Origin of the sequence: Micromonospora sp. NPDC049102 (assembly GCF_043197485.1) — a bacterium.
GTDB lineage: Bacteria > Actinomycetota > Actinomycetes > Mycobacteriales > Micromonosporaceae > Micromonospora.
In genome coordinates this window covers 1-163,493 of record NZ_JBICTE010000013.1, presented here as the reverse complement: position 1 = coordinate 163,493, position 163,493 = coordinate 1, and the positions used below count along the sequence as shown (strand labels likewise).

At 70.7% G+C, this 163,493-nt stretch carries 147 protein-coding genes and 4 pseudogenes; 79 read left to right on the top strand and 72 right to left on the bottom strand.

All coding sequences use genetic code 11. The features are described from left to right. Nucleotides 1-186: 186 nt before the first annotated feature. Nucleotides 187-2,565 carry a discoidin domain-containing protein gene (locus tag ACGFH9_RS15910; RefSeq protein WP_393219410.1) on the bottom strand — a complete coding sequence of 793 codons (2,379 nt, stop codon included), beginning with the start codon at nt 2,563-2,565 and terminating at the stop codon, nt 187-189. A 181-nt stretch (nt 2,566-2,746) separates the two neighbouring features. Here ACGFH9_RS15910 and rfbD point away from each other — a divergent pair, with 181 nt between their 5' ends. Then, nucleotides 2,747-3,679, top strand: coding sequence for a dTDP-4-dehydrorhamnose reductase (rfbD, locus tag ACGFH9_RS15905; protein WP_393219407.1), 933 nt, complete (start codon nt 2,747-2,749; stop codon nt 3,677-3,679). Nucleotides 3,680-3,706: 27 nt separating this feature from the next. Here the strand turns inward: rfbD and ACGFH9_RS15900 are convergent, their stop codons facing one another. Further along, nucleotides 3,707-4,759 carry an NAD-dependent epimerase/dehydratase family protein gene (locus tag ACGFH9_RS15900; protein ID WP_393219404.1) on the bottom strand — a complete coding sequence of 351 codons (1,053 nt, stop codon included), beginning with the start codon at nt 4,757-4,759 and terminating at the stop codon, nt 3,707-3,709. 244 nt (nt 4,760-5,003) lie between these two features. Between ACGFH9_RS15900 and ACGFH9_RS15895 the strand changes: the two genes are divergently transcribed. From ACGFH9_RS15895 to ACGFH9_RS15845, 11 genes are all read left to right on the top strand, one after another. Beyond that, a complete protein-coding gene (locus ACGFH9_RS15895; protein WP_393219401.1) occupies nt 5,004-6,071 on the top strand; it encodes a sugar transferase in 1,068 nt (355 codons plus the stop codon). Further along, on the top strand, nt 6,064-7,629 hold the full coding sequence (locus ACGFH9_RS15890) for a lipopolysaccharide biosynthesis protein (RefSeq protein ID WP_393219399.1): 1,566 nt from the start codon (nt 6,064-6,066) through the stop codon (nt 7,627-7,629). The genes ACGFH9_RS15895 and ACGFH9_RS15890 overlap by 8 nt, the downstream gene beginning before the upstream one ends. Next, nucleotides 7,626-8,477, top strand: coding sequence for a class I SAM-dependent methyltransferase (locus tag ACGFH9_RS15885; RefSeq protein WP_393219396.1), 852 nt, complete (start codon nt 7,626-7,628; stop codon nt 8,475-8,477). The genes ACGFH9_RS15890 and ACGFH9_RS15885 overlap by 4 nt, the downstream gene beginning before the upstream one ends. Then, a complete protein-coding gene (locus tag ACGFH9_RS15880) occupies nt 8,474-9,325 on the top strand; it encodes a class I SAM-dependent methyltransferase (RefSeq protein ID WP_355243381.1) in 852 nt (283 codons plus the stop codon). Before ACGFH9_RS15885 ends, ACGFH9_RS15880 begins: the two co-directional genes overlap by 4 nt. Continuing rightward, a complete protein-coding gene (locus tag ACGFH9_RS15875) occupies nt 9,325-10,632 on the top strand; it encodes a glycosyltransferase family 2 protein (RefSeq protein ID WP_393219392.1) in 1,308 nt (435 codons plus the stop codon). Before ACGFH9_RS15880 ends, ACGFH9_RS15875 begins: the two co-directional genes overlap by 1 nt. Next, nucleotides 10,625-11,785 carry a glycosyltransferase gene (locus ACGFH9_RS15870; protein ID WP_393219389.1) on the top strand — a complete coding sequence of 387 codons (1,161 nt, stop codon included), beginning with the start codon at nt 10,625-10,627 and terminating at the stop codon, nt 11,783-11,785. The genes ACGFH9_RS15875 and ACGFH9_RS15870 overlap by 8 nt, the downstream gene beginning before the upstream one ends. Continuing rightward, a complete protein-coding gene (locus ACGFH9_RS15865) occupies nt 11,782-13,098 on the top strand; it encodes an O-antigen ligase family protein (protein WP_393219386.1) in 1,317 nt (438 codons plus the stop codon). Before ACGFH9_RS15870 ends, ACGFH9_RS15865 begins: the two co-directional genes overlap by 4 nt. Beyond that, entirely contained in the window at nt 13,095-14,042 is a 948-nt protein-coding gene (locus ACGFH9_RS15860; RefSeq protein ID WP_393219383.1) for a glycosyltransferase family 2 protein, read from the top strand. Before ACGFH9_RS15865 ends, ACGFH9_RS15860 begins: the two co-directional genes overlap by 4 nt. Then, nucleotides 14,042-15,241: a glycosyltransferase family 4 protein gene (locus ACGFH9_RS15855; RefSeq protein WP_393219380.1), complete on the top strand. Its 1,200-nt coding sequence runs from the start codon at nt 14,042-14,044 to the stop codon at nt 15,239-15,241. Before ACGFH9_RS15860 ends, ACGFH9_RS15855 begins: the two co-directional genes overlap by 1 nt. Beyond that, nucleotides 15,241-17,211 (top strand): hypothetical protein, encoded by a 1,971-nt coding sequence (locus ACGFH9_RS15850; protein ID WP_393219377.1) that lies wholly within the window; start codon nt 15,241-15,243, stop codon nt 17,209-17,211. Before ACGFH9_RS15855 ends, ACGFH9_RS15850 begins: the two co-directional genes overlap by 1 nt. A 76-nt stretch (nt 17,212-17,287) precedes the next feature. Then, entirely contained in the window at nt 17,288-18,151 is an 864-nt protein-coding gene (locus ACGFH9_RS15845; RefSeq protein ID WP_393219375.1) for a TylF/MycF family methyltransferase, read from the top strand. Between the two features lie 382 nt (nt 18,152-18,533). Here ACGFH9_RS15845 and ACGFH9_RS15840 read toward each other — a convergent pair whose 3' ends face one another. After that, nucleotides 18,534-19,586, bottom strand: coding sequence for an LCP family protein (locus tag ACGFH9_RS15840; protein WP_393219372.1), 1,053 nt, complete (start codon nt 19,584-19,586; stop codon nt 18,534-18,536). 186 nt (nt 19,587-19,772) lie between these two features. Between ACGFH9_RS15840 and ACGFH9_RS15835 the strand changes: the two genes are divergently transcribed. The 6 genes from ACGFH9_RS15835 to ACGFH9_RS15810 all read left to right on the top strand — a co-directional run bounded on the left by ACGFH9_RS15835 (nt 19,773) and on the right by ACGFH9_RS15810 (nt 25,628). After that, entirely contained in the window at nt 19,773-19,922 is a 150-nt protein-coding gene (locus ACGFH9_RS15835; RefSeq protein WP_355243407.1) for a peptidase, read from the top strand. Continuing rightward, nucleotides 19,919-20,464 (top strand): hypothetical protein, encoded by a 546-nt coding sequence (locus tag ACGFH9_RS15830; RefSeq protein WP_393219369.1) that lies wholly within the window; start codon nt 19,919-19,921, stop codon nt 20,462-20,464. The genes ACGFH9_RS15835 and ACGFH9_RS15830 overlap by 4 nt, the downstream gene beginning before the upstream one ends. Beyond that, nucleotides 20,454-21,983: a glycosyltransferase gene (locus tag ACGFH9_RS15825; protein ID WP_393219367.1), complete on the top strand. Its 1,530-nt coding sequence runs from the start codon at nt 20,454-20,456 to the stop codon at nt 21,981-21,983. Before ACGFH9_RS15830 ends, ACGFH9_RS15825 begins: the two co-directional genes overlap by 11 nt. A 6-nt stretch (nt 21,984-21,989) precedes the next feature. Next, nucleotides 21,990-22,853, top strand: coding sequence for a choice-of-anchor P family protein (locus ACGFH9_RS15820; protein ID WP_393219365.1), 864 nt, complete (start codon nt 21,990-21,992; stop codon nt 22,851-22,853). Between the two features lie 6 nt (nt 22,854-22,859). Then, nucleotides 22,860-24,020: a non-hydrolyzing UDP-N-acetylglucosamine 2-epimerase gene (gene wecB / locus ACGFH9_RS15815; protein WP_393219362.1), complete on the top strand. Its 1,161-nt coding sequence runs from the start codon at nt 22,860-22,862 to the stop codon at nt 24,018-24,020. 129 nt (nt 24,021-24,149) lie between these two features. After that, nucleotides 24,150-25,628, top strand: a complete 1,479-nt coding sequence (locus ACGFH9_RS15810; protein ID WP_393219360.1) for an acyltransferase family protein — start codon at nt 24,150-24,152, stop codon at nt 25,626-25,628. 67 nt (nt 25,629-25,695) lie between these two features. On the opposite strand, the pseudogene ACGFH9_RS15805 reads toward ACGFH9_RS15810, so the two are convergent. Continuing rightward, a pseudogene (locus ACGFH9_RS15805) lies at nt 25,696-25,992 on the bottom strand (adenylyl cyclase); the annotation flags it as partial. Nucleotides 25,993-26,215: 223 nt separating this feature from the next. Here ACGFH9_RS15805 and ACGFH9_RS15800 point away from each other — a divergent pair. After that, complete coding sequence (locus tag ACGFH9_RS15800) at nt 26,216-26,470, top strand: holin (protein WP_393219357.1); 255 nt, start codon at nt 26,216-26,218, stop codon at nt 26,468-26,470. 50 nt (nt 26,471-26,520) lie between these two features. Here the strand turns inward: ACGFH9_RS15800 and ACGFH9_RS15795 are convergent, their stop codons facing one another. From ACGFH9_RS15795 to ACGFH9_RS15770, 6 genes are all read right to left on the bottom strand, one after another. Then, on the bottom strand, nt 26,521-27,099 hold the full coding sequence (locus tag ACGFH9_RS15795; RefSeq protein ID WP_393219354.1) for a hypothetical protein: 579 nt from the start codon (nt 27,097-27,099) through the stop codon (nt 26,521-26,523). Between the two features lie 17 nt (nt 27,100-27,116). Beyond that, complete coding sequence (locus ACGFH9_RS15790; RefSeq protein WP_393219351.1) at nt 27,117-28,952, bottom strand: S9 family peptidase; 1,836 nt, start codon at nt 28,950-28,952, stop codon at nt 27,117-27,119. After that, nucleotides 28,953-30,731, bottom strand: coding sequence for an N-acetylglutaminylglutamine amidotransferase (locus tag ACGFH9_RS15785; RefSeq protein WP_393219349.1), 1,779 nt, complete (start codon nt 30,729-30,731; stop codon nt 28,953-28,955). A gap of 98 nt (nt 30,732-30,829) precedes the next feature. Further along, the gene (locus tag ACGFH9_RS15780; protein WP_393219427.1) at nt 30,830-33,499 is read right to left on the bottom strand and encodes a glutamate--cysteine ligase; all 2,670 of its coding nucleotides are present in this window, start codon (nt 33,497-33,499) and stop codon (nt 30,830-30,832) included. Nucleotides 33,500-33,761: 262 nt separating this feature from the next. After that, complete coding sequence (locus ACGFH9_RS15775) at nt 33,762-33,995, bottom strand: hypothetical protein (protein ID WP_393219346.1); 234 nt, start codon at nt 33,993-33,995, stop codon at nt 33,762-33,764. A 25-nt stretch (nt 33,996-34,020) separates the two neighbouring features. Continuing rightward, a complete protein-coding gene (locus tag ACGFH9_RS15770; RefSeq protein ID WP_393219344.1) occupies nt 34,021-34,881 on the bottom strand; it encodes a hypothetical protein in 861 nt (286 codons plus the stop codon). A 179-nt stretch (nt 34,882-35,060) separates the two neighbouring features. On the opposite strand from ACGFH9_RS15770, the gene ACGFH9_RS15765 reads away from it, so the two are divergent. Next, nucleotides 35,061-36,038: an aldo/keto reductase gene (locus ACGFH9_RS15765; protein WP_393219341.1), complete on the top strand. Its 978-nt coding sequence runs from the start codon at nt 35,061-35,063 to the stop codon at nt 36,036-36,038. Nucleotides 36,039-36,060: 22 nt separating this feature from the next. Here ACGFH9_RS15765 and ACGFH9_RS15760 read toward each other — a convergent pair whose 3' ends face one another. Continuing rightward, entirely contained in the window at nt 36,061-36,210 is a 150-nt protein-coding gene (locus tag ACGFH9_RS15760; protein WP_393219339.1) for a hypothetical protein, read from the bottom strand. Between the two features lie 74 nt (nt 36,211-36,284). Then, nucleotides 36,285-36,515, bottom strand: a complete 231-nt coding sequence (locus tag ACGFH9_RS15755; RefSeq protein ID WP_393219336.1) for a DUF2071 domain-containing protein — start codon at nt 36,513-36,515, stop codon at nt 36,285-36,287. 464 nt (nt 36,516-36,979) lie between these two features. Between ACGFH9_RS15755 and ACGFH9_RS15750 the strand changes: the two genes are divergently transcribed. The 3 genes from ACGFH9_RS15750 to ACGFH9_RS15740 all read left to right on the top strand — a co-directional run bounded on the left by ACGFH9_RS15750 (nt 36,980) and on the right by ACGFH9_RS15740 (nt 38,747). Then, nucleotides 36,980-37,183: a hypothetical protein gene (locus tag ACGFH9_RS15750; protein ID WP_393219334.1), complete on the top strand. Its 204-nt coding sequence runs from the start codon at nt 36,980-36,982 to the stop codon at nt 37,181-37,183. Nucleotides 37,184-37,295: 112 nt separating this feature from the next. Then, nucleotides 37,296-38,180, top strand: a complete 885-nt coding sequence (locus ACGFH9_RS15745; protein ID WP_393219332.1) for an alpha/beta fold hydrolase — start codon at nt 37,296-37,298, stop codon at nt 38,178-38,180. A gap of 114 nt (nt 38,181-38,294) precedes the next feature. Beyond that, the gene (locus tag ACGFH9_RS15740; RefSeq protein WP_393219329.1) at nt 38,295-38,747 is read left to right on the top strand and encodes a DUF5709 domain-containing protein; all 453 of its coding nucleotides are present in this window, start codon (nt 38,295-38,297) and stop codon (nt 38,745-38,747) included. Nucleotides 38,748-38,803: 56 nt separating this feature from the next. Here ACGFH9_RS15740 and ACGFH9_RS15735 read toward each other — a convergent pair whose 3' ends face one another. Then, entirely contained in the window at nt 38,804-40,387 is a 1,584-nt protein-coding gene (locus tag ACGFH9_RS15735; protein WP_393219326.1) for a DHA2 family efflux MFS transporter permease subunit, read from the bottom strand. A 298-nt stretch (nt 40,388-40,685) separates the two neighbouring features. Between ACGFH9_RS15735 and ACGFH9_RS15730 the strand changes: the two genes are divergently transcribed. The 3 genes from ACGFH9_RS15730 to sthA all read left to right on the top strand — a co-directional run bounded on the left by ACGFH9_RS15730 (nt 40,686) and on the right by sthA (nt 44,466). After that, complete coding sequence (locus tag ACGFH9_RS15730; RefSeq protein ID WP_393219323.1) at nt 40,686-41,897, top strand: aldehyde dehydrogenase family protein; 1,212 nt, start codon at nt 40,686-40,688, stop codon at nt 41,895-41,897. Nucleotides 41,898-41,986: 89 nt separating this feature from the next. Then, on the top strand, nt 41,987-43,009 hold the full coding sequence (locus tag ACGFH9_RS15725) for a fibronectin type III domain-containing protein (RefSeq protein WP_393219320.1): 1,023 nt from the start codon (nt 41,987-41,989) through the stop codon (nt 43,007-43,009). 53 nt (nt 43,010-43,062) lie between these two features. Continuing rightward, a complete protein-coding gene (sthA, locus tag ACGFH9_RS15720) occupies nt 43,063-44,466 on the top strand; it encodes a Si-specific NAD(P)(+) transhydrogenase (protein ID WP_393219319.1) in 1,404 nt (467 codons plus the stop codon). A 247-nt stretch (nt 44,467-44,713) separates the two neighbouring features. Here sthA and ACGFH9_RS15715 read toward each other — a convergent pair whose 3' ends face one another. Both ACGFH9_RS15715 and ACGFH9_RS15710 read right to left on the bottom strand, forming a co-directional pair. After that, complete coding sequence (locus ACGFH9_RS15715) at nt 44,714-46,123, bottom strand: endo-1,4-beta-xylanase (protein ID WP_393219316.1); 1,410 nt, start codon at nt 46,121-46,123, stop codon at nt 44,714-44,716. A 34-nt stretch (nt 46,124-46,157) separates the two neighbouring features. Beyond that, complete coding sequence (locus ACGFH9_RS15710; protein WP_393219313.1) at nt 46,158-47,516, bottom strand: PHB depolymerase family esterase; 1,359 nt, start codon at nt 47,514-47,516, stop codon at nt 46,158-46,160. 310 nt (nt 47,517-47,826) lie between these two features. Between ACGFH9_RS15710 and manD the strand changes: the two genes are divergently transcribed. Next, complete coding sequence (gene manD / locus ACGFH9_RS15705) at nt 47,827-49,035, top strand: D-mannonate dehydratase ManD (protein ID WP_355243497.1); 1,209 nt, start codon at nt 47,827-47,829, stop codon at nt 49,033-49,035. A 9-nt stretch (nt 49,036-49,044) separates the two neighbouring features. Here manD and ACGFH9_RS15700 read toward each other — a convergent pair whose 3' ends face one another. From ACGFH9_RS15700 to ACGFH9_RS15675, 6 genes are all read right to left on the bottom strand, one after another. Beyond that, nucleotides 49,045-51,171, bottom strand: a complete 2,127-nt coding sequence (locus ACGFH9_RS15700) for an alpha-glucuronidase (RefSeq protein ID WP_393219311.1) — start codon at nt 51,169-51,171, stop codon at nt 49,045-49,047. A 43-nt stretch (nt 51,172-51,214) separates the two neighbouring features. After that, nucleotides 51,215-51,904, bottom strand: coding sequence for a hypothetical protein (locus ACGFH9_RS15695; protein WP_393219309.1), 690 nt, complete (start codon nt 51,902-51,904; stop codon nt 51,215-51,217). Between the two features lie 88 nt (nt 51,905-51,992). Then, nucleotides 51,993-53,633 carry an extracellular solute-binding protein gene (locus ACGFH9_RS15690; RefSeq protein ID WP_393219306.1) on the bottom strand — a complete coding sequence of 547 codons (1,641 nt, stop codon included), beginning with the start codon at nt 53,631-53,633 and terminating at the stop codon, nt 51,993-51,995. Between the two features lie 52 nt (nt 53,634-53,685). Further along, nucleotides 53,686-54,624, bottom strand: coding sequence for a carbohydrate ABC transporter permease (locus tag ACGFH9_RS15685; RefSeq protein WP_393219304.1), 939 nt, complete (start codon nt 54,622-54,624; stop codon nt 53,686-53,688). Next, a complete protein-coding gene (locus tag ACGFH9_RS15680; RefSeq protein ID WP_355622231.1) occupies nt 54,621-55,613 on the bottom strand; it encodes an ABC transporter permease subunit in 993 nt (330 codons plus the stop codon). The genes ACGFH9_RS15685 and ACGFH9_RS15680 overlap by 4 nt, the downstream gene beginning before the upstream one ends. A gap of 9 nt (nt 55,614-55,622) precedes the next feature. Further along, nucleotides 55,623-58,013 carry a glycoside hydrolase family 3 N-terminal domain-containing protein gene (locus ACGFH9_RS15675; protein ID WP_393219300.1) on the bottom strand — a complete coding sequence of 797 codons (2,391 nt, stop codon included), beginning with the start codon at nt 58,011-58,013 and terminating at the stop codon, nt 55,623-55,625. A gap of 245 nt (nt 58,014-58,258) precedes the next feature. Between ACGFH9_RS15675 and ACGFH9_RS15670 the strand changes: the two genes are divergently transcribed. The 4 genes from ACGFH9_RS15670 (at nt 58,259) to ACGFH9_RS15655 (ending at nt 64,334) form a co-directional block, all read left to right on the top strand. Then, on the top strand, nt 58,259-59,299 hold the full coding sequence (locus tag ACGFH9_RS15670; protein ID WP_393219297.1) for a LacI family DNA-binding transcriptional regulator: 1,041 nt from the start codon (nt 58,259-58,261) through the stop codon (nt 59,297-59,299). Nucleotides 59,300-59,313: 14 nt separating this feature from the next. After that, nucleotides 59,314-60,303: an acetylxylan esterase gene (locus tag ACGFH9_RS15665; protein ID WP_393219294.1), complete on the top strand. Its 990-nt coding sequence runs from the start codon at nt 59,314-59,316 to the stop codon at nt 60,301-60,303. Between the two features lie 131 nt (nt 60,304-60,434). Beyond that, complete coding sequence (locus ACGFH9_RS15660) at nt 60,435-61,640, top strand: cellulose binding domain-containing protein (protein ID WP_393219291.1); 1,206 nt, start codon at nt 60,435-60,437, stop codon at nt 61,638-61,640. Between the two features lie 741 nt (nt 61,641-62,381). Beyond that, nucleotides 62,382-64,334: a hypothetical protein gene (locus tag ACGFH9_RS15655; RefSeq protein WP_393219290.1), complete on the top strand. Its 1,953-nt coding sequence runs from the start codon at nt 62,382-62,384 to the stop codon at nt 64,332-64,334. 569 nt (nt 64,335-64,903) lie between these two features. Here the strand turns inward: ACGFH9_RS15655 and ACGFH9_RS15650 are convergent. The 13 genes from ACGFH9_RS15650 to ACGFH9_RS15590 all read right to left on the bottom strand — a co-directional run bounded on the left by ACGFH9_RS15650 (nt 64,904) and on the right by ACGFH9_RS15590 (nt 77,703). Then, nucleotides 64,904-65,320, bottom strand: coding sequence for a DUF397 domain-containing protein (locus ACGFH9_RS15650; RefSeq protein ID WP_393219288.1), 417 nt, complete (start codon nt 65,318-65,320; stop codon nt 64,904-64,906). Next, complete coding sequence (locus tag ACGFH9_RS15645; protein ID WP_393219286.1) at nt 65,317-65,583, bottom strand: hypothetical protein; 267 nt, start codon at nt 65,581-65,583, stop codon at nt 65,317-65,319. Before ACGFH9_RS15645 ends, ACGFH9_RS15650 begins: the two co-directional genes overlap by 4 nt. Continuing rightward, on the bottom strand, nt 65,580-65,771 hold the full coding sequence (locus tag ACGFH9_RS15640; RefSeq protein WP_393219283.1) for a hypothetical protein: 192 nt from the start codon (nt 65,769-65,771) through the stop codon (nt 65,580-65,582). Before ACGFH9_RS15640 ends, ACGFH9_RS15645 begins: the two co-directional genes overlap by 4 nt. A gap of 202 nt (nt 65,772-65,973) precedes the next feature. Further along, nucleotides 65,974-67,149, bottom strand: a complete 1,176-nt coding sequence (locus ACGFH9_RS15635; RefSeq protein ID WP_393219280.1) for a helix-turn-helix domain-containing protein — start codon at nt 67,147-67,149, stop codon at nt 65,974-65,976. Between the two features lie 311 nt (nt 67,150-67,460). Then, nucleotides 67,461-67,925 (bottom strand): MaoC family dehydratase, encoded by a 465-nt coding sequence (locus ACGFH9_RS15630; RefSeq protein WP_393219278.1) that lies wholly within the window; start codon nt 67,923-67,925, stop codon nt 67,461-67,463. A gap of 81 nt (nt 67,926-68,006) precedes the next feature. Beyond that, nucleotides 68,007-70,796 carry an AAA family ATPase gene (locus ACGFH9_RS15625; protein WP_393219275.1) on the bottom strand — a complete coding sequence of 930 codons (2,790 nt, stop codon included), beginning with the start codon at nt 70,794-70,796 and terminating at the stop codon, nt 68,007-68,009. Nucleotides 70,797-70,847: 51 nt separating this feature from the next. Next, nucleotides 70,848-71,459, bottom strand: a complete 612-nt coding sequence (locus ACGFH9_RS15620) for a TetR/AcrR family transcriptional regulator (protein WP_393219272.1) — start codon at nt 71,457-71,459, stop codon at nt 70,848-70,850. A 243-nt stretch (nt 71,460-71,702) separates the two neighbouring features. Beyond that, the gene (locus ACGFH9_RS15615; RefSeq protein ID WP_393219270.1) at nt 71,703-72,989 is read right to left on the bottom strand and encodes an ABC transporter substrate-binding protein; all 1,287 of its coding nucleotides are present in this window, start codon (nt 72,987-72,989) and stop codon (nt 71,703-71,705) included. An 83-nt stretch (nt 72,990-73,072) separates the two neighbouring features. Further along, a complete protein-coding gene (locus ACGFH9_RS15610) occupies nt 73,073-74,185 on the bottom strand; it encodes a branched-chain amino acid ABC transporter permease (RefSeq protein WP_393219267.1) in 1,113 nt (370 codons plus the stop codon). Continuing rightward, complete coding sequence (locus ACGFH9_RS15605; protein WP_393219264.1) at nt 74,182-75,060, bottom strand: branched-chain amino acid ABC transporter permease; 879 nt, start codon at nt 75,058-75,060, stop codon at nt 74,182-74,184. The genes ACGFH9_RS15610 and ACGFH9_RS15605 overlap by 4 nt, the downstream gene beginning before the upstream one ends. Before the next feature lie 33 nt (nt 75,061-75,093). Next, the gene (locus ACGFH9_RS15600; RefSeq protein WP_393219424.1) at nt 75,094-75,816 is read right to left on the bottom strand and encodes an ABC transporter ATP-binding protein; all 723 of its coding nucleotides are present in this window, start codon (nt 75,814-75,816) and stop codon (nt 75,094-75,096) included. Between the two features lie 67 nt (nt 75,817-75,883). Continuing rightward, on the bottom strand, nt 75,884-76,666 hold the full coding sequence (locus tag ACGFH9_RS15595) for an ABC transporter ATP-binding protein (protein WP_393219262.1): 783 nt from the start codon (nt 76,664-76,666) through the stop codon (nt 75,884-75,886). Nucleotides 76,667-76,803: 137 nt separating this feature from the next. Beyond that, complete coding sequence (locus ACGFH9_RS15590) at nt 76,804-77,703, bottom strand: alpha/beta hydrolase family protein (RefSeq protein WP_393219260.1); 900 nt, start codon at nt 77,701-77,703, stop codon at nt 76,804-76,806. A gap of 182 nt (nt 77,704-77,885) precedes the next feature. Here ACGFH9_RS15590 and ACGFH9_RS15585 point away from each other — a divergent pair, with 182 nt between their 5' ends. Continuing rightward, nucleotides 77,886-80,147: a catalase gene (locus ACGFH9_RS15585; RefSeq protein ID WP_393219257.1), complete on the top strand. Its 2,262-nt coding sequence runs from the start codon at nt 77,886-77,888 to the stop codon at nt 80,145-80,147. A 97-nt stretch (nt 80,148-80,244) separates the two neighbouring features. Here ACGFH9_RS15585 and ACGFH9_RS15580 read toward each other — a convergent pair whose 3' ends face one another. Continuing rightward, the gene (locus tag ACGFH9_RS15580; RefSeq protein ID WP_393219254.1) at nt 80,245-80,415 is read right to left on the bottom strand and encodes a hypothetical protein; all 171 of its coding nucleotides are present in this window, start codon (nt 80,413-80,415) and stop codon (nt 80,245-80,247) included. A gap of 666 nt (nt 80,416-81,081) precedes the next feature. On the opposite strand from ACGFH9_RS15580, the gene ACGFH9_RS15575 reads away from it, so the two are divergent. Next, the gene (locus ACGFH9_RS15575; RefSeq protein WP_393219251.1) at nt 81,082-81,585 is read left to right on the top strand and encodes a winged helix-turn-helix domain-containing protein; all 504 of its coding nucleotides are present in this window, start codon (nt 81,082-81,084) and stop codon (nt 81,583-81,585) included. Between the two features lie 78 nt (nt 81,586-81,663). On the opposite strand, the gene ACGFH9_RS15570 is transcribed toward ACGFH9_RS15575, so the two are convergent. Next, nucleotides 81,664-86,028, bottom strand: coding sequence for a S8 family serine peptidase (locus tag ACGFH9_RS15570; protein ID WP_393219248.1), 4,365 nt, complete (start codon nt 86,026-86,028; stop codon nt 81,664-81,666). A 333-nt stretch (nt 86,029-86,361) separates the two neighbouring features. On the opposite strand from ACGFH9_RS15570, the gene ACGFH9_RS15565 reads away from it, so the two are divergent. Beyond that, complete coding sequence (locus ACGFH9_RS15565) at nt 86,362-86,916, top strand: winged helix-turn-helix domain-containing protein (RefSeq protein ID WP_393219245.1); 555 nt, start codon at nt 86,362-86,364, stop codon at nt 86,914-86,916. A 24-nt stretch (nt 86,917-86,940) separates the two neighbouring features. Here the strand turns inward: ACGFH9_RS15565 and nrfD are convergent, their stop codons facing one another. From nrfD to ACGFH9_RS15540, 5 genes are all read right to left on the bottom strand, one after another. Then, nucleotides 86,941-87,957, bottom strand: coding sequence for an NrfD/PsrC family molybdoenzyme membrane anchor subunit (nrfD, locus tag ACGFH9_RS15560; RefSeq protein ID WP_393219243.1), 1,017 nt, complete (start codon nt 87,955-87,957; stop codon nt 86,941-86,943). Beyond that, complete coding sequence (locus ACGFH9_RS15555) at nt 87,954-88,997, bottom strand: 4Fe-4S dicluster domain-containing protein (RefSeq protein ID WP_393219241.1); 1,044 nt, start codon at nt 88,995-88,997, stop codon at nt 87,954-87,956. Before ACGFH9_RS15555 ends, nrfD begins: the two co-directional genes overlap by 4 nt. A 3-nt stretch (nt 88,998-89,000) precedes the next feature. After that, nucleotides 89,001-92,276 (bottom strand): formate dehydrogenase, encoded by a 3,276-nt coding sequence (gene fdh, locus ACGFH9_RS15550; RefSeq protein WP_393219238.1) that lies wholly within the window; start codon nt 92,274-92,276, stop codon nt 89,001-89,003. Between the two features lie 101 nt (nt 92,277-92,377). Next, nucleotides 92,378-93,175 (bottom strand): PrsW family intramembrane metalloprotease, encoded by a 798-nt coding sequence (locus tag ACGFH9_RS15545; protein ID WP_393219236.1) that lies wholly within the window; start codon nt 93,173-93,175, stop codon nt 92,378-92,380. A gap of 676 nt (nt 93,176-93,851) precedes the next feature. Further along, nucleotides 93,852-94,736 carry a LysR family transcriptional regulator gene (locus ACGFH9_RS15540; RefSeq protein ID WP_393219233.1) on the bottom strand — a complete coding sequence of 295 codons (885 nt, stop codon included), beginning with the start codon at nt 94,734-94,736 and terminating at the stop codon, nt 93,852-93,854. 82 nt (nt 94,737-94,818) lie between these two features. Here ACGFH9_RS15540 and ACGFH9_RS15535 point away from each other — a divergent pair, with 82 nt between their 5' ends. After that, nucleotides 94,819-96,066 carry an MFS transporter gene (locus ACGFH9_RS15535; protein ID WP_393219231.1) on the top strand — a complete coding sequence of 416 codons (1,248 nt, stop codon included), beginning with the start codon at nt 94,819-94,821 and terminating at the stop codon, nt 96,064-96,066. A 36-nt stretch (nt 96,067-96,102) separates the two neighbouring features. Here ACGFH9_RS15535 and ACGFH9_RS15530 read toward each other — a convergent pair whose 3' ends face one another. Continuing rightward, a complete protein-coding gene (locus ACGFH9_RS15530) occupies nt 96,103-96,852 on the bottom strand; it encodes a glyoxalase (protein ID WP_393219228.1) in 750 nt (249 codons plus the stop codon). A gap of 166 nt (nt 96,853-97,018) precedes the next feature. Here ACGFH9_RS15530 and ACGFH9_RS15525 point away from each other — a divergent pair, with 166 nt between their 5' ends. From ACGFH9_RS15525 to ACGFH9_RS15510, 4 genes are read left to right on the top strand one after another with little or no spacing between them, the layout of a single operon-like run. Next, a complete protein-coding gene (locus ACGFH9_RS15525; protein ID WP_393219225.1) occupies nt 97,019-97,942 on the top strand; it encodes a hypothetical protein in 924 nt (307 codons plus the stop codon). Continuing rightward, complete coding sequence (locus ACGFH9_RS15520) at nt 97,939-98,391, top strand: ABA4-like family protein (RefSeq protein WP_393219222.1); 453 nt, start codon at nt 97,939-97,941, stop codon at nt 98,389-98,391. Before ACGFH9_RS15525 ends, ACGFH9_RS15520 begins: the two co-directional genes overlap by 4 nt. A gap of 5 nt (nt 98,392-98,396) precedes the next feature. Further along, the gene (locus ACGFH9_RS15515) at nt 98,397-99,641 is read left to right on the top strand and encodes a sensor histidine kinase (RefSeq protein WP_393219219.1); all 1,245 of its coding nucleotides are present in this window, start codon (nt 98,397-98,399) and stop codon (nt 99,639-99,641) included. Then, the gene (locus ACGFH9_RS15510) at nt 99,638-100,264 is read left to right on the top strand and encodes a response regulator transcription factor (RefSeq protein ID WP_355239886.1); all 627 of its coding nucleotides are present in this window, start codon (nt 99,638-99,640) and stop codon (nt 100,262-100,264) included. Before ACGFH9_RS15515 ends, ACGFH9_RS15510 begins: the two co-directional genes overlap by 4 nt. A 12-nt stretch (nt 100,265-100,276) precedes the next feature. On the opposite strand, the gene ACGFH9_RS15505 is transcribed toward ACGFH9_RS15510, so the two are convergent. The 4 genes and pseudogenes from ACGFH9_RS15505 to ACGFH9_RS15490 all read right to left on the bottom strand — a co-directional run. Beyond that, a complete protein-coding gene (locus ACGFH9_RS15505; RefSeq protein WP_393219216.1) occupies nt 100,277-102,067 on the bottom strand; it encodes a gamma-glutamyltransferase family protein in 1,791 nt (596 codons plus the stop codon). 100 nt (nt 102,068-102,167) lie between these two features. Continuing rightward, nucleotides 102,168-103,154, bottom strand: coding sequence for a LuxR C-terminal-related transcriptional regulator (locus ACGFH9_RS15500; RefSeq protein ID WP_393219214.1), 987 nt, complete (start codon nt 103,152-103,154; stop codon nt 102,168-102,170). A 63-nt stretch (nt 103,155-103,217) separates the two neighbouring features. Further along, nucleotides 103,218-103,418, bottom strand: coding sequence for a DsbA family protein (locus tag ACGFH9_RS15495; protein WP_393219421.1), 201 nt, complete (start codon nt 103,416-103,418; stop codon nt 103,218-103,220). A gap of 103 nt (nt 103,419-103,521) precedes the next feature. Next, nucleotides 103,522-103,851, bottom strand: a pseudogene (locus ACGFH9_RS15490) (Na+/H+ antiporter NhaA); the annotation flags it as partial. Between the two features lie 158 nt (nt 103,852-104,009). On the opposite strand from ACGFH9_RS15490, the gene ACGFH9_RS15485 reads away from it, so the two are divergent. The 4 genes from ACGFH9_RS15485 to ACGFH9_RS15470 are packed head-to-tail and all read left to right on the top strand — an operon-like array spanning nt 104,010 to nt 106,229. Further along, on the top strand, nt 104,010-104,408 hold the full coding sequence (locus ACGFH9_RS15485) for a YbaB/EbfC family DNA-binding protein (RefSeq protein ID WP_393219211.1): 399 nt from the start codon (nt 104,010-104,012) through the stop codon (nt 104,406-104,408). Next, entirely contained in the window at nt 104,395-104,715 is a 321-nt protein-coding gene (locus ACGFH9_RS15480) for a type VII secretion target (RefSeq protein WP_393219208.1), read from the top strand. The genes ACGFH9_RS15485 and ACGFH9_RS15480 overlap by 14 nt, the downstream gene beginning before the upstream one ends. Continuing rightward, nucleotides 104,712-105,995: a WXG100 family type VII secretion target gene (locus tag ACGFH9_RS15475; RefSeq protein WP_393219206.1), complete on the top strand. Its 1,284-nt coding sequence runs from the start codon at nt 104,712-104,714 to the stop codon at nt 105,993-105,995. Before ACGFH9_RS15480 ends, ACGFH9_RS15475 begins: the two co-directional genes overlap by 4 nt. 3 nt (nt 105,996-105,998) lie before the next feature. Further along, nucleotides 105,999-106,229, top strand: coding sequence for a hypothetical protein (locus tag ACGFH9_RS15470; protein WP_393219204.1), 231 nt, complete (start codon nt 105,999-106,001; stop codon nt 106,227-106,229). Between the two features lie 161 nt (nt 106,230-106,390). Here ACGFH9_RS15470 and ACGFH9_RS15465 read toward each other — a convergent pair whose 3' ends face one another. Together ACGFH9_RS15465 and ACGFH9_RS15460 are read right to left on the bottom strand one after the other, a co-directional pair. After that, on the bottom strand, nt 106,391-106,642 hold the full coding sequence (locus ACGFH9_RS15465; RefSeq protein ID WP_393219201.1) for a hypothetical protein: 252 nt from the start codon (nt 106,640-106,642) through the stop codon (nt 106,391-106,393). Continuing rightward, on the bottom strand, nt 106,639-106,914 hold the full coding sequence (locus tag ACGFH9_RS15460) for a DivIVA domain-containing protein (RefSeq protein WP_393219198.1): 276 nt from the start codon (nt 106,912-106,914) through the stop codon (nt 106,639-106,641). The genes ACGFH9_RS15465 and ACGFH9_RS15460 overlap by 4 nt, the downstream gene beginning before the upstream one ends. Before the next feature lie 241 nt (nt 106,915-107,155). On the opposite strand from ACGFH9_RS15460, the gene ACGFH9_RS15455 reads away from it, so the two are divergent. The 3 genes from ACGFH9_RS15455 to ACGFH9_RS15445 all read left to right on the top strand — a co-directional run bounded on the left by ACGFH9_RS15455 (nt 107,156) and on the right by ACGFH9_RS15445 (nt 108,663). Beyond that, on the top strand, nt 107,156-107,572 hold the full coding sequence (locus ACGFH9_RS15455; RefSeq protein ID WP_393219196.1) for a GntR family transcriptional regulator: 417 nt from the start codon (nt 107,156-107,158) through the stop codon (nt 107,570-107,572). A 131-nt stretch (nt 107,573-107,703) separates the two neighbouring features. Next, on the top strand, nt 107,704-107,916 hold the full coding sequence (locus tag ACGFH9_RS15450) for a DUF397 domain-containing protein (RefSeq protein ID WP_393219193.1): 213 nt from the start codon (nt 107,704-107,706) through the stop codon (nt 107,914-107,916). Between the two features lie 243 nt (nt 107,917-108,159). Beyond that, a complete protein-coding gene (locus tag ACGFH9_RS15445) occupies nt 108,160-108,663 on the top strand; it encodes a hypothetical protein (RefSeq protein WP_393219190.1) in 504 nt (167 codons plus the stop codon). A gap of 281 nt (nt 108,664-108,944) precedes the next feature. Here ACGFH9_RS15445 and ACGFH9_RS15440 read toward each other — a convergent pair whose 3' ends face one another. Continuing rightward, nucleotides 108,945-109,289, bottom strand: coding sequence for a hypothetical protein (locus ACGFH9_RS15440; protein WP_393219188.1), 345 nt, complete (start codon nt 109,287-109,289; stop codon nt 108,945-108,947). Between ACGFH9_RS15440 and ACGFH9_RS15435 the strand changes: the two genes are divergently transcribed. Further along, nucleotides 109,270-112,674: an N-6 DNA methylase gene (locus tag ACGFH9_RS15435; RefSeq protein ID WP_393219185.1), complete on the top strand. Its 3,405-nt coding sequence runs from the start codon at nt 109,270-109,272 to the stop codon at nt 112,672-112,674. The genes ACGFH9_RS15440 and ACGFH9_RS15435 overlap by 20 nt on opposite strands. Before the next feature lie 570 nt (nt 112,675-113,244). Next, the gene (locus ACGFH9_RS15430) at nt 113,245-114,480 is read left to right on the top strand and encodes a hypothetical protein (RefSeq protein WP_393219183.1); all 1,236 of its coding nucleotides are present in this window, start codon (nt 113,245-113,247) and stop codon (nt 114,478-114,480) included. A 61-nt stretch (nt 114,481-114,541) separates the two neighbouring features. Here ACGFH9_RS15430 and ACGFH9_RS15425 read toward each other — a convergent pair whose 3' ends face one another. Then, on the bottom strand, nt 114,542-115,312 hold the full coding sequence (locus tag ACGFH9_RS15425) for a hypothetical protein (RefSeq protein ID WP_393219180.1): 771 nt from the start codon (nt 115,310-115,312) through the stop codon (nt 114,542-114,544). After that, nucleotides 115,299-115,811 carry an RNA polymerase sigma factor gene (locus ACGFH9_RS15420; RefSeq protein ID WP_393219177.1) on the bottom strand — a complete coding sequence of 171 codons (513 nt, stop codon included), beginning with the start codon at nt 115,809-115,811 and terminating at the stop codon, nt 115,299-115,301. Before ACGFH9_RS15420 ends, ACGFH9_RS15425 begins: the two co-directional genes overlap by 14 nt. A gap of 274 nt (nt 115,812-116,085) precedes the next feature. Here ACGFH9_RS15420 and ACGFH9_RS15415 point away from each other — a divergent pair, with 274 nt between their 5' ends. The 4 genes from ACGFH9_RS15415 (at nt 116,086) to ACGFH9_RS15400 (ending at nt 119,889) form a co-directional block, all read left to right on the top strand. Continuing rightward, nucleotides 116,086-116,562, top strand: coding sequence for a hypothetical protein (locus ACGFH9_RS15415; RefSeq protein WP_393219174.1), 477 nt, complete (start codon nt 116,086-116,088; stop codon nt 116,560-116,562). 27 nt (nt 116,563-116,589) lie between these two features. Then, complete coding sequence (locus ACGFH9_RS15410; RefSeq protein WP_393219171.1) at nt 116,590-118,404, top strand: glycoside hydrolase family 15 protein; 1,815 nt, start codon at nt 116,590-116,592, stop codon at nt 118,402-118,404. Nucleotides 118,405-118,513: 109 nt separating this feature from the next. After that, nucleotides 118,514-119,008, top strand: a complete 495-nt coding sequence (locus ACGFH9_RS15405) for a hypothetical protein (protein ID WP_393219419.1) — start codon at nt 118,514-118,516, stop codon at nt 119,006-119,008. Nucleotides 119,009-119,052: 44 nt separating this feature from the next. Further along, complete coding sequence (locus tag ACGFH9_RS15400) at nt 119,053-119,889, top strand: aldo/keto reductase (protein ID WP_393219168.1); 837 nt, start codon at nt 119,053-119,055, stop codon at nt 119,887-119,889. 122 nt (nt 119,890-120,011) lie between these two features. Here ACGFH9_RS15400 and ACGFH9_RS15395 read toward each other — a convergent pair whose 3' ends face one another. Beyond that, nucleotides 120,012-122,081 carry a phosphocholine-specific phospholipase C gene (locus ACGFH9_RS15395; RefSeq protein WP_393219166.1) on the bottom strand — a complete coding sequence of 690 codons (2,070 nt, stop codon included), beginning with the start codon at nt 122,079-122,081 and terminating at the stop codon, nt 120,012-120,014. Nucleotides 122,082-122,198: 117 nt separating this feature from the next. Between ACGFH9_RS15395 and ACGFH9_RS15390 the strand changes: the two genes are divergently transcribed. Together ACGFH9_RS15390 and ACGFH9_RS15385 are read left to right on the top strand one after the other, a co-directional pair. Next, a complete protein-coding gene (locus ACGFH9_RS15390) occupies nt 122,199-122,678 on the top strand; it encodes an SEC-C domain-containing protein (RefSeq protein WP_393219163.1) in 480 nt (159 codons plus the stop codon). A gap of 71 nt (nt 122,679-122,749) precedes the next feature. Then, complete coding sequence (locus ACGFH9_RS15385; protein WP_393219160.1) at nt 122,750-123,235, top strand: DUF2231 domain-containing protein; 486 nt, start codon at nt 122,750-122,752, stop codon at nt 123,233-123,235. A gap of 51 nt (nt 123,236-123,286) precedes the next feature. Here the strand turns inward: ACGFH9_RS15385 and ACGFH9_RS15380 are convergent, their stop codons facing one another. Beyond that, nucleotides 123,287-126,637, bottom strand: coding sequence for a S8 family serine peptidase (locus ACGFH9_RS15380; RefSeq protein ID WP_393219158.1), 3,351 nt, complete (start codon nt 126,635-126,637; stop codon nt 123,287-123,289). Between the two features lie 331 nt (nt 126,638-126,968). Here ACGFH9_RS15380 and ACGFH9_RS15375 point away from each other — a divergent pair, with 331 nt between their 5' ends. Next, nucleotides 126,969-128,852, top strand: coding sequence for a Xaa-Pro dipeptidyl-peptidase (locus tag ACGFH9_RS15375; protein ID WP_393219156.1), 1,884 nt, complete (start codon nt 126,969-126,971; stop codon nt 128,850-128,852). Nucleotides 128,853-128,861: 9 nt separating this feature from the next. On the opposite strand, the gene ACGFH9_RS15370 is transcribed toward ACGFH9_RS15375, so the two are convergent. After that, nucleotides 128,862-129,101 (bottom strand): hypothetical protein, encoded by a 240-nt coding sequence (locus ACGFH9_RS15370; protein WP_393219428.1) that lies wholly within the window; start codon nt 129,099-129,101, stop codon nt 128,862-128,864. Here ACGFH9_RS15370 and ACGFH9_RS15365 point away from each other — a divergent pair. From ACGFH9_RS15365 to ACGFH9_RS15355, 3 genes are all read left to right on the top strand, one after another. Continuing rightward, nucleotides 129,060-129,446 (top strand): SDR family NAD(P)-dependent oxidoreductase, encoded by a 387-nt coding sequence (locus ACGFH9_RS15365; protein ID WP_393219416.1) that lies wholly within the window; start codon nt 129,060-129,062, stop codon nt 129,444-129,446. The genes ACGFH9_RS15370 and ACGFH9_RS15365 overlap by 42 nt on opposite strands. Before the next feature lie 194 nt (nt 129,447-129,640). Further along, nucleotides 129,641-130,537: a DUF1996 domain-containing protein gene (locus tag ACGFH9_RS15360; RefSeq protein WP_393219153.1), complete on the top strand. Its 897-nt coding sequence runs from the start codon at nt 129,641-129,643 to the stop codon at nt 130,535-130,537. 69 nt (nt 130,538-130,606) lie between these two features. Then, nucleotides 130,607-131,194: a DUF305 domain-containing protein gene (locus ACGFH9_RS15355; RefSeq protein ID WP_393219150.1), complete on the top strand. Its 588-nt coding sequence runs from the start codon at nt 130,607-130,609 to the stop codon at nt 131,192-131,194. On the opposite strand, the gene ACGFH9_RS15350 is transcribed toward ACGFH9_RS15355, so the two are convergent. Together ACGFH9_RS15350 and ACGFH9_RS15345 are read right to left on the bottom strand one after the other, a co-directional pair. Further along, on the bottom strand, nt 131,130-131,651 hold the full coding sequence (locus tag ACGFH9_RS15350; protein WP_393219147.1) for an alpha/beta fold hydrolase: 522 nt from the start codon (nt 131,649-131,651) through the stop codon (nt 131,130-131,132). The genes ACGFH9_RS15355 and ACGFH9_RS15350 overlap by 65 nt on opposite strands. Continuing rightward, nucleotides 131,648-132,277: a TetR/AcrR family transcriptional regulator gene (locus ACGFH9_RS15345; RefSeq protein WP_393219144.1), complete on the bottom strand. Its 630-nt coding sequence runs from the start codon at nt 132,275-132,277 to the stop codon at nt 131,648-131,650. The genes ACGFH9_RS15350 and ACGFH9_RS15345 overlap by 4 nt, the downstream gene beginning before the upstream one ends. A 107-nt stretch (nt 132,278-132,384) precedes the next feature. Between ACGFH9_RS15345 and ACGFH9_RS15340 the strand changes: the two genes are divergently transcribed. Next, a complete protein-coding gene (locus ACGFH9_RS15340; RefSeq protein WP_393219141.1) occupies nt 132,385-133,476 on the top strand; it encodes an aldo/keto reductase in 1,092 nt (363 codons plus the stop codon). Between the two features lie 56 nt (nt 133,477-133,532). Here the strand turns inward: ACGFH9_RS15340 and ACGFH9_RS15335 are convergent, their stop codons facing one another. From ACGFH9_RS15335 to ACGFH9_RS15325, 3 genes are all read right to left on the bottom strand, one after another. Beyond that, the gene (locus ACGFH9_RS15335) at nt 133,533-134,504 is read right to left on the bottom strand and encodes an alpha/beta hydrolase (protein WP_393219138.1); all 972 of its coding nucleotides are present in this window, start codon (nt 134,502-134,504) and stop codon (nt 133,533-133,535) included. Nucleotides 134,505-134,581: 77 nt separating this feature from the next. Then, nucleotides 134,582-135,514: an acetyltransferase gene (locus tag ACGFH9_RS15330; protein ID WP_393219136.1), complete on the bottom strand. Its 933-nt coding sequence runs from the start codon at nt 135,512-135,514 to the stop codon at nt 134,582-134,584. A 233-nt stretch (nt 135,515-135,747) separates the two neighbouring features. Continuing rightward, complete coding sequence (locus ACGFH9_RS15325) at nt 135,748-136,656, bottom strand: NAD-dependent epimerase/dehydratase family protein (RefSeq protein WP_393219133.1); 909 nt, start codon at nt 136,654-136,656, stop codon at nt 135,748-135,750. A 119-nt stretch (nt 136,657-136,775) separates the two neighbouring features. Here ACGFH9_RS15325 and ACGFH9_RS15320 point away from each other — a divergent pair, with 119 nt between their 5' ends. The 3 genes from ACGFH9_RS15320 (at nt 136,776) to ACGFH9_RS15310 (ending at nt 138,051) form a co-directional block, all read left to right on the top strand. Next, entirely contained in the window at nt 136,776-137,186 is a 411-nt protein-coding gene (locus ACGFH9_RS15320) for a VOC family protein (RefSeq protein WP_355240016.1), read from the top strand. A 105-nt stretch (nt 137,187-137,291) separates the two neighbouring features. After that, complete coding sequence (locus ACGFH9_RS15315) at nt 137,292-137,711, top strand: PPOX class F420-dependent oxidoreductase (protein WP_393219130.1); 420 nt, start codon at nt 137,292-137,294, stop codon at nt 137,709-137,711. 76 nt (nt 137,712-137,787) lie between these two features. Next, nucleotides 137,788-138,051: a glycosyl hydrolase family 18 protein gene (locus tag ACGFH9_RS15310; RefSeq protein WP_393219127.1), complete on the top strand. Its 264-nt coding sequence runs from the start codon at nt 137,788-137,790 to the stop codon at nt 138,049-138,051. A gap of 97 nt (nt 138,052-138,148) precedes the next feature. Here ACGFH9_RS15310 and ACGFH9_RS15305 read toward each other — a convergent pair whose 3' ends face one another. Continuing rightward, a complete protein-coding gene (locus ACGFH9_RS15305) occupies nt 138,149-138,511 on the bottom strand; it encodes a hypothetical protein (protein ID WP_393219124.1) in 363 nt (120 codons plus the stop codon). Between the two features lie 526 nt (nt 138,512-139,037). Here ACGFH9_RS15305 and ACGFH9_RS15300 point away from each other — a divergent pair. The 8 genes from ACGFH9_RS15300 (at nt 139,038) to ACGFH9_RS15265 (ending at nt 144,318) form a co-directional block, all read left to right on the top strand. Further along, nucleotides 139,038-139,799: a hypothetical protein gene (locus ACGFH9_RS15300; RefSeq protein WP_393219122.1), complete on the top strand. Its 762-nt coding sequence runs from the start codon at nt 139,038-139,040 to the stop codon at nt 139,797-139,799. Nucleotides 139,800-139,921: 122 nt separating this feature from the next. After that, nucleotides 139,922-140,836: a reverse transcriptase domain-containing protein gene (locus ACGFH9_RS15295; RefSeq protein WP_393219120.1), complete on the top strand. Its 915-nt coding sequence runs from the start codon at nt 139,922-139,924 to the stop codon at nt 140,834-140,836. Nucleotides 140,837-140,940: 104 nt separating this feature from the next. Continuing rightward, entirely contained in the window at nt 140,941-141,675 is a 735-nt protein-coding gene (locus ACGFH9_RS15290) for an ATP-binding cassette domain-containing protein (protein ID WP_393219118.1), read from the top strand. Between the two features lies 1 nt (nt 141,676). Continuing rightward, a complete protein-coding gene (locus ACGFH9_RS15285; RefSeq protein ID WP_393219116.1) occupies nt 141,677-142,408 on the top strand; it encodes an ABC transporter permease in 732 nt (243 codons plus the stop codon). 20 nt (nt 142,409-142,428) lie between these two features. Continuing rightward, nucleotides 142,429-142,785: a hypothetical protein gene (locus ACGFH9_RS15280; protein ID WP_393219113.1), complete on the top strand. Its 357-nt coding sequence runs from the start codon at nt 142,429-142,431 to the stop codon at nt 142,783-142,785. Further along, a complete protein-coding gene (locus ACGFH9_RS15275; RefSeq protein ID WP_393219112.1) occupies nt 142,742-142,933 on the top strand; it encodes an AraC family transcriptional regulator in 192 nt (63 codons plus the stop codon). The genes ACGFH9_RS15280 and ACGFH9_RS15275 overlap by 44 nt, the downstream gene beginning before the upstream one ends. Before the next feature lie 66 nt (nt 142,934-142,999). Beyond that, entirely contained in the window at nt 143,000-143,581 is a 582-nt protein-coding gene (locus ACGFH9_RS15270; protein WP_393219108.1) for a dihydrofolate reductase family protein, read from the top strand. A gap of 32 nt (nt 143,582-143,613) precedes the next feature. Then, nucleotides 143,614-144,318 (top strand): vancomycin high temperature exclusion protein, encoded by a 705-nt coding sequence (locus ACGFH9_RS15265; protein WP_393219105.1) that lies wholly within the window; start codon nt 143,614-143,616, stop codon nt 144,316-144,318. Nucleotides 144,319-144,351: 33 nt separating this feature from the next. Here ACGFH9_RS15265 and ACGFH9_RS15260 read toward each other — a convergent pair whose 3' ends face one another. The 4 genes from ACGFH9_RS15260 to ACGFH9_RS15245 all read right to left on the bottom strand — a co-directional run bounded on the left by ACGFH9_RS15260 (nt 144,352) and on the right by ACGFH9_RS15245 (nt 148,605). Then, complete coding sequence (locus ACGFH9_RS15260) at nt 144,352-145,332, bottom strand: LacI family DNA-binding transcriptional regulator (RefSeq protein ID WP_393219413.1); 981 nt, start codon at nt 145,330-145,332, stop codon at nt 144,352-144,354. A gap of 90 nt (nt 145,333-145,422) precedes the next feature. Beyond that, the gene (locus ACGFH9_RS15255) at nt 145,423-146,262 is read right to left on the bottom strand and encodes a carbohydrate ABC transporter permease (RefSeq protein ID WP_393219102.1); all 840 of its coding nucleotides are present in this window, start codon (nt 146,260-146,262) and stop codon (nt 145,423-145,425) included. Beyond that, entirely contained in the window at nt 146,259-147,128 is an 870-nt protein-coding gene (locus tag ACGFH9_RS15250; protein WP_393219100.1) for a carbohydrate ABC transporter permease, read from the bottom strand. Before ACGFH9_RS15250 ends, ACGFH9_RS15255 begins: the two co-directional genes overlap by 4 nt. 181 nt (nt 147,129-147,309) lie before the next feature. Further along, nucleotides 147,310-148,605, bottom strand: a complete 1,296-nt coding sequence (locus ACGFH9_RS15245; protein ID WP_393219097.1) for an extracellular solute-binding protein — start codon at nt 148,603-148,605, stop codon at nt 147,310-147,312. A gap of 254 nt (nt 148,606-148,859) precedes the next feature. Here ACGFH9_RS15245 and ACGFH9_RS15240 point away from each other — a divergent pair, with 254 nt between their 5' ends. Then, entirely contained in the window at nt 148,860-150,485 is a 1,626-nt protein-coding gene (locus ACGFH9_RS15240) for a glycoside hydrolase family 43 protein (protein ID WP_355622480.1), read from the top strand. A gap of 13 nt (nt 150,486-150,498) precedes the next feature. Here ACGFH9_RS15240 and ACGFH9_RS15235 read toward each other — a convergent pair whose 3' ends face one another. Beyond that, nucleotides 150,499-151,116, bottom strand: a complete 618-nt coding sequence (locus ACGFH9_RS15235; RefSeq protein ID WP_393219094.1) for a hypothetical protein — start codon at nt 151,114-151,116, stop codon at nt 150,499-150,501. Nucleotides 151,117-151,290: 174 nt separating this feature from the next. Further along, on the bottom strand, nt 151,291-151,869 hold the full coding sequence (locus ACGFH9_RS15230; protein ID WP_393219092.1) for a dihydrodipicolinate synthase family protein: 579 nt from the start codon (nt 151,867-151,869) through the stop codon (nt 151,291-151,293). Nucleotides 151,870-151,878: 9 nt separating this feature from the next. Here ACGFH9_RS15230 and ACGFH9_RS15225 point away from each other — a divergent pair. The 6 genes and pseudogenes from ACGFH9_RS15225 to ACGFH9_RS15200 form a co-directional block, all read left to right on the top strand. After that, a pseudogene (locus ACGFH9_RS15225) lies at nt 151,879-152,181 on the top strand (LysR substrate-binding domain-containing protein); the annotation flags it as partial. 119 nt (nt 152,182-152,300) lie between these two features. Further along, nucleotides 152,301-153,521: a chitosanase gene (locus tag ACGFH9_RS15220; RefSeq protein WP_393219089.1), complete on the top strand. Its 1,221-nt coding sequence runs from the start codon at nt 152,301-152,303 to the stop codon at nt 153,519-153,521. A 150-nt stretch (nt 153,522-153,671) separates the two neighbouring features. Continuing rightward, nucleotides 153,672-154,187: a hypothetical protein gene (locus ACGFH9_RS15215; protein ID WP_393219086.1), complete on the top strand. Its 516-nt coding sequence runs from the start codon at nt 153,672-153,674 to the stop codon at nt 154,185-154,187. Between the two features lie 69 nt (nt 154,188-154,256). Further along, nucleotides 154,257-154,937: a DUF222 domain-containing protein gene (locus ACGFH9_RS15210; protein ID WP_393219083.1), complete on the top strand. Its 681-nt coding sequence runs from the start codon at nt 154,257-154,259 to the stop codon at nt 154,935-154,937. A gap of 138 nt (nt 154,938-155,075) precedes the next feature. After that, nucleotides 155,076-155,606 (top strand): GNAT family N-acetyltransferase, encoded by a 531-nt coding sequence (locus ACGFH9_RS15205; protein WP_393219081.1) that lies wholly within the window; start codon nt 155,076-155,078, stop codon nt 155,604-155,606. Nucleotides 155,607-155,671: 65 nt separating this feature from the next. Beyond that, entirely contained in the window at nt 155,672-156,514 is an 843-nt protein-coding gene (locus ACGFH9_RS15200) for an IS5 family transposase (protein WP_393219078.1), read from the top strand. Nucleotides 156,515-156,589: 75 nt separating this feature from the next. Here the strand turns inward: ACGFH9_RS15200 and ACGFH9_RS15195 are convergent. Continuing rightward, nucleotides 156,590-156,697, bottom strand: a pseudogene (locus ACGFH9_RS15195) (pyridoxamine 5'-phosphate oxidase family protein); the annotation flags it as partial. A gap of 53 nt (nt 156,698-156,750) precedes the next feature. Between ACGFH9_RS15195 and ACGFH9_RS15190 the strand changes: the two are divergent. Continuing rightward, on the top strand, nt 156,751-158,661 hold the full coding sequence (locus tag ACGFH9_RS15190; RefSeq protein ID WP_393219075.1) for an ABC transporter ATP-binding protein: 1,911 nt from the start codon (nt 156,751-156,753) through the stop codon (nt 158,659-158,661). Between the two features lie 81 nt (nt 158,662-158,742). Here ACGFH9_RS15190 and ACGFH9_RS15185 read toward each other — a convergent pair whose 3' ends face one another. Both ACGFH9_RS15185 and ACGFH9_RS15180 read right to left on the bottom strand, forming a co-directional pair. Further along, nucleotides 158,743-159,243 (bottom strand): PepSY domain-containing protein, encoded by a 501-nt coding sequence (locus ACGFH9_RS15185; RefSeq protein ID WP_393219072.1) that lies wholly within the window; start codon nt 159,241-159,243, stop codon nt 158,743-158,745. Nucleotides 159,244-159,340: 97 nt separating this feature from the next. Then, complete coding sequence (locus ACGFH9_RS15180) at nt 159,341-159,820, bottom strand: GNAT family N-acetyltransferase (RefSeq protein ID WP_393219070.1); 480 nt, start codon at nt 159,818-159,820, stop codon at nt 159,341-159,343. Nucleotides 159,821-159,890: 70 nt separating this feature from the next. On the opposite strand from ACGFH9_RS15180, the gene ACGFH9_RS15175 reads away from it, so the two are divergent. After that, nucleotides 159,891-160,799, top strand: a complete 909-nt coding sequence (locus ACGFH9_RS15175; RefSeq protein WP_393219067.1) for a LysR substrate-binding domain-containing protein — start codon at nt 159,891-159,893, stop codon at nt 160,797-160,799. On the opposite strand, the gene ACGFH9_RS15170 is transcribed toward ACGFH9_RS15175, so the two are convergent. The 3 genes from ACGFH9_RS15170 to ACGFH9_RS15160 are packed head-to-tail and all read right to left on the bottom strand — an operon-like array spanning nt 160,783 to nt 163,344. Continuing rightward, the gene (locus ACGFH9_RS15170; protein WP_393219065.1) at nt 160,783-161,337 is read right to left on the bottom strand and encodes a DUF5872 domain-containing protein; all 555 of its coding nucleotides are present in this window, start codon (nt 161,335-161,337) and stop codon (nt 160,783-160,785) included. The two genes, ACGFH9_RS15175 and ACGFH9_RS15170, sit on opposite strands and share 17 nt — an antisense overlap. Before the next feature lie 28 nt (nt 161,338-161,365). Continuing rightward, nucleotides 161,366-162,652 carry an ATP-binding protein gene (locus ACGFH9_RS15165; RefSeq protein WP_393219062.1) on the bottom strand — a complete coding sequence of 429 codons (1,287 nt, stop codon included), beginning with the start codon at nt 162,650-162,652 and terminating at the stop codon, nt 161,366-161,368. After that, nucleotides 162,649-163,344, bottom strand: a complete 696-nt coding sequence (locus ACGFH9_RS15160; protein ID WP_393219059.1) for a response regulator transcription factor — start codon at nt 163,342-163,344, stop codon at nt 162,649-162,651. Before ACGFH9_RS15160 ends, ACGFH9_RS15165 begins: the two co-directional genes overlap by 4 nt. Nucleotides 163,345-163,493 lie beyond the last annotated feature (149 nt).

The window sequence follows — 163,493 nt, the reverse complement described above, 5'->3', positions numbered from 1 at the left end:
GAGCCAGTCATCGATCTTCACGTACAGTGCCGTCAGAAGGGTGTTGAGGTCGGTCGTCACAAAACTGATCCTCAACACCCTTCGTCTATCTCCACCACCCAGGGTCGTTAGGACTTACTCGTCTAGGGGCTGGGCTCGACGGGAGGGCGGCCGCCGGTCGGCGTCCGGCGGCCGCCCCACGTCCGGTCAGCTCGCGTACACCTCAAGTGCCGCCAGTTGCCCGGCCGGCCAGCCGGTGTTACCGGTAACGGTGATCCGCACGTAACGAGCCTGCGCGGCACCGAACGTCAACGACACCGAGTTTCCCGTCGACGGATCGAACGTCCGCCCCGCCGCTCCAACCAGCGTCCCGAAGCTCGAACCGTCAGTGCTGCCGGCAACGGCGACCGTCTGCGTCCGAGCACCCCAGGCCGATGACGGCGGCAGCTTGAGCACGACCCGCCCGACCGTGCGCGCAGCGCCCAAGTCGACCTGCACCCACTGCGGGAAGGCGTTGTTGGCGCTCTCCCAGTAGCTGTTCGCGTCGCCGTCGACCACGTTGCCCGAGCCGTAGCTCTGCACGTGGCTGCTCTCCGAGGTGGACCGGCCGCGGGCCAGGTCCGAGTTGGCGGCGGCATCGGTGGTCACGGTGACGGCGTTCGACGCGCTTGAGCTGTTGCCGCCGGCGTCGCGGGCGACGACGGTGAAGGTGTACGAGGTCGACGCGGCCAGCCCGCTCACGGTGGCGGTGGTGCCCGTGACTGTGGCGACGACCGTGCCACCCTGGCGTACCTGGTAGCCGGTGACGCCCTTGTCGTCGGTGGAGGCCGTCCAGGCCAGGGACACGCTGCTCGACGTCTTGGCGGTCACCGCGAGGCCACTCGGGGCGGTCGGCGGGTTGTCCGTGGTGCTGCTGGAGCCGTACACCTCGACCTTGGCGAGCTGGCCCGCCGGCCAGCCGGTGTTTCCGGCGATGCTCAGCCGGACGTAGCGGGCCGTGGTGGTCGTGAGAGTGCGGCTGACGGTGTTGCCGGTCGCCGGGTCGAAGGCGAACGCCGAGGCTCCGGCGATGGTCGAGAAGGAGCTGCCGTCGACGCTGCCCTGCACGGTGATGGTCTGGGTGCGCGCCTCCCAGCCGGCGGGGAGCCGCACCACGAGCCGGCTGACCTGCTGGCTGGCGCCCAGGTCGACCTGCCACCAGTGCGGGAACGAGCCGCCGCCGCTCTCCCAGTAGCTGCCGGCGTCGGAGTCCACCGCGTTCGCGGCCACGAAGGAGCCGTTCTGGCTGCTGGCCGAGGTGGACCGGCCGGCAGCGAGGTCGCCGCTGGTCGGTGGCGGGGTGCCGACCATGGGCGGGGTGGGGCGGGTCGCGGTGAGCGCGAGCTGTCCCTTGAGCATCCGGCCACCGTCGCCGGTGATGCGCAGGTAGTAGTCCGACGAGCAGGCGACGCCGTCCTCGTCCAGGGCGCGGATGTTCGCGCCGGCCGGGGTGGTCGCCTGTGTCTCGGACGTCTTGGCGATCTGGTTGCCCTCGTTGTACTCGTCGAACATGGACACGTAGAGGCCCTGGGAGCCGAGCCGGACCATGTTGTGGATGTGCCGCCAGTAGAAGTCGCCGTGTTTGCGGTGTCCGCCGGCGAGGTCGCCGGGCATCACGCAGGGCAGGTAGTCGATGCCGCGTGCCGCGCAGTCGGCCATGTCGCCGACGTTGACGTTGTTGTAGTACGAGTCCAGCTCCTCCACGGTCCTGGCCCGGTAGACCATCCACGGTGAGATCGCGTGGAAGGCGTGGTAGACGTCGAGGAAGCCGGCGCGGGAGTCCTCGATGCCCTGCCGCCACCAGGTGGGCACGCCGCCGATGACGTAGCAGCCCTGCGCCTTGAACCAGTTGATGACCTCCAGGCACGGCCCGGGGGTGAAGGGTCGGCTGGGCTCGCTGAAGCCGAAGCCCCAGATGCAGACGACAGGCTTGCCGTTCTGGCGGGCGTACGCACTGGAAGCTGTGTGCGTCGACATCTTGTTCAGCCAGTCGGTCTTGATGTCCGCCTGCATGGTGAGCCAGTCGGTGACGTCGTACATGATGTAGAACTTGCGGCCGTAGCGCTCGGCCGCCGAGCGGACCTTGAGCGTCATGGCGTCGCGGGTCGGCCCCTCGTCGCCCGTCGGGTTGAAGCGTTGCAGCGCGGCGGTGTCGCAGCCGTACTCCTGCATCCAGCGGAAGTGGGTGTCCACTGTCTGCTGGTCGTAGGAGGAGAACAGGGTGGCCGGCGAACCGTTGCCGAGGTTCGGGTACGCGGTGGGATAGCTGCGCGTGTACTCGCGCATGTCCGGCCAGGACACGATCGTGGTGTTGCTGGGCGAGGGCGGCTGGAACCGGTCGCGGCTCCAGTGCCACCAGCCGCCGATCGGCGCGGAGTCGCCGGGGGCGCTGAACCAGCCCTGGTAGCCGACCGTGACCTTGCCGACCACGTCCCCGGGAGGACTGCCGGCCTGGGCGGGGCTGGCGAGGAGCTTCGTGGTGGAGGCGGCGGCGAGGGCGGAGCCCGCCAACACGGATGTGACGAACCTGCGGCGGGTTACCGCCATGGGGACCACTCCTTCGGGACGGAAGGCATTGACGGCCATCGTGGCAGTTCCGAATGCGGTTCAGCAAGAGTGGGACTGATCAATGCAAAAGTTCGTCAGGTTCCGGGAAGCAGCGCGAGCCTGTAATGTTTCATGCCTTAAAAGCGCCGCTTGGATGTTTTGTACGTTTTATCCTTTTTCGATGGACATAGCAGCTCGTTGGTTGGTGACCGGAGCGCACGGCATGCTGGGTCGGGACATGGTCGACGCGCTCGCACACCACCCCGGCGCGTCCGTGACCATCGCCGACCACGCCACGCTCGACGTCACCGATCCCGCGGCGGTCGCGCGCCTCGTGCCCGGCCACGACATCGTGGTCAACGCCGCCGGCTGGACGAATGTGGACGCTGCCGAGCAGGCCGAGGACGAGGCGACAGCCGTCAACGGCACGGCCGTGTGCCACCTGGCCCGGGCCTGCGCGGATTCCGGGGCCTGCCTGCTGCACATCTCGACCGACTACGTCTTCGGCGGCGCCGCCCGCCGCCCCTACCAGGAGCACGAGCCCACCGGCCCGGTGAACGCCTACGGCAGGAGCAAACTCGCCGGCGAAGAGGCGCTGCGGCAGTTCCTGCCCGAGCAGGGCTACATCGTCCGTACCGCCTGGCTGTACGGCGAACACGGGCGCAACTTCGTCGCCACCATGCTCGCCCAGGCCGCCGAGTCCCGCGTGGTGCGGGCGGTGGCGGACCACACCGGCCAGCCGACCTGGAGCCGGGCGCTGGCCCGGCAATTGGTGGAGCTGGGCCAGGCGGCCCACACCGGGGTGGCACCGCCGGGGATCTACCACGGCACCAGCACGGGCCACTCGACCTGGTACGACCTGACCCGCGCGCTGTTCGACCTTGCCGGGCTGGACCCGGAGCGGGTCCAACCCGTGTCGCACACGATGTTTCCCCGCCCCGCGCAGCGTCCCGCCTACGGCGTGCTGGGGCACGGGCGGTGGCGGGTGGCCGGGGTCAGCCCGCAGGCGCCGTGGCGGGAGCAGCTCGAGGAAGCGTTGCGGACACCGGTGTTCGCCGCTCTCGCCGGGACCGCCCGCGCTCGCTCACCGCGCCTCGAGACGTTGGGGCGGTAACCGCACGACGCGGGCGTCCCGACGCCGTTACTGGGTCGCCGCCACCGGGTCGAGGTCGCGCGCCTGGGTGAGGACCTGGCCGCCGTGCCGGCGACGGGCGTCCCGCACCGTCATCCGCACACCCTCGGTGAGGCCGACCTTCGGGTACCAGCCGAGCAGCTCACGGGCCTTGCGGATGTCGAGCGCCATGGCGCGTACCTCCCCCGGCCAGGGCAGCGGCTCGTAGCGGGGCGCGGCCTCCACGCCGCACGCGTCCCGGACCGCGTCGTACACCTCGTTGATGCTGGTCTGCCGCCCGGAGGCGATGTTGACCATCCCCGCCCCCGGGTGGTGCGAGGCGACGGCAACCGCCTCGGCGACGTCACTGACGTGGATGAAGTCCCGGGTCTGCGCGCCGTCGTCGTAGATGACCACCTGCCGACCACGGACCAGGGCATCCGCCATGAGGGACACGACGCCGCAGTCGCCGCCCTCCTGCCGGGGGCCGTAGACATTGCCGAAGACCATCGAGGTGTACGCCAAACCGTGCTGCCGCCCGTACCAGTCGAGGTAGTGCGCACCGGCGGCCTTGCTGATGCCGTACGGGCTGACCGGCGCGATCGCGTGGTCCTCACGGATCGGCAGCTCGTTGGCGGGGACCCTGCCGAAGATGGCGCTGCTGGCCGCATTGATCACCAGTCGTACCCCGCTGCGGACGCAGGCGTCGAGCACGTTGACGGTGCCGAACACGTTCACGTCGGCGTCGTACAGGGGTGAGCGGCGGGCCGCGGGAACGCTGGGCTGCGCGGCCAGGTGCACCACCACCTCGGGCTGCCACTGGTGCACGATCTCCAGCCCCTCCGGAGTGCGGATGTCGCCGGTCACCACGTCGGCCTCGGTCAGCCCGCCGTACGCGGCGTCGGCGAGGTTCTCCAACCGCCCGGTGGTGAAGTTGTCGAGGACGCGCACCTCGCTTCCCATCAGCATCATCCGGGCGACCACGTGGCTGCCGATGAAGCCGGCGCCGCCGACCACCAGAACGCGACGGGGCACCGGGATCGCCGACGGTTCGGGACCGACGGCGATGTCTGGCAGGACCATCTGGAACTCCTCGGTACGACAGGGCCGTCGGCCGGTGCCGACAACCCGGGCTCGGGCCATCAACGCGGACCTAGAACGCCTGAAAGGGAACCTTTCACCACCCAGGTTGCCGCCATATAGCCATGCGCGTCCCCAGAATCCTTTTTTTACCGTTTTGACCCTCTTGGGGTTTTTGTCCTTGAGACTTGCTCCCGGGGTGCTGGCTGGCATGCCCTGCGAGTCCCTTACCGAGGAGGTCGACGCGATGAGGAAGACGCGGGGTCCCATCGCTGCGGGCCACTCTCCGGCGTCGCTCGACCGCGTCGACGTCCCGACCGGTGTCGGTGCGGCGTCGAGGTCACCGGCGGCCGTGCACCAGGTGTCCGTCCACCGCGCCGAGCGGCGCGAGCGGGCCCCGAGGCCGGATCAGAGCAGCCGGCGGGTACGCGTGGTGGTCATCGAGCCGAACGACGTCGCCGCCGTGCCCGACCGGCTCGACGAGGAGTTCGACGTCGCAGCCCGGCTGCCGATGCCGTCGCGCGCCGAGGACGTCGCGGCGGTCCTCACCCGTGTCCGGCCCCGACTGCTGCTGCTCAAGCACTCCCTGGAGAGCATCGACGAACGCCTCATGACCAGTTGCCTGAGCGCCGGAGTCGAGATCCTGGTGCTGGCACGACCGGTCTACGGCCTGCTGCGAGCGCCGGCGATGGCCCGCTTCGGCGGGCTGCCCTGGATCCGCCTCGGCTCCGGCGCGGGCCGACCCCGCCACGAACGCCTCAAGCGCACCTTCGACCTCGCCGTGATCCTGCTCAGCGCCGTCGTGGTGATCCCGCTGATCGCGCTGATCGCCGTCGTGGTCGCGTTCACCGGGCCGCCGTTCTACCTCCAGGAGCGGGTCGGCGCGGGCGGCCGGCTGTTCCAGCTGGTCAAGTTCCGGACCATGCGGGTCGGCGCGGAACAAGCCACCGGACCCGTCCTCGCCCAGCCGGACGACACCCGGATCACCCGGGTCGGGCGCTGGCTACGACGCTCCCGTCTCGACGAGCTCCCTCAACTGTGGAACGTCGTACGCGGCGAGATGAGCCTCGTCGGCCCACGCCCCGAACGGCCGGAGTTCATCGCCGGCTTCGACCGCCTGCCGCACTACGACCTGCGGCACCTCATCCGCCCGGGGCTGACCGGCATCGCGCAGCTCACCGGCGGCTACGCGGCCACCGTGGAGGACAAACTCCGCTGCGACCTGCTCTACCTCAACTGCCGCTCGATGCGGGTCGACCTGGCCCTGCTGCTGCTGACCGTCGTCGAGCTGTTCCGGGGGTTCCCCCGTGGGTAGCGCCACCGACGCGGTCGACACCCGGGTCACCCGCAACACGGCCAGCATGCTGGGCGCGCGGGTGGTCATGGCGGTGTCCGGCCTGGTCTCGGTGCCGGTCGTCTACCAGAGCCTCGGGCCCCGGGAATTCGGCGTCTGGATCGTGCTGGCCGGCCTGCTGGCCATGGCCGCACTTGTCGATCTCGGACTCGGCTCCGCGCTGGTACGCGAGGTCGCCAAGGCCGTGAGCGCGGCGGACCGTGACCTGGTGCGCCGGCTACAAGGGCTGGCGCTGGGCTGGGCCGCGCTGCTCGGACTGCTCACCGTGGGGGCGCTCGGCGTCTGCTGGCCGTGGCTCACCGGGCTGCTGCGGCTGGGCGACCTCGCCGGCGAGGCCTGGCACGCCACGCTCTGGCTGGTCCTCGGCCTGGTGGCCGGTGCCGTCGAGCTGCCCTGGCGTGCCGTGCTCGAAGGCGGCCAACGGTACGGGTCGCTCGCCGCGATCAGCGCCAGCACCGCCGTGCTCGGCGCCGCACTGGCCATCCTGGTGGTACGCCTCGGCGGCGGCCTGGCGGCGCTGGCCGCCTCCGCCGCCGCGACCGGCGCGATCCGTACCGTCCTGCTCACCGGGGCCGCCCACCGACAACGCCCGGACCTGTCGCCACACTGGGGACGGCTGGGCCTGCCCGACGCACGCCGGATCGGCGGCTACGGCATGCGGGTGCAGGTGTCCGCCGGGGCAGGCATGGTCAACGTGGAACTCGACCGCCTCGTCCTCGCCGGGGTCTTCGGCCCCGCCGTCGCCGGCGACTTCGACCTGGGCAGCCGCCTGCTCAACCTGCTGCGCCTACCACCGAGTCTCGCCCTCGTGGTGCTGTTCCCGGCCGCTGTCGCCCGCTCGGTCAGCCGCGGCACCGGCATGTCGGACCGGTTCCACCTGGCGGCCACCCGATACCTGGCGCTGTTCCTCGCCCCGGCCGCCGCGGCCCTGATGGTCAGCGCCGACCCGCTGGTCCGGCTCTGGCTGGGACACCAGGTCCCCTGGGCCACGGTGAACATCCTCGTGCTCACCCCCGCCTACGCCCTCAACCTGATCAGCGGGGCGACCACCGTCATGGCCCGGGCCGAGGGCCGACCCGGGCTGGAGACGCGGTACGTGCTGCTCTCCGTCGTGCTCAACCTGGCCCTCACGGTGCCGCTGATCTGGCTCTGCGGGCCGCTGGGCGTACCCCTGTCGACAGCCCTGGCCGTGGTGCTCAGCACCGCGTACTTCCTGGTCTACTTCCACGCGGCGACGGCCCGGCGGCTGACGCCGCTGGTACGGGTGATCTGGCCGCCGATCGCCGTGGCGGTCGCGGCCGGACTGGTCGCCAGCGCGGCGAGCCGCTACCTGCCGGACGGCCCCGGGCGACTCGACGCCGCCCTCGCCGTCTCCAGCCGCGCGGGCCTGACCCTGCTCGTCGCCGCCGCGTTGCTGGCCGTCGGCGGACAATTCAGCGCGAGCGACCGGACGCGGCTGCGCCGGCTGTTGCGTGCTCCCTCGGCCGTCCTGGCCCCGACGGCAGGTGGCCCGCGATGAGCGTGGACCGCAGTACCGCCCGGTGCCTCGTCTGTGGGCCACGGCAGGACCACCGACCCGAACTCGGTGGGCTGCTGCGCCGCTGCGCGGCCTGCGGGTTCGCCTGGACCGCGCAGGAGCAGGCCGAGGCGGACGGGCGCTACGACGAGGACTACTTCGCCGACGGCGGCTACGACGACTATTTCCGGGCCGGACCACGCCGGTTCGAGGCCGCCCGGCGGCTGCGCTGGCTGCTCTCGGCCACCCGACCCACCACCCTCATCGAAGCAGGATGCGCCGGCGGCTACTTCCTCGAAGCAGCCCACCACGCCGGCATCAACGCCACCGGCATCGAAGTCAGCCACGCCGCCGCCCAGTACGCCCGCGACCACCTCCACATGCCCGTACGCCAGGGCTACTTCGAAACCATCGCACCCACCCTCACCGCCGACACCATCTGCGCCTTCCACGTCCTCGAACACGTCCAAGACCCCCGCGCCTTCCTCCACGCCGCCCACACCGCCCTCACCCCCGGCGGCTGGCTCGCCCTCGAAGTCCCCAACATCGCCTCCGCCGCCGCCCACCGACTCGGCACCGACTGGCCCGGCCTCCAGCCGCGCTACCACCGCTGGCACTTCACCCCCGCGACGCTGACCCGGCTCGTGACCGACGCCGGCTTCGAGGTGGTCCGGCAGGACACGGCGGTCTTCCGCTACTACATGCCGCTGCGCTACCGGCTGCGGCACGCGCGACACCTCCTACCCGCCGACCTGGTCGGGCTCCGTTCACCACGGCTGACCCATCCGCGCCTCGGCGACCTGCTCCGGGTGATCGCCCGGACGCCACAACACCGACGGAGTACCCGATGAAACTTGATGGGATCGAGCTGGTCCGGTGCCGGCTCTGCGGCCGCGCCGGCGGGCACTCGCCGACGCTCGGCGACCTGCTGTGGAGCTGCCCCGACTGCGGCTTCGTCTGGACGGCCGGCGACGCGCCGGACCCGGAGGAGTTGTACGACGAGGCGTACTACACCACCGACGGGTACCAGGAGTACTTCGCCTCGGCCGGTCAACGCCGGTTCGAGGCCGCCCGGCGGCTGCGGTGGCTGCTCTCGGCCACCCGACCCACCACCCTCATCGAAGCAGGATGCGCCGGCGGCTACTTCCTCGAAGCAGCCCACCACGCCGGCATCAACGCCACCGGCATCGAAGTCAGCCACGCCGCCGCCCAGTACGCCCGCGACCACCTCCACATGCCCGTACGCCAGGGCTACTTCGAAACCATCGCACCCACCCTCACCGCCGACACCATCTGCGCCTTCCACGTCCTCGAACACGTCCAAGACCCCCGCGCCTTCCTCCACGCCGCCCACACCGCCCTCACCCCCGGCGGCTGGCTCGCCCTCGAAGTCCCCAACATCGCCTCCGCCGCCGCCCACCGACTCGGCACCGACTGGCCCGCCATCGCTCCGGCGTACCACCGGTGGCACTTCACCCCGGACACGCTCACCCAGATGCTGGTGGAGACCGGTTTCCGGGTCATCTCCCACGACACGGTCTTCTCGCGGTTCTACTGGCGACCGGCGGCCCGGCTGCGCAACGCACGGAACCTCCTGGTCGCCGACGTCGCCGCCAGCCGTTCACCCCGGGTGACGCACAGCCGGCTCGGCGACCTGCTGCGGATCTTCGCCCGCCGGGACGACCGGAGCGTGTCGTGATGGGCGCCCCAACGCTGTCGGTCCTGCTGATCAGTTGGAACACGCGCGAGCAGACCCGGCAGTGCCTGGAGTCGCTGGCCGCGACCGCCCCCGCCGACCTGGACTACGAGGTGGTGGCCGTCGACAACGCCTCCTCCGACGGCTCCGCCGACATGCTCGCCGACCAACCCCGGGTCCGCCTGATCCGGAACAGCCACAACACCGGCTTCGCGGCCGCCGTGAACCAGGCGTACCGCCGGTCGACCGGGCAGTTGGTCCTGCTGCTCAACAGCGACATCCGGTTCCACCCGGGCGCGCTGTCCCGGATGGTCGACCATCTGCGGGATCGGCCGGACGTGGCCGGGGTCAGCCCGCTGTACCTCAACCCGGACGGCACGTTCCAGCAGCACTACGTCCAGCAGCCCAGCTTCGCCGCCAGCATCGCGCTGGTCACCGCGCTGCGCCGCGTGCCCGGGTTCCGCCAGGCGCTGCACCGGTTCCAGATGCGCGGCGAGGACTTCAGCCGCCCCCGGCAACTCGCCTCCGGTAGCTGCATGCTGCTGCGCCGTTCGGTGCTCGGACGACAGACCATCTTCGACGAGACGTTCCCGGTCTACTGGAACGACGCCATCCTCGCCCGTCAGCTCCAGCAGGCCGGTCACCAACTGTGGATGCTCCCCGACGCGGTGGTGACCCACAGCCGAGGAGCGTCCTGCCGGCTGCTCGGGCCGGCCATCCGCTTCCGACACCTCCTGGGCAGCATGGTCGGCTACCTGCGGACGACCCAACCCCGGCACCGGATGGCGGTGTTCCAGGCCGTCCTGCTCGTCGACCACCTGGTCAAGCGGCTGTTCGGCCGACACGTCCAGCTGGGTATGGCCGACCTGCTCGCCGCCCTGCGCGGCGACGTCGGCCCGCTGCCCGACGGCGACACCCGCGACTGGGTGGTGCTGTTCAGCCGCAACCGCTGGTCGGTCGAACGGCACCAGACCGAACTGGAGCTGTTGGCGACCGGGCAGCGGTTGCTCTTCGTCGACCCGCCGGGCCGTCGTCCCCGCTGGCGGTGCGAGATGACCCCGATCGGCTCGACGGCCTGGCGCGCCGTCGCGCCGACCGCACTGCCGCTGGGTGACGCGTTGCCACCGGTGAACTGGATCAACCGCCGGTTCGCGGCCGGCGCCCTGCGGCGCTGGCTGGACCGACAGGCCGGCGCTCGCCTGCTGCGGCTCGACGACGAGCGCGCCCGCCCCGTGCTGGGCCGGCTCGGCGAGGACGAGGTGCTGCCCACTGTGGCACCCCGACCGATGCAGGGGTCGCGCCGTGGTTGAGAGCACGCTTCGCCCATCGGCGCCGACCGTCGACCCCACGGCCACCGACGACCGGGACTGGGTGGTCGTCTTCAGCGGCACCCCGTGGGCCAACGGCGCCCACCGTCAGCACGCCCTGGCGCGCGAGCTGACCGTCGACCACCGGGTGCTCTTCGTCGACCCCGCCGGGCACCTCCCCCGCTGGCGGCTGCGCGTCCGCCAGGTGGCCGACGGCCTGTGGCAGTGCGCCGGGCCCGCGCTGCTGCCGCTCGGCCGGCACCTGCCGCCGGTCAACCGGATCAACCGCTGGTTCGCCGCGCTCCGGCTCCGCCGTTGGTTCCGCCGGCATGCCGATTCGGTACGACTGCTGTGGCTGGACGAGGACCTGGCCGCGCCGGTCGCCGCCCGACTGGACGCGTCCGCCGTGGTGTACGACGCCACCGACCTGGACTGGACGTTCACGAGACGCTGGAACCGTCGGCACCTGCGGCGGGCGTTGGACTCCGCCGTCGGCGCGGCCGACCTCGTCCTCGCCTCGTCCAGCGCGCTACCGGAACGGATGCCCGCCGTCGACCCCGCGCCCGTGGTGCTGGCCAACGGATGCGATCCGGAGCACTTCTCGCCGGACGGCACCGTCGCGCCCTGGTTGACCGGGATGCGCCGGCCACTGATCGGCTACAGCGGGGCGGTCGACACCCGCGCCTTCGACGGGGACCTGGTCGCCGAGGTCGCCCGGGCGCACCCCGAGTGGACCTTCGTGCTGATCGGCCCGTCCACCCGTGCCGGCCGCGCCCCGCTGCTGCACCTGTCCAACGTGCACCTGGTGGACGCCGTCGGCTTCGCCGAGGTGCCGAACATCCTGCGCGCCTGCGACGTCACCGTCATCCCCTACCGGGTCGGCAGCCTCGTCGACTACGTGCACCCGAAGAAGTGCTACGAGTACCTCGCCCTCGGCAAGCCCGTCGTCGCGACACCGCTGCCCGCGCTGGAGGCGCTGGCCGACGTCATCGCCCTCGCCGACGACGCGGAGGGCTTCGCCGCCGCCATCGACGCTGCGCTGGACGGTGCTGACACCCCCGAGCAGGTGGCCCTCCGCCGGGCGGTCGCCACCCGCAACAGCTGGTCGATCCGGGGTGTGCGGCTGCGCTCACTGCTGGCGGGGTTGCCGCGATGAGAGTGCCGATCGTCGCACCGACGGTGCTCCTCGGCGGCGCCGGGCTCGGTGCCCTGGTCACCGTGGTCACCCTGCTGCCCGGGCCGGTCGGACTGGCCGCCGCCGCCGGCGTACTCGCCTGTGGCGTCTTCCTGCTCTGGCCCTGGGCGGTGCTGCCGGTCGGCATCATCGGCGGTGCCGTGATCGGTGCCGTGCTCAGCGGTGGTGACGTCCGGGGATTCATCGCGGTGAAGGTGCTGCTGCTGGCCGCCGGCGGTGCCGCGCTGGCCGTACGGCACTGGCTGCGGGTGGAGGGGCCGACCCGGCGTACCCCCGCCGACCTGGGCATGCTGACCCTCATCGGGTTGACCGTCGTGGCCGCGGTCTACGGCCTGGCCGTCGGCAACCGCTCCGGGGAGGTGCTGGTCGCCGCGTACCAGATGGCCACGATCCCGGTGTACTTCTTCGTCGCGACCCACACCCTGACCACGGCCCGTCGGATCCTGGCGGCCGGGATCCTGTACGTGGTGCTGGCGGGCACCTTCACCGCCCTCTCGGTCGCCACACCGGGACGGCACGGCGGACTCATCACCCTGATGGCGGTCCCGCCGCTGATCTGGGCCGCTGGTCGACTGCGGGGGTGGCGTCGCAACGGCGTCCTCCTGCTCGCCGGGTTCTTCGCCGTCGACGTCCTCCTGGCGTCGTACCGGGGAATCTGGCTCGCCGCCGCGCTGGCCCTGCTGGTCATGCTGGTCCGTGGTGGTCGGGCCGTGCGCACCGGCCTGGCCGCGACCGCCGCCGCCGCGGTCGCGGTGGCGGCGGTCCTCGCCCTGCAACCGGGGGTACGGGACCGGGCCGGCGAGATCGTCAAGGGCCTGGCGCAGTCGGCCGGCTACCGGGGTGCGGAGTCGTCGGTGGGCCTGGGTGTCTTCGCCGACCAGCCGCTGGTCGGCGCCGGCCTCGGCCAGAGCACGCCGGGCGTCTACCTGTCGGGCTTCACCCTCACCGACGTCGGGCCGGTCTACCACGCCTTCTACGTCACGGTACTGGCGAACCTCGGGCTGGTCGGCCTCCTGCTCGTGCTCTGGCCGATCCTGCGCAGCATCCGCGTCGGCCTGCGCAGCCGGGACGGGATCACCCTGCCGTTCGCGGCGCTGTCCTGCGGCTTCCTGGCCGCCGCCGTCTTCGCGGCGCCGACCGACGGGCACTGGGAACTGGGCCTGTTGCCGGCACTGACCCTGCTCACCGCAGAACAGGAACGAGCGCCGCTCCGACGATTCGCGGGAGCGCCGCTCCTGCACCGTCCGGTGCACCGGACGGGAGTCACGGCATGAGTAACGCCGACGCCACCGCCGTCGTGGTGACCCACAACTCGGAGCGGCAGATCGTCGCCGCCCTGACCGCGCTGCGGCAGGAGGGACTGCCGGTACGACTGGTGGACAACGCCTCCACCGACGGCACGGTCGCGCTCGTCCGACACCGTTTCCCGGAGGTGACGGTCCTCGCCAGCACCACCAACACCGGCTTCGCCAGCGCGGTGAACCGGGCCGCAGCCGGGATCGACACCGACGTCGTACTCCTGGTCAACCCGGACTGCGTGGTCACCCCCGGCATGGCCGCGGAGCTGGTCCGGGTCATCAGGAGTCGACAGTCGGTGGGCATCGCGGGACCACGGCTCGTCGACGCGCACGGCCGGATCGCGATCAGCGCGCACCGGTTCGAGTCCCTCGGCACGGTGCTGGCCAGCCGTTTCGGTGGCTCGCTGGCGCCGGTCGCGCTGCGCCGGCTGCTCAGCGGCCGGCAGCGCCGCGCCGCCTACGACGCCTGCGTACGGGGAGCGCAGCCGGTGGCGGTGGACTGGGTCTCCGGCGCCTGCCTGGCGGTACGCACCGACCTGTTCGAGGCGGTCGGCGGGCTCGACGAGGGCTACTTCCTGTACTACGAGGACGAGGAGCTGTGCCTCCAGGCCGCCCGGCGCGGCGCCGAGGTGCTGTACGTGCCGTCCGTGACCGCCCTGCACACCGGCGGCGCGAGCAGCTCCGATCCGGCCTGGATCTGGCCCCACCTGTACCGCAGCATGCTGCGGTACTTCGCCCGGCACCGAGCCGGCACCCTGCGCGCCGTACGCGGTGTCGTGCTGCTGCGCGCCCTGATCGGTATCGGTCTGGCCGGTGTGCGGATGCCCCTGCAACCCCGAGCCGGGACGGCGCGGCTGCGGGCCTGGACCCGCATCGGCCGGATCGCGGTCACCCGAGCTGAGACGAGAGGAGGAGCGTGATGCACGTCCTGATCACGGTTGTCGGCAAGCGCACCGAACACTGGACGGACCTGTTCGACGTGCTGTGTGAACAGCCCGACGTCACCCTGACCGTACTCGCCGCGGACGTGTCCCCGGCGACCCGACGTGAGCTGGCCCGGCTCAGCGGACGACACCGCCGACTGCGGTACCACGTCGTCCCGCACCTGCTCGGCGAGTCGCTGACCGGACACATGGCCTCGGTGCTGTTCCGTGTCCCCGGCCAGCACGACGTGACCACCACCCGCCCCGACATCCTGCACGTCATCGGCGAGGCGGCCTACCTCACCACCTGGCAGGCCCTGCGGCTGCGGCAACGCTGCTGGGCCGGGGTGCCCACCACCCTGTACGCCGCGCAGAACGTGGTGACCCGGTTCCCGGTGCCCTTTCCCCGGATCGAGCGACAGTCCTACCTGTCCGTCGACCACGCCTTCCCGATCACGCCGGCCGCGCTTGACGTGCTGCGCGTCAAGGGCTACCGCGGCCCGGCCACGATCGTCCCGCTCGGTGTGGACATCCGGGTCTTCCGCCCGTTGCCCACCGATCCGGCGATGCGCCCGTTCACCGTCGGATTCGTCGGACGGTTCGAGCCGCACAAGGGCGTGACAGACCTGCTGCGCGCCGCCGAGCTGATCGACTGCGACGTGTCGCTGGTCGGGGACGGCAGCCTGCGCGGCGAGATCGAACGGGCGGCCGCGCGACGGCCCGGCCGGGTGCACCGGCACGGCTGGGCCGGGCACGCCGAACTGCCCGGGTTGCTGAACCGGATGGACGCGTTGGCGATGCCGTCGGTCGAGGTCGTGCAGCGCAACACGCTGCCCTGGATCGGCATCCCGTTGCGCGAGCAGTTCGGCCGGGTGCTGGTCGAGGCCATGGCCTGTGGCGTACCGGTCGTGGGCAGCGACGTCGGCGAGATTCCCCACGTGGTGGGCGACGCCGGACTGATCTTTCCTGCTGGCGACGTACCCGCGCTGGCGGCCCGCCTCGCGCTACTGCGCGACGATCCCTCACTCGCCGGCCGGCTGGCGAACCAAGGGCTGCACCGAGCGGACGCCGAGTTCGACTGGGACCGCATCGCCGACACCCTCTGCGCCACCTGGCGCGGGCTGCTGTCCCCCACCCGCCCCTTTCGCACACCGCCCGCCGAGGCCGGGCACTCAACAAGAGAGGCAATCGCCTGATGAGCGCGTCGATAGATGTCAAGGGCCTGCTCGGTGCCTCGTGGCGCCGCGTGGGCGTACCGCTGATCGGCCTGTGCGCGGGCCTGGCCGCCGCCCAGGGGGTCACCGCACTCCTACCGGCCCGCTACGAGGCCGAGGCGTCCGTGCTGGTCAGCGCCGAACAGACCGACGAGAGCCGGCCTGCGGACCTGGCTCTCGCGCAGAACCTCACACCCACCATCGCCCGGCTCGTCGGCTCCCGGGAGGTCGCGATCGAGACGGCGCGCACGCTGCGACTGCCCGAGCACGCGGTGCTCGGCCACGTCAGCGGTGAGTACGAACTCGGCCTCCAGATCATCACCGTGCACGCGAGTGCGGGTTCCGGGGCGCAGGCCGCCGCCATCGCGAACGTGGCCTCCCGTGCCGCCAGCGAACGCCTGAGCAAACTGGAGATGGGCGGCTCGACCAGCATCAACGCCCGGGTGCTCGACACCGCCAGCGCGCCGACCATCCCCGCCTTCCCGAAACCGATGTTGAACGGCGTGCTCGGGGCCCTGGCCGGGCTGCTGGCCGGCTGGGGCGCGACGCTCCTGCGCGACCGGTTCGACAGTCGACTGCGCGACGTCGGGCAGGTCGAGGCGCGCCTGGGCCTGCCGGTCCTCGGCGTGCTGCCGAAGCTGCCGCGCCGGTTCTCCCGCCACCACGCCAGCGCGCTCTACGCGCGCACCGACGTCACCGACGCCGTACGCGCCACGATCTCGACGCTCAGTGTGCTCACCGCCCCGCTGCCACGCCGGAGGCTGCTGGTCACCAGCGCCCACGACGACGACGGCAAGGCGCTGGTGACCGCACTGCTCGGTCTCGGTCTGGCCGACGAGCACTGCCGGGCCACCCTGGTGGACGGGGCGGTACGGGACCCGGTGTTGTCCGGCCACTTCCCGGAGGCGCCACACACCTGGCAACAGGTCCTGACCCAGAAGTGCTCTCCGGTGCGTCTGGTCGACTTCCCCACCCTGACCGTGCTCCCGGCCGAACCCCGCGAGGGCGCGGACACGCAGGCCCTGCACGAACTGGGCGGACTTCTCAACACGTTGGGCGAGGACGAGGACTGCGTGCTCGTGCACGCGCCGCCGATCCTGGCGGGACGGGAGATCTCCGCCTTCGCCCAGCACGCGGACGGCGTGCTGCTGGTCATCCGGGCCGGCCGGACGAACCTCGACGACGGTACGCGGGCAGCCCGCCTCGTCCAGCGCCTCGGACTTCCCCTGGCCGGTGTCGTGGTGATCGGCGCGGAGGCGCGGACGGACAACCGCGCGGCCGGGCAGCAACCGGCTCCGGCTCTGGACGCCGTCCAGGACACGTTGTCGCTGCCGTCGGCGAGGTCGGGCGCCGTCATCCGGGAGTTGGTCAGCGCGCTCGTCGAGGACTCCTCGGGCAGCAGCGGTGGTCGGCATCGCCGGCAGCCCGCAGACCCGGGCGGATCGGGTCGCGCGCCCGGAAGCGGCAAGACGGTCGAGGGCACCGCGGTCGAACGGCCGACTCCGGTCGAGCGGTCGACGCCGACCGGCCTGACGGCCCCGGCCGAGCGGTCGCCGGCCTCCCACGTGGCGGTCGTGTCCACCCGCGTCGAGGACGCCATCACCGAGCCCAACCCGGTGGTGACCGACGCTCCGCAGCGCCCCGAGCAGGCGGCGACGCCGCGCGTCCGACCCGGACAGGCGGATGGCTCACCGACCCGGGGCAGCGCCGCCGGAGTGAGCGTGCTCGGCCGGCCACTGGCCCGACCCGAGGCGACCTGGCGGACGGCGATGACCGAGTCCGTCGCGTCGCCGTCGTCGCCGCAGACACCCATTCCCGACCCGACGGGTCGATGGTCGTCCTACGGGCAGGAGCTACTGCCCGCCGGGCGACCGAGTACGGAACGACTCTCGTCCACGTCCATCGTGCTGCGCCGGGCGGTCGCCGTCGGCGACTCCGAACGCTGGGGCTGACGCACGAGGGACGGCTGGCCGCACGCCCCATCGGACCGCCAGTTGCCGATCACAGACACCGATAAGGAGATTGCCGATGAGTGAGATGTTGGCGCCGACCCAGTCATCCGACCGGATGCTGGACGATCCCCGTGCGCTCTACTGCGACCTGCTCAAGAAGGCGTTGACCAGATACGTCTTCCGCGAGACGTGGATGCCCTACCAGCCGCGCCGGGGTTCCCTGCACGGCCGGCTCCTGCAGCGCGGCCGGCATCTGCTGCAGCGCAAGGGGCTGGAACTGGTGCTCCAGTTCCCCTTCGACCCGGAGGCACGGGCCAACGGCCGGGACTGGCCGCCGGAGGCCGACACGATGATCGGCCTGCGCCGGCTGGACAACCTAGAGCAGTGCATCGCGGACGTGCTGGACCGGGGCGTACCCGGCGACCTGATCGAGACCGGGGTCTGGCGGGGCGGCGCGACCATCTTCATGCGCGGGATGCTGCGCGCCTACGGCGACCGGGACCGCACGGTGTGGGTCGCGGACTCGTTCCGTGGTCTGCCGAAGCCGGACCCCCGCCGGGTCGAGGACGTCGAGGACGCGCTGTGGCAGGTGCCCTTCCTGGCCGTGTCGCAGGAGCAGGTGCAGGCGAACTTCGAACGGTACGGGCTCCTCGACGACCAGGTGCGCTTCCTCAAGGGCTGGTTCTCGGACACCCTGCCCAGCGCGCCGGTGGAACGCCTGGCGGTGATGCGTCTCGACGGGGACCTCTACGACTCGACGATGGTGGCGCTTCGTTCGCTCTACCCGAAGCTGTCGGTCGGGGGGTACGTGATCATCGACGACTACCACGCCGTACGCGGATGCAAGCAGGCCGTGGACGACTTCCGTGCCGAGCACGGCATCGAGGACGAGCTGCACCAGGTCGACTGGACGTGCCGCTACTGGCGGCGGTCGCGCTAGGCCGTGTGTCAAGGTCCTCGGTCGAGCAGAGGGGCGGACGGCGGACGGCGGACACCACGATGAGGGTGATGCCTGTGAGTCATCTTGATGACCCACAGGCATCACGCTCAATGGAGGGGGCGGCTCCGATCCGGCCGGACCACGGGCCCGCGAGCGACGGTTCACCAGCGGCCGAAACGGCCGGTCCTCTCGGCCTCCGCAGGCCGGCCAGGGGCTTTGACACACGGCCTAGACGAGTACGCCGGCGAAGGGCGACTCGCCGTCGACGGTGGCTGCCCGCCGTGCCGATGTGCTGTTGAGCGGTATACCTCAGAGTCATATTCATTCCTCTGAGGTATACCGCTCAACGCCGTGTCCGCCTCCTACGGAGGTGCGGCGCGGCTCAGTTGGCCGGCGCCGTCTGCGGGTTGGTCGCGAGCCACTGGGTGACCCGGTCCTCGCGTACGGCCGCGAAGAGAGCCTGGGCCTTCACCTCGTCCAGGCGTACCGCGGAACCGGCCGGGGTCTGCAGGTTGGGGTCGCTGAAGGGGACGGTGACGAACTGGACGGTCTCGGGCTTCACCCGGCGCACCGCGAGGGCGAGGTCGGCCAGATTGAGGTCACGGTCGACGATGAGTGACTCGGCCGCCGTGGTGAGCACCCGGTCGAGTCGGGTCGGGTTGGTGAGCAGACTCGTCGCGCTGATCCGCTCCGCGAGGGCACGGACCACCAACTGCTGGTCGTAGATGCGCCCGAAGTCGCCGCCGGGCACCCCGTGCCGCTGACGCATCAGGTCGTCGGCGGCCCTGCCGTCCAGGTCGTGGCAGCCGGCGGTCCAGGTGACCCCCGTGTCCGAGGAGGTGACCGGGTACGGCAGACAGACGTTGATGGTGCCGACCGCGTCCACGAGCTTGCGGACGGCGGCGAAGTTGGCCACCAGCACCCCGTCCAGGGTCAGGCCGGTGAGCTTGGCGACCGTCTCGGCGGCCAGCGCGGCGCCGCCGAAGGCGAACGCTGCGTTGATCTTGTTGAGTCCGCCGGACCAGACCCCTCCGGCGGCGGGGACGTCGACGTAACTGTCCCGGGGAATCGAGACGACGGTGGCCGCGTCCCGGGCGGCGTTGACGTGCACCAGCATGAGCGTGTCCGACCGCTGACCGGGGTAGAGAGCCTGGTCCGGCTCACCGTCGCGCGAGTCCGATCCGAGCAGCAGCAGGTTGAGGGGCCCCGACTCCCAGCGGCGTTCGTCGTGGGGCGCGATGCCCTGTCCGAGGATGTCCTCGCGCTGCACCCGACTCTCGTACCGGTGCTTCAGACCGAAGCCGACCGTGACGAGGCCCGCGCAGAGCACCGCGAAGACCAGGGTCAACCCGATCATGGCCTTCTGCCAGCCCGCCATCGCCCGCCATCGGGACGTTGCCGGCGGGGCCGTCCTGCCGGGGTAACCGGTCACCATCTTGACCACCTCTGCGCCACCTGTCAGGACATCGAATCTGTTGCGGAGCAAGGGATGCTGGCCGACCAACGGCGTCAACCACTCAAAGGGTATTTAATCACTCTTTAGGGTTTCTATGGGTTTTTATCCTGTTTGCCCGATTCTGGCGATGCCATTCTGACCTCCGAGTTGACGAGGGAGATGGCCATGTACGGAGTACCTACCAAGGGTCCACACATCGGCGGAGGGCTGGCCGCTACCGGGGTCGCCATCCAGTCGTGGTTGCTGGTCGGCGTCGGCCTGGTCGTTCTCGGCCTGGCGTTGTGGTTCGTCGCCCTGCTGGGCCGCGAGCGATGACAGGTTCCTCCAGCTGGGGGGCATGGCTGCGCGCGACGACGGGCATCCTGTTCGGCGTCGCCGTGGCCGCCGCGACCCTGTGGCGGTGGCACGACATCGCCAGCGGCGAGGCATGGCTGAACGCCCGCCTGGTCGACGCCGTCGGCCTGGCGAACGCCAAGTCGATCGGCGCGGCGGTCATCTTCCCGCTCGACGAGCGCTGGGTCGGCTTCATGGTCTCCAGTGGATGCTCGGTCGCCATGTTGCTGATACCGCCGATCGTGCTGGCCTCGACGCTCGTCGGGTTCCGGCGCATCTCGATGTCACGTGGCCTGAACGCCCTGGGAATCGCCACCCTGCTGCTGATAACGGTGAACCAGGTGCGACTCGCCGCGGTGGTGGTCTCGATGCAGACCTGGGGCTTCCGGCTCGGCTACGAACGCAGTCACGTGCTGATCGGCTCCGTGATCACGACGGCCGGCCTGATCGCCGTGGCGATCCTGTTCGTCGTCCTGGTCAGCCGGACCAAGCGCATGCGGGGGGCGATCGTCGGTGTCCGCTGAGGCGCAGACCCTCGCCTTGCTCAACACGGCGGCGTTCCTGCTGTGCGTCAGCTTCTGCGCGTACGTGCTGAGCATCCTGGTCTTCCACCTGAAGACCCGCCGTAGCCGCGGCGGCAGCCCGGACGGCTTCGACTGGCACGTCATCGTGCCGTGCCGCAACGAGGCGTCAGTCATCGGCGACACGCTGCGGCGGCTGCTCGGCGACTTCCCCCAGGTGACCGTCTGGTGCGTCGACGACGCGTCCGACGACGGCACGCTCGCCGAGCTGGCCACGTTCTCCCACGAGCCCCGGGTACACGTCGTCCGGCGTCAGCTGCCGGACGCGCGGCAGGGCAAGGGCGCCGCGCTGAACGCCGCCTGGCGCCGCATCGAGCAGTCGCTGCCGGCCGACGTCGACCGTACCCGGGTGATCGTCGGCGTCCTGGACGCGGACAGCCGGCTCGACCCGCAGGGCCCCGTCGCCCTCGCCGGCCGGCAGTACTTCGGCACGGAGGATGTCGGCGCCGTGCAGGTGGAGGTGCGGATGCTCCAGTGCGCGCCGCGCCGGTACGCCCCGGTGACCGAGGTCAGCGGATGGGGACGGCTGCTGATCCGGCTACAGGACATGGAGTTCCGCGCGCCGATCGCCGCCATGCAGTCCCTGCGTCGACGCACCGGCAGCGTGGCGATGGGCGGCAACGGCCAGTTCACCCGCCTGTCGCTGCTCAACGACATCGCCGCCGAGCACGGCACACCCTGGCACGGTGCTCTGCTGGAGGACTTCGAGCTGGGCCTGCACATCCTGCTGGCCGGTGGCCACACCGAGTACTGCGCGGAGAGCTGGGTGGCCCAGGAGGCACTGACCCAGATCCGGCCGTTGGTGCGGCAGCGGACCCGCTGGGCTCAGGGCTCGATGCAGTGTGGCCGCTATCTGGGCAGGGTCCTGCGCTCCCCCCGGATCGGAAACTCCGCGACGCTGGAGATCGCCCACTTCCTGGCGGCACCGTGGACCCAGCTCCTCGGCACCCCGGTCTATGTCGCCTGCCTGGCGGTGATGATCTACTACGTCGACCACACCGCCGGCGGGCTGGGCGGCTGGTGGGACAGCGGCGGATGGGGCGTACCACCGCTGGTGCTCGTCTTCGGCATCGGGCCGTTCGCCCTGTGGGGAATCGTCTACCGGGCCCGCTGTGAGCCGCAGCTGTCGGTGCGCACGGCCCTGCTGCTCGGCGTCTGCCACTGGCTCTACAGCTACGCCCAGTCGCTCGCGGTCTGGCTGGCCTTCGCCCGCATGGTGACCGCCCGCACCGACTGGCAGAAGACCGCCCGCGCCGCCGACCCGCAGCCGCAGGCCGCCCCGGTCCGGGCCATCGGTCGAGTGGCCGTACCGACCCAGCCCCGCCGGCACCACCCGGCCCGCGGTTCGAGCCGTGTCGACGGACCTCGCTCGATCAGACCGCCTCGCCATCTGGTCCACCTCACGCACCTCACCACCACCCCCACCACAGACCACCCCACAACCGCCCACACCAGAAGGTAGACATCTATGCCACGAGTCAGATCCGGTCTCGCCCGAACCGCTGCGGTGCTGGCCGGTGGCCTCGCCATGGCCGTCCTGGCGGCCTCCCCGGCGTTCGCCGACACCTCCCAGTCGTCAGCCTCCGCGCTGCAGATCAGCCTGCTCGGCGGAGGACTCGCGAGTTCCGGCACCGCGTCGGCCACCAACGACGGCACCACCGAGTCGATCTCCGGCAACCAGAACCCGCCGTTGGGCGTACTCGGCGGACAGACCGTCATCACCGCCGGGGTCCTGGCGCAGAACGTCCGCGCCTTCAACGACGGCACCTCGGCGGCCTGCGCCGGCGTGCTCGGCGTGGGTGGCACGGTGACCATCGGCGCCGGCGGGTCCTGCCTCGTCACGCCCGGCGCCGCGGTGTCGCTGAACCTCGGCACCAACGGTCTCGCCACGATCGCCCTGGTGGCCGACGCCATCTACTCGTCGTGCACCGCCACCAGCAGCCCGTCCGCGACCGGCACGACCTCCCTGGTCAACGCCCGCATCACGTCGACCCTGCTGGGCATCGAGACGACGCTGCTCAACCTGCCGGCCAACCCGTTGCCGAACACCGGCCTGAGCGTGCCAGGGCTGATCGACCTCACACTCAACAACCAGACCAGCTCGGGCGTCGGTCAGCTCAGCGTCACCGCGCTGAACCTCACCGCTCTCGGTGGAGCGCTGGCGGGCGTGACCATCGGCACGTCGAACTGCGGGGCAAACGCGGTCGCACCGCCCATTCCGGTGATCCCGCTCGCCGGGGCACCGCTCGCACTCGGTATCGGCGCACTCGCGGCCGGCACCAGCGGCGGGTTCTCGCTCTACCGGCGCCGCCGCGCGGCCGCCAGGAGCTGACCCACCATGTGTGCGAGCAGGTCGACGACACGAGAGGTCCTGATCCTCGCCGGCACCAGGCCGGAGGGTGTGAAGACCGCGCCTCTGATCCGCCGCCTCCTCGATGATCCGAGGTTCACGGTGCGGGTGGCGGACACCGGTCAACAACCGGGACGCGTCGCCGAGGCACTCCTCCCGTTCGGCCTCCGCCCCGAGGTGAGCCTGCGCCCGCAACGGCGTACCGGCTCGCTTGCGGAGCTGGCGGCGGCCCTCATCACGGGGGTCGACGACCTGCTCGCACACCACCGTCCAGCGGCGGTCGTGGTGCAAGGGGACACCACGACCGCCCTGGCCGGCGGGGCGGCCGCCTTCTGGCGACGTACCCCGATCGTCCACCTGGAAGCTGGCCTGCGGACCAACGACCTGGACCGGCCGTTCCCGGAGGAGGCGAACCGGGCGATGATCGCCCGGATCGCCGCCCTGCACCTCGCGCCCACCGAGGAGGCCAGGGCCAACCTCCTGTCCGAGGGCATCGCCTCCGAGGGGATCGCGGTGACCGGCAACACGGTCGTGGACGCGCTCGAGGACCTGATCGAGCGCGGCGCGGCCCGGCCACCGGCCTGGGTCGACCCGACCCGCAAGCTGGTGGTGGCGACCGCGCACCGCCGGGAGAACTGGGGCCAGGGAGTGGCGGCCACGATAGACGGACTTCGTCGGCTGGCGCGGCAACGCCCGGACGTCCAGGTCGTCATGGTCGCCCATCCGAATCCCCGCCTCAGCGCGGAGGTCAGCGCGGGCCTGGCGGGTATCGCCAACGCACGTGTCACCCCGCCGCTGGCCTACCCGCAGATGGTCGGGCTGCTGCGGATGGCCGACCTGGTCGTCACGGACTCCGGCGGACTCCAGGAGGAGGCGGCCACCCTGGGCGTGCCGCTGCTGGTCACCAGGGACACCACCGAACGTCCGGAAGCCCTGGCGGCGGGTCGCGGCGAGCTGGTCGGCACCGATCCGGAGTTGCTGCTCTCGGCCGGGCTCCGGCATCTCGCCACCGCTCGCGTGCCGGCGGTCGGCTCACCGTTCGGCGACGGACGGGCCGCCGAGCGGTGCGTCGCCGCCATGGCGCGGCTCCTGGACGTGTCGGCTCGGCGCGTCACGCAGGTACGCCGGACGATCGGCGCCGCAACCTGACACACCACCGATTCGGACAATCGTTAGAATTTCGGGACAAAACTTCTTGGATCGTCTGATAATTGGCCCATCGATCGGCAGCCTTGCGCGCCGAGGTCCGCACAGATCAGTGATCGAAGGAGTCGTCAGGTGCAGGCGAGGTTGAACGGGCAGCAGTCCCCGACTCTGCAGGGCAGGTTCTCCGCCCAGCACAACGCCTTCGGCGTACTTCGCCTGGCGATGGCCTGTGGCGTGATCATCGCGCACGCCGGGCCGTTGGGCTTCGGCCGGGCGAACATCGGCGCGGCGACGTTCGGCCGACAGAGCGACCTCGGCACCATGTGCCTGTACGGCTTCTTCCTCATCTCCGGCTTCCTCATCGCCGACAGCGCCCTGCGCTCCACGCTGCGCCAGTACGTCCGCGCCCGTGTGCTGAGGGTCTTCCCCGGATTGTGGGTCTGTCTGCTGGTCACCGCGTTCGTCTTCGCCCCGCTGGCGGCGCTCTACGAGAACGGCAACCTCGACGGGTTCTGGGGGCACCCGGAAGGGCCGTTCGACTACGTCACCACCAACATCCTCGCCTCGATGGAGCAGTTCCCCATCGCCGGGCTCCTGGCCGACACCCCGTACGGCCAGATCGTCGGCGGACCGAGCGCGTTCGACGGGGCGCTGTGGACACTCCGGTACGACCTGGCGCTCTACGCCGTGGTCGCCGTCCTCATGATGACCTCGGTGCTGCAACGCGCTCCCCGCGCGGTGCTCGTGCTGGCCGGCGGCTGCTACGCCCTGATCCTGGCCGACTTCTTCGCGGCGCCCGGCTGGAGCTCCCGGCCACCTCAGCACGGCGCGGTCGGGCCGTTCCCGCTGATCGGGGCGTTCGCCGCGGACTGGACGCTGATGCTCGGCTTCCTGTTCCTGTTGGGGGCCGCGGCACGCCTGTACGCACACCGGGTCCCGATGAACTCCACGCTGGCCGTGCTGGCCGCCGTCACGCTGGTCTGCTCGCTGTGGCTGGGCGGATTCTTCGCGGTCGGCCTTCCGGCGTTCGCCTACCTGGTGCTGTTCGCGGCGGTCGCGCTGCCCACGAGGTGGTCCCGCATCAGCCGCCGGAACGACTACACGTACGGCATCTACATCTACGGCTTCCCGGTGCAGCAGATGATCGCCCTGCTCGGCGGCACCCGGTTCGGGATCGTCGGCTACATCGTGCTGAGCCTGCTCGGCAGCGTCCTGTGCGCCGCCCTCTCCTGGCACCTGGTGGAGCGTCCCGCACTCGGGTTCAAGACCGGTAGTGGACGCGCCCGGCACCGGGTCGCCAAGCAGGCCGCCCGTCGACGTCCGCAGCGCGCGACCGGCCCGGTGGGCGCCAAGCCAGCCGAGGCACGCCCGTCGACCGGCCGCCCCGGACGGCACCAGGCGGGCGCTCGGCACAGCCGGTCCCCGCTGCCGATTCCGAAGGTGGGGGCCGCGCTGCGCCGCGCTGACCGGTCCCGCACGCCGGACCTGACGTTCCTGGTCCCACCGGGGCGGGACACGACGGCGGCCGCGCCGAAGAGCGCGATACCGGGCATCCCAGCCGTGACCGCGCCGCCGGAGCGCCCGCAGACCACCGCGACGCCGGCCCAGTGACATGAGCGGGGGGCCGGAGTCAATGACTCCGGCCCCCGTTGGTATGCCCGGAAGCGTTACGAACCCGGGTACTGGCGTCGTGGCCGTGCTGACGGCCCACCCGTAGCAGGACCGGCGACTCGACCGTACCGGCGTCGATCGTGACGCCCGCGACGATCACGCCGGGCACCCCGGCGACGTCCAGTGGGACGGCGCCGTTCACCGCAGTGAGGGTGGCGTGGCCGATGCTGAGCACCACCGTGTTCGCATGCCGGATCTCGATGCTGCGGGCGATGTCGTAGACGCCGGGGGTGAGCAGCAGGTGCTTGCCGCGCGCGAGCTGCACGTTGATCACGCGGACCGGGTCGGACGGGTTCGCGATGAAGACGCAACCCGCCCCCAGTTCGCCCACTTGCCGGGCACTGGATTTTGCCAAGATTGACTTCAAGTGATCGTCAAGTCGTCCCGCTTATTGTCCTAAATGGACGACAGATCAAGGCGGGAACGTCCCGATCGACAGGCATCCGGCGACCGGATCGAAGCACGCACGTTCCGACGCGGTCGAACGTCGAAAGTCCCATCACCCTGCGAGAAGACCCGGAGCCGACATGTGGACCAAATCATTCTGGACGGAAGCCCTCGAGCAGGTGGTCAGGACCTCGGCCCAGGCGATGCTCGCCGTCATCGTGTGCAATGGCCTCGGCGTGCTCGACACCGGTCTGGGGAAGGCGGTCTGGGTGGGCGTGATGGCCGCCATCGTCTCCCTTCTGACCTCCGTCGTCGTACTGCCCTTCAGCAAGCGCGGGTCCGACCCCGAAGCAACGCCGTCGAACGCGACGGCCGATCGGGTGGACGTGAACTGAACTGGGTCTAACACCCCGGCGCCGGGTGGCCCGGTGGCGAACACCCACGCCTACGCGTGCGGGCCGCCCAGGTGCAGCGGGATCGGCAGCGGGTCGGCGAGGGGATCTACCAGCGGGATCGGCAGCGCCTGTGTGGCCGCCGTGCCGCCGCCAGCCGAGTGCGCCGGCGCGGGCCGGTCGCCGACGCGGCTGTGCAGACGTCCACGCCCCGCCGGTCCGGAACGTCGGGTGACCTCGACGGTCACCATCGCCACCGGTGGCGGCGGGACCGTGAACCGGCCGACGCCCCAGCGCACCCAGATGGGAATCCGTCCGGCGTCCGCCTCGGCGGTCAGTTTCTGCACCGTACGGGCCCGGTCGGTGTGGTCGACCTCCACCACCACCGGCGGCCCGTCCGGGCGGGCGCACGCCACGTCGAGGACCGAGTGCCGCTGCTGCATCGGCGGCGGCAACGGCAGGACGCTGGGCGCCCGCCGGTAGACCCGCCAGCCCTGCGCCCTGGCCCACCGCACCACGGTGTCGATCAGCCGCGCCGTGACCTCGTCCGTGTCCAGGTCGACGAAGGTCAGCTCGGCGAGGGACCGGCCCAGGTCGGCGGCCAGCCGTTCACCCTGCGCCGTGACGTCCACCAGCGCAGGATAACGCCTCAGCCGAGGGTGATCACCGTCGTGGCGAGGTGCCGGGTCAGCCAGGAGGTGGTGGCCGTACGCGCCGCCTCGGCGTTGTCCCGGGCGAGGAAGTCGTGCCCCTCACCGGCGAGCACGAGGTGCCCGTGCGGCACGTCCCGGGCGGCCAGCACCCGCGCCACCTGCGCCGACTCGCCGGCCGGCACGTTGGTGTCGTTCGCGCCGTGGATGAGCAGCACCGGCACGTCGAGCTGGTCGATCCGGGTCATCGGCGACAGGTCCCGCAGCAACTCGGCGTCGCGCACCGGATCGCCGTACTTGCTGACGGCGGCGGCGGCGATCCACGGCTCGGTGCCGGCGTAGAAGGTGCGGAAGTCGGAGATGCCGCACTCGGCCACCCCGGCCGCGAACAGGCCGGGGAAGTTCACCAGCACCGCGAGGACCAGGTAGCCGCCGTAGGAGCGGCCCAGACAGCCGAGATGACCGGGGATCGCGACACCGCTGTCGACGAGGTGGTCGGCGCACGCCGCCACGTCGGCGATGGCACCGTACCGGCCGGCGAGGTTGTCGGCGGCGACGAAGGAGCGGCCGAAGCCGGACGAGCCCCGCACGTTCGGCGCGAACACCGCGATGCCCTGCGCCACGAGGGCCTGGAACAGCGGGTTGTAGCCGGGCCGTTCCTGCGCCTCGGGGCCGCCGTGCAGGCTGATCGCCGTCGGCCAGGGCCCCGGACCGGCCGGGCGGTAGAGCCAGCCGGAGAGCGGCGTTCCGTCGTGGGCACGCAGGTCGACCAACTGCGGCGCGACCCCCGCGCCCCCCGTACGCTCGGCGTCGGTGTCCGGCCGCAGCGGGCGCGGGGTGGAGGTCGCCGGATCGACCAGCCAGACCTCCCGGGGCTGCACCGGCCCCTGCGCGGTGACGCAGAGCAGGTCACCGTCCTCGGCGAAGACGGCGTCGCCGAGCACCTCGCCCGGGGCGGTCACGGCCCGTTGGACGCCGCTGGCGAGATCGCACAGGCTCAGCTCGCTACGCCCGCCGTAGGTGTTCCACAGCAGCGCGGCCTGCGTGCGGTCGGCGTCGAGCGCGACGCATTCCAGCTCCGCGTCCGGCCGCGCCGCGACGCGCGTCGGGGCCAGGGTCGGTCGGGCGAGGTCGACGCGCACCAGCGCCGCCAGCTCCGAGAACGCGTCGGTACGCGCCAACACGCTCGTCCCGCCGGGGCCGAACCAGCCCTGGTCGGTGCTGCCCCGGCCGGTGTCCGGCAGCAGACGTACGCGGTCGCCGGTGGCCACGTCGAGCAGTTCCAGCCAGCGGGCGTTGCGGGGGCCCCGCCGCAGCAGGGCTGAGCCGCCGTCCGGGCTGACGTCCAGGAGGGTGAGCAGGTCGTCCTCGGCCAGCACCCGCCGATGCCCGGTGCCGGCGTCGACGAGCACGGCGGCACCCCGTTCGGCGGTCTCGGTGACCGCCATCAACGCGCCGCCCGGCAGCCACCCGGCCAGGCTCGCACTGCGGCGGCCGAAGCCGGCGACCTGGCGGCGCTGCGTGCCGTCCGGGTGGAGCACCCACAGCTCGGTGCGGGGCGCGCCACCGGGCGCGACCACGCAGGCCAGCCACTGCCCGTCCGGAGACCAGCTCACCGCCAGGACCGGTTCGTCGCCGCCGGGCAACGCGACGGCCTCGGGGGCGTCGACGTCGCGGACCCAGACGGCCGGCGTGCCGGCACGATCGGACACGTACGCCACCCGCCGACCGTCCGGTGACGGCGCGGGCGCGAAGTCCTCGCCGGGAGGCGGGGTCGCCGCCGGCCGGTTACGCGCCGGTCGGAGCCGGCGCGGCACCTCGGTCCGTACGCTCATCTAAACCCCGATCCGCTGCAACCAGAGCTCCAGCAGCCCGAGCTGCCAGAGCGCGTTGGAACCCAACGTGGTCCGCTGGGCGTTCGGCGTGTCCAGCAACTCCTCCAGGTAGTCCTTGCGGAACAGACCACGGTCGCGCGCCGGGCCCGCCGTCAGGGCGTCCCGGACGTCGTCGAGCAGCGGGCCGGACAGGTGCCGGATGGCGGGCACCGGGAAGTAGCCCTTGGGCCGGTCGATCACCTCGTCGGGGACGATGCCCCGGCTGGCGGCCTTCAGCACGCCCTTGCCGCCCTGGGCCAGCTTGAGCGCCGGCGGGCAGGCGGCGGCCAGCTCGACGACCTCGTGGTCGAGGAACGGCACCCGGGCCTCCAGCCCCCACGCCATCGTCATGTTGTCGACCCGCTTGACCGGGTCGTCGACGAGCATCACCAGGCTGTCCTGGCGCAGCGCCGCGTCGAGCGCGGTGTCCGCGCCCGGCGCGCCGAAGTGGGCGGCGACGAACTCCAGGCTGGCGTCGTGGTCGAGCATCCACTCGGGCGCCAGGTGGCCGGCGAGCGCGTCGTGCCGACGATCGAAGAACACCCGGGCGTACGCCTCGACGGCGTCCGCGCGGGCGACGTTCGCCATCGGCGGGTACCAGTCGTAGCCGGCGAGGATCTCGTCGGCGCCCTGGCCGGACTGCACCACGGTGATGCGCTGCGAGACCTCCTCGGAGAGCAGGTGGAACGCGACGCAGTCGTGGCTGACCATCGGTTCGCTCATCGCCCCGATGGCCTGGTGCACGGCGGGCACGAACCGCGTCGCGTCGATGCGGATCTGGTGGTGGTCGGTGTCGAAGTGGCGGGCGATCAGGTCGGAGTAGTGGAACTCGTCGCCGCTCTCCCCCGCCGCCGCCTCGAAGCCGATGCTGAAGGTGGCCAGGCCGGTCTGGCCCTGCTCGGCCAGCAGGGCGACGATCAGGCTGGAGTCGAGACCGCCGGAGAGCAGCACGCCCACCGGCACGTCGGCGACCATCCGCCGTCGTACGGCGGTGCGCAACGCCCCCATGATCCGTTCCTGCCACTCCTCGGCGGACATGGTCGGCGCGGCGGCGCGGGTGAACTCGGGCCGCCAGTAGACGGTGTCGGTGCTGCGGCCGGCGGCGGTGACCACGCGCACGGTGGCGGGCGGGAGTTTGCGGATACCGGCCAGGATGGTGCGCGGCGGCGGCACCACCGAGTGGAAGCTCATGTAGTGGTGCAGCGCCACCGGGTCGAGGTCGGTGTCGACGTCACCGGCGGCGAGCAGCGCGGGCAGGGTCGACGCGAACCGGATGCGGCCCGGCGTCTCGGCCAGGTAGAGCGGCTTGATGCCGAGCCGGTCACGGGCCAGCACGAGCGTGTGCGTGGCCAGCTCGACCAGGGCGAAGGCGAACATCCCGTAGAGCCGCTCGACGCAGGCCGTTCCCCACCGGTGGTACGCCTTGAGGATCACCTCGGTGTCCGACGTGGACCGGAAGGTGTAACCAGCCGCGGTCAGCGCGTCGCGCAGCTCCCGGTAGTTGTAGATGCAGCCGTTGAAGACGAGGGCGAGGCCCAGCTCGGGGTCGACCATCGGCTGGGCGCCGGTGTCGGACAGGTCGATGATGCGCAGCCGGCGGTGCACCAGCGCCGCCGGGCCGTGCTGCCACCGCCCCTCGCCGTCCGGGCCCCGGGAGGACAGGACGGGCAGCATCCGTTCCAGCGCCGCCAGGTCCGGCGGCGCCCCGTCGAGGCGGAACTCACCTCCGATACCGCACATGGCACACACCTCTCATCGGCTCGGTCCGCTCGGGCCGCTGACCGGTCCAGGCTTGGCGGACCGGGTTGCGTCCCGATGACATCTGCGTCAAGCGTGGGTTACACCGAGGGTTGCCCGGCTCCGCCGAGCAGCCAGGTGTCCTTCGACCCACCTCCCCGCGAAGAGTTGACGATCATGCTGCCGGCCGGCGCGACCCGGGTCAGCGCCACCGGCGCCACCTCCGCAGTCTCGCCGAGGAACACGAATGCCCGCAGGTCAACGTGGCGAGGCGCGAGGGCCGTGCCGTCGAAGACCGGGTGGGTGGTGAGCGTGACCATTTCCTGGGCGATCCACCGGTGCGGGGCGGCGAGGATCTGCTCCCGGACGGCGTCCAACTCCTCCGCCTCGGCGCGCGGGCCGATCACCACGCGGTCACCGCCGTACCCGTCGACCGGCTTGAGCACCAGCTCGTCGAGCCGGCCCAGCACCTCGGCGCGCTGCTCGGGCAGCCCGCACAGGTACGTCGACACGTCCCCGAGCAGCGCCTTCTCCCCGAGGTAGTACTCGATGAGCTTGGGCACGTACGCGTACAGCGCCTTGTCGTCGCCGACGCCGTTGCCGAGCGCGTTGGCCAGCGTGAGCCGCCCGGCGTGCACCGCCGCGAGCAGCGGCCAGCCCAGGGGCACGCCGTCCGCGCCCGGGGCGTGCAGCAACGCCTCCTCGTCCATCCGCAGGTAGATCACGTCCACCGGGCTGCGGTGCCCCTCCGAGACCACGTGGACGCGGCCGTCCTCGACGAGCAGGTCGTTGCTCTCGGTCAGGGGCACACCCATCTCGTCGGCGAGCAGCCGGTGCTCGAACCAGGCCGGGTCACCCGGGCCGCTGCTGAGCACCACCACGGCGGGATCGTCGGCGGCGGCCGGCGCGGCGGCGACGAGCGCCCGGCGCAGCATCGCCGGCGTCTCGTCGGCGGGCAGCAGGTCGTCGGGCACCGGCAGCTCGGGCAGCACCGCCTGGGTGAGCCGCCGGTTCTGCACGGCGTACCCGATGCCCGAGGGCACCCGCAGGTTGTCCTCCAGCACGTACCAGCCGCCGTCGGGATCGCGGACGAGATCGGTTCCGGACACCTGGGCGCGGGTGCCGTGCCGATCCATCAGCGCGCCGGTCGGGCGCAGCCCCGGCGAGGACTCCACCACCCAGGCCGGCACGACCCCGTCGGCCACCACCGCCCGGTCGGCGTACACGTCGCGCAGGAACGCGTCGAGCGCGCGGGCGCGCTGCACCAGGCCGGCACGCAGCGTCCGCCAGTCGTCGGCGGGCACGACCCGGGGCACCAGGTCGACCGGGAAGAGCCGGGTGCTGGCCTCGCCGGCCACGCTGAACGTCACGCCCCGGGCGCGTTGCTCCTCGTCCCGGTCGTGTTCGCGTTGACGCAGGCCGGCGGCGCCGAGGGTACGCAGGGCGGCGAGGAGCGGACGGTACGCGCGCGCCGGCCCGGCCGGGCCGAAGACCTCGTCGCCGGCATCGGCGTACGTGGGCAGCGCGGGCGGTGTCGACGAGCCGGGCAGGGACGGGCGCACCCGGCCCCGGGTCTCGTCGAGCAGCAGGTCGACGACGTCGGCCAACCGGCCGCGCCGCTCGAACGCCCGCCGCTGCCGTGCGGCGGAGCTGCCACGCTCCAGCGTGTACCGGGTCAGCTCGCTGACCTGTTCCCAGTCGCCGGTCGCCTCCAACTGCGGGCGCAGGTCGGTCACGAGGCGGCGGACCGCCTGGGCGGCCGGCACCGGGCGGGCCGAGCGGGGCAGGTCGAGCAGGTCGCCTTCGAGCCCGGAGCGGGCGGCCCGCCACACGGCGGCGCGCAGCACCGGCGGGCGGACGGCGGTTCGTTCGACCCCGGCGCGCAGGGCGGCGACCTCCCGCCGCACGAGTGCGCGAAACAACCCGGTGAGCAGGACGATCGTCTCGACGTCGGCGTTGGCGTCGGTGATGCGCAGCTCGACGGTCGGCACGTGCGCCGACGGCCGGACGTCGAAGTAGATCATGGCGGGGTCGGTGATGGTCTCGGACGAGATCAGCTCGGCGACCAGGGCCTCGTGGTCGGCCGCGCTGGTCACCTCGCCCGGGTCGCCGGCCGTGGGCCAGCGCTGCCAGACCAGTGAGCGGACGCTGGCGTAGCCGCTGTCCTGGCCCATCCAGTACGGCGAGCTGGTGGAGAGGGCGAGCAGCACCGGCAGCCACGGCTGGACGCGACGGGTGACGGCCACCGCCAGGTCCCGGTCGGAGACGCCGATGTGCACCTGCGCGCCGCAGATCAACTGCTCGCGGGCGAGCAACTGGTACTCGTCGACCATGCGCCGGTAGCGCGAGGTGGGTGTCACGCTCGGGTCGCCGTCGGCGCGCAGCGGGACCGTACCGGCCGCCACGATGCCCAGCCCGGCCCGGTCGGCGACCTGGACCGCCGACTGACGCAGCCGGGTCAGCTCGGCGCGGATCTCGTCCAGGGTCCGACAGACGGCGGTGTTGGTCTCCACGACGCTGCGGTGCAGTTCGGCGGTGAACGACGTGGCCGGCAGCCGGTCGAGCAGTTCCCCGGCCCGGGGCACCAGCTCCCGGGTGTGCAGGTCGACGACGTGGAACTCCTCCTCGACGCCGATGGTGGCGAGGTCAGCCGGGTCGTCGTCGTACGCCGGCGCGGTCGGAGCGGGACGGGACGTCGGCACGGCCCGGCCGTTGCCGGACCGGTCCACCGGTCCGTCGAACGTCGCCGCGTTCGTGGTGTTGTCGACCATGGTCACCCCGGTTCGCGTGTCGGTGGTCTCGACTGTCCGACGAGCGTTCTCAGGCTTGATAGCGAGGGTGTTTCCGGCGCGTTAAGGTGACGCGCCGTTCCGCCTCGTGGTCACCCCAGGACGAGAACGGCCTGATCATCTTCGGACAGTGGGTGGGCTCCGTCAGTGACTCGCCGGCCGACGGCAGCGCGGCGCGGCGCACACGACGACGCGGGCCGCCCGTGCCTGATCGGGACCCGACCCGCTCAGTCGCGGGGCCGGGTCACCGCAGGTTGGCGACCACGAACGGCGCGTGGCCGTGCAGGTAGTTGTTCCATCCGCCGGTCACGGGGGCCCCTGGGCTGAGCAGGTTCATGGTGTCGGTGCCGACGTCGAGCTTCCAGGCGGTCCAGGAGATGCCGTTGGCCCTCATCCAGTCGATCCAGGACTGCGCCTCCGGGTGGCAGGCCCGACCGTCGAGGCCACCGTCGGCGTCCCGAGGACCACGATGATGCAAGCCGGGGCGGCCGGATCACCGCCGCTCAGCGACGCCAGCCCCAGCGGCGCGAACCAGCCGCACCCTGCGACCCACCCTGCTCCCGAGCCAACATCTCGGCCGCGACCCGCAACTGCTGGGCGGGCTCCGCCGCGGCCGGGCCCAACGTCTCCACGAAGCGGTTGCCCATCGACAGCACCAGGGCCGCCCGGTCCAGGTCGCCGATCAGAACCAGGCACTGGGCGTACACGCCGTAGGTGTTGGCCAACTCCCAGAACGTCAGCGGGCGCGCCATGTCCAGCAGCCCCTGGCGCAGCTCACAGGCCCGCGACGCCGCCAGCGCCGCCTCCTTGGCGCCCTCCGCCGACGACGGCCGGGTGAGGTGCCGGTGCAGCAGCGCCACCGCCTGGTTGTGGTACGCCGTCCCCATCGCCTCCCGGGTCCGCGGCCCCGCGTCCGGCGGCGACCCGGCAGAGGTCAGACCCATCGTCACGGCACGTTCCAACAGGTCCCTGCGGGTGGCGGGCTGACCGGCGGCGAACGAGACCTCGGCCAGGTCCACCAGTGCGGTGATCAGCTCGGCGAGGGCGTCGTCGCGGGGCGCGGCCGCCACGTTGCCGCCCTCGGCCGCCACGGCGTCGTACACCCGCTCGAAGACGACCACCGCCTCACCGCCGGGTGCCGTCCCGTCGGCGGCCCGGCCGCGCGCGGAGAGCAGCATGCTGTGCCGCCACAGCGCCCGGGCCAACTGCTGCTGGTCCTCGCGGGTCCCACCCGGACCGCGCACGGCATCCCGGTACGCCTCGACCACCCGCGCCCACAGCCGGTCGGCCTCCGCCCACGTCTCCTGTCGCGTCGAGAGCTCCCGCGCCTGCTCGAACACCCGTCGTCGCTCGTCCGGTCCCATGCCCCACACACCGCCCTTCGTGGTAGCCCAGCCCATGCCGCACAAAAGAGTGAGCTTTGTCGATTCTAGGCTGGACCGATCCGCACCACCCGCGCCCACTCCGGCGGCGTGCTCGGTACACGGTGGGCACCAGGCCGGGCGGCAGGCGGTAGGCGGACTGCGGACGTAGCGTGGTGCCCATGCGAACCACCACGCTGGGCAGTGCAGGACCCAAGGTCGGCGTCATCGGCCTCGGGTGCATGGGCATGAGCCACGGATACGACATCACCGGCCCTCGCGACGACGACACCTCGATCGCCGTGATCCGACAGGCGCTGGATCTGGGCGCCACGCTTATCGACACGTCCGATGTGTACGGGCCGTACACCAACGAGGAACTGGTCGGGCGGGCGCTGGCCGACGGCCACCGGGAGCGGGCCGTCCTGGCGACGAAGGTCGGCCTGGTGGCGACCTCCCCGACCGGTGGCCCCGGCAACTCACCGAAGATCGGCAACAACGGCCGGCCGGAACACATCCGCGCGGCGATCGACGAGAGCCTGCGTCGCCTCGGCACCGACCACGTCGACCTCTACCAACTGCACCGCGTCGACCCCGAGGTGCCCATCGAGGAGTCCTGGGGCGCGATGGCGGAGGTCGTCACGGCCGGCAAGGCGCGACAGATCGGCCTGTCCGAGGTGACGGTCAACCAGATCGAGCGGGCCCAGGCGGTGCACCCGGTGGCGTCGGTGCAGTCCGAGCTGTCGTTGTGGACCCGGGACCCGCTGGCCGAGGTGCTGCCGTACTGCGTCGAGCAGGGCATCGCCTTCCTGCCCTTCTCTCCACTGGGCCGGGGTTTCCTCACCGGACGTTTCGCGTCGTTCGACGACCTGCCGGCGGACGACTTCCGACGTGGCCTGCCGCGCTTCCAGCAGGAGGCGTTGCGCGCCAACCTCGCCATCGTCGGCCAGGTTCGGGAGATCGCCGAGCGGGCCGGCGTCAGCCCCGCGCAGGTCGCGCTGGCGTGGGTCGTGGCCCAGGGCGATCGGGTCATCCCGATCCCCGGCACCAAGACACCGAAGTACCTGGTGGACAACTGCGCGGCCGGTGACGTGCGGCTCGGTGCGCGGGAGCTCGCCGACCTCGACGCCCTGCCCGCCCCCGAGGGCGGCCGGTACTGAGCGACCGGCGGCCCGGCGTCACTCAGCCGGGCCGCCGGAGCGCGACGGGCGGCCCGAATCGCACACCGACGCCGGGCGAGTAGAGCACGCTGACCGGCGGCCCGACCGGCGGCGGCAGGCCCGCGGCGGCGACCAGTTCGTCGTCCAGGCGCAGCAGTTCCGCCCGGTGCAACGGCCAGCGGGGATGCCAGTTGGGCAGGTGCAGCGGCTCCGGCGGCGGCTGCGGCTCGGCGCCCTGGAGCCGGGTCAGCTCACGCCCGGACCACGGCCGAAGCCCAGCCCGACCATCCGGAAGCCGATCAGCCCGACGTAGCTGACCCCGCCGATGGTGTCCGGCGCGGTGCCGGCGGGCAGCAGGGGCGCGACGACCTCCGGCGCGACGGCCCAGTGCAGGAAGGTGAGGTCCTCCCAGCGCTGACGCAGGAGCGCCCAGCGGAACGCCTGCCGGGGTGCGCCGTCGACCGGTTCGATCTCCACGCCCCCATCCTCACTCAGGCGTCCAGACCGGCGCGCGGCGTGCGCCCTCGTCCATCCCGCAGGGTGCGGAGAACGGCCGTTCCGCCCCGGAATGGTCGCGCCGGTCCGTCGTGCCCTTGACCGAGCAGACCGGTTCAGAATGGATGTTTCAGGGAGAAGCGGTCGCCACGACGAGGCCCGACCCGATCAGCGGGGCGGGCCTCGCCCCCTTCCAGGTCGGTCCCGACGGGCCGAACCAGGGCGCGGCAGGGGCAGCCCACCTCGTCTCAGCGCTTTGCTCTGCTTCAACCGGGGCAACACACCTCGTGTCCGGTATCCGGACACGAGGTGTTGCCTCCGCTGAAGCAGTGCAAGGCCGCGCACGAGGGGGTCGGGCTCCCGGACACGTACGCCGAGGGGGCGGGCCATCGTCCGCCTCGCCCCGGCGGCGCCCACGCGGCGGCCGGGACCTGGCGGTCCACGGCATGACCAGCGACCTGCAAGCCGGGGTACGGCAGCGGCTGCGCACCGTCGTGTCCAGCGGCGACGTGCTGCTCTGGGAGACCGACCTGATCAGCCCGCCGGACAACCCGGAGCACTGCCCGCCCACGGCTCTGTGGTCGCAGGTGCTACGCGGCGGGAGAGTGCGCCAACTCACCCTGTTCCATCCCGTTCCCGCGCGGGCCTGAGGAAGTTCCCGAGCAGAGCGAACTTTCTCCCCGACCCGCGCATCTGGTCCGTGTCAGCCACCACTCACCCTCGCGGCACATGCCGCACGGGCCACGGATCGGGAGATACTTCATGGGTTCCACCCGCCACGACGTCGGCGCGCTCGCGCCGGGCGCCCACACGTTCACCGTCGACGGGGTGCGGCAGGTCTACCACGTCGCCGGCACCGGCCCGGTTTGTGTGGCGCATTCGGGCGGCCCCGGCATCGAATGGGCCTACCTGCGGACGCCGAGCCTCGAAGAGCACTTCACCATGGTGTACGTCGAGCCGGTCGGCACGGGCGCGTCGGGCCGCCTCGACAACCGCGACGACTACCGGATGAACACCTATGTCCGTTTCCTGGACGCGGTCGTCGCGCATCTCGGTGCGCCCCGGGTCTACCTGCTCGGGCACTCGTACGGCGGTTTCGTCATCCAGCGGTACGCCGTGGAGCACCCGGACCGCGTCGCCGGCCTCGCCCTGTACGACACCTCGCCCGTCACCGGCGCCGAATTCTGGGCCGAGGCGATGAAGGGCCTCGCCGCGTACCCGCTGCGGCACCCCGAGCACCCGGAGGCGGCGGCCGTACCGGCTGCTCTCCAGCGGGCCCTGGCCGCCACCGACGACGAGTCGCTGAGCGCCGGTCTCAGCGAGGCGCTGCCGGTGTACTTCGCGGACTTCTGGGCCCGGCGGGCCGATTTCGCCCCGTTGCAGGCGGGCCTGCGGGCCTGGGCGGCGCCGGCGGGCGCGCAGGACCCGACGCCCTTCGACGTGCGCGACCGGCTCGGTGAGATCGCCGCGCCGGCCGTGGTGATCGTCGGCGCGTACGACTTCATCTGCGGCCCCCGCTACGCGGAGGAACTGCACGCCGGCCTCAAGGACTCGCGCCTGGTGGTGCTGGAGCGCAGCGGGCACTTCGGGCACGTCGAGCAGCCGACAGAGTTCACCGAGGCCGTGGTGGAGCTGCTGAAGCGGTGACGCTCGTGCCGCCCCCGAGGTCGGTTCGTCACAACGGGCAGGCCCCGGGAGCCGGCGGCGTTGCACGGTCATAGGCTTGGCGCTTCGCTGCGCCGTGACGAAGGAGAAACTGCCGTGAGCCAGACGGATTCCGTCGACGAGTGGAACGTGGTCGAGGACGACGGCGTGCTGGACGCCTCGGACACCCTCGACGACGACCGCGTCGGCGACCCCCTCGACACCGGCATCGTCGCCGCGGACCACTGGACGGCGGCGAACCGGTTCGGCACCACCCCCGCCGAGGAGCGGGCGGGCGAGTCGTTGGATCAGTACCTCGCCCAGGAGGAACCGGACGTCGACCCGTACGCCGAGGGTGGCGACGACGAGGACGAGCTGACCCGTCGCGGGTACGAGGCCGAGCCGCGCGCGGGCCGTCTCGTCGAGTACGACGAGGGCGTCCGCGAGGACGACGAGGCCGAGTCGGTGGCGTGGGACGCCGGCATCGACGCGGGTGGCGCCAGCGCCGAGGAGGCAGCGGTCCACGTGATCGAGGACCCCGACGGGGCTGGCGACGGTCCCCTGCGCTGATCAACGCACCGCCGCGCTCGACACCGGACGGGCGTCGAGCGCGGCGGGCGCGTCGGTCAGTGGATGACGACGGGCGTCTTGGGCAGGTCGGTCTGCTCGTCGCCGAGCGGCTGCGCGGGCGTACGCCGGCGCGGCAGCAGGGCGGCCGGTACGAACGTGATCAGCACCAGCGCGAACGCCACCCAGAAGGTGTGGGCGAACGACTTCGCGGCGAAGTCGAGACCCCGTTCGATGATCGACGGATCCACCGGCATCTGCGTGAGCAGCTCCGGCCGCTGCTGGGAGGCGATAGCCAGCCCGGCCTCGGTGATCGGCTTGCCGCTCTCGTCGACCAGGCCGGGGATCGGGCGGGAGCCGTTCAGCTCGTTGGTCAGGATCACCGACATCACCGCGGCGCCGACCGAGCCGCCGATCTGTTGCAGGATGTTGACAAGCGTCGAGCCGCGCGCGACCTCCTGCGCCTGCAACGTCCGCAGCGCCGACGTCATGATGGGCATCATCGTGCCGCCCATGCCGAGGCCCATCACGAACAGCGACCCACCGAGCAGCCAGTACGACGTCTGCGGGTCGACCTGGGTGAACCCGAAGAACCCGATCACGATCAGGGCCAACGCGAACGGAACGGTGCGACCGATCGGCACCCGGTCGGCGAGCGTACCGGCGATCGGCATGGTGATCATCGCGCCGATGCCCTGCGGGGCCATCAGCAGACCGGCGGCCAACGTCGACTCGCCGCGCACCTGCAGGAAGTAGCTCGGGAACAGCAGGCCGGCGCCCATGAACGCGATGATGAACACGAACAGCGTCGCCGCGGCGATGGTCAGGTTGCGGTTGCGGAACAGCCGCAGGTCGAGCAGCGGGTGCCGGGGCTTGAAGGAGTAGAGCACGAACGCCACCACCAGCACGCCGCCGACCAGCATCGGAGCCCAGACCTTGGTCGCGGAGAAGGTGCCCGCCTCCGGCAACGACGAGACGCCGTAGAGGAAGAGCGCGAGACCCGGCGAGAGCATCAGCATGCCGAGGAAGTCGAAGGACTCCGACGGCTCGGGAGCGTCCTTGGGGAGCGCCATCTGCGCGTAGATCAGGGCGACGACACCGATCGGCAGGTTGATCAGGAAGATCCAGTGCCAGCTCGCCGTGTCGATCAGCCAGCCGCCGAGGATCGGGCCACCGATCGGGCCGAGCAGCATCGGGATGCCGAGGACGGCCATCAGCCGGCCGATCCGGTGCGGCCCGGCCGCCCGGGTCATGATCGTCATACCCAGCGGCATGAGCATGCCGCCGCCGAGGCCCTGCAGGACGCGGTAGCCGATCAGCTCGCCGATCGAGTCCGCGGTGGCGCAGAGCCCGGACCCGATCGTGAACAGGGCGAGCGCCACCATGTAGAGGCGCTTCGTCCCGAACCGGTCGGCCGCCCATCCGCTGAGCGGGATCACCGTGGCCAGGGCGAGCGTGTAGCCCGTCATCGTCCAGGCCACCCGGGCGTAGGACGCGTCGAACTCATTCTGGAACGTGGGCAGCGCGACGCTGACCACCGTCACGTCGAGGATCGACATGATCGCGCCAAGGACGACGACACCCGCCACCTTGAGCACCGCGGCGTCGAGTTTGTCCGATGTCGCGACGGATTGCTGTGTCACTAACTCTCCTGAGGTCGGTTGATCCGGCGGATGGTGGGCGGTGGCGGCGATATCGCCGCGCCGACCAGACGCGGGACGCGACGTGCCGGGGCGACGACGCGCGGAGGCAGACTATCCGGGGACTGTGACGGGTTGCCGCCCGTTTTCGTGACGACCGCGTGGCGGAGACCGATCGGCCGTCGGATTGGAGCCGGTCGGCGGGGTGTCGGGTGCAGAACCTCGACGCCCAGCCAGGGAGAGCCGGACCGGGGATGAACCGCACCTGGTTGGGCCTGCGCGTCGGTGCCACGGTCGGCGCATGACCACTCATCCGCACACCGTCACCGGCCACTGGATCGGTGGCGAGACCGTCGCCGGCTCCGCCGGGACGCTTCCCGTCGTCAGCCCCGCCACCGGGGACGTCGTCGCCGAGACCCCGGCCGGTACCGCCGCCGACGTCGACCGCGCCGTCGTCGCCGCGCGCGACGCCTTCCCCGCCTGGTCGGCCACCACGCCGCGGCACCGGGCGGACGTTCTGCGCCGCCTCGGCGCCGGGCTCACCGCCCGGACGGAGGGGATCGCGGCGGCGATCACCGCCGAGATGGGCTCTCCGATCACGATGTCCCGTACGGCACAGGTCGGCTTCCCGGCCGCGGTGGTCGACTCCGTCGCCGGCCTGGCCGACGACTTCCCCTGGACCGAGGAGATCGGCAACTCCCTGATCGTCCGGGAGCCGATCGGCGTGGTCGGCGCGATCACTCCCTGGAACTTCCCGCTCCAGCAGATCGTCTCCAAGCTGGCGCCGGCGCTTCTGGCCGGCAACACGATGGTGTTCAAGCCGTCGGAGAACGCCCCGCTGACCGTGCGGATCCTGGCCGAGGTCGCCGCCGAGGCGGGCGTACCGGCCGGTGTGTTCAACGTCGTGTACGGCACCGGCGCGGTCGTCGGCGAGGCGATATCCGCCCACCCGGACATCGACATGATCTCGTTCACCGGCTCCACCCGGGCCGGGCGGCGGATCGCCGTGGTGGCGTCGGCGACGGTCAAGCGGGTGGCGCTGGAGCTGGGCGGCAAGGGCGCGACCATCATCCTGGACGACGCCGACCTGCCGACCGCTGTCAGCACCGGCGTGCTGATGGCGTTCTCGAACGGCGGGCAGGTGTGCGGCGCGTGGCCCCGGATGCTGGCGCCCGCCGCCCGCCAGGACGAGATCGTCTCGCTGGCCGTCGAGGCGGCGCGGCAGTACACCGTCGGCGACCCGACCGACGAGGCCACCCGGATCGGCCCGCTGGCGTCCGAGGCGCACCGGCGCAAGGTCGTCGGCTACGTCGAGCGGGGCATCACCGACGGGGCACGCCTCGTGTTCGGTGGGCTCGTGGCCCGGGGCCTGACCAACGCCGAGATCGCCAGTCAGCTCTTCATCGCCGTCGGCACGGTCAAGACCCACCTGGCCAGCGTCCAGACGAAACTCCCGGCCCGCAACCGCGTCGAGATCGCCGCCTGGGCCTGGGAACGCCGCCTGGTCACCTAGACGGGGCATCCTCGCGTCGCCCGCTGCCCTAAAATCCAGGGCAGTGAATCGCCGGCCCGCTGCGGACAACCGGAGGCGAGGGATTCATCGTGCACCCAATCCGAACACGGCCCCGATCACGAGCCGTCACCCTGGTCGTCGCCGCACTGGTGGCCGCGACGGCCATGCTGGGCCCGAGTCCGGCGTACGCCGCCGACGACACCGAGCGACCCACCGCCCCCGGCCCGATCACTGTCACCGCCATCGACACCACCTCGGTCGAGCTGACGTGGGCCGCGTCGACCGACAACGTGGGAGTGGTCGGCTACGCGGTCTCGGCGATGTTCGAGGACAACGGCCGGACGTGGTCGACGGGCACCAACAGCATCCGCATCACCGACCTCCGGCCGTCGCGCACCTACACCTTCGGCGTGGCTGGGCTGGACGCGGCGGGAAACCGCTCACCGTCGAGCCCGACGCTGCGGGTGACGATGCCACCGGGTGACACCCAGCCGCCGAGCGCGCCGGGCCAGCCGGTCGCGTACGACGTCGCCGCGACCCTGGTGTGGCTGCGCTGGGCCCCGTCGACCGAGAACGTCGTGCTCGACCGGTACGAGGTGTACCGGGTCGACGCCGGTGGTCAGCTGACCCTGGTCAGAGAGTTGTACCAGTTCCCGCCGAGGCCCACCATGACCCAGGTCAGCGGGTTGACGCCGAACACCACGTACACCTTCGTGGTGCGCGCCCGCGACGAGGCGGGCAACTGGTCAGCGCTGTCCCCGCCGGTCACCGTGACCACCCTGCCGCCCCCGCCGAGCTGCGCCGTCCGCACCGTCGTCCGACAGTGGTCGGACGGCTTCGTGGCGTACCTCGCCGTCGAGAACACCGGCACGACGGCGGTGAACGGTTGGACGATGACCTGGCGGTTCTGGGCCAGCCAGCAGGTGCGGGCCCTCTGGGGCGCGCAGGTCGTCGACCGGCCCGACAACAGCTACCTGCGGGTCCGCAACACCAGCCACAACGCGCTGATCAGGCCCGGCGGCACCGTTTCGCTGGGCGTCATCGCCAGCGGCACGCAACTGCCGGAGGAGATCACGTTGAACGGCGGCGTCTGCGTGGCGGCAGACGAGTAACGCTCGCATCCGGGGCCTGGTGTCGGCGGCGACATCTTGCGACGCTAACGATCGTGTATGACTACGACCTGTTGGTGCTGGGCTCCGGACCCAGCGGTCAGAAGGCCGCGATCGCCGCCGCCAAGCTCGGCAGGCGGGTTGCCATCGTGGACCGCCGCGACATGCTCGGTGGGGTGTGCATCAACACCGGCACCGTCCCGTCCAAGACACTGCGCGAGGCTGTGCTCTATCTGACCGGCCTGAGCCAGCGCGACCTGTACGGCAGCAGCTACCGCGTCAAGGAGGAGATCACGGTCAGCGACCTGGCCGCCCGCACCCAGCACGTCATCACCCGGCAGACCGACGTCATCCGCAACCAGCTCGCCCGCAACCGCGTCGCGATGATCACCGGTACCGGGCGTTTCGCGGACGCCCACTCCATCTGGGTCGATGCCGGCTCTGGGCGCGAGTCCAAGGTGACGTTCGACAAGGCCATCATCGCGGCCGGCACCCGCCCGGCCCGCCCGGACAGCGTCGACTTCGACGAGCGGACCATCGTGGACTCCGACGGCGTCATCAACCTCCAGGCCGTACCCCGCAGCATGGTCGTGGTCGGCGCCGGCGTGATCGGCATGGAGTACGCGTCGATGTTCGCCGCCCTCGGCACCAAGGTGACAGTCGTCGAGCGCCGCGAGCGGATGCTCGACTTCTGCGACGACGAGGTCGTCGAGTCACTCAAATACCACCTGCGCGACCTGTCGGTGGCGTTCCGCTTCGGTGAGGAGGTCGCCGCCGTGGAGAAGCACCAGACGGCGGCGCTGTGCATCCTCAAGAGCGGCAAGAAGATCGTCGCGGACACCGTCATGTACTCGGCCGGCCGACAGGGCCAGACCGACGACCTGGCCCTGGAGGCGGCCGGCCTCACGGCGGACCGACGCGGCCGCATCACCGTCGACGCCAACTACCGCACCCCTGTCGACAACATCTACGCAGTCGGCGACGTGATCGGCTTCCCGGCGCTGGCGTCCACCTCGATGGAGCAGGGCCGGCTGGCCGCGCAGCACGCCTGCGGCGAACCGATCCGGGGGATGCTCGGCCTGCAACCCATCGGCATCTACACGATCCCGGAGATCAGTTTCGTCGGCCAGACCGAGGCCGAGCTGACGGAGGCGTCCACGCCGTTCGAGGTGGGCATCGCCCGCTACCGGGAGTTGGCGCGCGGTCAGATCGTCGGCGACTCGTACGGGATGCTGAAACTCCTCGTCTCCCCCGAGGACGGCCGACTGCTCGGGGTGCACGTGTTCGGCACCGCCGCCACCGAGATCGTCCACATCGGTCAGGCGGTGATGGGCTGCGGCGGCACTATCGACTACCTGATCGACGCGGTGTTCAACTATCCGACCCTGGCCGAGGCCTACAAGGTCGCCGCGCTGGACGCCTCCAACAAGATCCGCAACATAACCCGAATAGACGGCTAACCCCCGCCCCCTCCCGCCCCCCTCCCGCCCCCCTCCCGCCCCCGGACCCGGACCCGGTTGATCATGAAGTTATTGCCACCGCCGTCGGCGTGTCGTGGCAATAACTTCATGATCAACGCGCTTCAGGTGGGGGTGGGAGCCGCCTGCCCCGGCCACTGCCCCGGTGATCAAGAGGTTTGCGTCACGACACGCCGGAGCGGGTGACGCGAACCTCTTGATCACGAGGGTGGGGCCGGGGTTTGGGGTTTTAGCGGGGGGTGCAGGTGGGGGTTGGGGTGCCGGCGGTGCCGGTGCCCTGGAAGCCGAACTCGGTGGACTGGCCGGCGCCAACCTGGCCGTTGTAGGACACGTTCGTCCAGGTAGTCGTGCCGGTGCTACCGCTGTGGTCGGCACTCCAGGCGTTGGTGACGGTCGCGCCGGACGGCAGGTAGATCGTCACGGTCCAGCCGTTGAGGGCCGACGAGCCGGCGGTCACCCGTACGTTCGCCACGAAGCCACCGTTCCACTGGTTCACCGTCACGGAGGCGGAGCAGTCACCCTGCCCGGGCGGCGGAGTGGTGGGCGGTGGAGTCGTGGGCGGCGGGTCGCTGGGCGGCGGGGTTGTCGGCGGCGGCGTGGTGGGCGGCGGCGTCGTCGGGTTGGTGCCGCTGTTCAGCGCGGCGAGCACGGCGTCGTACGCGGGCTTCTTCTGGCCGCTGTTGTTGAACAGCAACGGCGACTGGTAGGACCGCCACGAGTCGCTGTCCCGGATGCCCCACACGGTGATGCCGTTGCAGCGCGCCACCGCGAGGCAGTCCTCGACCACGCTCCGGTACGTGTTCGCCGGGGCGCCCTCGATGTCCAGCTCGGTGATCTGCACGTCCACACCCAGCGCCGCGAAGCTCGACAGTGTGGTGCGGTAGTTGCTGACGTACGGGGAGTCGCTGTTGAAGTGCGACTGGAAGCCGACGCAGTCGATCGGCACGCCACGGGACTTGAAGTCGCGGACCATGTTGTAGACGCCCTGCGTCTTGGCCCACGTCCAGTTGTCGATGTTGTAGTCGTTGTAGCAGAGCTTCGCGCCCGGGTCCGCGGCCCGTGCGGCACGGAACGCGGCCTCGATCCAGTCGTTGCCCGTGCGCTGGAGGTTCGAGTCGCGCCGACCGCCGGAGTTGCCGTCGGCGAACGCCTCGTTCACCACGTCCCAGGAGTAGATCTGCCCACGGAAGTGCGTGGCCACCTGCGTCACGTGGTTCAGGATCGCCTGCCGCAGAGCGCTTCCGCTCATGCCCTGCATCCAGCTCGGCTGCTGGGCGTGCCAGGCCAGCGTGTGACCGCGTACCTGCATGCCACGGCTGCGGGCGTGGTTGACGATCTGCTCGGCCGAGCCGTAGCTGAACCGGTTCTGCTGCGGTTCGGTGGCGTCGATCTTCATTTCGTTCTCGGCCGTCACCATGTTGAACTCACGGTTCAGGATCGTGGTGTACGCGCTGTCCGAGAGCTTGCACCCGGCAACGGCCGTACCAAAGTAGCGGCCCTTCTCGGCGGCGGACGCGCCGAGCGTGGTCCCGGCGGCGGCGGGCGCCGTCAGGACCAGCGCCATGCCGGCGGCGAGCGCGCCTGCCCCGGCCAGCGCGACGGCGGCTCTCGATGCCGCCCTCCATCTCGTATTTCCCATTCGTGTGACTCCTTGCGGATGGGGTGCGGTGGGGTCAGGAGACCGAGCAGGCGGCACCGTTGAGGGCGAACGACGTGGGCTTGCCGGCGTCGCCGGTGTGGGTGGCCTGGAAGCCGATGTCGACCGACGTGTTCGGGGCGATGGTGCCGTTGTAGGAGACGTTGCGGGCGGTCACCGCGCCGCTGGTCGGCGAGTAGGCGGCGTTCCAGCCACCGGTGATGCTCTGGCCGCTGGGCAGGGTGAACGTCAGCGCCCACCCGTTCACCGCGGTGGTGCCGGTGTTGGTGATGCTCACGCTCGCGGTGAGCCCGTTGTTCCAGGCGTTGACCGTGTAGGTGACCCGACAGGCGCCCGCGCTGGGCGGCGGCGGCGTGGTCGGCGGAGGCGTGGTGGGAGGCGGCGTGGTGGGCGGCGGCGTGGTCGGCGGAGGCGTGGTGGGCGGCAGCGTGGTCGGCGGAGGCGTCGTGGGCGGGGCGGTGCCGTCGAGGCCGAAGAAGCGGATCACCTGGGCGGCGTCGACGGGGATGTTGTGCGTGACGCCCTGCATGCTGATCGCCTCGACCGGGGCCATCGGGCCGCTGCTGCCGTACCGGGTGCGGGTGTATCCCGACTGCGGAGAGTCGGTGTACGTCGGGGTCTGGCTCAGACCATGCACGTTGGTCCACTGCTTGACCTGCTCGCCGAAGTTCGGGTAGCGCAGGGTGTCGTCGCTCGTGCCGTGCCAGATCTGCATCCGCGGTCGGCGGCCGCTGTAACCGGGGTACGCCCCGCGGACCAGGTCGCCCCACTGCTGGGCCGTCTTGATGAGCTGCCCGTTCGCGCACTGGCTGTTCCACTCCGAGGTGCCCCCGGTGGCGAAGCAGGCGAACGGCACCCCGGCGAAGGACGCGCCCGCCGCGAACACGTCCGGGTAGTCACCGAGCATGACGTTGGTCATCATCGCGCCCGACGAGGTGCCGGTGGCGAAGACGCGGTCCGGGTCGGCGGAGTACCTCTGCTTGACGTAGTCGATCATCGAGACGAGCCCGACCGGGTCGCTGCCCCCGCCTCGGCGCAGCGCCTGCGGCGAGGCCACGTCCCAGCACTTGCTGCTGCGGGTCGCCGACGGGTAGATGACGATGAAGCCGTACCGGTCGGCGAGGGACGCGTACTGCGTGCCGGAGTAGAAGGCGGGGCCGGTGCCGGTGCAGTAGTGCAGGGCGAGCAGGATCCCCGGGCGCGACGCCACCCGGTCCGGGACGTACAGGTGCATCTGGAGGTTGGTGGGGTTGTTGCCGAAGCCGGTCACCTGCGTGAGCGTCGCGGCCGACGCGGGGGTGGCGAACGCCAGCGCGGCCGCGGCGACTGTCGCGACGGCCGTGAGGACGCCGAGCAGCCTTGTCTTCAGTGTCATGGATCGCGATCCCTCGGGGACATGGCGCATGGAAGGGGGTTAGTCGAGGACTGCCCTTCGCCCGACCGTGACCGCGGCTCGCGTGACCGATGTCAGCTTCAATCGAGCACACTCGATTGTCAAGGCTTCCGGAAACCTTTCGGCGTAAGGCATTGCGCGGTCACCAGCACCGGTTTCGGGGCCGGCGGGACCCTGCGCCACCGGCCGACGCCGGGATATTATCGGCACGTTCCCGATAAGCAGACCGTCCTCGCGTGCACCCCCCCTGCGAGCGTCCTCACCCGACTCCCGCGGGCACGAAGGAGATCGAGTGAAGATCGTCGACGCCCGAGTCATCGTGACCTGTCCGGGCCGCAACTTCGTCACCCTCAAGATCGTCACCGACGAGGGCGTTACCGGCGTCGGTGACGCCACTCTGAACGGGCGGGAGTTGGCCGTCGCGTCCTACCTGCGCGACCACGTGGCGCCGCTGCTGATCGGCCGTGACCCGGCGCGGATCGAGGACACCTGGCAGTACCTCTACCAGGGCGCGTACTGGCGGCGCGGTCCGGTCACGATGAGCGCGATCGCCGCGGTGGACACCGCCCTGTGGGACATCAAGGGCAAGGTGGCGGGCCTGCCGGTCTACCAACTGCTCGGCGGCCGGTCCCGCGAGGGCGTCACGGTGTACGGCCACGCCAACGGCGAGACCGTCGAGGAGGTGCTGGTCGAGGTTGCCCGCTACGTCGACCTCGGCTACCGGGCGGTCCGGGTGCAGTGCGGTGTGCCGGGTCTGCCCCAGACGTACGGGGTCAGCGCCGACAAGCTCTTCTACGAACCGGCCGACGCCGCTCTGCCCAGCGAGGCCACCTGGTCGACGCAGCGCTACCTGTCGCACGTGCCAAGCGTCTTCGCGCGGGTCCGCGACGAGTTCGGTCCCACCCTGCGGCTGCTGCACGACGTGCACCACCGGCTCACGCCCATCGAGGCGGCCCGGCTCGGCCGGAGTCTGGAGCCGTATGCGCTGACCTGGATGGAGGACCCGGTCCCCGCCGACCTCCAGGAGGGTTTCCGGCTGATCCGGCAGCACACCACCACGCCGATCGCCGTGGGCGAGGTCTTCAACACCGTCTTCGACGCGGCACAGCTCATCCGCGAGCAGCTCATCGACTACATCCGGGCCACCGTGGTGCACGCCGGCGGGATCACCCACCTGCGGCGCATCTTCGACCTCGCGGCGCTGCACCACGTCCGCAGCGGCTCACACGGCGCCACCGACCTCTCCCCCATCTGTATGGCCGCCGCGCTGCAACTCGACATCTCGATCCCCAACTTCGGCCTCCAGGAGTACATGCGGCACACCGCGCAGACCGACGAGGTGTTTCCACACGGCTACCACTTCGCCGACGGCTACCTGCACCCCGCCGAGGCGCCCGGGCTGGGCGTCGACATCGACGAGGAGGCGGCGGCCCGCTTCCCGTACGCGCCCGCGTACCTGCCGGTCAACCGGTTGGAGGACGGGACCGTGCACCCCTGGTGAACCGCTGGCTCAGTAGATGCGTCGTCCTCGCGCGTCGGGCACCCCGGACTTGCGGAAGAAGTACGTGTTGATCTGATCCCGCCACTCGGTGGCGCTGCGCACCTGCTCGTCGAGGCGCTCGGCCACCCGCTCGTACACGGCCGGGTCGATCATCCCGTTCAGCGTCTGCCACCGACGCCGCATCACGGCCACCTCCTCGACGCCGGCGAAGTGGGTGTCGTAGATGTGCTGGATGACCGTCGACCCACTGTGCAGGACGTGCGTGTACGGCACGTGGTGGAAGAACAGCAGCAGCTCGTCCGGGCAGGTCCGCGTCGACTCGTACACCTCGGCCCAGTACGGCGGGTACTGGCCGGCGAAGCCGGTGCCCGAGGCGCGACTGCGGTCCACGCCCACGCCGTCGCGGTCGGCGAAGTGGTAGGTGCCCCAGCGCGAGTACTCGTACCCGTCGACGTCGGGGCCGTAGTGGTCGCCGGGGTGGACCATGAAGCCGACACCCAGCGGGGCGGTGTACCGCTCGTAGGTGCGCCACGAGTCGTCCATGATCTCGTGCAGCGTCCGCCGGACCAGCTCCGGATCGACGGTCGCCGACGGTGGAAACGTCAACGTCATCCACTCGTCGAGGATCGCCGTCGGGTCGAGCCGGGGGTCCCAGGCGAGCCGGCCGACCGTGTACAGGTTGGCCTGCGCCAGCGGATGCCCGGTCCAGAACAGGTCGTCACCGGTGTTGGCGACGGCGACCAGGCCTCCGCCCTTGCCCGCCTCGCCGGTGACCACGTCGGCGATCGTGCGCCCGTCGGGGCCCCAGGGCGCGAAGCCCAGCACCTCGCCCCAGCACGGCCCGAGGTGGCAGACGTGCCGCTGCTGACCCGTGTACTCCTGGGTGACCTGCACCTCGACCGCGACCCGGGTGGCCGGCATGGCGGCGAGCACCGGCGAGACCGGTTCCCGCGTCTGGAAGTCCACCGGGCCGAACTTCACCTGGAGCACGACGTTGGTACGGAACCGCCCGTCGAGGGGGGCGAAGTGGTCGTACGCTGCCCGCGCCCGGTCGGTGGACCGGTCCCGCCAGTCCTGGTGGTGGTTGTAGACGAACGCCCGCCAGTGCACAACTCCCCCGTACGGGGCGAGGGCCTCGGCGAGCAGGTTCGCCCCGTCGGCGTGGTCGCGTCCGTAGGTGAACGGGCCGGGCTGCCCCTCCGAGTCGGCCTTCACCAGGTAGCCGCCGAAGTCGTCGATGCGCTCGTACACCCGCCGGGTGGTGGCCGCCCACCAGGCGCGCACCTCCTCGTCGAACGGGTCGGCGGTCGGCAGCGCGCCGAGGACCATCGGCGCGGCGAAGGTGACCGACAGGTGCACCCGGATGCCGTACGGGCGCAGCACGTCCGCGATCTGGGCCACGTCGCCGAGTCGGTCGGTCAGCAACAGCGCCTCGGCGTGACCCACGTTGACGTTGTTCACCGAGATCGCGTTGATCCCGCTGGCCGCCAACAGCCGTCCGTACTCCCGAATGCGGGTCAGGTCCCCGCGCGGACGACCGCCGGCCCAGAAGATCGAGCCACCGGCGTACCCCCGCTCCATCTGGCCCATCACCGGATGCACGGCCACGTTGTCCCAGTGGTTCAGCATGCGTCGGCGCAGCGCGGGTCGGTGCAGCTCGGGTGGACGGGCCGGGTCGAAGGCGGCCGCGCAGAGCCGTACGACGTGGAACAGCCCGTACAGGAGGCCGGCGGGCGCGTCGGCCAGCACCACAGTCGTCGCACCGCTGCGGGCCAGCAGGAACCCCTCGTCGCCGAGCGTCCCGTCGTCGCCCATGTCGGCGAGCGCCGCCTCCCCCGCCGAACGGGCCGCCTCGACCGCGGAACTGGGCAGCTCGGGCGCCCCGCGAAGGGTGAGCACCAGGTCGACGTCGACGTCCCAGGAGGGGGAATGCCACACCCGACCGCCGTAGCGCGTGCAGGCGCGCGTCACCTCGTCGAGGACGGTGTCGACGAGCAGCCCGTCGCCGTGCACGAGGACGCGTCGCGCGCCGAGGGCCCGGAACGCCTCCGGCGGCAGCCACGCGGGGTGGACGCGCGGTTCCTCGACGTCGGGCGGCTCCGCCACGAACACCGTCTCCTCCAAGTCCGCGTTCACGCGTCTCTCCGCGTGACGATCACCTCGGCGGTCGTGGAGCGGCTCATGCGGTGAACTCCTTCCGGATCAGGTCGACCATCGGGTCGGCGACGCGCAGGACCCCCAGGATCAGGACCGAGGCGAGGAGCGCCAGGACCCCTTCGGAGAAGACCGCGGTGATCCCGGCCGCCGCGCCGAGCAGCAGGGCGTTGCCGACGGAGACCCCGGGGGTACGGACGAGGAAGTGCACGGCCAGGCGTAGGACGTCACGGGTACGGAACTGGAATAGCGAGGTGACCACCAGCGCGTTGGCCGCGCAGAGTGCCACCCCGACCGCGACCAGGACCAGCGGGACCACCCACCAGGTGGGCAGGCCGACCGCGTCGCGGTAGGCGAGGTTGAGCGCGAGCACCGTCAGCCACGCCAGCGCCGGTGTCCAGACCCGCAGCGCGCCACCGACGTTGCCGCGGTAGCCCCGCCAGAACAGCGCGGCGGGTCGCAGGTCCGTCAGGTCGGGCCGCTGGTGGCGCAGGGCGTACAGGGCGGCGGAGACAGCCGGCCCGACCGGTGTCAGCAGCAGCGCGACCAGCGGCAGGTTGCTGGGGTCGCGGTCGAGCAGCAGCAGCGGGAGCAGGCCGGGCAGCGTGGTGAGGAGGAGCAGCACCTCGACCACGAGCAGGATGTAGACGCGGGACGCGAACCGGGACAGGGGTCCGTCGCCGAGCTGCCGCCGGGTCTGCGCCGTGTCGTTCACTGTCCTACTCCTCCCGGTCGGCAGGCGATTCCCGCGCGGATTGCCGTGGTCGGCCGGTCCGGGACGCGTCACCGGACCGGCCGACACCTCAGCGGTGGTCCTTCTGGTAGCGGTCGTACGCCTTGTTCACCATGGTCAGGTAGGCGTCCATGTTCTTGCCCTTCAGCTCGGCCACGTAGGCGTCCCACTGGGCGAGGTCCCGCTGGCCCAGCGCGAACTGGAGAGTCGCCTGGTAGACGGCGTCCTTCAGCGGCGTCTCCCACAGGGACGCCTGCTCCCGCTCCTCGTCGGTCAACGGATGCGGCGGGGGCACGACGACCGGCGTGCGGGCGTTCATGACCTTTTGGAACTCCTGCTCCTCCGGGGCGAAGAAGCCCTGCACCAGCTCCGGCTTGCCGCCGTACGCGAAGACCCCGTTGTAGAAGCCGAAGTCCTTCTGCAGGTGCTTGGGGGCCTTGGGGTTGAGCCCGATGACGTTGACGTCCGGCGCCAGCTTGGGCTTGCCGGCGGCGTCCCGGACGAACGTCTTTCCCTCGACGCCCCACTTGGCGAACTCCTGGCCGGCGTCGGAGTACCAGAGCCAGTCGATGAACTGCATCATCGCCACGAAGTTCTTGCTCTCGCGGGCCTTCGCGGAGATCATCACGCCGTTCTCCAGCCGGTTGGCCGGGTTGACCTCACCGGCCGGCCCCACCGGCAGCGGAATCTTGGCGATCCTGGCCTTGGGGTTGGTCTTGGCCAGGTCCGGCCGGTAGTCGTTCACCACGGCCTGGGCGTTGGCGCTGATCACGAAGGACTTACTGTTGGCGAGCTTCTGCCGGGCCTGGTCGTCGGTCTGGGTGAAGCTCTCCGGGTCGAGCAGCTTCTCCTTCACCAGCTTGTTGAGGTACTGGAGCATCTGCTTGTACGGGTCGCTCGCGCCCGTGTAGACGAACTTCTTGGCGTTGGCGTCCCAGCTCGTGTGCTGGAAGTTCCAGCCCGCACCCTGCAAGCCGTACGACACGGCCAGGATGTTGAGCAGGTTGCCAGCCGGGTTGGGCTTGCTCCACCGGTCCGAGAACGGGTACACGTCCGGGTACTTGGCCTTCATCGCCTTGAGCACCGTGTACAGCTCGTCCCAGGTCTTCGGCGTGCTCAGCTTCAACTCGTCGAGGATGTCGGTGCGGATCGCCACCGAGTAGTCCTGCCAGGGCTTCTCGTGCAGGCCGGGCAGCACGTAGAACTTGCCGTCCTCCTGCCGCCGCCCGTCGATCTCGGGCTTCAGGTTCCACCGCGAGATCTTGTCCTGCAGGTTCGGCATGAGGTCCAGGTAGTCGCTGACCGGCAGGATCGCCCCCGAGGACACGTACGCGTCCTCCTGCCCCGGGTACGTCTTCGGGATGATCATCGGGGCGTCACCGGCGCCGATCAGCAGGCTGCGCTTCTGCTCGTAGTCGCTCAGCGGCACGGCGACCGGCGTGAGGGTGACGTTGGCCCGCGACTTCAGCTCGGACCAGAACAGCCAGTCCTCGCGCAGCGGGTAGTTCGGGTGGTTGTTGTACAGGAGGGAGAAGGAGACCGGCTCGCTCGCCTTGAACTGCTTGCCGATGCCGTAGTCGGACATCGCGCCGGCCCGGTTCTCCGACAGGTCCTTGGCGTCGGACGGCTCATCACTGCAGGCGGCGATGCTGGTCGCCGTGAGCAGCACAGCTACCGCTGTCGCGACGCGGCGCCACGATCGGTGGAGCATGGCGGTCCTTTCGGGTTCGGTGGTTCGGTGGAGGAACAGGTGGACGTGCTGGCTAGCCCTTCACGGCGCCGAGCATCACGCCGCGGACGAAGTACCGCTGGACGAACGGGTAGACCAGGAGGATCGGCAGGGTCGTGAGCACGATCGTCACGGACTTGAGCGTCGCCTCGGCCTGCACCTCGTCGGCCTCGGCGATCGCGCCGACGTTCTCCGCACCGGTGGCCCCGGCGATCAGGTTGCGCAGATAGACGGTCACCGGCCACAGCTCCTGCTTGTCCATGTAGAGGAAGGCGGCGAACCAGGAGTTCCAGAAGGCCACGGCGTAGAACAGCACCATCGTGGCGACGATCGCCTTCGACAGTGGCAGCACGATGCGCAGCAGGATGCCGTACGTGTTGAGGCCGTCCACGGCGGCAGCCTCTTCCAGGTCGGTGGGCAGGGACTCGAAGAACGCCTTCATCACCAGGAGGTTGAACACGTTTATCGCGTTGGGCACCGCGATGGCCCAGACACTGTTTTTCATGCCCAGGCTGGTGACCAGCACGTAGTTGGGAATCAGACCGCCGGTGAAGAACATGGTGAAGACGGCGACGCCGATCAGAGCCGTACGTCCCCGCAGGTGCTTCTTGGACAGCACGTACGCGTAGCAGGTGGTCAGCACGATCGAGATGGTCGTGGCGACCACGGTGTAGAAGACGGTGTTGCGGTAGTTGGTCCAGAACAGCGAGTCGTTCAGCACGAGCCGGTAGGTGTCCAGGTTGAATCCGCGCGGCACGAGGTTGACCTGGCCGGCGATGATGTAGCCCTCGTCGCTGAGGGAGCGGGCCAGGACGTTGACGAACGGGAACAGGGTCGCCGCCACCACGATGGTGAGCACGATCGCGTTGCACACCTGGAACACGCGGTAGCCCCGGCCCTGCTGGATACCGCGAGGCCGAGCGCGGACGGGTGGGTCGCTCGCGCGGAGGGTGTCGGTGGCGTCGACTGTCACCACAGGCTCGTCCCCACCGTGCGCCGAGCGATCAGGTTCGCCGTCAGGACCAGCGTGAGCCCGATGACCGCCTCGAACAGTCCGATGGCGGCGGCGTAGCTGAAGTTGCTGGACCCGAAGCCCATCCGGAACAGGTACGTGGAGAGCACGTCGGCGGTCGGGTAGGTCAGCGGGTTGTAGAGCAGCAGGATCTTCTCGAACCCGACCGCCATGAACGTGCCGATGTTGAGGATCAGCAATGTCACCATGGTGGGCCGGATGCCCGGGAGCGTGACGTGCCAGGTCTGCCGCCACCGGTTGGCGCCGTCGATCCGCGCCGCCTCGTACAGGTCGTCGTCGACGGTGGTGAGCGCGGCGAGGTAGAGGATGGTGCCCCAGCCGACCGTCTGCCAGACCTCGGACGACACGTAGATCGTCCGGAACCATTCGGCGCGTTGCAGGAACGGCACCGCCTCGCCGCCGGCGGCCTGCACGATCTGGTTGACGGTTCCGTCGACGGAGGTCAACTGCATGACCATCGCCGCGACGATCACGATCGACAGGAAGTGCGGCAGGTAGGACACGGACTGCACGAACCGCCGCAGCCGCCGGGCGCGCACCTCGTTGAGCAGCAGCGCGAGCACGATCGGCAGCGGGAAGCAGAACAGCAGGGTCAGCGCCCCGAGCACCAGGGTGTTCGTGAAGACGTCCCAGAACGTCGGGTCGCTGAGGAACATCCGGAAGTACCGCAGCCCGACCCAGTACTCACCGAAGATGCTCCCGCCGGGCTTGAACCGGCGGAACGCGATGACGTTGCCGATCATCGGGAGATACCTGAAGACCAGGAAGAACAGCAGCGGCAGGATGGCGAGCGAGTAGAGCTGCCAGTCCCGGCGCAGCGACTGTCGCCAGGTGCGACGCCGACGGGGCGCGCGTGGGCCGGGATCGGTGGCCTCCACCGCGGCGTCGGGTGGCGCCGGCGGCGGTGGCCGTAACGTCTCGGATGTCATCCTCGCCTCCTATGCGGAGTGCGGAACGGCCACGAGCGGCTCGATCCGCACCGACGTGAGCAGTTCCCGCTGGTGCCCGACCTGGCGTTCGGCCCCGGTGAGCCGCAGCCGCAGCGCGTCGGTCATCTCCCCGCTCGACCGTCCGAACCGCAGCTCGACCGCGCCGGGTTCGACCACACGCTGGCCGGTCCGGCCGGTGAACGACGTGACGTCGGCCGGTACGCCGAACGTCACGTGTGCCCGCGCTCCAGCCTCGAGGGGCACCCGGGCGAAGCCCACCAGCCGGTTCACCGGGCGGGTGGTCTGCGCGACGGGGTCGTGCAGGTAGAGCTGCACCACCTCGGTGCCGGCCCGGTCGCCGCTGTTGTGGACGGTGATCCGCACCCGGACCTCGCCGTCCACCGGCCAGGGGGTCGTCTCGTCCCGAACCGCGTCCACCGGCGTCACGACGGTGGCGTCGGACCACTCGAACGTGGTGTAGCTCAGACCGTGGCCGAACGGGTACGCCGGGGTCGGGTCGATCGAGGACACCTTGTTGCATCGCCCGAGCGGCGGCGACAGGTACGTGCCCGGCAACCCGCCGGCGTGGCGGGGCACGCTGACCGGCAGTCGCCCGGACGGGTTGACCGCGCCGGTGAGCACCTCCGCGAGCGCCTGCCCGCCACGTTGGCCGGGGAAGAACGCCTGCACGACGGCCGCCGCTGTGTCGAACTCCGGCCCGAGCGCGTACGGCCGGCCGGTCATCAGCACCAGCACGACCGGGGTGCCGGTGGCGAGGACAGCCCGGACGAGGTCGGCCTGCACTCCGGGCAGCCGCAGGTCCGCGGCGTCGCAGCCCTCGCCGGAGGTGCCCCGGCCGAACATTCCCGCGCGGTCCCCGACGGCGAGCACGCACACGTCCGCGCCGGCCGCCGCGGCCACCGCGGCCGGGATGCCTGAGGCGTCCTCGCCGGTGATGGCGCAGCCCGGCTCGTGGGTGAGCAGTGGAACACGCCGGGCCAGCTCGTCGCGCAGTGTCGGGATCTCCACTCCCAGGCCGTGCTCGGGGTGGTGGACGCCGACGTGGTTGGGAAAGGTGTAGCAGCCGAGCATGGCCATCGGGTCGTCGGCGAGCGGACCCACCAGGGCGACCCGGGTCGCGACGGGCAGCGGCAGCGCGCCCGTGTTGCGCAGCAGCACGATGGACTCCCGGGCCAGGCGTACGGCGACGTCCCGGCTGACCTCGTCGTCGAGGCGCAGGTCCGCGGCGTCGTCGGGCAGGGCCCGCCAGTCCTCGTCGAGCAGCCCGAGTTCGACCTTCTGGACCAGCACCCGTCGGGCGGCCCGGTCGATAAGCGCCTCGTCGACCGCGCCGGCGTGGACCGCCTCCACCAGCGCCTCGCCGAAGGCGTCCACGGTGGGCAGTTCCACGTCGATGCCGGCGCGCAGCGCGAGGTGGGCGGCGTCGACGGCACCCTCGGCGACGCCGTGCAGGGTCTCCAGGAACCGTACGGCGAAGTAGTCGGCGACCACGATGCCGGTGAAGCCCCACTCATCGCGCAGCAGCCCGGTCAGCAGGTGCTCGTCGGCGGCGGCGGGCATGCCGTCGATCTCGGCGTAGGAGTTCATCACCGACCGGGCGCCGCCGAGACGCAGGGCCATCTCGAACGGCGGCAGGATGTGATCGGCCAGCTCGCGGCGGCCCATCGACACCGGGGCGAGGTTCCGTCCGCCCCGGGAGGCCGAGTATCCGGCGAAGTGCTTGAGGGTGGCCACCAGACCGGTGTTCTCCAGGCCCCGCACGTACGCCGCGCCGGTCGTTCCCACCAGGTACGGGTCCTCCCCGATGGTCTCCTCGGTGCGGCCCCACCGGTAGTCGCGGGTGACGTCGAGGACGGGCGCGAGGCCCTGGTGTACGCCCGCGGCGCGCATCGACGCCCCGATCCGCCCGGCCATCTCCTCCACCAGTTCGGGGTCGAACGAAGCGCCCCAGGCCAGCGGGGTCGGGTAGACGGTGGCCTTCCAGGCGGCGAACCCGGTCAGACACTCCTCGTGCACCTGGGCCGGGATGCCGAACCGGCTGACGGCCACGATCTGCTCCTGGGACGCGGCCAGCGAGCGGGCGCCGAGCACCGGATCGACCGGCGCGGTGCCGAACGGGCGGGTGAGTTGACCCAGCCCGTACCGGATGATCGTGTCCCACGGCGGGGTGCCGTCGATCATGTCGGACTGGTGCGGCGCGACGCCCTCACCCGATGCCTCGGCGCCGACCCAGACCCCGAAGAGCTGGGCGATCTTCTCCTCGACGGACATCCGCGCGAGCAGCGCCTCGGCCCGCTCGGCCGGCGACAGCCGGGTGTTGCGCCACGGTACGGCGTCGCCGGACGCCGGTTCACCGTCGGCGGGCAGCTGACTTGTCATGCCGAGACCCCTTAGCTCCGGCCACGATCGCCGTCGTGGGACCGGTTCGTGGCGCGCGGTTCCACAATCCGAAACTTTCCGGAAACCAGAGCAACCTTTTCGGCAACCTAAGTCCGCCGCCAGAGCGTGTCAAGAGTTTCGATGGGTCCTGAGACGCCTCCCAGGCCGCTTACCTGCATCGACGGTCATCGTCAACCGATCGTGCTACGGTCTTCCGAAAATTTCGGATGCTGTATGAGGCTGCGATGACAGAGCCCCACCCGCTCGGCCCACCCGGCTCCACCACCACCATCGCGACGATCGCCCACGACGTCGGCGTCTCGGTCGCGACGGTCTCCAAGGTCCTCAACGGACGCGAGGACGTCTCCCCCGGCACCAGAGCCCGGGTCGAGGCGAGTCTCGACCGCCACCAGTACCAGCGCCGCAACCGGCGGTCGTCGTCCGGCGCGCGTCGGATCGACCTCGTCTTCCACGAGTTCGACACCGGGTGGGCGATGGAGGTCCTGCGCGGCGTGGAGGCGGTGACGAGCCTCGCCGGCGTCGGCCTCGCCGTGTCGCAGCTCGGCGGCGCACACCGTCCGCCGCCACGGTGGCTCGACACCCTGCTCGGGCAACGTCCGCTGGGCGTGCTGCTCGTCCTCTGCCACCTCACCGACGCACAGCAGCAGCTCCTACGGCGTCAGAGCGTGCCGTTCGTCGTGATCGACACGGACAGCGCGACCTCGGCCTCCGTGCCCACGGTCGGTTCGAACAACTTCAACGGCGGCCTGCTCGCCGCTCGACACCTGATCGAGCTGGGGCACCAGCGGATCGCGGTCATCTCCGGGCCACCCGACATGCTGTGCAGCCGGGCCCGGGCCGCCGGTTTCCAGTCCGCGCACGACGAAGCCGGGTTGACCCTCGACCGCGAGCTGATCCGCTACGGGAGTTTCTCCGCCGGCACCGGGCACGCCCACGGGTTGCAGCTGCTGCAACGACCGGACCGGCCGACCGCGATCTTCGCCGGGTCGGACATCCAGGCGATGGGGGTGCTCCGGGCCGCCCGGCGGTGCGGCCTGCGCGTTCCCGAGGACCTCTCGGTGATCGGGTACGACAACCTGCCGCTGGCCACCTGGACCGATCCGGCCCTCACGACGATCAACCAGCCGCTGCGCGACATGGCCGGCATCGCCACCCAGATGCTGCTCGACCTGTCCGCCGGCACCGAGCCGGCGACCAGCCGGATCGACCTGGTGACCGAGTTGGTCGTCCGGGAGAGCACCGCACCCCCCGCCCCGCCACGCTGACCCTGCGAGGAACCGTGCCCGACTCCGCTGTCCGCCTCGACGAGCTCGAGCGATACGCGCCCACCATCGTCGAACCGGAGGACTTCGACCGGTTCTGGGGTGACACCCTCGTCGCGGCAGCCGCCCGTCCGGTGCTCGTCGACGTCCGCCCCGAACCCACCGACCTGCGCGTCCTCGACACCTGGGACGTCACGTTCGCGGGCTTCGACGGCGACGAGGTACGGGCCTGGTTCACCCGCCCGGCGGGCGTACCCGAACAGCTGCCCACCGTGGTGGAGTACGCCGGCTACGGGCGTGGCCGTGGCCTCCCCCACGAGCGGCTGGTCTGGCCGGCGGCCGGATACGCGCACCTGTTGATGGACAACCGGGGCCAGTCCGGGCTGTACGCCGCCGGGGACACCGCCGACCCGCACGGCGCACCCGGCGGACCCTGGCCGGCGACCTGGGGCATCCTCGACCCGCACGACTACCACTACCGACGGCTGATCACGGACGCCGTCCGGGCCGTCGCGGCGGTACGCGCCCTGCCCGGAGTCGACGCGGGACGGGTCGCCCTGCTCGGCAACAGCCAGGGCGGGGGCGTGGCCCTGGCTGTCGCCGGCCTGGTCGACGATCTCGCGGCGGTGCTGATCACCGCGCCGTTCCTCTGCGACGTCCAGCACGCCATCGCGCTCAGCGACGCCTCGCCGTACGGCGAGATCGCCCGGTACCTGGCGGTGAACCGGGAGGCCGAGGCCGCGGTTCGACGCACGCTGTCCTACGTCGACGGGGTGACCTTCGCCCGACGGGCCACCGCGCCGGCGCACTTCGGCATCGGCCTGCGCGACACCGTCTGCCCGCCGAGCACCGGCTTCGCCGCCTACAACCAGTACGGCGCCGCGACCGGCCGGCCCGAAGCCCCGCGGCGGGAGATGCACGTGTACCCGTTCAACGGTCACGAGAGCGGAGAGGCGCTGCACGTCCGGCGGCAACTGCGCTGGCTCGCCGCGACGCTCGCGAGCTGAGCCCACCCATGGCCGGCGATCGATGCATTGCCGGTGTTAGCGATAACAAGCTATGGTGCGTCCGGGCGGGGTGAAGGGCACATCCCGACGTCCGGGTTCCTGGTCGTCGCACCATCACCCGAGGAAGCCCCATGAGCACTGTGACCCTTGGTAAACCCGTCCCCCCGACACCCGCCAGGCCCGCGACCGCCCAGAGGCCCCGACGGGCCCGGCTGTGGTGGGCTGCGCTGGCCGCCGTCGCGGCCATGACCGCCGCCGTGCCGGTGGCGACCGCGCCCGCGAGCGCCGAGTCCAACGGCGGGGTACGCGTCATGCCCCTCGGCGACTCGATCACCGACGGCTTCAACGTCGCGGGTGGCTACCGGATCGAACTCTGGCAGCGGTTCGCGTCCGGCGGCTACCGGATCGACTTCGTCGGCTCCATGTTCAACGGCCCGTCCAGCCTCGGTGACCACGACCACGAGGGTCACTCCGGTTGGACCATCGCGCAGATCGACGCCAACATCGTGAACTGGCTGCGCGCCACCAACCCACGGACCGTGCTGCTGCACATCGGCACGAACGACATGTACGGCGACACGTCCGGTGCTCCCGGTCGGCTGGCCACCCTGGTCGACCGCATCACCAACACCGCACCGAACGCGGACGTGTTCGTGGCGACGATCATCCCGAAGTCCGGCGCGGACAACGTGGTCCGGGGCTACAACGCGGCGATCCCGGGGATCGTGCAGACCCGGGCCGCGGCCGGCAAGCACGTCCACCTGGTCGACATGTACCGCGCGCTGACGCTCAGCGACCTGGCCGACGGCGTCCACCCCAACGCCACGGGCTACCGCAAGATGGCCGTCGCCTGGTACGACGCCCTGCGCGCGGTGCCCGGCAGCATCGGCGTAGACACGCCGCCCACCACCACTCCCCCGCCGACCACCCCGCCCCCGACGACGCCGCCGCCGACCACGACGCCGCCGCCGACCACGCCGCCGCCGACGACTCCCCCGCCCACCACGCCGCCGCCGTCCGGAGACTGCCGCGTCACGTACACGGTCAACGCCTGGAACAACGGTCTCACCGCGTCCGTCTCGGTGACCAACACGAGCAGCAGCGCGATAAACGGGTGGGCGCTGGCGTTCACGCTGCCCAGCGGGCAGACCATCACCGGCGGCTGGAACGCCGCCTACTCGCCGACGAGCGGCGCGGTGACCGCCCGCAACGTCTCCTACAACGGCACCATCGCCCCGAACACGTCGGTCGACATCGGCTTTCAGGCCACCCACACCGGCAACGCCGGCAAGCCGAGCGCCTTCACGCTCAACGGCACCGTCTGCGCGGTCGCCTGACACACGCCCCGAGCACGGAACGCAGGGGCGGCGAGACGTTCTTCTCGCCGCCCCTGCAGGTACGGGTGGCTCAGGACCGGGCTGGAGCCTGGTCGATCTGGCTGTGACCCACCAGCCGGGTACCGGAAGCGTCAGTGCCGCAGGCGGCACGCTGACTGCCCTGGCGACGCTCTCGGTGCCTGGCGCGGGTGCCCTAGTGCTTGAGATTGACGCGCGCGCCTTGTTCAGGCGCTTCATGCCCTGCTCAACGGCAAGCCCCACGCCGTCCGGGAGGTGAGGGGTCAGCTTCTCGACGTACTGGTCGAAGGTTTTCAAGGCCGCAGCGCCCACGTGGTCGGCAGTCCAGGTTGAGGAAGCTCTCGACCGCGTTCTGAAGCGCCAGAACACCGGCGAACGACGTCGGCTTGGCACTGCTCGGCACCGAGCGTGTGCAGGTAGCGGATGAACGCCAGACGGCGGGCCGCGTTGGGGCTCAGCGGCATGTCAGGACTCCCTCACCACTCGCCACCTGGCACATCAACCTGCGCCGGTGTGTTCGCTGAGCCAGGGAGGCGGTGTCGGCGTACACGAACCAAGCCGCTGAGCTATCCGGCAAAGATGCGGCGGGTGCAGCGTCGCCGCCCGAACTGGTGCCAACTTAGCTTTCGCCCTGTCGCTGCACCGGCGACGATTGTCTCGGTCCGCCTAAAGTAGGGGAAGCCCGAGCCCCCCGACCGGCGTTGAACGCTCGTAAGGATCATCATGGACGGTGAGACCGCAGACGACCAGCTTGCTCCGCGGCTCCGCTACTACGGTGCTGGCGACTTCGCGACATACTGGCAGATCCACCGAGCGGCCGAGGTGATTGAGGGGTTTGATCCGTTCGCTCCGCCTGACGGGGTCAACGACATCTTGGAACTCCACAACGCTCGTCTGTTCGTCGAGGCAGGTTTCATCCCAACGGACGTCGTTGAAGAAGACCGGAATGCACTGGTCTTATCTGCCAAGCCTATCAGGCGGACCGTCGCCCAGTGGTTCGGCGCCTTGGAGAACGACAACCTCGCCGACATGTTGACGGAAGTCGATTGGCAGTACCACGAGCACCTCCTCGATCTCCTGGCTGGCCTCGGAGTCTTCGGGCGCTGCTCCGCACAGGCGATGCTGACTGCGCTCGACGGAGCGAAGATTCACATCGGCGACATGCTCACGAGCAAGCGGCTCGTGGAGAACTACGGCACGACCATCCGGGAGCGGCTCCTGGCCGAGCCGGATCGAGCCGAACTCGTGGTCAGGCATCATCTCGAAAGCGGGTCGAGGAATGAGATCTTCCTCCCCGCCACCTTCACTCCCGCCGACTCCCGGGCACTGATGGAGGCTTACATCGACAGCGCGGAGCCGAATCCGAACTACTTGAAATTGATCGCGGACGCCCCAATCGACAGCAAGAGCGGGGTAGATGCCAAGTTGGTCGTCAAGGCGAAACGGCGTTACGACGCAATGATTGAGGATTTTTTCAAGACGACTCCCGGCATAAGAACCGGTTGCACCGTTGCCGTCTCACCGGCTCAGGTCGAGCCGGTGAAGGCAACGTTGAATAACATGGTCATCGAGTACACTTTCAGCCAGGCCTGGCTGGAGGGCACGTTGGAATACCCGTCAGTGTTAAACAATTTTCAGTTCCTGTTCGAATTTGCGCCACAGGACGGACTCCTAACGCTACCAGCATTCAATAGTGAGCGCCGCGGGCTAGAACTCGCTATGGGCCTGAACGGGGCAAAAGATTACCCGACGGGCCACATTTTCACCGCCAAGGATCGCGCAACGCTACTCCAAACGGCAATGTACCAGCATTACCTCGGGACGAAGGACATCGACCTTGAGGAGGTGCTCCGCTGGTACTTCGAGGAGCATCTTCCCGTGGAATACGGCATCTCGGGTTTCGTGTTCAGCCCGTCCAACGAAAAGGCGAACTATCTGGAACGCTGCCGGAACTTGTTCGCCGAAATGGAATCCATCGCCACGCAGTTCGGGCTGCTTGTCGAGGATAGCGAGATCGACCATGACGTAGCCGCCGCAGGGGCCGATCTAATCCGATACCGGACTATCCCTAGCGCCTTGGAAGGCAAGTACGCCTACCCGACCAACCATACTGAAATCCGCACGATCCTGCACGCCCTGTTCTCGGATCAATCACACCTGACTTACATCAACGAGGATATCCGCGGCGCAGACTTCGTCGACCTGCTGCGGCGGAACAAGGTCTCGTACGGATCGCTGCACGAATACCAACGGCCCCTCGTCGACAAGCTCATCGAACACGGGGTCGTCGAGAACACAGGCGACCGCATCCGACTCAAGGATTCTGACGTGTTCCATGTGCTGCGATCGCTCAACGACAACGAGGCCGTCGCCTACCACCATCTCAACACGAGGTGCCGCACACACGTCGATAGGATGGTGGGTGCTGAATGGCTCGTCAGGCGCTCGTCGTTGTTCACCGAGGCCGAGGCCGCCTACTTCAACTACAACCTAAACTCGGTCGACTTCAGTAACGGTCCGAAACTCCGAAATAAGTACCAGCACGGTGTTCAGCCCAAGGGCAACGGCGAAGCCCAGCATCAGCAGACCTATTACGCGGCACTGCGACTGATGGTTGCCCTCACAATCAAGATCAACGACGAGTTCTGGCTTCTTGACATGACAAAGAAGCGGTGAGGCTGACGGGTTGTCGGAAGACGGCTATGGGCGATGGAATTGCTATGTAGGCCTGCCCAGGGAATCCGATTCCCAGCGAGGAAGGCTTGTCACCGTATGATTCTGCGACTAAAGCTAAAGAGTTGGAACGGGCGGCGGCTGCAATGCCTCTCTTCTGCCGCATCTACCGGCTGACAAGGGTAAGCCGATGGCATAAGTTGGCCTCGGTACAGGCTGCCGTTACCGGATCCGGACTACCGGAGCCGCGGTAGCTGAGTTCGTCAGGGGCCGACTTCGGCCTGCGGGGTCAACCGGGCAATGACGGTGAGGCTGGCTGACTGCCGCCTGTCATCTCGGCCGTCCACGAGGGGGTCGATCGACTCCGGCCGGCGGGATTGGCCAGTTACCGTGCAGCCGCTGTAAGCACTTTGTCCGGGAGCAGTCACATCACCAGCCCCTTCCCTCGGCGCGAATGCGGTCACCGCCGCAGTCGTGCGGAGTCGGCGGGGATCCAGGTATGCAGCCCATCCACTGTGACGGGCCTTGCGTGAGGGGTCGACCGGCCCGCGTTGTCGATCGGCCCCTCCACGTTAGAATGCCTGGCCTGCCCGCACCGAGGCGATGAACGCCGACCACTCGCGCTCATCGAACGTCACCTGCTCGTCCGGCCGCTGCGAGTTCCGCACGATCCGGTTGAGGTCGGCGTCGATGGCGACCTCCACACAGTTCGGGCCGGAGCTACCGCATCGTTTCGGACGCACGAACGTGAGTTGCCGCAAGGTTTTGCTCCTCTCCTCAGCCGGCCGTCGGGTGCGGCTGGTCGTCGGTGCGGGTGGTCCGAGGTGCCACAGGTCGTGGGCGACCAGTTGGCCGAATGCTTGCGCCCACGACCAACACCGACCCCGGGTGCCGCAGCGGGGACAGCGCCCGTCGAGGGGCTGGTGCGTGGTGATGGTCTGCCACCAGCGGCGTGCGGACGCCGCCGACGGCGAGAGCGTGCTGCTCACGCTCGCTGCCCGGAGGCGGTGGCGGCGAGGACGTCGACGCTGACCAGTACCTCCCAGCAGAACGGAGCAGTGCAGTCCGCCGTGGACCAACTGCACTCCGGGCCGTGGCCGTACACCCAGGCAAACCGGGGGTCGTGTGACTCGTGGACGTTGACGATGACGATGTCGTGGCAGGTTTGGCCCTCGATGCCGGGGCTGGGCTGCCACTCGCCGGGCCGCACAGACACCCGCGTGCCGGGCTCGGGCATCGGCCGGCCGGTCACGGAGCCAACCTGTCGTGGCCGCTGGCCCGGTGGTGCGCCTGCGTGATGACCCGGGCCTGGGCCAGGAGCAGCCGCTTGGCCCTCTCCTGCTCGGCGGCCTGAATGCGCGCGCCGGTGCCGGGCGGGACGGGCGGACCACCACAAGCAGCCATCCAGCCCTTTACTGCGCAAACGAGTCTGCGGATCATCTGCACACCCCTCGCCTCGAGAGCGAAGGCGGCCGGCTCCGTCCAACGCGACCGCCTTCACCCTTCCTGGCGGGACTGCGGCAGTTGATCGACCATCACGTCGGCTCGGATGCTCATTACCGTCGTCCCGTAGTCGGGACGTTACGGGCCGTCAACGGCGCTCTGAACTCGCCGAGTGTCCGCTGTCCGCCGAACCTGTCCGCTACTCGGTCCGGGCTGGGCCGAACTCCGCCATCACGTCCCGTAGGTCGGCGGCCTCGGGTGCGCCCGTCTGCTCGACGCGGCGCAGCACCTCCCGCGCCCGCCACCAATTGGAGGGCACCACTCGCCCAGAGGTGACCGCCGCGGCGGCGAACGCTGACGCCTCGTCGGGGCGGCCCGTGGTGGCCAGTGCGAGGCCGAGGTCGAGGCGGGCCGACGCCGACCGTCGAGGTCGTTCACCGCCGTCTCCACGTGGATCCAGATTGGCCAGCACCTGCCGGGCGACCTGCTCCGCGCCGGGGTCACCCGCCCACGCCAGCGTCGTAGCCGTGTACGCCTCAGCTTTCGCTGGGTCGTATCGGTAGTGGTGCTCGGCCCGGTCCGGGAGAGGCAGGTTCGCGGTTAACCGTTCCACCCGGTCCAGCGCCCGGCGCGTCTCGCGGACAGCGCCCATCCGGGCCCACGCTCGCGCTTCCTGCGCTGTCGCCTGAATGTGGGCGGAACTGCCGACGGGCGCCGCCTGCTGCGCCTGTTGCGACAGGGCGAGAGCGGTCCGGTAGTCGCCGAGCGTCAGCACCTCCCACGCGCGAGTTTCCAAGCACCACCCCTGAATCTCCCGGTGCTCTGCGTGCCCGGCCAGTCCGGACGCGGCGGCGAGGTGGGCGGATGCGGCACGCGGCTGTTGCAGGTCGATGTGCACGGTGGCCCGCAGGACGGCCAACCATCCACCGGCGACGACCAGCCGCCGCTGCTGGGCGAGGGTGACCCGCCCGTCGAGCAGGCGGGTGACGTAGGCCAGATGCCGGCGCACCATCGGCAGCAGGTCCGCCGGGGCGGCGGTCGGGTACAGGATGGCGAGTTCGTCAACACGCTGCTCGATGCGGGCGAGAGTTTCGGCGCTGACGTCGCTGGCCGAGACCCGTTGGAGCAGGTCGTCCGCTTCGGCTTCGTGGTCGACGGGAGCGGCGACCAGGCGGGCGAGCCTGCCGCCTGCGTTGAGTGCCTGGTCGAGGTGGCGGGCGGTCTCGAAGGTGGCCGCCTTGCTGCCGTTCTCCAGTTCGTGGAGGTGGCTCTTGCCGCGATGAGTGAGCTGGGCGAGCGCCCGCAGGGACAGGCCGGCCTGCTCACGCAGTTGCCGGAGCGTGGCGCCGAAGCGTGGGTCGACCTGGGCCGTCATCGCGGTGCTCCCGGTAGAGGACGGGAATGGCGACACCATCGACCTCGACACCGGCGGGCCGCCATGTCGAAGGTACCGCCCTTTTGCCTGGCTCAGCATGCTCCGGCGCGCAGTAAGGCGCCTAGGGCGCTGACCATCCGCTGCGGCTGGCCGCCGTGCCGATGTGCTGTTGAGCGTGATGCCGCAGAGTCATCAAGATGCCTCTGAGGCATCACGCTCACGCACGCATCCGCCCTCACGGAGGTGACCGAGGGTCACCTCCGTCCGCCGGCTGAGCTGTTCGCGGCGACCGGCGACCGTCGGACGACCGCTCAGCGGGTCGCCGTGCGGTAGAGGCGGCTCACCGTCTCGGCGACGCAGACGGGCTTGTCGCCGCCGTCACTGTGCACCGTCACCGCCGTGACCATCTGCACCCCGCCGCTGACGGGCGACACCTCGGCGATGACCGCGCTGGCCCGGACGGCTGCGCCGACCCGCAGTGGCGCGGGGAAACGCACCCGGTTCAGCCCGTAGTTGACCCCCATCGCGATGCCCTCGACGCGGTAGAGCTGGCCGGCCAGCGCGGGCACCAGCGACAGGGTGAGGAAGCCGTGCGCGATCGGGGCACCGAAGGGACCTGCCGCCGCGCGTTCCGGGTCGACGTGGATCCACTGGTGGTCGTCGGTCGCGTCGGCGAACAGGTTCACGCGATCCTGGTCGATTCGCTGCCAGGGACCGGGGCCGAGGGTCTCGCCGACCGCGGCGGCCAGTTCGTCGACGGAGGTGAAGACTCGCATGCGGGTGTCCTTAGCGCTGGAGGGTGCCTGACCCACAAACTAGCGGTGATAGTTTACGCCGTCCAGAGCGGACGGCGGCGCTCAGCGGTCGGAGGCCAGACCGGCGTGCGGTTCGGTGGCGAACGCGCGGACCAGCTCGGTACGGGAGCGGATGCCCAGCCGATGGAAGACGTTGCGCAGGTGATGATCGACCGTGCGGGTGGACAGGAACATCCGGGCGGCGATCTCCCGGTTGGTGGCGCCCTCGGCGACCAGTCGGGCGATCCGCAGTTGCTGACCGGTCAACAGCCGCGCCGCGGGCAGGTCAGGTGGCCCGACCGACTCCCCCGCCGCGCGCAGCTCGGCCGTGGCCAGCTCGGCCCAACGACCGACCCCGAGCAGGGTGAAGGCCTCCCGGGCACGGTGCAGGTGCTCTCGGGCGTCCCGTGGTCGCCGGCTGCGCCGCAGCTCCTGACCGAAGAGCAGCTCGGTGCGGGCCCGCTCGAACGCGCCGGCCTCCATCGGGTGCAGCCGCAGCGCCGTCCGGAACTCCCGCTCCGCCTCGACGCCGCCCCGGGCCGCCAGCAGCGCGTGACACCGGGCCGACAGGGCCCGACGCAGCGGACTCGCGGTGCTGCTCGCCCATCTGTCGAAGGCCGCGAGCGCGGCGGTCGCCGCCGGGCGGTGCGGCAGGTGGGCGGCGGCCTCCACCAGGTACGGGGTGGCCATCACCTGGACGAGCACCTGGCCTCGGCCGGTGCCGAGTCGGGCCAGCGACGCGAGTCGGTTCGCCGCCTCGGCGTGCCGGCCGTCGACGAGGTCCAGGACGGCCAGCGCCCAGCCGGCGAGCGCGTGCGGTCGGCTGCCCGGCGTCGGCGTCGTACCGATCTCCCGGATTCGCCGAAGGCAGTTCTCGCGGTCGGCGCGCACGGCCGCGAGCACGGCGAGCATGCCCAGGTGGGTGTTCGCGCAGTTGAACTGCCCGGTGGCGCGCGCGACCCGCAGCCCGTCGCGGGAGGTCTCCGCCGCCGCCTCGTGCCGTCCCAGCCAGTACTCGGCGACCGCCCGCAGCTCCAACGCCCGGGAGAGCATCGACAGCTCGCCGCGCTCCCGCGCCAACCCGACGGCGCGCTCGGCCAACCGGTGCGCGGCGCCGTCCACGGCGACCACCAGACCGGCCGCCGCCGCGCAGGTGAGCGCGGTGGTCGTCAGTTCCGGCCCGGTCAGCCGGCCACCCAGCACGACGGCCCGGCGCAGCGCGGGCCCGGCCCGCTCGTGGTCGCCGCGCAGCGTGGCCGCCACCCCGGTGACCAGGCAGCCGGTCAGCTCCACCACCGGCGGATCGTTGCGCTGCCGAAGCTCCGCGGCGCGCCGGCCGACCTCCGCGTACCGGTACTGGTCGCCGGCGAAGCACACCGCCTCACCGGCGCGGGCCAGACCCTCCAGGGCGCGGGCGCGGTCCACCCCGGCCACGGTTCGCGCGGCGCTCAACAGGGTGGCTGCCGCGCCTGTGGCGTCGTCGCAGCGCAGGTCGACCTCGCCGCGCAGCAGCCCGGCGTGGCCGTCGACGACCGGGTCCGCGCAGGTCGCCCGGAGACGGTCGAGCAGCAGGCGGGCCTGGCCGGGTTGCCCGGCGGCCCAGGCGTAACGGGCCGCGGCGAGCAGGCGGGCGGCGGCGTCGAGGGGACGGTCGCTGAGCGCGGCGGCCCGGCACAGCGCCGCCGATGCCACAGCCCAGCCGGTGCGCCCGCCGGCCGCCGCCCGTTCCAACTCCTCGGCGAGGGCCGGATCGGCACCCGCGGTCGCGTCCGCGAGGTGCATCGCCCGGCGTAACCGCTGGCCGTGCGGATCGAGCACGCCCGCGAGCAACCGGTGCGCAGCCCGCCGCTGCGCGAGCGGTGCGCCGGCCGCGACCATCGCGCGGGCCAGTGGCTGCGTGAACGTGACGGCTCCCGGCTCGACGCGGACCAGCCCGGCCGCCTCGGCCGGGGCGAGCGCCTCGATGGCCATCCCGGCGGCGCCGGCCGCACGGACCAGGGTCGCCGCGTCGTCCGACTCGTCGAGCGCGGCGAGCAGCAGCATCCGGCGGGTGTCCGCCGGTAGCCGGTCGAGGCGGGTCCGGTAGGCGCGTCCCAGCGCGCCGTCCGCCGGTGGTGCGGCGGGCAACGGCTCCTCCCCGCGCCACTGCCCAGGGGTGAGGACGCCGGCGAGGTCCACGAGGGCCTGCGGGTTGCCGCCGCCGACGGCGGCGAGCATGGCGGCCACCGGCACGGCCGGTCGCTCAGGCAGTCGATCGGCGAGGACGGCGACACTGTCCCGCTCGACCAGCGGCGACAGCCGGTACGTCACGAGACCGTCGACGGTGGCGGTGGCGTCCGCGGTGAGCACGACGGCGACCGGCAGGCACCGCAGTCGACGGGCCACGACCGCGAGCACCTGTGTGGTCTGTGGGTCACCCCGGTCGACGTCGTCCATCGTGACGAGCAGCGGGCGCTCCCGAGCGGCCGCTGCGAGCAGCCCGAGGACGGCCACCGACAGGGCCAGCCGGCGCTCGGGCGGGCAGCCCTCCCCGTCCAACGCCCGGAACAGCAGGTGCCGTCGAGGCTCGGGGAGAGCGGCCGCGCGGTCGCGCACCGGATCGAGCAGGCGTTGCAGGCCGGCGTACGGCAGCATCGCCTCCTCGGGCAGTCCGGCCCCGGCCAGGACCGTGCAGTCCTTCGCGGCGTACCGGTGGGCGTAGGAGACCAGGGCGGTCCGGCCCGAGCCCGGCTCGCCGTGCAGCAGCAGGGCTCCGCCGCCGTCGGTCACGCCGTCCAGCAGACTCCGGACGGCCCCGCACTGGTCATCCCGGCCGCGCAGCACAGTTAATTGCACTCGTGATGCAGTGACCATGCGTCACAGTGTCACTCATCGATAAGCGGATGGAAAGAGGACAGGCCGGGATCAGTCGGCCGCCACCTCGGCCAACAGCGCGCCCACCGTACGGCTCATCACCCCGCGGGCCGCGTCCACGCCCAGACCGAGGCCGTAGCGCAGCATCGACCAGGCCGGCCACATGCTCGCCGCCACCACCGCGTCGACCAACTGCCCTCGCCCGGACCCGGCACGCGCCAGCTCGGTGGCGAAGAGCTGCTCGACCTCGTCACGGACCCGGTCGATGTGCTTGAGGCGGTTGCGGTGCAGCTGGTCGGAGACCGGCTCGCGCATCTGCGCCGCCCGCGCCGACGGCGCGATGAGCTGGAGCAGCCGGGCCCGCTGCCGGCAGTACGCGTCGACGCGCTTGGCCAGCGGCAACGCGGTCGAGATCGGCCGGTAGGCGGCGTCCTGCTGCCGCAGCACCTCCGCACCACTGGCCTCGAAGAGCGTCTCCATGTCCTTGAAGTTGGTCCAGAGCGTCCGCAGGGAGATACCGGCCCGCTCGGCGATGCGTTCCCCGGTCGGCCGCAGGTCACCCTCGGCGATGAGCGCCAGGTGCGCCTCGACGATGGCCACCCTCGTGCGCTCGGCGCGGGCGGTCCGCCCGTCGACCCGCCCCGGCGCCTCGACCCTGTTCATCCGCCCCCGTCCCTTCATCGCCACGGTGCCGCCCAACTCTGCGAGGAGTCTAGACAGACGGTGACAGGGTGGCGCCGGGTACGCGTGGGCGGCATGATCCGGGCCGGCCGGATTGCATTCACGGTGCAAATAGTAAGAGCATTTATCGGCGTCGGTCAACGCCACAGGACGGCGCGCACGCACGCGCGCGGTCGTACGACCCGGGCGTGGTCACCCCCGGGTCGTACGACGACGTGGCGTGCGTCAGGAAGCGGTCGGCACCCCGTTCGCCGGCGGCGCTACCGGCGCGGCGGTGTACTCCTTGACCGGCCCGTCCCTCTCGTCGGTTTCGTACGTCGGCCCGAAGTAGCTCTGGACTCCCCCGCTGACCCGGCTCAACCGCTGCCCGCCGTAGCCGGAGTGGTCATCGGCGGAGAAACGCAGCGGCGCGAGGCCGGGACCCTGGAAACCGCCCTTGTGGACCGCCTCGATCACCTTCTCGCGGGTGACGTCCTTGCCGGCGGCGAGCAGCACCTGCACGAAGAGGTAGCCGACCGACATGCCGTAGACGGTGTTCCCGTCGAACGGCGCGTCACCGTTGTGAGTTTTGTTGATCTTCGTGAAGAGCTGGATCCACGGGTTCGCGGTGTCGTTCTGCATCGGCAGGTAGTTGGTGCCGACCATGCCCTCCAACAGCGGCGCGGCGGCGCCGAGCTGCTTGGCCAGGGTCGGCTGGTCGGCGCCGACGTTGGACACGAGCCACTGGGGCTCGAAGCCCAGCCGTGCGGCGGTGCCGATGGAGAGCGCGGTGAAGCCAGGCACCGTCGCCAGCACGACGACCTGGCAGCCGGCCGCCTTGAACGCGCCGATCTGCGGCGCGACGTTGGTGTTGCTGGTGACGTACGTCTGCTTGACCGTCACCGCACCGGCCCCGAGCACCTTCTCCACGCCGGCCAGGCTGTCGCGGCCGAAGTCGTCGTCCTGACCGAGGAAGCAGACCTTCTGGCCGGCCAGGTTCGCCTTCGCGTAGTTGGCGAGGATCTTGCCCTCGACGGTGTAGTCCGGGTTGAAGCCGAACGTGCCGGGATACGTGTCGGGCTGGTCCCAGCTCCGACTGCCGGAGGCGACGAAGAGGTCCGGCACCCGGTTGCTCTTGAGGAAGTCGAGCACTCCGCTGTGCGTCGGCGTACCGAGGCCGTTGAGGACGGCGAACACCTTGTCCTGCAACACGAGCTGGCGGACGACCTGCTGGGTGTTGGCCGGGTTGTAGCCGTCGTCCATGATCTTGTAGGTGATCTTCCGACCGTGCACGCCGCCGTTGGCGTTGACGTAGTCGAAGTACGCCTTCGTCGCCGGCGCGATCTTCGAGTAGCCGGCCGACGCCGGCCCGGTGAGGGGCATGTGGGTGCCGACGACGATCTCGGTGTCGGTGACTCCCGGCACGGACCTTCCGCCGGAGGTGGGGCCGTCGTCGCCGCCACAGGCGGCGACGGCGGCGAGCAGGGCGATGGTGGTGGCGATCGCGAGACCGCGTCGCGCCGTAGGGTGCATGGCAAACACCGACCTTTCTCGGTCTGGTTCTGCGGAACGGTGTGGTGGTGGGGCGCCCGGCGAGAGGCCGGACCGGGAACAGCTCAGGAACGCCGGGCCGGCCAGCGGGCCAGCAGCGCCCGGCCGAGGCGGGTCAACAGGCCCTGCACACCGCCGGGCGCGGCGATCATCACGACGATCAGCGTGACTCCGAAGATCGCCAGCGGGAGGTTGCCCTCCAGTCGCTGCGCCACCCCCGGCGACAGGGTGAGCAGCTCGGTGACGGAATGGGTGAGATCGGGCAGGGCGACCAGCAGCACGGCCCCCCAGAGCGCGCCGGCGAGCCGACCGAGGCCGCCGATCACCACGGCCATCAGCAGGAACAGGGACAGCGTCAGTGAGAACGCCCCGGGCGAGACGCTCTGCGACAGCACCGCGAGCAGACCACCGCCGAGCCCGGCGGTGGCGGCGCTGACCACGAATGCGAGAACCTGCGTACGGGCCACGTGGATGCCGGCGAGTCGGGCCGCCACCTCGTCGTCACGGACTGCCCGGAAGGTCCGCCCGTACCGGCTGCGGACAAGGTTCGCCAGCAGGAGCAGCGCCAGCAGCGTGGCGGCCGCCGAGATCCAGAGCTGCCACCGCTCGTAGGGGAAGTAGGGGCCGAGCGCCAGCGGCGGCGGCTCCACCGGCACCGACAGCCCCTGCTCGCCGTTGAGGACACCATCGAAGGTGACGGCCAGCGCCGGCACGACGACGGCCACGGCGAGCGTCACCCCGGCCAGGTAGGGGCCGCGCAGGCGGGCCGCCGCCACACCGACCACCGCGCCGACCGCGACCGTGCCCAGTACCGCCGCGAGCAGCGACACCGGCAACAGCCAACCGGCGGTCAACCCCCGGTCGGCGAACGCGTTCTGGCACAGCGCCACCGTGTACGCCCCGGTCGCCATCAGTGCTCCGTGCCCCAGCGAGAGCTGGCCGTTGAGTCCGGTGAGGACGGTCAACCCGGCGGTGGCGCACAGGTACGCCGCGATCGTGGCGAGCTGGAAGTTGCGGAACGGCTCGACGGCATAGCTGACCGCGACCAGTAGCAGCCCCACGGCGAGCGCGACCGCGAGGTGCCGCAGCAGCGTGGAGCCGCGTCGGGACTCGACCGACCGGTCGCCGGTGTCGGCCGGCCGGTGTTTCGGCGGCACGGCCGCCCGGGTCGCGCTCACACCCGCCTCGCCGCGACCGGGGCGAACAGGCCGCCGGGCCGTACCAGCAGTACCGCCAGCAGCAGGACGAGCACCGCCAGCGGGGTGAGGTCACTGCCGGCGTACCCGCTCACGTAGGACAGCAGCAGCCCCACCACGAGGCCGCCGACGACCGCGCCCGGTGGACTGTCCAGGCCGCCGACCACCGCCGCGGTGAACGCCGAGACGAACACCAGGTCCATGGCGTGCGGATGCAGGCCCAGCTCGGTCGGGATGACCAGCATCGCGGCGAGCGCGCCCACCCCGGAGGCGAGCGCCCAGCCGAGCGTCAACATGCCACCGACGTTCACCCCGAGCAGACGGGACACCTCCGGCGCGAACGCCGCCGCGCGCATCCGCAACCCGATCGCGGTACGGGCGAACATCCAGGCCAGCCCGCTGACCACCACCGCGATCGTGGCGAAGACGAACAGGTCGTACGGCGACAGCACGGCGACCCCGCCCACGCTCAGGGCGGACCGACTGAACGGGACGTCGGCGGGGCGGAACTCGTTGCCGTACACCATGCCGAGCACGGCCTGGATCAGCAGCACCAGGCCGAGCGCGACGATGACCGGATTGAGCGGCGAGGCGTGGTCGACGTACCGCATCACGACCCGGTCCACCAGCGCGCCGAGCAGCAGGCCGGCGACGATCGCGACGACGAAACCGAGCCAGAAGAAGCCGGTCGAGGCGGTCACCGAGTACGCGACGTAGGCGGCGGCGACGGCCATGGCGCCCTGAGCGAAGTTCACGACTCGCGCCGCCCGCCAGATGAGCACCAACGCGAGCGCGAACGCGGCGTACACCGCGCCCCGGGACAGGCCGTCGACGGTGAGGAAGACGAAGCGGTCCAACTGTCCTCCCTCCAGAGGGGACACCGGTGGTGGTCAGAAACCGAGGTACGCGTGGCGCAGGTCGACGTCGTCACGCAGCGCCTCCGCCGGAGCGGCGATCACCACCTGACCGAGGGACATCACGACGCCCTGGTCGGCGACGGCGAGGGCACTGCGCACGTTCTGCTCGACCAGCAGCACCGTCAGGCCGGTCCGGTCGCGCAGCTGCCGCAGCAGCGCCATGATCCGGGCGACCACCCGGGGTGCCAGGCCGAGCGACGGTTCGTCCAACAGCAGCAGACGTGGCCGGCCGACCAGGGCCCGGCCGAGCGCGAGCATCTGCCGCTCCCCTCCGGAGAGCTGGTGACCGAGGTGCCGGCGACGCCGCGCCAGGGGCTCGAACAGCTCGTAGACCTCGTCGAGGGCGCGGCGGGCGTCCGCCCGGTCACGCCGCCACAGCCCGCCGAGCCGCAGGTTCTCGTCGACCGTCAGCTCGCTGATCACACCCCGGCCCTCGGGGACGTGGGCCATGCCGCGCCGCACGAGCTGCTCCACCGGCGTACCCCGCAGGTCCTCGCCCGCGAGGACGACCTGGCCGGCGCTCGGACGGAGCATGCCGGAGAGCGCCCGCAGCAGCGTCGTCTTGCCGGCGCCGTTGGCGCCGACCACGGCGGCGATGGTGCCGGCCGGCACGGTGAGGTCGACGGCCCGTAACACCGGCGCGGCACCGTAACCGGCCACCAGCCCCCGGACCACGAGCAGGTCCGGCGCGCTCACGCTGCTCACGCTGAGCCTTCTCTCGTTCGCGACTGCGGGGCTCGCAACCCCGGCTCACTCCTCGCGCTCACGCGGCCTCCTCGACGTGGGCGCCCAGATACGCCTCGGTGACCGCCGCGTCGTCGCGGATCTCGGCCGGCGTCCCGGTGGCGATCACCCGACCGAAGTCGAGGACCACGATCTCGTCGCAGACGGCCATCACCAGGTCCATGTGGTGCTCGACGAGCAGCACGGCGCACGGGTCGGTGTCGCGGCGAGGGAGCTGCCGCACCAGCTCCGCGAGGTCGGCGATGTCGTCGGCGCCGAGGCCACCGGCGGGTTCGTCGAGCAGCAGCAGCCGGGGTCGCGCGGCGAGCGCGCGGGCCAGGGCGACCCGCTGGCGTACGGCGAAGGGCAGCGTGCCCGGCGCGGCCCCGGCGTGCTCGGCGATACCCAGACCGTCGAGGATGTCCAGGGCGTGCCGGCGGAGTCGGCGCTCGTCGCGGTCGCTGCGAGGCAACCCGAGCAGTGCGGCCCCGAACCCCGCGCGAGCGGTGTGCGACGCGCCGGTCATCACGTTCTCCACGACGCTGAGGCCGGCGAAGAGCCCGGTCCCCTGCAGGGTCCGGGCGATGCCGAGCCTGGTCAGCCGGTGTGGTCGGGGTCGCAGCGGCTGGCCGTCGAGGGTCAGCGAACCCGTGTGCGGCGGAACGAAGCCGCAGATCACGTTGAACAGTGTGGTCTTGCCCGCGCCGTTGGGCCCGATGACGCCCACCACCCGGTTGGGTGGCACCCGGAGCGAGACGTCGTCGAGGGCGGTGAGGCCGCCGAAACGGACGCCGATGTCGTGCAGTTCGAGGCCGCGCTCCATGCACCCATCCCTCTGCCGTGGCGGGTGTTATTTACACTCGCAGTGTACGTTTCTCGGTTATCGCGTCAAGACCCTTCGATGCGGCAACGCGAGCGGGACGGCCGCCCGACGGCGGCCGTCCCGGTTCACGCGCCCAGTCAGGAGCTGGGGCAGGTGTTGCGGTACTCCTCGATCTGCGAACCACTCGGCCCCGGGCAGAGGAACTGCTCGTAGCGGGTGTCGTCGTCGACGAACCGCTTCAGCCAGGCCACCATCTGCCGGGCGGTCGGCGTGTTCACCGTCTGCGGGAAGAAGTGGCTCGCGCCGTTCAACTCGAGGTACGCCTTCTCGGCCGACGACGGGATGCTGTTGTAGAAGGGCACCGAGTGCGTGGCGACCGGGGCGACGGTGTCGCTCTCGCCGCCGATGATCAGTGTCGGGACGCGTAGCTCGGACCAGCTCTTGTCCGTGTTCCAGGGCGCGAGGGGCACCGCGGCCTGCAACGACGGCCGCGACGAGGCCGCCTCCAGGGTTCCTCCGCCGCCCATGGAGTGGCCGGCCACCGCGAGCCGGCTGCTGTCGATCCGGCTCCGCACCGAGCTGCGCTGGGTGAGGTAGTCCAGCGCGGCGAGCAGCTGCCGGCCACGGCTGTCCGGCTGGTCCAGCCGGGTGTTGGTCTCGATGCCGATCACCACGAAGCCGTGCGAGGCGATCCGTGGCCCCAGCCAGCTGATGCTGGACCAGGCGGCGGTGTAGCCGGGTGAGATGGCGATGGCGCCGAAGGTGCCCTCGCTGGTGCTGGTCGGGTAGTAGATGACCCCGCCGCCGAAGCCGGTGACGCTCAGCGAGGACACGCTCTGCGAGGCGGTGGCGAAGGGGCCGCGGCTGGCCTCCAGGATCGCCGTGGTCGGGGCGGGGCCGCGCTCGTACGGGCCGGCCGCCTGCGCGGCGCCCGTCGTTCCGACGAGGACGCCGGTGGCGAGCAGGGTGGCGGCCAGCGCGAGCCGGGCGGCTCGGGCGGGCAGGGAACGGGGACGGGTGGTGGTTGGTGACGACACGTCGGGCACTCCCTAGAGTCGAGCGATATCGACGCTCATCAGTCTTGATCGCTCGGGTCCACCGCCGCATCGGTGAAATCACCAGTCCCGACGAAGGATCGGATTATTTGCGCGTTTCGACCCTCTGGCCAGGGGTAGGGGTGCATGGGCCTGCTCAAACGCTCCAGGGAGAGGTTCGCCCAGTGGATTCCAGCAAGCCCGCCGAGGCGGTCGAGAACGTCGTCAAGACCGCCTCCGAGAAGATCGCCGACGCCCTCACGCCGGACGTGCCGGGCGCACCCGGCAGCGCACCGCCGACCGTCGAGGAACCGACCTCGCCCCACGACCCGCTACCGCCCAAGACGGAGCAGGGCGCGCCGCAGACCCGCACGCCGACCGGCGTCGAGACCGGCGCGCCGACGACCGCGAACGGCCAGCAGGGCGCGTACCTGACGACGGCGAACGGGGCGCGGCTACGCGACACCGACCACTCTCTCAAGGCCGGACCCCGGGGACCGGTCCTCCTGCAGGACCACCACCTGCGCGAGAAGATCACGCACTTCGACCACGAGCGCATCCCCGAGCGCGTCGTACACGCGCGGGGCGCGGGCGCGCACGGTGTGTTCACGGCCTACGGCACCGCCGAGGCGGTCACCAGGGCCGGCTTCCTCAAGAAGGGCCGGGAGACGGACGTCTTCGTCCGGTTCTCCACGGTCCTGGGGTCGCGCGGCTCGGCCGACACCGTCCGGGACACCCGGGGATTCGCGACCAAGTTCTACACCGACGAGGGCACCTTCGACCTGGTCGGCAACAACATGCCGGTCTTCTTCATCCAGGACGCCATCAAGTTCCCCGACATCATCCACGCCGCCAAGCCGCACCCCGACCGGGAGATCCCGCAGGCCCAGAGCGCGCACGACACCTTCTGGGACTTCGTCTCGCTGCACACCGAGGCGCAGCACCACACCATCTGGAACATGTCCGACCGGGGCATCCCGCGCTCGTACCGGACCATGGAGGGCTTCGGTGTGCACACCTTCCGCCTGATCAACGAGGCCGGCGAGACGACGCTGGTCAAGTTCCACTGGAAGCCGAAGCTCGGCGTGCACTCCCTGACCTGGGAGGAGGCGCAGCTGCTCGGCGGGATGGACCCCGACTTCCACCGCCGCGACCTCTACGACGCGATCGAGGCCGGCGCGTTCCCCGAGTGGGAACTCGGCATCCAGGTCTTCCCCGACACTCCGGAGGAGACCTTCGCCGGCATCGACCTGTTGGACGCCACGAAGATCGTCCCGGAGGAGCTGGCGGAGGTGCAACCGATCGGCCGGCTGGTCCTCAACCGGACACCGACGAACTTCTTCGCCGAGACCGAGCAGGTCGCCTTCCACCTCGGCCACCTCCCCCCGGGCATCGACGTCACGAACGACCCGCTGTTGCAGGGCCGGCTCTTCTCGTACGTCGACACGCAGCTCACCCGCCTGGGCGGCCCGAACTTCGCGCAGATCCCGATCAACCGTCCGCACGCGGCGGTCAACGACATGCTGCGGGACGGCCTCCACCAGCAGGCCGTGCACGCCGGAGTGGCGCCGTACCGGCCGAACTCGCTCGACGGCGGCAACCCCTTCCCGGCCGGCGACGCCGAGCACGCCTTCGTCGACGTACCGGTGACGGTGGCGCAGGCGCCCAAGGTCCGCGCGAACCCGGCGTCCTTCGACGACCACTACAGCCAGGTACGGCTGTTCTGGCTGAGCATGTCGCCGGTGGAGCGGGAGCACATCATCCGGGCGTACACCTTCGAGCTGGGCAAGTGCTACCACCAGGCGATCAAGGAACGGCAGCTCCAGTCCCTCGCCAACATCGACCCGGTGCTCTGCGAGCAGGTGGCCACCGGCCTGGGCCTGCCCGCGCCGCAGCCGACGGTGCCGCTGGCGGACGTCGCGCCGAGCCCGGCGCTGTCCCAGGTCGGCGGGGAGTGGCCGGCCGACGGCCGGATGGTCGGGATCGTCGTCGACCCCGACGGTGACCTGGACGACGTCGACGGGGTCCGCCGGGCGGTGTTCGAGGCCGGGATGGTGCCGCTGCTGATCGCCCCGCACGGAGGCATGGTCGGCGACCTGCCCGTCCAGCGGACCTTCGCCACCGGCCGCTCGGTCGAGTTCGACGCGCTCCTGCTGGCCGGGGCACCGGTGCCCGCGCCCGACGCGCTGCCCGCCCGCGACGCCAAGGCCGGACGGCCGGACGCCGCGACCGTCGACCCCCGCGTGCTGCTCCTGGTCGAGGAGTGCTGGCGGCACGCCAAGGCGATCGGCGCGTGGGGCGCCGGCGTCACCGTGCTGGAACAGGCCGGGGTGGCCGGCACACCCGGCATCGTGGCCGCCGACTCGGGCGCCGAGGCGCTGACCGGGGTGCAGCGGTTGATGGCCGCGCACCGGGTGTGGGAGAGGTTCCCCGCCTCGGTCGGCTGACCCGACATCGACGAGGGTCGTCCCCCCGCTTCGGCGGGTCGGCGGCCCTCGTCGTCGAATCGGCCTTCCGCGTTCAGCGTGGTCGGCCGCGCCCACGTCAGCCGATGTCGGCCAGCCGCGGCAGCACCTCGTCGCCGAGCCGCCGGGCGAACTCCACGGGGTGCCGGTCGGGCGTGACCTGCACCTCGCTGACGCCGAGCGCGGCATAGTCGGACACCTCGGCGAGGAACGCGTCGAGATCCTCCAGCGGCGGCTTGGAGGCCAACACGGTCTTGGTGATGCTGTCGTAGTCGCGACCGGTCGGCGCCCGGATGTCCGGTCATCTGACGACTGCGCCGGCCCGCCGAACTCCACCGACCGGATCAGGAACGCCGCCGCACCCACCGCCAGCATCGTCAGCCCGGCCACCGCGAGGATGACCACGAACGGCCCCCACCGCAGCGCGGTTGCCAGACCCGGCACCAGCACCCGAACCACCACGCCGACCAGACCCAACGCGAGGAGACAACAGACGGCCGCCGCGAGCAGTCGGACAGCCGGCGGCACGGCGGGCCGGTCGTGGGCCAGCGTCGACGCGGGAACGGGCGACAACGCTCGCGTCGGGGAGGACGAGCGACCGACGGGGTACGACGATCCGTGGGACATGGCGACCATGCTCGGCCCGCCAGATCCGGACGCTGTCCGTGGATTGTCTTGGTTCTGTCACAACCGCCGCGCGTACCGGAAAAACGGGGCGATCCTCCCCCGCGAACGCCCGCCCACAGGTCGTGTCGCCAAGCTGTCCGGACGTGAACTTTAATTCACATGCTTACATGCAACTACGTTTAACCCGGCCGAGACGAGCCGCCACTAGGGTCAGGACGCCGATCGATCTTCGTCTCGGCAGTGCGAAAACCATCCGGAGTGTTCGTGGGGAACCGGAAGGGGTTGGGCAATGCACGGGGTTTCGGCCGCTTCGCTGGTCATCGGCATCGCGTCCTCGCCGGCCGAGCGCCGGCAGTTGGCGCGGCTGCTCGGCGGGAGCGACGCCTTCCTGATCGTCTCGAACGTCGAGCAGGCACGGGAGTTCCTCGGAGTGGGCGAGCTGCCCCCGGTCGCGCCCCCGCCCGTTCCGGCCGTGCACACGGAGGTGCCGCCACTCTCGCAGCCGCCGCCCGACCTGAGCGTCGACTCCGACCGGCGCGTGCTGCGCTGGCGTGACCAGGAGATCGACCTGACCCGGCTGGAACACGACGTGCTGCTCTGCCTCGTCGACGCTCCCGGGCAGGTCTGGACGTACGAGCGGCTGCACCTCGAGGTCTGGGGCAACCGGCACCTCGGCCGCGGGTCCGACATCCACTCGGTCGTCCGCCGGGTACGCCGCAAGCTCGCCCGACTCGACGCCACGGCCACGATCCACGCGGTCCGTGGCGTCGGCTTCCGACTCACCCCGATCTGAGCGCACCCACGTCACGAACGGGCCGGCCCGCCCGGTCGAGGACCAGGCGGGCCGGTGTGGTGCGCTACCGCTCAGGCGTCAGCACCGGATGGGCTTCAGCGTGAAGTTCTCCACCGCGGGGGTGGTGGTGTCGATCTTCGTCGACCGGGTCTGGGGCTTCCAGCCGTCCTTGGCGACGATGATCGTGAGCGGGTTGTTGCGGCGGTCCACCCAGTAGGCGTACACGCCGGCGGCGTCGGTCGTGAACGTCCACGACATCGCCCACGAGTCGACCTGGACCACCGCGCCGGCGATCGGCGCGGTGGCACCCGCACAACTGGTCCCGATGACCGTACCCATCAACTTGCCCCAGGTCTTCGGGGGCGTCACGGTCATGGTCACCGGCACCGGCGGCACCGAGTAGGGCGTGTTCTGCCTGATCGTGACCGCGGCCGAGTAGGTGCCCGGCTGGTCCACGTTCGCCGTCAACCCGACGGTGACCGTGACCTTCTCACCCGGCGCCAGGGTGGCCGTCGTCTTGTCGATCGTCATCCAACTGACGTCGGCCGCCGCCTCGGTGCATCCCTCGAAGCCCGGCAGCGCCTCGCTGTCCGGCGCCGCGTTGAAGCCGCCCGACGAGCCGCCGATCTTGTAGAAGCCGCACGCCGCGCCGCCCCGGTAGCGGGCGGTGTTGGCGTTCGGCAGGTTCGACCACGAGCTGGTGGCCGGGTCGAAGGCGAAGCCGACGTTGGTGATGGTGCCGCCCTGCGACCCGCCCACGACCAGGAGCTTGCCGCTGGCCACCGCGTACGAGCTGGCCCAGTTGTCGGTCGGCGCGTCCGCGATCGCGGTCCAGGTGTTAGCGCCCGGGTCGTAGGCGTAGCTGGCCTTCTGCCCCGTGGTGCCGTCGTTCCCACCGGTGCAGTAGAGGACGCCGTCGATCCCGCCGCAGGAGGCGAAGGCCACCGACTTCGGGTAGTTGGCGAGCGTCTCCCAGGTGTCGGCCTCCGGGTCGTACCGAACCACGGTGTTCGACATCGGCAGGCACGCCGAGGTCGTGCAGCCGCCCACGGCGTAGAGCTTGCCGTCGACGACCGCCTGCCCGGCGGCGGCTCGCGGGGCGGGGTTGTCGGCCAGTTCCGTCCAGGCGTTGGCCCCCGGGTCGTACGACCAGGTGGCGGCGTCCGTGCCCTCGGCGCCCCAGCCGCCCGTTGCGATGATCTTCCCGCCGACCACGCCGACGGTCAGCGCGCTGCGGGAGCCGGGCAGGTCGGCGGCGGCCGTCCAGGTCTGCGCGACCGGGTCGTACGCGTAGCTCTTCGCGGTGGAGGCGGTTCCGTCGACACCACCGATCGAGTACACCTTGCCGTCCAGAGTGACCACCCGGTTGTCCATGATGTTGCCCCGGTAGTCGGTGATGTCCGTCCAGGGCGCAGCCTGCGGTCCGGCCGCGGCGGGGGTCGCCGTCGCCGCCTTGCCGGATGCCCTGGCCGCGACCGACGTCGGCGCGGTCACCCGCTGCTCCGGCGCTCCGGTCGCCCCGAGCACCTGCTGCCGGGTCACCCGCGAGCCGTCGGCCCGCAGCAGCTCGAAGCCGTCGTCACGCTCACCGAAGCCGACCTCGACCGGCGCGCCGCCGGTGTTGGTCACGGTGAACGTCCTGGTGGCCTTGCCGCTGGGCATCTGGAGCGTGGCGCTCAGCCCGGCGGGCGTCACCGACAGACGACCGGCCGCGAGGACGAAGTTCGCGGTCGTCGTCCAGTCCGGCTCGACGTCGACCTGCTTGCTCTGGCTGACGTACTTGCCGGCCGTCGCGGTGAACTTGTGGGTACCGGTCAGCGTCGAGTAGATCCAGTAGAAGCCGTCGGGCAGCCCCGGGTCGTCCGGCGTCGCCACGGTGACCGCCTTCTCGGCAGGCCGGTCGTTGCTGGTGACGGTGGCGCCGTTGAGGTAGCTGTTGTCGTTCTTGTCGCGGACGTTGCCCACGACCAGGCCGCCGTCGAGCGGCACGCAGGCGACCTGGCTGCCGATGAGGACGTTGTCGACCTCCCACCACCACTCGAAGGTCGCGTCGTAGTAGTGGAACCGCACCTGGACCTGCGACTTGCCGGCCGCCTGCGGGATTGGGATCTCGGTGAGCTTCGGACCCCGGACGTCGGTCTCCTGCCGGAGCACGTTCGTCCAGGTCGCGCCCCCGTCGATGCTCAGGTCGACATCGGCGGTGTCGTCGTGGAGCTGGTTGAAGTCCTGGTTGAACCGGATGACCGGGGCGCTGACGGCGGTCAGGTCGACCACCGGGCTGACCAGGGAGGTGTCCTGGCTCCGGCCCGCGCCGTACGCGTCACTGTCGATCATCGCGAAGGTGCCGGTGCCACCGGTCAGGTTGCCCCGTTCACCGTCGTCGGTGAACTTCCAGACCTGGCCGCTGCCCACGTTGTCCACCACCGACCAGCCGGCCGGAGTGGTCGTCGCGTCGAAGGTCTCGTACTCGCCGTCGGAGCCGAACGTGTAGCCGGGGGCCGTCGTGCACCTGGTGGTGTCCACCGGCACCGCGACGTTCGCGGTCACGTTGCGGGTGCCGACCACGACCTGCTTGGTGACCTTCTGGTAGCCCGGGTACTGCACCTCGTACGTCAGGGTGTGCGTCTGCCCCGCCGGCAACGTGATGCTGTAGCGGCCGTTCGACGGCGTCGTGTAGTCGTACACGCCCGCCGCGCCGCTCACGATCACCTTGGCGTACAGCGGCCAGCCGTGGCCCGAGCCGTCGGTGACCGAGCCGGTGACGTTGACGCGCGGCACCGCCGTCAGTGCGACGTCGAGGGTGGTGGTCGCGCGGTTGGTGACCGTCGCCGTCTTCGTGGTGCTGCCGTACCCGAACGCGGACACGACGACCTGGTAGTCGCCGGTCGGCACCAGGGTCGAGTAGGTGCCGTCGGCGCCGGTGGTGATCTCGCGCGAGGTCGGGCCGGTGAGCGTCAGGGTCGCGCCGGCGATCGGGGTGCCGGTGGCCGCGTCGGTGACCGTGCCGGCCAGGGTGCCGACGTCGCCGGTCGGGGCGGCGTTGAGCAGCGCGAGGGCGTCCAGCCGGCCCTCACCCCAGACGTTGTTGTCCGCGGCCGTGCCGCCGCACTGGTCGTCGGCCTTGTCGATCGCGGTGCCGTTGAGCAGCGCACGGGTCGCGGGGACGTCACCCACCAGCGACGGTGCCGCCGAGTAGAGCAGGGCGATCGCGCCCACGAGGTGCGGGGCGGCCATCGACGTGCCGCTTGCGGTGCCGTACCCGTTGCCGGGGACGCTCGACCGGACGTTCACGCCGGGCGCGGAGATGTTGGGCTTGATCTCGCCGTTCTGCCCGACGCCGCGCGCCGAGAAGCTGGCGATGGTGTTGTTGACGTCGTACGCGCCCGCCGAGTAGTTGCTGGCCAGGCTTCCCGGGGAGCCGCTGGTCTGGCACGCCGGCCCGCTGTTGCCGTTGGAGAACACGCCGAAGATGCCCGAGGCGGCCCAGGCCAGCGTGACGTCCTCCATGAAGGGCTCGTTGGACGGCAGCCGGGTGCCCCAGGAGTTGTTGATGATGTTCGGCCGCTTGCTGGCGTCCGGGTTCTGACCGTTCGAGTCGGTCGGTTCGAGCATCCACTGGCCGGACTCGATAAGCGCCTCGTCGGTGGGGCAGCAGCCGTTCGCCGCGATCCACTTGACCCCGGGCGCGACACCGATCTGGTTCGCGCCGGCGGAGCCGGCCATGGTGCCCATGGTGTGCGTACCGTGGCCGTCGTCGTCACAGGGCGCGCCGTCGCACGTGCCGGCGGCGTCGAACCAGTTGTAGTCGTGGTCGAACGTCCCGTCGCCGTTGTTGCCGCGGTAGGAGTTCACCAGTGCGGGGTGGTCGTACTGGACGCCACTGTCGATGCTCGCGATGGTGACGCCCTCGCCGGTGATGCCGTACTGGGACCAGACGTCGTCGGCGTTGATGTTGGCAACACCCCACTCGACGGCGTTGACGGTCTTCTCGTCGGTGCCCTTGGTCAGCTTCGGCAGCTCGTAGGCGACCGGGGCGTAGAGGCCCTCGACCTCGCTGTGGGCGGCGAACTGCTGGGCCATCTCGAGCGACCCGCTGTTCACCTTGATGGCGTTGGTGGCCCAGAAGCTCTGGTACTTCGTACCCGACTTGTCGAGCTCGGCACGGATCTTGCCCTGGCTCCCGGCGGCGCTGTCCCGCAATGCCTGGGCCACGGCCGCGCCGCGCTTCGTCCAGTCCTTGGTGGCGCTGGCCTTGCTCAGGTCCGCCCGGTCCTTGAACCGAATCCAGAAGTCCCCTGCGCTCTTGGCCTGGAACTGCTTGGCGAGCTCCGGTCGGATCTTGTCGCCGGTGGCGGTGCTCGTCGAGCCGGGCGCGGCCTGCGCCCCGGAGCCGAGGCTGGCCAGGCATGTGGCGGCGAGGACCAGCGCGGCGCTGGCACTCACCAGGGATCTGGCCGTTCGTCTCCATTGTGGACTTCTGGACATCGGTGCCGCCTTCCTCAGAACGACCCAGGGGTGTACGTGGGCCATGGTGAGAAGTACGCGAGATCCAGCTCGACGGAACCGAGCGAACGGACCCCTCATGCCTCCCCCATGCACCGCGCGGGTCACGCCGGTTGCCCGAATGGACACTATGATCGAGAGGAAAGGACGATCAAGAACTTGCTGTGAGCAACTTGTCGCTACCGGTTGCCCTGCCGGTGGCGCGCTTGCCAAACATTGTCAGGACCGTGACGATGACTGGGCAGGGAAGCCCCTCGATTCGCAGGCGGTGCGGTGACCGAGACCGACGACGCGGCGTGGGACGGGGTCGACCCGGCCGACGAGGAGTTCCCGCTGCTCATCGCGGTGACGCCGTCGCCCAGTGAGCGCATCCGGCTCGCCGAACGGCTCGACGGGATCGCGCCCTTGTTGCTGGTGGCCGACCTCGACGAGCTGCGCCGGCTGATCGGGGTGCCCGCGCAGCGGCCCGGGTCGCCGGGCGGGCGGACGCCGGGCCCGAGACCCATTGCCGGCCCCGATCCCGTCCTGATCGTCGACTCGGCCCGCTGCACCGCCCGGTACGGGACACGCGAGGTCACCCTGACCCGGCTGGAGCACGACCTGCTGATCTGCCTGACCACCGAGCCGCTGCGGGTGTGGAGCTACGCCGAGCTGCACCGTTCGGTCTGGCACGACGAGGGACGCGGGCGCAGGGCGGACGTGCAGTCCCTGGTGAAGCGTCTGCGGCGCAAGCTACGGGACCTCGGCACCGGCGCCGCGATCGAGGTGGTCCGTGGTGTCGGGCTGCGACTCACCGACCGGCAGGACCCACGGATCGGGCGCGCCTGACTGCTGCCTGACATGGGCAGTTCGTCAGCACGGGCCACGTGCCGGCGAGCGCCGCCGCCCGGACCAGCGCGTTTTCGTCAGCGAGCCGGTGGCCCTCGGGCCGTTGCCGGCAAGGCGTTCGCGCTGGGGCACGACCGTGTACCTCGGATCGCGCGCCGACACCGAGCCCGCCTCGAAGATCCCGAACCGGGTGGCCACCGACGAGGCCACCAGGGCCGCGCCGGAGAGCACCGACAGGACCCGGCTGCGTCGAGAGAGCAGCGCGGCGACCGCGCCGACGCTGATCAGCACGTTGCCCGCCCGGACCAGGCCTCCGCTGTGGCCGCTCCGGTAGGGCTCGCCGGTGACCGGCAGCCGCTCCATCCGGTGACTGCCGATGAGCTTGACGGCCGCGCCGGCGACGGCGAGCCGCCGCAGCGGGGCGGTCTCGGTGGCCGGCGCCGCGATGAGACCCACCCCGGCCGCCGCGGCGAGCGCGCTGCCGCCGAAGACGAACGGCATGAAGGGGTACGCGTCGTGCCAGGCCGGTACGGCGGTGTCGGCGAGCAGGACCCCGGTGTACGTGGCCAGCGCCGGAGCCGTGGCCGCCGCGGCGAGACCGGCGACGTCACCGACGGGGAGCGCCAGCCGACGGGCGAGGCCCAGCACACCGTGCTGCGGTAGCCGTGGCGCGAGTTCGGCGACCGCGGCCACACCGGCGGCCGGCCCGAACGCGGTGAGGATCCAGGTGCCGATCGACATGGGCGAGGTCAGCTTGGCTACCCGGAGCATGTGGTAAAACCGGTCCGGCCGGCCAAGGTCGTGCACCAGCAGGTACGCGCTGGCGAGGGTGCCGCCGAGAGCCGTCCAGCGGCCCACGCGGCGCAGGGCGGGACGTCCGGTCAGCTGCGCTCCCGCGCCGATCAGGGCGCCTCCGGCCGCGAGGCCACCGGTGAACAGGTATCCGCCGATCTCACGCTTCCACACCGGCGCCTTGAGGATCGGCCTGCCGTAGTAGGAGCTGAAGTCGGCTGGCGGCACGGTGAGCTGCTCGCGGGTCATGGCCGCCTGCCGAGGAAGGCGACCGCCGAGACGGCGACCATCGTCAGCGCGGCGATGCCGGCGCGTTTCCACATCTTCGGCAGGTCGCGGGTGGTCACGACCGGGTCCGGTGGCAGCCCGTACACCTCGGGTTCGTCCAGCAGCAGGAAGAACGCCCCGTCACCGCCCACGCCGTCGTTCGGGTCGTGGCCGTACAACCGCGCCTCGGGGACCCCCCGCTCGTGCAACGTCGCCACCCGTTCGGCGGCCCGCTCCCGCAGCTCCTCCACAGGCCCGTACTGGATCGACTCCGTCGGACACGCCTGCGCACACGCCGGCGTCATCCCCGCACCCAACCGGTCATAACAGAGCGTGCACTTCCACGCCCGACCATCACCTTTACGCTGATCGATTACCCCGTACGGACACGCCGAAATGCAGTACCCACACCCGTTACAGATGTCCTCCTGCACCACCACCGTCCCGAACTCCGTCCGGAACAACGAACCCGTCGGACACACATCCAAACAAGCCGCATGCGTGCAGTGCTTACACACATCCGACATCATCAACCACCGAAAATCCGTACGCTCCCCGACACCCGTGCCCCGCCCCGGCGGCTGCGCCCCCGGCATCCCCAGGAACTCGGGGCCGCCCGACATGCGGGCCGCCGCGCTCGGCGAGCCGGGTGGCAGCCCCGGGTCCGTGCCCGTGTCGGTGGCGGTCCGCGCCCCCACGGCCGCCGTCGCCGGGCTGACCGCCGGCCCGTCCGGGTAACCGTCGAACGCCGGTGTCGCCCAGCCGACCAAGCGGGGCTGCTCGACGAACGCCACGTGCCGCCACGAGTTCGCGGTCAACGCGCCCGTGTTGTCGTACGACATGCCCAGCAGGTCCAGCCCGCTCTCCGGAACGTCGTTCCACTCCTTGCACGCCACCTCACACGCCTTGCACCCGATACACACACTCGTGTCGGTGAAGAACCCCATCCGCTGCGGAGCCTCGACGTAACCGGCGTCCGGCGCCGGATCGAGCGGCCCGTACAGGGCGTTGGCGTGGGGCATCACTCAGTCCTCCCGGTCACTGCTGCTGTCGGCGACGTCCGTCGTGACCAGCGGTGGGTAGCGGTGGTTCAGGTCTCCCGACCGTCGCCGGTAGTCGACGACGAGGTCCAGCAGGTCCTGGCCTCTCGGACGCCGACCGGGCCGCACGTCGCAGGTGCCGACCTTGCTCTCCTGGATCAGGACGTTGGGGTCCAGGGTGATGCCGAACAGGTCGTTGGCCGAGTCGCCGGTGACCAGACCCTCGAAACCGAAGTGGTACGGCAGCCACACCTGGTGCAAGATTCGCCCGTCCACCCGCAGTGGCGTCACTCGGTCGGTCACCAGCACCCGCGCCTCGATGGCCGCGCGGGTGGTGACCAGGTGCGCCCAGTCCAGGTGACTCAGGCCCCGGTGGGCCGCCAACTCGGGTGACACCTCGACGAACATCTCCGGCTGCAACTCGGCCAGCGTGCGGACCGTCCGGCTCATGCCGCCGGCGGTGTGGTGCTCGGTGAGCCGGCTGACCGTGAACACGTACGGGAAGACGTCGCTGTGCGGCTCCGGCGGACTCGGGTTCAGGTAGTTGATCGGATCGGTGTAGACCTTGCGGGCCGGGTTGGCCTGCTGGCGGTAGAGCGGGTTACGCACCGGCGACTCGACCGGCTCGTAGTGGGTGGGCAGCGGCCCGTCCAGGACGCCGCTGGGCGCGTACAGCCAGCCCTTGCCGTCGCCCTGGAGGATGAACGGATCGTCGCCCGCGATGCCCGCGACGCCCGAGGTGTTCGGCGGGGGGCGGTACGAGGGCGGTTTGGTCTTCTCGAAGTCCGGCACGTCGTAGCCGGTCCACTGGGACTTCTCCGGGTTCCACCAGACGTACTTCTTGCGTTCGCTCCACGGGTTGCCGTCCGGGTCGGCCGAGGCACGGTTGTAGAGGATGCGCCGGTTGGACGGCCAGGCCCAACCCCATTCGGGCGCCACCAGGGACTGTTCCGCGCCGGGCTTGCGGCGGGCGGCCTGGTTGACGCCGTCGGCGTACACGCCCGTGTAGATCCAGCAGCCACCCGCCGTGGAGCCGTCGTCCTTCATCTCCGTGTAGCTCGCCAGCGGCCGGCCGGTCGTCACGTCGTACCCGTTGATCTCACGCAGCACCGACTCGGCGCTCGGCTCCGCGTTCGGACCGTGGGTGGGGTAGTCCCAGGTGAGGTCGAGCAGCGCCCGGTCGCGGGGTCGGGTCGAGCGCGCGAGGCGTTCCCGGACGATGCGGCCGAGGTGGTAGAAGAACCACAGCTCGGAGCGGGCGTCGCCCGGCGGCTCGACGGCCTTCTCCCGCCACTGCAACAACCGCTGCGTCTGCGTGAACGTGCCCTCCTTCTCCACATGCGACGCCGCCGGCAGGAAGAACACCTCGGTCCGGCACTCCTGCGGCAGAATCTCGCCCGTCTCGATCTCCGGACCGTTCTTCCAGAACGTCGCACTCTCGACCAGGAACAGGTCTCGCACGACCAGCCAGTCGAGGTTCGCCATGCCGAGCCGCTGCGCGCGGCCGTGCGCCGAACCCACCGCAGGGTTCTGACCGAGCAGGAAGTACCCCTTGATCTTCCCGTCGATCATGTTGAGGACCTGCTGGTACGTGCCGTGATCGCCGGTCATCCGGGGCAGGTAGCCATAGCCGAAGTCGTTGTCGGCGGTGGCCGCGTCACCCCAGTACGCCTTGAGCAGGTTCACCCCGTAGGCGCGCGCGTTGCCCCAGAAGCCCTTCTGGTCGGGATGCGCGATGCTGCCGATCCACTCGTCGAGGGTGGGATGGTCGGCGTGATGGGGCATGGGCAGGTAGCCCGGTAGCAGGTTGAACAGGGTCGGGATGTCCGTAGATCCTTGGATGCTGGCGTGTCCGCGCAGCGCCATCACGCCGCCGCCCGGGCGGCCGACATTGCCCAGCAGGAGCTGGATGATGGCCCCGGCGCGGATGTACTGCACGCCGACGCTGTGCTGTGTCCAGCCCACCGAGTAGACCAGCATGCCGGTCCGCTCGCGGCCGGAGTTCTCCGTCCACGCCCGGGCCAACTCCAGGAACTTGTCCTGCGGGATGCCGCAGACCCGCTCGACCATCTCGGGGGTGTAGCGGGCGTAGTGCCGCTTGAGGATCTGGTAGACGCAGCGCGGATGCCGCAACGTCTCGTCCCGCTGCGTCTGCCCACCCACCGGCGCGCCGTGCGACTCGTGCTCCAGCCCGGCCGCCGTCTCCCGCTGTGTCTCGGTGTCGCGGATGGAGATGTTCTCCGGGGCGCCCTCGTACTGCCAACTGCTCTGGTCGTAGCTGGCGTTCTCCTCCACGAACCCGGAGAAGAGGCCGTGCAGATCCTCGGTGTCCCGGAAGTCCTCGCTGACGATGGTGGCGGCGTTGGTGTACGCGAGGACGTACTCCCGGAAGTCCAACTCGTTGTCGAGGATGTACCGGATCACCCCACCCAGCAGCGCGATGTCCGTCCCCGCCCGGATCGGCAGGTACACGTCGGCCACCGCACTGGTCCGCGTGAACCGCGGGTCCACATGGAACACCTTCGCCCCACGGCGCTTGGCCTCCATCACCCACTGGAATCCCACCGGATGCGCCTCGGCCATGTTCGAACCCTGGATCACGATGACGTCGGAGTTCGACAGGTCCTGCTGGAACTGGGTGGCACCGCCGCGACCAAAGCTGGTCCCCAGACCGGGGACGGTGGCGGAGTGTCAAATACGCGCCTGGTTCTCGATCTGCAACGCCCCCATCGCGGTGAACAACTTCTTGATGAGGTAGTTCTCCTCGTTGTCCAGCGTCGCCCCACCAAGACTGGCGATCCCCAACGTCCGGTTGAGCGGCCGACCCTCGTCGTCGCGCTCCTCCCAGGTCTCGTCCCGGGCGGCCAGGATCCGGTCGGCGATCATGTTCATCGCCGTGTCGAGGTCGAGGTCCTCCCAGTCGGTCCCGTACGGCCGGCGGTAGCGGACGGTGGTCTGCCGCAACGGACTCGTCACCAGGCTCTTACTCGCCGCACCCTTCGGACACAACCGACCCCGCGAAATCGGCGAGTCCGGATCACCCTCGATCTGCGTGACCCGCCCGTCCGCGACGAACACCCGCTGACCACAACCCACCGCACAGTACGGACACACCGACCGCGCCACAGAGTCAGCGGTCTCGGTACGGGCCGTCAGATCCGCCGACCCGGCCGACTTGGCGGCGGCGCCCCGCCCCAACGGGTCGGTGCCGGTGAGCTGGCGATAGAGCGGCCAGCTCTCGACCCAGCGGCGCACCCCCATCGCTGCACCTTCCCGAGAGGAGTCACTGAACGTGAACAGTCCGACACTAGTTGAGGGGTCGGCTCGGGCGCAGCGAGATCAGCGGGAAGGCGTCGTGGTGATCACCTAGTCGAATGCTCCACGGCCAGGTGGTCGCCGAAGGTGCGGTAGCGGCGTAGCTCCCAGAGCAGCCAGCCGATGCTGACGAGCGCCACGGCGACGAAGACGAACGAACCGGTGAACGTGTCCCAGAGTGTGTGCAGGACGACGACGCCTCCGAAGGTGCCGAGGCACCCGAGAAGTCGCCGAACGCTCGGAGTGGCCAGCAGCGCCCACAGCGCCCCGGCGGTGAGGCCGGTCCACGCGGTGTGCCCGGCCGGCGCGGTCAGCCCCCGGATGAACAGGGTCTGCTCCACCGCGCCGATGTTGCCCTTCGAGCTGAGCAGGGCGGTGAAGGCGTACCCCATCGTCTCGAGGGCGGCGAAGCCCATGCCGGCGGCCACGCCGATGACCAGACCGTCGGACGGCACCCGGCGGCGGTGCTGCGCCAGGGCCGTGAACAGCAGCACCACCGGGACGATCAGCTTCGCCGACTCCTCGATCAGTGCCACGAACAGCATCGGCAGGGTGCCGAGGCCTCGCAGGGTGTCGTACTCCAGGGTGCCGGCGACGACCGTGCCGATCACTCCGCCGAAGAACGCCGACGTCACCAGCACCGACGCCGGCACCTGCCACCGCCCGGTGCGGGCCTGGGCGAAGGTCAGGAACGTCAGGGGCGCCAGGGTCGCGCCGAGCAGGATCAGCGCCGGCACGAAGTTCGGATTCTGCGTGCTGACGAGGGTCCGCAGCACCACCACATAGAGGATCAGCCCGATGACGAGCACCCCGACCCATGCCCACCGGCGAGAACGATCACGCATACCGGGGAGTCTCGCGGATCGAGTTTACGAAGGCAGCCCCGGTGCTGAGATGAGTGCGGTGACTCGCCACGCACCGCCGCACCGCCGCACCGGCTCACCGGTGATGTCCGGCGACTTCCTCGCGGGCTACGGGCCTAACCTTCGGGGCGGTGGGCGCAGTCGGCGGCCGGCGGTGACGCTCGGTCACCTCTGTGGAGGCGGACGCGGTCGTAAGCGGTATACCTCAGAGTCATACTTATGACTCTGAGGTATACCGCTCACCAGCACATCGACCCGGCGGGCAGCCACAGCAGATCGCCAGTGTGACAGGAGCCGGGCAAGGTGGAATGGTGGCGCCTTCCGGGCGGCCACCGACGGTGCGTGAGGTGATCAGGTCGACCTCGGACAGCGGCGCAGGCAGATGATCATTACGATATCGCCGAGGCGGTCGAGTTCGAGGACCGGACCGCCGCGTACCAGCGCCTGCGCACGCGCTGCCAGGGCAAGGGCGACCTGACCACGAAGCTCCAACCGCAGATGGGCAGCGAGTCCTGGCGGTTCGAGATGCCCCTGGACAAGAGGGGCCCGGGCGTGTCCGAGCTGAGGAAACTCGACGGGGTCGACGCCGTACGACTCGTCCCGCTGGTGATGCTGTAGCCACCTGTCCCCCTCGGCGGCGGCTGCGAAATCGGGCGGATCAGGGCAGGAACTGGCCGGTCAGGTCGATGAGGGCGCGGGCGGCGGCGCCGAGCGGACGGTCCACCGGGGTCGCCAGCGATGCCGTCCAGTCCAGGTCGGCGTCGGTGACGGTCAGCGTGCGGACGCCCTCGGCGTCGGCGACGACGAAGCGGGGCAGCAGCGCGATGCCGAGCCCGTGCCGGACGTGGTCGGGGCCGGTGGCGATGTCGGGGATCTCGATGGTGACGCGCCGGGACAGGCCGGCGGTGGCGAACGCCCGGTCGGTCACGGTGCGGTTGCCGTACCCGATCGGGGAGTCGATGAAGTCGAGGCCGGCGAGGTCCCGCAGCGGCACCGCCTCGCGGGCGGCGAGCGGATGATCGTCCGGCACGACGAGGTCGATGACCGAGCGGGCCAGCTCCGTGAGGTGGATCTGCGTCGGCGGCGCGCCGGGCAGTGAGACGAACGCGAGGTCGAGCCGGCGCTCGGTGAGCGCGTCGATGAGCCCCTGCGAGCCGGACGGCGCGACGCTGGTGTGCAGCAGCACCCCGGGGTGTCGGCGGTGGAACTCGCCGAGCAGGGCCGGCAGGTGCAGGAGCCTGGTCGACGTCATCGTGCCGATCCGCAGGGTGCCACGGAGGCCGCCGTGCACCTCGGCGACGGCGTCGCGGGCGTCGCGGGCCGCGTCCAGGGCGATCCGCGCGCGGGGTAGCAGCGCGAGGCCGGCGTCGGTGAGGAGTACGCGTTTGGAGTTGCGGTCCAGCAGCGCCGCGCCCAGCTCGCGTTCCAGGGTCTTGACCGCCGCGGAGACGGCGGACTGGACGACGTGCAGGCGGGCGGCGGCGCGGGTGAAGTTCTGCTCCTCGGCCACCGCGACGAAGTATTCGAGTTGGCGCAGTTCCACGCCACCAAGTATCACCTGTCGCGATGGCAACCAGCGTCAACTTTCGTTGGACGTGATGATCGAGTGGGGTGACAGTGGGGTCATGTCGTCAACGACTCTGCCCTCCCGCCAGCCCGCCGCCACGGCTGGCCCTGTCGGAGGATCGTCCCGCCACGGCCGTGGCTTCTGGGTGATCGCCCTGGCGTTCCTCACCGCGATGGCGTTCTGCACGGTGCCGTCCCCGCTCTACCCGCTCTACATGGCCCGGGACGGCTTCTCGACGTTCATGGTCACGATCGTGTTCGCGGCGTACGCGGTCGGCGTGGTGATCAGCCTCCTGCTCGCCGGGCACGTGTCGGACTGGGTCGGCCGTAAGAAGATCCTCATCCCGGCGTTGGCGCTGGAGCTGGTCGCCGCCGCGCTGTTCCTCGGAGACGCGTCCCTGCCGGTGCTGCTGGTCGCCCGCCTGGTGAGCGGGCTGGGCATCGGCATGATCACCGCGACCGCCACCGCGTACCTCCAGGAGTTGCACGCGGCACACCGCCCGGACGCGTCCCGGCAGCGTTTCGAGGTGGTCTCCACGGCCGCGAACATCGGCGGTCTCGGCGTGGGCGCGCTGGTCGCGGGCGTCCTCGCCCAGTACGTCCACGCGCCGCTGCGCACCCCGTACCTGGTGTTCGCCGTGCTGCTGGCGGTCAGCCTCGTGGCGGTCGCGGTGACTCCGGAGACCGTGCGGGAGCGGCTGGTGAAGCCGGCCTACCGACCACAGCGGATCAGCACCGACCATGGCGACCCCGCCGGCTACGTGGCGGCGACCGCCGCCGGGTTCGCGTCGTTCGCCGTGTTCGGCCTGTTCACCTCCGTGGCGCCGGGCTTCGTCGCCGGCACGCTGCACCTGCCGTCGCGGGCGCTGGCCGGCGCGGTCGTGTTCGCCGTGTTCGGCGGCGCCGCCGTGGCGCAGAGCCTCACCACCCGACTGCCCGCCCCGGCGAAGGTACGGCTCGGGTTGTCGGCGCAGGCCGTCGGCGTGCCCGTCGTGCTGGTGGGGATGCACACCGCCAGCCTGACCGCGTTCCTGCTCGGCGGTGTGGTCGCCGGTGTGGGTGCCGGCGTGCTGTTCAAGGCCGCCGTCGGCACGGTCGCGGCGATGGCCGTGCCCGCCCGGCGCGGCGAGGCACTGGCCGGGCTGTTCCTCATCGCCTACCTCGGGATGAGCCTGCCGGCCGTCGGCATCGGCGTCGCCACGCGCGCGGTCAGCACGATCACGGCCATGAACTGGTTCACCGGCCTGCTGCTCGCGCTCCTCGCCGGCGTGACAGCGCTGTTCCGCCGCAGCTCCGCCAACCGCTGACCGGGCCGGGGGCCGGGCCCGCCCCCGGCCACCAGGTCACCGTGGATCGGGCCAGAAGGGTTCCAGCAGGGCCGGGTCCGCGACAAAGGCCGCCACCTGGGTACGCTCCGACTCCGTCAGCGTCAGTGCGCGCAGCCGGGCGCCCCACTCGGGCACCCGGTCGGTCTTGCCGAGCGCCACCGACAACTCGACGAGGGCAGCGAGCGCCATCGCCTGCTCGACAGCCGGGGCGTCGTCGGCACGGCGGCGCATCCCCGAGTCGAGCGCCCGGTAGGCGGCCCGGTCGTCGGTCTTGAACTCGCGCAGGATCCGCGCGTTGTCGAGCACCCGGGCCAGGCCCTCAAGCTCCTTCGACCCGCCGTAGTCGAGGTCTTTCGGCTCGTCGCGGCGGATGAAGACGATGGTGTTGCCCGACGGGTCGACGACGCTGAACCGCGACGCGCCCGCCCGGAACCGCGTGATCCGGGGCAGACCCTTGACGAGCACCTTGCCGTACGCGCTGCGCATCGCGTCGGCGAAGGCCGCGTGGTACGGCGCGACCGCGTCGACCATCACCAGGGCGCCGCCGGTCTGTTCCCGCGCGGGGTCGAGGTCCTTCGACGCGGGCCCGTAGTGCAGGGCGAAGCCGCTCCACTGGACGACCAGATACACGTACGGCCGCAACTGCTCGTAGGTCACCTCGAAGCCGAGGGCACGCCAGAACGCCAGGGTCTCCTCCGGTGCCGGGCAGGGCAGCAGCGGCACGGTGGTCTCGTTGGGCTGGACACGGTCCTCGCTGGTCGTCATGGTCACTCCCGGTCCGGTCGGCAGGCCGGCCATTGTGCCAGCACGGGCGGCGGATCGCGCCCGACATCACCTCCTACCCAGGGAGGAGGCGCGCTCGGACCAGGGGCCGCAACCGGGGCCTGCGGTCGGACGCGTACGGGAGGGGTGGCCACGAACATCTACAGACATGACTACCGTTCTGCGTCGGGCGGCGCGCTGGAACCGCCCGCTGACCCTCTTCGTGGCCGCGTCGGCAGTGCTCGCCGTCATCGCCGCCGTCGGCATCCTCGTCGACCCCCGCGTCCTCACCGGGGCGCCGATCTGGCTCAAGCCGTTCAAGTTCGCGGTGTCCTTCGTCGTGTACGGCGCGACGCTCGCGTGGATGCTGTCGCTGCTGCCGCGTCGCAGCCGGATCGCCGAGTGGGCGGCGGCGAGCATCGTCGCGCTGGCGCTTGTGGAGATGGTGGTGATCGTCGCTCAGGTGATCCGGGGTACGACGAGCCACTTCAACGACACCACCCCGTTGAACGCGGTCCTCTTCGCGGTGATGGGCGCCGCGATCATGGTGCTGTTCGTCGCGCACCTCGTCCTCGGGGTCGTCCTGCTGATCCGGCGGATTCCCGACCGGGTCGCCGCGACCGCCGTCGGGTGGGGACTGGGCCTGTCCCTGCTCGGTATGCTCGCGGCCGTGCCGATGGTGCTTCCGACGCAGGACTCGGGCGTCGAGGGCGTCTCCGGGGCGCACAGTGTGGGCGTGGCCGACGGTGGGCCGGGGCTGCCTGTGGTGGGTTGGAGCAGCACCGGCGGTGACCTGCGGGTCGGGCACTTCGTGGGGCTGCACGCCCTCCAGGCCCTGCCGATCCTGGCGATCCTGCTGACCCGGTTCGCGACCCGGCTCGACGCGCGTACCCGCGTCCGGTTGCTGGTCGTCGCGGGCACCGCGTACGGCGTACTCACACTGGTGTTGACCTGGCAGGCCCTGCGCGGACAGCCGCTGCTGCGCCCGGACGCCCTCACCCTGGCCGTCGTCGCGGCCCTGGCGGTGGCGACCGCGACCGCCGTCGGCCTGGTGCTGGCACGTCGTCGCCCGGACCTGGCGCTCGCGGCATGACCGCGGCGCTGTTCTCGCTGACGTTTGCGGTGGCCGCGCCGTTCTGGGCGCTGATGATCCTGCTGCCGCGCTGGTCCTGGACGGCCCGGATCGTCGGCTCGCCGCTGGTCGTGCTGCCGGTCGTCGTGATCTACGCGCTGCTGGTGATCCCGGCGTTCGGCGCGGTGCTGCCCGCCGTCGCGTCGCCGACCTTCGACGGGGTACGCGAGCTGCTCGGCACCGCCGACGGCGCGGCGGCGGGCTGGGCGCACATGATCGCGTTCGACCTGTTCGTCGGGCGGTGGGCGTGGCTGGACAGCCGGGAGCGGAGGGTGCCGGCGCTGGTCATGGCGCCGGTGCTGCTGCTGACGATCCTGCTCGGACCGCTCGGCCTGGCCGCCTACCTGGGCGTACGGGGACGGTGGCCTCGTCCGGCGGTCGCCGCCGTCGACACCGGGCGCCTAGGCTGACGGCCGTGGCGTGGTGGGGACGACTGTTCGACGCGCGGGACGCGCGCGTGCGGATGGTGCTGCTCGACCTCAGCGGGCTGGGCTACCTGCTGTTCGTGCCCCACTCGGGCCCCGCGCCGACGTCGACACAGTGGACTCTCGCGGTGGCCGCGTTCGCGGTCGCGCTCCTGGCGTACCGCCGTCCGGTGGTCAACCTGGTGGCGCAGACGGCGTTGCTGGCGGTCGCGATCTGCCTCCTCGACGACGTGACCATCAACCAGGTGGGGGCGAGCTGGGCTCTGCTCGAGGTCACCATGCTCGCGGCACGCGCCCGCACGATCTGGCTGGCGGCCGGGCTGCTGATCGTGGTCGACCTGACCGCCAGCATCGGCGACCCGCTGCGCGAGGTCGCCTCCGGCGTCGTCGGGCTGGGCCTGGAGGTCGGCGTCCCGGTGCTGCTCGGCCTGGTCATCCGGGCCAACCGGGAGCTGGGCCGGCAGGCCGTCGAACGGGCGCTGGCCGAGACGCGACGCCGCGAGTCGGAGAGCCGGGCGGCGCGCTCCGACGAGCGCGCCGCCATCGCCCGCGAGCTGCACGACGTCGTCGCCCACCACGTGGCGTCGATGGTGCTGCGGGTCGGTGTGGCCCGGCACGTCCTGACCGACCTGGACCCCCGGGTGGGCGAGGTGTTCGACGACGTGCACGGCACCGGCACCGCGGCCCTGTCGGAGCTGCGCCGGCTGGTCGCGGTGCTGCGTCGACCCGACGGGGTACGCGGTGACGCCGCGCTGACCGCGATCGAGCCCTCGGCGCTCCCCTCGGCGCTCGGCGCCGCCGTCGACCGGGCCCGCCAGGGCGGCATCACCGTCGAGGCCGACATCGACGCGGCGATCGGGCGGATCGACGCGGTACGGGGGCTGGCGGTGCTGCGGCTGACCCAGGAGGCGCTGACCAACGTGGCGCGCCACGCCGGGTCGTCCGCGCGGGCGCACCTGGTGGTGGCCGTGCGCGACGGGGCCGTGCACTGGGAGGTGACCGACGACGGGGGTGGCCCGGATGGTGACCACACGTCGACGGCGGTGCCGGCCGGCGGTGGTCACGGCGTCACCGGGATGACCGAACGCGTCGAGGTCCTCGGCGGCCGGTTGGAGGCGGGTCCGGCCGGCACGGGGTGGCGCGTGCGTACCGTCCTGCCGAACACCCTGCCCGCCGAGTCGGCGCCCCGCGCCCGCGCGGCACCGGCCGGAACACCCACCCGGAGGCCGGCGTGATCCGCGTCCTGCTGGTCGACGACCAGCACCTGATCCGCGCGGGCCTGCGCATGCTCTGCGACGCGCAGCCCGACCTCGAGGTGGTCGGCGAGGCCGACAACGGCCGGGAGGCGGTCACCCTCGCGGCGCGGCTGGTCCCCGACGTCGTCGTCATGGACCTGCGCATGCCCGGCGTCGACGGGATCACCGCGACAGGTCGGATCCTCGCCGAACGTCCCGCCACCCGGGTGCTGGTACTGACCACGTTCGGCGACGACGACCACCTCTACCCGGCGCTGAGCGCGGGCGCGTGCGGTTTCCTGCTCAAGGACGCGCCACCGACCGAACTGTTGGACGGCATCCGGCGGGCCGCCGCGGGCGACAGCCCGTTCAGCCCGGAGGTGCTGCACCGTCTCGTCCAGCGCGCGGTGCATGCCCGCGTCGAGCCGCCCCGGCGGGTGCCGGGGCTGACCGCCCGCGAGCGGGACGTGCTCGACCTGGTCGCCGAGGGCCTGTCCAACACCGAGATCGCCGAGCGGCTCCACATCGGCGTCACCACCGTCAAGACCCACATCACGAGCCTCATGACCAAGACCGAGAGCCCCAACCGGGTACGCCTCGCGCTGTTCGCGCGCGGCGCCTGAGTCCGAGGGCTCCTACCGGCCGCAGGCGTAGCCCTGCATGCCCCTCGGGTTCGCCCCGGCGGCCAGCACCCCGGTGGCCGGATCCCGGGTCACGGCGCAGAGCCGGCCGAGGCTCCACGCGTCGGCGAGCCGCACCTCGTGCCCGTACCCTCGCAGGGCCGTCACCACTGCGGCGTAGAGCCGGTCCTCCACCAGCAGCACGCCCGGCTCGAACTCGCGGGGATAGAACGACGACGGCGGGCTGAGGCTGTGCCAGGCGGGCGCGTCGATGGCCTGCTGGAGGTGCTGGCCGCCGACGAGGTGACGCAGCAGGAAGGGCACCTGCCACTGGTCCTGCTGGTCGCCGCCGGGGGTGCCGCAGGCCAGGACGGGTTCCCCGTCGCGGAGCACCATCGTCGGACTCAGCGTGGTGCGTGGTCGGCGGCCCGGGACGAGCGACGCGGGTAACCCCTCCTCCAACCAGCACATCTGCAACCGGCTCCCGAGCGGAAAGCCCAACTCCGGGATCGTCGGCGAACTCTGCAACCAGCCGCCGCTCGGCGTCGCGGAGATCATGTTGCCCCACCTGTCGACGACGTCCACGTGGCAGGTGTCGCCCCGGGTCACCCCGTCGGACCGTACGGTCGGCTCGCCGGTGGTGGGGTCCGGCCCGTCGGCCCGGTGGGTGACGCCCGACCGGAGGTGCATCGGCAGGTGCGGCTGCGCACCCCCGGGGCTCCCGGGTCGCAGCGTGCCCGACGCGCGGTCACCGATCAGGGCCGCCCGCTCCCGCGCGTACACCGGGTCCAGCAGCGCCGCGGCAGGCACGTCGGCGCTGTCGCCGTACCACGCCTCGCGGTCGGCGAACGCGAGCGTCAGCGCCTCGGACTGGGCGTGGATGCCGGCGGCGCTCGCCGTGTCGTACGCGCCGTCGTCGTCGAGCGCGTCCAGGACGGCCAGCGTCTGGAGCAGCACCGGACCCTGACCCCAGAACCCGGTCTTGGCCACCGTGTAGCCCTGCCAGTCGAGGGTGGTCGGCGCTTCCCAGGTCGCCGAGTACGCGGCCAGGTCGTCGCCGGTGACCAGCCCGCCGTGCACGCCCCCGCTGGAGTCGCGGAACGGTCGTCGGCTGAACGCGTCGATCGCCTCGGCCACGAAACCCGTACCCCAGGCGCGGCGCGCCGCCTCGATCTGCGCCTCCCGGTCACCGCCGGCCGCCTGCCCCGCCTCGACGAGTCGGCGCAGGGTGCGGGCGTACGCCGGGTTGGCGAACCGCTCCCCCGCCGCCGGTGGCCGGCCGTCGCGCAGCCAGAGCTGGGCGGACGTCGGCCAGTGCTCCTCGAACAGCGACCGCACGGCCGCCACCGTCGCGCCGACCGCCCCCACCAGGGGGTGACCGGCGGCGGCGTAGCCGATCGCCGGCTCCAGCACGTCCGCGAGGGAGAGGGTGCCGTGCTCGCGCAGCAGCAGGAGCCACGCGTCCACCGCGCCCGGCACGGCCGCCGCGAGCGGACCGGCCCCCGGGACGAGGTCCATGCCGAGGGACCGGAAGTGGCCGATCGTCGCGGCTGCCGGGGCGGGGCCCTGCCCGCACAGCACCTTCGGGCGCGGGTTCCGGGCGGTCGCCACGATGGCCGGCACCTCGCCCCCCGGGCCGTTGAGGTGGGGTTCGACGACGTGCAGCACGAATCCGGCGGTGACCGCGGCGTCGAACGCGTTGCCGCCGCGTTCGAGGACCCCCATCGCGGACTGACTGGCGAGCCAGTGCGTCGACGACACCATGCCGAAGGTTCCCTGCAGGGTCGGTCGGGTGGTGAACGTCATGACAACACCTCACTGGGGGCCCGGTGGCGCTGGGAGGCCGTCGGCGGTCGCCTCCCAGCGGGCAATGCTAGGCCGCTCGGCCATGGCGAATTCCGGCCAGTCACAACCAGCCGCGCCGGGCGGCCTGCACGCCGAGTTGGAACCGGCTGCGCGCGCCCAGCAACTCCTGGAGGCGACTGACCCGGCGGTGCACGGTGCGGTTGCTGACTCCCAGGTCACGGGCGATCGCCTCGTCGGTCAAGCCTGCGGTGAGCAGCGCGAGCAGCCGCTGCGTGGCCACCGTCGGCTCGGCGTCCGGCTCGGTGGTGTCGGCGGTGGCGTGGATCGGCGCGCCGAGCCGCCAGAACACCTCGAACAGCTCGGACAGCCCCTCCAGCAGCCGCGAGCGGTGCACCAGCATCCCGTCGGCCTCGTCGCCGCTGGCGCGCGGGAGGACGACCAGGCCACGGTCGTCGTCGACGAGCACCATCTTCAGGGGCAGCTCCGGAAAGACGCGCGCCTGCTCACCGGCGGCCACCGTGGCACGCACCGACGCCAGCATCGCCTCGTCGTGCAACAGCTCACCCTCGTACACGCAGCGGTAGCGTCGGCCGCGGCGCAACGCGTCGTACTGCACCTCCTCCGGGACCCGTGTGGTGTCGCGCAGGTACGGCCCGCGTTCCAGACCGCGCACCTCGGCGCGGGCGCCGGCCTGCAACTGGCGGAACAGCTTACGGACGGCGTCCTTGCCCTCGATGACCTCGACGAACGCCGCGCCCGCGCCGTGCACCGCGGTGTAGAGCCCGGACAGCGTCTCGGCGGCGGCGCGCGCCCGGGCGGCCTCCATCTCCCGCAGCGCGGCCCAGTTCTCCAGGGCGGTACGCGGTGGCCGGACGTGCAGCACGCCGGCGGCGTCGCGATGTACGGCGCCGCTGCTCAGCAGGCCGGCGAGCGCGCGCGTGGCCCGTGGTGACGCGCTGGTCAGGAACGTCCGCTGCGACACCGGCGCCACCCGCAGGAGATGTTGGTAGACGTCCACGGCGTCCGCCGTGAGCGGGAGGGATTCCACGTCGAGGGCGGGCGTCACGGCGAGGGGACCGATCCGCATGCGGGCGATCGTAGAGCGCCCCGGCGTCGACGGTTTACGCAGGTCGGAGCACATGGATCACGATCAGTTCGCCGAGGCGTCCCCGCGCTCGCCTGCATCGCGGCGGTGGTATTCGGGTTGCAGCCGCGCGCTCGTGAACGCCGACTTCACCGCCGCCTTGAGCGCGGCGATGTCGTACGCCCCGTGGTGGCGCTGGCCGTTGACGAAGAAGGTCGGGGTGCCGGTGACGCCGCCGAGGTCGGCCGACTCGACGTCCTCGGCGATCCGGTCGTGACCGGCGAGGTCACGGCCCTGCGCAGCAGCTCGCCGTCGATCACGATCCCGGCGTTCGCCAGCGCGAACAGCGGCACGACCACATAGCTCGCCCACGCCGCTCGCGCAGCTCGCCGATGTCGAACTCCCGGCGCAGCTCGAGGCCGGCGACCAGGAAGAAGAACGTCATGAGGCCGCTGTTGACCCAGGTACGCAGGTCGTGCGCGACGGGCCAGTCGCCGAGCCGGACCGACAGGGTGGTACGCCACACCGACTCGTACGACGGCGGGTCCAGGTTGGCCCAGATCAGGGCCACCGCGGCGGCGACCAGCACCACCCGCGCGCCACCGGTCTCGGTGCGCAGGAACGCACGCAGCGGAGCGTTGATCCGCCCCTGCCAGGCCGTCCGGGCGGACCACCCCCGGGGCGGATTGCTGCTCGTCACGGAGGCAATCTTCCTCGGCCTGACCGTCTCTCGGCGCAGATTCGCGATCGTCTCTCCTGACCGACCCAGCACCGGGCATGCACGGAACGCGACTGGTTGGTAGCGTACCGGTGATCTCGTTGGCGGTGGACGGCGGTGGTCCCCTGGGGAGGGTCGGCATGTGGGCGGACGACGCTGCGCTCGACGCGGCGGGGCGCCGGCTCGACGAGTGGGAGTCGTCGCTCGCCGAACGGGCGGAACGGGCGAAGACGCTGTCGACGCGGATGCAGGAGTTGACCGGCACCGCCCACACCCCCGATCGGACGGTCCTGGTCACCGTCGACTCGGCTGGCCTGCTGGTCGACCTGTGGCTCGACGAGCGCACTCGGCAGCAACCCGCGGCACGCACCGCCCAGCAGATCCTGGACACCACAAGAGCCGCGCGCACCGACCTGCTGCGGCAGGTCGCCGACGTGACAGCGGAGTCCCTCGGCGACGACGCGAGCGCCCGGGCCATCATCGACTCCTACCGCGATCGGCTGAGCCACGATCAGGGGCCGAGCGATGCCCGGCGGTGACGGCATCCAGGTCGACCCGGACGACCTGACCAACCACGCAGCACGCCTCGATCGCTGTGCCAGCAGCCTCGACACTGCCCAACAGGCAGGCCAGCACGTCCGGCTGAGCACCGAGGCATACGGGCAGCTCTGCGCGCTGATGCCGACACTGCTCGACGGCCTCCAGCGGACCCTGGTCGACGGCATCGGTGCCGCCGCCGCGTCGGTACGGGACACCGCCGGAAAGCTGCGAACCAGCGCCGACAGCTACCGAAACACCGACGCCCACGCCAAGCGCCTGCTCGACGGGGTGCGACCGCAGCCGTGACGTCCAACCCGCTCGTCGCCGCCGCAGCGGACACCCCGCCCAGCGCCTGGGCGGGTGTGTGGATCTGCGAGGACATCGAACTCATCGCCCAAGGCGTCCGCAGCGGCAGTTGGATCGACGGCAGCCTCGGTGTGGTGAGCGCCGGCCTCGACGCCCTCGCCTTCGTCTCCGACCCGGTCGGCGCCCTGCTCCAATACGGGATCGCCTGGCTCATCGAACACGTCAAGCCGCTCAGTGAGGCGCTCGACTGGCTCGCCGGCGACCCGGCGCAGATCACCGCACACGCCCAGACCTGGCGCAACGTCGCCGTCTCGCTCCGCGAGGACGCAGCCGAGCTGACCCGCGCCGTCCGCGACGACGTCGCCGGCTGGGGCGGCAGCGCCGGCCCCGCCTACCGGGCCTGGGCCGCCGAACAACGCCAGGCCATCACCGGCCTCGCCCAGGGCGCCGACACCATGGCCGCCATCACCGAAGGCACCGCCGGCCTGGTGGCCGCCGTCCGGCTCCTGGTCCGCGACGCCATCGCCACCTGCGTGTCCCGCCTCATCACGTACGCGGGTGAACTCCTCATCACCGGCGGACTGGCCACACCGCTGGTCGTGGAGCAGGTCACGACGCTTGTCGCGTCGTGGGGGGCGCGGATCGCGCGGTTGCTCCGTGCCCTGCTGGCCAGCCTGCGGCGGCTGATCCCGGAGGTGCGCCGGCTCGGCGACCTCATCGACAAGCTCAAGCAGGCGCTCGGGCGACTGCGCGATCTGCCAACTGCGCGGCCGGGGAGCGCGGCAGAGGCGGCACAGGGCACCCATGGCGGCCACACCACTCGGCCGCGTGATCTGGCGGACTATGGGCGGCAGGACAGTTGGGCCGAAGAGGCATACGACGCCATCCGTGGGCAGGATGACGCTGACCTCATAGCTCGCCAAGTTGCGGATGCCCCCCGCCTTGACGGTTCCCGAGGATTCTCACGCGAGGAGATGGAACAGATCCGTCGACACATTTTCTTTGATGAGCACCCGATGGACGACTACGCGGGCGGGATCATCCATCAACGATACGATCCGAGCCCGCCCATGGCTGAGGCATGGTTACGCTTGCGACGAGGCGGCCCGTTACCCGAGGATTACGCTCTACTGGAGCACGAACTGGCGGAGCTGCGGTACTACAGGGCACATCCGCAGGCGGCATACCGCGAAGCACACCTTGCCGCCAACCAGGTGTCCGACTGGGGGTCGTCCATACCCAGGCCGACCTACGAGGACTACGCGGAGTTGGGAGGCTGAGGCATGGGAATGATGGTGACCGCCCGACGTGTCGAGGCGACCGCCGGCGAGGTCCGATACGAGTTCGGCTTGGATGACAAGTTCGACCGGATCCTCACGATCGACCCGAGCACGCTCGACGCCCATGTCGAGGATGGCGATTTCAACTCGGCCGCTGGTGCCATCACGGCAAAGATCGTGAAGGCCTGGCGGTCCAGCGGCGAGTTCCCGACGAGGATGTTATTCGCAAGTTGAGCCCCGTTCCTTTGACGATCGGTAGGCGACGCGGACACCACCTCGACCGTCTCGAGCAACTGCCGGAACTCCTTCGAAAGCTGGGCCATCGCGTCCTCTGACTCGTGACGGGAAACAGCCTCACGAAGCGTGGTGTGCACCGCGCCGACCGGCGGCTCCCCTCACCGGCGCAAGCGGCGGGAGCACTCGCCGTCGTGGCCGTCGCGCAGGAGGCAGCGTCGGCCGCCGGGCAGCCGCAGGTCGCAGAAGACCCGGTGGCGCCGGAACTGTTGGTCCTCCTCGGAGACGGTGGTCTCCCCCGGGCCCACCATCGGCAGCACCAGCATCCAGCGGCCGATGACCCGGGCCAGGCGTTGCGCGGCGGACAGGTCGGCGGCCACGACGGGCAGGTGGATGACGTACCGCTGGCTCATCGGGCCTGGTCCTGCGTGGCCGGCCGGCGGTCCAGCTCGCGCTTGATCCGGGCGGTCTCGCGGCGACTCTCGGCGAGGGCCGCGTAGACGGCGGCCATGTCGACGGCGACCCGGTCGAGGAAGGCGTACACGTCGTCGGGGTCCAGACCGCGACGTCCGGGCAAGGCAGGCGCGATCCGGCGCTCACGCACCTGCCACGGCAACAAACTGGTGTACGCGGCGGAGTAGCTGACTCCGACATCCCGTGCCGGTCGATGGTTGCGGACGCTCATCTCTTCAACCTGCCTTCTCGGTAAATCAGGGGCGGGACGGTGTGCACCCTGCTTGCGCGAACACACACCGCCTGCCACCGCAGCGCCGGAGAGCGCACGGCAGCAGGTTGCGGCACGACATCACTCGACCGGGCTACAGATCCGCATCCCGTCTACAGCTACCCGCTACCCCCAGGGATATACGTACAGGGGCACGGGGGCACAACCAGTGCGGCCCACGGGGGGACAAGGCTTATCGGGCATGACCATCGATCCGCGCTCACACACGCCCGTCTACGTGCAGGTCGCCGACCTGCTGCGGAGGCAGATCGAGTCCGGTGAGCTGGCGCCCGGGGTGTCGCTGCCAAGCGAAGCCCGGCTGACACAGGAGTACGGCATCGGCCGCGAGGCGGTTCGGATGGCGATGTCGATCCTGCGGTCCGAAGGGTTGGTCAGCACGGTCCGCGGCCACGGAACTCGGGTGCGGCGCGCGCCCGATCGCCGGCGGGTGAAGTTGCCTGCTGGCGCGTCGGTCATCGCCCGAATGCCGACGGGCCAGGAGCGGAACGAGCTACACCTGGACGAAGGCGTTCCGGTGCTGGAGATCCGCCACAGCAAGGGCAGGACGGAAGTCGAGCCCGGCGACCAGGTCGAACTGATCCGCCCGACCAAGGGTTAGCCGCTGCTCTCCACCACGACACGCACGACGAACTGAACTCCTATCAGCGCTTTCGGCGAGGCTGGATGCGCTGGCCTCGGCGAGGGCAGAATCGAAGGACATGATCAAGCGGATCTCCGGGGAGATGCGGCATGACCGACCTGACCGGCGCCGTCTGGCGCAAGAGCACCCGCAGTGGCGACAACGGCGGCGCCTGCGTCGAGGTCACCACCAACCTCGCCGGCATCGTGGCCGTTCGCGACTCCAAGGATCAGGCCGGACCGGCTCTCACCTTCCGCCCGACGGCTTGGGACGCTTTCATCGGCAGCGCCGGCAGCAACACGATCCGCATCCCGCCGTCCTGACGACTGCTCCGACGGGTGGCACAGAAAGCGCTCGGCGGTAGTGGGGCCCTACGGCAATTGCGTCCACCGGAATTGCGGATCAACACTGGGATTAGTCGACGTTGTCCACAATGGCCGGCGAGCAGTTGTCCGAGATGCGACCGCAACAGTCCGGGCCGGATAGACGACAGCCTTTGTCGCCGCCCACCGGGCTAGCCTGCTCCCGTCGGCCCACTCGAGGCAGCGAATCCGAAGGAGCATGGCATGTTCATCGTGGCAACCCAGGATCCGAATACCCGCCGTCAATCTGAGGGAGCCGAATCGGGCGCGGCCGCATGGGGTGCCCTCCTGCCCATCGACGCCGGGCTCACGCAGGCGGAGGCGGATCGGCAGTTGGCCACATACCTGGCCGGGGTGCAGGCGGGCGAGCCACTGTGCATCCGCGCCCACGGCAACGACGAGGAGATCGGCGACGCCGAGTCGGGCGCCAAGGACTGGGGTTGGACGTACAAGAAGCTGGCCCGGATGCTGGCCACCCACTTGACCGCCACCCCGAGCGTGGTCCTGATCCGCTCGTGCGCCGAGAAGGTGACCAACTTCCCCACCCGGATCGCGGTTCACCTGGAGTCGAGCTGGCCGGGAGCGAACCACCTCGACGGAGTCGCCATTTACGGCTACAACCTGTCTGTCAACATCAGCACGCCGGTCCCCTCGCCTCAGCAGTTGTCCAAGAACGTCCAGGTCCAACCGGTCGTCGTCTCGTTGTGACAGGTGATCATTGCGGTCTTTGAGCGCCAGTCGCTCCTGGCGCTCAAGTACGCGAGTTGAGCCATCAGTCGACGGCAGCGTGCACTCGCTCGTTCGGGATGACAGGTCTTGGTCGTCTGTATCCACGAAGGTGGCGAATGACGCTGCCCGACGAGCAATGCTGCGAGAGCCCTCGGAGCATGTGCAGTACCGCCCTATCGCCCGTCCACGCAGTGACGCTGTACTTACAGGTGGCGTAGTCCGCAGGAGCCAACGCGAAACCTTCCCCTTCCTACTGATGATCAAGAGCAAACGAGAGGAAGGGACTGCCGCCGCCGACAGCTCCTTCTGCAACATCTCGACGGTGTCCCACCCCGGTCGCGCTGCCGCGGCCCGAGCGCCCGCCGGCCGGCCGCGCGGTACTCCTCCCGGCTCTGCACGTCGTGGGCGAGGATCACGTGCCGGAACTCGTGGGCGAGGAACTGCTCGGTCCACGGCAGGTCGAGCCGCCGGCACACCCGCCGCCAGATCCGGATAGTCCGCATCCCCGGGTCGCGGGCGTTCGTGACCGACTGCAGGTGCAGGCCCTTGTCGGCGCGCAGCTCGGCAATGTTGCGCTGCTGGAACTTGTCCATCGCCTTGCGCACGCCGGCCTCGACCGGCTTCCAGGACGTCGCAGCTCTGCCAGAAGCTGTTGGCGAGGCGAGCCGCGGCGCGGGTGCTCCCTGCATGGTCGGTCGGAAGGGTGGACGTGACCTACCGGCGGACGGCGATGCTCGTGGCGGGCAGCACCACGTCAAGTCGCGGGATGACGCGACCGACGGTATCCGTCCACCGTCCATGCTCACCAACAAACCGTCACGTTCGGTGATTGTCGATAACCCGACAGTGGCTCACCTTCAGGTTCCGCAATATCCAAACTGGTTTATGGCCAGCTCGGACGGTACGCCCAACGGAAGCCGAAGCCGCCACAAGCCAGTCACGCCAGGGGTGGATGCAACCGGAGGCTTCCCCGCCTCGTTGCAGCCGCTGCTGGCGCGCATCGCAGATCGCCGCGCTGCGCGTAGCGAGGCAACCCTCCAGGCCGACATTCGACAGCTCCTGCTGGCCGGTGACTTCGGCCTGGTCGACAGCCATCTCGACGTCGAGCTTGAGGCTCCGGCCGGCCGTGGTCAGCGCATCGACATCGACATCGGCTTCACCGTCATCGAGGTGAAGAAGCAACTGCGCGCCGGGCGGACACTCCATGAGGCCGAGCGCCAACTCACGGGGTACGTCAGATCGCGAAGCCAGGAGACCGGGCAGCGGTATGTCGGCATCCTCACCGATGGCGCCACCTGGCGTGCGTATCAGATAAGAAGTGGCTCGCTGACCCTCGTCGACAGCCACACCGTTGCTGCCGCCCGCCCCGACGGACTGGCCCTGTTCTACTGGCTGGAAGGCGTCCTGGCGACGAGCCAGCGCGTCCCACCGACTCCGGGCGAGGTAGCTCGCCGCCTCGGCGCAGAGAGCACTTCCCACAAGCTCGACCTCGCGGCACTGGCCGCTCTCCACGAAGAGCACGCGCAGCTGCCGACCGTGAAGCTGAAGCGACAGCTATGGGCGGAGCTACTGGGAAGCGCGCTGGGCACGCAGTTTGTCAACGACCCGGGCCTCTTCGTGGAGCACACGCTGCTCATGAACAGCGCGCACATCATCGCGCACCTGGTCGTCGGCATCGACGTCATGAAGTTGCAGCCCGAGGGCCTGATCACCGGGCAGCGGTTTGACCAGGCCGGCATCCTCGGAGTGGTCGAGCACGACTTCTTCGGTTGGACCACGGAGGTGCCCGGCGGTCGCGAATTCATCCACGGCCTCGCCCGCCGACTCGCGCGGTTTGAATGGACAGGGGCCGACCACGACATCCTGAAGGTGCTGTACGAATCCATGATCGGCGCCGAGACACGGAAGCGAATGGGCGAGTACTATACGCCGGACTGGCTCGCCGAACATCTCGTCGAGACTGTCGTCACCGATCCGCTGCGGCAACGGGTGCTGGATCCGGCCTGCGGCTCCGGCACATTTCTCTTTCATGCCGTACGCCGCTATCTCGCGGCAGCCGAGGCGGCGGACGTGCCGATGGACGCTGCCCTGACGCAGCTCTCCCACCACGTGGTCGGCGTCGACCTGCATCCTGTGGCCGTGGCGCTCGCGCGAGTGACCTACCTGCTCGCGATCGGGCATGACCGCCTGACCGATGACCGGCGAGGGCCCATCACCATCCCCGTGTATCTCGGCGACAGCATGCAATGGCGGGAGCGGCTGGACCTCTTCACGGAGGACCACGTGCGGATCAGCGCCGGTCACAACGCGAGCCAGGTCGAGGACTGGTTACGGTTCCCGCAGCACCTGCTCGACGATCCCGGCCACTTCGACCGGATCGTCGCCACCCTCGCCAGTATGGCCGCGAAGCCGCGAGATCCGGACAACCCGCCCTCGCTGGAGGGGTTCTTCCATCGGATGGACATCGCGGCTGACGACCAGCCGATGATCCTCGATACCTTCGACGCGATGTGCCGGCTGCACGACGAAGGGCGCGACCACATCTGGAGCTACTACCTGCGCAACCTGGCCCGACCAGTCTGGCTGGCCAGGAAGAAGAGTCGGGTGGACATCCTCATCGGCAACCCGCCATGGCTGTCCTACCGTCACATGCCGCGGGAGATGCAGGCAAGCTTCAAGAAGTTCTCCCACGACCGCGGGCTGTGGCACGGCAGCAAGTTCGCAACGCACCAGGACCTCTCGACTCTCTTCGTCGCGAGAGCGGTCCAGCAGTACCTTCGAGACGGCGGTGCGTTCGCCTTCGTCCTGCCCAACTCGGTGCTCGACCGTGAATACTTCCAGGGCTTTCGTAGCGGGTGGTATGAGGATCCCGGCGAAATGACCGGGGTCGCCTTCACCGGCTCCTGGGACCTGCGGCGCCTCCGTCCCCATCCCTTTCCGCGGGGTGCCAGCGTCGTCTTCGGTGACCGGGCGACCCTGAGCACCTACCGACGGCTGCCGTCGGTAACCGAGCGGTGGACCGGACATCTGCTGGCGAGTGCCAAAGCATGGAAGTTAGTCGAACCCCTCATTACTCGAGAGCCAGCCCATTTGGTCCATGGCGAATCAGCCCTCGCCGAGTCACCGTACGGGCCGTGGTTCTCGCAAGGCGCCACGATCGTGCCGCGCATGCTGTTCTTCGTCGAAGCGGAGTCGGGAGGGCCACTCGGCCTCAGCGCCGGCAGTCGAGCCGTTCGCTCGGCGCGCAGCAGCCTCGAAAAGACACCGTGGAAGGGAATTCCCGCTCTCAAAGGCGTCGTGGAAAAGGAGTTCATCCGGCCGGTTCTGCTCGGCGAAAGCATCGTTCCGTACCGGATCCTGACCGCACGACAGGCTGTGCTGCCGCTTGATGGGTCCTACCTGATGACCGGCACGAACCACAGGCTCGACTACCACCCGGGCCTCGCCAACTGGTGGCGGCAGGCGGAAACCGTCTGGGAGAACCACCGCAGCAGCGACCGTCTCACCCTGGCGGAGCAGCTCGACTTTCGGCGCAAGCTCACCGCCCAGTTCCCCACGCCGCGACTGCGCTTGGTGTACGGCAAATCGGGCATGCACGTCGCTGCCGCCATCGTCGACGATCCGGCCGCGCTCATCGATCACAAGCTCTACTGGGGCCCGATCGCATCCCGGGACGAGGGCCTCTTCCTTTGCGCGATCTTGAACAGCTCGAAGCTGACCGAGCTTGTCCGGCCGATGATGTCCTACGGCAAGGACGAACGCGACGTCGACAAGCACCTGTGGAAGCTACCCATTCCCCTATACGATGCGGGAAACGCGATGCATCGACGTCTTGCGGAACTCGGCCGGGAACAACGCATGGCCGTTGCCGAGGGGCGCTTCGATGAGGGCATCAATTTCGTGACGATGCGCCGTCGAATCCGCGCTGAACTCGCCCGGCACCCGGCCGCCGCCGAAATCGACTCCATCGTCAGGGAGATGCTCGGGTGACGGACCCGGACGATCCGGAGCCGGAGTGGACCGGCTGGCTACTGGTAGTCAGACTCGGCGAGCCGGACCACGTTCCCGGGGACGACGGACACGCGCGGGATGACCGGTAGGCGGGTCACCGCCGCCGCGGGCTCCACCTCGACCTGACCCTGGGGGCGTACGCGCGGCTGTGGTCGGGGCCTGGCGGGCAGCGCCGACCACCGGGCCAGCAGAATCAGCCGGTTGCGGATCTGCGCAGGCGGCAGGTCTCAGCGCCTTCCCCGAGGCGGTGCCGGACGAGGTGCTGCGAATCCTCCGTTGGATACCGCGAACGTGACAAGCGGGGTCCTGTACTGGATCTCATCACAACCTACCCGAGGCCGAGCGGCGCACCAATCCGCTGTTGGCCGGAAGCCTTCGGGACGCTACTCGCCCGTCGATTCCGCCGGCGAAGGCAAACGCCCTCCCTGGGTGTCGCTCATAGGTATTGGCACAGTCTGTCTCTTGTACGGATCAGCCCGATCGGGACATCGAAATCCGTCTTCAATCAATAGGCTCCGAGCTTCTCAACTCGACATGAGGAGGGCTTGGATGTCCAAGAAGCGGGGGGCTGCCGTCCTAGCGGCGACCTTGATGGCAACGACTGCGATGTGGAGCAGTCCGGCGGCGGGCGATCCGCCCGAATTGACGAACCAGCAGATCGCGGCCATGTCACCTGAGGAGCAGGGCCTTCTGCTCCAACCGTTGCGCGACGTGGCGGATGCGGCCGCTGCGGTCGGAGCCGCGTCGCACAGCGAGGTCTTCTCCGGTCTCGAACTCGACGGAACGACGGGAACGGTCAAGGTCTATCTAACTGACCTCGGCGCGGCGAAGAAGTTCCTCGCCGCGGTGCGGAAGACCGACCCGACGATCGATGCCGACCGCATCGAACTGAAGCAGGGCGGTCATACCCTCACCGAGTTGAAGTCGGCGGGTGTGCGGCTCATCAACGAACAGCAACGTTCGGACCTGTCCATCGAGAGTGTGGCCGTCCCCGCCGACGGCAGTGGCCTGACGGTTCGCGCCCGGGATGTCGTACGCGCGGCAGAGGCGTTGACACCATCCGCTGTCGCCCGACGGACGATCGCCGATCTCGTCGGCGTTCCCACCGTCATCGAACCGGCTCCCGTGATGTTCGACGCTTCGCGGCTGCGCGACACACCACAGTGGATCTCTGGAGAGGCCATCAGCGCGGCCGGGACCAAGCAGGGCGATGTGTACGACTGCTCGTCCGGCCTGCCGGCCCGCCGCAACTCCGACGGGCGATCATTCCTCATAACTGCGGCCCACTGCTTCGCCAACGGTGTCACCATCTATACCGGTTGGCAGAACGGGGGACGCAGCAAGATCGGAGTTACCACCATCCGATCCGATTACTACGACGCGGTGGCAATCGACACCTCGTCGACCGGGACGACAGCGAGCCGGACCTGGGACGGAAAGTCGGGCAACTACACGGTCAACGACGTGACCAGTTCTGCTCTTTCCTACGCCGGAGACTGGGTCTGCCAGACGGGGTACGCCTCCGGTGTCGTGTGCGGCATCCAGGTGACCAAGAGCTGGCTCACCTGGGTGGGATCCAACGGGGTCACGCACGGCGGCGTCGAGGGCCAGCAACGCGACGGCCTCACGGCGATCCGACCTGGTGACAGCGGAGGACTTGTGTTCAACGTGAGTGCCAACGTTCGTCAGGCTCGTGGAATCATGAGCTATGGCGGCGGCACGATGGCGAGGTGGACGGAGGCGCCGGCCATCTTCAACATACTTGGAATGTCGCTCGCGCCCTGATCTCCGGCGTCGACACTTCCCCGCGTGGCCCTGAAGTCGGGCCGCGCGGGGAAGACGTCTTTCAGTCCGGCAACGCCGCTTTCATCACCAGCGAGGCGGCCGAGGGCGGGAGCGGAACATTGAGGAGAACCTCATCCCCGCGGTCTTCGACCGGGCCGATCACCACCGCGACCACGTAGAGTTCGGGGCTGGCCCAGATGTCGGGCCAGGTCAGGGACGGGCACAACATCTCTCGCGGGCCTAGCTGCAGTTCGTGAGGTTTGCCGGGGGCGAGATCGAATCCACCTCGGATCGGATCGATGCCCTGGGAACTGGGATCGCCCGGTTTGTTGACCATCGGCCCTCCGCCGACAATGACCCCGTCCTTCAGATAGAGCACCTGAAATAGCGATGGCGGACTGGAAGCCACATGGACCGCCCGTGTGGCGGCGAATGTCACCGTCATCGCTGGACCGGAGTCGGTTTTCACCCTGACGACTGAGGACACCTCTGCCGTAAGGAGGCCGCCCGGAGTGGGAACCACGTGGTCGTAGCGGTCGCCGCAGACGTACACCTCGGGCTCCTTCTCGGCAGTGGCGGTTGGCCCGGTGGGGGTCGACGGTCCCGGACTCGCGCCCGTGCCGATGGTCGGATCACCCTCGCCGACGATCCCGGCCGCAGCGACCGTCACCAGCGATATCACCATGACCGAAGCGACCCCGGCTCCGGCCGCCAGCAGCCCTCGCCGTCGCCGGACACGTGCGCGCACGCGATCAGTGGCGAACGACGGCGGATCGGCCTCGTCTGCCACGCTCGCCAGACGATCCCGCCAAAGACGATCATCGGACGGCACGGTCGTCCTCCCCTATGTCATCGTGCAGCAGCTTGGCCAGGCGACGTCTACCATCGTGCAGGTGGCGTTTAACCGTGCCGGCGCCGCAACCGAGTTGCGCGGCGATCTCTGGAATGGGCAGATCGACGTGGTAGTAGAGGACAACGCACGCACGTTGTTGTGGGGTGAGCGCCAAGAGCGCCGCCCGGAGGTCATGTCGGGCATCCGCAGCACGTGAGCCGTCCTCGACCCGGTCTGGTGCCAGCGCGAATGGCATCACGCGCCGCCAAGCGTCCCGCCGCCGGATCCGGTCGAGGTAGAGGTTGACGACGACCTTGCGAACGTACTGCTCAGAGCTGTCGACCTTGTCGCGCCGTGGCCGGTTGAATGCCCGCACCAACGCGTCCTGTACCAGGTCTTCGGCGTCGCCGTCATTGCCGCACAGCAGGTAGGCGTAGCGCTTCAGCGCCGCGCCTCTGGCGTTGACGAGATCCGCCAGCGCCTGCTCCCAAACTGCCACGACAGAGTCCCCTCGGTGTTGTCCTCACTATCTTGGACGAACGAGAGGCCGGTCCGGTTGGGGCACAGGCACCAGGCAGCAGCGGCGGTCGGGCCTGCGGCCGAACTCGTCAAGGGGCGTCCGGACGAGTAGGTGAACGCGACGGCCCGGGTGGCTTATGGTGATAAACCGGACCCCCGATGGGCGGGCTCCGGTCCGGGCCGTGGGATTCAGAAAGTTCAGCCGGAGGGTGGACCGATGACCGAGCACGCCCACGGCGTCGACGACTGCTGAGATGGACTGGGCCGGATGGGCGTTGTTCGGGTTGGTCGCCACCGCGCTGCTCACCGCGGCGATGATCACCGCGCAGCTTGCCGGCCTCACCCGGCTCGACCTGCCCCTGGTGCTCGGGACCTTCGTCACCGCCGATCCCGACCGGGCCCGGGCCGTCGGGTTCTTCCTGCACCTGTGCGTCGGTCAGGGGTTCGCCCTCGGGTACGCGGGCACGTTCGCACTGTTGTACCGCGCCACCTGGTGGATCGGAGCGCTGCTCGGGATCGTGCACGTCGGGATCGCCCTGACGGTGCTTCTGCCGCTGCTTCCTGGTGTCCACCCCCGCATGGCGTCGCAGCGGGCGGGACCGGCCAGCACGGCGGTGTTGGAGCCGCCCGGGCTGTTCGCCCTCAACTACGGTGTCCAGACTCCCCTGGTCACGGTTGTCGTCCACGTCGTCTACGGGGTCGCTCTCGGACTGCTGCTGCAGGCCAGGTGACCCGCCGGTCGTCGGGGAGCGGTCGCTGTGACTGGTGAGCGACCGATCAGCGACTACGGGCTGCTGGGCGACACGCGTACCGCCGCCCTGGTCGCGAGCGACGGCGCGATGGACTGGCTCTGCGTACCGCGATTCGACGGTGAGCCACTGTTCGGCCGGCTGGTCGGGGGTCTGGGCGCGGGGACGTTCCGGGTCGGTCCGGCCGGGCCGGCCACCGTCGTCGAACGGGGGTACCGGCAGCACACCGCCACCTTGCAGACCACGTGGGCGGTGGGTGACGGCCGCCTCCGCCTCACCGAGGCCATGGTGGCCGAGGTCAGCGGGCGTCTGTTCCCCGCGACACTAATCGTGCGACGGTTGTCGGCCGAGCAGGCAGCGGTCGAGGCCGTGGTGCAGTTCGATCCCCGCCTGGGCGTACGGCACCGCAGGCCACGGGTCCAGCACCGACGGCAGTCCCTGGTGTGTGAGTGGGGTGCGCTGGCGGTTGCGCTGGACAGCACGCCCGCGTTGAGGATCGAACCGGGCCGGCCCACGCCGGTCACGGTCCGGCCGGGTCGTCCGGTCACCCTCGTCCTGGCCGTGGCCTACCGCGAACCGGTGATCCACGTCGAGCCCACGGCCGCCTGGGACCTGCTCGTCGAGGACGAGGCCCGCTGGCGCGCCTGGACCGCGGAGATCGACGAGCGGGTGCCGTTCCGAGAGCACGTCGCACGCAGCCTGCTCACGATGCGGCTGCTCACCTACTCACCCTCGGGAGCGCCGGTGGCTGCGCCGACCACGTCGCTGCCCGAGGAGCCCGGCGGTGAACGTAACTGGGACTACCGCTACGTCTGGCCCCGCGACGCCAGCATCGGCATCAGCGCCTTCCTCAGCGTCGGCAAGGCCGACGAGGCCCAGGGCTTCCTCGCCTGGCTGTTACACGCCAGCCGGCTGCAACGGCCACGCCTGCCGGCGCTGCTCACCCTGCATGGCCGGCACGTACCGGCGGAGCGGGAACTTGCCGGTTGGCCCGGCTACCTCGACAGCCGTCCGGTACGCCTGGGCAACGCCGCCACCGGCCAGCACCAGCTCGACGGCTACGGCTGGGTGATCGACGCCGTCTGGGCGTTCGCCCAGGCCGGACACCGCCTGTACACCGAGACGTGGCGGGCGGTGCGCGGTTTCGCCGATGTGGTCGCCCGGTGTTGGCCGGAGCCCGACGCCGGCATCTGGGAGGTGCGGGAACCCGCCCAGCACGTCCACTCCAAGCTGATGGGCTGGCTCGCCCTGGACCGCGCTCTGGCCATCGCCGACACGCACCCCCTGCCGGACCGCCAACGTCGACGCTGGCAGCGATCCCGGGATGCCATCGCCGCCGAGGTCCGGACGCGTGGCTTCGACCTGACGACGGGCAGCTACGTGCGCACCTACGGCTCCCCGGACCTCGACGCGGCCCTGCTCGTCCTACCGCTGCTCGGCCTGGACCCGGCCGAGTCACCCCGGGTACGCGGCACCATCGACGCCATCCGGGACCGGCTGTCCGCCGGGGGTCCACTGCTCTACCGCTACCCGCCGGGGCGTGACGGCCTCCCCGGCGCCGAGGGCGCGTTCCTGCCCTGCTCGTTCTGGCTCGTCCAGGCCCTTGCCCGCACCGGGCGTCGCCGCGAGGCCGTCGAGCTGTTCCAGGCCATGGTCGACCACGCGAGTCCCCTCGGCCTGTACACCGAAGAGGTGGACCCGGCGACGGGCGCCCACCTCGGCAACTTTCCCCAGACGCTGACCCACGCCGCGCTCGTCCAGGCCGCGCTCGCCATCCGCGACGCCCCCGTTGGTGATCTGTCTGAGGGGAAGCTGCACGGCTAACGCAGCCGCACACCCGTGATACTGGGAGTTGGCCGGACTGACCAGAGGCAACCGGTTGGCGCATCGAGCCGCTTTCTCTTGCGTGAGGTTCGACAAGGAGCGCACCGTGATGGTTGACCTTCGCGCCGGGCTGGTGGCGACGATGCTCGTCGTCACGCTCGCTGGATGCTCCGACAACGCCCACACCGACGAGCCACCAGATCGGACCGTCAGCGCGAGGCCGACACCGGTCCAGACCGACAGAGACCCGATCGCGAAACGGTTCCCGCGCCTCGGCGACTTCGTCGAAGCCCACTGGCAGGCGGCAGCGGCCGGGGGCGAGAGCCGGGTCTCCGTACCGGGCCCGACCGACACACAGATCGAGGCACTGGTCGTGCTGCGACCCGACACCATCGCCACGATCCTCAAGGGCTACGAGTGGCAGCCCGCGCCACCCGGCTGGGAAGTGTCGCTGAGCGCCGAGCTGCGTCCGTTCCTGCCCACCGGTGGCACGTGGCAGGTCAGTGAGAAGTACGCCGAGGACGTGCGGACGGCACAGTACAACGGCACCGTCTACCTCGATGCCGGCAGCGGCACGGTCTTCCTACGGGTCATCGACAGTTGACGAGCCCACGGTGACGTGCCGATCGTGCGGGTAGGGTCCCGATCATGACCATCCCGCACCTGACCGCTGCCGACGGCACCGCCCTGCCCGCGATCGGGCTCGGCACCTACCAGCTCAACGGTTCGGCGGGGGCCGACGCGATCGGGCACGCGATCCGGGCCGGCTACCGGTTGCTCGACTCGGCGGTCAACTACGAGAACGAGGGCGCGGTGGGACGGGCGGCCCGGACGGCCGGCGACGTGCGCGACGAACTGGTCGTCACCTCGAAGCTGCCGGGGCGGCACCACGACTACGACGAGGCGCTGACCACCATCGAGGAGAGTGTCTTCCGCACCGGCCTCGACCGGATCGACCTGTACCTGATCCACTGGCCGAACCCCAAGGTCGACAGGTACGTGCAGGCGTGGCGGGCGCTGATCGAGGCGCGCGAGCGTGGTCTGGTGCGGCACATCGGGCTCTCCAACTTCCTGCCCGAGCACATCGACCGGCTGGTCGCCGAGACCGGGGTCGCCCCGGTGGTCAACCAGATCGAGGTGCACCCGTACTTCCCGCAGCAGGAGGCGCTGGACTACCACCGGGAGCACGGGATCGTGGTGCAGGGGTGGAGCCCGCTCGGCCACGGCAACGACCTGCGACAGCACCCGGTGATCACCGAGATCGCAGCCGCGCACGGCGTCAGCACCGCCCAGACGATCCTGGCCTGGCACGTGGCCCGCCAGGTGATCCCGCTGCCCAAGGCCGCGTCGCCGCAGCGGCAGGTCGAGAACCTGGCCGTCTTCGACCTCGCGCTCACCGACGCGCAGGTCGAGGCCATCACCGCGCTGGGCCGCCCGGACGGTCGCCTCTCAGATCAAGACCCGGCGGTGTACGAGGAGTTCTGAGCAGCCCACCTCCCCTGCGCCGATCTTGCACTTTCGGTGGCGGCATCTGAAACATCACCGCCAAAATCGACAACCGAAAGTGCAAGATCGGCGGGCTCAGGGTCGGACGGGCGCGGCGGGGTTCAGACCAGGCCGCCGAGGGTTGGGTCGCTGATGCTGTCCTTGCCGTTCTCGACGTGGCCGGCGCAGCGGTACGCGAAGTCGGCGTCACCCGCGACGGCGACCGTCAGGTCGTACCAGCCGTGGGTTCGGGCCAGCGGCCAGGTGGCGCGCTCGGTGTGACCGGGGCGCAGTGACAGCGTGACGGGCCGGGAGTGGTACCCGTCCCGGACGGTCACCTCGACCCGCTTCGGCCCACGGTTGGTCAGCGTGAGCCCCGTCTTGTCGCCCCGCTCGTCGAAGGAGGGCGTGATGTCGAGATCCGACCGGCCGCCGGCGAACCGCCGGAAGAAGCCGTTGGGCCCGTGCACCGACAGGTCGTACCCGGAGGAGGTTTTCCAGGTGTCGGCAAGGCGCTTGCCCGGCTCGACGGTGTAGCTGCGCGGCGCGTCCGTACTGCCGCCCTCGCGGACCTGGAGGACCGCGGTGGCCCCGCCGGTGTTGCGGAACTCCATCCGGAACTCCCCGTCGCCCCGCCGTCCGTCGGCGTGCAGGGCGTACGGGATCGCCCGGGCCGGGCGTACGCCGCGCTCCTGCTTCGGCAGCCGTTGATCGACCGGCGGCACGGGCACCTCGTCGGGGTGCCGGACCAGGTCGGCGGGCTTGAAGTCGTCGGTGTCCGGCAGCTTGACGTCGTGCGACCGGTTCGGGTGCCGGAAGTCGAAGGCCGTGGTCAGGTCACCGACGACCGCACGCCGCCACGGGGTGATGTTCTTCTCGATCAGGTCCGGCCGGCCGTGCCCGAACCGCGTCTCGAGAAACTTGATCAGCGAGGTGTGGTCGAAGACCTGCGAGTTGACGTAGCCGCCGCGGGTCCACGGCGAGACGATGATCATGGGTACGCGGATGCCGAGGCCGTACGGGCCGGCCGGGTGGTCCGCGTCGCCGGGGAAGATCTCGTTGGTGGTCGGCACGGTCGACTGTCCGTGCTCGCGCGTCTGTGGTGGCGTCGGCGGGACCACGTGGTCGAAGAAGCCGCCCTCCTCGTCGTACGTGATGAACAGCGCCATCTTGCTCCACACCTCGGGGTTGGCGGCGAGGATGTCGATGACCTGCGAGATGTACCAGGAGCCGTAGGCCGGCTCCCAGTTCGGGTGCTCGGTGTACGCCTCCGGCGCGGTGATCCAGGAGACCTGCGGCAGGCGTCCCGCCTCGACGTCGGCCCGGAAGTCGGCCAGCAGCGCCTTCGGGTCGCGGCCCTGGGTGCGGATCTCGGTGCCGGTCTTGGCCCGGTCCGCCAGCGGGGAGCCGGGCTGCGCGTTCTGGTACTGGTGGAAGTAGAGCAGCGAGTTGTCGCCGTAGTTGCCGATGTACGGGTCGTTCGTCCACCCCCAGGAGCCGGCGGCGTTCAGGCCGGTGCCGACGTCCTGGTAGATCTTCCAGGAGATGCCGTTGCGCTCCAGCCGCTCCGGGTACGTCGACCAGTCGTAGCCGGCCTCGGCGTTGGTGATGACCGGGCCGCCGCCCTTGCCGTCGTTGCCGACCCAGCCGCTCCACATGTGGTAGCGGTTCGGGTCGGTCGGCCCCATCAGCGAGCAGTGGTAGCTGTCGCAGACGGTGAACGCGTCGGCCAGCGCGTAGTGGTAGGGCAGGTCCTGCCGGGTGTGGTACGTCATCGACGTGACGCCCTTGTTCGGCACCCACCCGTCGAAACGGCCGTCGTTCCAGGCGGCGTGCCCGTCGTTCCAGCCGTGCGGAGGGTCCGGCAGGAAGGTCTGGCCAAGGTCCTTCACCTCGGGACGGAACGGCAGCAGCTCGTCGGCGCCGTCGGGCTGGTGCCACACGTCCCTACCCGACGGCAGTGTCGCCGGATGGGGGTCACCGAAACCGCGTACGCCGCGCATGGTGCCGAAGTAGTGGTCGAAGGAGCGGTTCTCCTGCATCAGGATGATCACGTGCTCGACGTCGTCGATCGAGCCGGTCCGGTTGTTCGCCGGGATGGCGAGCGCCTTGCTGAGGTCCAGCGGGAGCGCCGCGCCGATCGCGGGAACTCCCATCGCCTTGAGGAACGTACGCCGATCCACCGTGCCCATAACTCCGCCTTTGTGTGCTCTGGTCGAGAAACTGGCGACCGGACGCTATCGAGGGCGGGTTGACGGTAGATGACCATAATTGGGCCGGACGGGAGCCCTCCGACGTACCGTGAGATCGTGCCGTCGAGAGACGTACTCACCAAGGCTGACCTCGCCGAACTACGCCGCACGGCCCTCGGGACGGCCGACCCGCTCGGCGAGCGCGACACCACCGCCGATCCGGAGGTCGGTCCGCCGGACGCGCCCGGCGTGCTGTTCCTCCTGCTGCAACAACGCCACCGGGTACGACGGAACCCCAACCTGCCGCACGACCGGCAGGACGACCTGGCCGACCGGCTGGAGAACCAACTCGTCCGCCAGGCCTCGGAGCGCCAGGGTGGCACGTCGGATCTGCTCCTCTGGCCCCGGGACGAGTTCGACCGTCTGCTCGCCGCGCATCCCGAGCTGACCGACGCCGCGATCCGGGCCGGCTACGCGGCCGAGGTGTCGGCGCGGCCCGCCGCCCGGGTGCCCTGGCCGCCCGAGCGCAACGACGCGTGCTGGTGCGGATCGGGCCTGAAGTACAAGAAGGACTGCCTGCCACGGTCGCGGAGCTGAGCGGCGACTCCGCTACCGATAGCCTCCATGCCTGGATCACCGAGATCCGCCATGGCCGGAGGAGTCGCCGAATGTTCGAAGAGTTCCAGGGCATCCCCGCCCATCCGCTCGTGCTGCACGCCGCTGTCGTGTTCGTGCCGCTGCTGGCGCTGCTGGCGCTCGCGTACGCGCTCGTCGCGCCGATCCGGCCGCACACGCGCTGGGTGCTGGGTCTGCTCGCGGTGGGCGCGCCGATCTGCGCGCTGCTGGCGAAGCTCACCGGGGACGCCTTCTTCGAGCGGTTGCGCTCGGCGAACCGGGTCACGCCGGAGTTCGTCCCCAAGCTGGAGGCGCACCAGGACTTCGGCGACATGACCCTGTACGCGGCGATCGCGCTGGGTGTCGTGGCGCTGGCCCTGGTCCGCTTCGTCCCGCCGCGTGCCGCCGAGGGCGTACCCGCCAGTCGGGCGGTGACCGTGGCGTTGCAGGTGCTGACGGTGGTGGCCGCCGCCGTCGCCGTGTACTACGTGGTCCGCACCGGCGACTCGGGCGCGAAGGTCGTCTGGGAAGGTCAGTGACGTCAGCGGGGGCGCGGTCCGACCGGAGTCGGTCCGCGCCCCCGCTGACGGTCAGCCGGCGTGGTACGCCCGGATGACTGTCTGCTCGATGCCGCTCCCACCGTTCGCGGCGGCCTTCACCCGCAGCGAGACGGCCTGCCCGGAGGCGGCCTTCGGCAGGTCGAACCGGTAGCTGTCACCGCCGCCGGTGACCCGGGACGGCTTCCAGGTGACGCCGTCGTCGGTCGACGTCCACACCTGCATCGACGTCACCTTCTGCGCCTTGACGCCGTGCGCCTGCCGGACGGCCAGCTCCGCGGTTCCGCCGACGGTGTGGTTCTCGTGGTCCATCGGCAGCGCGTAGTCGACCGCGAGCAGCGGCAACGGCACCCTCCCGGTCCCCTCCGGTCCGGCGGAACGGAACGACCACGACGTGGTGACCTTCGTGGAGATCGGCAGGATGAGGCTGGTGTCGACGTCCAGGGTCACCCGGTAGTCGGCCGCCGACTGCGGCACCGTGAAGTCGGCGACCGGCCGATCGCGTTCCTCGACCAGCTTGCCGTTGCGGTACAGCGACAGCGTGCGCTTCACCCCGATGGCCTCGCCCTGGATGCAGTCGGCGCGCTGGTGCTGATCGGTCAGCGACACCATGTCGACGTGCAGGTTGCCCCGGGTCCGCGACGGCGGGCTGGCGCAGCTCCAGCCCTCACCGGCCGGGTCGTCGTACCAGTCGGAGTGCAGTGGCTGCCGCGCCCACACCTTGGACTGCCGGCTGCCCGGCAGGTACTGGCGCGGCGCCTCCAGGGCCGGCAGTCCGCCGTAGGCGCCCTGGTCGGCCCAGACGATCTCCGGCGAGAGGTAGGACGTCCGGTTCGGTGGCATGGGACCCTCGTACGTCTGGGTCACCGGCACCCCGTCGGCAGTGTCGCCGACGCGGACCAGCCCGGTGTACATCTCCGGCGAGTCGGTCTGGTGGAACCGTTCGTCGAGGCGGGCCAGCCGGGCCTGCTCCGCCCTGGTCACCCGGAACGACGGGTCGGCCGGCACACCGGCGGCGTACTCGTGCACGATGTTGTACCGGTACGGCTTCGCGGTGCCAGCGGGCGAGTCCATGTTGACGGCCGCCCAGCTGCGCCGCGAACCGATGGTGGGCTTCGGGATCGCCACGCTGCGGATCGCCGTCGCCACCCCGAACCCGCTGATCTGGTGCCACCAGGGCAGGCCGTTCACCGCGGTCTGGAAGGTGGTGACGTCGGTCCGGGTGGTCTTGGTGGCCACCCCGTCGACGGTTGCCGTGACCGGCTTCGCCTGCGCGGGGTCGAGGGTCACGGTCCGGTCGGCGCGAACGTCCAGGTCACCTGCCGCGGTGAGGGTGCTCTCCTGCACGTCGCTGTCGACGTAGTAGGCGATGGACGCGCCGAGCACCGAGTATCGACCGGCCGGCACCCGCAGGGTGAAGGTCTCGCCGGGCGTGCCGCTGGCCCCGCCGTAGAACAGCAGCGGATCGGTGAGGTTGGCGACCATGAGGTTCATCCAGGTCTCCGCCCCGTCCCGTAGGCCGGGCATCGGCTTGGTGTGGACCGTCAGGTCGAAGCTGGGCTGCTCCACGTAGAAATTCACCGGGGTGGTGGCGACCACGTTGCGGCCGCTGCGGGCGGTGACGGTGGCCAGGTAGAGGCCCGGCCGGCTGGCCAGCGCCGCACGGTTGATCCGCAGCGTCGCCGCCGCCGTCGCGCCCCGCTTGAGGGTCACCCGGGTCGTCGACAGCGACGCCGCGCCGCGCGGCACGGGCTGACCGTCGTGGTTGACGATCGCCACGTCGAGGTCGAGGACCGAGGTGGCCGGGGTGGACCCGCCGGTCCAGCTCAGCTTCGTCTCGCTGGTGCCGGACTGTGGGTACGCGAACGTGCCGAGGTTGACCACCGGCTGGTCGCTGGTGGGGCCGCCGAGGGCACTGGCCGCGTTGAGGCGGCCGGCCCCGATGGCGTACGGGTCGATGCCGGTCAGCGGGTCGGACGCGCCGACGAGGGCGGCCTTGAGCTGTGCGCCCGTCCAGTCGGGGTGCCGCTGGGCGAGCAGCGCGGCGGCGCCAGCGACGTGCGGCGTCGCCATCGAGGTGCCACTGAGCGACTCGTAGTACCTGTCGATCGGGTCCTGGAGGTTGGTGCCGGCGGCGCGGGCCGCGACGATGTCGACGCCGGGCGCGACGAGTTCCGGCTTGGCCGCGTGGTTGTTGATCAGCGGTCCTCGGCTGGAGAAGTCGGCGAGCTTGTCGTCACGGTCGACCGCGCCGACGGTGAGGGCGCTGGCCGCCGAGCCGGGCGAGGAGATCTGCGCGCCGCTGTTGCCGGCCGCGATGACGAACAGCGTGCCGGTCTGCCGGCTCAGGGCGTCGACGGCGAGCGAGAGCGGGTCGCTGCCGTCGTCGGCCTCGCCGCCGCCGAAGCTCATGTTGATCACGTCGGCCCGAGTGGACGCCCACTCCATGCCGGCGATGACGCCGGAGTCGGCACCCGAACCGTGGTCGTCGAGGACCTTGCCGATCACGAGCTTGGCGTCGGGCGCGACGCCACGACGCTGGCCGTGGGAGGCCGCGCCGGTGCCGGCGATTGTCGACGCGACGTGCGTACCGTGGCCGTTGTGGTCGACGGCGTCCCCGTCCTCGGCGGTGAAGTCGGCCCGCTCGACGACCCTGCCGGCCAGGTCCGGGTGGCTGTAGTCGGCGCCGGTGTCGAGCACCGCGACGCGGGCGCCCTTGCCGGTGTAGCCGGCCTTCCAGGCGTCGGGCGCGTCGATCTGGGCCAGGTTACGGTCCAGGCCGGCGGGCTTCGCGCCGGCGGGCAGGGCGGTGGCCCGGACCTTGCGGTCGAGCCAGACCTTCTTCGCCCCGGCGAGCAGCGAGTTCGTCGCCAGCTTCGCGGTGGCCGGGCTCTTCTTGGGTACGTGTCCGGCCACCGCGCCGATGCTGGACAGCGTCTGCACGTCGCCGAGCGCGGCAACCCGGGCGGAGGCGGTGGCGGGCTGCACGATGACGGGCAGCTCGGTGGTGTTCTCGTCGTCGTACCCGTCGGCGATCAGCGCGGTGACGTCGAAGAGGTCGGGGTCGAGGACCGTGCCGATCTGGGACTCGACGCGGGCGGGGATGACGTGCAGGTGGCCGTCCGGGCCGCAGGTCTGCCGGATCACGGCGTTGGCGTCGACGGGCCGGGCCGTGGCCTGCGGGCATCCGGTGCCGGTGCTCCGCACGGTCACCACGTCGCCGGTCAGCAGGGTGATGGTGTGGGTCCTGCCATCCGTGGAGGTGCGGGGTGTGTCGGTGCTGGCGATACCGCCGGGGCCGGCTGTGGCGGTGCCGCCGGGCACGGCGGTCAGCGCCGTGGCCGTCATGGCGACGGCCAGCAGCCAGCGTGTCTTCCTGAGCATGTCGCTCCTGTCTCATGTGGACAAATGGCGCCTCTTGGGCGACATTTGCAAGATCATAGGTCCGCATAGCGGATCTTCGGCAGGTCGCGACGAAGGTTTTTTCGTCCGCCGTGACAACGTTTTCCGCCATGTGTCGACGGCCTACCCAGTTCGATGTCGATTCGATCACGGCCCCTGTCACGGCCCCTGTCCCGGCCCGGAGAACGGCCGATGCCGGCCGCCCGAAGGGATCGACGCCGACGTCCACCCGCACCTAGCATGGCGACGAATGGATCTTCGCGATTGGCCCCTGCCGAGACCCGGCAACCAGCCCGACCGAAGGGAGACGCGCATGCGTCGACCCCGCCATCTGGCACTTCTCAGCGTCGGCGTGTCCGGCGCACTGGTCCTGAGCGCGACACCGACACCGGCAGCCGCCCAGCCCACCGCACCCGCGCCCACCGGCATCGTGGTGGCCGACGGCATGACCCAACCGGTGTTCTCGCTCGCCGACGCCATCGAGGAGCGGGTGTACGTCCAGACCCCGGTGGACACCGACCACGACGGCCGCCCCGACCGGGTCGCCATCGACATCTCCCGACCCCGGGAGACCGCCACCGAGGGCTTCAAGGTGCCCGTCATCTTCGAGCACAGCCCGTACCGCAAGGGCACCTGGGGCGACGTGCCGTACCCGAGCGTGCTCGTCGACGAGCTGCCGCAGAACGGCCGGACCGACCACTCCGGGCGGCGGGCACTCGACGCCGACGCCCAGCGCGCCCAGGCCAAGGCCAACCTGCCCGGCTCGCTTGACGACTACTACGTGCCGCGCGGGTACGCGGTGGTGCTCGGCCAGAGCGTCGGCACCGGCGACTCGGACGGCTGCCCGACCAGCGGCGACCAGGCCGAGACGCTCGGCACCAAGGCCGTCATCGACTGGCTCAACGGCCGGGCCAGGGGGTACGACGCCAACGGCGCCCCGGTGACCGCCGGCTGGACCACCGGCGCGGTGGGCATGACCGGCGTGTCCTACAACGGGACGCTGCCCAACCAGGTGGCCACCACCGGGGTCAAGGGCCTGAAGACCATCGTGCCGGTCTCGGCGATCAGCAGTTGGTACGACTACTACCGGGCCAACGGCCTGGTGGTCGCGCCCGGCACCTTTCAGGGCGAGGACCTCGACATCCTGGCCCAGTACACGGCCGGGCAGGCGCGCGCCGAGGGGCCCTGCGCCGACGAGCTCGCGCAGATCACCAGGGAACAGGACCGGATCACCGGCGACTACTCCAAGTTCTGGCAGGACCGCGACTACCTCGACGCCCGTGACGTCCAGGCGAGCGTCTTCGTCGTGCACGGCCTCAACGACTGGAACGTCAAGACCGAGCACTTCGCCGGCTGGTGGGACGAGCTGGCCAAGCGCCACGTGCCGCGCAAGATCTGGCTGCACCAGGGTGGGCACGGCGGGCCGGGCAGCAGCGCCTCGGTGACCCTGCCGGACGGCCGCACCTGGACGTACAAGCAGACTGAGAACCGCTGGTTCGACTTCTGGCTGTGGAACGTGCGCAACGGCATCATGGACGAGCCGACCGCTGTACTCCAGCGCGAGGACCGCGTCTACACCACGTACGCCAACTGGCCCGACCCGGCCGCACGCGAGGTCGGGCTGCGGTTCGCCGCCACCGACGCCAGCGCGCCCGGCACGCTCACCACGGGCAAGCCGCCGAAGGCACGTGTCGAGCAGAGTTTCGTCGACGAGGGACGGACGATCCACCCGGACGCCCTGGTGGCCGACCCGGACACGGCCAGCGCCAACCGGCTCGCCTACCGCTCCCCCGCGCTCGCGCAGAGCGTCCGCATCTCGGGCCGACCGGAGATGCGGTTGCGGATGGCGATCGACAACAAGCCGGACGCCAACCTCACCGCGTACCTGGTCGACTACGGCCCGGCCGGGTCGACCGCCGCGCCGACAGTGGTGACGCGCGGCTGGATGGACCCGCAGAACCGCGTCAGCGCCGCGCGCACCGCGCCGGTCAAGCAGGGCAAGCTGTACGACTACCGGTGGACCATGGAGCCGAAGGACTACGTCTTCCCGGCGGGTCACCGGATCGGCGTCGTCGTCTTCTCCAGCGATCAGGAGTACACGCTGCTGCCGTTGGGCGGCACCGAGTTGCGGGTCGCCCCGAACGACAGCGAGCTGCGGCTGCCCGTGGTCGGCGGGCGGGGCGTACTCGGTTTCTGATCGGCTCCGTCAAGGGGTGGGGCGGTCCGACGACGCGTCGGGCCGCCCCACCCGGGTCTGTTCGTCGGCGGTCCCGGTGTGCGCGAGTGCGGCGAGGAGCCGCAGTTTCTCGTCGCTGTCGCTGTCCTTGTCGGGGTAGTAGACGACGAGGATGACGTCCTCGATGGGGACTGTTCGCGCGGCGGCGCAGACGACGATCGACACCAACTGGTCGGCACCATCCGGGTCATCGACGCCTCCACTGGGCATCTGGTCGGTCGGGGTGCGGGCACCTTCATCACCGTCACCTCCGGCATCGCCTTCCTGCCGTTTCCGCCCATGCCCAGCTACGCCGCCTCGAAGGCCGGGGTGCACGCCTACTCCGAGGCGCTGCGCGCGCAACTCGACGGTACCGGTGTCGACGTCGTCGAACTCGTCCCCCCGGCCGTCGCGATCGCCGGTCAGGAGAAGGTGAACCCCCGCGCGCTGCCGCTCGACGACTTCGCCACCGAGGTCATGCAGCTGCTCTCGGCGAACCCCACTCCGGGCGAGATCCTCGTGAAGGGCGTACACATGCACCGTTGGGCCGGCCCCGCTGCCGGGCCTGGCCGGTGAGCTGTCGTCGTCATTTTTCCAGCAACTGCGGGACGTATTGACAACTTTCGACATCGGGGTGAGGCTTGGACTGCTGAGAGCGCTCTCTCGCACCGGCCCCACCGGGCCACCACCAGTCTGGCCAGGACACACTCCGCTGTCTTCGGCGGCGGCACCGGAGTTGCCCCTGACCCGTCCCCCCGACAGGAGTCACGATGGACAGGGCCGCACCCCTCTCCCACCGCCGGCTACGCCTCACCGTGGCGATCGGCGCCCTACTGACCCTCCTCGGCACGTACCTGGTCTCGACCACCGACCGGGCCGACGCCGCCCGCGCCGACTTCGGTGCCAACGTCATCCGGGTCGCCGAGTTCCCCGCCGACTGCACGTACAGCCACCGGCTGCCGGACGACCCGATCGTCTTCCCCGGACTGCCCGGGGCCTCGCACATGCACAGCTTCTTCGGCAGCACGGCGACCAACGCCACCACCACACTGCCCGACCTGGTGAAATCGACCACCACCTGCAACCCGGCGGTGGACGTCTCGTCGTACTGGGTGCCGACCCTGTACCGCGACAACGTCGCGGTGGAACCGGCCATCGCCACCTTCTACTACCTCGGTGAGGGTGTGCGCTCCGACGTCGTCGCCAACACCCAACCGTTCCCGCAGGGCCTGCGACTCGTCGCCGGCAACGCGAAGGCCACCGGGCCGAACGACAGCATCGCCCGCTGGTCCTGCCTGCACGCCGGTCAGGTGCCACCGTCGAAGGACTTCGTCAACTGCCCGTCCGGCACCATGCTGGAGTCGTACCTGGACTTCCCGCAGTGCTGGAACGGCCGCGACCTGGACTCGGCGGACCACAAGAGCCACCTGGCGTACCCGGTGAACCAGGCCTGCCCGAGCACCCACCCGGTGCACGTGCCGAAGTTGCGGCAGGTGCTGCGGTACCCGGTCAGCGGCGACCCGTCGCACTTCCGGCTCGCGTCCGGGCCGGGCTACACCATGCACGGCGACTTCTTCAACGCCTGGCCGACGGCGGAGATGGCCCGCCGGGTCCAGGACTGCATCCGTCCGGTCATCAAGTGCGGCCACGACGGTCGACCGATCTGAGTCGTCGCACCCAGGGGCGGTCCGGTGCCACCGGGCCACCCCTGGCACGCGGTCCCGGAAGGAGGAGGCATGCGCGCACACGTCACGCTGCTCGTGACGGCGATGCTCGTCGCCGGCTGCGCCGGCGGGCCGTCGAGCACCCCGGACGCCGCCGCGCCCCCCACTCCCGCGCCGACGACGGCCACCCCGTCGGCCAACTCCTTCAGCCCGACCGACATCGCCTGGCTGCAACTGACGGCGGCGATGACGCAACGCCTGCAACCGGTCCTGGACCTGGTGCCGACCCGCACCACCGACCCGGCGTGGCGACGGCTGGCCGTCGAGGTGCAGGCCAGAAACGGGGCCGACCTGACCCGCTCCCTCGACCTGCTGGGCGAGACCGGAGCGCCGACGACCAACCCGCACGAGGGTCACGACATGCCCGGCATGATCACCGCCGACGAGGTGGCCGCGCTGCGGTCGACCACCGGGACGGCGTTCCAGCGACAGCTCGCCACGCACCTGCGGGCGCACCTCGCGCAGACCGTCAAGATCGCTGCCGCCGAGCAGCGGGGCGGCGTCCAGCCGGAGACGACGGCACTGGCCGCAGCCGTCATCCGAGCCGGCGACGCCGACCTCGCCCGCCTCGAGCAGCTCGACCGACCAGCAGGGACGTGACGATCTCGCGCGCCTCCGCCGGCAGGGAGTCGATGCCCATGCCGGCCAGCATGGTGTCCCACACCCGCCGCCACTGCGGGCCGCGCAGCGTCGGCTCGGCCTGGCGTACGGCGACGCCGAACGGGCCGGGCAGCAGGATCTGGTCCAGGTTCACCACACCGCGTACCGGATAGCGCGCCGCGTAGGTCGTGGCGACCACCGCGCCCACCGAGTGCCCCACCACGACCGGCGCGGCGAGACCCGCCTCGGTCACCTGGGTGTGTACGACCTCGGCGACCTCGGCCATCCGGTAGGAGTCCCGTCGGGGCACGTCGCCGTCCCCGGGCAGGTCGAGGGCGAGGATCTGGCGGTCCGGGTCGATCGCCGCGAGTTCGCGTCGCAGCGGGCCCCACTGTCGCCTGTCGTACGTCAGTCCGTGCACCAGGACCAGTGGAGCTCGGGTGTCGTCGTCGTTCACTGCCGTGCCTCTTCCGGATTCCGGTCATCTCGGCGGCTCGCCCGCAGGCGTTCGATGGTCAGGTCCAGGGCGGCCTCCAGGTGGTCGACCTTGCCGGTGGAGAGCAGCAGCAGGACGCCGCCCTGGATGCCGGCAAGGAGTGCTGCGGCGGCGCGCTCGGCGTCCACCTCGGGGGCGATGTCACCCGTCGACTGCATGTGCCGGATGCCGTCGGTGATCTTGTCCTGCCAGCGCCACATGAGCCCGGTCACGATCGCCTGGGCCCCCGGCGCCCGTCGGCCCGTCTGACCGAGCAGGCCGTTGAGCGGGCACTTCACGCCCTGCGCGAGGTAGCGCTCGACGAGCCGGTCGCGCCACGCCTGCCAGGCCGGCCAGGACGTCAGGTTGCTCAGCATCGGCTCCTGGTCGACGAGCACCTGGTCGGCCTCGTGCTGGGCCACCGCGAGCAGCAGCCCCTCCTTGCCGTCGGGGAAGTAGTGGAAGAGTTGGCCCTTGCTGGTGCCCGTGTGGGCCATCACGTCCTCCAGGCGTACCTCGTCGACGCCGCGCTCACGGATCTCGGCGGCGGCGCCGGCGACGATCCGCGCCCGGGTCGCCTCGCCCTTGCGGGTCAACGCACGAGTCATGGCCCCACCGTAGCCCGGCTTTGGACTTGCGGGTCCATTTTTGGCGAGTCAGGGTCGGTGACGCGCGGTCCGCTCCGGGCCCGCACAGCGACCAGGAGGACGCGACGATGAACCAGTACCACCTGCTCGGACGCTCCGGCCTGCGGGTGAGCCGACTCGCGCTGGGCACCATGAACTTCGGCGTCGACGGCTTCCACGCCGCGTACGGCAAGACCGAGGAGGAGTCAGAGCCGATCTTCCGGCAGTATCTGGAGGCGGGCGGGAACTTCGTCGACACGGCGGACTTCTACACCGCCGGCGAGAGCGAGAAGATCCTCGGCCGCCTGATCGACCGTGCCGGCGTGCGGGAACGGCTCGTCCTCACCACCAAGTTCACCTACAGCGTCGACCCGGGCGACCCGAACGCCAGCGGCAACGGTCGCAAGCACATCATGCGGGCCGTCGAGGCGTCGCTGCGCCGGCTCGGCACCGACTACATCGACCTGTACCTGCTGCACACCTGGGATCGGATCACGCCGGCCGAGGAGGTCGTACAGACCCTCGACGACCTGGCCCGGGCCGGCAAGATCCGGTATGCCGGGCTGTCCGACGTGCCAGCCTGGTACGCGGCCCGCGCACAGAGCTACGCCGAGGCGCACGCCCTGACTCCGATGATCAACCTTCAGCTCCCGTACTCCCTGGTGGGGCGGCACATCGAGGCGGAGTTCACCGCGATGGCACAGACCCTGGGCATGGGCATCACCGCGTTCAGCCCGATCGGCGGCGGCCTGCTCAGCGGCAAGTACCGCCGCAGCAGCGAGGGCCTGAGCGGGACGGGCCGGCTGACCACCCCCGACGCGGGAGGCCGGGAGATCAGTCCCGACGACTGGAAGGTCATCGAGGCCCTGGAGGAGGTCGCCGTCGACCTGGGTCGCCCGATGGCGCAGGTCGCGATCAACTGGGTGGTCACCCAACCGGCCGTCGGCTCGGTGATCATCGGGGCGAGCAGCGCCGAGCAGGTCGCCAGCAACTTCGGCGCGCTCGACTTCGAGATCCCGGCCGACGCCCGACGCCGCATCGACGAGGCCAGCGCTCCGAACCTCGGGCTGCCGTACGGCATGTTCACCCCGCAGTACCAGTCCTGGCTGGTGAGCCCGGGTCTCTCCATCGGCGACAAGCCGGCCGGCTACGCGCCGCCGGTCGTCAACGCGGCGCGGTAGCACCTGCCTGATGTGGTGTGTCGTAGAGGAGCGGCGCCTCTGCGGCACACCGTCGGTCAGCCGCCGACGGCAGCGTTGTCGGCCGTCGGCGCCGGCTCGCCCTCGTAGAGATCGACGTAGAGCTGGAGTACGTCGGCGGCCCCGTCGCCGTGCGCGGTGAGGTCGAGGGTGTTGTGGCGGACGCCCAGCGACTCGGGCAGCGCGTACACCCGCAGGTCGATGCCGTTCGCCCGTGCGATGCGGAGCGGCACCCGCACTGCGGCGGTGGCGTCCACCACCGTGTCGAGCGGACTGATCGCCACCGCCGCGCTCAGCAGGCCGGTCCGTCGGGGACGGCGTGACAGCGACCGCACGATCGTCAGGTACCGCGTGACGGCCGCGAGGGAGTAGCCGCGCGCGGTGAGCCGGTCGGGCAGGATACGCCGCCCGTACAGCGTGATGAGTGGCCGGACCGCGAAGGCCGGCGCCTGTCCGGGGCCGAAGAACGGCGACAGCACCAGCAGCCGTCGCACGACGTCCCCACGGACCTGGGCCAGCCAGGTGGCCAGCACCGCGCCACCCGAGATGCCCACGACGCCCACCTCGTCCCCCAGGCCCGCCGCGACCGTGAGGGCCTGGGCGGCGTACGACGTCAGGTCGCCGGCCTCGATCCGGTGGTGACCCGGCCGGTCGACCATGCCGTGGCGCGGCGCCCGCGGTATCCACACGTTGTAGCCCCGGGCGAAGAACACCTCGGCCAACGCGTCGTACTGCTCGGGCGCGACGGTGTAGCCGTGCAGCAGCAGAACGGCCCGGCCGGTACGCGCGCCGTGGCTCAGCAGGCGGCTACGCGACTCCGGCCGGACCTGCGCATCCGCGGCCTCCGCCGCCGTGATGTCCTGCGCGGCGGCGGTGGAGGCCTCGAAGTCGAGCGGTGACGCCGGTGCGAGCCGCAGCTCCCGGTGACCCAGCGGCCAGAGGTAGAGCCCGCCGACCGCCGCCGCGACGAGCGCCGTCGCGCCGACGACGAGGGCGATGAACACCGGCATGGGCAGATCCTGGCAGGAGGTGAGGTCGGGACAGCCGCGGGGGCGCGCCCCGGTGACCCGGGGCGCACCCGGAGCGACTACGCCGTCTCGGCCGGCGGAGCGCCGTCGACCGAACGGGCCGCCCCGCTCTGTGGCGCGAACAGCACGCGGGCGCGGAGCTGCCGGAAGCCGGTCCGTTCCAACTCGGCAAGCACCGCCACGCGGCGGGCGTCCACGTCGGCGATCACCTCGCGCGCACCTCCGTCCGCGAGCACCCGGACCGCCTCGGCGAGCAGTTCACCGCGCGCCGCGTCGTCGAGCAGGCCGAGGTAGGCAAGGAGTGGATAACAGGCGTCGCCGGCCGTGCCGACCAGGCCCACCGGCCGTCCGTCCGCCTCGCCGACGCGCCAGTTCTCGGGCGACTCCCCCAGCCAGGCGAGTGGATCGGTAGCCAGGTCGACGCCGGCGACGGCACGGGCGATCTCCATCCCGGTCAGGACGTCCGGCTCGGCGACCCGGGCGACCAGGGCGTTGATCTCCGCCGTGTCGACGGGTGGACGGAACGTGTAGCGGCCGGAGGTCGTCGGCAGGGGCGTACCCGTCCACGAGCAGCGCAGCCGCTCACCCACCTCGACCAGACCGGCGAGCCGGGCCGCCTCCATCGGCGCGGTGACCACGGCCAGCACCTCGGGGCGACGTCGCCAGTGCGCGGGTAGGGCCGCGTAGTACCGACCGGGACCTCCCAGCGCCTCGTGGGCGGTGCGCAGCAGCGCGGCCCCCACCTCCGGCTCGGCATCCAGGTCGAACCGCTCCAGCCACGCAGCACCCACCGCGCCGGGTGGGAGGAGCCAGGCCGCCCGGCCGACGACCCGGCCGCCGTGCAGGGCGACCCAGGTGGTCTCGGGTCGGTAGCCACCGCCGGCGATGCCGTCGGCGTACGGGATCTGCCGCAGTTGGGGCAGCGGATCGGTCATGGAGTCGAACAGGTTTTCCTCGCCCGCGACGAGCGGGCGGATGACCAGACTGGTCATGGCAGACCTCCGGGAAGCGCGCGCCCCGGCTCAGATCCGCGTGGACGCCGGTACGCGGAGGGGGCGCAGAACATCGGACATTGTTCTGACCTCCTCTCGGCTCGACGGCGTGCAGCCACCATACGGGAGGGGCTCTCGGCGTTCAACGCCCCCGCGTCACAGTGTCGGGTTGGTCTGCGCGCCACGCTGGTGGGCGTGCCTGTCGGCGACGGCGATCCCGGCCAGGATCAGCGCTATGCCGGATCGCCCACGGTGGGCTCGACGTGGTCGCGCCACGAGTGCCGGGGCTCGTAGCCCAGGACCCGCCGTGCCTTGTCGATGCTGAGCAGGGTCTCGTGCTCGCCGAGCTCCCGGCGGATCTCGACACCCGGGTAGACCTCGGCCATCAGGCTGGCGCTCGACCGGGTCATGACCGTGTCGGCGTTGGCGATGATGAAGACGTCCGCGCCCGGCCGGTCGTACGCGAGCGCCCGCTCGACCGCCTGGGCACCGTCGCGGGAGTCGATGTAACCCCACAGGTTCCACCGCCGGGCTCGCGGGTCGGCGTCGAACGACGGGAACTGCGCGTAGTCCTCGACGTCCATCACGTTGGAGAACCGCAGACCCACCATGACCAGCTCCGGGTCCCAACGGCAGAAGTGCCGCGCCATCTCCTCCTCCAGAGCCTTGTTCAGCGAGTACGTCGACTCGGGCCGGGGCACGTACTCCTCGTCGACAGGCGCGTACGGCGGCGGGGTGTCGAACGGGAGCCCGAGCACGGTCTCGCTGGACGCCCACACCACCCGCCTGATGCCGGCGGCCCGCGCGGCGGCGAAGACGTTGTACGTCGCGGCGGAGTTGTTCGCGAACGTGGCCGCGTTCGACATCAATCCGGGCGCCGGGACGGCGGCCAGGTGCACGATCGCCTCGATGCCCCCGGCATGCTCGTCGGCGCCCCCGGTGAACGCCTCGACGACCTGCCCGTAGTCGGTCAGGTCGACGAGGAGGAACTCGCCGTCGACGTCACGGGGGTCACGGCCGCCGACGCGGTCCACAGCCAGCACGTCGACGCCGACGCCGCGCAGGTGGGCGACCACGGCGCGGCCGAGCTTGCCGGTGGCGCCGGTGACGACGACACGTCCGGGGCGTACGGGATCGGTCATGAACCCATCCTCACCGGCCCGTTCCGGCGGCCCGCACGCGGGTGCGTACCGGCGGGCACCCGCCGCATCGATCAGGAATCGAGAAGTCACCGCTGGCGGGCCTACCTAGCATGACCAGCATGGACATCACCATTCACACGACAGTTCTCCCGCACGTCGACCCGGACGCCTCGGTGGCCTTCTACCGCGACGTCCTCGGCTTCGAGGTCCGCAGCGACTTCGGTCAGGGCACGATGCGGTGGATCACGGTCGGGCCCGTCGACCAGCCCGGCACGTCCATCCTGCTGGCGCCCCCGGCTGCCGACCCGGGCGTCACCGAGGACGAGCGGCGCACGATCACCGAGATGATGGCCAAGGGCACCTACGGGTGGATCCTGCTGGCGACCCGGGACCTGGACGGCACCTTCGAGAAGGTGCAGTCCGGTGACGTCGAGGTGGTCCAGGAGCCGACCGAGCAGCCGTACGGAATGCGGGACTGCGCCTTCCGCGATCCGGCCGGCAACATGGTCCGCATCCAGGAGCTGCGCTGAGTCCTCGCCGTACCCCGCCTCGCCGAACTGGTCGGCATGTCGCCCGGCTGCCGCCCGCCGGTGCGTACGGTGCAGGGGTAACAGTTCCACGCGAGGAGGAGACACATGTCCAAGCCACCGCTTCCCGAGGCCGCGGTCGAGATGCTCCAGAAGCCGAACCCGGCTGTCATCACCACGCTTCGCAATGGTGGCCAGCCGGTGTCGGCCGCGACCTGGTACCTGTGGGACGACGACCGGATCCTGGTCAACATGGACGAGAGCCGCCGCCGCCTGGAGCACGTCCGTAACGATCCCCGGGTCTCCCTCACCGTGCTGGACGAGGCCGGGTGGTACACCCACGTGAGCATCATCGGGCACGTCGCCGAGCTGCGCGCGGACGAGGATCTCGTCGACATCGACCGGCTGTCGCGGCACTACACGGGCAACGCCTACCCCCGTCGGGAGCGCGGTCGGGTCAGCGCCCTGATCGAGATCGACCGTTGGCACGGCTGGGGGTCGATGAAGGACAACAGCCAGGTCGGCTGACCGGCAGAGGCGGCGGTGGCGGAGGGGCCACTCTTGACCGCAGAGCGTGATCGGCTTAACTTCATCAATCAGATAAGTGTCTTTACTAATTCTGTTTGATCCCTCGTGGGAGTGCCGATGCGTCAACTGCGTCACCGCCGCCTCACCGCTGTCGTCGCCCTGGCTCTTCGACGGTACGACCCTCTGGACGTACGACGACCCGGCGGTCGTGTTGCAGAAGACGCTCTACATCCGGCGGGCCGGTCTGGGCGGGGCGATGATCTGGTCGCTCGACGGAGACGACGACAACGCCACCCTGACCAGGACGATCGGCCTAGGGCTAGGCCTGACCACCTGGTAGCCGTACCCGAAGCGCGGTTCCCTTGATCACTTGATGACCAGCAGTTGCCAGTACCGGTCCCCGAACTGCTCCTCATCAAGTGATCAGGGGGTCGGCCCTACTCCGGGGTCACCGCGCGCACCGCGGCCTCGATGAGCGCCGTCACCTGGTCCATGTCCCGCGCCCGGCGGACGTCCAACTCGGCCGACGATCCGCCGGGTAACACGAGTTGCACCGTCACGTCCTCGCGGCGGTGGGTCAACCAACTGGCGACCGCCTGGACCAGCACCATGACAGTGCCGGCGTCGCCGATCGCCACCCGCAGCACGTCCGTGCCGTCCGTTGACGTCTCATCGGTCGGCGGCGTCGTGGTCACCCCGTCGCGCAGCCGGTCGTCGGCGCGCAGCCAGGACGCCAGCGAGCGCGGGACATCGGCAGACGGAAGATCCGGACGAACCGCAATGGTGATCGTCTCCGACACGTTCTGCTCCCTCCAGGACAACGCTGAGTCACACCACCATCCTGCCAGCCCGTCCCGGACCCGGCATCCCACGCACTCACGGAAGTCGATCAGACCTTGACCGTCGTGTCGGCCCGTTCATAGTCTCCGGCCACTGCGAGGCTTTCCCCCAGAAGGGAACCCGAGACATGACCCCATCGTCGCGTCCGTCCTGGACGGTCCCTCCGAAGCGGCTGGCGGGTGCCACCGCCATGGCGCTCCTGCTCGGCACGACTCCCCTGCTCGGTGGCACGCCACCCGCGAGCGCCACCCCACCGTCGACGTGCAGCAGTGACCCGACCGTACGGCTGGGTACTGTCCCGACCCCGGAGGCGACGCTCGGCTTCCCCCTCGGCCTCGGCCAGGATCGGGTCGTGACCAACGACGAGGTCCGCACCTACCTGGGGGCCGTCGACCGCGCCTCCGACCGGGTCGTCACCGGAGTGCTGGCCACCACTGCGACGACACCGTCACGACCGAGTGCTACTTCAACTACGACACGTACGACATGTTCTTCATGGGCTACGGCGACACCGTGCCGACCACCGGCTTCGGTGCGGCCGGCATGACGTACGAGAAGGGCAGCGCGTCGGCCGTGGCCGACCGGGTGCAGCAGCAGTTCCACACCCAGTGGTCGACGCTCGGCTGGGTCGCCGCCAACAAGCGTGCGGTGTTGGACGGCTACTTCGACATCTGGACCGACGCGCTCGCCCAGGGCCGCGCGGGCACGCTGGAGCCGAACGAGGTGGTACAGCCCACCAACGAGGTCCAGTTCCCGGTGCCCGACGTGACGATCCGCTCGTACTTCCTGCTGCCCGACCGGCAGCTCGCCGACGTCCGCCGGCTCGTCGAGCGGCTGCGCCGGATGGACGTCGAGGTGTACGAGGTGCAGAAGCCCACCCGGGTGCCCACCGCCCGCGTCTTCGGAGGCCGCAGCGCCACCAACGTCACGGTGCCCAAGGGCGCGTACTGGATCCCGATGGACCAGCCGCAGAAGCACTGGATCCAGGCGATCATGGGCGAGGACCCGTACGTCCCGTTCCCGTACTTCTACGACGTGTCGTCCTGGAGCAACCCGCTGCTGATGGGCGTGTCCACGATCTACACGGGCGACACCGTCCGGCCGAAGGCCCAGCTCGTTCGGGGGGATCGCCGGCGGCCGGAGCGGGCTGGCCTGGCCGTGGGGCTCCTACACGTACCCGCTGGACTCGGCCGCCGCCGCGGAGTTCACCTTCACCCTGCTCGGCCGGGGCGTGCCGCTCGTGCGTGACCTCGACACCGGCCGCGTCGCGATCCCGGCACGCAGCCTGAGCCGCACCGTCGACGACCTGGCCCGGTCACTCGGCGTCACCCTGACCCCGGGTGGGCGGGTCACCGGCACCCTACGAGTGGGTGTTGGAGGCGGACATCGAGGCGTGTTTCGACTCGATTGACCACGCGGCCCTGATGGACCGGGTGCGTAAACGGGTTGGAGACAAACGGGTCCTGGCGTTGGTGAAAGCCTTCCTCAAAGCCGGTGTCCTCACCGAGACCGGCGACCGAGAAGCGACGATCACCGGCACACCACAGGGAGGGATCCTCTCACCACTGCTGGCCAACATCGCCCTGTCTATACTCGATGATCACGTTCACGGGCACTGGCAAGCAACGGCGATGTCGACAGAATCGCGGCGGCAGAAACGACGTCTCAAAGGGCTGCCGAACTGGCGGCTGGTCCGATACGCCGATGAACTCGTCATCCTCGTCACAGGCACCCGCGAGCACGCCGAACAACTCCGCGAAGAAGTCGCCACGGTCTTGGCACCCATGGGCTTACGCCTATCACCGGCCAAGACCGCGGTGGTGCATATCGACGAGGGCTTTGACTTTCTCGGTTTCCGCATCCGGCGGCACCAGAAGCGAGGCACGAACAAATCGTATGTCTACACCTACCCGGCCAAGAAAGCCTTGAAGGCGGTCACGGCCAAGGTGCGGACCCTGACGCGCCGCAACGCGTCACATGACCTGGCCGGACTCCTACGGCGGGTCAACGCCACGACCAGAGGGTGGGCCAACTACTTCAAACATGGAGTGTCGAAAGCGACGTTCAACTACCTCGGCCACTTCACTTGGCGGCGGGTAGCGTACTGGATCCGCAAACGACACCCCGGACTGTCGTGGAAGGCCCTACGGCGGCGGTTCATGCCCGGATGGGTACCCACCGCCGACGGGATCACCCTATTCAACCCGGCATCGATCACGGTCAGCCGGTATCGATACCGGGGCAAGATCCCGACCCGCTGGGCAACGCGCAACACCAGCACCTGACATCAACAGGAACCTGTGGAGAGCCGGATGCTCGGAAACGGGCACGTCCGGTTCGGGAGGCGGCATGGGGAAACGGGCCGGCCGGAAGACCGATACCGCGCCCCATGCCGACCTCACCAGCTCGGCCCGAACGGCGACGCCGTCGCCCGCCGCGCGCTGTACCTGATGCCCGCCGGCGCGCGCTGGCTCACCTCCCCACGGTCCGGGAGGTCGTCGACCTGGCCCGGGCGCTCTATCCGCGAGCGGTGGAGACCGACCGGCTACTGGCGCTGGCCGGGCTGACCGAGCGTGCCGGCCGCCGCCTCGACAAACTCTCCGGCGGCGAGCAGCAGCGGGCACGGTTCGCGTTCGCGCTTGCCGGCGACCCGGACCTGCTGGTCCTCGACGAGCCCACCGTCGCGCTGGACGTCGCCGCCCGGCAGGCGTTCTGGGCGGCCATCGACCGGTACACCGCCGACGGGCACACCGTCCTTTTCAGCACCCACCACCTGCACGAGGCGGACGAGTTCGCCGACCGGGTCGTGGTGCTCGCCGCGGGGCGGGTCGTCGCCGACGGGCCGCCCGCGCAGATCCGCGCGCTGGCCGGCGGTCGCACCGTCTCCTTCGACGTCGCCGGCGGGCCGCTCGACGGCCTCGACGCGCTCCCCGGGGTCCGGTCGGTGCAGGTCCGGGGCGGCCGGGTCGCGCTCACCACCGACGACGCCGACGCCACCGTCCTCGCCCTGGCCGGCACGCGTGGATTCCAGGGCCTGGAGGTCACCGCCGCCGCCCTGGAGACCGCCTTCCTCACCCTCACCGCGACACCGACGACCCGCACCGCGACACCGATGGAGCACTGACATGCGCGCTTACCTGCGATTCGAACTGCGCCGACTGGCCCGCGACCCGCGGCTGCTGCTGTTCACCGTCCTCACGCCCGTGGTCACGTACCTCATCTTCTCCGGGGTTGGTCTTGACGGCGACCGGCTGGAGGGCGTCGACGCGGCGGTGGCCCTCATGGTTGGTCTGGCCGGCTACGGCGCGGTGGCGGGCGTGCTCTCGGTGGGCACGTCGGTCTCTCAGGAGCGGGCGTCGGGTTGGCTGCGCCAGCTCCGCGTCACCCCGCTGCCCGCCTGGCAGGCGGTGATCGCGAAGGCCCTGGTCTGCACGCTCAGCGGGGTGCCGTCGGTGATCGCCGTCGGCTGCGCCGGACGCATCCAGCACCACGTCGAGCTGGGGGCCGGCCGGTGGGCCGCGCTGTTGCTGCTGATGTGGGTCGGCACGGTGCCGTTCGCGCTGCTCGGGCTCGCCATCGGGTACGGCCTCACCCCGCAGCTCGCCCAGCCGGTCAACTTCCTCGCCTTCCTCGGCCTGTCGGTGCTGGGCGACCTCCTGGTGCCCGTGGCCTACTTCCCGAGCGTGCTGCGCCACCTGGCCCACGCCCTGCCGACGTACCGGTTCGCGGAACTCGGGTGGCGCTCGGCCGCCGGGCTGGCGCCCACCCCGTCCGGGCTCGCCGTGCTCGCCGCGTGGACGCTGGCGTTCACGGCCCTCGCGACGTGGGCCTACCGGCGGTCCACCACCCGCCGGTGACCCCCGATACGGTGTCCACCATGTCGTCCGGTGCGACAGGGTCCGGCGGAACCCGCCGACGAGGGTTGCTGCTCGTCGCCGCGCACACCCTCTGGCTCTGGCTGCTGCTGACGCCGGCCGCCGCGATCGCACGCGGGCAGGTGCATCCCGCACCACCGGCGGCGGTGACGCTGCTCGAGGAGGAGCTGATGCGCCGGCTGTGCGACGCCGCCGGTCTGGGGCTCGTGCGCCACACGAGCGGCGTCATCGCGGCTACCAGCGGGGCGGTGGCGATCGGCGACCTGAGCGTCGCGGCCGGGGTCAGCAGCACGGTTCACCGCCACCGTGTTCGCGATGGACCCCGCCGGACCGATCGACTGGGGCGATCTCGCCGGTAGCGCCGGTTATTTCGACCAGGCGCACTTCGGCCACGAGTTCCGGAAGTTCACCGGGCTCACGCCGACCCGATACGTCGACGTCCGGCGGCGGTTCCTGCGTGAACACCCCGGCCACGTGCTGGACGGCTGGCCGCTGCCGACCGATTGATTTCCTACAAGAGCCGCAGCTCACGACACGCTAACTTGAGGGCATCCCCAGACAGAGGAGAGCCCCGTGGGCACGGTGGTCCTGTACAGCTCGGTGTCGGTGGACGGCTTCGTCGCGGACGAGAAAGACCAGCCCGGCCCGCTGTTCGACTGGTTGTCCAGCGGTGACGTCCCGTTGGACGAGAGCGGCGCGCTGACGGTGTCGCAGGCGTCCTACGACTACATCCGGCCGTACTGGGACCAGGTCGGGGTGACAGTCGTCGGCCGTCATGTCTTCGACCTGACCGACGGCTGGGACGGACAACCTCCGAGCGGGATCGCCCACGTGGTCGTCGTGACCCACCGGGGCAGGCCCGACGGCTGGGACCCCGGGGTGCCGTTCCACTTCGTCGACGGCGTCGAGGCAGCCGTGGCGGGGGCGCAGGAGCTCGCGGGTGACCGCATCGTCGAGGTCGCTGCCGGTGATGTCGGCGGCCAGGTGCTCGCCGCCGGCCTGGTCGACGAGGTGCGCATGGACGTCGTACCCGTCGTGTTCGGGTCCGGCAAGCGCTACTTCGGATCGGTCGACGCGCAGCACCTGTTGGAGGACCCCGACGTGGTGATCCACGGCAACCGGGTGCTGCACCTGCGCTACCGCGTGCGCCGCTGACCGCCCCGGGCCGCCGGACTAGTCTCGCCCGCATGCGGGGACGTCTCGGTGTGGCGCGGTGGTACGGAGAACGTCGACGGCTCGTCCGTCGTACTCTCCTGGCTCTGGTGGTGGGTGCGGTGGTCCTGGCCGGCAGCACCGTCGCCAGCGTGCGGTGGGTCCGTGACACCGCCGCCGGCCACCTCTACGACGAGGCCGACGTTCCGGCGGCACCGGTCGCCCTGGTCCTGGGCACCAAGGTGGACACCGATGGCGAGCCGTCGCCGGTCCTCGCCGCTCGGCTGGAGATCGCGCGGCGGTTGTTCGACGCCGGGCGGGTGAGCGCGATCCTGGTGTCGGGCGACAACATGAACGCCGACTACAACGAGCCCGAGGCGATGTCGCGATGGCTTGTCGACCGGGGCGTGCCGGCGCACAAGGTGGTCCTCGACTACGCCGGGTTCGACACCTACGACTCGTGTGCGCGGGCCCGACAGATCTTCGGCGTGCAACGGGCCACGGTCGTGACCCAGTCGTTCCACCTGCCGCGGGCCGTGGCGTTGTGTCGGCGTCTCGGCATCGACGCCCAGGGGGTGGGCGACGACAGCGCCAAGCGGTACTCCCGGACGTGGCGGTTCGGGTCGCTGCGCGAGAACGGCGCCTGTCTGAAGGCGGCGGTGGACGTGCTGTCCGGCCGGGAGCCCGCGCACCTCGGTCGCCGCGAGACCGGCGTCGAGGATGCCCTGCGCGACGCCTGAGCGCGGTCGACGTACCGGCGACGGGCCGCGCGGTCAGCGGGGTGGTCGGGCGCTGTCGCGGACGACGAGTTCGGTGGCGAGTTCGATGCGCGGGCTCTCGGTCTTCTCGCCGCCGGCGAGCCGCAGCACCGTCCGGGCGGCCAGCATGCCCATCTCCGAGAGGGGCTGGCGGACGGTGGTCAGCGGCGGGGAGCACCAGCGGACCTCCGGCAGGTCGTCGAAGCCGATCACGCTGATGTCGTCGGGCACCCGCAGGCCACGTTTGCGGACGGCCTCGTAGACGCCCAGCGCCATCTGGTCACTGGAGGCGAAGATGGCGGTGGGTGGGTAAGCCAGGGACAGGAGCTGCGTACCCGAGGTGAAGCCGGCCTCGTGGTAGAAGTTGCCGGGCCGGATGAGGGCTTCGTCGACGGGGATGCCGGCGGCGCCCAGAGCCGCACGGTAGCCGTCCATCCGGGCCCGGCTGCACATCAGGTGTGGTGGCCCGGCGATGAAGCCGATGCGGCGGTGCCCGAGGCCCAGCAGGTACTGGTTTGCGCTGAGGCTGCCCGCCCAGTTGGTCGCGCCGATGGTGGGTGACTCCTGCGGATCGACCCCGGCGGGGTCGATGATGACCACCGGCAGGTGCAGCCGACGCAGCTCCGCCTGCAGTGGTGGGTTCACCATCGAGGTCACGAAGATGACGCCCTCGGTGGATCGCGTACGCATGTTGTCCAGCCACTGCTTGGCCGAGGAGATGCGCCAGTGGATGGCGGAGACGACGGTGCCGACGCCACTGGCACGGGCGACGTCCTCCACCCCGCGGATGATCTCCACCGCCCACGGGCTGTCCAGGTCGTTGAAGACCAGGTCGATCAGTGCGGCCTCGGTCCGCCGGGCCTGGGTGCGCCGGCGGTAGCCGTGCTGGTTGAGCAGCGCCTCGACGCGCTCCCGGGTGTCGGGAGCGACGTCGGTGCGGCCGTTGATGACCCGCGAGACCGTGGGCACGGAGACACCGGCCAGTCGCGCGATCATCGCGATGGTGACGTTTCGGCCGTTGTCGGAGCCCACGGTCCGCTCCTTCGTCTGGCGGGATCGTTCAGGTTGGTCGGCGATCTGGTGTCGTCACCCCTTGACGCTGCCGGTCAGACCGCCGATGAGTTGGCGTTCGGCGACGGCGTAGAAGCCCAGGGCGGGGAGCATCGACAGGACGACGTACGCGAGCACCCGGGCGGTGTCGGCGGCGTACTGGCCCTGGAACGCCTGGACCCCGACGGGCAGGGTCCACCAGCTCTGATCGCTGAAGACGACCAGCGGGAGCATGAAGTTGTTCCAGCTGGTGACGACGGCCAGGACCGATACGGTGGCCAGCGCGGGGCGGGCCATCGGCAGCAGGACCCGCCAGAAGAACCCGAAGGAACTGCAGCCGTCCAGGACGGCGGCCTCCTCCACCTCGGCGGGGATGGTACGGAAGAACTGACGCAGGATGATGATGGTGATCGGCAGCCCGAAGGCGGCCTGGGGCAGGATGACGCCGAGCGGGTTGTCCAGCAGGCCGATGGAGCGCAGCAGGACGAACAGCGGCAGGATCGCCACCGCGAACGGGAACATCAGGCCGATCGCGAACAGGGTCACCAGGAACTCGCGGCCCCGGAAGGCGTAGCGCGCGAAGACGAACGCGGCCATCGCCGCCGCGGCGACGACGACGAACGTGCTGCTGACGGCGATGAGCAGGCTGTTGCCGAGCTGCCGCCAGAACACTCCGGAGGCGAACAGGTCGGTGTAGTTCGACGGCACCCAGGGGTCGGGCAGGCCCAGCGGGTTGGTCGACAGCTGGCCGTTGTCCTTGAAGCCACCGATCACACCGAACCAGACCGGCACGACGATGAGCGCGCCGACGCCGATGCAGACGAGGTGCAGCACGATGCTGCGGGTCCGCTGGGCGCCACTGGTCTTGGTGGTCATCGCTGGCCTCCCTGGTTGGTGATCGCGCCCGCGGTGTCCCGACGCAGGACGACGCGCTGGTAGAACAGGGCGAAGACGAGGCTCAGCAGGAACATGACCATGCTGATCGCGCTGGCGTAGCCGACCTCGAACCGGCGGAACCCGAACTGGTACATCGTCACGGCCATGGTCTCCGAGGAGTGGATCGGACCACCGCCGGTGAGCACCCAGACCATGTCGAACAGTTGGATGGTGCCGATGACGGACAGGAAGATGCTGATCCGGATCGTCGGCCCGAGCAGCGGCAGGGTGACATGGCGGAACGCCTGCCAGGCGGTCGCGCCGTCGGTGACCGCGGCCTCGGACAGCTCCTTCGGGATGCCCTGTCGGGCGGCCAGGAAGAGCATCATGTACAGGCCGAAGTACTTCCAGGACACCACCAGGAAGACGGCGTACAGCACGGTGGACGGATCGGCGAACACCGCTCCCGCCTCCGCTCCCAGGAATCTGGAGACCGACTCGCCCAGACCCCGGTTGGGTGAGAACACCAGGGTGAACAGGACGGCCGTGGTGACCTCGGAGAGCACGTACGGGGCGAAGAAGATCAGCCGGTAGACGGCTCGGCCGCGCAAAGGCTGGTTGAGCAGCATGGCCAGGGCCAACGCGACGGGCAGCTGCACGGTCAGCGACAGCAGCACCAGCACGAGGCCGCGCCACAGGTCACCCCGGAACGTCGGGTCGCCGAAGGCGCGGGTGTAGTTGTCCAGCCCGACGAAGTTCTCCGGTAACCCGAAGCCGTTCCACTTGTAGAGGCTGGCGTAGGCGGCCACCACGATGGGCGTGATGACCAGCAGCACGAACAGCGCCAGGGCGGGCGTCAGGAACACTGCGAGGACGCCACCCCGCCCCGGCCGGGGCTGGCGGCCGCGCTGTCGCGCGGTGCCCGGCCCCGGTGCCGGCGGATCTGTCGCCGTGTCGCCGCGCCCTGTGTACGACACGGTCGATGGCCTGGTCATTCCTGCTCCACTCGATGTCGATCGCCGGCTACGGATGGGTACGGGGTCACGGTCAGGCGGTCTTCGCCACCTGCGTGATGTCCTTGAGGATCGCCGCAGGCGCCTTCTTACCGGCGATGATCTCGGCGACGCTGTCGTTGATCTGCTGCCCGAGCGCGGGCGCGTACGCCTGGTCGAGGTAGAGCTGGAAGCCGGTGTTCTTCGCCAGGGTCTCCGCGACGACCTTGTTGTTCGGGTCGCTGATGGCGTCGGTGGCGTCCTTGACCGTGGGCAGGACCGCGCCGGTCTTGGCGGACCGACGCTGGTTGTCGACGCTGAGCAGGAACTTCAGGAAGTCGATCGTGGCGGCCGGGGCGTCCTTGCCGACGGCGAAGCCGTTGCCGCCGCCGAAGACCTCGGTAGCGGTGCCCTTGCCGCCGTCCACGGCGGGGAACGGGAAGAAGCCCAGCTTGTCGCCGATGCCCTTCTTGCTGGTCGAGCTGGAGGCCTGCACCGCCGGCGCCCACTGACCCATCAGCTCCATGGCCGCGCCGCCGTTGCCCATGGTGGCGGCCTGCCCGTCCGGGGAGCCGTACTCGGCGCCGAGGAAGCCCTTCTGGAACGGCTGCAGGTCGACGAGCTCCTTGAGGCGCTCACCTGCGGCGACCAGGTCGGGGGTGTCGAAGTTCTTGTCGTCGACGGCCTTCTGCAGCGCGCCGACGCCTCCGATGCGCATCGCCAGGTACGACCAGTAGAAGTGGGCCGGCCACTTGTCCTTGCCGGCGATGGCGACCGGGGTGATGCCGGCGGTCTTGAGCTTGCGGACCGCGTCCAGCAGGGCGACCCAGGTGGTGGGGGGCTCGGTGATGCCGGCGCGGGTGAAGAGGTCCTTGTTGTACCAGAACCCGACCATGCCGATGTCGAACGGGATGCCGTAGATCTTGCCGTCGATCGTGTACGGGCCCATGGCGGCGGGCAGGATGCCGCCGACCAGGTCCTTCACGTCATCGGTGAGGTCCTTGACCAGACCCGCGTCGACCTGCTGCTTGAGCACGCCGCCGCCCCAGGACTGGAAGAGGTCCGGCGGGTCGCCCGCCTGCGTGGCGGTGGTGAGCTTGGCCTTGAACGCCTCGTTCTCCAGCGGCTGGATGGTGAACGTGACGTTGCTGTGCGCGGTCTTGTACTCGTTGGCCATCGCGGCCCAGACCGGCAGCATCGGCTCGGTGTTCTGGATGTGCCACCAGTTGATCGTCTGCGGCGCGTTCGGGTCGCTGGACTTGTCATCGCCACTGCAGGCGCTGAGCAGGTAGGCGCCGGCGCCGGCGCCGGCAAGGCCGAGCAGCGATCGGCGGGAGAGGTGCGCTGTCATGATCCATCCCTTCGGGGACTCACGGTGTGCTCGGACGCCGGCCGAGCCGGCAAGGGTTCGAACCTGGATCTCCGGAACTTTCATTGCTTCGTCGGTATTACCGATCGATGGCCGGGACGCTACGAGCAGTTCCCCCAGCGGTCAAGACCCCTGTCCTATCGCGATAAGACCGGCTACCGTACGAGGGGCTTCCAGTGATCTGGTACCCGCAAGTTTCCGGAAGTTTCACAGCCGCACCGCACAGAGGAGCCCCCGTGTCGACCGACACCGCTGACGTGGCGACCGCTGCCTGGTCGATCCGCAACCCCGTCCTCGCCGGGTTCCACCCGGACCCGTCGATCCTGCGCGTCGGCGATGACTTCTACCTGGCCACCTCGACCTTCGAGTGGTATCCCGGGGTACGCGTGCACCACTCGCGCGACCTCGTGAACTGGCGCCCGCTGGGTGGCATCATCACCGACCGCCGCCTGCTCGATCTGCGCGGCTGCGGCGACTCCAACGGTGTGTGGGCGCCCGACCTGACGTACCACGATGGGGAGTTCCACCTCGTCTACAGCGACGTGGCCAGCTTCGCCAGCGGTTACTGGGACCCGCAGAACTTCCTGATCACCGCGCCCGACATCGCCGGGCCCTGGTCGGACCCGGTGAAGCTGCACGGGCGTGGCTTCGACGCCGCCCTGTTCCACGACGACGACGGCCGTACCTGGCTGCTGAGCATGAGCGCGGACTGGCGTCCCGGCCGGGACCGCTTCGGCGGCATCGAGATCCAGCAGTACGACCGGGCGACCCGTCGTCTCGTCGGCCGGCCGCGCATCCTGTTCACCGGCACGTCGGTAGGGGTGACCGAGGGGCCGCACCTGTACCGCCACGACGGCTGGTACTGGCTGATCACCGCCGAGGGTGGCACCAGCTGGGAGCACCAGGTGACCGTGGCGCGTTCGCGGGAGCTGTTCGGCCCGTACGAGGTGGACCCGGACGGGCCCCTGCTGACCTCGGTGGGCCGACCCGACCTGCGGTTGCAGAAGGCCGGTCACGGCAGCCTCGTGCAGACCCCCGATGGCGGCTGGTACCTGGCCCACCTAGTCGGTCGTCCCTACTCGCCGCTGGGCAACTGCGTGCTCGGTCGGGAGACCGCGATCCAGCGGGTCGAGTGGCCGGACGGTGGTTGGCCCCGCATCGCCGGCGGGGTGCCGGCCGAGGAGGTCGTCGCCCCGGACCTGTCGCCGCACCCGTGGCCCGAGGAGCCCGCGACCGACGACTTCGACGCCGCCGAGCTGGCGTCCTGCTGGTCGACGCTGCGCCGGCCGGCCAGCGCCGACTGGATCGACCTGCGCTCGCGGCCCTCGCACCTGCGTGTCCATGGTGGGCAGTCACCGGTGGGCCGGCAGGCGCCGAGCCTGGTCGCGCGACGGGTCGGGGCGACGCACTGCTCGCTGGAGACCGTCGTCGAGTTCGACCCGATCGACCACCGGCAGCTCGCGGGGATCACCGCGTACTACAACACCCTGAACTGGCACCACCTCTACCTGACCCGCGCCGACGACGGACGTACGGTGCTGGAGCTGCTCAGCTCCGACAACGGCCGACGCACCCCGTACCCGGAGCTGACCGTCGACGCCACCGGCGTCGCCCAGGTCGGTCTGCGGGCGGTGTTCGACGGACCCGTGGTGCGCTTCGACTACGACCTCGGGGCCGGTTGGCAGCGCCTGCCCGTCGACCTGGACGCGACGATCCTGTCCGACGAGCACGCCGCGCTGATCATCGACGGGGAGCCCGCGGCCTGGGGTTTCACCGGCTCCTTCCTCGGCCTGTGGGTGCAGGATCTCGGCGGCGACGGGGTGTACGCCGACTTCGACCGGGCCACCTACCGGGAGCACTGAGCACGCGGACGCCTCAGGGGCGCTGGGCGACCGCGCGCAACTGGCCGAGGGTGGTACGGAAGCCGTGACCCGACGCCGTCGCGTCCTCCGTGCGCAGGCCGGTGACGGCCATGGCCTGCGAGCGGCTGGACGCGACGGCATCGTCACCGGCCCCGGTGACGTCGAAGACGCCGAAATCGCCGCTGAGCGTCCGGAACGTCGGCGTCGCGGCCCCCGCGTCCTGGGACAGGTAGAGGACCACCCTCTGACCCACGTCGAGGGTCGACATGTGGGCCATGTCCGCCACACCGGCGTCGAGGCTGGCAAGTGTGATCGACGCTCCGGCGCGTACACCGGTGTCGGTCCTGGCCCGCAGGACCTCGTCGACCCGGAAGCCGGCGGACGCGACCTCGCCGCGCACGACCAGGTCGGCGGTCTCGGTGAGCTGCCGCACCGTGCCGTACCCGCGCAGCTTTCCCTGCGGCGGCGGCGCGGGCGGCGCGGTCGCCGTCGGCGCGACCGCACTGCCGGTGGTGGGCGCGGCGGCCGGTTCGGCGCGGTCGTCGCTGCCGCAGGCCGTCAGCGCCGCCGCGGCGAGCACGGCGACCGCGGCGGCCCACCAGAAGTGGGTACGGCGGAAAACGACTGCCATGGAACGCTCCTCGCGGCTCGGTGGTGCTGCTGACGCGGCTCGACCCGGCACGGTCCGGGCCCACGCGCGGGCTGACGATAGCCGCCGTCGCGCACAGCCGGGCGACCGGTTGATGAACAAATGATCTTCGTCTCCGACGTGTCGCGTCGCCGGATCGCGGCTCGGGGCCGCCGCTCACCTCGGCTCGCTGCTCAACCCCTCCAGGCGCCGGAGCGCCCGCCGCGTCGCGTCCTGGCTCGCGGGCAGCAGCGGCAGGCGAACCGACGGGGTCGGGATGCGTCCCCGCGCGTGCAGCACCGACTTGACGACGCTCGGGTTGGGCTCGGCGAACAGCGCCGCCGACAGACCCGCGAGTCGGTGGCCCAGCGACCTCGCGGGCGTGACGTCGCCCGCCTGCCAGTGCGCGACCAACCGGACGTAGTCCCCGGCAGCGACCTGGGCCGAGGCGGCTATGGCGCCGTGCGCGCCGAGGGCGAGCAGCGGGGACAGGAGCGGATCCTCACCACCGAGTACGGCGAACCCGGGCGGGACGTCGGCGAGGAGGTCGACGGTGTCCGCGTCGATCCCTCCGGTGGCGTACTTGACGCCGACGACACCGGGCAGCTCCGCGAGCCGCCGCAGGTCGTCGGCGTCGAGCTGCTGCCCGGTCCGGTACGGCACGTGGTAGACGACCAGCGGCACGGGGCTGGCCCGGACGAGGTGGGCCAAGTGGGCGAGCACTCCCGGAGCGCCCGGCCGCAGGAACGGGGGCACCAGGGTCAGGGCAGCTCGGTCGCCCTGCACGTCTGCCAGATGGCGGGTTTCGCCCCGGCCGTGCGGCACCACGTCGACGACTTCACCGCCATGCTCGCCCTGGTCGCCGCTGGCGAGGGGGTCGCGCTCGTCCCACAGCTCGCCGTCACGCAGCCCTCGCCGCAGGTTCGGCTCCTCCCGATGGCCCTGCGCCGTCGCACGAGAATCGCCTACCGCAGGGGTGCGGGCGACCACCCGGCGGTGTTGGCATGCGTCTGGGCGCTACGCAGAGCCACCACCGCCCTGCCCAGTGGAGTTCCGATTGACAGTTGATCGACTTGCTGCTATCTGTTAATAGAGTTTCCTGATTCTCGCGGTGCCTTGGCGCCCTCCCCCCACGCCGGGCACCCGACCGGTCGGCGGCATGCCGCCCCTTTCCCCCGAGGAACACCATGGTGCGTAAGAGAACAGCCGCCTACGCCGTGGGCACCCTGCTGATCGGCGTCGCGGCGGTCGGCTACGGCCTGCCGTCGGCCAGCGCCGCGACCGCCGGCCCGATCACCGGCCTGGCCGGCAAGTGCGTCGACGTGGCCGGCGCCAGCTCGGCCAACGGCACGGCCGTGCAGCTCTACGACTGCAACGGCGGCGCAGCCCAGACGTGGACGGTCGGCAACACCGACAACTCGATCCGCGCACTCGGCAAGTGCCTCGACGTCACCGCCGCCTCGACCGCCAACGGCGCGAAGATCCAGCTGTACGACTGCAACAGCACCGGCGCCCAGAAGTGGACCGCCGCCAGCGGCGGCGCCCTGGTCAACACCGCCTCGGGCAAGTGCCTCGACGTGACCGACCGCAGCACCGCGAACGGCGCCCGGCTGCAGATCTGGACCTGCGGCGGCACCACCAACCAGCAGTGGACCCTTCCGGGCGGCGGCGGCAACCCCACCCCCACGCCGACCGCCAGCGGCTCGACCGGCACCAACCTCGACGACCCGGCGAAGAAGGACGTCGCCATGCAGCTCGTGTCGGCGGCGGAGAACTCCTCACTCGACTGGCGTGCCCAGTTCTCCTACATCGAGGACATCGGCGACGGCCGGGGCTACACCGCCGGCATCATCGGCTTCTGCTCCGGCACCGGCGACATGCTCGAACTGGTCCAGGCGTACACGAACACCAAGCCCGGCAACGTGCTGGCCGGCTACCTGCCGGCGCTGCGCGCCGTCAACGGCACCGCGTCGCACTCGGGCCTCGACCCGAACTTCACCCGCGACTGGCGCACCGCCGCCAACGACTCCGTGTTCCGGGCCGCGCAGGAGGCCGAGCGGGACCGGGTCTACTTCAACCCGTCGGTCCGCGACGGCAAGAACGACGGGGTACGGGCACTCGGCCAGTTCGCCTACTACGACGCGGCGGTCATGCACGGGTACGAGGGCATGCGCCAAGTCCGCAGCCGTGCCCTCGCCCGGGCGAAGCCCCCGGCGCAGGGTGGCGACGAGCGGACCTGGCTCAACGCGTTCCTCGACGAGCGGGTCATCGAGATGAAGAAGGAAGAGGCCCACTCGGACACCTCCCGTGTGGACACGGCCCAGCGGGTGTTCCTCAACAACGGCAACTTCAACCTGAACACGCCGTTGGCGTTCGCCGTCTACGGCCAGCAGTTCCGCATCAGCTGACCGTACGACGTGACAACGGTGATCGCGCCGCTGCCGGCAGTCCCGATCGGGCATGCGGGTGGCGGCGCGGTCACCGTCGGCGTCGTCCGACGTTGACGACGACCGGCACATCGGTCGGCGTTCGTTGACGTCGTCGGTACGCTGCGGCCTGTGTGGGGTGTCGTGGACGCGGTGGGGTCAGCGGCTGGCGCGCTGCTCGCGGCGATAGCGGGGTTCGTCGCATACCGGCTCTACAAGATCGAGTCCGAGCGTGATCGTCGTACCGAGATGCAGTGGGCGAGGCAGCAGGCAGCGTCGATCGGCGTGTGGATCCGCGACGAGGTCGAGCCGCTGGACCTCGACGAGGATGAGCCGGAGCCCATATCGGAGCCCGAGCTGACCTTTGTGGTGACGAACATGTCGGCGCTTCCGATCTACCGACTCTCGGTGCACTTCGATCTGGGACAGGACAGGGCGCTGCGCATCGTCACGCAGCGAGACGTCCTGCTGCCGGCCGAGCGTTTCGAGACTCAGGTGCCCTCCGAGATCGAGGGTGCACGCCGCCGTCCGGTGTTGACCTTCAGGGACAACGCGGGCGCAGAGTGGTGGCGCGACTCGACGGGCCATCTCGGCCGAACAGGTCACGAGCGTCCCCTGGACGAGGACGAGTCCGCCGACGACGAGTGAGGTGAGCTGGGCTCCACCGCCCCGCACCGCGATGTGGGAACCCGTGTCCGCCTGGATCGCCTATCGATCATGATGGCTGAAAGTGTCGTACACCTGTCGCAGGCGGATGACGCGGTCGCGGCCTGCGTCGACGCGGCGGCCTGGACCCTTGCGGAGCACGATCTGATCGCCGCGCTCGACGCCACACACCGCCTCGCGCAACGTCTCGCCGCGCTCGAGCTGGCCCTCGTCCGCGAAGTCGACGGCCGGGGCACGGCCCGCGCCCAGGGCGCGTCCTGCACGGCGGTCTGGTTGCGCGAGCGTCTGCGCCTCACCGTTCCCACCGCGCGTCGGCTCGTCGACCTCGCCGCCGCCCTCGACAACGACCACAACGGCGGAGTCCGGCAGGCGTTGGCCGACGGGAACATCAGCGCCGAGCAGGCCCGCGTCATCACCGACACCGTCACCACGGTGCACGACACCGCCGGCACCGCAGCCGCCGACAAGGCCGCCGGCGTGCTGTGTGCCGCCATCGACCCACTCAGCGCACCCAGCGGCCCCGGCGACCAACGCTCTCCAGGCCAACGCCGCCATGACGCCCTCGCCGACCTCTGCCGACTAGGCCGTGTGTCAAAGCCCCTGGCCGGCCTACCGAGGCCGAGAGGACCGGCCGTTTCGGCCGCTGGTGAACCGTCGCTCGCGGGCCCGTGGTCCGGCCGGATCGGAGCCGCCCCCTCCATTGAGCGTGATGCCTGTGGGTCATCAAGATGACTCACAGGCATCACCCTCATCGTGGTGTCCGCCGTCCGCCCCTCTGCTCGACCGAGGACCTTGACACACGGCCTAGGCCCTCTCCTGGCGATCATGGTCGGGCTGCCCGAGTGGCTGCCTCGACCTAGGATCGGGATGATGCAGGAGACACGGCTGACGGTTCGGCCAGCGACCTTGGCGGATGTCGCTTCATTGGTGGAGTTGCGCCTAGCCAACGCTGAGGCCCACATTGCTCTCGACGCTGCCACCTACCGCGTTCCACCGCGTGAGGCCGTCACGCGCCATTTCGCGGCCATGGTGGCCGACGAGGCCGGGCGGGATGGCGTCCTCGTCACTGAGGGGCATGACGGCCAGGTAGTCGGAATGGTCGAAGTGCTGCGGCACTCCGATCCGCCGGACCATCAGATCCTGCGTCCTGAACCTTCGGCCCAGGTCCACACGGTTGTACTGCCCGCTGCCAGGGGGCTCGGGGTGGGATCAGCGTTGCTCACGGCGGCCACACAGTGGGCGAGCGACCGGGGGATCACGTACCTGTCGGCTGGCATCCACCACCGCAACGCCGATGCAGTGCGCTTCTACAGCCGGCACGGCTACACCGACACCGGTCTGTCCCTAGGTAAGAGCGTTAAGAGCCCGCGCAGAATGGCGAGGCTGGACGGGCGTGCCTGAACGAGTGCAGGCACAGGATCGATAATCATGAAGGTGCTTACGCCTCGTGATCACCGGGAGATCCTGTGCCTGCTATCCCAGCATGGCTGATCGAGCCACTGTGGGTCCAGTTCAACGCGCTGCTACCTGAGCGGCCGACATACGTCCCGACGCATCCGTTGGGCTGCCACCGCAGGCGCATCGATGACCGGATCGTGTTCGACAAGCTGATTCAGGTGCTGCGGTTCGGTTGTTCCTACGAGGCGATCGCCGATGCCACCTGCTCGGCCGCCACGATCCGCAGCCGTCGTGACGAGTGGATCCGCCTCGGGGTGTTCGCCCAACTCAAGCAGATCGCGGTGGACACCTACGACCGGCTCGTCGGCCTGGTCCTGGACGACATCGCCGTGGACGGCTGTATCACCAAAGCGCCCGGCGGGGGCGACTGCGCCGGACGGTCCCCGGTCGACCGGGGCAAGCAGGGAATGAAACGTTCATCGATGGTCGACGGTTACGGCATCCCCCTTGGCCGGGTCCTGGCCGGCGCGAACCGACACGACTCACCGCTGCTGGCACCCACCCTCGACCGCCTCGACGACCTGGGCCCACTCCCCGAGGCCATCACGGTGCACCTCGACGCCGGATACGACTCCGCGCTCACCCGTGCGCTGCTGACCGAACGCGGCCTGACCGGCAAGATCGCCCACAAGGGCGACAAGGCACCCATCCAGGCAAACCAACGATGGCATGTCGAACGGACGAACAGCTGGCACAACGCGTTCAACCGACTCCAACGCTGCTACGAACGAACCGAGACGGTCATCGACGCGTTCTTCGACCTCGCCGACGCGATCATCACCGTCCGTAGCCTGATCAGGCGAGCATGGACCATCTACCGATGGGACACCCGCCCCACCCGCCGCCGATGATCACCACCAATCTGCGCGGGCTCTAAGTAGCGGCCGCAGTACCGTCATCGGAGCCAGATGATGGCGGCGATGCGGTGGCGCGGCCGTGAACAGCACCGTGAAGCCGAGCGGGTAGTACCGCACCGGGGTGGCCAGCAGGCCGTCCGGCCCCGTGGTCGCGAGCACGCACATGTTCTGCGACGACGGCTTGACCTAAAGCTCGGATGAGGTCCTAGCCTCCGGTATCGGAGGTACGTATGAGCATGGAAGTTACCGCGTGGACGTCTCTGCGCCACGCGATGAACGCACGGGACGAGCGTCCGCTGTCCCGCGCCACCCTGAAGCGGATCGCGCGGTTCGCACGGCCGCACCGCGCACTGATCGTCAGATTTCTCGTGTTGAGCGTCGTGACGGCCGTTCTCACGGTCGCGTCGCCGATTCTCGCCGGCCGGGTGGTCGACGCGATAGTGGACGGCGCCGACGGCGGCGTCGTGGTCCGGTTGGCCGTGCTGATCGCGGTGATCGCCCTCGCCGAGGCCGGCCTCGGACTGGTGACGCGATTCCTCTCCGCCAGCATCGGTGAGGGGCTGATCGTCCAACTGCGGACGGCTGTCTTCAACCACGTCCAACAGATGCCGGTGGCGTTCTTCACGCGGACCCGCACGGGTGCGCTGGTCAGCCGACTGAACAACGACGTGATCGGCGCGCAGCGGGCCTTCAGCGACACCCTGTCGAGCGTGGTCGGTAACGCCGTCACGCTGGTGCTGACGTTGGCCGTGATGCTCAGCTTCTCGTGGCAGATCACGCTGCTGGCGCTCGTCCTGTTGCCGATCTTCGTCCTACCGGCCCGGCGCATCGGTTCGCGGCTCGCCCGGTTGCAGCGTGAGGCAGCCGAGCACAACGCGGCCATGAGCACACGTATGACGGAACGGTTCTCCGCACCGGGCGCCACCCTGGTGAAGTTGTATGGGCGGCCGGCCGAGGAGTCCGCCGAGTTCGCCGCGCGGGCACGGCGGGTACGGGACATCGGAGTCCGCACCGCCATGCTCCAGTGGGTCTTCATCACCGCGCTCACCGTGGTCGGCTCGCTGGCGCTGGCCCTGGTCTACGGGCTGGGTGGTCTGTACGCCCTGCGGGGGAGCCTCGACGCCGGGACCGTGGTCGCCCTCGCGCTGCTCCTGTCCCGCCTCTACGCGCCGTTGACATCGCTGGCCAGCGCCCGGGTCGAGGTGATGAGCGCGCTGGTGAGCTTCGAGCGGGTCTTCGAGGTCCTCGACCTCAAGCCGCTGATCCTCGACAAGCCCGACGCACGGCCCCTTCCCGACGGGCCGGTCGCGGTCGAGTTCAACGGGGTGCGCTTCGGCTATCCCTCGGCGGACCGGGTGTCCCTGGCGTCCCTGGAGGACGTGGTCAAGCTCGATACGCGCGGCGGCGAGGAGGTGCTGCACGAGGTGTCGTTCCGCGCCGAGGCGGGGCAGATGGTCGCGCTCGTGGGTTCCTCCGGAGCCGGCAAGTCGACGATCGCGCAGCTGGTGCCGCGCCTGTACGACGTCGACGACGGCGCCGTGAAACTCGGCGACATCGACGTACGCGACCTGTCTGCCGAGTCGATCCGGACGGCGTTGGGTGTGGTGACCCAGGACGGGCACCTCTTCCACGAGAGCATCCGCGCCAACCTGGCGTTCGCCCGACCGGACGCCACCGAGGACGAGATGTGGGACGTGCTGCGGCGCGCCCGACTCGCCGACCTGGTCCGCGCGCTTCCCGACGGGCTCGACACCGTCGTCGGAGAGCGGGGATACCGCCTGTCCGGTGGGGAACGGCAACGGCTCACCATCGCGCGACTGCTGCTGGCCCGGCCGCGCGTGGTCATCCTCGACGAGGCCACCGCGCACCTCGACTCCACCTCGGAGGCGGCGGTGCAGGACGCCCTGGCCGAGGCACTCACCGGTCGTACGAGCGTGGTCATCGCGCACCGGCTCTCCACCATCCGGGCAGCCGACCAGATCCTCGTCGTGGAGGACGGACGGATCGTCGAACGCGGACGACACGGCGACCTGCTCGCGGCCGGTGGCCGCTACCACGAGCTGTACCGCACGCAGTTCGCCCAGGACCAACCGACGGTCCAGGAGCAGCCGACGGTCCAGGAGCAACGCGTGCCGATCTAGGCCACCGTGCCGGGGGACCTGCTCCACGACGGCGCCGCCCGCCTCGGGTCGATCCCCGGGGCGGGCGGCGGGAGTCGACGGTCAGTCGTCGTCGTCCTTGTCATCGGCGTCGTCGTCGGCGTCGACCGGCTCGTGCTCGGCCTTGACCACCGAGCCGTTCTCCCGGTCGACGTCCACCTCGTGCTCGGTGTCGCCGGCGACGATCTCCACGCTCCAGACCGGGCGTCCGTGCTCCTGCTCGGCCTCGACCTCGACGATCTGGCCGCCGCCAGCCTTGGCGAGCGCGATCTCCCCGGCGCGCTTCTCGTCGACAGCAGCGCCGGCCGGCGCGCCGCCCGGGGACGGGGTGTCGCCGGTAGACGGGGCACCGCTCGTCGGCGTACCCGATGGTGTGCCGGTCGACGACGGATCGTTGGTCGCCGGCGCGGCGGTGGTGCTGTCGGCCGTCGGCGCGACGGTCGCGGCGGCGAGCGTCGTGTCGGTGCGCGAGTCCTTCGCGGCGGTAACGCCGAACGCGGCCCCGGCCACCGCCAGCACCGCCGCCCCGCCGACCGACGCCAGGAGCAGATTGGTCCGCTTCATCGTGGTGTCCACCTTTCCTCGGATGTCGACTACGAGGATCGGCTGAACCGGGATAGCAGCGCGCTGTCCGAACGCTAAGGCCGGGTTAAGCCTGCGGTCAGAGCGCCATGCGCATGAAGACGTCGGCGCGGGCGTACGGCGGCAGCGGGATCTGTTCGGCATCGACGTGCTGGAAGCCGGCCGTTTCGTAGAGGTGCACGGCGTTCGGGAGCTTGGTGCTGCTGCCGAGGAACAGGGTGGTCGCGCCGAGTTGGCGGGCCCGCTCGATCGCCGCCTCGATGAGCTGGCGGCCGAGACCCCTGCCGCGCGCCGCCGGGGCCACCGCCATCTTCGACAGCTCGAAGACGTCCTTCGAGCTGCGCACCAGGGCGACACAGCCGATGACCTCCCCGCCGTCGCGGAGGACGAGCACGTCGCCGCCCGGTTCGACGATGGCGGCGAACGGGTCGCCGAGCGTCTTGCGGTCCGACTCCTCGATCGTGAAGGTGTGGGAGATCCACTGTTCGTTCAGCGTCCGGAAGGCCTCGGCCTCCTCGGCGGTGGTCATGGACGTGACGGTCAGCGTGCTCGGGTTCATGACCCGATTCTCCGGTCGCCGCTATTCGAACGTCCAATATCTTGTTCGGACTGATTCGTATCCTCGACGTATGGATCCCGAGCTGCGCCACCTGCGGTACTTCGTCGCGGTCGCCGAGGAGCTGCACTTCGGCCGGGCCGCGGTACGGCTGCGGATGGCCCAGCCGCCGCTGTCGCAACAGATCCGCCAACTCGAGGCGATGATCGGTACGCCGCTGTTCGTCCGCACCTCCCGGTCGGTGGCGCTGACGCCGGCCGGCGAGGCGTACCTCGTCCGGTGCCGGCGGGTGCTGGCCTCGGTAGCCGACGACGTGCACGAGGCGAGGCGTATCGGGCGCGGGGAACAGGGGCGCTTCGACATCGGCTTCGTCAGTTCGGCGATCCAGCTCGGACTGGCCGGGCCGATCCGTCGTTTCCGTGAGCGTCATCCGGCCGTCCACCTACGCCTGCACGAGGCGTACACGGCGCAGATCGTCGACCGGCTGTTGAACGGCGAGGTCGATCTCGGTGTGGTTCGGGACGCGGACGACCACGAGGACCTGGTAGGCACCACGTACGCCACCGAGTGCTTCGTCGCCGTCCTGCCGGCCGACCACCCGCACGTGGGAGACCGCGCGATCGATGCCGCGGTGCTGCGGGACGACCCGTTCGTCTTCATCCCACGGGTGGCCGGCGAGCGGGCCTACCAGCGCAATCTTCGGCCGTGCCTGGACTCCGGCTACACGCCGCGCATCGTCCAGGAAGCCGGCAGTTGGACCACGGTGGTGCACCTGGTCGCGGCCGGCCTCGGAGTGACCATCGCGCCGGCGAGCATCACCGCCGTGGCGCCTCCTCCGGTGGCGGTGCTGCCGTTGACCGGCACCAAGGCCACCACCGAGGTGCGCATCCTGCGCCGCCGGGATGACGACCGGGTCGCCTCGACGGGCTTCGGGACCGCAGACAGTTCTTCCGACCTGCGTACGGCTAGCCGCGCCGGTTGAGTTCCGCCTCGAGCCGCTGGACGAGGGTCTTGCGGTCCTTGCCGGCGTGCTCGTTGCGCAGCGCCGTCCTGAGCTGTCGCGTGTCGAGCCCACGGACGAGCTTGCCGGCTTCGGCGACCGACATCTCCGACATCCGGCCGGCCGTGGTGGCGTCGCGCCGCGCCTTCTTCGCCGGGCCGGTGTTCGAGACGTACTGCCGGCCGGTCCGGGACGCCTCCCGCTTCTTGGTGTCGGTCGCGCGCTTCTGGCTCTCGGACATCTCGTCCCAGGCCTTCTTGGGCAGGTAGCGGCTCGTCGTGCCGTCCTTGCGGGCCCGGGCGTCGCCCTCCTTCGTCTGCCACTTCTCGTTGCCCCAGCGCTGCAACGCCTTCTGTCGATCGTCCTTTTCGCCCAGGAATCCGCCGCCGCGCCGCTTGTACTCCTGTGTCACCAGTTGTGACTTGCGCGCCGACCACTGCCCCGGTTTGCCGCCCTTGTCGGAGGCCTTGATCTCTTCCTTGATCTGCTCTCTGAGCTCGGGTTTCGTATACCGCGCCATAGGTGGCAGCTACCCGGCAGCGCAGCGGCTATGCCTGACGCTGTGGTGGCGGCCCGAGTCGCAGCAGCACCTGCGCCCCACCACGCGGACCGGACCGCAGCTCCAACCGCCCGCCGCCGGCCTGGGCGGCACGGCGGGCGATGTCCAGGCCGAGCCCGGTCGAGCCGACCGCGCTGGCACCTCGCCGGACAGCGCCAGCGGGCATTCCCGGGCCCTCGTCCGCGACGGCGAGCAGCACGTCCCCGTCGTCCCGCGCGAGCCGCACGGTGAACGGCGTGCCGTCGGGAGTGTGCGCGAAGACGTTGCCGAGCAGGGCGTCCACGGCGGCCGTCAGATCGTCGGCGGCCACCCCGACGGTCAGTGGGCCGGGGGCCAGGTCGAGGTGGACGGCCCGGCCGGTGTCCTCGGCGAGCACCGACCAGAACGCGACCCGGTCGGCGACGATCGCCGCGGCGTCGGACGCGACGGTTCCCGGCGCCGGCGCGCGACGCCAGCGGGCCTGCTGGATCAGCCCGGTGACCGCCCGTTCGAGCCCGTCGGCGGCAGCCGCGATCCGGACCGCGTCGTCCGGGTCGCGCAGTGACTCCGCCTCCAACCGCAGCGCCGTCAGCGGTGTCCGCAGCCGGTGGGACAGATCGGCTACCTGTTCCCGCTCCTGGAGCAGGAGGACCTGTATCCGGGCGGCCAGGTGGTTGAGCGCGCCGGCGACCTCGCGCAGCTCGGCCGGGCCGGCGGGAACGACCCGGGCGTCCAACTCGGCGTTCGCCAGGCGGTGCGACACGGCCGACAGATCGCTGATCGGCCGGACCAGCGTGCGCGCCAGCCGGTCGGCGACCGCCAACCCGATCAGCACCAACACCACGCCGAGCAGCGCCAGCACCAGCCAGGCCCGGGTCACGCCAGCGGTCAGCTCCTGCCGGGGCACCACGATCCGGATGACGCCGGTGCCGTCCGGTCGGCCCTGCACGGCGATGACCACCTCCCGGCCGGCCGCGGACTCCCCGGTGAGGCTCTGCCCCCGCGCGGCCAGGGCCACCGCGGGAGTACGGGGTGCCTGCGCGCCGAGCACGGTGCCGTCGGGGAGGAAGACGCTCACCGGTCGGCCGGACTCCGCGGCGAGCTGCTCGACGGTGAGCCGGATGGTCGGCGCGTCGGCGGTGCCGACCACCGGCACGAGGCTCTGCGCGTCGCCGGTGGCCCGTACGGTGGCCCGGTCCTGGGCGACGGTGCGTACGAGCAGGGCCAGCGGCACCAGGAACGCGACGAGCGTGAGCACGCTGACCGCGGCGACCAGCAGCGCCAGGCGGGCCCTCACGGCTGGGCCGCGGGCGCGTCGAGGCGTACGCCGACGCCGCGCACGGTGTGCAGGTAGCGGGGCTGCTGGGCGGTCTCCCCCAGCTTGCGGCGCAGCCAGGACAGGTGCACGTCGACGGTCTTGTCGGCCCCGCCGTACGGGATCTGCCAGACCTCGGTGAGCAGCTCGCGTTTGGTCACCACCTGGCCGGGCCGTCCGGCCAGGTGGTGCAGCAGGTCGAATTCGCGCGGCGTCAGCTCCACCAGCGTGCCGTCCAGGGTGACCTGTCGGGACCGGGGATCGACGCGCAGACCGCCCACGACGACGGACACCTCCTGCGCGTCGGGGCCGGCGGGACCTCGCCGCAGCACCGCGCGGGCCCGGGCGTCGAGCTGCGCGGCGGTGAACGGCTTGACCACGTAGTCGTCGGCGCCCGCGTCGAGGACCCGGACGATCTCGGTCTCGTCGTCGCGCGCGGTCGCCACGATGACCGGCACCGAGCTGACCGCGCGCAGCATCCGCAGCAGCTCGCGTCCGTCCAGGTCGGGCAGGCCCAGGTCGAGCACCACCAGGTCGGGTCGGTCGTCCAGCGCGTCACGCAGGCCGGCCATCGCGGTCGAGGCCGCGGCGACCGCGTGGCCGCGCTCCCGCAGGGCACGGATCAGCGGGGCACGGATCGTCAGGTCGTCCTCGATGAGCAGCAGGCGGGCCACAGCAGGCAGGCTAGCCGCTGTCGCTGCCGGCGCGGCGCACGTTAACCATGCCTTAGACCGTGTGTCAGTTGGGTTTGTTGCTGGTCAACAGGTTGAGTCGGTCGGCGCGGCGGTAGCAGATGAGAGCGCAGGCCAGGCGCAGGAATCCG

Bases quoted from the DNA above. Each gene is read 5' to 3' on its own strand.
- ACGFH9_RS15635 (WP_393219280.1), bottom strand. From the start codon at position 67,149: ATGACGGCCCAGGTCGACCCACGCTTCGGCGCCACGCTCCGGCAACTG.
- ACGFH9_RS15275 (WP_393219112.1), top strand. From the start codon at position 142,742: ATGGACCCCGCCGGACCGATCGACTGGGGCGATCTCGCCGGTAGCGCC.
- ACGFH9_RS15220 (WP_393219089.1), top strand. From the start codon at position 152,301: ATGGTGCGTAAGAGAACAGCCGCCTACGCCGTGGGCACCCTGCTGATC.
- ACGFH9_RS15820 (WP_393219365.1), top strand. From the start codon at position 21,990: ATGCCACGAGTCAGATCCGGTCTCGCCCGAACCGCTGCGGTGCTGGCC.
- ACGFH9_RS15535 (WP_393219231.1), top strand. From the start codon at position 94,819: ATGTCGTCAACGACTCTGCCCTCCCGCCAGCCCGCCGCCACGGCTGGC.
- ACGFH9_RS15395 (WP_393219166.1), bottom strand. From the start codon at position 122,081: ATGGGCACGGTGGATCGGCGTACGTTCCTCAAGGCGATGGGAGTTCCC.
- ACGFH9_RS15790 (WP_393219351.1), bottom strand. From the start codon at position 28,952: ATGAGCGTACGGACCGAGGTGCCGCGCCGGCTCCGACCGGCGCGTAAC.
- ACGFH9_RS15845 (WP_393219375.1), top strand. From the start codon at position 17,288: ATGAGTGAGATGTTGGCGCCGACCCAGTCATCCGACCGGATGCTGGAC.
- nrfD (WP_393219243.1), bottom strand. From the start codon at position 87,957: ATGACCCGCGAGCAGCTCACCGTGCCGCCAGCCGACTTCAGCTCCTAC.
- ACGFH9_RS15620 (WP_393219272.1), bottom strand. From the start codon at position 71,459: ATGAACAGGGTCGAGGCGCCGGGGCGGGTCGACGGGCGGACCGCCCGC.
- ACGFH9_RS15360 (WP_393219153.1), top strand. From the start codon at position 129,641: ATGGACAGGGCCGCACCCCTCTCCCACCGCCGGCTACGCCTCACCGTG.
- wecB (WP_393219362.1), top strand. From the start codon at position 22,860: ATGTGTGCGAGCAGGTCGACGACACGAGAGGTCCTGATCCTCGCCGGC.
- ACGFH9_RS15520 (WP_393219222.1), top strand. From the start codon at position 97,939: ATGACCGCGGCGCTGTTCTCGCTGACGTTTGCGGTGGCCGCGCCGTTC.
- ACGFH9_RS15555 (WP_393219241.1), bottom strand. From the start codon at position 88,997: ATGCCCCACGCCAACGCCCTGTACGGGCCGCTCGATCCGGCGCCGGAC.
- ACGFH9_RS15710 (WP_393219313.1), bottom strand. From the start codon at position 47,516: ATGACACTGAAGACAAGGCTGCTCGGCGTCCTCACGGCCGTCGCGACA.
- ACGFH9_RS15320 (WP_355240016.1), top strand. From the start codon at position 136,776: ATGGACATCACCATTCACACGACAGTTCTCCCGCACGTCGACCCGGAC.
- ACGFH9_RS15880 (WP_355243381.1), top strand. From the start codon at position 8,474: ATGAAACTTGATGGGATCGAGCTGGTCCGGTGCCGGCTCTGCGGCCGC.
- ACGFH9_RS15280 (WP_393219113.1), top strand. From the start codon at position 142,429: ATGTCGTCCGGTGCGACAGGGTCCGGCGGAACCCGCCGACGAGGGTTG.
- ACGFH9_RS15255 (WP_393219102.1), bottom strand. From the start codon at position 146,262: ATGACCACCAAGACCAGTGGCGCCCAGCGGACCCGCAGCATCGTGCTG.
- ACGFH9_RS15895 (WP_393219401.1), top strand. From the start codon at position 5,004: ATGAGGAAGACGCGGGGTCCCATCGCTGCGGGCCACTCTCCGGCGTCG.
- ACGFH9_RS15865 (WP_393219386.1), top strand. From the start codon at position 11,782: ATGAGAGTGCCGATCGTCGCACCGACGGTGCTCCTCGGCGGCGCCGGG.
- ACGFH9_RS15505 (WP_393219216.1), bottom strand. From the start codon at position 102,067: ATGACGTTCACCACCCGACCGACCCTGCAGGGAACCTTCGGCATGGTG.
- ACGFH9_RS15730 (WP_393219323.1), top strand. From the start codon at position 40,686: ATGACCACTCATCCGCACACCGTCACCGGCCACTGGATCGGTGGCGAG.
- ACGFH9_RS15335 (WP_393219138.1), bottom strand. From the start codon at position 134,504: ATGCCGGTGTTCATCGCCCTCGTCGTCGGCGCGACGGCGCTCGTCGCG.
- ACGFH9_RS15485 (WP_393219211.1), top strand. From the start codon at position 104,010: ATGTGGGCGGACGACGCTGCGCTCGACGCGGCGGGGCGCCGGCTCGAC.
- ACGFH9_RS15630 (WP_393219278.1), bottom strand. From the start codon at position 67,925: ATGCGAGTCTTCACCTCCGTCGACGAACTGGCCGCCGCGGTCGGCGAG.
- ACGFH9_RS15260 (WP_393219413.1), bottom strand. From the start codon at position 145,332: ATGATCGCGCGACTGGCCGGTGTCTCCGTGCCCACGGTCTCGCGGGTC.
- ACGFH9_RS15470 (WP_393219204.1), top strand. From the start codon at position 105,999: ATGGGAATGATGGTGACCGCCCGACGTGTCGAGGCGACCGCCGGCGAG.
- ACGFH9_RS15835 (WP_355243407.1), top strand. From the start codon at position 19,773: ATGTACGGAGTACCTACCAAGGGTCCACACATCGGCGGAGGGCTGGCC.
- ACGFH9_RS15860 (WP_393219383.1), top strand. From the start codon at position 13,095: ATGAGTAACGCCGACGCCACCGCCGTCGTGGTGACCCACAACTCGGAG.
- ACGFH9_RS15300 (WP_393219122.1), top strand. From the start codon at position 139,038: ATGTTCTTCATGGGCTACGGCGACACCGTGCCGACCACCGGCTTCGGT.
- ACGFH9_RS15340 (WP_393219141.1), top strand. From the start codon at position 132,385: ATGAACCAGTACCACCTGCTCGGACGCTCCGGCCTGCGGGTGAGCCGA.
- ACGFH9_RS15660 (WP_393219291.1), top strand. From the start codon at position 60,435: ATGAGCACTGTGACCCTTGGTAAACCCGTCCCCCCGACACCCGCCAGG.
- ACGFH9_RS15670 (WP_393219297.1), top strand. From the start codon at position 58,259: ATGACAGAGCCCCACCCGCTCGGCCCACCCGGCTCCACCACCACCATC.
- ACGFH9_RS15460 (WP_393219198.1), bottom strand. From the start codon at position 106,914: ATGAGCGTCCGCAACCATCGACCGGCACGGGATGTCGGAGTCAGCTAC.
- ACGFH9_RS15765 (WP_393219341.1), top strand. From the start codon at position 35,061: ATGCGAACCACCACGCTGGGCAGTGCAGGACCCAAGGTCGGCGTCATC.
- ACGFH9_RS15615 (WP_393219270.1), bottom strand. From the start codon at position 72,989: ATGCACCCTACGGCGCGACGCGGTCTCGCGATCGCCACCACCATCGCC.
- ACGFH9_RS15415 (WP_393219174.1), top strand. From the start codon at position 116,086: ATGGACTGGGCCGGATGGGCGTTGTTCGGGTTGGTCGCCACCGCGCTG.
- ACGFH9_RS15450 (WP_393219193.1), top strand. From the start codon at position 107,704: ATGACCGACCTGACCGGCGCCGTCTGGCGCAAGAGCACCCGCAGTGGC.
- ACGFH9_RS15355 (WP_393219150.1), top strand. From the start codon at position 130,607: ATGCGCGCACACGTCACGCTGCTCGTGACGGCGATGCTCGTCGCCGGC.
- ACGFH9_RS15175 (WP_393219067.1), top strand. From the start codon at position 159,891: ATGGATCCCGAGCTGCGCCACCTGCGGTACTTCGTCGCGGTCGCCGAG.
- ACGFH9_RS15690 (WP_393219306.1), bottom strand. From the start codon at position 53,633: ATGCTCCACCGATCGTGGCGCCGCGTCGCGACAGCGGTAGCTGTGCTG.
- ACGFH9_RS15190 (WP_393219075.1), top strand. From the start codon at position 156,751: ATGAGCATGGAAGTTACCGCGTGGACGTCTCTGCGCCACGCGATGAAC.
- ACGFH9_RS15400 (WP_393219168.1), top strand. From the start codon at position 119,053: ATGACCATCCCGCACCTGACCGCTGCCGACGGCACCGCCCTGCCCGCG.
- ACGFH9_RS15770 (WP_393219344.1), bottom strand. From the start codon at position 34,881: ATGGGACCGGACGAGCGACGACGGGTGTTCGAGCAGGCGCGGGAGCTC.
- ACGFH9_RS15575 (WP_393219251.1), top strand. From the start codon at position 81,082: ATGCACGGGGTTTCGGCCGCTTCGCTGGTCATCGGCATCGCGTCCTCG.
- ACGFH9_RS15625 (WP_393219275.1), bottom strand. From the start codon at position 70,796: ATGGTCACTGCATCACGAGTGCAATTAACTGTGCTGCGCGGCCGGGAT.
- ACGFH9_RS15910 (WP_393219410.1), bottom strand. From the start codon at position 2,565: ATGGCGGTAACCCGCCGCAGGTTCGTCACATCCGTGTTGGCGGGCTCC.
- ACGFH9_RS15245 (WP_393219097.1), bottom strand. From the start codon at position 148,605: ATGACAGCGCACCTCTCCCGCCGATCGCTGCTCGGCCTTGCCGGCGCC.
- ACGFH9_RS15375 (WP_393219156.1), top strand. From the start codon at position 126,969: ATGCGTCGACCCCGCCATCTGGCACTTCTCAGCGTCGGCGTGTCCGGC.
- ACGFH9_RS15465 (WP_393219201.1), bottom strand. From the start codon at position 106,642: ATGAGCCAGCGGTACGTCATCCACCTGCCCGTCGTGGCCGCCGACCTG.
- ACGFH9_RS15315 (WP_393219130.1), top strand. From the start codon at position 137,292: ATGTCCAAGCCACCGCTTCCCGAGGCCGCGGTCGAGATGCTCCAGAAG.
- ACGFH9_RS15875 (WP_393219392.1), top strand. From the start codon at position 9,325: ATGGGCGCCCCAACGCTGTCGGTCCTGCTGATCAGTTGGAACACGCGC.
- ACGFH9_RS15745 (WP_393219332.1), top strand. From the start codon at position 37,296: ATGGGTTCCACCCGCCACGACGTCGGCGCGCTCGCGCCGGGCGCCCAC.
- ACGFH9_RS15480 (WP_393219208.1), top strand. From the start codon at position 104,395: ATGCCCGGCGGTGACGGCATCCAGGTCGACCCGGACGACCTGACCAAC.
- ACGFH9_RS15780 (WP_393219427.1), bottom strand. From the start codon at position 33,499: ATGGTCGACAACACCACGAACGCGGCGACGTTCGACGGACCGGTGGAC.
- ACGFH9_RS15290 (WP_393219118.1), top strand. From the start codon at position 140,941: ATGCCGACCTCACCAGCTCGGCCCGAACGGCGACGCCGTCGCCCGCCG.
- ACGFH9_RS15455 (WP_393219196.1), top strand. From the start codon at position 107,156: ATGACCATCGATCCGCGCTCACACACGCCCGTCTACGTGCAGGTCGCC.
- ACGFH9_RS15380 (WP_393219158.1), bottom strand. From the start codon at position 126,637: ATGCTCAGGAAGACACGCTGGCTGCTGGCCGTCGCCATGACGGCCACG.
- ACGFH9_RS15750 (WP_393219334.1), top strand. From the start codon at position 36,980: ATGACCAGCGACCTGCAAGCCGGGGTACGGCAGCGGCTGCGCACCGTC.
- ACGFH9_RS15785 (WP_393219349.1), bottom strand. From the start codon at position 30,731: ATGTGCGGTATCGGAGGTGAGTTCCGCCTCGACGGGGCGCCGCCGGAC.
- ACGFH9_RS15545 (WP_393219236.1), bottom strand. From the start codon at position 93,175: ATGCGTGATCGTTCTCGCCGGTGGGCATGGGTCGGGGTGCTCGTCATC.
- ACGFH9_RS15640 (WP_393219283.1), bottom strand. From the start codon at position 65,771: ATGATCCGCAGACTCGTTTGCGCAGTAAAGGGCTGGATGGCTGCTTGT.
- ACGFH9_RS15210 (WP_393219083.1), top strand. From the start codon at position 154,257: ATGATGGCTGAAAGTGTCGTACACCTGTCGCAGGCGGATGACGCGGTC.
- ACGFH9_RS15525 (WP_393219225.1), top strand. From the start codon at position 97,019: ATGACTACCGTTCTGCGTCGGGCGGCGCGCTGGAACCGCCCGCTGACC.
- ACGFH9_RS15180 (WP_393219070.1), bottom strand. From the start codon at position 159,820: ATGAACCCGAGCACGCTGACCGTCACGTCCATGACCACCGCCGAGGAG.
- ACGFH9_RS15680 (WP_355622231.1), bottom strand. From the start codon at position 55,613: ATGACATCCGAGACGTTACGGCCACCGCCGCCGGCGCCACCCGACGCC.
- ACGFH9_RS15655 (WP_393219290.1), top strand. From the start codon at position 62,382: ATGGACGGTGAGACCGCAGACGACCAGCTTGCTCCGCGGCTCCGCTAC.
- ACGFH9_RS15430 (WP_393219183.1), top strand. From the start codon at position 113,245: ATGTCCAAGAAGCGGGGGGCTGCCGTCCTAGCGGCGACCTTGATGGCA.
- ACGFH9_RS15500 (WP_393219214.1), bottom strand. From the start codon at position 103,154: ATGCGGATCGGTCCCCTCGCCGTGACGCCCGCCCTCGACGTGGAATCC.
- ACGFH9_RS15330 (WP_393219136.1), bottom strand. From the start codon at position 135,514: ATGACCAGTCTGGTCATCCGCCCGCTCGTCGCGGGCGAGGAAAACCTG.
- ACGFH9_RS15370 (WP_393219428.1), bottom strand. From the start codon at position 129,101: ATGCCCAGTGGAGGCGTCGATGACCCGGATGGTGCCGACCAGTTGGTG.
- ACGFH9_RS15405 (WP_393219419.1), top strand. From the start codon at position 118,514: ATGGTTGACCTTCGCGCCGGGCTGGTGGCGACGATGCTCGTCGTCACG.
- ACGFH9_RS15530 (WP_393219228.1), bottom strand. From the start codon at position 96,852: ATGACGACCAGCGAGGACCGTGTCCAGCCCAACGAGACCACCGTGCCG.
- ACGFH9_RS15900 (WP_393219404.1), bottom strand. From the start codon at position 4,759: ATGGTCCTGCCAGACATCGCCGTCGGTCCCGAACCGTCGGCGATCCCG.
- ACGFH9_RS15325 (WP_393219133.1), bottom strand. From the start codon at position 136,656: ATGACCGATCCCGTACGCCCCGGACGTGTCGTCGTCACCGGCGCCACC.
- ACGFH9_RS15385 (WP_393219160.1), top strand. From the start codon at position 122,750: ATGTTCGAAGAGTTCCAGGGCATCCCCGCCCATCCGCTCGTGCTGCAC.
- ACGFH9_RS15205 (WP_393219081.1), top strand. From the start codon at position 155,076: ATGCAGGAGACACGGCTGACGGTTCGGCCAGCGACCTTGGCGGATGTC.
- ACGFH9_RS15715 (WP_393219316.1), bottom strand. From the start codon at position 46,123: ATGGGAAATACGAGATGGAGGGCGGCATCGAGAGCCGCCGTCGCGCTG.
- ACGFH9_RS15185 (WP_393219072.1), bottom strand. From the start codon at position 159,243: ATGAAGCGGACCAATCTGCTCCTGGCGTCGGTCGGCGGGGCGGCGGTG.
- ACGFH9_RS15595 (WP_393219262.1), bottom strand. From the start codon at position 76,666: ATGGAGCGCGGCCTCGAACTGCACGACATCGGCGTCCGTTTCGGCGGC.
- ACGFH9_RS15285 (WP_393219116.1), top strand. From the start codon at position 141,677: ATGCGCGCTTACCTGCGATTCGAACTGCGCCGACTGGCCCGCGACCCG.
- ACGFH9_RS15345 (WP_393219144.1), bottom strand. From the start codon at position 132,277: ATGACTCGTGCGTTGACCCGCAAGGGCGAGGCGACCCGGGCGCGGATC.
- ACGFH9_RS15830 (WP_393219369.1), top strand. From the start codon at position 19,919: ATGACAGGTTCCTCCAGCTGGGGGGCATGGCTGCGCGCGACGACGGGC.
- ACGFH9_RS15170 (WP_393219065.1), bottom strand. From the start codon at position 161,337: ATGGCGCGGTATACGAAACCCGAGCTCAGAGAGCAGATCAAGGAAGAG.
- rfbD (WP_393219407.1), top strand. From the start codon at position 2,747: ATGGACATAGCAGCTCGTTGGTTGGTGACCGGAGCGCACGGCATGCTG.
- ACGFH9_RS15675 (WP_393219300.1), bottom strand. From the start codon at position 58,013: ATGACAAGTCAGCTGCCCGCCGACGGTGAACCGGCGTCCGGCGACGCC.
- ACGFH9_RS15800 (WP_393219357.1), top strand. From the start codon at position 26,216: ATGTGGACCAAATCATTCTGGACGGAAGCCCTCGAGCAGGTGGTCAGG.
- ACGFH9_RS15840 (WP_393219372.1), bottom strand. From the start codon at position 19,586: ATGGTGACCGGTTACCCCGGCAGGACGGCCCCGCCGGCAACGTCCCGA.
- ACGFH9_RS15445 (WP_393219190.1), top strand. From the start codon at position 108,160: ATGTTCATCGTGGCAACCCAGGATCCGAATACCCGCCGTCAATCTGAG.
- ACGFH9_RS15855 (WP_393219380.1), top strand. From the start codon at position 14,042: ATGCACGTCCTGATCACGGTTGTCGGCAAGCGCACCGAACACTGGACG.
- ACGFH9_RS15885 (WP_393219396.1), top strand. From the start codon at position 7,626: ATGAGCGTGGACCGCAGTACCGCCCGGTGCCTCGTCTGTGGGCCACGG.
- ACGFH9_RS15235 (WP_393219094.1), bottom strand. From the start codon at position 151,116: ATGGCAGTCGTTTTCCGCCGTACCCACTTCTGGTGGGCCGCCGCGGTC.
- ACGFH9_RS15265 (WP_393219105.1), top strand. From the start codon at position 143,614: ATGCGGGGACGTCTCGGTGTGGCGCGGTGGTACGGAGAACGTCGACGG.
- ACGFH9_RS15850 (WP_393219377.1), top strand. From the start codon at position 15,241: ATGAGCGCGTCGATAGATGTCAAGGGCCTGCTCGGTGCCTCGTGGCGC.